This is a genomic window from Bifidobacterium callitrichos DSM 23973 (assembly GCF_000741175.1).
In the GTDB taxonomy this organism is placed as follows: Bacteria; Actinomycetota; Actinomycetes; order Actinomycetales; family Bifidobacteriaceae; genus Bifidobacterium; species Bifidobacterium callitrichos.
The window spans coordinates 56,945-229,100 of the sequence record NZ_JGYS01000007.1 but is presented as its reverse complement, the minus strand read 5'-3'; the positions used below and the strand labels follow the sequence as shown (position 1 = coordinate 229,100).

Genomic DNA, 172,156 nt, shown 5'->3' with positions numbered 1-172,156 from the left:
CCTTCGCGGCGGCCAGATCGGCTTCGGCCTTGGCCTGCGCCTTGCGACGTTCCTCCATCTGTGCCTCCAGTTCTGCGGATTTCGCGGCGATCGCCCTGTCATCCAGCAGCGGCTGATCGCGCTTGTCGACGCCGGCGGACCGGGCCGCCTCAAGGGCGCGTGTCGCCTGCTCCTCGCGGCGCTTGTTGGCCTCGCGCTCCTCGACGGCGGCCTTGAGCGAGCGCAGGCGGATCTTGGCGGCGCCGAGGTTGGAGACCTCGTCGATCTTGAGCAGCGTGTACACGTCGGCCTTGTCCGCGAGGATCTCGGCGACCTGATCGGTGGTGATCGCGTCGAGACCGCAGCCGAACGAGTTGAGCTGGACGAGCTCGAGCCCCGGATAGGAGGCGACGAAGTGGGCCGCCGCGTACAGGCGGGAGTGGTAGGCCCACTGGTTGGTCACGCGCAGCGGCATGCGCGTGACGGTGCGATCGCCGACATGGCGGAACCCGTTGGCGTTCTTCCTGCGCGGATCCTCCTCGCCTTGTGCGAGGAATTCGGTCAGGTTGAGCTTCTCCCCCGGCTGCAGTTCGCAGATCGAATCCTCGGAGAGGACGACCATGCCGAGCGCGCAGATGGTCTCGGGGATGCCGTGGTTGATCTCCGGGTCGATGTGGTAGGGGCGGCCGGCGAGCACGATGCCGCGGCAGTTGTGCTCCTTCATGTAGGCGAGGGCCTTGAGGCCCTCCTGCTGCACGTCGTGCTTGAAGACCTTGTCCTCGGCGTAGGCGGCCTTGACGGCGGTTTCCGCCTCCTCACGCGTGACGTTCGCCCACGCGAACTCCTCGACGATGCGGTCGACCATGAGCTCGTGGTTGGCGAGGTTGAAGTAGGGGTGCATGTAGCGCACGCCCTCCTCGCGCAGTTCGGGCATGTTCGCGCCGACGACGAGCGGATAGTTCGCCACGACCGGGCAGTTGTAGTGGTTATCCGTGTTGGGCACGAGGTTCTCCTCATAGCTCACGCACGGGTAGAAGATCGTCTTGACGCCCTTGCCCAGCAGCCACTTGATGTGGCCGTGCACGAGCTTGGCCGGGTAGCAGATGTTCTCGGAGGCGATCGATTCGATGCCGGTCTCGAACAGTTCGTGGCTGGATCGTCCGGAGATCATCACCTTGAAGCCCAGGGAGGTCAGCAGCGTAAACCAGAACGGGTAGTTCTCATACATGTTGAGGGCGCGGGGGATGCCGATCTCGCCGCGCGTGGCCTTCTTGTCGGTGAGCCTGCGGTAGGCGAAGCAGCGCTTGTACTTGTAGTCGTAGAGGTTCGGACGGTCGGAGCGCTGCTTCTTCGCGTCGCCGCCGCGCTCGCAGCGGTTGCCTGTCACGAAGCGCGAACCGTCGGAGAACGTGGTGATGGTGAGCTTGCAGTGGTTCTGGCACAGCTTGCACACGTCGCGTTCGGTGGTCATCGACATGTTGTCGAGCGCGTCGCCGGTGAGAATCGACGAGGCGGTGTGGTGCACGCCGTCGATGACGACCTCACCCTCGTGCGCGTCGGCGTTGGGCGTGTCGCCCGCGGCGGACTCCTCGGCCTCGGCCTCGGCCGAATCGGTCGCGCCGGCCGAATCGCCCGCGTCCTCGAGGGAGGTGCCGTCCGCCGCGACGTGATCGTGGTCGTCGTCCGCGACGTCCTCATAGTGCATGCGAGCGGTCAGGGCCGCGCCGTACGCGCCCATGAGTCCCGCGATGTTCGGGCGGGTCACCTCACGGCCCGTGAGCAGTTCGAACGCACGCAGCACGGCGTCGTTGAGGAACGTGCCGCCCTGCACGACGACCGTGTCGCCGAGCTCGCCAGCGTCGCGCAGCTTGATCACCTTGTACAGGGCGTTGCGCACGACGGAATAGCACAGGCCGGCGGCGATGTCCTCGATCGAGGCGCCCTCCTTCTGCGCCTGCTTGACCGACGAGTTCATGAACACGGTGCATCGCGATCCCAGATCGACCGGATGCGTGGAGGCGAGCGCCTTGGCCGTGAACTCCTGGATCGTCAGTCCCATCGACATGGCGAAGGTCTGCAGGAACGAGCCGCAGCCGGACGAGCACGCCTCGTTGACGGCGATCGAATCGATGACGCCGTCGGTGATGGCGAGGTACTTCATGTCCTGGCCGCCGATGTCGATGACGGCGGTGACGCCGGGGCTGACCATTTCGGCGCCGCGGTAGTGGGCCATCGTCTCGACGACGCCCTCGTCCAGATGCAGGCCTGTGGTGATGAGCCCCTCGCCGTAGCCTGTGGCGCACGAGCGGGCGATCCACGCGTCGGCCGGCAGTTCGGACTGGATCTGTTTGACGATGTTGATGGCGGCGGTCAGCGGGCTGCCCTCGTTGTTCGCGTACGAGGACCAGACGATCTCGCGATCGTCGTTGACGAGCGTGGCCTTGATGGTGGTCGATCCGGCGTCGATACCGAGGAAGTGCGGACCGTGCGCGCCCTCGAGCGTGCCGATGTGGATGTGCTCGCGGTGGTGGCGTGCGTTGAACGCCTCGCGATCGGCCTCGGTGGGGAACAGCGGCGGCATGGTCGGGGTATTGGAGGGCAGGTTCTTGAGCTCCTCCAAGCGCTTCAAGATATCGGCGCAGGAATGCGCTTCGAAGTGGTGGCCCTCGTCGTCGACGTCGGTCTCGGCCTGCAGGGCCGCGCCGTACGCGACGTACAGGTGGGCGTTGGTCGGCACGATGAACTCGTCGACCTTGCCGTCGAGCGCGCGCTGGAACGCGGCTCTCAGCTCGCTCATGAAGAACAGCGGTCCGCCGAGGAAGATCACGGTGCCGTGGATCGGGCGTCCGGAGGCGAGACCGGCGATGGTCTGCGTGGCGACGGCGGTGAAGATGGATGCGGCGAGATCCGGCTTGGCGGCACCGTCGTTGATCAGCGGCTGCAGGTCGGTCTTCGCGAACACGCCGCAGCGCGACGCGATCGGATACAGGTTCTGGTAGCTTTTGGCCATCTCGTTGAGGCCTGCGGCGTCGGTATCGAGCAGAGTCGACATCTGGTCGATGAACGCGCCGGTGCCGCCCGCGCACGAACCGTTCATGCGCTGCTCCGGGGTGGGCTTGAGGTAGGTGATCTTCGCGTCCTCGCCGCCGAGCTCGATGATGACGTCGGCCTGCGGGTACTCCTTGTCGATCGCCTCGGTCTCGGCGATGACCTCCTGAACGAACGGCACGTGCAGGTTGTCCGCGAGCGCAAGTCCGCCGGATCCGGTGATGGCGAGGCGAATCGGCTCGTCGCCGCGCCCGAGCTCTTCGAGCTTCTTGCGGATGTCGACAAGCAGCCCCGCGACGGTGGCGCGCACGTTGGCGTGATGTCGGCGATAGTCGGAGAACAGGGTCTCGGACAGGGAGTCGGACTGGTCGAGCACGACGGCCTTGACGGTAGTGGAGCCGATGTCCAATCCCACGCGCAAAGGCTTCGTATCGTGGTTCGACGCCACGGTATGTGCTTCGTTCACCATGTAAACCTCTTCAACCGATTTTCCGGGACGCCCCTTGCGCGTCGCGCACAGATAGCGTATGGCCCGGCCGCTCAAAACCCATACTGTAGTCCGAAGCCCCGCCCAAGAGCGGCGGGTGACGCGGTCATTCAGCGTGATTCATCTAACAGGAAAAGCCGCAAACGCAACGTTCCCTCGTGTCCTGTCGGGATTGGGATTGGGTCGGTGCGAGCCCATCCGCACGAACGCACGAACGCACGAACGCACGAACGCACGAACGCGTAGATGAGCTGGCGAACGCCCTGCGCCGGCATTCGTCAACGAATGCACGACGAGGCATGCTTTGCGTTATTGCACACGGAAGTGCGGTTCAGGGTATACGCGCGAGAGACAGGGGACGACACCTTCCGCGATCATACGCGGAGCTCAACGCGGTCGCGGGACCCAACGCGGTCGCGGCCCCCAACGCGGTCGCGGGCCCCAACGCCACTTCGCCCCATTCCGGCACTGAATCCCCGATATGGCGATGCAGAACAAACCTCCCGATGCCTCATAACGATTCCATCCCGCTACACGCGAGTCGTGGACTGCCAGCCGGCTGTGGTGTCCACACGCTCGCACGGCCAAGTCATCCATCTCTCCATCTGCGTCAAATAGATCTACATGACTCCGTTGCCCTGTTGCGATGATCCCTGTGCTGCCTACCTAATGCAATGAGGCGCTATTGCTGTTTTCGCGGGTGGTTGCTCGCCATTGAGCCTCAGGGAAAGGGCCTTTCCATTGTCGAAACGGCGGCATTCGAATACTCGATCCCGAATTTCGCCCATTTGCGCATTCTCCTGCGGTCTGTCTCGGCAGCCTCGCGTGGGACTCAACGCGGTCAAGGCCGATTCCGGCCCTGAGTCCCACGAATCCGGGGGACTCAACACGATTCCCTGCGTTTTCCGCTCTGAGTCCCGCGACCACACCCGCCCACACCGGCACCGGGCTGGAAACGCCCCGTCAATACCGCCGTAAAACGGCGGAATTCCAACGATTTCCATTCTGCGGACGACAGGCGGTCACGGAGTCGGGCGTTCAGGCCGTGGGACTCAGCGACGAAATCGCCTATAACCGCGTTGAGTCCCGCGAATCCGAGGGATTCAACGCGATTCCCCGCGTTTTTCACGTTGAATCCCCCGGAACAAGCAGAGACGGCTAGTACCCTGCGCCGTGAATCCATTGTTGAATTTGAATTGACAACTCCTCGGACCCGCTTTGCAGGCCGGCTCGTCCTGCAATTACGGACACACGCGTCATACCGACTCGCCTGCCAGCTTGCACGTTGTCTACAAGCAGCTCCGCCGTTTGCTCCGCGGCAACGTCCCGACAAGGGCAGCCAGGAATGAGACCAACGAATTCCCGGCGCAAGATGCTAGACGCTCGACCGAGCCATCACAGGCCAACTCAATTGCGCCACTCGGCCGCACCACCTCAGTCATGGCGCCCGGCCACGCCACTTCAGCTATGCCGCCCATCTGCGCCCCGACGGTGCCGTCCAGCTATGCATGCCACTTCAGCCATACCGTCCGGCCCAGCCACGCCGCCCAGTCGCACCCCAGCTATACCGCCCGGCTGCACCCCGGCGGTGTCGCCCAGCTATGCCACTTCAGCCATACCGCCAGCCATACCGCCCGGCCGCACCCCTCCTGTGCCGCTCAACGCATTTTTCGGCGGTTTTGGCGTTGAGCGGCACGACGATGCGTCATTGCCACCCCCATCACCTTTTTACATGTTGTCAAAATGGCTATTTTCCAACGATTCTGCAATGGCCAGTATCGCAAGGACCGCCCCCGCCGCCGATCTGTCTGCCGTTCAACGCGAAAAACCACCGAAATCGCGTTGAGCGGCACGGTTTTCTGCCACTCAACGAACATCAACCGATTGACATGCACCGAGTGGCAGACCCATCACGACTCATCACGCATCCATTCCCTGATCCACTCCGGTCGCCGTGTTGGACCCAAAGGGATCGAACGTTTTCGCAACCCCACAAGCCCCATAACGCCGGACCGTGGGGGAACGGACGCAATGGAACGAGAAAATGAGGACTCTCGCAGCGGATCCTATAGGATCGGACGTTTCCCAACCGTGCAACCTCCCATAATGTCGGATCCTACGGGATCGAACGCAATGGAATGAGAAATGGAAGCTCTCGCGGCGGATCCTATAGGTTCGGACGTTTTCGCGACTCCGCGACCTCCCATAGCGTCAGATCCTACGGGATCGAACGTAATGGAATGAGAAGTGTGGGTTGTTGTGGTGGATCCTATGGGATTGGACGCAATGGGCTCGGACCGGACTGGATGCTCGAGTCGGATTTGTTTGGCAGGCGGCTAGTTGACGTAGATCTGTGTGATGCCTAAGTGACGCAGATCTGACATCGCACTCCAGAAATTCGTTGGCCTCGTTTCCAGCTCCCCTTGTCGGGACTCCCCTTGTCAGGCGGGACGTTGCCGTGAGGTAAACGGCGAAACTGTTTGCAGGCAACGTGCGAGCCGACAGGCGAGCCAGTAAGATGCACGGGCATAGCGCGCGTCCTTTATACGGGATGAGCTGGCCCGCGAAGCGGGACTGAAGGGCTGTCAGCAGGACCAAGGGGTGGCCAGCAGTGTGTTTTGGCAAGTTGGTGTCCGCCGAACAAACATTGAAGCAATACAGCCAGCAGGACCAAGGTGTGACCAGCAGGACCGAGGTGTGTGCAGCGGGACCGAGGGATGGCCAGCAGGACCAAGAGGTAGCAAGTGGAACCGAGGGGCAGCCAGCGGGATGAAGGGCAGCAGTTCATCAATGAAGCTACAGCGCGGGATACTAGAGCACCGCGAACCAGCGCATCAAAAAACCCAGAACACCACAAACTACAGACAGAATCAAAACCCAGAACACCACAAACTCAGACAGAATCAAAACCCAGAACACCACAAACTCAGACAGAATCAAAACCCAGAACACCACAAACTCAGACAGAATCAAAACCCAGAACACCACAGCCCAGAACACCACGGCTCAGAACACCACAGCCCAGAACAACGCAAATTCATCGCACCGAAGTCCAGAATATCAAACACAAACTCACTTTATCGAACGAATTGTCACTACCCACGTCTATAGATGTTTACGCAAACATCTTATGGATACACACCGGGCAGCAATCCCACACAGGTGACGAATGCCACAAACTGCATGGGAAATAAGCCCTATGAGAAGAAGAGGCACCGATCATGTCTGACAGATCATTCAACTCGGCCGGCAACGGTCCTGATAACGCAACCACATCACTCGAAGCCACATCGGATCAACCGGTCTACGGCGTCACCAACGAGCAGCAGCCGAAGCTGCCCACCCGTCTCGGCCTCGGCCTCATGGTCGGTCCGGCCTGCTGGATGATCGCCTACGTGGGCGTCTCGGCCACGCTGCTGCCCGCCAAGCTGCAGTTCTTCGCCCCCGGCCAGAAGGTCGCGCTGATCCCGCTGTTCTCGCTCGTCGCGATGATCGCGGCGACCATCTCCAACATCATCGCCGGCGCGCTGTCGGACATCACGCGCTCGCGCTTCGGCTCGCGATCCCCGTGGATCTTCTGCTCGTCGATCGCCTGCGCACTGCTGTTCGTCTGGTTCGCGTTCGCCAACTCGTGGCCGATGCTGCTGGTCACCTGGACCCTGTACAACGTGGCCCTCAACTGCGTGACCGCCCCGATGATCGCCCAGATCTCCGACCGCATCGCCCCGCGCTGGCGTGGCACGATCTCGTCGTTCTGGGGCATCGGCATGGCCATCGGCAACTACGGCTCCGGCATCATCGCCTCCAGCTTCATCAGGGACAACACGGCCGCCACCACCGGCATCCTGATCTTCGCCGTCATCGCCGCGATCGGCGGCGTGGTCTCCCCGCTGCTCATGCGCGAGCCCAGCAACGCGCACGTCGCCAAGGTGAAGTTCGATGCCGCCACCATCAGGCAGAACTTCATGTTCCCGACGAAGAACTGCCGCGACTACTACCTCGCTCTCGTCGGCAAGATGCTCATGGTCACCGGACAGTACGTGATCGTCGGCTATCAGCTGTACATCTTCTCCGACTACATGAAGCTCGACGCCGACCAGCAGTCCGCCTCCCTGAAGATCATGTCGATGATCCTCATGATCACCGGCATCGTGTTCTGCATCATCGCCGGACCGCTCGCCGATCGCTTCCACAGGCTCAAGCTGCCGGTCGCCATCACGACGATCCTGCTCGGCGTCGGCGCCTTCTTCCCGTTCCTCGCGCCCGAACCGTGGACGATGTACGCCTACGCGGTGATCGCCGGCATCGGCATGGGCGGCTACAACGCCGTCGACGGCGCGCTCAACGTGGCCGTGCTGCCCGATCCGAAGACCGCGGCCAAGGATCTCGGCATCATCAACATGGCCAACACGCTCGGACAGATCTTCGGCCCCGCCGTCGCCGGCTTCATCCTGACGATCTCCGGCAACAACTACCAGTGGATCTTCCCGACCGAGACCATCATCTGCGTGGTCGGCGGCCTGCTCATCCTCGCCGTCAAGCGCGTGAAGTAGGTTCCGGCGCCGCGCCTGACAGTCCTGCGCCTGGCGTCGCGACGACGCGCCACAACACGTAGCATAATGGCGTTTCATCGTGTTATGGCACAGACCCCTGCCACAGCTTGCGGAATCGAAAGGTTTTCGCGAGTTGTGGCAGGCGCTCCAGACGCACGATTTCGACCTCTCGGCAAGAATGGCGGAATTCCAAGCCTCTCGAAAATCAGCTTTTGCCATAACTCACGAAACGATGCCGTATTGTCGCGTTGTGGCATGGGCCGTTGCCTCAAGTGGATGGAATTCTCGTTTTTCTTGAGTTGTGGCAATGATCCTCGCCACAACTCAAGCATCAATCGATCGATGGATGAGTTGTGGATCAACAGAGTCAACATCCGCTCGTGCAATTGCGCGCGTAGCGTGTCCGCAATTGTTTCTCCTGTGGCCGACGTGCCGATGGCATAAGGCTGAAAGACTGCTAAATACGCGAGACCCCAAGGCGTATCGAAGGAAGGTACGTCTACCGAGGAGCAGCGCAGATGACACGCCGCGTCAGGAGGCCTGGGCGCCTTCGCCGGCCTCGCGGTCCTTCAGATATATTTCAGGAATGTCGCGCTCCTGATCGTGCAGCTTGGCCCAGATGATCGGCCGGCCGGCGTCAAGGGATTTCGGCACGTCGATGATGCGCTGGTTCTTCGAGCCGCGGAACTGCAGCAGCGAGTCCTTCTGATCCTTGAGATATCGCCCGTCGACGAGGATGTCGATGAGGCGCAGGAGCTCGAGCTTGTCGGGGGTCTCCCCGGGGCGCATGAGCTCCTCCCACGTGTATCCGGTCCACGACCAGATGTCCTTGGAATCCCCGAACTCGCGCCGGATGCGCTGCGCCAACGGCAGCAGCACCGGCGTGTTGAGGAACGGCTCGCCGCCCAGGAACGTGATGCCCTGCACCCACGGGGCCTTCAAATCCTCGATGATGCGATCCTCGAGCGCCTGCGTGTACTCGTGTCCGGCACGGAAATCCCAGATCGACGAGTTGAAGCAGTCGACGCAGTGGAACGGGCATCCGGACACGTACAGCGAGTTGCGTACGCCCTCGCCGTCGGTGACGACGAACGTCTTGTAGTCGGCGATCATCCGCTTGGACATCCGCCGCCCGTCCCACTGCCCCGCGCGAGGATCGTTGGCGAGCCCATGCGAGGGCACGGATGGCCCCCGCCCGGTCTCCCCGGAAGCAAAATCCCGTCGAACCATCCCTCGCTCCGTCACGTCGCTCTCTCTTTCTGTGACCGTATTTCCGCCGCTCCACTCAACCGAAACGTTGAGCGAAACGAGCATCGGCCTTCGCAATGGATTGACTGACCGTAGGCTTGGCCGAACGGCCTTGAGTGTGTCAGGCGATCCATTGCGAAGGCCGATGCGGACCCTCGCGATACCAGTAGTTACTTGGTCTCTTCGAACCACTCGCGCGTGGAGCCGTCGTCCAGCGTCACATGGCCGGTCTCGCCGCTCATGTGCTTGACGCGGTGGGAGATCTCCTCGTGACGGCCGTGGACCATCGGACGGGACACCGGATTGCCGAGGTAGCCGCAGGTGCGCTTGGTGACGTTGCACTTGTCCGGGTCGGAGTTGCCGCACTCGGGGCACTTGAAGCCCTCGTCGGTGGGCTCGAAGTCACCCTGGAAGCCGCACACGAAGCAGTGGTCGATCGGCGTGTTCGTGCCGAGGTAGCCGATGCCGACGTTGTAGGCGTAGTCCCACACGGCCTCGAGCGCCTTCGGGTTGTCCTGCAGGCACGGGTACTCGCAGTAGTTGATGAAGCCGCCGGAGGCGTAGTACGGGAAGTCCTTCTCGTAGTTGAGCTTCTCCATCGGGGTGGGCTGCAGCCACACCGGGTAGTGGAACGAGTTGGTGTAGAAGTCGTGGTCGGTGACGCCCTCGATGCGGCCGAACTTCTCGCGGTCCATGCGGTTGAAGCGGTCGGTCAGGGATTCGGCCGGCGTGGAGTACACGGAGTAGTGGTAGCCCTCCGCCTTGCTCCACTGCTTGCACAGCTCGCTCATGCGCTTGACGATGGACAGCGCGAACTCCTTGCCCTCCGGATCCCAGCCATGATCGCGGATCCAGTTCTTGCCGTAGAACACGGCGGTGGCCTCCGCCAGACCGATGTAGCCGAGGGAGACGGTGGCGCGCTCGTTCTTGAACAGCTGGTCGACGTTGTCGTTCGCGCCGAGGCGGCCGAAGGCGCCGTAGCGGAACAGGGTCGGGGCGTTGACCGGGGTGGCCTGCTTGCAGCGCATGATGCGGAACTGCAGGGCCTGGTGCGCGACCTCCATGCGCTCCTCGAACAGCTTCCAGAAGCGGGCCTTGTCGCCGTGGGATTCGATGGCGATGCGCGGCACGTTCACGGAGACGACGCCCAAGTTCATGCGGCCGTCCTCCTCATCCTTGCCGGTGGCGGGGTTGATCCAGCCCTGCAGGAAGGAGCGGCAGCCCATCGGCGCCTTGAAGGAGCCGGTGATCTTGACGATGTTCTCGTAGAACACGACGTCCGGGTACATGCGCTTGGTGGCGGATTCGAGCGCCAGCTGCTTCAGATCGTAGTTCGGGTCGCCCGGGTCGGCGTTCACGCCGTGACGGACGGTGAACACGAGCTTCGGGAAGATGGCGGTGTGGTGTTCCCTGCCGAGGCCGCGGATGCGGTTGAGCAGGATCGCGCGCTGGATCTCACGGGAGAACCAGTCGGTGCCGAGGCCGAAGCCGACGGTGACGAACGGGGTCTGGCCGTTGGAGACGCGGTTGGAGTTGATCTGGTACTCCATGGTCTGCATGGCGTCGTAGATGGCCTTGCGGGTGCGGATCTTGGCGAGGATCTCGCGCTCCTGCTCGAGCTCGTCGACGTCGGTGTGGAACGGGGTGTCCATCGGCAGCGGCTCGCGGCCCTTCTCGAAGTGCAGCTTGGCCGGCTCGTTCGCCTTGGCGTTGGCGACCTGACGACGCGCGAACTCGATCGGCATGTCGTCGGGGATCATCTCGCGGGCCTCCTCGAGGAACTTCTCGTAGTCGAGGCGCGCGTAGGTGGCGAGGTGCTCGTCGGCGCGGTTGGCGGTCTGGCCGCCGTACTGGCTGGAGGCCACGTCCTTCATGATCTGGGTGATCTGCGTGGCGGCGATGGCGATCGACTTCGGCGAGGCCATCGGCGCATTGCCGAGGGTGAAGCCGTTGGCGAGCATGTCCCAGAAGTTCGGCAGGGAGCAGTTGGACTGCGCGGTGAACGGCGAGTAGTCGGCGTCGTGGAAGTGGATGTCGCCCTTCATGTGCGCGTTGGAGACGGCCGGCGGCAGCATGTTGAACGCGGCGGCCTTGGAGACGGCGCCGGCGAGGAGATCGCGCTGGGTGGCGTAGACGTTGGCGTCCTTGTTGGCGTTCTCGTGGATGAGGGTCGGGTCCTGGTTGATGAAGCGGGACACGGCCTCGTTGACGTCCGTGGCCTTGGCGCGCTGGATGTCCTTGTCGAGACGGTAGTTGGTGTAGGCGCGCGCCACGTCGTACAGGTGCGCGTCGATCAGGGCGTGCTCGACGAGGTTCTGGATGTCCTCGATCTTGGCGGGGCCGGCGTAGCGCTCCTTGATCTCGCCTTCGACCTGATTGGCGAAGCCGCGGATCATGGCCTCCTCCTCGGGGCCGACCTGCTTATCGAGATCGCCGAAGGCGGCCTTGACGGCCTCGATGATGTTGATCGGGTCGAAGTCGACGATACGGCCGTCACGCTTCTCCACCTGCACCTGACGGCTGGTGTTCCTGACGGTTGTGGTCGCGGTATCGATCGCTGCGGTATCCATCGCTTCTCCCTCTTTCTTCCTTACGTACCTGCATACCCCAAGCGGCCGTTTTCAAGGCGTCCGGCAGAGGTGATTCAGGTGAATTCCGAGTGAATCACACGGGTGTAATTACTTGAGCCTCAGATACTGTACGGCAACCCCGACCCTATATCTAGTCGCGACGCGCCGCAATGACACTAGGGGTAGTGGTTTTTGGCGGAATAAAGCCGAATCGGCAACGTGTGACTAATGTGACAATCGCGCGTTCCCGCGTGTCGCGCGACAGACGTCCCCACTCACTTGACTACCCCTCAGTCCCGCTTCGCGGGCCAGCTCCCCTGACAAGGGGAGCCGAGGTATGAAGCGAAGCGAGCCGCTATGCTGCGAGGGGAACTCAGTCCAAGTTGGACTGAGTTCCAGCGGTGTTCGCCGTGGCCGCCTGCGCGTTCTGCGCGGCGTCGAGGCGGGCGCGCACGTCGCCCAGCAGGCTCTGGGCGCGCTTGGCGAGCGCCTCGCCGATCTCCCACTGGCGCATCGACTGGTCGAGGTTGAGGCCGCCCGCCTCGAGCGCCTGCACGGCCTGGATGAGCTTGTCACGCGTCTCCTCGTACGGCATGTTGGCGATGATCTCGCGCTCCTTGTCGGTCAGCGTGGAGGCGGGGGCAGCGGTTGCGGTCTGCTCCGTGGCGTTCTCGGTGGTCTCAGCGTTCTGAGTGTTCTCGACGTTCTCGATGTTCTCGGTCATGACGTTCTCCTTTGCTTACTTTGCTTACGTATGTCCCGCTTCACGGGCCAGTCCTTCCGGTCTCCTCTGACAAGGGGAGCCAAAAAAACAGCGGGTCAGTCGGCCTTGGCAATGACGACGCCCTTCTTCAGGGTCAGGGTGAGTTCGTCGCCGGACCTGACGGCCGCGGCGTCGTCGAGCACACGCCCGTCGGCGGTCTGCACGACGGCGTATCCGCGATTGAGCGTGGACTGCGGGCTTAATGCGGTGAGCGAGGCGTGCGCCTTCTCGATGGTGAACGAGGCGTCGTCCACCATGCGGCGCAGTCCGATGTCGAGCCGGTTCACCGCATCGTCGATGAACCGCTGATGCGGCTCGAGCATCGTGAGCGGCTGCGTCAGGCTCGGCCGGTTCGCATAGCCCTCGATCAGGCGGATCTCGTTGTCCACGCGAGCGGAGATGCGCAGTCGCATCTGGCGCACGGCGTTGTCGATGAGCTGCCACTGCTCGCGCACATCCGGCACGACCTTCTTGGCGGCGTCGGTCGGCGTGGACGCCCTCAGATCCACGGCCAGATCGATCAGCGTCCAATCGTCCTCGTGTCCGATGGCGGAGACGATCGGCGTGCGGCAGGCCGCGGCGGCCCGCACCACGCCCTCGTCGGAGAAGCCGACGAGATCCTCGAACGCGCCGCCGCCTCGGGCCACGATGATCACGTCCACGTCCGGATCGGCGTCGAGGCGACGGATCGCCTCGATGATGTCCGGCGGACACTGCGCGCCCTGCACGTGCGCGTGCACGATCTTGAATCGCACGGCCGGCCACCTCAGATTCACGTTGGTGACGACGTCGCCCTCGGCGCGGGCCTGCGGGGCGCAGATCAGGCCGATGCACTTGGGGAACTCCGGCAGCGGGATCTTGTTCTCCGCGTCGAACAGACCCTCGCCCTTGAGCTTCTTACGCAGCTCGTCGATCTGCTCCTTCAGGCCGCCGGCGCCGATCTTGCGGATGTCGTCGCCGATGAAGCTCAGTCGCGTCTGCTTGACCCAGATCTCGGCGCGGCCGTGGATGACGACGCGATCGCCCTGACGGAACTGCGAGGCGGCCGCGGCGAACCCGCGCCAGCCGGAGACGGATATCGCGATGTCCTCGAAGTCGTCGCGCACCGTGAGGTAGGCGGATCCGGCGCGACGCGTGTTGATCTCGGTGATCTGGCCGCAGATCCACGCGGCGGGCCATTTCGCCACGGCGTTGTGGAACTTCTGGCTCAGCACGCTCACCGGCCACGGGTTCTCGGCCGTGGTCTCGGCGGCGAGCCGGGGCAGCTGGTCGAGCGGACGGGGGCCGGCGGGCGGCTGCGCCCCCGATCCCGCCGGACCATTCTGGGCCTGGCCATAGCCTTGGCCATAGCCCTGGCCATAGCCCTGGCCATAGCCGTTGGCGTTCATGTCATAACTCATGGGGTCCACTATAGTTCAGGCCCGCTGTCAGGCCGGAAACCGGATACGGCCAATGTGGATAACTCAGCTCTCAACTGCAAGAGTCGCCAACAGCGCCTCGTGATCGGACCCGGCGATGCGCTTGACCTGCATCCGCCCCGCGACGATTCCCCTGTCGACGACCACATGGTCGATCCCGGCGAACGCGGGAGGCACGACCCGATCGGCCGGCCAGGTGAACGTGAACCCGTGGCCCGACTGGCGGGCGGCGTCGCTGAAGCGATCGCCCAGGAACCCGCGGAACGGGGCGTGATCGTAGGTCGCGTTGAAATCGCCCATGAACACGTACGCCGCGTCCGTGTGCGAGCGCATCAGCGCCAGTTCGTCGAGCGCGCGCCTCCACTGGTTCCAGTACCCGGGCACAGGGGCGGTGGTGTGCACGGAGACGAATCGGATCAGCTTCGCGCCGCCGGCGAACGAGACGGTGCCGCCCGGCATGAACGAGGCGCTGGAGTTCACGTCGTCGTCGGCCGGATCGGCGAGGGGCGTCGCGGACCACAGTCCGTTGCCGTACATGCCGTCCGAGCTGGAGACATGCGCATACGGCAGATAGTCCCCGATGCCAGCGGCCTCGAGACGGGCGACGAACGCCTCGGTCGTCTCCTGCAATGCCAGCACCTCGACGCGCTGGTCGCGCACCGTGTCGACGATCGCCTGCGCGTCGGCGCGACCTTTATATACGTTGAACGTCATCACGCGCGCGTAGGAGTCGTCGAGGATCGGATTGGCCTGAGCGGTGGCGGACAGCGCCCGGCCCGGAAGTTGCGCCGACGGGAGGAGGAACGGGTACTGCCAGTACACGTTCACCGCGAGCAGGGCGAGCGCGACCACGGCGGTCACGACGCGTTTCGAAACGAACGCCAGCACCAGCGACAGCCCCGCGAGCAGGATGAACCACGGCGTGGCCGACACGATGATCGGCACGTAGGGCGTCGTCTGCAGATCGGAGGGCAGCGCGCGGGCGGCCACGCCGACGAGCGCGAGCATGGCGAACAGTGTCGAGCATGCGCCCGCCACCCGATGCCTGCGCGAGTTTCCGCCGTAATCCCCATGTCCGTTCATACTGCGCTTCCTTACCGTGATCCTGCGCGCCGTGCGGGTTGCGGATGTGCGCGACGCGCCGGTGCGCCTCGCCGGCTTACCACCGGAGTGCGATCCCGACGAGCGCGCACCGTTCGCGCGCTCTGCGCGAGCACGCTCTCTGGCGTCCGTCTCGGCGCGGGCGATCAGTTCGTCCCGGCCGGAGTCGAACCTCGGCGACGACCGGGACGCACCGGATGAACGACCTGAACGGGACGCGCGAGGTGAACCCGCCGAACGCGATGCGCCACGCTTGTTCCCTCCCGCCGATCGACCTGCCACCGCACCTCCTTACATCTCCGGCCACATTACTGTGATCGCGATGCGAGGAGACATGTTCGACGGACGATTTCACAAGTTCGCCCCCATGCCGGGCAATGTGACCCGAACCGACGCACGGGCGCAACCGACGACCGATGCGCACGAACGTAACCGACGCACGCACACACCCGTTCTGCCACGCGGGATGCGTGTTGACCACCCCCCGTGTACAATGGACCGCTGTCGCCTCGGTAGCTCAGGGGATAGAGCACCGCTCTCCTAAAGCGGGTGTCGTCAGTTCGAATCTGATCCGGGGCACCATGAACCCTTTGGAACCATTGCGTTCCAAGGGGTTTTGCTTGTTACCTGCCTTCGGTGCTTTGGACATCCCCACATACGTCATCGTTCCTTATATCGTAACTGGTTATCTTGGGCCAAAGTCACTCCAGTTCCATTGCGAGCTCCATGAAAGCGAGATGTTGTGGTGGGGCTTGTAGACTGGTGTTCTGATTGGTTTCGGGTGTGGATGGGAGCGTGGTCGGTATGGTTGCGCAGGATCGCCTGCTGGAGGAGAACGCCGCGCTGGTGGCGTTGCTCACCACGATCGACGAACACCGCGACACGTGGTCGTCGGTCGCGAACACCGTGGCACGTCAGGGCAGCGCGGTCGCGGTGCTCGACCACGAAATGGACCCCGTGCACCATCACCTCATCGACGACGACCTCCTGTACGACGACGACCCCGCATTATTCGATGAGGACGACGTGCCCCCGACGGCCGAACGACGCCACGCCTTGGACAAGGCGCTGCAGGACGCCCGCCGTGAGGTCCGGGAGTGGCGCGGGAGGGGCTTGGATTTCGTGTCGGTGCTGGACGGGCGCTACCCGAACCGGCTGCGCCAGGTCGCGGACATGCCCCCGTTCCTGTTCGCCGACGGCACGATGGTCCAGGACGAGCTCGCGGTGAGCGTGGTCGGCTCGCGCGAGGCCTCCCCCGAGGCCCTCGGGTTCGCGCGCGACACCGCGTCCATGCTGGTCGCCTGCCGGTTCGCCGTGATCGCCGGGCTCGCGGCCGGCATCGACACCGCCGCCCACGAGCAGGCACTCGCCGAGGGAGGCCGCACGGTCGCGTTCATCGGCACCGGCATCACCCGCCAATACCCACGCCAGAATCAGGCACTCCAATACGAGATCGCCCGCAGGGGACTCGTGCTCTCCCAGTTCTGGCCCGATCAGGGACCCACGAAGACCACGTTCCCCATGCGCAACGCGTCCATGAGCGGCTACGGGATAGCCACCGTCGTGGTCGAGGCCCACGAATACTCCGGCACACGCATCCAGGCGAGGCAGGCCCAGCAGCACGGACGCCCCGTCATCCTGCGCGACACCGTCGCCGCCAGCACCGAATGGGGCCGCAGGCTCGCCGGCAGGCCCGGCGTGTACGTGGCGTCCACCGTCGCTCAAGTGCACGACATTCTGCTGCGGCTCCTGCACCTGGGCGACGAACTCGACCACGCCATCGACCAGCTCGTCTCCTCCACGGCCACCGCATGATCAACCAGTACGGGCTCCGACTCGACCGGATACTCCACGACACGGCCGGCAGCTACCTGCAGACCGTCCGCTACGAGTCGCACCACGACCTGCTATGCCCGGTATGCGGCGGGTTCAGGAACCCCGCGTACCCGCGCTGCCGCAGCTGCGAGACGCTCGCCGCCCAGACACGCGCATTGCAGGCCGGACTCGGCATGGCAACGGGCGTGGCATTGGCCGCGGACCGGATCGCGTGCGGCGTGTACGCGGCGGAACCGGCAAGCCAGACGCTGAAGATGATGTACGGGTACAAGGCGCCGCACCCGCCGTCGCCGGACTACCGCAGGATCATACGCGCGCTCACCGCCCTCGCCCTCGTCGGCCACGGCCAGTGTCTGGACGAGTCCGCCGGCATGCCGGTGAGTGGATGGGTCATGGTGCCGTCCACGACCGGCTCGCCACGCTTCCGCCAGCCCCACCCGCTCCACGACATCATCCAAGGAGTGCTGCCCAACGTCCCGGAGATCCGCCTGACGGCGCGGAAGGCCAAGACCCGCAACCTCGACCCCGACGCGTTCGCGTTGGCCGACCCGTCGGACAGGCGCCATCTCGGCGGCGACGTCGTGCTGGTCGACGACTCGTGGGTCACCGGCGGCACCGTGCTGTCCGCCGCGGCACGTCTCAAACTCGAGGGAGCCGCACAGGTGTCGGTCTACTGCGTCGCCCGCATCGTCAGCACCCGCTACCTCGACACGATCAACCCGGCATACACCCGAGCCTTCCACCGCAAAATCAACTACATCAGCGCCTACTGCCCCTGGCACCGACACACCGAACCCGACGCATGACGCCCAGCGGCAAGCAACACATGGCCCAGACGTCATCCAACCAGCAATACACCCCTTATAACATCCTCTGTTATATGTGTGATGAGTGATATTTCGGGGTTGAAACCGTTGGAATCACAACGATCGTCAGACACGTCATCGGCTAACGAAAAATAACAGCTGTTATTGGGAAGACACGCGATCCACTACGTTCATGCCGTTCAAACCCCGGGAACGACATAGCAAGAAGTTCCGGCGCCCACAGTACAACGCGCTCCACAACAGCCCACGAAAATCACACCCGGGTGCAATCCGGGTGTAATGACCTCTCAAAACACCCACACACACCCAACATCGACAATATCCAGCTGATCCAGAAACCGCCATTTTTCAACGATTACAGCATCCAAGAAAAGTCCACCAAGCAGTAACCGACGCCCCGATCTAAGCGGGTGTCGTCAGTTCGAATCTGATCCGGGGCACCATGAACCCCTTGGAACCATTGCGTTCCAAGGGGTTTTCGGTTTACGCGTCCTCAGTGCTCCAGCCACTTACTGCCGCTCAACGCAATTTCCGCCGCTTTTCTCGTTGAGCGGCAGCAGCGGGCTTCCACCAAGTACCATCATGCGAATCACGATTTCCAGAATCGTTGGAAAATAGCCGTTTTGGCACCACGTCAATTATCAGGGGGGCGTGGAATGCGAATGTTCGCTGCCGTTCAACGCGAAAAATCAACGATTCGTCGTTGAGCGGCAGAAAACACTGCCACTCAACGCAATTTCGAAGGATCTTTTCGTTGAGCGGCAGTTACCCCGTCCACCCGGACACCCGGACACCGATTGACGCCGAGCCGTCATCCCGCGAGCACGGTTCCGACGCCACGCCGTCACTGCATGTCGAGGGGCTCCTTGTCGCTCGGCGCGGGGAAGGCGTCGTCCAGCGCCGCGAGCTCGTCTGCCGTCAGTTCGATGTCCCGCACGCGCAGGTTCGCGAGCACGTGACGTGCGTCACCCGAGCAGGGAATCGCGATGACGTCGTCACGGCGCAGCACGAACGCGAGCAGGATCTGCATCTCCTCGACGCCATGCGCGTCGGCGATGCGGCGTACGACCGGCGAGGAGAGCAGCCCGTCGCGCAGCACACCCGCCTGCGCCAACGGACAGTAGGCCATGAGCGGCACGCCATGCGCGTCCATCCAGTCAAGCAACGAGAATTCGACGCCGCGCGATCCGAGATGGTAGAGGTCCTGATTGACCGCGCAGGCATCGCCGCCCGGCACGGCGAACAGCTCGCGCATGTCGTCGACGTCGAAGTTCGAGACGCCCCAGTTGCGGATCAGGCCGTCCGCCCTGGCCTCCTGCATGCACGCCACGGTCTCGGACAGCGGTATCGAACCACGCCAGTGCAGCAGGTACATGTCGAGATAGTCGGTGCCGAGGCGCGCGAGCGACGCCTCCAGACTACGCCGCAGCCGGCCGCGCCCCGCGTTGTGCGGGTAGACCTTGGAGACGAGGAACAGCCTGAAACGGTCGTATCCGGCGATCGCACGGCCGGCGAGACGCTCCGCTCCCCCATCGGCGTACATCTCCGCCGTGTCGATCAGGGTGATACCCGCGTCGAGTCCGGCCCGAAGCGCGGCGGCGATCTCCTGCCGTTCGGGACGCCGCCCCTCGGCCAGATGCCATGTGCCCATGCCGAGACGCGGCATCAGTGTGCCGTCATGCAGGGTGACCGTCTGCTTGAATGCCATGCTCATACTCACGCATCCTAGAAGCCGAGGCGGGTGCGGCCGAACTGGTCGAGCCAGCGCAGGATCGCGCCCTCGCGCAGCGCCCACGGGCAGATCTCGATCTCCTGGATGTTCAGCGCCTTCATGATCTCGTCGGCCACGACGCCGCCGCCGACGATCTGCATCGTACGCTCCGGGGTGATGCCCGGCAGCGCCACGCGCTGCTCCGGGGCGATCGCGGCGAGACGCGGAATCCAGTCCTCGAGCTGCTCGCGCGTCATGATGAGCGTGTCCTCGCGTCCCGGCTGTCGCAGCACGGCTCCGGCGAGCCGGGCGAGCGAACGGAACGTCTTCGACGTGCCGACCGCATGGTTCGGATGCTTCGACTTGGGGAACGCCTCGACCATCGGCTCGAGGATCTTGCGCACATGCCGGCGCACGTCCTCGAGCTGTTCGGGCGTGGCGGTGCCCTCGGGCAGGTACTTGGTGGTCACACGGCCCGCGCCGGCCGGCACGGACAGCGCGACGGTCGGCTCCTCGTCGGAGCCCATCGCGACCTCGAGCGAGCCGCCGCCGATGTCGAGCATGAGCAGACGGCCGGCGTCCCAGCCGTACCAGCGGCGGGCGGCGAGGAACGTGAGCCTCGCCTCGTCGGTGCCGGACAGGACCGTGACGCCCTGACCGATGCGCTCCTCGATCTTGCGCAGCACCTTGTTGCCGTTCGGCGCCTCGCGCAGGGCGCTGGTGGCCATCGCGAGCAGCTGCGTGATGTCATACTCCTCGGCGAGCTTCATGCTCTCGTCGACGGCCTCGAGGATCGCGTCGATGCCGGCCTTCTTGATGGAGCCGTCCTCCTTGAGGTACTGCATCAGGCGCACGGTGCGCTTCGTGCTGGCCTCCGGCTCGGGGCGGGCGCCGGGAGCCGCGTCGACGATGAGCATGTGGATGGTGTTCGAACCGATGTCGAGCACGCCGAGTCGCGTGGTGTGCGCGCGCAGATTGACCATGTGGGTTGGATTCCTTCTTCTTTTTCTTCTGATCTTTTTCTCTGATCAGGTATCAAATCTTATCGCAGGGTGGGCAGCCAGCGGCCGAGGCGGTCGAGGCCCTCGGCGAGCGCCTCGCGCGATGCGGCGTAGCTCAGGCGCACGTGCGTGTCCGCGGTGGCGGCGCCGAAGTCTCGGCCCGGGGTCAGCGCGACGTGCGCCTCATCGAGCGCGCGCTCGCAGAACGTCCATGCGTCCAGTCCGGTCGAGGAGATGTTGAAGTAGGCGTAGAACGCGCCGTTCGGCTCCACTTCGACGGGCAGGCCGATGCGCTTCAGGCCGTCGACGACGATGCGTCGGCGTGCGAGCAGCTCCTGCCGGCGACGCTCGCATTCGGCGAGGCTGTCGGGCGTGAAGCAGGCGAGCGCGGCGTGCTGGGTGGGCGTGTGCGCACACAGGTAGTAGTTGGTGGCGAGGTCGTCGACCGCGGTGAGTACGGCGGGGTCGTCGGGGACGATGGCCCAGCCGAGTCTCCAGCCGGTCATGCCGAAGAACTTGGAGAAGCTGTTGCACACGATTGCGCCGTCGTCGCAGGCGAGGACGGATTTGACCTCGGTGCCGTCCGGTTCGCGGTCGGCCAGATCGAGGTAGGTCTCGTCGACGATGCGCCACGCGCCGTGTTCGCGCGCGAAGGCAGCGACTTCGCAGAGCACGCGGAAGTCGATGGTGGTGCCGGTCGGGTTGGATGGCGAGGTGATCATCACGGCCTTCGTGCGTTCGGTCCAGTGCGCGGCGACCAGTTCGCGGTTCAAGTGGAATCGGGTGGCGGCCGAGGTGGGCACGTCGACGACCCTGCCTTCGAAGCTGTTGACGAGTTCGCGGTTGCACGGGTAGGACGGGTCGGCGATGATGACCTCGTCGCCCGGGTCGACGGTCAGTGCGGTGGCGAGCAGGAGCGCGGCCGATCCTCCGGAGGTGATGACGATGCGTCTGGGGTCGATGTCGAGGTCGTGGCGCTCGTGGTAGAAGTCGGCGATCGCCTGACGCAGTTCGGGCAGGCCCATGGCGGCGGTGTAGGGCAGGGCGCGGCCGTCGTACTGTTCGCGCATCGCGTCGCGCACCGCCGGGGGCGCGCCGAAGTCGGGTTCGCCGAGGGAGAGTTTGATGACGTTCACGCCGTTGGCGATCATCTCGTCGGCCTTCGCGCCGAACACCATGGCGCGGAAGGGCTGCGCCTCGCGGGCGCGTCGTGACATCACGGGCTGCTTTGCTTCACCACTGGTCATACGCCCGTTGTATCGGCACGGCCCGACAGGATGGCCGCGGGGCGGCGGGGTGGTCCCGCCCGCGAGACGCGACGACGGGTAGGATTGGGCTTGTCCCGTCGGGCCCGTCCCGCACGGGTGGACGCACGATTCGACACGATTCAACGATTCGACACGATTCAAGGAGGAACGATGGGCAGGCTGAACGGCAGGCTGAACGGCAGACGAGCCGAGGTCGAGGCGAACGGCGAGAAGGTGAACGTCGCCATTCTGGGCGCCGGTTCGATCGCGAACACGATGGCGACGACGCTGGTGAAAATGGCCGCGGACGAGCGTTACGCCGGGTGGATCCACCCGTATGCGGTGGCGGCCCGCGACTACGAGCGCGCCGAGGAGTTCCGCGGCAGGTACGGCTTCGACAGGGCGTACGGATCGTACGAGGAGCTGGCGGCCGATCCGATGGTCGATCTGGTGTACATCGCGACGCCGCACGTCTTCCACGCCGAGCAGGCGATCCTGTGTCTCAAGGCCGGCAGGAACGTGCTGGTGGAGAAGTCGTTCACCGCGAACGCGGCGCAGGCCCGTGAGCTGCTCAAGGTGGCCGATGAGACCGGTCTGCTCGCCACGGAGGCGATCTGGACCCGCTATCAGCCGAGCCGCGCGATCATCAACGAGCTCGTCGCCTCGGGCGAGCTGGGTGACATCCGCATGGTGCGCGCCGATCTGAGCTACGAGAACCACGGGCGCGACCGCATCACGAATCCGGCGCTGGCCGGCGGCGCGCTGCTTGACGTGGGCGTGTACGCGCTGAACTTCATCGACATGGCCGTCGGCGCCGATCACGGGCGTGAGATCGCCTCGCTGAACACGGTGATGGTCCCGTACGAGTCGGGCGTGGACCAGTCGAACGCGACGACGATCGTCTACGACGACGGGATGATGGCCGTAGCGACCAGCTCGCGTGCGGTCGCCTCGGACCGCGCCGGCGTGATCGAGGGAGACAAGGGGTATGCGATCGTCGACAACATCAACAATCCGACCGGCATCGACGTGTACGGCCTCGACCACGAGGTGAAGCGCCACATCGACGTGCCGGCGCAGCTGACCGGCTACGAGTACGAGGTCGCCGCCGCGGCGAACGCGATCCTCGACGGCCTGGGCGAATGCGCCGAGATGCCCCACGCGGATACGATGCGCATCATGGAGCTGATGGATCGCATCCGCGGGGCATGGGGGCTGGCGTATCCGTTCGAGCGCCGATAGGCCCCTAGCGCCGTTTGGCCAGAACCCAGCCGAGGAGGGCGAGCGGCACGGCGCAGGCGGTGAACGTGGCGGGCAGGAGCATGCCGACGTGCGGGCCCGCCGCGTCGAGCGTGATGCCCGCCACGGACGAGCCGATCGACGTGCCGACCGTGCCGGCGGTCGTCACCCAGCTCAGGCCCTCGGTCAGGCTTTCGGCCGGCACGAGATCCTTGACGATGAGGTTGCCGGTGGTGAACAGCGGCGAGACGAACAGACCGGTGAGGATCTCGACGGCGCCGAGCAGCAGCAGGTTGTCCATCGCCAGACGGAAGCCCACATAGCCGACGGCGAGCAGGCACAGGAACATGACCATGTGCCCCCAGTGCGAGCCCTTCAGCTGGCGCGAGCCGAAGACGATCGCGCCGATGCACGAGCCGAGCGCGAACATGGCCAGCTGCAGGCCGAGGAAGCCCTCCAGTCCCATCGATTTGATCGACGCGGTGATCGACACGTCGAACGCGGTGAAGCTCATGTTGAACACCACGAACACGATCAACAGGGGCAGCACGCCGCCGTAGAGCAGCACGCTCCTCGGTCTGGCGCCCTGACGGCGCAGCGGGTCGAGGCTCAGGGAATCGGCCTTGCCGGCGGCGGGGCGATCCGCGGCAGCCCCCGCCCCGGCCCCGGGCACGTCGACGGTCTCGACCATGGCCGGCGGCTGCGTCGACTTGAGCGAGAAGAACACGGCGCCGCCGATGCCGCAGGCGAGCGTCGGCACGAACAGCTGGCTGACCGGATGCACCGAGGTCGCGAGCCATGCGGCGAGGATCGGGCCCAGAATGAACACGACCTCGTCGATCGCCGCCTCCATCGCGTACGCGGTGTTGAGCAGCGCCTCGCCGTCCTCGACGCCGCGCAGCGCGTACGCCCAACGGGTGCGCACGAGCGCGCCGAACGAGAACTGGGTCAGTCCCATCACGACGGCGAGCGCGAACAGCAGCGGGATCGGCACGCGCACGAGGGCCGCGAACGCGAAGGCGAGCATCGAGACGACCTGCACGGCGAGGGCGATGCGGCCGACGCGGCGCTGGCCGAACCGGTCGAAGGCGCGCGCGTAGAACGGGGTCACGCAGGACAGGGCAAACACGTAGACGGCGCTCATCGTGCCGGCGACCGTCCAGTTGTCGTACAGGTGGTTCAGGGCGAGCACGATGCCGAGACTCATCATGGAGATCGGCAGTCGCGCCACGGCCCCGGAGACGCAGAACGCCTTCGCGCCGGGGATGCGGAACAGGCGTGCGTAGGGGGATGCGTTCACCGTGGTTGCACTCGCGCTCACGCCTCGGCCCCGCCTTCTCGCTCGATCCCGCCTTCGTAGATGAAGACGTCCTCGCCGTTGCCGGCGGGTTCGTCGGCGTGGTCCTTCGCGTACCGTTCGGCGACGCGCCGCAATCCCTTGTGGTCGTAGAAGCCGACGTCGCACGTGGAGTCGGTGTGCAGGTAGTAGCGTTCGACGCCTTCGGCCGCGAAATGGTCGAGCATCCTGCGCCACAGTGTGCCGCCGACGCCGTGGCCTCGTGCGGCGGGGGCGACGAGGAACAGTTCGAGTTCGCCCTGGCATCGGCTGTTGATGGCGATGTCGTCCTCCATGCGGATCTCGAGCGCATGCCATGCGTTGGTGCGTGCGAGCGCCGCGGCGCCTTCGGGCGTGGCGTCGAGTTCGGCGTCGATGCGCTTCAGTTCGTCCGCCGTGTCGTCGAACAGCGTGGGACGGCCGGCCACGCGGGTCAGGGTGACGCCCATGAACGTGCCGTCGGGGCCTTCGGCGATGTCGCCGCGTGTGGCCGGTTCGAGGTAGTGGAGCGTGAAATGACGCGAGGTCATGCGCGCGATGGCCGGATCCCCGGGTTCGTCGACGCCCCAGGTGCGGTAGAACTGTTCGACGATGGCGTCGATGTCGCTTCGGCGGATCGGCCGGTAGATGACGGTTGCGGTTGCGGTTGTGTTGGCGGTTGCGCTGGTCGCAGCCATATGCCTTGCACTCCTTTGGTTGGTCGTTCGGCACGTGCGCCCGCCCACACGTGCACGCACGAGGGTCGCGGTCTCCCCCGGCGCGGCGTTCACGGCGCGTTCCAGCCGTGGGACCCGCTGTCCGCCCCCACGTCCCGCAGGGTGTCGTTGCCCGGGGAGGCGTAAGGCGGATGGGTCTAGTCGTCGTCGGATTGCTCGGGAACTCCGGAGCTCAACTCGGCAATGATATCCTGTTCTGTTTTCACCTCGGCGCGCACCAGTCGGCGCGATTCGTCAGGCTCACTGACATAGTAGAGAGCGGCGTCGATACTGTCCAGCGGCACGTCGGCGACCGCGGCGAGCAGCAGCCGGTACAGGTCCAGCTGGACGAGCTTCTCGGCGACCTGTCTGGCCGTGCGAGGCCGCCGCCCGGTCTTCCAGTCGACGATGGTGAACCGTTTGGCCGCATCGTCCGGGTCGAGCCCGCCCGCGAACACCGCGTCGAGCTTGCCGTTGGCGATGATGCCGTCGAACTGCGGCAGGGGACCCGCAATCGGACGCTCGGCCCACACCGGGGTGCGCGCAGCCCACGGCGAGGAGGCGAGGCGACGCTCCCATGCGATCAGCTCGCGTTCCACCGCATCCGCATTCACACGGTCGCGGTCACGTTCTTGAGCCTCCAGATCGGCGAGCATCGCGGCGCGCGTCTCGCCTCCGAGGCCGGCCGCAGCGTCGTCGAACACGCCGGGGATCGCGGCGTCGACGAAACGCTCCGCCCACGCGTGGAACCGGGTGCCGGCCGATGCCGCCGGCGAGGCGACGGTCGGGATCGGGCGGACGACTCCGCGCCAGTAGCGGCGCTCCTCGCGCTCGCTCATGCGTCCGGCGCGCGCCTGCAGACCGGTGACCGACTGCCGGGAACCCTCGAGGATGCGCTGCGCCCGGACCCTGATCTCCTCGTCAAGCCGATCATCCTCGGCCTGCGAGGACATGAGGTCCTCGTCGGCGACCAGCATGCGCGCACGGGCGAGCAGCGGTCCGGACGCTCCCGTCTGGCCCGATCGGACCGCGCGCACCGCATCCGCGGCGGCGACGAGCCGCGATTCGACCGTCTCGCTCAGCGAGGCCGGCCACGGCAGCGTCCCGCCGCCGTCGACCTCCTCGACCGGTTCGAGCAGCGCCTCGCCGACGACCGCGTCCTCGTACGCCGCGGCGCGCTCGCCGATGAAGAACCCCTGCGGCGCGCTGGTCGTCGGTTCGACGCCGTCGGGCAGGTTGGCGGGTTGCGAGACCGCATCGGGGCGCGCGTGGAACGCGTCATGCACCTCGGTCCAGAAGTTCGAGGCTCTGGCCCCCTTGGTCTCGCCCTCCACGCCGCGGCCGAGATCCTTGGACTTCGCGTAGGTGAGCAGCATCTCCCCCTTCGTGCGGGTCAGCGCGACGTACATGAGCCGGCGTTCGTCGGCGTGCAGCCGGCGGCCGTACTCCTCCGCCTGCGTCAGATGCCAGGAGTCGGGGTCGACGTCGTCGATGCCGTCGCCGATGCCGCGCAGCGTGCCGTACACCTCGTCGTCGATGGTCTCGACGTCGTCGAATCCCGAGTCGTCCATCGTCGCGATCGGATCCTCGTCGACCGGCGCGTCGTGCGGGAATCGGGGCAGGATGCCCGCGTCGGCGCGGATCGGCACGGGCACGGCGGTCGGGTCGTCGAGCCATGTGCGGGCGGTCTCACGGTATTCGGGCGCATGCCACCGCCCGTCCTCGATGCCGCCCGCGTGCTCCTCGTCCGTCTCGATCCTCAGGCCGTCGCCCTCGTCGCTGGGAAAGACGCCACTCTCCAGTCCGACGACGGCGACCGCATCCCATTCGAGTCCCTTGGACTGGTGGATGGTCATGAGCTCCACGTCGGCCCTCCGGTCGGCGTTCAGCATCGACGTGTCGTCGTCGACGCTGTTCAGCGCGTCGACCCAGGCCATGAACCCGCGCAGCGTGGGCGTCGACCCGGCCGCGATCTCGGTGGTGTAGGTGTCCACCAGATCGATGACCGCGTCCATCGGCACGTTGGCGAGCGTGGGATCGATGCGCGCGCCGTCGGTCGCCTTGCCGGTCGCTTCGCTGTCGGAACGGAACGCCTGCGCTACCACGGTGTCGATGTCCAGATCGAGCGCGCGCACCGCCTCGCGCACCACGTCCGCAAGCGGACGGCCGATCAGATCATGCACCTGCCGGAGCGCACCGGCCGCGTTGAGGATGACGCGTCGGGACTCGCCGTCGAACCGGTCGTCGTCGATGAGCGCGTCCAGATCGCCGCGCAGCATCACGTCCGGCAGGAACACGGCGTTGGCGACCTCGTTGCGATGGTCGCGCACGATCGCGGCCCACTGGCCGCGCGGCGCCTCGGCGGAGGCGAGCCCGGCGGCGACGAGCGCACGGTAGCGCGTCTCCATGTTGAGGTTCTCGGCGATCGACGCCAATGCGGTCAGCCTCGCCGCATCCAATCCGAATCGCGGGGTGGCGAGCAGACGCATCAGCGACGCCGCATCGGTGTGATCGGCGACCACGTGCAGCAGCGCGAGGATGTCGCGGATCTCGGGGCGTTCGAGCATGGCCGAATAGCCGACGACCAGCGTGGTCAGCCCGGCGGCCTCAAGCGCCTGCTGGTAGAGGGGCATGGTCTTCTTGGAGCGGAACAGTACGGCCACGCTCCGCCCGTGAGGGTCGCCGGGATTCCATGGATCCTTCGCGGCGGAGTCCCCCGCCGACACCGCCTGCGCGATCGGACGCACGCTCATGCGGCAGAATCGCACGACGCCGTCGATCTCCTGGCCGAGCGTGTCGTATCCGAGCACGCCGATCGTACCTTCGGCGGCTCCCGCGAGCGTGCCGAGCGGGGTGACGTCGACCTCGCGCATCAGCGAGCTGCCGGGCCGGCGCGGTGCCTGCCGCAACGGGAGGGTGAGCGCGTTGGCGGCGTCGAGCACGATGCGCGGATTGCGTCGGGTGACGCTCAGCGCATACGGTCTCGACCCGGACGGCATGGCGAAGTCCCGCTGGAACATGCGGAACGCGCCGGGGCTGGCGCCACGCCACGCGTAGATCGACTGGAACGGGTCGCCGACCGCATTGACGGCGGTGCCCCGGCCGTGGAACAGGGTGGCGATGAGGGACGCCTGCGTGGTGGAGGTGTCCTGGTATTCGTCGAGCAGCACGTGGCTGAACCGTCTGCGGTAGCGTTCGCCGATGGACGGGAAACGGGTGACCAGCTGGTATGCGGCGATGGTGAAGTCGCCGAACTCCGCCATGTTGCGTCGGCGCTTCTCCGCGACGTACGCCTCGACGAGGTCGAGCAGGATGTTGCGCGTTTCGGCGACGCCGACGAGATTCGCGCAGTGGTAGACGCACGCCTCGTGCTGGGCGCGCTGGTAGTCGTCGAGCTTGGCCGTCCAGGTGGCGTCGGTGTCGCGCTTGGTGCGCTTCGGCTTCCTGGGTTTCGGCTCCTGCTCGGGTACGGGGTCGCTGCCGATCGCCTCGCGCACCCGCCGCGCGAACGCGTCGTCCCACGCGCGCACCCGGGCGATGGCCTCGGTCATGTCGGTGACCTCGCCGCCGATCATCGCGCTGCCGATCGCTCCGGACAGGGCGAGCACCCGCTTGGCGAGCGTGTTGAACGCGCCGAGATCGTGTCCGCGCAGCAGGTCCATGTGGCGGTCGATGACGTCGACGGCGATCTGGATCGCTCCGGCGTCGCTCAGCGGCTGCGTGTTCTGGTCGAAGCCGACGAGCAGGCCGTACTGGCGCACGATGGACTGGAAGAACGCGTCGTAGGTGAACACCGACGGTTTGAGGAACGTCGCCTCGTCGCGCATGTCGGCCACGGCGGCGCAGACGCGGGTGAGCAGCTCGCCGGCGGCCTTGCGCGTGAACGTCAGGCCGAGGATGCGCTCCGGCGGCACGCCGCGTTCGATCAGGGCGATGATGCGGCGGGTCATCGTGTAGGTCTTGCCCGATCCGGCGCCGGCGACGACGAGCACGTCGTCGTTCGCGGGCGCGTCGATGACGGCCGCCTGCTCGGGCTGGCGCCCTGCGATGCGGCGGTCGCGGTGCCTGCGGGAATCATGGATGTCATGCTTGCCTCGTTTCGATCACGGTGTCGATCCGGCCGGCGCACGCCGGGCAGACGGCGCCCATACGGCAGTGCTTGAGGTGGTTGGCCGTGGGGTGGGCCATGAGATGCTCGCAACGGCTGGCCACGGCCGTGTAGAAAACGCGGGCGATCATGGTCAGCGACCACAGCGCCTGCGTGCCGTTGAGCGACGCGAAGGCGGCCCACTGCGCGTCGTCGACGTTTGCCAGCCCCTCGGGTCTGGCGGACGGGTCGAGGGCGATCGCGGGCATATCGAGGATCTTCGCGGGGTTCGGGAAGTACGATCGCGGCGTGTAGGCATGGGCGTTGAGCGAGCCGCTCGTGAACAGCGCTGGCTGGTGCAGGCCCTCGGGGGCCCGGCTGTGTGCGGGGGCGGACTTGTGTTCGACGTGGAACAGCGCGCTCTGGCCGATTTCGGGTGCGATCGCGAGCGCTTCGGCGCCGCGCGGGCCGAAGGAGCCGCCCTTCGACTGGCTCTGTCCGGATGCGGCGGGCCGTTCGGGGAAGGTCAGACCGAGCTGGTAGCACACGAGCTGCAGGTCGTTGACGATCTGGCTCACGGCCGGCAGCTGGCCGGTCTTGTAGTCGATGAGCCTGACGCGAGTGCCGCCATCCGGCAGCGTGCGGATCTCCTTGCGGTCGATGCGTCCGGCAAGCCGCACGATGAGGTCGTCGCGCATGCCCTCGGGCCATCCGCCCACCAGCAGGCCCATGAGCTCGGAAAGACCGTGGCGGTCCACCGGTTCGACGCCGGGCGTGGCGTTGTAGGCGGCGAGGATGTCGCCAAGATCGAATCGCGCGGCGAACTCCTCCTCGCAGGACGCACGTTCGAGCCGCCCGATGTCGAAGTACTTCGCATTGGCGCCGAGGTATCCGGCCTCGTTGCCGTCCACGAAGTAGGAGGCGATGTTCGCCAGCGTCTCGCCGGCCCCTTCGTCCTTGCGGATGGCCGCGTACCGGCTGGCGGGGTCCTCGATCAGGGAGGTGTCGGGCCTGAGCTCGTCGTAGATGGCTTTCAGCCGTTCCGTGACCGCCGCAAGCCGCTGTTCGTGCGGCGCGTCGGCCATGAAGCCGGGCAGGTCGATTCCCTCCTCGCTGCCGCGTTGGGCGACGGCGTGGATGAGCGTGCCGAAGCTGGTGGCGATGGCGGAGGGGCGGGGTCCGGCGAACGTGTTCTCCAGCATCCAGCACACCGGGCACTCCCACAGCCGGTCCACCGACGAGGGCGACAGGGAGACCATCGGGGCGTGCTCGGGCTGGGGGGACTCGCCGTCGAACGCGTGCGGCAGGTACGCCCAGTGATCGGGGTCGGCGGAGGCGACGCCATGATCAGCGAGCAGCGCCAGCGCGGCGGCCGCATCGCGGGCTTCGGGCGAATCGGCCGGATTGACGGCGAGCGCGACGCGGGCCGCCGCGACGACGCCGCGGGGGTCGGCATCCAATCCCGCGTACTCGCCGTAGACGTCGTTCCCACCGTCGGCTCCGTCACCGGTCTCGGGATCAACCCCGCCGTCGGCTCCGGGATCGACGATCATCGCCACGCCGTTTCCGTCGCGGGTGAACGTGCCTGACGGGATCGGCCGGCGATGGCGGCGCCGACCGTCTCCCGCCCGACGGGGGTGAAGAGGTTCCGGTCGCGGCAGTAGCGTTCCGGCAGGTAGGTGTACAGGAAGTCGGAGGGCAGCGTGTCGTCGTTCGCGACGGCGCTGACCGTCACGAGACGGTCGGCGCGGGTGAGCGCGACCAGCAGGCTCTTCTTCTCGGAGGAGAGCACGGCGGCCAGTCGGGGATCGCCCGTCACGTCGGCGGCCGCGCGGGCCGTATCGTCCCGGGTGATGCCGCCGTGCAGGATGACGTCGCCCAGATCCTCGCCGCCGAACATCGTGTTGCGTTCGGCGAGGTTCGGCCACACGTCCTGCTGGATCGCCGGACACCACACGTACGCCCAGTGGCGTCCGGCCGCGCCGGCGGGCGTGGTGAGGGTCACGGCCTGTTCGATCGGCCCCACGTGGGCGAGGGAGTCCGCTTCGATCTGCATGGAGCGCACCCGTTCGATGAACGAGACGATGTCGTGGCCGGACGCCCCTCCCTCGGCGTATTGGAACAGGCGCATCGCCGCGTCGAGCCTGTCGTTGGCGGCGCGGCCGTCGGGCGTGTTGGCGAATGCGGTCCGCTGCCAGACGCGGGCCACGCCGGTCGCCTCCCAGGCGAGGGCGAGCGCGAACTGCGGCTCCCTGCTGGTCAATGTGACGAGGCCTTCGGCGATCTTGCCGACGAGCGTCCACAGGCGTTGGAACGCCTTGAGCTGCGGGTCGGTGCCGAGCACCTGTCCGACGGCGGCGACAACCATGTCGGCCGGCGCGTGCGGGTCGTCGAGGGCGAGCATCGCGTAGAGCGCGTTCACGCCGAACGACGGCGCGTCCGCATCCGGCACGGCCGTCGCGTCGACGAGCGATTCGTCGACCGATACGGTGCCGGCGGGTGCTGTGCCGGCGGATGCCGCGGCGTTCCGGGACGAGCGCCGATGGCACAGCCCGTTCCACGCCTGCACCAGTTCGGACAGCGTTCCCGCGGTGTCGGCCTGATCGACGTCGTCGGCATCGTCGTCTTCCCCGGGCTCAGCCCCGATGACTCCGGCGAGCGATTCCAACGCGCTCATGGCCGATTCGACGATCTCGATGCGTGCGGGGCGTCCTTCTGCCGACCGTTTCGCGCCGATGGTGATCAGCGGTCCGTCCATCAGCGTCGCGACGCGGGATCGGGCGAACGCGGCGATCTGCCGCAGGGTCATCGACGTGCCGTCCATGCCCTCGCGGCGCAGACGCGCGAGTTCGATCAGCGCGAAGAGCCCCTGCACGAACGGCTCCTCGCTCAAAGGACGGGTGACGGACGAGTAGCGTACGGGCACGCCGTCGCGGCGCAGACGTTCGCCGAAGACACGTACGGTGGCGTTGTCGTGCGCGATGACGGCCATGTCGTTCCATTGGGCGTCGCCGTCGAGTCGGGCGCGTTTGATCCGCCAGACCACGTCGTCGAGCTCCTCGCGCGGCGAACGGTACAGTGCCGAGGCGAACGATCCGTCATTACGGCGGGGCGATTCGGCGTCGAGCATCGCGATCGGCCACGTGCCCTCGCGTTTCGGGGTCTTGCCCGGACGATCCGGCAGCGGCGTGGGATCGTCCTCAGGCGAGGGGATCGACAGGGAGACCCGCGAGACGACGATGTCGCGATACGTGACCCGATCGGTCTCCCGATCACCTGCCCGATCACCCGCCCGATCGGCCTGTGCGATGCCGATGCGCGCCGCGTTGAGCGGCCCCTCGCAGGCCTCGGCGAACAGGTATTCGGGGTAGGAGCCGCGGAAGGTCTGCACGGCCTCGTCCGGGTTGCCGACGAGCAGCAGCCTCACGCCGGCGTCGGCCAACGCCTCGAGGAATCGCAGCCCCGCGAGCGTGGTGTCCTGGAAATCGTCGACGATCAGCACCTCGGGCAGGCTGGACGGGCCGCCGGAACCCGCAGCCGCAGCCGACTGCCGCAGAACGCTCGCGCCCTCGACGAGCAGACGCGACGAGTCAAGCCGGTACTCGCCCGGATACGCCCGTTCGACGGCCGCCGCGTATTCGCTGCGCAGCGCGAAGGCCAATCGCCATTGCAGCTCCAGCCGTTCGCCGTGCGCGCCGGCCTCGCGGGCGGCGGACAGCAGCTCGCCCTCGCGCGCGATCGAGGCGCCGAGCTCGCTCATACGCGCCAGCATGTCGCGCAGCTGGTCGACGAACGCCGACGAGATGCCGCGTTCGAACATCTCGGGCGTGGAGGAGGCGTCGCCATGCGAGCCCGCAGACGAGTCCGCAGGCGTCTCCGCAGGCGTCTCCACGGGTGAGGCGACGGCGCGCGCCCAATCGTCGGACGCGAAGTACGCGCGCAGCAGCATGCACACGTCACACGGATCGCCGGCCATGGCGTGGGCCAGATGCACGGCCAGCACGCCGCGCAGCAGCGCATCCTGTTCGGCGCCGTTGAGCAGCCTCGGGGCGGCGAGCCCCTGAGTGAAACGCCGGTCGCGATCACACGGAAGGCGATCGCCGACAACGTGGTCACCGGACGGGTCTGCGCGGAGCCGCCGACGTGACGGATCGCCTCGTCGCGCAGCCGATCGGCGACCATGCGATTGGAGACGGCCATCAGCGCGCGCTCGTCGCCGAGCCGATCCAATGCCGCCAGCAGCGCGGCGAACGCGAACTCCGTCTTGCCGCCCCGCGGCGGCGCGGCGGCCAGCAGCGCACGCGGCCGATCGCCTCCGGCCGGGTCCCCGGCGATGGCACCGCCAAGCAGCATGTCCAACGCCTCGGACGCCGTCACGTTTCCCATCATCTCGTTCATAACCCTCAAGCCTATTCCTCTTTCGGGCGGGCGGTCGATATCTACCTGGAACCCATCGGACGACCGTGTTGCGGCGTGTCGCGTCCAGTATGCGTCTTCATGGAAACCGGGCATGACGTGCTCCTGACTACACTTGGATACCAAAGGTGAGGAATCCGGCAGCGCGCCGATGCGACTTCGCACCGCACACACCACACAAGGAGTTGAGTTCAAGGATGGTCGATTATGACGCCGCAGTCGCGGCCGTGCAGGATCCGGATGCGGATCCCGTCTTCCTCGCGAAAATCGCTTACGAGAATCCGGAGTTCGGCGCGAACGTGGCGGTGAACCCGCGTGCCTACCCGGGGCTGATCCGCTGGCTCGCCGAATTCGGCGACGACCGCGCGCGTCAGACCGTCGCGCAATTGGGATACAAGGTGTCGGACTCCCCCGCCGGCGCGAATCAGCCGAATCAGCAGACGACGCCGGCGGCGAACGAGCCGGACGTCGACGCGGGAATCGGCGTCGATCAGGCGAGCGCGCAACCCGCCGCACAGCCCGCATCATACGATCGAGCCGCATCGTACGGCGCTGACGCCTACGTGAAGCCGGCGCGCAACCCCTACGGATTCACCGCGGAGCAGGCCGCGACCACCACCGATCAGATGCAGATGGCGGAGATCGCCCGCAACGCCCCCGAACTGTACGCGGATCTGGCACGCAACCCCAACCTGTATCCCGCGCTCGTTGACTGGCTCGCCCAGCTGCACGACCCGGCGGTCGACGCGGCGCTCGCCGCACGCGGACGTCGCTTCTGAAAGGAGCATCCGATGGCCCGAACGATTCCGTTCCCTCCCCCGCCCGAACCCGGCTGGTATGAGGATGACGCGCATGGCGGTCACGCATTGGCCGACGATATCGAGTCCATCGCCGATCATCCGATCGACGCCGAGGCCCTCGACGGCGACGGCCTGCTCGGCATCGCCCCCATCGATCGCATCGGAGGCATGTCCGATATCAGTGATCTTGCGGCAATCGAGGACGCCTACCCCGCCACCAGCGCCGCGATCCCGCAGTCGACCGTGCCGATGACGGTACGGTCGGCGGTCGGTCGCAGCGCCCGGCAGTCCGTCCTTTCCGGGTTCCCCGGGTCCTCCGCGACTGCCGACGCTCCCACGGGTGACGCGCGCAGCACGCTGCCGCGCCATCAGGAGCCGTCCGTCTCCTCGGACGCGGGTGCGAATGCGACTTCGGGTCCTTCGGATGCCGGTCAGGTCATGCCCGATGACTTTGGCGATTCCCTTCCCTCCGGCGCTTCTGACGGGTCCTCCGCCCCTGCGGCCCGCACGTATCGCATGATCAACGGGACCACGCATCAGGAGATCCTCGTGGACGCCAGCATGCTTCTGGGGCGCAGACCGTCCAATCCGGTGCCGGACGGCGCCAGGGTCGTCCAGCTCGACGATCCGACGCGCACGATCTCGCGCAATCACGCGACGATCACGATGGACGCCGAAGGGCGGCTGTGGCTTGACGACTGCGACTCGCTCAACGGCACGTATCTGGTCGTCGACGGGCATGACGTCAAGGTCACGCCCGGCTCGCCGGTCTCCATCGAGGCGCCTGCGGTCATCCGATTCGGAGATCAGCTGTTCAATCTGCAGTAGACGACAATACGAACAACGGCAAGGGCCGCGGTTCCTCCCCTGATGGGGGAAGGAACCGCGGCCCTTGTGCTTAGACGCGAATCAGTCGCGGATCAGCTGCGCTCAGGCGTTCTGATCGTCGGCGCCGGCGTCATCGGATGCGGCCGAATCATCGGCGTCATCGGCAGGCGCGTCCGAGGCATCCGCATCCGCGGAGTCGGCATCGGAGGCGTCGCCGGTGTCCAGACCGGCGAGCAGATCGCTGTGATCGATGTGGTGCGCATCGTCACCCTCGTCGCCGCCGAAGTCGGCGGTGCCGCCCTGGTCGTCGAGGAAGTCGTCGGGGTTGAAGTCCTCGCCGAGCTTCAAGTCGCCGAAGTCGATGTTGGAGAAGTCCACATCGCCCATGTCGCCGTCGTTGAAGTCCATGCCCTCGTTGTCCGCGTCGCCGCCCAGACCGAAGTTCGGGTAGATGGTGTCGCGGATGGCCTTGTCCGGCTCGACGACCGCGTTGCGGTAGCGGGCCAGACCGGTGCCGGCGGGGATGAGCTTACCGATGATGACGTTCTCCTTGAGACCCTTGAGGTCGTCGACCTTCTGGTTCAGGGCGGCATCGGTGAGCACGCGGGTCGTCTCCTGGAAGGAGGCGGCGGACAGCCACGAATCGGTGGCCAACGAGGCCTTCGTGATGCCCATGAGCTCCGGACGGCCGGAGGCCGGCTTCTTGCCGGCCTTGACGGCGGCCTTGTTCACGTCGCGGAAGCGACGCTGGTCCACCAGCTCGCCCGGCAGCAGATCGGTGTCGCCGGAGTCGATCACGGTGACGCGACGGCTCATCTGGTGCACGATGACCTCGATGTGCTTGTCGTGGATGTCGACGCCCTGGGAGCGGTACACGTTGTGCACCTCCTCGACGATGTTCATCTGCGCGGCGCGCTTGTTGAGGATGCGCAGGATCTTCTTCGGATCCACGGAACCCTCGACCAGCTGGCGGCCGGTCTCGACGTGCTCGCCGTCCTTGACCAGCAGCGGCACGCGGCGGGAGACGTTGTACGTGATCGGCTTGATCACGCCGTCCTCGGTCGGGGCGCCGGAGTCGGAGTCCGGGTTGAGGATGACCTGACGGCCGCGGTCGTTCTCGGTGACCTTGATGGTACCGGCGAACTCGGCGATCGGGGACTCACCCTTAGGCGTACGGGCTTCGAAAAGCTCGGTGACACGAGGAAGACCCTGGGTGATATCGGACGCGGAGGCGACGCCACCGGAGTGGAAGGAACGCAGGGTCAGCTGCGTACCCGGCTCGCCGATGGACTGGGCGGCGACGATACCGACGGCCTCGCCGACGTCGACCAGCTTGTTGGTGGCCATCGACCAGCCGTAGCACTTGGCACACACGCCGCGGCTCGACTCGCAGGAGAGCACGGAACGGCACTTGACGAACTCGACGCCGTGGGCGACCAGATCGTTGAGGACGTCCATCGACAGGGCGTCGTCGCGCTTGTACAGCACGGTCGTGCCGTCGGCCGGGTCGACGACGTCGGCCGCGAGCAGACGGGAGTACGGGCCGCCGTCGGCGTTCTTGACGAGCACGAGGTTGCCGTCGGCGTCACGGTCGGCCACGCGGATCTGGATGCCCTGCTTGGTGCCGCAGTCCTCCTCGCGCACGATGACGTCCTGAGCCACGTCGACCAGACGACGGGTCAGGTAGCCCGACTCTGCGGTACGCAGTGCGGTATCGGCCAGACCCTTACGCGCGCCGTGCTGGGAGATGAAGTACTCCAGCACGGACAGGCCGTCGCGGTAGTTGGACTTGACAGGACGGGGGATGATCTCGCCCTTCGGGTTCGCCACGAGGCCACGCATGCCTGCGATCTGGTTGATCTGCATCATGTTTCCTCGTGCACCGGACTGGACGATGATGGCGAGGTTGTTCGACGGATCGAAGTCGTGCTCGACGGCCTTGGAGACCTCGGCGGTGCACTTGGTCCACAGGTCGATGAGCTCCTGACGGCGCTCCTCCTCGGTAAGAAGACCCATCTCGTAGTTCTCGTTGACCGTGGCGGCCTCGTCCTCGTAGCTGGCGACGAGCTTGGTGCGCTCGGCCGGCTCGATGACGTCGGAGAACGCGAAGGACACGCCGGACCACGGGGCTCGGGTGAAGCCGAGATCCTTCAGGGCGTCCAGCGAGGCGGCCACCTGGGCGGTGGAGTAGCGGGTCGCGATGTCGTCGACGATCTTGGCCAGACGCTTCTTGCCGACCTGCTCGTTGACGAACGGGTAGTCGATCGGCAGGGTCTCGTTGAACAGCACGCGGCCGTAGGAGGTGGCGAACAGCGCGGTGCCGTCGTGGAAGCGCTCCTCCTTGACGACCTCCTCGCCGTTCTGCGCGGCCGGGTCAGCGACCTTGAGCTCACCCGGCTCCCAGTCCGCGGGCAGCACGAAGTTGCTCGGCACGCGGATGAGCACCTTGGCCTGCATGTCGATCTCGTGCAGGTCGAGGGCCATCTCGGCCTCGGCGAGCGAGGAGAACACGCGGCCCTGGCCCTTGGCGCCCTCCATCACGGTGGACAGGTAGTACAGACCGAGGATCATATCCTGGCTCGGCATGGTCACGGTGTGGCCGTCGGCCGGCTTCAAGATGTTGTCGGAAGCCATCATCAGCGAGCGGGCCTCGGCCTGGGCCTCGGCGGACAGCGGCAGGTGGACTGCCATCTGGTCGCCGTCGAAGTCGGCGTTGAACGCGGCGCAGGCGAGCGGCGGCAGGTGGATGGCCTTGCCCTCGACGAGGATCGGCTCGAACGCCTGGATGCCCAGACGGTGCAGCGTAGGCGCACGGTTGAGCAGCACCGGGTGCTCGGAGATGACCTCCTCGAGCACGCCCCACACCTCGGAGTCGCCGCGGTCGACCAGACGCTTGGCGCTCTTCATGTTCTGCGCGTAGTTCATGTCCACGAGGCGCTTGATGACGAACGGCTTGAACAGCTCGAGCGCCATCGGCTTCGGCAGACCACACTGGTGCATCCTCAGGGACGGGCCGACGACGATCACGGAACGGCCGGAGTAGTCGACTCGCTTACCGAGCAGGTTCTGACGGAAACGGCCCTGCTTGCCCTTGAGCATGTCGGACAGGGACTTGAGCGGGCGGTTCGAGGCGCCGGTGACCGGGCGGCCGCGACGGCCGTTGTCGAACAGGGAGTCGACGGCCTCCTGGAGCATGCGCTTCTCGTTGTTGAGCATGATCTCCGGGGCGCCCAGCTCGATGAGTCGCTTCAGACGGTTGTTGCGGTTGATGACGCGACGGTACAGATCGTTCAGGTCGGAGGTCGCGAAACGGCCGCCGTCCAGCTGGACCATCGGGCGCAGATCCGGCGGGATGACCGGGATCACGTCGAGGACCATGGCCTCCGGCTTGTTGCCGGTGGACAGGAAGGCGTTGACGACCTTCAGGCGCTTCAGAGCCTTGGTCTTGCGCTGCTCGGACGCGTCCTTGATCTCCTCGCGCAGCTCGGCGGCGATGGCCTCGAGGTCGAGCGACTGGAGGCGCTTCTTGACCGCCTCGGCGCCCATGCAGCCCTCGAAGTAGTCGTCGTAGCGATCGCGCATCTCGCTCCACAGATCCACGTCGTCGATGATGTCGCCGGGCTTGAGCTTCTTGAACTTGTCGAAGACGGCGCCCATGCGCGCGATCTGATCGTCGTAGCGCTGGCGGATGGCCGCCATATCGCGCTCGGCGGAGTTGCGCAGCTTGGCCTTGGCGGCGCCCTTGGCCTCGCCGGCCTCCTCGAGCTCGTGCAGATCGGCCTCGACCTTCTTGGCGCGATCCTCGATCTCGTTGTTGCGGCGATGCTCCAGAGCGTTGATGTCGTGGTCGAACTCGGCCTGCAGGTCGGGCAGATCCTGGTGACGCTGCTCGTCGTTGACGGCGGTGACCATGTAGGAGGCGAAGTAGATGACCTTCTCCAGCTCCTTCGGGGTGACGTTCAGCATGTAGCCCAGACGGGACGGCACGCCCTTGAAGAACCAGATGTGGGTGACGGGGGCGGCCAGCTCGATGTGGCCCATGCGCTCGCGGCGCACGCGGGAGCGGGTGACCTCCACGCCGCATCGCTCGCACACGATGCCCTTGAAGCGCACGCGCTTGTACTTGCCGCAGGCGCACTCCCAGTCGCGGGTCGGACCGAAGATCTGCTCACCGAACAGACCGTCCTTCTCCGGCTTCAGGGTGCGGTAGTTGATGGTTTCGGGCTTCTTGACCTCGCCGTGGCTCCAGCCGCGAATGTCGTCCGCGGTGGCCAGGCCGATCCTCAGCTTGTCGAATGCGTTGACGTCCAGCACTTGTTTCTTTCGTCCTTACTTACGCTAGCTTGTCGTTGTCTCGATTGACTCTTTGGCTCATGGGCGGCGCCGGCCGGGGGTCGTCCCCGTCCGGCCGCGCGCCGCCGTCATAAGACCTTCAGGTCCGGTATCACTCACTGATACTCGGGCTGCGGGGCGGCCTGGTCTTCCTTCGCAGCGGCGTCCGGGCGGGCGCCGATGTTGAAGCCGAGGTCGTCGGAGGCGTTCGTCGGATCGTCGTCCTCGTCCTTCATGTCGATGGCCTGGCCTTCGGCGTTCAGGACCTCGACGTTCAGGGACAGGGACTGCATCTCCTTGAGGAGCACCTTGAAGGACTCGGGGATGCCCGCCGGCGGCAGGTTCTCGCCCTTGACGATCGCACCGTAGGCGCGCACGCGGCCGTCCACGTCATCGGACTTGGTGGTCATCATCTCGTGCAGCGTGTACGCGGCGCCGTAGGCCTCGAGGGCCCACACCTCCATCTCGCCGAAGCGCTGGCCGCCGAACTGCGCCTTGCCGCCCAGCGGCTGCTGGGTGATCATCGAGTACGGGCCGGTGGAACGGGCGTGGATCTTGTCGTCCACGAGGTGGTGGAGCTTGAGCATGTACATGTAGCCCACGGAGATCGGGCGCGCGAACGGCTCGCCGGTGCGGCCGTCGAACAGCGTGGCCTTGCCGTCCGGGCCGACCATGCGGTCGCCGTCGCGGTTCGGCAGCGTGGTGGACAGCAGACCCTTGAGGACGTCCGGCTTGACGCCGTCGAACACCGGAGTCGCGACCGGGGTGCCCGGCTCGGCCTTCTCGGCGCCGGCGGGGACGAGTTTCTTCCACTCGGCCTCGAGATCCGGATCCAGGGAGATGTCCCAGCCGGAGTGCGCGATCCAGCCCAGGTGCAGCTCGAGCACCTGGCCCAGGTTCATTCGGGACGGCACGCCGAGCGGGTTCAGCATGATGTCGACCGGGGTGCCGTCCGCGAGGAACGGCATGTCCTCCTCGGGCAGGATGCGCGAGATGCAGCCCTTGTTGCCGTGGCGGCCGGAGAGCTTGTCGCCGACCGTGATCTTGCGGTGCTGGGCGATGTAGACGCGGATCATCTGGTTGACGCCGTTGGGCAGCTCGTCGCCGTCCTCCTCGGCATCCTCGCGGGTGATCTCCTTGACGCCGATGACCGTACCGGTCTCGCCGTGGGGCACACGCAGCGAGGTGTCGCGCACCTCGCGGGACTTCTCGCCGAAGATGGCGCGCAGCAGGCGCTCCTCCGGGGTCAGCTCGGTCTCGCCCTTCGGCGTGACCTTGCCGACGAGGATGTCGCCGGCCTCGACCTCGGCGCCGATGCGGATGATGCCACGCTCATCGAGGTTCGCCACCGCGTCCTCGCCGACGTTCGGCAGGTCGCGGGTGATCTCCTCGGCGCCCAGCTTGGTCTCGCGGGCGTCGATCTCGTACTCCTCGATGTGGATCGAGGAGAGGGTGTCGTCCTGCACGAGACGCTGGGAGATGATCACGGCGTCCTCGTAGTTGTAGCCGTTCCACGGCATGAACGCGATGAGCAGGTTCTTGCCGAGGGCCAGCTCGCCGTTCTGGATGGCCGGGCCGTCGGCCATCACGGTGCCGGCCTCGACGCGCTCGCCGTCGTGGACGATCGGACGCTGGTTGTAGCAGGTGGTCTGGTTGGAACGCTGGAACTTGGCCAGCTTGTAGGAGCTGGTGGTGCCGTCGTCGTTCATCACGCGGATCATGTCGGCGGACACGTAGGTGACCACGCCGTCCTTCTCGGACTTGATGACGTCGCCGGAGTCGTTGGCGGCGCGCCACTCGGAGCCGGTGCCCACGAGCGGGCGCTCGGACTCGATCAGCGGGACGGCCTGACGCTGCATGTTGGTGCCCATCAGCGCTCGGTGGCCCTCGTCGTGCTCGAGGAACGGGATCAGCGAGGCGCCGAGGGAGACCATCTGGCGCGGGGAAACGTCCATGTAGTCGACCTGGCTGACCGGGACATCGACCGCCTCCTCCTCGCCGACTCGGGCAAGGGCCTCGTCCTGAACGAAGTTGCCGTCCTTGTCGAGCTCCTGGTTGGCCTGGGCGATCACGTGGTCGAGATCGCGGTCGGCGGTCATGTACTCGACCTCGTCGGTGACGTGGCCGTCGACGACCTTGCGGTACGGGGTCTCGATGAAGCCGAACGGGTTGACGCGGCCGAAGGTCGCCAGCGAGCCGATCAGACCGATGTTCGGGCCTTCAGGGGACTCGATCGGGCACATACGGCCGAAGTGGGACGGGTGCACGTCGCGCACCTCCATGGAGGCGCGGTCGCGGGAGAGGCCGCCGGGGCCCAGCGCGGAGAGACGACGCTTGTTCGTCACGCCGGAGAGCGGGTTGTTCTGATCCATGAACTGGCTCAGCTGGGAGGTGCCGAAGAACTCCTTGATGGTGGCGTTCACCGGGCGGATGTTGATCAGGGACTGCGGGGTGATGGCCTCGGCGTCCTGGGTGGTCATGCGCTCGCGCACGACGCGCTCCATACGGCTCAGGCCGGTTCGCAGCTGGTTCTGGATCAGCTCGCCGACCTGGCGGATGCGGCGGTTGCCGAAGTGGTCGATATCGTCGACGTCGACGCGCAGCTCCACGTCCTCGCCGTTGCGCTTGCCCGGGAAGGTGGTCTTGCCGTCGTGCAGGGTGACGAGGTACTTGATCGTCGCGATGATGTCCTCGTGCTTGAGGCTGCGATCGTTGATGTCGGTCTCGAGGCCGAGCTTGCGATCGATCTTGTAGCGGCCGACGCGCGCCAGATCGTAGCGCTTGGTGTTGAAGTAGAAGGAGTCGAGCAGGTTCTTGCCGGCGTCCGGGGTCGGGGTGTCGGCCGGGCGGATCTTGCGGTAGAGGTCGACGAGGGCCTCGTCCTGGGTCTGCAGCTGCTCCTTCTCCAGGGCGTCGAGCACCAGCGGGTAGTCCTTGAACGCCTCGCGGATCTCCGGCTTGGTCATGCCGATGGCCATGAGGAAGACGATCGCGGACTGCTTGCGCTTGCGGTCCACGCGCACCTGCGGCTGGTCCTTCTTGTCGATCTCGAACTCGAGCCACGCGCCGCGCGACGGGATGATCTTCGCGCCGAAGACCTCCTTATCGGAGGTGCGGTCCTGCTGGCGGTCGAAGTAGACGCCCGGGGAGCGCACGAGCTGGGAGACGATGACACGCTCGGTGCCGCCGATGATGAAGGTGCCGTGCGCGGTCTGCAGCGGGAAGTCGCCCATGAACACGGTCTGGGACTTGATCTCGCCGGTCTCGCCGTTCTCGAACTCGGCGTTGACGTACAGCGGCGCGGAGTAGGTGTAGTCCTTCTCCTTGCACTCCTGGACCGTGTGGCGCGGCTCCTCGAAGTACGGGTCGGAGAAGGTCAGGGACATGGTCTGCGCGAAGTTCTCGATCGGAGAGATCTCGTTGAAGACCTCATCGAGGCCGGAGGTGTGCGGCGTGGTGACGGTGCCGTTCTTCTCGTCCTCGGCGACGCGCGCCTTCCAGCGGTCGTTGCCGATCAGCCAGTCGAAGCTGTCGGTCTGCACGCCCAGCAGGTAGGGCACATCGATGGGTTCCTTGATGGAACCGAAGTTCACGCGGTCCGACGCCTTGTGCAGGTCGATGTCGTGCTGGTCGGCGCGTGCGGTGATGGTGGTGGTGTTCGTCTTGGACTCAGTAGCCAATGGACGTTCCTTATCGCTCGCTAGATCGTATGGTTTCCCCGGGAGCGCCGGCACGGCCACCATATGCCTGTGCGGGCGCTTCATCGTTGACGGCATGCCCGCAATATGACACGCCATATGCAAGTAAACAAATGTAGTGGTAAGGGTGGACTCTTTACCGCGGCGAGACGATCTCCCCACACGACGGAATCAAATCAGCACATTTCCTTCACAAATCACATGACTATTGGCGGCCGATTCGGTATTTTCGGCATTTGCCGGTGTCGACAGCGCCCCAGTGACGTCCCGCGCTTCCACTACAGACGCTACAGACGCTCTCAGCCGTCACTGCACCTCGACCGTGACCGGCTGACTCTTGACCTTCGGCGCGTTCTTGAGACTCAGCACGCCCACGTACGTGCCGCGATCCACCTTGGGCAGATCGTCCCGGTTCTTGACGCACTGGTCGGACGTGCGGCTCGCGTTCCACGTGATCGTCTGGACGTCCTTGTCGCCCTTGGCCATGAGGAGCGTGCGCGCCTCGGTCGGACAGGAGTCGGAGCGCCACACGGTTTCGCCGCCGGAGGTGATGGTGAGCACGCGCCCGGAGTCGGACGCGTCGATGATGCAGGAGTCGGAACCCTCGTGCGTGATCGTCGCCACCCAGTCAAGCGAGCCGCCGACCGCGACGGTGGCGGTCTTCGCCGTCAGTTCAAGCCGCGTGTTCTTCGCCGTGCAGTTCTTCACGGTGGCACTGTGATGCGGTTCGGGCGAGGTGGAGCGTTCGAGGACGGCATGGCTGGCGTTGCCCGTGGCCACGTTGATGACCGCACCGGCTCCTCGTCCGAGGCTGTACACGGTGAATCCCAGCACGAACAGGACGACGACGAGCGCCGAGAACACGACGATGCGACGACGACGGTAGATCGCGCGCTGGCGCTTGCTGAGCTTACGCTTCTTCCCGTTGGGCCTACCGGCAGACGAACCGCCAGACCGGTCACTGCCGGCCGACCGACCCGACGCCCCGTTCCCCGACGTCATCCCCGGACGACCCGCACCGCCGGGATTCACGGTTCCGCCCATGCTGCTCCTCCTGACTGCCATAACATCCCCAGTGTACGGACGAACGCGTTCGATACGCGCGGAACAGACGATTCTCCCAATACCTCACACGCGCCGGGCCTAGCCCCGCGGCAGCCTCAAAGCCCCGTCGGGCAGGATCTCGATCAACCCGTCCTCGTCAAGACCCGCGATGCAGGCGTCGAGCTGGACATGGTCACGCCACAGCGCCTCAACCCGCTCGCGCGGCAGGGAATCGGGATCCTGGGAACCCACGGACTCGGCAGGCAGCTCACGCAACGCCTTGAGCACGATGCCGCGCACCTGGCGGTCGGTGCCTTCGAACCTCTGTCGTGGCCTGGTGCGCCGCTCCCCCAACCCCGGACGCCCGGCGGCGAGGAACGCGCAGTCGTCCGACACCGGGCACTGCTCGCACAACGGGTTCTTCGCCGTGCACACCAGCGCGCCCAGCTCCATCACCGACTGGTTCCACACGACCGACGGCGGCGTCGCACGCGGAACATGTCGTGAAACACCGTGTGAAACACCGTGTGAAACACCCGACGGCACCTTCATCACGGCATCATCCGGACCATCATCCGGACCATCATCCGAATCGCCACCATCCGACGGCAGCACTTCGTTCGCGAGCGCGCGCTCCAAGGGACTGGCCGCTCCCCCGCGCGACTCCTCGCCACGGAACAACCGGGAGAGCACGCGACGGATGTTCGTGTCGATCACGGCCACGCGCTCGCCGTACGCGAAGCTCATCACGGCGGACGCGGTGTAGTCGCCGACCCCGGGCAGCGCGACAAGCGCGTCGTACGCGCGCGGCAATTCGTCGCCGCATTCGCTTGAGACGACGTGCGCGCACTCCTGCAATCGCAGCGCGCGGCGCGGGTAGCCGAGACGCCCCCACGCGGTGATCACGTCGGCCTTGGGCGCGGCGGCGAGTGCCCCGGCATCGGGCCAGCGTTCCATCCATTGGGTCCAGTACGGCACGACGCGGCTCATCTGCGTCTGCTGGCTCATCACCTCGGAGACCAATACGCCCCACGGGGTCGCGCGCCCGAACCGCCACGGCAGGTCGCGCGCATTCGCCTCCCACCACGCGGCTAGCCTGAGGCGGACGCGTTCGGCGCGGTTCGCCCGATCAGTCGGACCGGTATCGCCCGCATCACCGGACGCCACCACGCCGGTTCCATCGATCCGACCATCAGCCCGACCGCTGTCAGTCCGATCACCGTTCCGCACCATTTCCACCCCTTTCGTCAAGGACCCCATTGTGCCGGCCACGCCGTACAGCCGCCGACGACACGACGCCCCGACAACCCCTACGTCATCCCGTAGCCGTTATGAGGACAACCCGGACATGAATCAGGGTCCGTTCAGGGCGACTACAGGCAAGTTCGTCGTCGCCCAAACCGACAATGAAGTCATCGCGAAATCACGAAGAAGCAAAACGCGAGAGAAAGAGGCTCCCATGCATAACGCATCCACCCTGTCCATCGTGGTGCCCTCCTACAACGAGGAGGACTGCATCCCGCTGTTCCTCGCGGCGATGGCCGACACCATCGACGACATCGACGCGGCCGCGCCCGGCATGCGCGTCGAACTGGTGTTCGTGGACGACGGCTCCCGCGACCGCACCGCCCAGCTGCTGCGCGAGGCGGCGAGCGGCACATGGCCGTTCGACGTCCGATGGATGTCGCTGTCGCGCAACTTCGGCAAGGAGGGCGCGCTACTCGCCGGACTCGACGCGGCGAGCGGCGACCTCGTGGCCGTGATGGACGCCGATCTGCAGGATCCGCCGTCGCTCTTGCCTCGCATGGCCGCCATGCTGGCCGACGATCCGACGCTTGATTGCGTGGCGACGCGACGTACCACACGCGCCGGCGAGCCTCCGATCCGATCGGCGTTCTCCCGACTGTTCTACCGTCTCATGAACCTCGTGTCGCCGGTCGAGGTGCCCGACGGCGCGCGCGACTTCCGCATGATGCGCAGGGCCATGGTCGACGCGATCACCGCGCTGCCCGAACGCAACCGGTTCTCCAAGGGGCTGTATGCGTGGGTCGGATTCCGCACCGCGTGGATCGAGTACCCGAACGCGAAACGCGCGGCCGGACGCACGACATGGAACTTCCTCACGCTGACCGGATACGCGATCGACGGTCTCATGTCCTGTTCCACGATGCCGCTGACCATCGCCTCCTACATCGGTCTGCTATTGTGCGCGGTCGCGTTCGGCGCCACCTGCTTCATCGCCGTGCGCGCGGCCCTGTTCGGCGATCCCGTGGCGGGCTGGCCGTCACTCGCCTGCATCGTCACGTTCATCGGTGGGTTGCAGCTGCTGTGTCTCGGGGTGATCGGCCGGTATCTGGCGAAGACGTATCTCGAGACGAAGCGACGGCCGAGCTACATCGTGCGCGACGGCAACCTCGGGGACAACTTCAGGGAGCCGGCGTCGCGGTAGGCGCCGGCAATCGTCACAGGAAACCCAGCCATGTCACGCCCACGCCCCTCCGCATGCCGATTCCACGCAGACGCCACCTCCCCCGTCCCGAACCGGATGCGCCCGCACCCACGTCCCATCCTTCCCATCCCATTCCCCGTGTCGGCGTTGTGCTGCGCCGCCGCCGTCACGACGGCCAGCGCGCTGATGGGACGCGGACGATCCCTGTGGTTCGACGAACAGTATTCGCTGATCCTCGCCTCGAAGCCGGTGCCGGAACTCATCAGGCTGACCGCCGTGGACGCCCATCCGCCGCTCTACTACCTGATGCTCAAGTCGTGGATGCCGCTGGCGCAGGGGAACATCGACATGCTGCGTACGTTCAATTGTCTGCTGCTCGGGGCCGCCGTGCTGACACTGCTCGTCATGCTGCGCGACCTGTTCGGCGAGCGCGTCGCGTGCCTGTGCATGCCGTTGTTGCTGTGCGGCGGGTTCATGCTGCGCTACGGCTACGAGCTGCGCATGTACTCGATGGCGATGCTGCTCGCCACGCTCGGCACCTATGCGCTCGTGCACGCCGCGGGCATCACCGTGGTTCGCCATACCGGCCAGACGCGACCGGGACCGGCCGCACCACGGACCGAATCGCGAAGCCCGTCCGCGGTCCTCGGTTGGTGGGCGGCGTACGCGGTGATCGTCGCGTTGGGCATGCTGACCCTGTATCTGACCGCCTTCGTCTGGTTCACGCACGCGGTCTGGCTGGCCATCCGCTCGGTGAAGGCGGTGCGACGGGACGAATCGGGAGGGACCCGAGCCGATGGCACATGGCATGGATGGCGTTGGATGCTCGCCTACGTCGCGTCGATCCTGCTGTTCCTGCCTTGGATGCCGGCCGCGATCGGACAGGTCCGCGGTTCCTCCTCCGTACTGCCGCCGGTGACGCGCAGGATGAACATGTCCGGCGTGGCGAACGCGCTCGACGTGATGCTGCTCGGCATGACCGAGGACGAGATTCCCGCGCCGGCGTCATTGATGGTCGGGGCGATCGTGCTGGCGGCCGCCGGATCGCTGGTCGCGGCGTACACGGCATGTATGTGCACACCGCGATGGACGGATGCGGAAAACGGGATGAATCACAAGAATCGAGAGGATCAGACAAGCGACATGGATCGCATGTCGGCGATGACGTTGATCGTCATGCTGTTCGTCGTACCGACAACGTTGCTCATACTCTGGTCGGCGATCCAGGAGACGGCGAACGGCGGATACGGCATGTTCTCGGTGCGCTATCTGAGCGTAGTCGCGCCGTTCCTCTACACGACGCTGGGCGTATCGTTCGCCATGCCCCTCACCGAGGGCCGGGCATCGCCGGCACCATCGCCGGGCATAGCCGTACTCCGCCGAACCACAGTCTTCCGACACCTCACCGGAATCGCCTACGTAGTGACGCTGGTCACGATCCTCGCCGGCGCCATCGTGTTCGGGGTGCGGGGCAATCACAGTTTCGATCGCGATGACACGCCCGGATCGGCCGCCCTGAGCCGTCAGGTCGAATGTTCCGAGACACATCCGGTGGTCGCGCAGGACGAATACACGTACATCGACGCGTACTGGTACTACCGCGACTGCCCGGCCTACCGTTTCCTCGACGCCGACGACGTGCCGGCGCGCGGCGGATACGCGCCCCTACATGGGTCGGCCGCGCAACTGCGGTCTCTTGACGACCTCGACGCGACAGGGTTCACGCTGCTGTCATGGTCGACGACGCGCGACTACGACCGGTTGCTCGACTCGGATAAGTGGACGCGAACCGGCATCGTGAAGCACGATGCGAACGCGGCCATCACCTATCGGGAGTATCGGGAGTTCCCGACTCATCTGCCGCCGGCGAAGTTCAACTGGCGCCACGCCTCGTAGATCGCGATCGACGCGCAGTTGGTGAGGTTGAGGCTGCGCAGGCTCGGGCGCATCGGAAGCCTCACCTGTTCGGCCACATGCGGTCCGGCCATGATGTCCATCGGGTCGGGGATGTTGCCCGGCTCGGGGCCGAACAGGAGGATGTCGGTCGGACGGTAGTCGATCTCCGTGTACAGCTTCGTGGCGTGCGCGGTGAACGCGATGATGCGCGAGTTCGGCATCGACTCGACGAGGTTCTCGAAGTTCGGGTGCAGTACGACGTGCGCCATGTCGTGGTAATCGAGGCCGGCGCGGCGCAGTTTGGTATCGCGCAGGTTGAAGCCGAGCGGCTCGACCAGATGCAGGATCGTGCCGGTGACCGCGCACAGGCGGATCGCCGAACCGGTGTTGCCGGGGATGCGCGGGCTGTAGTAGCACAGGTGCGGGGTGACGGTCTCCGTCTCGGCGGCCTTCTCGGCGGAGAGCATCGCGTCGACCACCGAGATCGGGTTGCCGTGCGCGTCGGTCACCAGTTCGTCCGGCCCGTAGTTCGACTTACGATAACCGTATTCGAACATCTTCTCGACCTTGTCCTCCGGGTTGGAGGAAGTCTCGCCCTCCCCGGGCATGGTCTGGTTCTCGTTGTTCTCGCTCATGGTCCTGTTTCCCACCGTCTGATTCATCCTGTTATCCGTTCCACCGTCACGGACGACAATCGAGCATAGGACATGCTCTGCCCACACGGCCTTCCGAGGTCTCGCGTCCATTTGACTAAGGACGAATCGTCGTCTGGACGGTCATGCACTGCCAGTCAACGCGATTGTCGATGGTTTTTCCGTTGACTGGCAGCATTTCGTGCCATTCAACGCGATTTTGGTGGTTTTCTGCGTTGACTGGCAGAAGCATCGGGCTTTCCACGGTTATATGCGACATGAACAAGCGCATAAATGGCGGTTTTCCAACGATCCGTCTTGCGAGATGAGAGCCATTGAGATGCATGCGCTGCCAGTCAACGCGATATTTCGAGGAAATCGCGTTGAGTGGCACGATATGCTGCCAGTCAACGGAAAAAACAACCAATAATCACGTTGACTGGCAGACAGATCGAGGGTTAGCGGGCCAGCCGCGCCACCGAATCAGCCGAATCAATTCTTGAAACTGTGGATCGGGGCGGGGATGCGGCCGCCGCGGATGACGAACGCCTCACACGACGTCTGGTTGACGGGGATGATCGGCGCGTAGCCCATGAGTCCGCCGAAGTTCGCCATCTCGCCCACACCCTTGCCTTCGACCGGGATGACGCGCACGGCGGTGGTCTTCTGGTTGACCATGCCGATGGCCGCCTCATCGGCGATGAGGCCGGAGATCGTGGCAGCCGTGGTGTCGCCGGGGATCGCGATCATGTCGAGGCCGACCGAGCACACGCAGGTCATCGCCTCGAGCTTCTCGATCGTCAGGCATCCGGAGGCCGCCGCATCGATCATGTTCTTGTCCTCGGAGACCGGGATGAACGCGCCGGACAGGCCGCCGACGTAGGACGACGCCATGATGCCGCCCTTCTTGACCTGATCGTTGAGCATCGCGAGGGCCGCGGTGGTGCCGGGCGCGCCGACCTGCTCGAGGCCGATCTTCTCCAATACCTCGCCGACCGAATCGCCGACGGCCGGGGTGGGCGCGAGCGACAGGTCGATGATGCCGAACGGCACGCCGAGTCGACGCGACGCCTCCTGCGCGACCAATTGGCCGACGCGAGTGATCTTGAACGCGGTGCGCTTGATCGTCTCGCACAGGAACTCGAAGTCCCTGCCCTTGGCGGCGTCGAGCGCACGGGAGACGACGCCCGGGCCGGAGACGCCGACGTTGATGACCGCATCGCCCTCGGTGACGCCGTGGAAGCCGCCGGCCATGAACGGGTTGTCGTCGGGCACGTTGCAGAACGCCACGAACTTCACGCAGCCGTAGGAGTCGTTGTCGGCCGTACGGTGCGCGATGTCCTTGATGATGTGGCCGAGCAGCTCGACCGCGTTCATGTCGATGCCGGTCTTCGTCGAGCCGACGTTGACCGACGAGCAGACGACCTCGGTCTCGCTCAGGGCCTGCGGCAGCGAACGGATGAGCAGCTCCTCGGCCGGGGTCATGGCCTTGGAGACGAGCGCGGAGTAGCCGCCGATCAGGTTGACGCCGACCTCCTTCGCGGCACTGTCGAGCGCGTGCGCGATCTTGACGAAGTCCTCGGTGGTCTTGCAGCAGCTGGCGCCGACCAATGAGATCGGGGTGACGGTGATGCGCTTGTTGACGATCGGAATGCCGTAGTCGCGTTCGATGTCCTCGCCGGTGGAGACGAGGTCCTTCGCGTACGTGGTGATCTTGCGGTAGATGTTGTCGCAGGTCTCGTCGACGGACTCGCTCGCGCAGTCGAGCAGCGAGATGCCCATCGTGATGGTGCGCACGTCGAGCTTCTCCTGCTCGATCATCTGGTTGGTCTCGTGGACCTCCATGATATTCAGCATGGTGTTGTTCCTTTCGAGGCCGTCGATCAAATGCGATGCATCTTGGTGAAGATCTCCTCGCGCTGGCAGCGGATGCGCACGCCGATGTCGTCGCCGAGGTCCTCGAGGTTGCCGACCATGGCGCTGAACTCCTTGTCCGAGTTCGAGTAGTCGACGATCATCATCATGTTGAAGAATCCGTCGATGATGGTCTGCGAGATGTCGAGCACGTTGACGTGGTGATTCGACAGGTAGGTGCAGACTCGTGCGATGATGCCGACGGTGTCCTGGCCGACGACGGTGATGATTGCCTTGTTCATGGCGCTCCTGAAATCGAAAACAAAAACGGGTGTCTTCCAAGTATAGGAAGACACCCGTATCCCCCGCCCGCTCCGTCTCAGTCGGAGCGTCGGCGGGGCGGTGGTTCACGTCGATACCGTCAACGTGCCGTCACGGACGAGGAACGACGATCATGCCGCGACGACCTTGTCCTTGCGCGCGACGCCATCGACGTCCACCTCAGTGAGCTCCGGCTCATGCGCACGCTCACGCAGCATGAACGAGCACGCGAACACGCAGACGATCAGCGCCAGTCCGAACAGGTAGCCATAGCGCGATCCGGTCACGAACCCCCACTCGGTATCCGTGCCGCCGGTCGCCATATAGTGCGTCTGACCGAGGCCGAGCAGACAGGTCGCGATTGCGGTGGAGATCGCGCCGAACACCTGCTGCATCGTGTTGAGGATCGTGCTGCCGTCCGCCGCCATGCGGCCCGGAAGCGCCTTCAGCGCGGCGGACTGCGTGGACTGCTGGATGAACGGGATGCCCACCATCACGATGATGTGCGCGGCGAGGAACAGCACGATCGACGAACCGACGCCGATCGCGTAGAACAGCACACCGCCGACCACGGTCATCGCCGCGCCGATCCACACGAGTCGCTTCGCACCGTGACGGTCGAACAGACGGCCGGCCATCAGCGTGCATACGGCGTTGACGACTCCGCCGGGCAGCATGAGCAGACCGGCGACGGTGGAGCTCAGTCCGAGGCCGCGCTGCAGCTCCTGCGGCACCAGGTACATGAACGCGAGCGTGCAGGCGAACGAGCAGCTCACCATGATCGCCGGCGTGCGGAACGCGGCGACGCCGAGCGCGCGCAGGTCGAGCAGCGGCGCCGCGATGTGCAGCTGGCGGTACGCGTAGAACGCGAGCACGACGACGCCGACGACGAGCAGCGTGACGACGAGGGGCGAGAAGCCCATGTCGGCGACCAGGCTCACGCCCGCGACGAGGCCGCCGAAGCCGAGCGCGGACGCGATGATGGAGATCACGTCGACGGCCGGACGCGTGCGTTCGATCGGGGTGACGAAGAACAATGCGGTGCACACGAGCGCGATGACGGCGATGACGGCAAACAGCGCGAAGATCGCACGCCAGGAGACCGCGCCGATGAGCGCGCCGGCGATGGTCGGGCCGATGACCGGCGCGAACATGATGACGAGGCCGGCGACGCCGTTCGCGGCGCCGATGCGATGGGGCGGGAACACGCGCATGATGGCCGCGTACATGGTGGGCAGCACGACGCCGGTGCTCACGCCCTGAGCGATACGGCCGGCGAGCAGCACGGGGAACGTGGGGGCGATCGTGCACACGATAGCACCAGCGAGGAAGCAGACGAGCGCGGCCATGACGAGCGTCTTGGCCTTCACCCACTTGAGCAGGAACCCGACGCACGGCAGCACCACGCCGATGGCGAGCATGTAGCCGACTACCATCCACTGGGCGGTGCCGGAGGAGACGCCGAAGTCGTCCATCAGATCGGGAATGGCGATGTTCATCGACGTTTCGGAGAGCATGCCGAGGAACACGGCGAAGTACAGGCCGAGCATCACGCGGTGCGGATGCTCGAAGCGCGATGCGGGTTCGCCGCCGGGAACGGGCGTGGCGATCTCGTAGGAGGGATTGTCGAGATGCGGTTTGCGGGTTGCGTCACTACGGTCGGTTGTCATATCGGACAACGGGATACCTCTTCTTGTCTCTTGGATCTCTGTCGCCGCCGGACGGCTTCCACGGGCATGGCTGACGCACACCCGCATCACGTTTCATGCGAAACACACATGCGAAACGCACGGGCGGCGGCAACATCGCGGGGAACCGGGAACCCCTAACGTCCGGGTTCCGGCGGACAACGAAAAACCGCATGCCGTCTGGCGTGGAAAACGCCAAGCGGCATGCGGTTATCAAGTCGAGAAGCGACCGTAGTACATTTCCGGTTTTTTCGTAAGTCCGCCGCGCGTGTCGCGGCGACGGACCGGACGGCGGATCAGCGGGGCGTCACGCCTCGCGGGCCGCGTGCGTCACGCCTCGCGAGAGGCGGACGGCGCGGCGTACGCGGCGAGGGCGCGCGGGGCGTGGAAGCCCTGACGCTCGAACTCGTCGGCGATCTTCTGGGCAACCTCCTGGGAGCGACCCTTGTCAACGAGCGCGATGATGGAGCCGCCGAAGCCGCCGCCGGTCATGCGCGCACCGTAGGCGCCGTTCTTGCGGGCCACGTCCACGGCGATGTCGAGCTCGGGCACGGTGACCTCGTAGTCGGCGGCGAGGGAGTCGTGGGAGGCGTTGAACAGGCGTCCCGCGGCCTGGATGTCGCCCTTGGCGAAGGCGCGCACGAAGGAGCGGACGCGCTCGATCTCGGTGACGACGTGACGCACACGCTTCTTCATCGTCTCGTCGGGCAGGGCGTCAAGGGTCTCCTTCAAGGCCTGGAACTGGTCGTCGGCCTTGGAGATGCCGTCGGCGGCGACGCGCAGGTTGGCGACTCCGAGGACCTTGGCGGCCTCCTCGCAAGTGGCGCGGCGCTGGGCGTACTGGCCGTCGTTCAGCTGGTGCGGGGCCTGGGTGTCGACGACGAGCAGCTCGAGGTTGTACTTGTCGAGGTCGAACTCCTGCTGGGAGACGTTCTCCAGCGGGGTCAGCTCCGGACGGCAGTCGAGCAGCAGCGCGTGGCCGGCGGTGCAGCGCATCGAGGCGTTCTGGTCGAGGCCGCCGGTGGAGGCGCCGGCCATCTCGTTCTCGGACTTGATGGCGGCGTTGATGAGGGTCACGCGGCCGGCGTCGGAGTCGCCGTAGCCGAGGTTGTACACGTCGTCGAGGGCGAGCGCCGTGGAGCAGGTCATCGCGGCGGAGGAGCTCAGACCCGAGCCGAGCGGCACGCAGGAGGTGAACGCGGCATCGAAGCCCTTCACCTTGGTGAAGCCGGCCTCGCGCAGAGCCCAGGCGACGCCCACCGGGTAGGCGGCCCAGCCATCCACGCCGCGGGCCTTGAGGCCATCGAGATCGGCCTCGGTAACCTTGTCCGGGGCGACGTCGGAGACGACGCGCACCTTGGTGTCCTCACGCGGCTTCAGGGCGATGAACGTGCGGTGCGGCAGGGCGATCGGCAGGCACAGTCCGGCGTTGTAGTCGGTGTGCTCGCCGATCAGGTTGACGCGGCCCGGCGCGCCCCACACGCCCTCGGGCGCGGTGCCGAAGGTGTCGACGAACAGCTTGGTGGCCTTGGACACGCCTTCTTCGTGGGAAAGCGGCTCAATGAATTCAACATCGGTCATTGGTGTGTTTCCTTGTTTTCTTTTCTTTTTTTGATTGCGATTGCGATTGCGATCGGAGTCGTGACGGCCGGGCGGACGCTCAGTCGGCGATGTCGATGTCGCCCAGCTCGTGGAAGCGCTTGGCGATGAGCTCCGGGGTGGTGTCGGAGATCCAGGCGGCCATGCCGGATTCGGAGCCGGCGAGGTACTTGATCTTGTTGGCGGCGCGGCGGAAGCTGAAGAACTGGAGGTTCAGACGGTAGTTCGCGCGGCGCGGGTCGTGGATCGGGGCCTGGTGCCAGGCGGCGATGTACGGCAGGTCCATGCCCTTGCCGTCGCCCTTGTCGAAGAACGCGTTGCCGCGCTTGAGCAGGTGCGAGTACATCGAGGCGAGGTCCCAGCGCTCCTGGTCGTTGAGCTCGTCGAGGGTGAGGACGTCGCGCACCGGGGCCACATGGACCTCGAGGGGCCAGCGGGCGGCGGCCGGCACGTAGGCGACCCAGCTGTGGTTGCGCAGGACGACGCGCTCCTTGGCCTCGAGCTCGGCGTTCATCAGGTCCTTGAGCAGGTTGCCGCCGGTCTTCTCATGGTAGGCCTCGGTGTGCTGGAGCTCCTTCTCCATCTTCGGGGCGATGAACGGGTAGCAGTAGACCTGGCCGTGCGGGTGGGCGAGGGAGACGCCGATCTCCTGGCCGTGGTTCTCGAACGGGAAGATCTGCTCGATGCCCTCCATCCTGGAGATCTCGGCGGTGCGGAACGCCCAGGCCTCGACGACGGTGCGCAGGCGGGACACCGGCAGGTCGGCCGGCAGGCCGTGCTCGTCGGGGTCGAAGCAGATGACCTCGCAGCGGCCGGCGGCCATCTTCTTCTCCCACAGCGGGTTGCCGTCGACGAAGGTGACGTCCTCGGAGCGGCCGGGCACGCGGACCATCGACGGGAAGCGGTTCTCGAAGACGACGACGTTGTAGTCGGTGTCCGGAACCTCGCCGTCCTGGTACGGGTCGCCGGGCTTGCGGGCGGCCAGCGGGTTGCCCTTCGCGGTGGCGCCGGGGCCGGCGGTGATCGGGCGGTTCATGCGGGCGGTCGCCATCGGGATCCAGTCGCCGGTCAGCGGGTCGCGGCGCATTTCGGGGGCCGCGTACGGCACCTCCTCGCCGGCGGCGTTCAGCTGGTTGCTGAAACGGTACGGCAGGTCGCGCGGGTCCTTGAGCTCGCGGGTCTTCTTGCCGGAGACGTACTCCGGATCGTCGTCGAGATAGAAGAAGTCGCGTCCGTCGGCGAGTTTCGTCGGCGTGATGCGGATGTGTTCCTTGGCGTATTCGCCGGGCTCGTAGGCTGCGAATTCGGTCATGGTTACTGCTGCTCACTTTCCTGTGCGGGCTCGACCTGTTCGGCCAGGACGAGCTCATTGACCAGTTCCTTCGTTTTGGCGGCGGTATCCGGATCGAGACCGTCGTCTGTAATGACCGTTTCCACCTGGTCGAACCGCGCGAACAACGACAGCGATGTGCAGCTCCACTTGGTGTGATCGGTCAAAATGATGGTGCGATCGGCGATGCCCATCATCGCCATATCGGTTGCGGCCTCCAGCGAGTTGGGCATGAGGAAGCCGCGGGGAATCGACACGGAATGCGTGCCGAGGAAGACGGTGTTGACGCGCAGGGAGGCGATGACCTTGTCGGCGATCGGACCGACGAGCGAGTTGGATCGCGTGGTGACGCCTCCGGTGACGATGACCTCGACGTCCTTCGATTCGAGCGCCTGCACGAGTTCGGCGACCGGAATCGAATTGGTGAGGATGGTGATGCCGCTGGCCTGCTGGCTTTCCAGCAGGTGCTGCGCGAAGACGTAGGCCGTGGTGCCGCCGCCGATGGCGATGACGTCACCGGGAGACACATACTTGATGGCCTCCTGCGCGATGGCGTCCTTGAGACCGATGTCCATCTGCGACTTTACAGAGAACAGCGGTTCGCTCAGCAGCGTGCTGGTGGTGACGGCGCCGCCATGGACGCGTTTGAGCAGTCCCTTGTCGGCAAGTTCGGCGATATCGCGGCGGATGGTCATCGCGGAAACGCCGAGTTCCTTACTCAGGGCCGTGATTCGCACGGCACCTCTGGTGCGAAGCCTGCTCAGTATCAGGTGTTGACGTTGTGACGATATCATACGAACATTATCGCACACAAACGCCCATTTACCAAACCGACTTGTGCGTTTCGCGCAAGGAATTTTCGGTTTTGCAAACGTTAGCGAACAAAACGGCACATCGACGACGTAGTCATCCCCCGCCCGCCACGACGAGACGAACCCATGCGTCCGATCCTACAGAATCTGACGAATACACTGCACCAAACCACCTCAAATCCTCCGATCCTATAGGATCGGAGGATCGGACGCCGGGAAAGGCAGGGCGGCTGGAGGCTGGGGCTCGCGGGGAACAGGGATAGGGGATGGAAAGGGCAGGGCGACGCGTGGATCAGGCGTCGACGCCGACGGCCTCGGATACGGAGCTGAAACCGTCGCGACGCAGCAGTTCGGCGAGCCCGCGCTTCAAGACCGTGATCTGCTGGGGGCCGCGGTACATGAGCGAGGAGATGAACATGACCAGGCTCGCGCCGGCGCGGATCTTCGCATACGCCTGCTCGGGCGTGAACACGCCTCCGATGCCGGCGATCGCAAGCCTGTCGCCGAACTCGCGGTAGGTGCGGGCCACCAGCTCCTCGCTTGCCCGCGTGCACGGACCGCCGGAGAGGCCACCCTCCCACTCGCGCGGGATCTCGAGGCCCGTACGGTCCTTGTTGAGGTTCGCGAGGGACACGCCCTGCACGTTGTGCTCGGTCAGCACCTCAAGCAGCTCACGCATCTCATCCCACGGCTTGTTGAGCGGCATCTTGACGAGCGTCGGCTGCGGGCGATCGATCCCGTCGAGCGCAGTGAACAGGCGATCGAGGTTCTCCGGACTGTCGGTGAACGGCTCCCCCGCGTGCGTGTTCGGACAGGAGACGTTCACCTCGACCATCGCGGTGCGGCCTGCGGCGCGACGCATCGAGATGCAGTAGTCCTCGATGCCCTCATCGAGATCACCGCACCTGTCGTCGTTGGTGCGGGCGATCGAGACGGACACCTGCATGTCGTGCGCATGCGTCCATGCCTTCTCCGCGCGATCGATGACCTTGTCGGAGCCGATGTTGGCGAGTCCCACGTGCACCATCATCGAATCGTATTCAGGCAGGCGATGGAACCACGGCTTGGGGTTGCCGGCGCACGGACGCGACGTGGTCGAGCCGACGGTCTCGAAGCCGAAGCCGGCGTTGTCAAGCAGCACGGGCATGTCGCAGTTCTTGTCGAGCCCGGCGGACAGGCCGAACGGATTGGCGAAGTCGACGTCCATCACGTTGGTTTCGAGGATCGGGTCGGTGTAGTTGAGCATCGTACGCTCGGCCCACAGCAGCGGCGGGATGTGCTTGGTGACCCGGCAGAACGTGATCATGCGATCATGCGCCTCGTCCGGCGGCACGTTGAAGACGAAATTCGGCTTGATGACGTACTTATAGCCGAAAGTGAAGAGGTCGGTCGTCGCCTTGTTGACGGCGTCATGCCAGAAGCTATCCGAAACGTAACTCATGGAGTCCATTGTCTCACCATTTCGCACAAACGTCACGGCAGTCACACGCTCCATCGGCTGCATCGACTACTTCATCAACGGTTTCATCGACTCACCACTTCAAACCACCGCCACACGGCTCACCACCACGGCTCACCACACCAACCATCACCGCGGCTCAGCACCACACCAAACCATCGCCGCACCGACTCACCACCACACCGACTCACCACCACACCGACTCACCACCACACCGACTCACCACCACACCGACTCAGCACACCAACCACCACCGCACCGAACCACCACTCCGAATTCACCACCCAACGACCACTCAACGCCGGCTCACCACAGAACCAACCGCCCAACGACCAGCCACTCCAGAACCGACCACCCAACGCAACCGACCACGGTCCTCAGCGTCACAAATTCCCGAAAACCCCCCTAGGCTCGGGAAAAAGTGACGCCCAGAAGAAGGCAGCGTCACATATTCCCGCGATATGAGGAAATCTCGGGAAAAAGTGACGCTGAGATAGATGGACGTAGGAGACACTAGAAGGCACCACTCAGAAGACACCACCCAGAAATCGCCATTCAGAAGTCACCATCCCTCAGGCATCACTCGGAAGTCAGAAGGCGCCGCGGACGTACTGCGGCGCGTAGGGGGCCTTGGAGACAGGAACGCCGAGCTTGTCGGCGGCGCGCAGCGGCCAGTACGGGTCGCGCAGGGCCGCGCGTCCGATCTCGATCGCGTCCGCGTTGCCCTTGACGAGTACCTTTTCGGCCTGCTTCGGCTTGGTGATGAGGCCGACTGCCGTGACCGGAACCTCGGCGCGCTTGCGCACCTGCGAGGAGAACGGCACCTGATAGTCCGGCTTGACCGGCACGGTGACGCCGGAGACGATGCCTCCGGTGGACACGTCCACCAGATCGACGCCGTGATCCTTGAGGATCCTCGCGAGCGCGACGGTCTGATCGAGATCCCAGCCGCCGGCCGCCCAGTCGGTCGCGGAGACGCGCACGAGCAGCGGCATGTCGCCGGGGATTCCGGCGCGGATCGCGTCGGCAACCTCCAGCAGGAAGCGGATGCGGCCTTCGAAGCCCTTGCCGTATTCGTCCTCGCGCTCGTTGCTCAGGGGGTCGAGGAACTGCGAGATCAGATAGCCGTGCGCGGCATGAATCTCGATCGCCTGGAATCCAGCGGCGACGGCGCGGCGGGCTGCCACGGCGAATGCGTCGACCAGTCCGTGGATCTCGTCGACGGACAGGGCGCGCGGCGTGGTGTACTCGCCGAACGGGATCGGGCTCGGCGCGACGGTGGCCCACCCGCCGGCCTCGGGCGGCACGGTGCGACCCTCATATCCGACGGCGAAGCAGCCGGTCGAACCCTTGCGGCCAGCATGGTTGAGCTGGATCGCGGCGACGGCACCGGTGGCCTTGATATCCTCGACGATCCATCGCCATGCGTCGATCTGCCCGTCGTCCCACAGGCCGACGTCGCACGGGGAGATGCGTCCCTCCGGGGCGACGGCCGTGGCCTCGACGATGATCATGCCGAAGCCGCCGAGCGCACGGGAGACGTAGTGCTGGTAATGGAACGGAGTGGGACGGCCGTCGCGTCCGAGCGCGGAGTAGGTGTCCATCGGAGGCAGCCAGATGCGGTTGCGGATCGTGAGGCCGCGCAGGGTCATCGGCTCGAACAGGGCCGGGCCGTTGGAGCCGGGCTTGTCGGAGAACGTGCCGAGGAACGGGAAGATGGAGCGTTTGCCCGTCGTGACAGCTGCGGAATCGTCCGTCTTGTCGGACTTCTCGGACTTGCCGCCCTCGACCTTGTCCTTGTTGTCCTTGTTGTCCTTGTCGGACTTGTCAGCCTTATCAGCTTTCTCGGCCTTGCCGGACTTGGCCGTCTTCTTCGCGTCCTTGCTCTTCTTCTTGTCGCCCTTGTCGCCCTTGTCGCCCTTGTCGGACTTGCCGCCCTTGCCGGACTTGGCGTCGCCCTTGCCGGATGCGGGCACGGCCGCGGCCGGAGCCGCCAGCCCGGAGACCGTCAGACCGCGGAAGTCGAATCCGCTCGGGCTTTCGATGCCGCCCTGCGCGGCGTCTGCCGCGTCCGCGCCATCATTGTCGGTGATACCGGTATCCGTGGTATCCGTCATACATACCCCCTATTTGCAACGAAAAGAATCCGCGGATCGGCCGCATCGCCCCGGCCGTACGCCGTTCTTCACTGATGAACGATTTATGAACGTTCCCATTCTAGACCTGCGATCGCTCCATATACGAAGGAACGCCCACCGATGAGGTGGACGTTCCCAATGAGTACCGACCTATACCGCGGTACGTAGGTTCGCGAATCGCTTGGGATACCCCTCAGACCCGCGTTGCGGGCCACCTCCCCTTACAAGGGCCAAGGGCAAGGAGAGCCAAGGGGAAGAGAGCCCCACGCCGACTACTGCGCGCCGCCGCCCTGCTGGGTGGTGTCGCCGGCACCGCCGGTCGTACCGCCCGTAGTACCCGCGCCTCCGGTGGTTCCGGTTCCGCCGGTCGCACCACCGCCGGTCGTACCGGTTGTGCCGCCATTGCCGCCGGTCGTGCCACCGGTGGTGGTGCCTCCGGTGGTTCCGGTACCGCCGCCGGTCGTGCCGTCCGTGCCGTCGTCGTTGGTGGAGGTGGAGCTCTTCTTCCTTGTGGTCGTCGACGACGCTCCGTACGTGTACTTCGAACTCGGGTTGCCGTAGTCGTTGTTCATCGGGATATTCACCGCGTTGACGTAGTTCTGCATGAACTCGCGCCATGCCGGCTCGGCGATGTACATGCCGTACCACGTGCCGTGGTACTTGCCGTTGATCGTCTTGTAGTTGAACGACTGCGGGGTCTCGGCGTTGCCGACGGCCACGTAGGTGGCGACCTGCGGGATGAATCCGCCGGTCAGCATGTACGTGTCCTCGTTCGTACCGGTCTTGGCGAAGGTCTTGCGTCCGCCGTCGAGCTGGGCAAGGGTCGCGTTGCCGCCGGAGCGGACGACGCCCTGGTTGATCGCGTATGCGGCGGTCTCGGCCACCTCCGGGTCGATCGCCTGATGGCAGTTCGCGGACGGCACCTTGTAGTTCTTGCCGGTGGTGTCGGTCATCTTGGTGATGGCGATCGGGGTGCACTCGACGCCCTTGGCGGCGATGGTCGCGTACACGTTGGCCATCGTCAGCGGCGAGGCCTGCACGGTGCCGATGACCATCGGCGGCTGGAAGGAGTTCGAGTCATAGACGTCCTCCTTGCCCTGGATCGAGTTGTGGTAGCCGAGCGACTTCGCGGCGTCGGCGATCGCGCACAGTCCGATCTGCGAGGCCATGGCGGCCTGCGTGGTGTTGTGGGAGAGGACCAGCGCCTGCAGCGGGGACTCGGAGGAGACGGTGCCGCCGCCAGAGTTCTGCACCTTCCACGGGATGGCGCCGAAGCTGTGTCCGTTGCAGCTGAAGCCCCTCGTGTTGACCACGGTGGAGGTGGACAGCATCTGGTTGATGGACTTGCCCTTCTGCATCCATGCGACCAGGTTGATCGGCTTCCACGTGGATCCCACGTTGAAGCCCCAGCCACCGCCGTCGATCTGATCGACGGCGTAGTTGACGGCCGTTCTGGTCGAATCGGTCTTCGCGCGATCAGTGGCGTCGAACGTGCGGTTGAGGCCGAAGCCGAGCACCTCGCCGGTTCCCGGTCTGATCACGGCCATCGCGACCTCGAATCCGGTCGGATCGTCCGGCGGGATCGTGTTGCGTGCGGTCTGCATCGCAAGGGTGTTCGCGTTGACGTCCATCGTGGTGACGATCTTCAGACCACCCTCCTTGAGGAGCTTGTTGCGCTCCTCCTCGGTGGCGCCGAACTCGGGGCTCTTGAGGATCTGGCGGGTCACGTACTCGCAGAAGAACGCGGCGTCGCCGGCCACCTGGCAACCGGATTCGATGGTCTGCACGTCGAGCGTGTCCTTGAGCGGGGTGGCGACGGATTTGTCATACGTGGCCTGATCGATGAAGCCCTGGTCGAGCATGAGCTTGAGCACGGTGTCGCGCTCGTTCTGCGAGCGCTTGAGGTTCGCTTCGATGGTCGGGTCAAACTTCACCGGGTTCTTGGTGATGGCGGCGATCGTGGCGGCCTGCATCGCGTTGAGCTTCTCGGCCGTGGTGTTGAAGTAGCGCTTGGCGGCGGATTCGACGCCGTACAGGTTGTGGTTGCCGAACTGGGCGATGTTGAGGTATCCCTGCAGGATCTCGAGCTTGGAGTACTCCTTCTCCATCTGCACGGCGATGAGCATCTCGCGCAGCTTGCGGGCGATGGTCTGCTCGGAGGCATGGTATTCGGCGATCGGATCGTCATCCTCGCGCGCCTGCATCGCAAGCACGTTCTTGACGTACTGCTGGGTCAGGGTGGATCCGCCCTGCGTGTCCCCCTTCTTGACGAACGTCTGGAAGAACGCGCGCATCGTGCCCTGGATGTCGACGCCGTGGTGCTGGAAGAATCGACGGTCCTCACGTGCGACGACCGCGTGCTGCATGGCCTTGGAGATCTTCTTGAGCGGCACGACGGTGCGGTTGTCGGCGTAGAAATCGGTGATCTCCGTCTTGCCGTCGGAGGCGTACATCACGGACTTCTGCGGCAGGGAGGTGACGTCGAAGTCGACGCCCTCCACCTTCAGCGACGGCACCACGGCCTTGGCGACGGCGTTGGCCGCGAATACTGCGGGGGATACCATGGTCGCGACGACGATGCCACCGCCGACACACAGCATGATGTATGTCAAAAGCAAGGTGGACACGCGTCGAGCGATCAGTGAGGACTTCTTTTTCGGCATGCGGCCCATTCTAAGTGGGCGGGTGGTCCGTGATGCCGAACCTGATATGGCCGCAGTCAATTGTTCACAGTAACCGCACTCTCTGGGAATCGGCTTAATGCCGGCGAGGCCACGGCTATCGGCGCGGATGCGGCTATCGGCGCGATCGCCTGATGAGCATGCCCGGCTGGTAGATGATGATGGAGCGGCCCTCGCGTGCGATCCATCCGCGGTTGGCGAAGTCCATCAGCGCCTTGTTCACGGTCTCGCGAGAGGAGCCGACCAGCTGGGCCATCTCCTCCTGCGTCAGATCGTGCGGCACCTTGAGCCCCTCCTCGACCGGCTCGCCGAAGCGCGCGCCGAGATTGATCAGGGTCTTCGCAAGCCGCGCGGGCACGTCCATGAACACCAGATCGGAGATGTGCTCGTTGTTCGTGCGCATGCGGCTGGCCATCACCTGCAGCATGTCGATGGCCACGCGCGGATGCTGGTCGAGCCAGTGGAACAATGCGTCATGCTCCAGCCACACCACGCGCGTGCCGTGGCACATCGCGAGCGCGGACGCGGTGCGGGGGCCGCCGTTCGGATCGAACACCGGGATCTCGCCCAGCACCTCGCCGGGAGCGTGGATGGACAACAGCTGGATGCGATGATCGCTCGATTCGCGGATGAGCTTGACGCGTCCATGCTCCAGCAGATACATGCGATGGTCGGTGCCGCCCTGTTCGAAGATCGCGTCGCCCTTGTCGTAGACGGCCTGATTGAGATGCGGGATCAGCTCCTCGGCCTCACCGGGCGAAACCTGCTTGAACAATGCCGTATGCAGCAGGATGTTCTCCTGATCGGGCATCGCATTCGGTTTCTCCGTCACCACGCATCACTCCCTTGTCGGATCTGTCGGACGGGCCTTTACGCAATATGGCTCACACAACACCGGCCGTTCGTTTCGCATTATTGTACCGCACCACGTAGGGAATCAAGCAGATGGTCGACGATCTCGCCACGCGTCATGCCGGTCTGACTTTTGAGCGGATCGACACGTTTGACGGCGGATCGGACCGCCTTGTCGCTCATCTTCTCCGCGCTGGTGTTGAGCACACGGTCCATCTTCCGCGCGTCGATGTCGTACGCCATCGTCACGTGGTGGAGCACCGCGCCGGGACCGCGCGACTGACCCGGCACACCTGACTGACCTGGCACACCCGACTGACCTGACACACCCGACCGGCTCGATGAACGCGGCGCCCCGGGGAACCGGCGCTGCGCGGCACCGCCGATCTTGCCGTGGGACGAGGCGATGTCGTTGAGCCCGGCGAACCGGACGTCGAGGCCGAGGCCGGCGAGCGCGCGGACCAGCCAGCGGTCGCACAGCCGGTACGATGCGGCCACGTCGATCCCGTCGACGAACCACAGCGGCGCATACAGGGAGTAGGTGATCGTGTTGCCCGGTTCGATGAACATCGCCCCTCCCCCGGTCGATCGGCGGACCACGGCGATGCCCTCGGCGCGAGCCACGTCCTCGTGCACCTCGTCGGGGATCGACTGGAACCGTCCGACGACCACGCACGATCCGCTCCACTCCCAGATGCGCAGCGTGGGGCGGCGCGTGCCGTCGGCCACCTCGCGCGCCCATTGCTCGTCGATGCGCATCTGTTCGGCCGCAGAGCGGGGGATGTCGTGGACGAGCGTGAGTTCGGGCAGGAGCCGAGCCCAGCGACGTGCGAATTCGGCGTCCTCCGTGTCCTCCTCATGACTGGGGTCGACTGGCTTCTGCGGCACGTCCGACTGCGATCGGACGTGTTGTGACGCACCGACGTGCGAATGCACCGCCGTCAGTCGACCGTCAGACGTCCGACCATCCGACGTCTGACCGTCGTCCGACGGTAGACCGTCCGATTGGCCTGCCGCCCGTCCGTCACCCTGTCCGTCGGCCCGTTCATCACCCCGTCCGTCGGCCCGTTCATCGGCTTGTTCACCGACCCGCCCGTCGACCCGTCCGATCGCGCGCCGGAATGCGGTTGCGATCGCGGCGGCATCGCAGCCGACGAGACGTGTCTCCGGATGCCTCGCGATCGCGCGTGCGATCGACGCGACGAGCGTCTCCGATGTTTCCGATGCCACCAGCTCCTCCGCGACCGACTCCAGTGACTCCTCTATGTCGGCGATCAGCGCATCGGCCATCGCGTCGGTCGGAGCGTCGATGAAGAAGTCCCCGTCGATGCGCACATCGACGATCCTCGCCCCTTCGAACCGTATGGCGACGGCGACCAGTTTGCCGCTCGGTACCTTATATGCCCCTCGCATGATGCCCATCATAGAGGTCAAGGATGTCCATAGGCCGAACACCATCCGTGGACGCCCACGGCGCGCGGGTAACGTTCAGTCACATGACTGATAACACCGCAACGAAGAAGTACAAGATCGCCGTCATTCCCGGCGACGGCATCGGCAAGGAAGTAACCCCGTGGGCTCAGAAGGCCCTCGAGAAGGCCGCGCAGGGCGTGGCCGAGTTCGAGTACGAGCACTTCGATCTGGGCGCCGAACGCTACCTGAAGGACGGGGCGATCCTGCCCGAGGAGGAAGAGGAGCGCATCAAGGCCAACGACGCGATCCTGCTGGGCGCCGTCGGCGACCCGCGCATCAAGGCCGGCATCCTCGAGCGCGGTCTGCTCCTGAAGCTGCGCTTCGACCTCGACCAGTTCGTCAACCTGCGTCCGTCGAAGCTGTACAAGGGCGTCACCTCCCCGCTCGCCAACCCCGGCGACATCGACTTCGTCGTCGTGCGTGAGGGCACCGAGGGCCTGTACTGCGGTGCCGGCGGGGCCGTCCGCCGCGACACCCCGAACGAGGTGGCCACCGAGGTGTCCATCAATACCGCGTACGGCGTGGAGCGCGTGGTGCGCTACGCGTTCAAGCTGGCCATGAAGCGCCGCAAGCACGTCACGCTCGTGCACAAGAAGAACGTGCTCGTCAACGCGGGCGACATGTGGCAGCGCATCGTCGACAAGGTCGGCGAAGAGTATCCGGAGGTCACGCACGACTACCAGCACGTCGACGCGGCGACCATCTTTCTGGTCTCCAACCCCTCGCGCTTCGACGTGATCCTGACCGACAACCTCTTCGGCGACATCCTCACCGACGAGGCCGGTGCGGTCGTCGGCGGCGTGGGCTACTCCGCGTCCGGCTGCATCAACGCGACCGACAAGTACCCGTCCATGTTCGAGCCGATCCACGGCTCCGCCCCGGACATCGCCGGTCAGAACAAGGCCAACCCGACCGCCGCGATCCTCTCCGCCGCGATGCTGCTCGAGCATCTCGGCTTCGACGATGCGGCGAAGAAGATCCATACGGCCGTCGAGGCGGACATCGCCGAGCTCGGCTCCACCGTCCGCTCCACCGATCAGGTCGGTGAGGATATCCTCAAGCGCATCTGACGCGTTTCCGCGCGCATATCGACCATAAACAGCCGACTATAGCAACATAGAAGAGGCTCCCCCCGAGGCGAGGGGAGCCTCTTTTCGTCCGCGCTCAGCGCAGGCCCATGACGTCTAGGCACCAGGCGTTTTCGTAGGAGACCTGACGCCACTGCTTGTATCGGCCCGAAGTGCCGCCGTGGCCGGCCTCGACCTCGATCTTGGCGATCGCGTCGAATCCGCGTTCCTGCATCGCGGCGAGCCACTTCAGCGGTTCGACGTACAGCACGCGCGTGTCGTTCATCGACGTGGTGATGAACACGCGAGGGAACGGCGTGCCCTTCTCCGGCAGGTTCTCGTACGGCGTGTACGACTTCATGTACCGGTACACGTCCTCGTCGTGCAGCGGATCGCCCCACTCGTCCCATTCGGTGACGGTCAGCGGCAGCGACGGGTCGAGGATCGACGTCAGCGCGTCGACTAACGGCACATCCGCCTCGATGCCCGCATACACCTGCGGCGCGATGTTCGCGATCGCGCCCATCAACAGGCCTCCCGCGGAGCCGCCGTTGGCGACGGTCCTGCGCGGATCGGCCAGATGCGCCTTCTGCAGGGCGATCGTCGCGTCGACGAAGTCCTCGAACGTGTGCTTCTTGTTCAGCCTGCGACCCTGCTCATACCAGGCGCGGCCCAACTCACCGCCGCCGCGCACGTGCGGCACCGCGTACAGCACGCCGCGGTCGAGCAGACTCAGTCGCGCCACCGAGAAGCTCGGATCCGAGGAGATCTCGTACGCGCCGTAGCCGGTGATGAACATCGGCGCATCCTGCATGGGGATGTCGCGACGCCACACCAGCGACACGGGGATGCGCTCACCGTCGCGCGCGGTGATCCACACACGACGCTCCATGTACTCGCGCGGATCGAATCCGCCGAGCACCGTGGCACGCTTGAGCAGACGATCCTCGCCGGTGACCGGATCGACCTCATGCAGTTCGCCGGGGCGCGTGTAGCTGGTGAACGAGTAGCGCATGCGCGGCGCGTCGTACGACGGGTTGCCGCCGGTGCCGATCGAGTAGAGACGGCGCGTCTCACCGGGCAGATGATCGTCGCTCGCGCCATCCGACGACGACGTGTGGTCGGACGGCGTCTCGTCAGCGGCCCACAGCCGTTCGCCGTGATCGCCGATCAGCTCGCCGGCATCCTGCGCGACGGTGTCCCAGTCGTTCTCCAATGACGGCGGCAGCAGCTCGGTGAACCGCCACGGGCGTCCGGCCGCGAAATCCTCGGCCGCAAGACTCTTCGGCATGACCGCCACATGCGGCAGGCCATCGGCGCGGTAGGCCAGCGAGACGAAATGGCGATGAATCGCGATGCCCTCGATGCCGAGACCGTGCAATCCCTGCAGGATCGCCGGATTGGCCGGGTTGACGTACGCCTTGGTGATCGGCTGGCGCGAGTTCGGAATCAGGCTATCGCCCTCGTCCTCGCCGGCCGCGACCTCGTCGCCGCGCTCGCAGCCGTACGGCGAGCCCTGCGCGATGCACACGCCCTCGCCGAGCGCGTACGGCGGCTCGTGATCGCGCATGTCGATCACGTCGATCTCGAAGTTCGGGTTCTTCGCGTTGTGGTAGACGACCGCGAGCGGAACGTCCTCGCCATGCTCGCCGGCGCCTTCGAAGCACGCGAAGCTCACGTCGTATTCGATGTCGGTCTTGCGCGGGATGAACGGCTGGAATTCACCTTCGGGGCGATTCGTCGGCAGCATCAGCACCTCGGTGGTGGTCTTCGACCCGGTGCCGATGACGATGTTGCGCTCGTCGAAGCTCAGTCCGACGCCCACCCAGAAGCGTTCGTCCTGCTCGCGGTAGACGCACACGTCGGAGTCGACGGGCGTGCCGACGCGGTGACGCCACACCGCGCAGGGACGCCAAGCGTCATCCAGTTCGACCCAGAACACGTATTCGCCGTCGGGCGTGAAGCACGCGCCTCCGACGCCCTTGAACACCTCGGGCAGGTCGGCTTCGGACGCATGCTCCGGGTCGAGCGCGACCGGCTTGCCCAGATCGCGGATGCGGAAGTCGTAGCGTTCGTCGCCCTCGGTGTCGACGCCGTAGAGCATCCAGCGGCCGTCGCGGCTCAGATCCATGCCGCCGAGGCGGAAGAAGTCGTGACCGTCGGATTCGACGTTCGCGTCGAAGATGACGTGCTCGTTCTTCAGGCTGCCGGGGGCGCCCATCGGGTCGACCTCGGGCGGCGTCCAATCATCCTCGCCCTTGACGGGGATGCGACACTGGACGGCGTACTGCCTGCCCTCCTGCGTACGCGCGAAGTACCAGTAGCCGTTCATGCGCACCGGCACCGACATGTCGGTCTCCTGCACATGCGACTTGAGCTCGTCGAACAGGGTCTCGCGCAGGCCCGCCAGATGGGCGTTGCGCGTCTTGCACAGATCGTTCTGCGCGGCCACGTATTCGCGCGTGCGCGTGGATTCCTTGTCGCGCATCCACTCGTACGGGTCGAGGAACAGATCACCGTGATGCTCGCGGCGCGTATACTCCTTGACGGCCTGCGGCACGAGCGGCGGGATGGTCAGATCCGGGCTCTCCGCCTCGACGACCTCCTTGCGGGCGGCGGTGGCTTCGGCCGCCCACGCCATGTCGCGGATCGACTCCAGCTGCTCGGGCTGTGCCTCGGACTCGTTCGCGGACTGTGCCGTAGGTTCCACAAGGTGTTCCACGGATTGCTCGGTGTGCGGCTCCGTTGCCGTAGGGTTGTTCTTCTCGTCAGTCATAATCGCGATTATAAGCCGAATCCCCCGTCAACCACGCGATTACGCCGCCTATGACTGCGCTTATGACTACGTCATGACGCCGGACGCGCTACGACAGATGCTCCTTCAGATACGGCAGCATCGTCTTCATAAGGTTCGCGCCGGTGGTTCCGGTGAACACGGGTACGTCGGTGACGGGCGTCGGCTGGGAGGCGGTCATGCCTCCCGCATTGATGCCGAACGGCATCGCCTCGCGCGGCGTGAGCTGGCGGATCGCGATGGCGAGCACGCGCCCCGGATAGCGCTTGACGATCGTCGCGTACGTGCTGGGGTCCTTCTGCCCGTCGTCGCCGACAAGGATGAACTTCATATCCGGGAAATCGCCCATCAGCTGTTCGGCGAACTCGAGCTTGTGCTGCGGGCCGGTGGGGATGAACGTCTTGGGACGCGGGTCGAGATCGCGCAGCAGCAGCGGCCCCTCGGGGAAGCCGTGGTTCGTGATGAAGTGACGGATCGCGCCCTCGACGTTCCACGGCGAGGTGGACAGGTAGAAGAACGGCGCGTCCGGGAACAGGTCGGCAAGCTTGGTGAACAGCACGCTCATGCCCGGCACCGACGCCTTCTTCTCCGGGTTGAGGAACAACAGGTTCCACGCGGCCTTCCACAGGATCGGGGCCTGCGTGATCATGATCGTGTCGTCGACGTCGGAGATGATGCCGACCTTCGCGTCCTTGGGGATCGTGAACAGGCTCGCGGTGACCGGCCTGCGGCCCCTGACCCGGTAGGAGACTGTGTGCACGCCGGAGGCGAGCTTGTGCTCGGCGACCAGATCGAGGTATCCGGACGTGTCGGACAGCGCGTATTCGCTGTCGACCTCCGGCCGCTCGTCGAGTGCGTCGTAGCGCTCGGAGGCGCCCACCTGCACTGTTTCGAGGGGGACGTCGTCGATGCTGATCCTGACCTGCGTGTGCGGCGAGGGGATCGCGAGCATGCCCTTGAATCCGCGCATGGCGAGACCGGACTGGCTGTGCGCGCCCGCGTACACGGTGCGGCAGATCAGTCGCGAGTAGTCGTTGGTGCCGTATCCGACGTACGGATCGACGCGGGGGAACCAGTCGAGGTCGTGTGCGGCCTTCGTCGCCGCCTTCACCCACACGCTGAACACGCGGGTGATGACGCGGCGGACGATGCGTTCGTACAACGGCTGTATCTCGATGCGCTCGCGCCTGGAGGCGGCGTCGAACGTGGTGACGACATGCCGGGCCGGAATCGGCACCGTGGGCATGTCGTCGGCCGGGATCTGGCCATTGTGGCCATTGCGGCCGTTGAGGTCGTTGTGGTCATGCTGGCCGTGCTGGCCGTCGCGCGACCGGCTCCCCTCGCCGCTCATCGGATGACCTTCAGGTATTCCTCGGCGGTGAGCAGTTCGGGTTCGTCGTCCTCGAGCTCGATCTTGAGGATCCAGCCCTCGCCGTACGGGTCGGAGTTGATCACGCTCGGATCGTCGGACACGGCCTGATTGACGTAGCGGATCGTTCCCGCGACCGGGGCGATGAGCGGTTCGACGGCCTTGGAGGATTCCAGTTCGAGGATCTCGTCGCCGGCCTCGACGCGCGTGCCGGGTTCGGGCAGGTCGACGTAGACGAGCTCGCCGAGTTTCTCGGCGGCGTAGTCGGTGATGCCGAGCGGAGCGGGTTCGAGCGTCGTGTCGATCCACACGTGGTCGTCGGAGTATTCGAGGTGCTCGGGCACGTCGAGGTTCAGCGGCTGTTCGTCATCCAGTTCATCGTTCATGGCTACAAGGGTAGCAAGCTCATATGAAAAACCGCATGCACAAGGCCCGGCTGCTCGCGCATCGGGCGGGCGGCCGGGCCTATAAAGGGGTGCGAAGGGGGGGGTGCGGTCAGCGGGTCGGAGCGGACGGCTGGGAGCCGACCACCTGGACGATCGTGCCGTCGGGGATGTTGGTGTAGATCCAGTTGGCGTCGTCGTCGTACATGTTCACGCAGCCGTGGGATCCGTGGCTGACCGGGTCTCCCGAGGCGATCGCGTTGTAGTTCCACGGAGCGGAGTGGAAGCCCTCGCCGCCGTTGAAGTACGTGACCCAGCGCACGTTCGGCGTGACGTAGTCCTCGCCGCGCATCGTCTGCGTCTTGTACTTCAGATACACGTAGAAGGTGCCGTTGTCGGTCTGCGTGGAGCCCTTGCCGGTGACGACGTTGAAGGTCTTGATGACCGCGCCGTTCTGGTAGACGGTGGCGGTCTGGGAGCTCTTGTCGACGACGATGCGGTATTCGCTCTTCTTCTGCTTGGTGTCGTACTTGGTCACGTCCGCGGCGACCTGCACGGTGCCGCCCTGACCCTGTTCGAGGCTGGAGGCGACCTCGGCGGCCGCGGCGTCGGTGTCCTTGATGGCCACGCCGTTGACGCCCTTGGTCTGCGCCTTGATGACGACCGTGCCGTTGCCGTCGACGATGTCGACCTGGGAGACCATCTTCTGGTTGAGCTCCTCGGGCAGCTGGGCCGCGAGGTACTGCTTGATCGCCTCGGTGTCGTAGGAGAGCGTGATGCTGCCCTTCGACGGCTCGCCGGTAGGCTTGATCCACTTGGCGACCTCGGCCGCCGGCAGCGTGAACTCCTTCGCGTCGCCGTTGGTCATGACGATCGGGCTGGTCAGGCGCTGGTTGGCCTGATCGGCGGCCTGCTGGGCCGTGGCGAGCGTGATCGGCGTGTCGACGGTCTTGTCGGCGACACTCACCGTGGCGGCGGTGCCCGGTTCGGCGATCGCCTGCTTGACGGCGGCGACCACCTTCGTGTCGTCGGGCGTGGAGCCGGAACGGCCCTCGGCGGCAACGAAGGCCTTGGATTCGGCGTTGTACGCGATGGACGACGGCACGGCGCGGCCGGATTCGTCGATGAGCTTGCTCGACAGGTAGTCGTTGAGCGTGAAGTCGTTGGTGGTGGCCGTCAGCGGCACGTTCACACGGCTGAACGGGTTGACGCGCACGAGATCCTCGAGAAGGTTCGAGGAGGACTTGGCACCCAGCAGGCTGTCGACGGTCTTGTCGACGTCGACGCTCACGCCGAGATCCTTGAGCGCGGCGGTGACCGAGCTGCCGCTGGTCGTGTCCTTCACGGTGATCGCGGAGTCGTTGACGGCCGCGTTGACCGTGTCGGCCAGTTCGTCACGGGTCTGTCCGACGACGCTGGTCGCGCCGAATCGCACGCCCGGGGCGACACGATCGGAGAAGTACCAGCGCGCGGTGAAGAACGCGCCGACGAGCGCGGCGAGCAGCACGCCCACGATGACGAGCGTGATGATCAGGCCCTTGTGGGACGACTTGGCCTTGACGGCGATGGCGTCGGCGGGGATGTCCGTGATGCCGGAGACGCCGGCCGGAACCGAGGAGGCAGCGGGCACCGCACCGGCGGCGGATGCCTGCGCGTGACCCGCGACCTGATGACGGCTGGCGTACGATGCGCCGCCGTTCGTACCACCGGCGACTCCGGGCATCGGCACCGCGGCGGCCGCGATCGGGGCCATTCGCTGCGTGGACTCGAAGTCGCCACGCATGGCGCCGTACTCCGGCTGCCAGTTCGACATGCGTTGCGTCTGCTCGTCAGTCATTCCCGATTCCTTACACTACTTGGTTGACGTGGTTCGTCTTTCGTTCTGCGGTTCGCCGCCGGCACCAGGCCGGCGTATGCGGAACTGAACCCGACTCTACATCAACCGCATCCCAGAGGGGAATGCCAATCCTGTGAAATTCCGCGCAAACGGCGGATTTTCACCGAACGGAAACATCCCTGTGACATAGCTCACTATGAAATATCTGTTTCTGAGATGTCTATTCGTGGGATCGCGTGGGATCTCGTGGGATCTCGCAGAATCGCGTGGGATCACAGCTCGTGGCCGAGCCATTCCTCGATCATGTACCGTGCGATCGTGGCCTTGCCCGGCGCGCTCATGCGCCCCGAGATGATCGCCGCCATGTACTCGTCGGGGGTCACCCACCGCGCCTCCACGGTCTCGACGTTGTCCACGTGGACGTCGGTGGTCAGCGCATGCGCCTTGAACGCCATCATCAGGGATGCGGGGTACGGCCACGGCTGGGAGCCGAGGTACTTGACCTCGCCGAGCGTGATGCCGACCTCCTCCATCGCCTCGCGACGGACCGCATGCTCGAGGTTCTCGCCGGCCTCGACGAATCCGGCCGACACCGAGTACAGCGTCGGGTTCTTCCACGCGGCGTTGTGCTGCATGAGCGCGCGCCCGGCCGAATCGACGATGATCGTGATCACCGCGGGTTCGACGCGCGGGAACAGCAGACGGCGGCCGTCCGACTCGTTCGTGCAGCGCTGCGCCCAGCCGCCGTTGGCGGCTTCGACTGGCGCGCCGCAAGTCGGGCAGTGACGCTGGCGATTATGCCAGATGCTCAGGGAGATGGCCGTGGTGGCCTGACCGGCCTCGCGTGCGGAGGCGTGGGGCGCGAAACCGCGCAGATCCACCCAGTCGAAGCGGTCGAGGGCCTGCTCGAGCAGGCTCTTTCGGGCGGTCGCGCCCGATGCCCCCGAGGCCGGCGTCTCGTCGAACGCCGCGTCGGCGCCCTGCGAGCTGTGGCTCACGCCGGCCACGCCGCCGGCACTGCCGCGCGACGAGCCGTTGGTGCCGTCGTCGACCCCGAACTGGGCCGGACGCGCGGCCACGCGGGTGATGTCGACAGCCACGACGTGCTCGTCGCGACGACCGCCGTAGCTGCCAAGGAACATCGCCACGGCCTCGGGATTCGCCTTGAGCTCATCCGCCATGTAGGCCCCCGGCAGGGTGGCGAGGCGCAGCTTGACGTTCTCGTAGTCGACCAGCTCGCCCTGTCCGCGCGGCACGGCGATCAGGCCGTTGCGGGTCAGGATCACCTTCGTGGCCGGTTCGGCCAGGGTCGCGTCGATGAGGTCCGGTTCGCCTCGGCGTTCGGTCTGGTAGTCGATGTCGCCCTGCGCGAGCGGCAGGAACGGCAGCGCCTGTGTCAGCGCCAGCGGACTGAAGGAGATGCCCATGGTCTCACGCCCTCTTCCCGGCCGCACGCCTGACCAGGTCGACCAGTGCGCGGGCGACCGTGTCCGGATGCTCGACCGCGCTGAAATGGCCGCAGTCGGGAATCGGGGTGAAGACCGCGTTGGCGCCGATGCGTTCGGCAAGCGGGCCCATCACGCTCGGATTGCTGGTCGGGTCGAGTTCGCCCGAGACGACCGCGACCGGCACGTCCATCGTCTCCGGCACGCCGGCCAGATCGGTGCGGCCGTAGGTCATGCGCTGGCGCCAGGCCAGACCGGCCGGGTTCTGGTCGTTGATCCACGCGGTCATCTGGTCGATGAACGGCTGGCTCTTCTTGACGGTCGAATCGCCCTCGGCGGGCTTGGCGAAGTGCATCACCGGTTCGACGCTGTTCGTCGACTCGCAGGCGTCTGAGGTCTTCAGGCGCGGCTCGCCGCCGACGCCGTCGGACGAGGCCATCGTGTCGCACAGGGCGATCGCGGCGACCGCCTCCGGGTGCAGACGGTACAGGTCGGTGACCAGATAGCCGCCCATCGACAGGCCGGCCCACACCGCCCTGTCGTAGCCGGCGGCGCGGATCAGATCGACGTACGATTCGGCCATGCGGTCGAGCGCGTCCGGATACGAGCCGTTCTCGGCGCGGCGGCCGGACTCCTTGTCGCTCGGCGCGGGCGATTCGCCGGAGCCCGGCATGTCCGGAGCCCAGATCGGGAAGGGTTCAAGGCCCTGTTCGTCGGCGAGCGCGGCGATGCGCTTCGCGCATTCGATCCACATGCGTCCGTCGACCGGGTAGGCGTTGACCAGCACGAGCGGCGTTCCCTCGCCCTCGCGCAGAATGCGGTTGTGAATGGTGAAAGTCATATCGATATCCCTTCTGGCGTTTTCGGCGTTGTCATGCGCATGTCACGCGCATGTCACGCGTTGACCCATTCCAGCGCCTTGCGGACGATGCGGTCGTGGCCGTTGGTCATCTGGGCGAGGAACTTGTCGAGCATTTCGGAATGGGGGTTCACCCATTCGACGTCGAGCGTCTCGTCCTGCGGACGGCAGTCGCCCGCGATCGGCACGACGTAGCACAGCGCGATCGCATGCTGGCGCGGATCGAAGTATTCGGACAGGCCCGGGGTCGGGAAGAACTCGGCCACCGTGAACGGCTGCAGGTTGAGCGGCAGCATCGGCAGGGCGATATCGCCCAGATCCTTGGCGACGTTGCGGGCGATCGCCTCGCGCAGCGTCTCGTGGAAGAGCACACGCCCGGAGATCAGCGCGCGTTCCACCGAGCCGTCCTCGGTGACGCGCAGCAGGGAGCCGACCTGCGCGACGCGTCCGAACTCGTCGATGCGCACCGGCACGATCTCCACGTAGGCGATGGGCATCTGGCTGCGGGCACGGTTGATGTCCGCGGGGTCGAGCCATCCGGGCGGGTTGCCGTGGCCGGAGCCTCGGATGAAGTCCTCCGGGGTCACATGGTCAAATTCGCCGCGCTGACGGTCGGCGTCGAAGTCGCCCTCGTCGGGCACCTCATCATTCATCACTGGCATGCGTCCCATTATCGCGCGTGCGCATGAGAACCGCGGCAGCGAAATCATCTATGGGCGCAAGTCCTTGCCTTTGTTGCCACATGCTGGTTTGCTGGTGGGTAAGAGTACCCACCCTTACGCTTGTTAGCGCACCACCAGCTAGTTACTGTTATTAAAGGAGCTTCACATGGCGACCACCACCCTCACCTCCGCCGAGTTCGAGAAGACCATCAACGACAACGAGATCGTGTTCGTCGATTTCTGGGCCACCTGGTGCGGCCCGTGCAAGGCGTTCGGCCCGATCTTCGAGGCCGCGAGCGATCAGGCGGACAACAAGGACATCGTGTTCGCGAAGGTCGATATCGATCAGAACCAGGATCTCGCCGCCGCCGCGGGCATTCAGGCGGTGCCGACGCTGATGATCGCCAAGCAGGGCCAGATCATCTTCCAGCAGGCGGGCGCCCTGCGCGCCGAGGATCTCGACGATCTGATCGAGCAGGCCAAGAAGCTCGATCTCGCCGCCGCCCAGACCGCCCAGGAGAATCAGGCCGCCTGATTTGCGCGTTGGCGAGCGCCGCCCATCGAATTGTCGGTTGCCGGCGCCTTCCGCCGCAGAATCCTCCCGAACACCCATCGACCCGCGGACATCCGCCCGCACGTCGATGGGTGTCCTTGTCTTTCTTCATCTTCGGGGCGGGCGATGACAGTCCTTGGACATCGGACTATGATGAATCGCAATGCATCGTAGGGGGTATTGGAGAGTATGACGAATCCGAAGAACACCGGGCATCGGTCCGACAGGCCGACCAATGGCAAGGGCGGCGAGAACGCGAACGGGGCGGCGGTCCCCACGAATATCCCGTCCGGGTTCCCGAACCCCGACGACAAACCGCATCTCGACAGCGGGCTCGATTCAAACAACGTGCGATTCAACGACAATTCACTGCTCAACCCGCAGCGCGACGACGACTGGGACATCCCCGCGCTGTCGTTCCCGAACATCGACGAGCACGGAGACGTCCCCTCGCCCGAGGAGATGAAGCAGAACCTGACCTTCCCGTCCGTGCCGTCCGCCGGCATGCCTGCGGACGCGCCGACGCCGGCCCTGTCGGACGCCGCTACGCCGGTGTCGAACATCCCGCCGACGCCTCCCACTCGTTCGGCCTCATCGCACGTGACGCGCACAACGGGTGTCTCGGGCAAGTCGGAGGCATCCCGCACGACGGGGACGCCGGGAACGGCCGCGCCGACCGTGACGATCGCACCGGTAGCCCCGACCGCCGTGCCGCCCACCGTTCCTCCCGCCGGGGCAGGCGCCAAGGCAGGCGCCAAGGCAGGCGCCAAGGCAGGCGCCAAGGCAGCCACCGTACCGGCTGATGCCCCGGGCGACCTGTCGGCCGCACCGACGCCCGCTTCGGTGTTCCCCTCATCGACGAATCCGGCCCCCGTCTTCCCGCCCGACTCCGGGTCGGAGACCACCGTGCTGCCTCCGCTCAACATCAACGTGCCCGTTCCGGGACGCGCCGGCGCCACGGACAAGCCGAGCCCGGTGATCGCACCCGGCGCGGTCAACCTAGGCAAGGTCGCGGGCGGCGAGAATCAGACGCTCAGGAACCTCGAGGACGTGTCGGACGAGCCGACCGAGGCCGAGGAGGCCGACGAATTGTACGGTGCCGAGGCGGATCGGAACGATTCGTCTCGCTCTGCCGCCGGCGACTCCGGTCTGTCCGGCTCCGGCATCACCGGCGGATCCGACGGCAACGGTCGCGGTCGTGGCGGCAATGGTGATGGCGACACACGTCACGGCGATCACGGCAGCGACGGCGACACTCGCGCGGTCAATCGCAAGCCGATCATCATCGGCGTCGTGGTCGCGGCGCTTGTCGCGGCGGCGGTCGGCGGCGTGTTCGCCTTCCAGCGCCACCAGAGCCAGACCGCGCTCGACACGGCGCTCTCCAACTGCGAGGCCGCCGCAAGCGACGTGAGCAAGGCGAACGACTCGCTCGCCGAAGCGCTCAAGAAGGCCGACGAGGCCAGCAAGCTCACCGTCGACCAAGTGTCCGACGCCACCACGATCAGCAAGCTCAAGACCGCCGTGTCCGACGCGAGCGGCGCGGGCAAGGCCGTCGCGTGCGACGCGAGCCTGTCGACGGCCGAACTCACCAGTCGCACCGAGGAGAACTCGAAGCTGGCGAGCACGCTGAACAGCCACATCAAGACGGTCGATTCCGCACTCAAGGCGGTGACCGACAGTCAGGACGACAAGAACGACGCCGACGTCAAGACGGCGAAGGACAGCCTGCAGAAGGCCGTGACCGACGCGCAGACGCTGATGACGAACAGCGATGGCGCGGTGGCGGACGACTCCACCCGCCAGACCCTGCAGTCGGCCATCGACGCGGCGAACAAGCTCATCGGCGACTCCGACCCGAAGCTTGAGGATCTGCAGAACGCCCTGAAGGCGCTGCAGGACGCGACCAACGCGGTCAACGACTCGATGAGCTCCTACTCGAGCAGCCGCAGAAGCAGCTCCAACTCCGGCACGTCCAACTCCAACGGCACCAACGGGTCGTACACCAACAACCGGTACAACAACCGCTACAACGGCAGCACGGGCTCCACCACCAGGCCGAACACGTCCGGATCGGGCTCCGGCACGGGCTCCACCGGCGGTTCCGGCTCCGGCTCGACCGGAACCGGTTCGGGCAACAACTCGGGCAGCAACGGGTCCGGCACGGAGTCCGGCGGCAACGGCAACGGCAACGGCAACGGCGGAGAGTCCGGCGGTACCGGCAATGGCGGCGAGTCCGGCGGCAACGGCAACGGCGGAGAAACCGGCGGTTCCGGTTCCGGCTCTGGCGGCAACGGCACTGCCGAATAGTTCTTCTTCCCCGTGAGGTAGGATGGTCGGCAGCATTAAGGACCGGTAACGTCACGGCAATGCCGACCTCCGGTCGTGAGATGTGCCAGAGCTTACCCAAGGCTAAGGAGCGAAATGGCGAATCATCGCAGGAAAACACCGACTCTCAAATCATTGAGCAAACGCCAGTGGATCCGCATCATCGCCGTGGTCGCGGCGATCGCGATGCTGGCGGGAGCGGCGGTGGTCTCGCGCAACTTCTATCAGCAGTCGCAGCAGACCACGCCGATCACCGAGTTCTCGGCCACCGATTCCGGCACCGCCGCCGCGTCCCGTGGCGGCGCGCGTGGATCGCTCGGTGATGACACCTCGTACGTGACCGTCAAGATCAACGGCAAGTCACGTACCGTGCTCGGCACGGACTTCACCGACGTCAAGTCCGTCCTCGAACAGGGCGATATCGTGCTCGATCCGAGCGATCAGGTCTCTCCCTCGCTGACCACGAAGGTCACCGAGTCGACCGTCATCACCATCGAACGCGCCGGCGCGACCCTGGACACCAGCGACACGGACATCCCCTTCAATACCGTGAAGAAGGAGACCAGCGCGCTGCCCAAGGGCACCGAGAAGGTGCAGCAGGAGGGCAAGGTCGGCACGATGGAGACCACGAGCCTCGTGACCCGCGCGGGCGGCAAGGTCGTCGAATCCAACGTGTTCGCCTCGTGGGTGAAGACGGCTCCGACGGACAAGATCGTGCTCGTCGGCACCGGTTCCACCTCGTCCTCGTCGTCCTCAACCGCATCCTCGTCCAGCTCGCTCGGCACCACCGTGCCGGCCTCCGAAATGCAGAGCTGGGCGCATGACTATCTGATCGCCAACGGCTACACGGAGAACGACTTCACCGCCGCCGTCTACATCATCAACCACGAATCCGGTTGGAACCCGCGCGCCACGAACCCGTCATCCGGCGCGTACGGCCTGCCGCAGGCGCTGCCCGGCTCCAAGATGGCCTCCGCAGGCGCGGACTGGGCCACCAACTACCAGACGCAGTTCAAGTGGTTCGTCGGCTACTGCAACTCCCGCTACGGCGGCATCACCGGCGCCTACAACCACTGGCTCAGCGCCCACAGCTACTGACCTGTTTGTGTAGTGTGACTGCTGGGCGCCTCACCAAAAGCTGTTATGCCCTTCGGTTCCATCGCCTCACGTAACTCTGGACTTCAGGAATTCTCTTGGAATTCCTTATCCGCGATCCCTTGGGCTCCTGCAAACCAGGAGCCCAAGGGATTTTTCTTCCTCCTTCTCCTCCTTCTCCTCCTTCTCCTCCTTCTCCTCCTTCTCCTCCTTCTCCTCCCCCACCTCCCCCACCTCCCCCGATCCCTTCTCTGCTCACGCTTTCCTGTGCCTTCTCCGCCTGCCGCATCGTATCTCTTGCCACAACGGAAGAATCTGGTCACTTTCGAGCATTTGTGGCAATCGCTCCTGCCACGTTCCTGCCACAACATAAGTATCAGCGAATTATTGAGCTGTTATGACAATAATTTTTGCCACAACATGCGAGAATCAAATCTTTCGAACACTTGTGGCAATAGGTCACGCCACAACACGGCGAAAACGTCGTAATGCATGCGTTATGGCAAGATTCCCCACGAGTCAATCCCCGGAATTCCGCCATTCTTTCCACATCACGTTCTGAGCGGCAGGGAGCGCTTTCCCACAACTCGCTCAAAAACCCCTTTTCGAACACTTGTGGCAATAAATCCCGCCACACCTCTCGAATATGGCCAGAATAATCACGTTGTGGCGAGGCGACATGATTCCAGTAGGCGAGGCATATACGAGCGCTTGCCGTGCGTTGAGTTATCCCCAACACGCCGGAGGCCGAGACCTCCACCCACATCGGTCAATCGCCCTGTACTGCATCGAACGGCAACGGATACCGTGACGGCATGAATACCATGAACTCCGCAATCACCATGAACGCCAATGTGAGCACCAACACCAGCGCAACTCTCCCGATGGGAGAAAGCCTCAAGCAACGAAAACGGTCCATGATCGATCTGTGCACCAACACAGCGAAGCTGCTGGGCCAGCCGCTACTGTTCGGTCTGACGACATCGCTGGTACTGCAAGAGGTCCCGCTACCGGCATGTGATCTCGACATGACCGCACTTCACACGGTCAGCAGCTCGCCCGACAAGAGGATCCGCAAAAAGGCACCTTCGGCACAGACACAGACACAGGTGCGAACACAGCCACACGTATGGAAGCAGCTCAATAACGAACGAATTCTGCGCATCAACAAGCATGTATTTGCGATCGACCTGTTCTCCACGTGGGCTCAGATGGCCGATCACGTTGACCTCATGCAGTTGGTCATTCTCGGCGATTCGATCATCAACGCTGCCGAACAGCAGCAGCCTGTATCCATGCGAGGCAATGGCACCGCTCTGCGAGACAAGCTCATCAGCATGACTCTCGGCCTATCACCGTTCCGAGGCAAACGACTGTGCACACTCGCCGCTCCGCTGCTGATGCCCAATGCGGCTTCCCCCAAGGAATCCGAGATCCGTCTGCGCCTCCTGCAGCATGACGTCCCCCTGCCGCGAACGAATTACGTGGTGCCGAACGCCACGTTCAAATCAGGAAGTGCGATGACGCTTGATCTTGCGTGGCCGGAGTTTCGCGTGGCCGTCGAGTATGACGGCGATCAGCATCGCACCGACAAGACGCAGTGGTATCGCGATCAGCAGAAGCGCGATTGGCTGCAGAATCACGGATGGAGGATATTCGTCGCCAATGCGGCCACGCTGGCGGATGAGGCGTCGCATGAGGAATTCGCATGGCGATTGAGCCGTAACCTGATAGCCAATGGGGCCAGATTCACGTTTCTGCTCACGCCAAGGCCATTGAACAAAGTCGCGAAACGACTCGCACGCGGGCAGGTCAAACGCGATCCAACCAAGGCATGAAAACAAGGCAGGAGAGCCGCAGGATGCCGACTACAGGGAGCGATTGGCCGTTTCGGAGTGGTACTGGGCGATGACCTTGAGGATGTAGGCGGCGGCGAACAGGCCGAAGGTGACAGCAAGCAGCACAGGCAGGGCGATGCCGGTTTCGGCCAGCGTGCCCTGCACGGCGCGGGAGACGGCGTTGCCGGATCCGTTGTTGCCCGTCGCGGTGTTGGACGAGGCCGCGCCGTTGGATGAGCCATTGGATGTGCCATTGACCGAACCGGTGCCGTTGGCGGAGGCGTTGGTCACGGTGCCGTTGCCGTTGGAACCGGCGTTCGCGGTGGAACCAGAGCCGGTACCACCGTTGCCGGTACCACCGTTCGCGCCCCCGGAGGTGGATCCGTTGCCCAGACCGTTGTTCAGCGAGTCGTTGAGCGCGTCCTGGAAGGCCTTGTGCCACTGTTCGCGTGCGGATACCCACTGCAGGTGATTCTGCTTGATGAGATCGTGCTCGGTCTTCCAGTCGGCCTGCAGCTGGTCGAGATGCTGCTGGTGGTCGACCATGTCCTGATGGATGATCTCGTGACGCTCGTGCGCCCGATCGTAGGCGCCGTCGATGGCGTTCTTGATGTCGTCGTGCGCCTGCTGCGCGTCCTGCCATGCCTGCTCGTGATGCTGGCGCAGATCGTCCACGTCCTGATGGATCTGATCGTGGATCTGCTCCATATGCTCGTGATGGGTGACGATGTCCTGATGGATCTGCTGGTTCGTGTTGTGGATGTGGTCGATCGCCGCGCCGAGCCCGCTGAGACCGCGCGCATCGACGCTTGCAGCGTCTCCGGATCCGGTGCTTCCGCTCGCGGGAGCCGTTACGCTCGACTCCCCCGAGACCCCGGCGACTCCCAGCGACGACGATGACGAATCCGCCGCCATCGCACCCGCAGGCACCGCGAGCGCCAGTCCGCACGCGCCGAGCGCCGCCACAGCCGAAACGACCGCGCGACGCGCCATTTCTTCCACAGTCCTCATATTCCTGATCATGATCCCGTCACTCCCTGCCTTCTCATTCACGGCATATATTAGATTTTGAAAAAATAGCGGTCAATCAACACCGCTAGACAAGATGTCCAATAGCAAGATGCCCAATAGAGAATCCGGCTCCGTATCCATGCAAGGAGGAAACCGATGACGTTCAACCGATATATCGCCTCCAGAATGGTCATTGAACTGATCGGCGCGATCGCATGCGCCACCCAGCTGTTCAACGACAGCAGCATGTTCGGTCTGATCGCCACCGTGGCGGTGGCCCTGTTCTGGGTGGCAGGTGAGATCTGGGTTGTGCTGGTTTTCCGCCGCGAGAATCCCCGTTCCGACGAACTGTCAGACCAGCATCAGTTGCTGTCGACGCGATTCGCCTTTATCACGCTGGTCATCGTCCTCATGGTGCTCGGTTTCGCCAATCTGCTTTCCGGGCTGCTGCTTCGGACGTACGTCATGGCAACTCCGATGATCCTGCCCACTCTGGGGATGCTGGCATTGGCCATCGCCGACGCACGATATCTCTGGCTGGAACATCAAGGCGACACTGGCGAGGATGACGAATGAAGACCACCATCAAATTCCATCGGCTCGAACGCGGTCTGAAACAGTCCGATCTGGCCGATCTCGTCAATGTTCGCCGCGAGACCATCGGCAGACTGGAACAGGGGCAGTATTGCCCTTCGCTTCGCCTGGCCATGGATCTCGCCAAGGTATTCGGTACAAGCGTCGAAGAACTGTTCAGTTTCGAGGACGAGGACATGGACACCGATACGGCCTCCGCAACCGCAAGAACCGCAAGAACCGCAAGAACCGCGCGATAGCCCCAGTCTCTCCCCAGGCCAGCCTCTCCCCAGCCCCCTCTCCCAATTTCGCCCTTTGATTACGCTCCGGGCGTGTCGCGATATATGAATTTCAAGTAAATCGCGCTAAATCCTTGAAATTCCAACGTTTTCGCCCTTTCCAGAAGCTTGGAGGCATTCCCCCGGAGCTTGGCGCATGCGCGAACCATGTCACATGGTGTGACGCCGTTGTCACATGGCGGCATCCCCATTCATAGCAACCAAACGGGGGTGTCACAAGGGGGTGTACAGTAAGGGTTCAGACACGGAAAAGAGCGGACAGCACAGCAGACAGGTAGTACGCAAGCAATCAAGTGAGCAAGTCTACTGCCATCAATGCTCTCCATGTCGCATGATGTGGAATATTCGAATTAGAGGAGGAATTATCATGATGAAGAAGTTCATGGCCCTTCTGGCTACTATCGTCGCGGTTCTCGGCTTCGGCTTCGCCGCCAACACCGCCGTCGCCGCCCCGTACGGTGCCACCGTCACCGTCAGCGGCAACACCGCCACCGTCGCTTTCCCGGCCGGCACCTTCGAGCCGAACGAGAACGTCACCGTCAAGTGGGATGACGCCGTGGTTGCCGATGTTCAGCAGATCGGCGAGCGCACCTTCACCGCCAAGTCCGACGGCTCCCTGACCCTGCGTTACATCTTCAAGGCTGGCCAGGCCGGTAAGACCATCACGGTCACCGCTTCCGCCGCTTCCGGCACTCACACCGCGTCCATCACGGTGCCCGCCACCGGTGCCGGCGATCAGTCGGTCTCCAACACTGGTGCCGCCACCATCGCCAAGACCGGTGCCACCGTCGCCCCGTACGGCGTGGCCGTCGCTCTGCTGGCCGCTGCCGGCATCGCCCTGTTCGCCGTCCGCAAGACGACCAACCGTCGCTGAATGAGCGAGGCTGTAAAGCTGAAGCCGCACAGCCGTAAATAACTTAAAGAGAAAAAACCGGGAGTCATGTGATTCCCGGTTTTTTCATGCCCCGCACACTGCCCACACAAAGCCCGCACAATGTGCGAGGTATCTTCTTTTCCGGAAGGGAGATTTGTTATGCAGATTCTGTACGTGTGCACCGGCAACCAATGCCGTTCCGTCATGGCCGAGTACTACACCCGCTCCGTCCTCGCCGCGCGTGGATTGAACAACGAGGATCTGGACGTACGGTCCGCCGGCACGTTGCATTATCCGCCGCATCCGGCGGATCCGCTGGCCATCGACGTCCTCAAGGCGGATGGCATCGACGCGAATCCCCATGTGTCCACTCCGCTCACTTCGGATCTGAGCCGGACCGCCAATCTGATCCTGTGCTTCGAACGCGAGCAGATCTCCGACCTTCTCGATCAGAATCCGCTTGCCGCGCGTAAGGTGTTCCTGTTCAACGACTTTGTCAACGTGTGCTCACATCTGCACGCTGATGGTCCGATTCCGGGGGACACTGTCGGCGATCGCCTGAATGAGGTGATGGCATCCGTCTCCATGCTCCGTCCGTTCCTGCCTGAGGCACCGGAGACCGAGGACCCGCATCGCAAATCTCGTGAGGTGTTCGACCGCGTCTACGCCGAAATCAAGAAGGGTGTGAACACCATCTTCGATGCCGTGGCGTGACTCGCGACGCGCGATGCTCATGACTTCATGACATAGCGCCGCTTTGCGCCACTTTCTCCTCTGTACACCCACCACAACGCCGTGGCCGATTTTCGGGCGTCGATGCTGAACCGACGCCCGGGAAAGGACCACATGGACACCTCCTTCCCCGTCGACTTCGCGGAAACCGCCAATCGCAGATCCGAACCGGCATTCCTTCCCCGGCTGTTCACTCCACGTGACCGCAGTGACTACCTGTTCTGGCTCGCCCTCGTCACCTTGCCGATCGACGGTACGACGATCGGGTTCTTTCAGCCGTTCTGGACTCCGATAAGCCCCTGGCTGCTGCTTATCTATTGCCTGGCGAATCCAGCTCTGCTGCGTCAGACCCTTCATCGATATGCTCCGTTCGCACTGCTGCCCGTCGTTCTCGTGTACCTGTCCGCTGCGGGTTGGGCCGCGTTCGGCGTGCATAACGTCGCCATCGTGATGAGCCTGTCCGGGGTCATCGCCGTCCCGGCGACACTGGCTGCACTCGACATCGCCTTCGTGCATAAGCGTCTTGACTGGAGCGAATGCGTGCGCACGCTGATCGCCGCATACTGGTTCGCATTCGGCGTGGGCGTGGTGCAATGGTTGGCGGTGAGACTCGATATAGGCAGTATCAGCGGGTATTTCAACCACCTCATGTATCGCTCGTACAGCACCGCCGGCCAGTGGGGTGGCGTGACGGGTCGCCCTCAGTTCCTGTTCGCCGAGCCGAGCTACATCGGCATGCATCTGTTCGGTGTGCTGCTGCCGCTGTACTGGCTGATGCGGACGCGCGATTCCGTGTTTGCCCGTAGGCTGCGTGACCTCATCGTCGCGTTCGCCGTGGGCAGTGTGATCATGGGGGCGGGCACGCGCATCGTACTGGACTGTCTGGTGGCGCTGGTCGTCGTGATCGTCATCCGCACCACATGGCACGATCCCGATTCCCGCAAACAGGGCATCCTGCGATTGATCGGTACGGCGGTGCTGTCGGTGATCAGTTTCGCCGTGAACTCACGATTGGATTCGATCCTCAACAACGGTATGGAGGGCGACGGTTCGTTCTTCGCGCGCATATGGCAGTCGCTCGGTCCCCTATGCGGTCTGATCACCCATCCATGGACTCTGGTAAGCGGCTATGGTTCCGGCAACATCGCCGAAGCCGTTCATCAGGGGGCCGATCTGGCCGTCCGTGCACTGACCGCGATGCATACCGATCCGACCGGCGCGGCCGGCTGGTATTCGACGACCACCCCCGATACCGTATGGACGATGTGTCTGTATACGAATTTCGTCACCGAGTTCGGTCTGGTGGGGCTGATTCTGCTGATCACAGTGACCGCGCGATTCCTCAGTAGCCATCAGTGCGTGTGGAATAAGCTCACCGTATGCTGGCTGATCCTGCTCGCATACCTTTATATACAGTTCGAGGGGTATGCGTTCGCCGCGTTCCCGCTGTTCGTCTGGTCGATGACTCGAGTCGAGGAGTTCACGGACGTCAGCGCCGATTGATGTGCGCAAATGGCAAAGACACGTGCGCAGTCAGAAGATGTGGTCGGTACACAGGTCGTCTTCAACCGCTCTACGTTTCCACAACACGACCGAAACCGTACTTGTGCGGTCCTGTGGCAGGAATCTCTGTCACAGGACCAGCGATTTCGCTCTTTCGAACACTTGTGGCAACAGGTCCGGCCACAACACGACGAAATCGGCGTAATGCAAGCGTCGTGACATACCCTTCCATTGCCAAATCCTTGGAATTCCGCCATTCTACTCGGATCGAGCCTCAAGCGCTTCCGGAACATACTGTCACGACTCGCCCGGAATCCTGTTTTCGAACACTTGTGGCAGCGGATTTTGCCACATCGCGCCAATACGGCCGGAATCCGGAATGATGTGGTCGCGGCGATGTCCAGCGTGTTCCTCCACTTGCATTCGCCGAGCAGGATCCGATGATGCACCGAATCCGCGGCCATGACGTCGATGTCCGTCTGCGAGCGGGACTTCGGATCGTTGCCCCACCATCTGCCGAATCGCGACGCGGTGAACAGCAATGCGATGCACGGAAAGATGAGATGGCGGCGCAATCGGCATATCATAGGCGACAGGAAGGCCCGCAAACACACACCATGTGCAAATCAACGGATCGGAGGGTGGCTGATGATTCCCATCGAGGATGTGTACGCGCAGATCCGCGAGTTCGCAGCCGAATCCGGCGCACGCAGGATCGTACTCTTCGGCTCCAGGGCCAAAGGCACGAACAGGCCCAAAAGCGACATCGACCTCGCTGTGGCCGGATGCCCCGATTTCGACTCGTTGGAGAGTCGACTCCAGAACGAGCTCTGGTCGCTGCTCAAGGTGGACGTAATCAACCTCGACGGACCGATCTCCGAATCCCTGAGAACGGAGATAGCCCGCACCGGAAGGTACTCTATGAAAAAGTATGAGAACTACGCCTCGGCACTGCGCTCGCTGAGGCAGGCCCCCTCGCAGGATCTGGACAACGAGTTCATCCAAAGCGGCGTCATCGACAAGTTCGAGCTTCAGTTCGAGCTCGGCTGGAAGCTGTTCAAGGCGATGCTGGCATATGAAGGAGACCCGGTCTCCGCCTCCGGCTCCCCACGGGATGTCATCAAGACGGCATACCAGTACTACGACTTCATGGATGAATCGCTCTGGCTGCGCATGCTGCGCGACCGCAACGATTCGGCGCACATCTATGACGAGTCGCGCGCCAAGCAGCTCGTACGCACCGTCATCGATGAGTACATCCCCGAATTCGAGCGAGTGAATCAGGGACTCGTCACGCGCTACGGCACCCTACTCGAGCAGTAGGCACTCCTTTTGCACAGTCGGAGGTGACGCTTGGCAAAGGACGAAGACGCTTGCACAGTCGAAAGAGCCGTTTGGAACATAGGCCAAGTACACCTTGACCTCTCGAGTCTGAGGACTGTTGGAATTCCGCGGTTTTTCAACGCTCTGATCTTAGGAAAACAACATATTCCTCACTTCTCTCGCAGGGTATGAACGATGACGACTGCTTTGCCGGGCTCCCTCACTGATCACCCCGATAGTGAGTGATCCTTGACACAGCGCATCAGATATCTCTTACTAGGGAGCCTTCAGTGAGAGATATCTGATCGGTCCTGACGCCGAACTCTCGCCGAGACACCCCTCAGCGAGAGATTATTGTCTCTGCCCAACAGTGGTCTCTCACTGACGACCTCGCAACGAGAGATCATCGCCGTCAGCCTGCATCAAACTCTCACCAAGGCTAAATGCAACGAGACACTGTCGCGGATCTCGCGTATGAGGGGGATTCTCCGGGAGAGCGTCGCGCAGATGGCGTCAACGATAATCGGGGACATGCGTACGTTCGTGGCGAGCTGATTGCGAACGATATCGGGAACAGCATCCAGCGCGTTCAGATCATACCGATCCCAGTTGTGCGTCGAATCGACACTCATCTGCCCTTCTTGCCGATTTTGGCGCGCACCATAGTGTCACCATCAGCGGATAATCGCGTTTCAAGGTCGCTTCCGGGGGGTATTTTAGATGGAAAAGCAAGTTTGCCCCCCGGAAGCAATGCGAGGGACAGGAAGAGCAGGTGGATGCCAGATGGCTCTGTATCCGCGCGAACGGTACTTGGAACGCCTTCGCCCCTTTTATGACGACACCGACCTCATCAAGGTGGTCACGGGCATCCGCCGGTGCGGCAAATCCTCCCTCATGGCATGCGTCGCCGAGGAACTGCGCCGACGTGGCGTCGACGAGCGCAATATCATCATTCTCAATCTCGACAGCCGTGAACTGCGCAAGGTGACCACTGCGGACGAGCTCGACCGGATCATTGCGCAACACACCGGAGCCGACGGCCTTATCTACCTGTTCATCGACGAAGTCCAGAACGTCAGCGGATTCGAGACCGTGGTCAATGCCTACCGCGAGGACGGTCGGTTCTCCATCTTCATCACCGGCTCGAATTCGTATCTGCTGTCCGGAGAACTGGCGACAAAACTCACCGGACGGTACGTGGAATTGGAAATGTACACGCTCTCCTACGGCGAATACCTAGGCATGCGAGGTTTCCTCAGCGCTCCGACAGACGCGGGCATGGCATCGTTCAACGACTACCTGACCTACGGCGGTTTCCCCAAGGCATTGGAATACGATGATCCGGACGCGAAGTCCATGTACGTCCAAGACGTCATCCGACAGATCTTCGAAAAGGATATTACCGCACGAAGCCGAATCACGAACCGCGACACATTCACGCGCGTGCAGTCCTATCTGATCAACAACTACGCATCACCCACCAACCTGACGCACATCGCCCAGTATCTCCATCACAGTGAGGGCATATCCATCAAGAGGGAGACGCTTGCCAAATACGTGCGGATGCTCGAAAACGCCAAAATCCTGTACAAGTGCCCAAGGTTCGACCTGCGGTCACGCAAATCGTTGCGCGGAGGAGAGAAGTACTACATCGCAGATCCCGGAGTGTATTACGCGCGTAACACCGATGTGCGGATGAGTTACGGACCCGCATTGGAAAACGCCCTGTACCTGCACCTGCGAGCCAAAGGCTACGAGGTCAGCGTGGGAAGGATCGGCAAACTCGAATGCGACTTCATTGTACGCAAACGCAACCAGTATGCGTATGTCCAGGTTGCGATGAGCGTACTCGACCCGCAAGTCGAGGAACGGGAATACCGACCGTTCACACTGATCCGCGACGGCTTCCCTCGCTATCTGTTCACGCTCGACCCACTGCCGCTGCAACGCGACGGCGTACGGCATCGCAACCTGATGGAATTCCTCGCCAACGACGGGGACATCACATTCGAATAACCAATCCAAGGCAGCAACGAACGGATGGATTCCTCCACGGGATTCCTCCGCGCAGGCGTTGATAAGCTACGGGCTCCACAAGGTGAGAGATTTCCGTCATCACCCGATGGTGACCTCCCGCCTACTACGGCCCAGCAAAAGACCGTTGCGTCATCTGGCACCAATCTCCCACAACGGCGTCAGGGATCTCGGATAGACACCCGGTCATGCGCGAGTGCCCATACGTGAGTATTTGATTGTTTGAGGGCCGTGGTTATTGCGGTTCGGGGCCACTTGGGGGTTGGGTTGGTTATTGCGGTTCAGGGCCGGGGGTTATTGCGGTCGGAGGCCGTGTGCGGTTAGGCTCCTTTCACCATGCGAGGGACGTGTGGTGAAAGGAGTTACCTATCATGGTACGGAAAATCAAGGCGAAGCAGGTGTTGAGGCTGCATGCGCGCTCGTTGTCCGGGCGTGCGATCGCCGGGACTCTGGGCGTTTCGCGCGACAGCGTCGCGGCCACGCTCAGGGCCGCCGCGGATGCCGGGATCGGCTGGGCGGATGTCGAGTCCAAGAGCGATGACGAGGTGTACGCGATGCTGTTCCCGGGCAGGAACGAGCATGGTCCTGTGCATCGTCAGCCGGATTGGCCGCTCGTACACCGCGAGCTGGCGCGTACGGGCGTGACGTTGCGGCTGCTGCACGCCGAGTACCGGGAAAAGTGCGTGGCGGACGGTGTGCCGGCGATGGGGTATGACCGGTTCTGCAAGCTGTATCAGGCGTATGTGGTGGCCAACGGGATCACGTCGCGCGTGGAGCGCAAGGCCGGTTCCACGATCGAGGTGGATTGGGCCGGCCCCACGCTGACGCTGTCGGATCCCGTGACCGGCGGTACGGCGACGGTGTACCTGTTCGTCGCGTGTCTGCCGTTCAGCAGGTACGCGTTCGTGGAGCCCGCGCTGGATATGCGCGAGTCGACGTGGCTCGCCTGCCATGTCGCGATGTTCGAGTGGTTCGGCGGGTCCACGCCGCGCCTGGTGCCCGACAATCTCAAGACCGGCGTGACCAGTCATCCCCGTCAGGGCGAGGTCGTGCTCAACGAGCGGTACCGGGCGTTGGCGGACCATTACTCCACGGCCGTGCTGCCGGGCAGGGTGAGAAGACCGAAGGACAAGGCCAGCGTGGAGAACACGGTATGGCACGTGACCATGGCGCTCGTCGGGGCGATGCGCGACCGCGCGTTCCATTCGCTGCAGGAGCTGCGCGAGGCGATCCGCTCATGGCTGACCGCGTATAACGCGACCCCGTTCCAGAAACGCGAGGGCACCCGTCTTTCCATGTTCACCGAGATGGAGAGACCCCTGCTCACCCCGCTTCCCCCGGCCCGGTTCGAGGTGAGCGAATGGTCGTACGAGCGCAAGGTGCAGGCCAACTGCCACGTCGCGTACCGGAACAACTGGTATTCCGCGCCGTACGCGTACGTGGGCCGGAGCGTCGACGTGCGCGTGACCGCCAGCCGGCTCGAGATATGGGCCGACGGGACGCGCGTCTCCTCGCACGCGCTGCTGCCCGGATACGTGAGGAACCGGTATTCCACGAACCCGGGCGACCTGCCCGAGAAGGCGAAATGGAAGCAATGGGACCGCGACGGCGTGACCGCCTGGGCGAACCGCGTGGGACCCGCCTGCGCGACCGTGACGGCGAGGATCTTCGAATCCGTACGCTTCGACGAGCAGGGACTGGGCGCCGCCCTCGCGGTCCTGCGACTATCCAAGGACCACACCGCCGCGCGGTTGGAGACGGCATGCCGCACCGCCTTGGAGACCACGTACTCGCCCCGCTACCGGCACCTCAAACCCATCCTCGACGGCAAACCCGGCCAAACCGGCGGGAACCCCGCGGCCGGGAGCACCCAACCCGCGGGATTCGTGCGCGGCGGTGATTACTACGGCAAGGCGGCGGCACGATGATCATCGACGAGCAGACCAGACGCAAACTACGCCTCATGGGCGCCGACAGGCTCCTCGACGCGTTCGAACGCCAGGACGAACAGGCCTGCGCCGGCATGCCCGCCAACGAGCGCATCATGCTGGCGGTCGACGACGCCTACTCGCTATGGGCGGACGGGAAGACCACGGCCATGATCAGACGCGCCAAACCACGATACCCGCAAGCCGACCTGCGCACCCTGGACCTGATCGACGAACGCGGCCTGGACCGCAACGCCGTCAACCAGCTGCAATCATGCGCGTTCATCGCCCAACGCCTCAACATCCTCCTGACCGGAGCCACCGGCAGCGGCAAAAGCTGGCTCGCATGCGCGATCACCAAACAGGCATGCCGGCAATCCTACCGGTCCCTGTACACACGCATGCCCGACCTCGCCGAACAACTCGACACCGCCGCGGGCAAACCGGCCGGCACGCACAAGCTCATCCGCAAATACAGCGCGTACACGCTGCTCGTGCTGGACGAATGGCTCCTCGACAAACCCGACGACCGGATGCGCTCCTTCCTGCTCGAGGTGCTGGAACACCGCTACGACAACGTCAGCACCGTGTTCTGCACCCAATTCCCCGTCAAGGACTGGCATGAACGACTGGGAGGCGACGTGACGGCCGACGCGATCATGGACCGCATCGTACACAACGGCATCACCATCGACACCGGCGAATACAACATGCGCCAACACCACGCACACCAAACCAACAACCAATAACACACAACCAGCCGGTGGCCCCCAACCAAACGGCCACCGGCCCCCAACCTCAATACCCCCGGCCCCCACCGACAATAACCACTGGCCCCCACGCCACCAAATACTCACATACGTCGGAAAGTTCGTTTTTCCTAACATTTAATAGCATTATTATGTTAGACTTATCTAACATAATACGAAATGTTCGATAAGTCTAACATTGGAGCGGCGATGGGAAGAATGTCAAGTGAGATTCAATCCACCAGACAACTCACAGTGGCACTACGTGATGCCCGAGTGATGCAGAAACTCACCCAGGAGGAGCTGGCCCAGCGGACCGGCCTGACCCGTCCATGGATCAACCAGTTCGAACAAGGCAAGATCGCAAACGCCAGCATCTCCCGCATACTGCTGCTATGCCGAGAACTTGGAGTGACCTTCACCGTCTCCTACAACGTGCCGGAGCAGTCCCCTGCCACGCCAAACCACTCGCACGGCATAAGCGATACACGTCCGGGCGGCTCATCCGACAGCTCACCCAACGGCTCATCCAAAGAGTCGGAGCACCGATGAAGATAAAGCACTTGACGTGCTCCTCAACGGACGCCATATCGGCGTGCTGCGCGAGGAGCCAACCGGCAAGCACACATTCACCAACGATTCGGACGCCCCCAACGCGATGCCGCTTTCGCTGTCCATGCCCCGTAAAGCCGAACCATGGAGAGGGGACCCGATCGAGGCGTATATCGACGGCATCCTTCCCGATGACCCCGCCATCAGACAACGCATCGGCCGTCTATACGGGGTCAATCCACGTAACCCATTCGCCCTGTTGACCGCAGTGGGATTGGACTGCGGAGGAGGTGTGCAGTTCGTCGTCCCCGATACCCCTAACACAGAGAACGACACGAACAATGCGGACAAGACCTTGCCACCAGCCGGCCGTATCACACCAATCAGCGAAGGCTGTCGTTGCCCGTTGCACGAACCGATTATCGGCTGTTCGGAGGAGTGCCGGCAGTCGTCAGCGAGCGCTGGGATCGAATCATTGACGACACTGTTGTCCCCGCCACTGTGACGAGGATTCACCAGGAGGATTTCTGTCAGGCCATGAGCATCATGACAGATAACAAGTATCAATCCGATGGAGGCCCCGGAGCCGTCGACATCGTGCGGTACATGAACAGCAACGGGTTCCCGGAGGAGGATGTGAATACGTTCATAAAAGCGCTGATATTCAATTACCTGGTAGGCGGATCGGATGCGCATGCCAAGAACTACGCGATTCTCGAGCCCGCATCCGGCGGCGCCCCTCGTCTAGCTCCGCTCTACGACATCGCATCTCTATTTGCATATGACACCCGGCGTAAGGAGCGGAAACTGGCGATGAGCATCGGCGGCGAATACCAGTGGGAGCGGATCGGACTTCGACATTGGACGAGATTCTTCGAGCAATGCAGAGGCGATCCGACTGATCAGGAACGTTTCACCGACATGCTTGCGGAACTGGCCATTCGGATCGCCCCTTCCTTTGTGCAGGCATCCACCGAATCACTGGCATGGGTGAGTGTCCTTCCCGGCATTACCGAGGAGGAGATCACCAACAAGAAGACGCTGATCAACCGCATGCAGGCATAGCGCTCGGATCTCCCCGCCCCCAACCAGGAAACAATCGACGCTAGACTCCAATTCACTCAGCACATCGATCGACCTGCTGACTGCTGACGTAGTATCACGGGCAATCACTGCACCATATATAATAATCACTAGAATACTAGTGATTAAATTATGTAAGATACATAATACTACTCTTAAAAAGAGCAATGTAGGAGCGAAAGAGGCCATCATGAAGTACGTACCAACAGCAGTTCGCCGCGACCTACGGCTACTGGGAACACAACTCTCCCAGCAGAGGAGACTGCTGTCTCTGACCATCGCGGATGTGGCGCAAAGAGCCGGCGTAAGCCCCACCACAGTCGCAAACATCGAACAAGGGAAGGCCGTACGTACGGACTCATTGCTCAGCGTCGCCCGCATCCTGCAGATGGCCGACGGCATTGTCACAGCAACCGACCCATACAAGACGGACCTAGGACGTCTTCGCGCCAACGAACAACTTCCCAAGCGCGTGAGGAGATGATCTCATGTCACGACAGACCATCGAAGCGACAGTGCTGACCACCCTGCCAAACGGAGAAGAAACGGCAGCAGGCACGCTATACGCAACCGGCGACGACCTTTCTTTCCGCTACACCTCAGACTATCTGACCAAATCTCAATCATTTGACTTATTCCCCAGCCTGCCACGCTCGATGGCCCCCTTCTTCTTCAGTGGCCTCGGCCCGTTCTCCGATTCTGCACCAGACCGTTGGGGGCGCAAGGTACTTGCACGTTCCCTTAAGCGAACACGCGTACGTGAGTCCGAATACTTGTTCGGAGTGAACGACTTAACCAGACAAGGAGCAATCAGATTCATTGTCAACGGCGAGCCTGTGGCCGGAAACGAGGGAGTGCCGGTACTCGCCAATCTGCCCGATCTGCTCAACACCGCAGACGCAGTAGAGCAGAACCACGACGTAAACGACATCGCTCTGCGCCGCCTCTACAGAGCAACAGGATCCCTTGGCGGGGCACGCCCCAAAGCGTCAGTCATGGATCAAGGCGCACTTTGGATGGCGAAATTCCCAAAGCCCAACGGTGATGACTGGGACATCATTGGCTGGGAAGCAGTCACCTTGGAAATCGCTGGCATGGCCGGCATTACCGTGCCGAAACACCGCACTATCACGGTAAAAAGCGCCAATGAACATGTCCGTACCATACTGCTGACCAAACGATTCGACCGCACGGAGGGAACCTCTCCCGATCATATGCGGAGAATTCCCTACATGTCTGCAATGACCGCTTTGGAGGCAAGCGACGGCGATGGCGGAGATTGGCTGGATCTCGCCGAGTTCACCCGTTCCGTCGGCGCAAGCACAAGGGAATTATGGCAACGCGCCATGTTCGGTGCCGCAATCGGCAACCTCGACGATCATCTGCGCAATCACGGTTTTCTCTTTGCGAATGGTGCGTGGCATCTTGCACCGGCATTCGATATGAATCCCGAGCCAATCGATGGCACGCCGGACAATCACCAACTGTCTTTGTTCGGCGACACTGAAATCACCATATCCCGATTGCTCACCAAAGACAGTCTTGCTCTGTTCGGCATCAGTCTCGCAGACGCCAATCAATGGCTTTCAACGTTTCGTTCTGCATTGATGCAAGCTCTTCCCCGTGCCGCCATGCGACATATAGACCAGCGCTCGATCAACCTCATGGCTAGTCGATTCGACAAAGCGATATCTGAACTCTGAATACGATATGCCTATCACTCGCCAGAGCCGAGACATCAATATGAGGATTCTGCTACGGCGAGCGATCGCCCCGAGGCCGAGGATCCGGTAGGCGATGCGCTCGTTGTCAGACTCCTGCCTGGTACGCCCGGCCTTGATCAGGCTCCTGACGCCGTTCTCACCGATGATCCAGCGTTTCGGCAGATCGCCGGCACTGGTGACCATCCGGCGTCTTCACCTCGTCGATGCGCGACTCGTCGAAGATCCTCACTACGCGCAGCACGTATCCGCCGGTTGCGAAGTACTCGTATTCCAGAACCGGATGATCACGGCACATCAGCACACGAAACCTGTCGGCCATATCGGCACCTCCGCTCATTCGCCTGCCGGACCGTTCCACCTTACGACGGACCATACGCACACAGGCTTCCGGTGGGTCTGGGGCCGAAGATGCCTGAAGGGCTGTCAGTCCGTTACGGACACGTCTCGCGCAGGCTCGTCAGAGGGCCCAAACTACAAGCAGTGGGCCATATACAACGGCAAACGTATGCGTTCACCGTCAACTTCGAGCTGGCGAGGATGCAGCACATACTCCTTGCCCAAGCGCTGGCCATACACGAGCCGAAACTTATCCAGCGACGAAACACCGTACCGCTTGGTCGATTTCACTTCAACCGGACTGACACGAGGTTTCATGGCCGCATTATCATACTCCCGAATGATAAGGAAATCAATCTCCATGGTTTTACCGGAATCATTCCGATCGTTGCGTGAAAAGAAATACAATTTCCGTCCATTCGCACGGAACTGCTGCGCAACGGCATTCTCCACCAGCATGCCCTCATTCAGCGATAGCTTATTAAACAGAATATCACGATAGACATCATCCGGAGTTGTCTCACGATCAGCAAACGCCTGCGAAACCAGTAGACCTGTGTCAGCCATGTAGCACTTGAACGACGCATTATCCTCATACAGTCCCAGCCCGACCGTTGGATCGGTCGAGTTGCGGCATATGTTCACCAATCGTGCATCCTCCAGCCAGAAGAACGCCGCATCATAATCACGATACCTGGCGTTCTTGTTCACTGAAGCGAGGGTAAACCTCTTCTCATGTTTGGACAGCTGCCCCGGGATCCGCGCGAAAATATCTCTCACCCGGCCAGCATCACCACCAGCGAATTTACCGATGTCATTGCTGTAAAGCTGCAGAATACCACGTTTGATATCATCAACCGCGCCGAAGTCCCGACATTCGACATACGAGGCAACGGCTTGCGGCATGCCTCCAACCAACAGATACTCTCTCCACAGACGCATCGCCCGCCTGTGCAAGACATCCGGAAGTGGTTTCAGACCATCAAAGGCAGAGCGTACGGCTTCCGCCAGAAGTTCCTCCCCCATAGCCCAACAGAACTCCTCAAAATCAAATGGCCCCATATCGATTTTTCGTTCCTCGGACGGGATAACAATATCTGCCACATTCTTTTTGATGGAGATCAGAGAACCAGTCTCGATATAGTCATAGCGACCGTCCGCCACCAAATACTTGATGAGTTCACGAGCAGCCGGATACCGCTGCACCTCATCGAAGATGATCAACGACTTCCGTGGCACCAATCGCGTTCTGTAATATGCGGACAACAACACGAAGAACGTGTCAAGATCGCCAATCTGGTTCTCGAAGATGTCCCGGACATCTCTCGGAAGCCGAGCGAAATCCACAAGAATATACGACTGATACTGGTTGCGTCCGAATTCCTCGACGACGGTGCTTTTGCCTACGCGGCGAGCACCTTCGATCAACAGCGCTTCACTGCCATTCGCCTTGAGTTTCCAAGCAATCAACTTATCCATCATCCTGCGTCTGAGCATGCCACACCACTTTCCACACGAAAACAACGGTATAAATCTATGCTAACATACACGAAAACAACGGTATAGAATCACGCGTTTCTACACGAAAACAACGGCTAGCGCTCCGTGGCCAATGTTGTCATGCCGTCTGCGATGCAGACCATGCATCAATCGTGAAGCGGCTTGAAGTGGACGCACGGAACACCCCCAACCGTCTGGACCGCGGTACGGCGGAGCGGATCATCTTCGGTTGGACTGACACCGAACAGGCGTCGGAGCGTACGGGATCCAAGCTCATCGTGATCGGAGACGACCGCGAACGCGAGCTGAGGGACTCCTCCGTACAGGCGCTGACGAGCTACGGCATCCGCGTGATTCCTTCTCGGCAAGCTCGTCGGTCTTGACGAACAACGCGAAATCGCTCCGGTCATACCCCTCCACCAACCCGACCCGTAAGCGCAGCGCCTGCGTGGTTGCGGCGATGTCCAGCGTGTTCCTCCACTTGCATTCGCCGAGCAGGATCCGATGATGCACCGGATCCGCGGCTATGACGTCGATGTCCGTCTGCGATCGGGCCTTCGGATCATTGTCCCACCATCTGCCGAATCGCAACGCGGTGAACGGCACTGTCTCATGCGTGCGGTGAAGTACAACATGTACCTGTCTTTCGAGAACCGGTCCAGCAACGCCGTTTTGCCGATGCAACGGCCCAGCGAGAGGCCACCGACACGCATATTCAGTTGTGCTGAGTAGACTATGCATGTATATTAGCTGGTTTACGAAAGGAGGATCTCATGCAATCACTGGATGTTGCCAACCTGCTGATCACGCGCTACGGCAATGAAATAGAACTGACCAATCTGAAGCTGAACAAGTTGGTTTACTTCGCACAGGCCATTTCACTGCGAAAGTATGGGACCCCTTTGTTTGATGATGAGATTCAGGCATGGGACTACGGACCGGTGGAACCCAAGGTGTACTATGCCTTCAACCAGTTCGGCAGTGGAGTCATCCGCCGTCCGCAAGGAGACGTGACCATTCCTTCGGATCTCGCCACCAACGTCATCCGAGATGTCATGGAGTCCTTCGGAAAACTAACAGCCTTTGACCTTGTTCGGCTCTCGCATCGCGACGGTAGCGCCTGGAAAAGCGTATATGTACGTAAAGCCAATAAGCCCATCACGCCCGAAGTAATCATCAAATCTCGCGACGGCGAAGTGAAGGGCATCATGGAAGAAACCCTGGCCTTGGGCGTTGCCCAGGTCAACCGCAAATGGCCCAATGCCATGCGCATGCTCGAGAATTCATGATGACGAAGGACGTCATCTCTCCAATCGTACTGGACGACGAGATGGTCAGAGGATTGGCGGAATCAGTGTACGAGATCCACCATTCTACGGTAAGCAAGGCGGGTTTCGATCTGACTGATGCCGTCTCCGATCAACGCAGGGATGCCATATTGGGAATGATATCCTGCGTTCTAACGCCTACATTCACTCCCGTGTTTGGCCAATCACCCGAGAACCGATATACCGACATATTCGACCAGATCAGCGATTTTGCCGAGCATCTTGCGAAGCGACACATCTTTGCGGACGGCATCAAGCGTGCCATCATCCAAGTACATGCGATTGAGAAACTTTGTATGGCGCAGAAGACAAGGCGTCCGTTCCAACCAGCCATGTAGCATAAACAACAACGCATATTCCATATCCATATGGAGAGTCGATCAATGACCAAACGGAACACGAAGCAATCAAAATGGTCGCTTAGCCAGCAGGACGCGGAACGTCTCATCAAGGAGATCAAGAAGTCCGTGGATAGACTAGTCATCATGCCAGCGCCAGGAGAACAGAACCGTCAGTTCCACGTTCGGAGCGAATCCGATGACGAGGACTTTACCATTGCGCTATTCCGCGGTAAACGCAATCCCAACAAGCATTCAATTGCCGCTCGCATCACCCACTCAGAAGTGGTGCTCATGCGATTATGCGTTGAGGGGACTCCGCATACCAATCCGGGTGGTTCCAAAATAGGACGAACCCACTTACACGTCTATCATGAAGGTGTTGACGACAGAGTTGCATACCCGATTGATATCGACTCTCCCGATTTCGTGGAGGACACCGTGATGTTGTTGGATAGATTCCACGTGGTTCGTAAGCCGAACTTCCAGGAAGGAATCGAGGGGACGGCATGAAAGAGCAGACTGAAAACATCTCCGATCTCGTCGAAGAGTATGGCGAATGGCTCAGACGCGAGTCCTCCATTCGCAAGTATGGAGAATGGCACGAGATCACTTTCCCGTTCCTAGACGACTCCAATGATCAGATGTGCTTCTATGTGAAGACCAGCGATGGGGCCACGTCGTTCACCGATGACGGCTACACCGTTGCGGGCCTGAATGCCGCCGGTATAACGCTCACCGGCAAACGACTCGACCGCCTTAGCCGCATCGCACGTCGTTTCGGCGCCACACTCAACCCCGAGGGGGAGATCACGCTTGAGACGGAAGGCAGTCGTCCCGATGCTATGAACCGCTTCGTCCTGGCTCTTTCCAACATGCAATCGATGACGGAGACGGCACAGCACCGAGTTGCCGAATACTTCGCCGACGACGTGGCGGCGGCACTTGACGCAAATGGAGTGTTCTATACCCAAGGCATTAGTGTCCACGGGGCATCCGGCTACGAGCATGGTTTCGATTTCCTGTTCCAACGGAGCGCGAATCATCCCACACGGTTTTGTCAGGCGCCCAGCCGTTTGGACCGCGGCGCGGCGGAGCGGATCATCTTCGGTTGGACCGACACCGAACAGGCATCGGAGCGAACGGGATCCAAACTCATCGTGATCGGAGACGACCGCGAACACGAACTGAGGGATTCTTCCGTGCAGGCGTTGATGAGCTACGGCATCCGCGTGATCCCGTTCAGCGAACTACCGAACAGGGCGAACGCCGAGCTCGCGGCCTAAGGAACCCGCATGCTACGGGCCCGTACGGTGAGAGATTCCCGCCATCACCCCCCGGTACCTAGCTCTCGCCTACGGTTCCCCTAGCGAGAGATTCCTGTCATCATCCGACATCGGGCCTCTCGCCTACGACGCCTCAGGGAGAAGGCCTTCTTCATTGCCGAACGGCGGCATCCAATGCTTGATTCCCGGATTGTCCCGCCGATCTGCGCGCTCCCCTACGGTCCGTTTCGACAGTCTGCGGGGGACTCAGCGCAGCAAAAGCCGATTCCGGCGTTGAGTCCCGCAAATCCGAGGGACTCAGGGCGATTTCCCGCGATTGTCGCGCTGAGTCCCGCGACCACACCCTCCCACACCGGTACCGGACCGGAAACGACACGTCAGCATCGCCGCAAAACGGCGGAATTCCAATGATTCCTCTTCCACGGCCGACAGGCGGCCGTAAGGCGGGCGTTCAAGCCCTCGGGACTCAGCGACGAAATCGCCCATAACCGCGTTGAGTCCCGCGAATCCGAGGGACTCAACATGATTCCCCATGGTTTTCGCGTTGAATCCCCCGAGACGGGCGAGCAAGGCGAACGGGGGACGCACCAGACGCGACAGGGGACGGCGCTACTGAGCTCGGCAGCTCAGGCAACTCTTGCGCAACCCGCTCAAACACCCCCATCATGCAGGCCGGGGCCGAATTGAAGCACTGGATGTTCGGGGCGTCCGGCAACCGGATCAAGGTCATCATCCACATGGCCTACGGCATCCGCCACGTTGGCAACCTCATTGCCCCAGCCACGCTCAGATGCGGCGGCCTCGACATCCGACTACCCCAGCCAACCAACCCACGAAAACAGCAGAAGCCTCCATCATAACGAGTAGGGGGCAGCCGCACCCGACTGCCCCCTACCTACTCAGCATGCCCCCAGCACACGCCGATCACCTCACGACATACCACGAGAAGCGATCAGTACTCACCCGGTTGGGAATGATGACGACACGACCCTCGGCCACATCCCTCAGATGCCTGCCATACGGGGACTTGCCGTAACGGTCCGCGGACTCCAGAAGCTCGCCCTTGCTGATCCACCCGTTCTCGTACGCGATCTCCTCGACCACCGCGATCGGCAGCCCCTGCGCACGCTGCACCGTACGCACGAACTCACCCGCCTCATACAACGAATCCATCGTACCCGTATCCAACCACGCGTAGCCACGACCAAGCGTACGCACGTTAAGCGTGCCATCATCCAGATACATGCGGTTGAGGTCGGTGATCTCCAGTTCGCCACGCGCGGATGGCTTGACCTGCTTGGCGAACTCGGTGACGCGTTCATCGTAGAAGTACAGGCCCGTCACCGCGTAGTGAGACTTCGGCTCCTTCGGCTTCTCCTCGATCGACACGGCCTTCTTGTCCTTGTCGAACTCGACCACGCCGTAGCGCTCGGGATCGTCCACGTAGTAGCCGAACACGCTCGCGCCTTCACCGCTCTCAGCCTGAGCGACCGCCTTGCGCAGCGTGTTGCCCAGACCGTTGCCGTAGAAGATGTTGTCGCCGAGGACCAGTGCGCACGGCTCCCCCGCGATGAATTCCTCGCCGAGGATGAACGCCTGCGCGAGACCATCCGGGCTCGGCTGCACCTTGTAGCTGAAGTGGACGCCGTAATGCGATCCGTCGCCGAGCAGTCGCTCGAAGTTCGGCAGATCCTTCGGCGTGGAGATGATGAGGATGTCGCGGATGCCCGCGAGCATGAGCACGCTCAGCGGGTAGTAGATCATTGGCTTGTCGTACACGGGCAGCAGCTGCTTCGACGTGACCGTGGTCAGCGGGTACAGTCGGGTGCCGGATCCGCCGGCGAGGATGATGCCCTTCATGATGATGTCCTCTTTCCTCTCTGCTTACTTGTTCTGCTTGGCGAGTTCGTTGGCGACGTAGGTCTTAAGGCTGGTTTCCCAGTCGGCGGGCGTATAGCCGGCCTGTTCGATCTTGCTCAGGTCGAGCGCGGAATGGACCGGGCGCGGTGCCACGGGGTTCTTCGCGTTGGCGAAGTACTGCTCGGTCGAGATGGGCTGGACCTTGTCGCCGTTGCCGTTCGTCTGCTCGAACACGGCCGCGGCGATCTCTGCCCAGGACCTGACCGTGCCGCTTCCGGTGAGGTTGTACGTGCCGTACGGGGCGTGCGTGTCGAGCAGGTGGAAGATCGCCTCGGCCATGTCCTTCGTGAACGTCAGACGACCATACTGATCGTCCACCACCGTGACATGATCCAACGCATCCGCGGGGTCGGCCACACGGTTCGAGAGCGCCATCATGGTCTTGACGAAGTTGTGGCCCTCGCCGATCACCCAGCTCGAACGCAGGATGTAATGCTCCGGCGCGTTGGCCACCGCGATGTCGCCCGCGGCCTTCGACTGCCCGTACACGCCCAGCGGCGCGAACGCCTCCGACTCCGTATGCTCCTCGCGCGTCCCGTCGAACACATAGTCCGAGCTGATGTGCACCAGCGTGATGTGATGCTCCGCGGCCACACGCGCCAGCAGGGCCGGACCGGCCGCGTTCGCCTTCCACGCGACCGGGCGGCCCTCCGCGGTCTCGGCCCTGTCCACGGCCGTATACGCGCCCGCGTTGATGATCGTCCCGTACAGGCTCCAGTCGAACCGTTCGTAGGCCGTCGGGTCGGAGAAGTCGAACGTGTCGATATCCGTATACTCGAAGCCCTCCAGATGATGGGCTTCAGCGTACGCGCGGATCGCATGGCCCAACTGCCCGTTGCAGCCCGTCACCAGCGTGCGCTTCGGCGCCATCGGCTTCGCATCCTTAAGCATCGGATGATGCAGGTCCGCCTCGCTGCGCTCGCTCTCCTCGAGCGGGATCGGCCACTGGATGTTGAGCGTCGGGTCGGCGAGGTTCACGAACGTGTACGTCTTCTTCTGCTCCAGACTCCAGTGCGCGTTCACCAGATACGTGTACACCGTCCCATCCTGCAAAGCCTGGAAGCTGTTGCCCACGCCACGCGGCACATAGATCGCACGCGACGGATCCAACCGCGTCGTATACACCTGACCGAAGCTCTCACCCGGACGCAGATCCACCCACGCGCCGAAGATCTCACCGGACGCGATGCTGATGTACTTGTCCCACGGCTCCGCATGAATGCCGCGCGTCACGCCCTTGGTCGCGTTATAGCTGATGTTGTTCTGCACCGGACCGAAATCCGGCAGACCCAGCGCGGTCATCTTCGCACGCTGCCAGTTCTCCTTGAACCAGCCACGATTATCCCCGTGCACCGGCAGATCAAACACCAACAGGCCCGGAATATTCGTCTCCGTGACCTTCAGTTCCTTCTCAAACTCAAAACCCATGATCCATTGTTCCTTTCTTCCCCATTTCCCGTCAGGAGAAATAGGAATGCTGCAATTTCAACGTTTCTCTCTTCAAGCGGCCTAGCTGCTTTCTGCTGCTTTCTGCATTCCGCAGAAAGCAGCAGAAAGCAAGCCTATCCGCTTTGCCCGGCAATCCGCCATTTCGAATATCTGCGTGACCCGATGTTGGCAATGACACCGTCTCGCCTCATTGCGGTAAGCAGATTATCAATCTTGCGTTGTTTTTCACTATCCGCCAGGTCCTCGCCGAACTTCGGGATCAAAAGCTCGTTGATGTCAGAACGCGTCGCCGTACCGAAGGCCTTCAAATACTGTTCCACAAGCCGTCGATAGAACATATCATCCTGACTGTGCGCGCGTATGAAATCCGCCTTGGTATCCGTGGCGGCCGCAACTACGGGAGCCACACGAAGATGAGGCTTGCGACCCTCTATCAGGCCTTGACGACGTAAACGATTGGCCGCGGCATTGGGGATCTCCATATGCTTCTGCACGCGGTCCAGCGCCAGAACATCAGACAACGGCAGATCCGTATTGCTCAGCAGCAGACGAGTGTACTCCGGATCGACCACCCCGCCGTACATGGTGAGACGGACCTTCTCGGGATCGCTCAGATCATAGTCCGGCAACGGCAGATACCGTTTCGCCTGCACCTCGTTCATGCGTTTGATGCCGTACCCCATGCGGTCGATCATGTACAGCTCGCTCATGGCGCGGACGAGGAACGGATTGCGATAACGATCAGGAGACTTGTCTCCCAACACGTAATCGTCCGGAGTGCCCTCGAAGAACGAACCGCAGCTATCGAACGTGAGTCTGTCCGGATGCTCCGTGACCAGGATGCGGGCCGGACGACGGTAATCCTGATGGGCGATGCAGTTATGCAACGCCTCAAGCACCGATTGCTCGTCGTATTTCGAGACCTCTTGTTGCAGAAGAGTCCCGGGCGGCAGCAAACGAATCTGGATATTGCGGATACGACTGTACAGCCGGGTGGTGGTCAGCATGAACGGAAGACCGAAATGCTCGTAGGCGCTCTCCTGTCCGACGAGCTTCCAAGTCATTTCGTACATACCGGCGGGCAGTTTGTCCACCGACTCCTCTTTGCCGAGGAGCAGTAACGCGGCACGCGTGATTGCGCCATCACGCGTCACGTGAGCGCGATTCAGGAACTCCCGGTCGCTCCATCCCGAGACCTCCTCGGGATCAAACCGATTCGCATGCGCCTTGAGGAACGACTCTCTGGCATATTGAACCGCCTCAGGATCCAGATCGTCCAATGACGCGTCGGGAACCGTCTGGGCGCTCCAATCGTTCAGCGAGCTCTCACCGCGAATGGCATCCAGCTTGTTGATACTCAGCGCGACCAGACTCTCGCCGCTGCGACCATGGAAGTACCCCTGCCATGAGACGGGCATGCCTATCGGCGCCGGGGGAATCTCGAACATGAGCACACGACCCTCAGGCGTGTCCAGCTCATGAATCTCCCGAAAAGAGGAACGCGGCTCGGTATCCCTCGTAATCTGCATTTTCAGCTGCTGCAGCCGTTCGGGATTCCGCCCATAGAATGTGCCCACGATTGCGTGGGTCTTGTTCTTCACCCCGAATATCAGCCAAGCCGACTCGGCTTGACGCAAATTCGCCTCATTGGACAACGCCGAGAAGTACTTGCCGATATCCTGCGTGGAGTAATTCTCATTGGCCTCCTTGAACTCAACGACCTCGTTCTCCCACCCCGAAATCAATCTGCTCAGAATCGACATAAGCTCATCCTGAGAGTATGACGCCATGCTCACCTCCACGTCATGTCAGTGCCATCCGCTGCGGATCAGATCGAACCAGATCGAATCAGATCGAATCAGATCACTGTCCCTGCTGCTTGTACTTGGCTTCGGTGGCGGCCTTGGCGGGCTCCCACCAGGCACGGTTGTCCGTGTACCACTGGATCGTCTGCTCGAGACCCTTCTGGAAGTCCGTGTGCACGGGCCGCCAGCCCAGCTCGGTGCGCAGCTTCGTCGAATCGATCGCGTACCGGCGTTCATGACCCGGACGGTCCTTGACCCAGTCGAAGTCGTCCGGGTCCTTGCCCATGACGGTCAGGATGTCACGCAGCACGGTCAGGTTGTTCCGCTCGCCGTTCGCGCCGATCAGATACGTCTCGCCGATGCGCCCCTTCGTCAGGATCGTCCACACGCCCGTGGAGTGGTCGTCCGTGTGGATCCAGTCGCGCACGTTCGATCCGTTGCCGTACAGCTTCGGCCTAAGGCCGTCGAGGATGTTCGTGATCTGACGCGGGATGAACTTCTCCACATGCTGGTACGGGCCGTAGTTGTTCGAGCAGTTCGAGATCGTCGCGCGGATCCCGAACGTGCGATGCCACGCGCGCACCAGCAGGTCCGAACTCGCCTTCGTCGACGAATACGGCGACGACGGATGATACGGGGTCTCCTCGGTGAACTTCGCCGGATCGTCCAGCGCGAGATCGCCGTACACCTCGTCCGTGCTCACGTGATGATAGCGGATCCCGTACTTGCGCACGGCCTCCAACAGGCGGAACGTGCCCTCCACGTTGGTCTTGAGGAACGGCTCGGGGTTCGCGATGCTGTTGTCGTTGTGCGACTCGGCCGCGTAGTGCACGATCGCGTCATGACCCGGCACCAGCTTGTCGAGCAGCTCCGCGTCGCAGATGTTCCCGTGCACGAACTCCACCCGGTCACCGAGAATGAACTTGATGTTTTCAAGGTTGCCCGCGTACGTCAGCGCGTCCAGAACCGTGATATGCACGTCCGGATGGTTGTTGTACACGTAGTGCACGAAGTTCGAACCGATGAACCCACAGCCAACAGCTGACATAATCAAAATTTAAACACAATATAAAAGGGATAAAAATTAATGACGCGCATGTTTTGGAGATTTAGTATTCAAAAAATTCTCAATTATCGATTTGGTAAAAGGCTCATGTGTTATTATTAAAATAGAAACATAGGACAACAAAAAAAATACAACTAGTAATAACAAGAATGACAAAAGAATTATTTGAAAAGCTAGAAAGATACAATTTAGAACAGAATAAAATAGTACCAGAAATAATAGAGGAAAGAAGAACGCATAACAAGGTACGAATTTCGATAACTTTAATAATAGAATGACGTAAATAGAAAGACTCTATTAGGACAATAATAATTTCGCCAACAACAGTAGCCCAAGCCGAACCAATCGCACCAAAATTGGGTATAAGGACAATATTTAGAATAACAATAATAAATAAACTGACAAAAGTAGAAATGGTAGTAACAATTTCCTTTCCACGTGGAATAAGAACATTATTACCAAGCATAGTAGAAATCCCAATAAATATTATTGACATCATAACGGTTTGCATCACAGGAACAGCAGGAAGAAACGCACTACCCGAAAGAAGCAATATAATTGGCTCAGCATTTAAAACACAAAAAACTAACATCGAAAATGAAGAGATAACGATAAAAGAAAAATCCTTTTTTAGCAATCTATAAAATTCATTATTTTTACCAGTAGCAATATAATTACTCAAACGAGGAAGCAAAACCGTGCCAAGAGCAGAAATCACACTCATCAGCATAGTCTTTACCTTAATTGCTGCCGTATAATAACCAACCTCAGAATCCGAAGTCATAAAACCTAACATAGCGGTGTCTATATTTGTATATAATGTCCACGATGCACTCAAAAGGAAAAAATTAATTATAGGCTTAACATGCTGTCTAAAATTATAAGGACGAATCAGAGAAAGAGAAACATACTTTCTCGACTTGAAGAAATTCAAAAGCAGAGAACCACTTGATCCGATTACAGTAATTATTGCATATTTAATATAATCCGAATGCTCATGCACAAAAAGAAACATTAGAAAAATACCAATGAACTTAAATAAAATGGATCTCTTCGTTATATATGAATACTCTTCTAAGCCTTGATAAAGCCAATCAATACCAATAAGATTTAACCATATAGTTACAGAGAATATTAATAACAAAGATGCATATACATGAAACTTAGGAATAAATATAATCAATAAAATTAAAAGAATGGAGGAGACAAAACATGTAAATAGATTTATAAAGAATAACTCATGAACAATCTTCGACAACTTGATTTTGTCATCACGAACTACAGCAGTAGCACGAATACCATATAAAGGAATACCAAGAGAAGCAATAAGAACAAAATAACTCACAATAGAGCTAGCAAAATTAATCTTACCATTACCATCAGCAAGAAGAATACGTGAAACATATGGAAATGTAATCAAAGGAAAAATGAACTGTGATCCAGTAAGAATTATATTCATCAAAAAATTCTTCTTTAAGGACTTTTCTTTTTTCATAATATCTCCCTAAATTTATAAAATATAACAAATATAAAAACTAAGCATATGTTGGCTTTAAAATAAGTTTACTTATAATAAAAACATATTTTACAGGTAAAATAATTTATTAGTAAAAGAGACAAACATAACTTTTACTCGTTTCAGCGTTTATATTTAAAATAACGAGACGAACAATATATCAAAAAATCCTCATAACTATCGAAAGCAGGAGAAGAATTTTTTATAGCCTGAATACTACAATCATACGTACCATTCACCAAATGCATAACCTCATCAAAAACTGGAGAAGATAAATGGCCGTCACATCCAGGACGATCAAATAACCAAAAATATTCTCGAAAAATATCTTGATTAGGAATTGTATTTGGATAACGATTTATAAAAGCACAATACAGATTATAAGCCTCATCTAGCTGTACTTGTTTTCTTTTAGCTCGATAAGTATCAATACTTTCAATCACACGACAGGGGGAACCAGCAGCAACTGAATTTGACGGGATATCGCGATTAACAATAGATCCAGCACCAATAATGACATTGTCACCTATAGTTACATTTTTTAAAATAACAGCATTCATGCCAATAAAAACATTGTTGCCGATTGTAACCTGACCAGTATTGCCAATTACCTCCCCATATTTACATTTCAAAACGCTCCAATCATACCCATGATCAACAATCACAACACCATGAGTAATATTTACATTATTACCAATAACTAAATTGAAATAATTATTTAAACCAATACAATTGCTTCGAGGATCGTAGAAATAAGTTCCTTCGCCAATTATCGCACCCTTTTTCCTTAAAAAATTAATAAAGAATTCAGAATCAGCCCTAGGTCCTAAAATTAGTCTCCTAGCATACTTTTTTAAAAACATCATTTATCTCCTTTTTTTATTAACTTAATTTTTCTTAGTACTTTCTTATAATAAACATCAAACCAGTACAAACTAGGCAAATAAACGGTCCAAAGATGTAATTCTTTCTTCGAATAAGGTAGATGTTTAATGGGCACAAACCTGTCTGGTTTGATTTCTATAAATTCAGCATCCCCTAAATCGGCCTTAAACCGCATCTTTCTTGACTGCAGATGTATATATATATAATCATCCGTATGAATACAAGAATTATACTTATCCCAAGTGAAACGTTTAATTCCACGCTGAGAAAAGAAAATCCTCGAAATCCTACCCTTCTCATCAATGAATCGTTGCAATTGAGGATCATAATATTCTCTAATCAAACGTTCATACTTTGTACTGACATTAAAAGATAAATCTTGTTCAAAAATATTTGCATGATTATTTTGGAAAATATGATGCACATTTAATCTATAGGGATTCATGCTACAAGTGACATTCTCGTCAAAAACATAAATTTTATCAGTCGTAAAAGCTTCACGATAAACAACTCGACCATCTAATTCATTCATAAACCGGCGATTATTTTCTCGTGTATTTTTATAAAGAGTAAGATGACCGGCTGCAAAAATTTTATCATAATTAAGATCTAGAATTGGTGTAAGAATTTTATCAAGATTGCCAAAAATCAAATCGCAATCACAATGTCCCCAATATTTATATCCTTTTATAAGGTCTTCAAACAAAAAACCATAGGATGGCTTATAATCACACAACTTATACGGATTAGACAAACATATTTTAAAACCTAATTTTTGTTCTGCCCTCCGCTTAAAATCAGATAGAGTCATATGTACAACTTTGACATTAGATGGATAGCTATATGACGTATAGTTGTCTGTAATGATTAAAAAATTAAAAAGAGTATTATAACCACATGACCTTAGGAATAAGGGATAATAATTATTAAACTTACCAAAATATGGAAGAATTAAAATACAATTATTCATTTGACAATCTTTCCCACTTTAGATGATATGAATTTACGAACTAGAAACATATGTGACATCGTTTCAAGTAATAAGAGTCTTTCCTTCAATGAGAAATTCGTGCTAAATAAAGCCTTCCAAGCAATGGACCAAAACTCTCTCCGAACTCTAATAAATACGTTATTCTTAATAATACATTTTTGAATCAAAGAAGTCCTATACAAGTTTATACATTGAATGACACGCCAATGAAAGAGGATTGTTAAATCAAAACCTGGATAATATTTTGGCAATATCGACTTATACCGAGTAACTGTTTCAAAAATAGCATAACACTCTTCACTTAAAGGTTTTGTGGTGTAACTATAAGGTCGAGTATAATAACGATAACCAACCTCACCGGTATGAGAAATAGAATGCGATCTCGAAAATAAATAGGGAAGAACATAAGCTTCTTCCATCAAAGTACCTAAAGGAAAACGTACAGTAGGTTTATCATTAAATAATGAAATACGAAATATTTTAGCATAAACAGTAAAACCGATGAAACTTTGCGAAAGACAAGCATACATAGCATCATTAGGACTAACTTTTAACGGTTTATCTGAGTTATAAATAATGGTATTTTGAATTGCTTTATTTCCAACTCTATTTACACCACAACATACAATGTCACTATCATCTTGAAGTAACAACGAAAGCATGGTTTTATATGCATACGGACAAACTGAATCATCACTGTCAACAAATGTTATAAATTCACCTCGTGATTGTTCTATGCCATAATTCCTTGCAGAAGAAACACCACCATTTTGCTTTTTGAAATATCGAACACACTGATTGTCGGAGGCAAGAGAGCGACAAATATCTCCACTATTATCTGTCGATCCATCATCGATGATAAGAATTTCCATATTAACTTGTTGAGCAAGTATACTATTTATACAAGATACGATATATTTATCAGCATTGTAAACAGGGACGACAACTGAAAGAAGACCCTTAATCATGATTATCCTCTACTTTCTTGAAGAAAGAAATCCCAAGGCGATACCAAAATAAGGCAAAAAAGCCGAATCATACTTTATAGTATTATTACTCCACATCGATACAATACAACATAGTGCAATACAGATAGAAGTAACATTAAATGAAGCATTTTCCGAATTTTTATAAATAAAACGCTTTGCGATCAAACAAATAATAATACAAGAAAAGAATATAATTAATAACGAGAAACCAATATATCCAGTTTCAAGGAATGTCCATTGATGAACAAAATTTCTATACTCTAGATGTATATATTGCTTCGCAAAATCGGATTGAAAAACCTTTAATTGTGAGTATTCACAATTTCCAAAACCAAGTCCAAATAACTCTTTAAAAATATCATTCTTGAAAAATACAGACGAAATAAATGTAAAAGCACCAATGCGAGGAATCCCATAAGCGTTAGACCACGTCGAATTTAAATACTTCTCAGTACCCTCCATATCAAGAAAAACGCTTAGCATACTGGGCCTTACAGTCTCAATCCAATCAAACATAACAAAAGCAAGAATACAAACTATGAAAATCGACAATAAAGTCTTTAAAGACCATTTAGACACCAACAAAGAAATTATAAAAACAACAATTAAATAAACAAAAGCAGTTTTCTCTTCACCAATAACAGCCATAAAAATTGATAAAACCGTCACGACAATTACTCGTACAAGGTTCTCTCTCCGTGAAAGATATTCATTTAAATAATATGCAACAAGAAGAATACTAAACATATTAGCACCAGCACCAGTAGCGAAAATACCATGGACCTCATCACCTAGTCCTGTATCAAGGAATCGCCACTGATAAACCCCAATTAAAATATTTGGAATTTGAAGCCAGAATAAAAAACCAAAAATTTTAGCTATATCATCAATATATAATACAGCAGCAACAGATAGGAAATAAAGTATTCCTCTAAAAGTATTACGAAGAGCCCAAAAAACAAGCTGAGGCTGTACAAAGTTAATTAGAGATGTGAATAGATCGAAAACTAATAAGGCAAAAATTGAATAAATGACCAAATTTGCCTTTTGTTTCTTAAAAACATGAGCATATCCTGTCCACAAAGAAATAACTACAGCGGATAGAACAAAGTCGTTTATATAACGAATTGAAGTTGGAGCATGCAAGAAAGAAATTAACAGCTCCATGATCGAAGAGTAAAATAATATAAAAATTACACCTGATCGTGCGTTAAAATGAATGGCAAGAATAGATCGAAGGTATTTAGAACGTATTGCCTTAATTTCTCTATTTGTATGCATACTATATGTCACTTTCGCAAAAACGTATCCAACGCGTCAGCACATAACATGAAACAATCTAACCCGGCTATAGAGCCAAGCTCCTTACAAATTCGCTTGGAGATTAACCTGATATGTGCACGACCAATGTTCATTTCCAAATCCTCTTCTTCAATAGCTGTCGCACATGCAGCAGCAACAGTGCCGTGTTCAATCTGTTTTTCAATAATGCTTCATGGAACAGTCGTTGTTGTCGAGGCAACTTGTTCAACGGATAATCCTGACAATACTTATGGAACATTGCACTTGAGGTCAATCGTCTTGTTTCCACAAGCTGCTTGCGCCAAGATAATCGACCACCAGCAATCAGACCGATATACAAACGACAGTAATCGATCGCCATGCGCCTTGCACGAAGTAGACAACGCTCACGCCTCGGATCCTGTTCAGCTATATGGAACAGTTCATCTATGAAACCCTCATACTGATTCAACTTCTTTGTAGAAAACGTTCGCATGATCGAAGGCTGGTTGTCCATACGATAACAATATGCGGTGCCATCGGTAAATGCAATCACCTTAGCCTGTTGATATGCAGATAGATTGAAGATCGTGTCCTCGGAAAGAATCGCCTTGAACCGTAGGCGATGTTCTTTAAGAAAATCGTTCCTGTAGATGCCAGTCCACACACGCATCGGAAACGCCTCGACCTCCGCGTCTTCTGGCAAATGTCCGAATAGCTTTTCGCGAATGTCAAGAATTTGACTTTGATCCGTCAGCGTCATACCGGCCAGAGGATGAGGCTTGACGTTATTTACTTTGCCATTGACTATGTCCTTATGGCCGCCGAATACAATATCCGCGTGGCTACGCTTCGCTGCATCGTATAACCCTTTGAACATGCTGTGTTCGACCCAGTCATCTGAGTCCACGAAACCGACGTATTCGCCTGACGCATGTTCGATTCCGGTATTACGAGCGGGGCCAAGTCCTCCATTCTGCTGATGAATAGTCTTGACACAATCATGCTCGGCCGCAAGCTCATCTGCAATTCGTCCGCTACTATCCGGAGAGCCGTCATCCACTAGAATGATTTCCATGTTAGGCAATGTCTGTCGCAGTAGGCTATCAACGCATATGCGCAAATACCGTTCTACGTTATAGATAGGGACCACAACGGATACGGTTGGACGTGACGATCTCATAGGTGTTATCATTGTTGAATTACCTCTCTATGAGAGCTGGTATGCTTAAACAAGCGTGGTAGTTTCATTTTCGGATTATCCATATACGGGTCCTACCTTACAGACTACCATCGATCAATTTGCCATAGAAGGTCTTTCCTCCGTTTGCCTCGACAGGGAAGTTCTGCTTCCAGGTCAGCTTGAACAGGGATGTCTGCGCCGTCAACGCCTTCCACTGTTCGGCGTCGTACGGATCTCCCAGCATCTTGTAGAGATCGTCGCATCGCGGATTGTTCGGCCTGATGTTTCGGAACGTATCGGCGATCTCGACGCAATGGCGTTGCGCCATGACGATCATATAATCGACCATTAGATAGTCCACCATGAAATCGTTCGTCTTCCAATATTCGAGGAAGAAGTCACGGATAGCACGGAACATCCAACGATGATCCACATCGCATTGCAGCGAATACCCCGCGAAATACCCTTGCGCGATGGAACAATGCAGGTAATCCGGGCGTTTGATCGACCAAACGGGCTCATCGAACGTCATCTGTTCGAGCGGACCGGTGCAGAAGAACGTGGAATCCAGCCACAGACCACCGTGCTCCGCGAGCAAAGACAGCCGCAGCAGGTCGGAAAGGTTTGTCCTCGTGATGATGCCGGCTTTCTGCTTCTCCTTCACCCATTGGGGGATATGCACGTAGCGTTCGTAGTTCTCGTCGGTGATGATGATGACTTCGCGGTCGCCGGCGTTCCGCTTGATGGATTCCACGCACCGTTTGACGATCTCGGGAGCCTGATCAAGGCCCTGCCACCAGCACATCCAGATCTTGCCCTCAAGAGCGGGGTCGCTCTGCGGCATAGGTGCATGGAAGTCATACTTGTCGGCGAAGCGGCCATAGCGCTTCTCGAAGTACTTCATAAGGATCTCATGCTTACGCACTAGGCGCTTGCGCACCGCCGGAGGCTCCTTGAACCCGTTGCGGTTCATCACCTGAATATCCACTTTGGCCATGAAGGTCTCCATCGCCTCCGGCCATGACGTCAGTCGAGCTATCTCCGCTGTGGAACGACACTCCTCACCAATACGGTGGACGATGCGCTTGATACTTGAATGACCGGCAACCATATCTATCCTCGCTCCCTCTTCCTCTACTTCTATTCTTCTGCACGCCTAGACGGCAATTCGCGTTGATTCATTCCCCTCACAAGGAACCACAGTGATGGCATCGGCATGATGGATGTCCCGATAGATATCCTCCAACTGCTGCACGTATATGTTCTGTCGGCAACGCTCCTCCACATAGTGGTCGCACGCTTGCTGCATTGTTACGTAACGCGCTGCATCCACCTGTGACGCAATTGCCAACACACGCGACAAGTCAACTTGGTTTCCGCTCTCAAACCTGAAACCAGTCTCACCTTCCATCACAAGTTCGGGGATGCCTCCGATGTTCGCGCCGATCACCGGGGTCTGCGCGGCCAAGGACTCAAGACCGGAGTACGGCATATTCTCGCGCCATTCGGAGCACAGCACACTGAAACGGGCGCTGCCGACCTCACGCTGCAGGTCCTCGCCGGTTTTGTAACCAAGCAGACTGATGCGATGCTCCGCCTCGTCGCCCGCCTGCTTGATGAGATCCTTGATGGTTTCCCGTTCCGGTCCGTCGCCCACGATGTGCAACGTCCAATCCTCGGGAAGAGACTTGTCTGCAGCATCAAGGAATGCGCGCACGAGCGTGAGGATGCCCTTCTCCTTGGAGAGCCTGCCGAAGAAGAGGAAATACGGTTCAACCATGTTGAACTTATCCGTATTCGTGACCTTCCTAGCCATGGCCATCTGGCTTTCGGTCAGGAAGTTCTGCATCGCGATGGTACGGCCCTTATATCCGCCCTCATCGAGCTTCTTCTTCATGAACTCGCTCGGCGCGATGATCCTGTCGATCTTGTCGTAGCTGTGGTGGTACTTGAGGAACTCGGCCTCCAGGAACGCGAGACCGCTCTTGGCCTTCGACCCCTTCACACAGGTCTTCTTCACCGCATGAATGAAGTGACGGTCGAGGCAGTCGTCACACACGTTGCCGGCACCATCCACCATCGTGTATGCGGGGCACAGCAGGATGTAGTCGTGCGCCGTGTACACCACCGGCACATGATGATTCTTCAGGTACGGTGCATCTAAAATCGACAGCGTCAACTGACGGTGGACGTTGTTCAAGTGGATCACGTCCGGCTTGAACTCCTCAAGCAGCGCCTCGAACTTGCGCTTCGACTCGAACGAGTAGATGAGCGTGGCCGCTTCCTTCGCCTGCTGGAACGCGGAGATCTTGCCCACGTAGTCCTTTTCGGACACGAAGTACTTGCTCCAGTAGCTCGGCTCGTTGTTCGGATGCTGCATCGAGAAAAACGCGACCTCGTGGCCGAGCGCCTTCAAGCCTTCGGCCAGCGCGAAGAAGTAGGTCTCTGCGCCACCCTTGCGGTAGAAGTACTTGTTGACGAGCAGAATCCTCATCAGGCCGCCTCCCCGTGGTAGAGAGCGAGCGTCCGGTCGACGACCCTGTCCCAGCTGTACTTGGCGGTGATGTAGTCGGCGGCCGTGGCCTTGAGTGATTTCACTCGAGAGGAGTCGTTGAGCAACGCATTGAGCTTGTCGGTAAGATCGTCGACGTCCCCCTTGCGGAACGTCACACCATGGTCCTCAAGCACCTCGGCGCATTCGGGGATGTCGGAAGTCAGGCAGCAGTTGCCGTAGCTCATCGCCTCCAGCAGACTCATCGGCATGCCCTCAAGATCGCTTGGGAGCACATACACGTAGGCGTTCGAGTACAGTTCTGCTAGTTCCTGGCCTTCCGTGAACCCAGTCAGGACGATACGCGGATCTGCTTGCGCGGCGGCCTTGATCGTGTCGTAGTACTCGGAGGAATCGGAGGAACCACCTGCGATGACGAGCTTCTTGTCCGTATCGAGACGCTTGAACGCCTCGATCAGGTAATGCACGCCCTTCTCCGGTACGATACGGCCGAGGAACAGAATGTAGCCGTCCTTCTTAAGACCGTGCTTGCGCGTGATCTCATCCGCAGGCACGGACGTATTGCGCTCGATGCCGTTTGGAATGAATCGGACATCGCGACCATACATGTCCTTGAAATACTGCTGGACGTTACGGCTCAGGACGATCACCTCGTCCGCACACGTCGCGGCGGTGCGCTCGCCCAGCTTCAGATAGGTGGAGGCGAACCTGCCCCACTTGGCACGTTGCCAGTCAAGACCGTGGATCGTAGCGACGGTGCGGATGCCTGCCCAGTGTGCCAAGCGCAAGGGAACGCACGGGCCCTCCGCATGGTAATGGATCACATCGGGGTGGGCCTTGATGGCCTTGATCGTCGCGAAGAACGAGGAGGTGAGCGCGGCCAGACCCTTCGCATCGATCGTGGTGACGGGGATGACCTTCACGCCCTTGTACGTGAACGGCTTGTCGTTCTTGTTGGACTCATTGTCGAAGCGTTCACCGGCAACGTTGTGGCCCTTGCGGTTGTACGCCACCACCTGCTCTCCGCGCGCGGCCATACGGGTCGCCAACTCCTCGACCACGATCTCAATGCCGCCCTCGCGCGAAGGAATACGCTTATGCCCTATCATTGCAATACGCATTGCAGACTCCAGACAAACCGCAGCAATCAGCGAACTGCAGAACCGGCATAACAGCCATTATCGACCATACGGCTCTTCTTCACTGTCTCTCCTCCTGCCTGCGCTACGTCTCCCCGAGGGGATCCGTACCTCGCAACAAATCATGCACCAGTATAACCCGACGGGGGTAACAACGGGGGGTCACCAATAGCTCAGACCACATCTGAAGTCAACTTCACCTACGCCAGTATCCGGAGATGTGATGGTCTCCACGAACATAGGGCTGTACCCATACGTCGCTGTCCTCGCGTTTGTAGCCAGCAGAGACAGATGAGTCCGCTCCAATATCCTCAAGTGACTCATCAAGCGGCTCAATATTAGCGTTTGACTTGACGATCCCTCGCAGCATGGCATCACGCTGAGTCGCAGGAACGTCATGTATCGCCTGATCGGCATACGTCAAAACTAGATGTGCAACGACACGTGCGATGTGGACGACCCTTTCCTCATCCAAACCAGCGGCTCTGGCAAATGAAGCCCAATCGGACGGAGTCAGCCAATCCGCGTATTGGACCCCATTGATGGACATCGACAGCTCTTGATCGAGCTGAGGCCAAGTTCTCGTCGATGTCAGATCATACATAGGCGAGAACTGGAATCTACTAGGAGTAAAGACAATCGAATTCTTCGTCTAGCACTCGGATCAGCAGGAAGCATGTTCTCCAGAAACGCCTTGGGTGCACGCCGGGACGATACACCGCTCACAGGAAGGCTAAGACTGATCGGCACACCGACACCGCCGGAAGTAGACTCATCCGAATCATAACGGAAATCTACGTCGGAATCGGTCCTTCTCCGGGAGAATTCGCCCACATGACGACCTCCATTCCATACATGTAGGACTTCACGGTGACGCATCATGCCTCCAGATACTCAGCTGGCACGCGCACGGGTTTAACACCCACCACGTCGAACACGCGCATCGCTTCGGCCAACGGAACTGGATGACCGTCCGTCATGTTCTCGACCACCGAAGCAGAGACACATGCTCGATCGGCGACCTTCGCGGCAGACCACCCGCTCTCGTTCAAACAACCGCCGACGATGCGAGACACATCCTCCAAACGAGGCATGTCACGGATACCTCCATGATAGGGCTCATCCAGCACGATCACATGCTCGCCCCTCAGCGGCAAAGCATCAAACTCGCTGAAATCCATGAAAGCGCCTCCTCTCAGGTTGCGGTTGCACTCCTGCTCCCACAGGTTCCCTACGAATCCGTGTATCTCCATCGTATACGCATACACGCCACGGACGCGTGCAGCTAATCGAACTTCAGCATTGAGCAAGATCAACTGGTCAACGTATCAAGAAGGTGCGTATACGTATCGCCGGCGCCATACATACGATGATGTTGCTGCGCTGTCACATATGGGTGGCAGCGCAGCAACATCACAGTACTATCACGGAAGAGCCTTAAGCAGGCCTATGGCACGAACAGGGAATCAGGAGTTCTTGTCGTCGGCCTTCGTCTGGGCATCGCTCTTGGCGCTACCGTGCTGGCTCTTCTTGCCCTTGCCGTCCGCGTCGTCACCGTAGTAGTAATAGCCGCTCTTCTGCGGCTTTTCGGCCTCGACGTAGTTCATCGCCACTCCGGCGGCCTTGATGTTGAGGGTTTCGAGCTCCTGCTCGGTCTGCTTCAACTGCTTTTTCTCGGTCACGCCGACTCCAGCCACCAGCAGTAGTTCCGGACCATCCTTGGCAAAGACGGCAGCATCGTTGGCGACCTGCATGGGGGCGGTGTCGATGATCACGTAATCGTACGCTCCGGCCACCTGCACGATCAGCGCCTTCATCGCACGGGAGTTGAGCAGAATGCTCGGGTTCAGGTTCTGCTTGCCAGCGGGCAGCACGTGGAAGTTCGGCTTCCAGTAGCGCTGGATCGCATCCTGGGAGGACACGCGGTTCGTGATCAGGTGAGTCAGACCAACTGTGCCCTCAATGTCGAGCTTCTTACTCACCGAGGGATTGCGCACATCCGCATCGATCAGCAGTACCTTGCTACCGTTCTCGGCGAATGCGGTTGCCAGATTCACGCTCGTCGTGGTCTTGCCCTCGGCGGGGCCAGCAGACGTCACCACGATCACGTTCGAGAACTTCTCGTCAGGCAGCACGAACGCGACGTTCGTGCGCAGTCGACGAACCTCCTCGGCCTCGCGTGAGGCCGGGTGGGCAATGATCACCGGAGCCTTGTCATCGTAGGCATCATTACGGGTCAAACCACCAAGCACCGGCGCATCCACGATGGCGGTCACGTCGGAATCCTGACGAACACGGGTATCCATGAGATCCTTGATCAGCGCGGCGACGATACCGAGGATGAGGCCGCCGAATACGCCGACGGCCAGATACAGCTTGATGTTCGGAGAGCTCGGAGAAGCCGGCGCATACGCCTGCTGGACGACAGTCAGGTTCACCGGAGAAACGATCTTATCGCCCTCATCGCTGTACAGCGTGGAGGTCACCTGCTCCTTGAGGCTCTTGGCCACCGCGTTGGCGATGTTCGAGGCATCCTTCGGATTGTCGTTCTGCACGGAGATGTCCACGAGCATCGTGTCGGTCGGGTTCGAGGCGGTCACGGTCTTGGCCAGTTCCGTCACCGTGGTGTTGAGACCCAGATCGTCGATCACCGGCTGAAGCACGGACTCGGTCTTCACCAGCTGCGGATAGGTCTGGATCTGGCTCGTCAGATAGTTCGCACCTGAATTAAGCTCACTGCCTGCACCGCCGTTGTTGCTGCTCGCCGACGTACGATATGTGGCCAGCAGTTCCGAAGTCGCCGTGTACTGCGGAGTGCGGGTGAACGTATAACCCGCCACGGCGGCGACCACGATCACCAACGTCACGATGGCGGTAATCAGGTGCTTCCTGACCGCCATCAACAGATCCATTACGGTCAGGCCGTCCTGCTGGCCCTCTTCCGGCTCGTTCACTACCCTGCTCCGTTCTTTTCTGTACTCTTCCGATACTGTTTCACTATAAGGACTAGGGGGGTCACTCTCAGTCGACCAAGGGGGTCTGTCTCAAAACCAACGCATTCGAACCGGCCTTCGGGCTGGCCAGTACGTGCACCGTGGCTTCGAAGCTCTCCCCCGGTTGCAGCGTGATCGTCTTGGCTCCCAACGTCAGCGTGTCATGCGTGGCGATCTGGTCGAACTGCGGATCCCAATCCACCAGACGCCCCTCATCAGGAGTGTAGATGTACATCACCGTTTCGATCTCGCCGTGACGAGGCTGATGGTTCGCATCATATCCGCGCAGCAGATCGGGCGCTGCGTTGACCTGTGCCGCGTCTGCGGTGTTGGTGAGCCTGATGTGGATCGTATACTGCTTGGCGCCGTTGGGATACGTCTTGTCGTAGGTGCTGGTCACCTCACGTTTGAGGTACCAATCCATCTTGCCCATCGTGCCATCATTGAAGTAGACGCCGACCACCGGCTTGGCGGGGTTCGAAGCGAGCGCACCGGAGATCGCCGTATCCTGGATCTTCTCCTGCTCCTCCTCGTGCGCACTCCATATATATACGTGTCCGTCGGTGACAGCCTCACGCATCGTGGTGACAAGCTCCCTGTTATGCCCGTTGAGATTGTGCAGCACATGGTCGAAGACCTGACCGGCGGCCATCGTGAAAAAGGCATCCTGCTCCTCCGAAGAGGATTTGTCGATATAAGTCTGGTTGAGAATCACCTGTGCGGCGTTATCGCCATTCAACGCGGTGCCGTCCGTGAGCGTGACCGGACCGGCGATTGTGAGCAAACGCTGCAGCAGCACCGGGTCGACGCTAATCACACCGTCCACGTTGCCGCGTCCTGCCCGCTGCCAGATGGCGCTGGCGAGCGCTGCGGAACGCGGGAAGTCGGGTGTGAAGTTGATGTCCTGATAGTCGGTGGCCATCTTCGTGGAGAACAGATTGCGCTCGTCCGGGGTGAGGACGCTCTGCGCCTCGCTTTCGGAGTACAGACCGGCGCGCGGGGGCGTATCGAACGTGCCCATGCTGAGTTTGCCCCGGTCAATGGTGAGCGTGCTCCATGAGGTCGGGATGCCTCCGGTGGCGCGCAGTTCGGCGTTGTTCTGCGCGAGCACGAGGTAGGTGCGCGGCGTGGCGTTCGTCTGGCCGGTCTGGTCGAGATCGAACATGGCGGGCATGATGTCGGCCATGCGGGCGACCATATCGGTCAGGTCCGCGAGCTCCTTGAACTTGGTCTTGCCGGTGTTCAGGGCTTCGGTCAGTTGCGGGATGTGCGTGCCGGAGATGTTGTTGAGGCGGACGTTCGCGTCGGAGATAACCTGATTGGCGGCGTCGAGGTTCTGTACGACGGCATTCATGTCGCCCAGCTGGATCGTGCCGTCCTTGATGCCGATCTTGTCGAAGTCGAGCGCTGCTGCGGAGTCGGCCAGCTTCGGCAGTGCGTTGACCGAAACATCCTCGAGGATGGATACGACGTCTCGCGCGGCCTTGACATCCGATCCGTAATACGGCATGAACTCGGCCAGACGCCACACCGGTTGCCTGGTCTGCGCGTAGGCGGCGTCGATGTGTGCGGCGAAGGCATTGATGGAGGTCTTCGCGCTGGCCGTATCCCCACTGCTGACCTGTTTCTGGATGCCGCTTGCGGATTGGACGGCGGCCTCGATCTCGCTCTTCGCCTTAGTGGCCGACGTGGCGAACCATGCGGCCATGCCGGCGAGCGCGAGCAGTACCACCGCCACGGCGATGAGGATGTTGCGGATCCGCTTTCTGCGCTTGATGCGTTTGATGTGCTCGCGGCTCATGCGGCGGCGGTGCTTATGCCGTTCAGCCTCCTGCCGTTCCTGTTCGATGACCTTCTGGTCCACGTGCGGCATGTAGACCTTGGGCGAGGCCTCGAGTTCGGGCTCGGGTCCGAATTCGGGTTCGGAGGCATGACTCGTTGTGCTCTCCGGTGGCTTCGGAGATTCCGGCGGATGCGGGGGGTTCAACGGAGAGCGGGAGTCATCCTTCCCCACCTCTGCGCCCTCGTTGCCCCCATGGTTATGTTGCGCGTTCATCGAAGCGGAATTCTACCGCCATGGGGGTATTTTCAGTCGGTTTTTATCAGTAGGCGCCCTTGTGGCTCAGGACGGCGCTGACCGTGCGGAACATCAGGTTGATGTCGCCGGAGATCGACCAGTCCTGCACGTACGAGACGTCGAGCGCCTCGCTCTGCTCGGCGGACAGGTCGGACCTGCCGGACACCTGCCATGGGCCGGTGATGCCCGGCTTGACGAGCATGCGGGTGGCGTACACGCGGTTGTAGCGCGCGTACTCCTCCGGCAGCGGCGGACGCGGGCCCACGACGGACATGTCGCCCATCCACACGTTGAGGAACTGCGGCAGCTCGTCGATCGAGAACCTGCGGATGAAGTGGCCGACCTTCGTGATGCGCGGATCGTCCTTCATCTTGAAGATGAAGCGGTCCTTCTGGCCGGTCTCGGCGGCCAGCTTGGCCTTGAGTGCGTCCGCGTTGACCACCATCGAACGGAACTTGATCATGCGGAACGGCTTGCCGCGCAGACCGATGCGCTTCTGCGTGTAGAACACCGGGCCGCCGTCGGTGAGCTTGATCGCGATCGCCACCGGCAGCGTGATGATCAGGGACAGCACGATCGCCAGGGACGAGACCACCAGATCGAACAGTCGTTTGACGATGCGGGTCTTCATCGAATACTGGGGCAGACGATACGTGACGATCGTCGTGCCCTGAATCGAACGCACCTGCGTCTCGTGTCCGGCGATATCCGCGGCGGACGAGATCAGGGCAATCTCAAGTCCCAGGGACTCCATGCGCACGGAGAAGATGTTGAAGTTGTCGGAGAAGCGGCGGAACACGTCCGTGACCATCACGGTCTGGATCTGCTCGCGGACGAACGTCTCGGCAAGACCGTGTTCGCTGTACTCGATGACCTTGAGCTCCGGCCACTTGTCGAGAATCAGCTCCTGCAGGGTCTTCACGTCACGATCGGCCTCGATCAGGCCGGTCTCCTCGTTGAGCCGAACCGGGCAAAGGGCAACGGTACGGTAGTTGAGCTGCTGACGGCGATCAAGGAATCGCAGGGTCTTCGCCATGCCCTTCGGCGAGCCGACGAGAACGGTGGCGTACGCATAGGCGCCGTGGCGGCGGGTCCGCGTGATGTACAGGCGGGAGATCAGACGCTCGAGCAGAGTCAGGGCGAAGCCGGCGAGCACGATCAGAATGAGATTGACCAGCGTGATACGCAGGTCGAGGAGGAACACCAGCGCGCATAGCGCCAGACCGCACTGCACCGCACTGAAGAACAGCTTCATGTTGAGTCGATAGCCATCGCCCATCACGTGACGGTGGTACACGCCCAGACGATACAGGCACCACACCCATAGGCATGAGGTGATGACGAGGAATACGGAGTCGCTCACCCATAGGTGGAAACGCACCGACCAGAACGGGCCGGTCTCCCCGCGCAGATTCGACACCGTGGCGCCGCCGATCAGGAACATGGCCGCGTCGCAGCATGCCAGGGCGATGTTCACGAAGAATCGCCAGTACAGTACGTGAGAGAGCTGGCTCTGTCGCATGTCGTTCAGCTCGCGCCTCGTCTCCTCCGATGAGTCATTCGCCTGCGATTCGTCCGTCTTTGGCATCTTCGGCGTCTTCGGCGTCTTTGGCGTTCCGGGCACATCGGGCGCTCCGGAGTTGTCGATTATACCGGCTGCGTCTGCCATTTGGCCAATCGACGCATTGTTATCGTCCTTGTTGGTGTTGCTGGCGTTGTTATCGCCGGAGGCTTGAGGCATAACTGCCGGTCCGGTCAGCGGCGAGGTCGAGGCTGCATTCACGGGATTCACGGGCGAATTCCCCTCTCCTTGCGCTGCGGAGTACGAGTCTTTGCTGTACGTCAACTTCTCCCTGCACCTCTACTTCACGTTCTCTACTCACGTTCCGCCTCGACACGGCTCCCGCCACATCAGGCGTCTGCCGACCCGACCGGTTCTCCATCAACCATCTTCCATCAGCCCAACGGGCATGAGACAACTAGACGGGGGCATCTCCTTTTTGCAGTTTATTCACAAGGGGGGATGTCAAGGGGGCGAGTGTTTCACTGTGCAGTCATACGGGCTGACTACGGGCTGGCATACCGGCTGGCATACGGACTGACATGGCACAGTCACGGCAGTAACGCAGCCCACGTTCCACGTACGCTGGACGGCGATGGCAACGTCCGGACCGACGGTACTACCGTATGACCCCGTTTTACGTACGCCGAGCGGCGATCAGTGTACGCGGAACGGGACCATACGGCCGATATCACCCGATTTCGTACGCCCACTCACGGTCAGCATACGAAAACGGGTGATCCCACGCCGATAACCCCAAGGACCGTACGCTACGAGCCCGGCAGCATACGAAAACGCGGAGTCGGGCCAAGATAGCCACGGACAACGTACGCACATTCCGGAAATCACTACGCGGGCCAAGGCGACATCATCGCCAATGACACGTACACCGTGTCGGAAGTCGGCTCATCGCCCAACGGCACCGGAAAACGACGAATCGCCCCGGTCTTGGCACCATCACTGACGGCACCCCGTGCCGCTCATTTTATTTTTTCATAAGTTTTCATAATGTTTTATAATGTTTACGAAAGTTCGTGATCACAGGAAGGCGCATGGAATGACCGACACCAGAAGCAATCCCTTCAAGCCAAGTGCCGGGTTCACACCCCCACTGCTGATCGGCAGAAACGAGGTCATAGATGATTTCGTCGAGGGATTGGACGACGGCCCCGGCGCTCCTTCCCGCCTCATGCGCATCACGGGAGCCAGAGGCGTCGGCAAAACCGTGCTGCTCTCCGAATTCTCTCGCATCGCCCAGGAACGCGGCTGGGACGTCATCAGAGAATCCGCGTCAAAAGGCTTGGCAGCACGACTCGTGACGCATCTACGTACCGAGAAGGGATCATTCGGATTCAGAGTAAGCCCCAGCATCAGCATCGCAAACATCGCCGGCGGCAGTTTGGGGGAATTCCACTACGAATCACCGCAACAGATGCCGTTGACATTATCCGACGCATTGCACGGCAGACTGACCGAACTCGAGAAGAGAAAAACGGGACTTCTCATCACAATCGATGAAGCACAGGCCACCAGCAGGGATGATATGATCGCCATCGCCACGGCCGCTCAGGACATGAACACGGAGAATAGAAACTTCGCCTTCGTGTTCGCCGGTCTGCCATCCATGTCATCAAAATGGCTCAACGACGAGGCGACCACGTTCATGCGACGTGCGGAACCACATATGCTGGCCGACGTACCCTTGGATGACGTGGCCGAGGCTTTCGAGGACACCTTCACCGAATCAGGCATGACCATATCCGGCGAGGCATTGCGTACGGCGGCAGAAGCCACCTACGGATACCCATTCATGGTCCAACTGGTGGGATACCACATCTGGCGACTCGTCAGACGCCGACACCCGCTGAATCCCGTCGTCTCCATGGAGGACGCCCGTGAAGGCATCGCCAAAGCACTCGTTCGGCTTGGCGACACCGTACACGGCCCCGAGCTCGATAGTCTCTCGCCGGTCGACAAAACCTATCTGCTTGCCATGGCGCAGGACGACGGCCCATCATCCACATCCACGATCGCCAGCCGCATGGGCAAGGACGTCAGCTATGCCAGCACCTACCGGGCCCGATTGCTCGACGCACAGGTCATCGAAGAGAAAGGATACGGACTCGTCGACTTCGCGATCCCCTATCTACGAGAATATCTACGCGAACATGCGGCATATATTCGCATGAGCATCGAACAGTGCTAGCGGCTTGGCTAGAGGCTTGGCTAGTGGCTTGTCCGCCTGTGTGAAAACAGGGAAATGGAACCGTTGAACACTGCCAAGGCTCACGACCTGCTCATAACCGGCGCCACAACCGGTACCACAACCAGCAATCATTTGCACCGTTTTATGCCGGCCGTAATGCGACAAATGCCCCTTCGGATAAGAGCGGCCCTGCATTACCGCGATACTCGCGGTTATTCGTTATACTGATATGGAAATACCTTTGGAAATTCCACTGGAATACCACTGAATCAAGGAGTTCAATATGGCATTCGCCCTTCAGGGATTCAAGGAAGTCGAATTCGTCAAGCCGGTCGGCAGGATCGTGATGACGTTCACCGGCAACACCATCCGCTTCAACAAGGCCACCGCGCAGGCCCTCGGATACCCGGCGTACGTGCGCCTGCTGGTCAACGAGAACACCAAGCAGATCGCCGTCGCGGTCACCACCTCCAAGGCGCTCAACGCGGTGAAGTTCAGCAAGCCGGAAGGCAAGCAGATCCTTTCCGTGAGCATCCGCGAGAAGAACGCCATCGAGGCGATCGGCAAGTTCTTCACCCTCACCGACGCCCCGGAGGGCGAGGTCGCCTACGCGTCCGTGGACGGCGAATACTTCCCGCACGAGAAGGCCGTCATCTTCAACGCCGAGAACGCCACCGTCGGCACGATGAAGCGCCGCGGCCGCAAGAAGGCTTCGGAGTCCGCTGAGGGCGCCGAGTCCGAGAACACCGAAACCGCCGAGTGACCATCACCCGACGTCGCCTATATTCGCGCTGAATCGCACTGATTCCCCATTGCCCTGAAGGCTGGAGATGCTGGTGCATCGCACAAAACCTTCAGGGCAATGCGTATAGGTCGTTTCTTTCACCACATACCCTCAACCCGCTTACTCATGCTTGGATTGTATACTTTATAGTATACAATCCAAGCATGGTTAGAAGCTCAATCATTCAACGCCTCACCCCGCTGACGGCAACCCAGTGGGGGCTGGTTACCACTGCACAGGCGCAACGGCTGGGCGTCGCACGGTCCCTCATGTCTCGACTGGAATCAACAGGCAAGCTAGAGAGGGTATGCAAGGGCGTGTACCGCAACATCTCCGCCCCGTCCGAACAGTTTGAATCGCTGCACGCCGCATGGCTATCCCTGTATCCCGAAAGAACCGCGGAGGAACGACTGCAGATCACCCCTCCCGACGCCGTAGTATGCTCCCGTACCGCAGCATGGCTCCTGAGGGTAGGCGATTTCGTTCCGGAACCTTATTGCTTTAGCACTCCTTCAAGGAAGCAAACGCAGCGGACGGATATTACGATTCGGCTAAAAAGCTATCCGATCGAGTCACTGACCGTACGAGAGGGTCTGCCGATCACCACCTTAGAGCAGACCGTTGCTGATCTTGTCGCGGAGAATATGGATCTTTCACTGGTGTCAGGCATGTTCCTGAACTGCAGCATCGAAACATACGACAATCTCAACCGCCCATACCTTGAGAAACTGCTTGCCCCCTATGCAAAACGTAACGGTTTCACCACCGGAGATGGCGCTGGGATGCTCCGCGAGCTTACCGCTCCCGTCGACGAACGCATCCAACAAGGCATCCAATCGGCCCAGAAGCTGATTGCGCAAATTATGTCTCCGCAAATCAGAGAGCTGCAAGAGACCATGACCCAGATCGCGTCATCACAGCAATATTCCGATTCCCTGTCTCCGATAATCGATACTCTCGTCAGAACACAGAACACGGCATTCACGCAAGCAACGCAACAGATACTAGAGGCAGTTCGTCCCCGTATAGCTCAATCACTCCGGCCACCCGATTACAATCAGAAATCCAGGTAGCCGGCAGAACGTCCAAAGGAGCAACGCAGTGGCCAATGATCATTACACGAACGGTCTAGCCGTCGAACAAGCCATCAAAGCCGCGGCAAAAAGCGAACACCAACGGCATCCAGAGCGCAATATAGCCGACATCATTCGGCAGATGCATCACGACCGTTTCCTAAGCCGTGTGTTCAGCGAAGATGAACACAGCGAATGGGTGCTCAAGGGAGGCAGCGCCATGCTTGCCCGTATCCCTACGACCCGACGAACATTAGATGCAGACCTGTTCGAGCAGGGCTACGATCTGGACCAATCCCTCGAGGACCTGAAGCGTCTCGCATCCAAGGATCTGCATGACTTCTTCACCTTCACCTTCGATTCGGTCACGCCCATTGCGCAGGGAGACAACCAGCCATACCTTGACGGATACCGGGTGGTCTTCCGCATGAGTTTGGGAACGAAGGAGCTCAGCAATATCCACGTCGATCTTGTCACCCATCAGGGGGCTTTACAGAACGTCGAGGTCATCTCTCCCCGGAATCTTCCAGCATTAATCAAAAAATTGGAATCTCATCAATACCGTCTCTACCCCATCGCCAATCAGATAGCCGACAAAGCATGCGCCGTAGTAGAAAGAATAAGTGGACGCGAATCCACGAGAATCAAGGATCTTGTGGATTTGATTATCATCGCCAACACACAGGATTGCAATGCGACTGAACTATCGGAGGCCTTGCGCAGCGAATGCCACAGACGGCATCTCCCATTCCCGCTCGTCTTCCACGTTCCCGGAAGCTGGAAAACCTCGCAATTCAGAAAGACCGCAGCAAGCACCCCAGCCCGGTCATACGATCTTGAGGAGGCAGAAGATCTCGTTATTCGATTCCTGAACGTGCCCATTTCAGATGGCACACCATCCACACACTGGAACCACGCCGATCTCAGATGGGAAACACCTGACGAGTGATTCGATGCTCAAAGGCTCATGACAGTGAACAGCTGAGCATATAAGACACCTTTTACACCATAGTTTGCACAGCTGTTCTCGCCTACGCCCATCCGGAGGGATAGCGACCCTTCCACCCGTCACGCGAATTGTGGATAAGTGGATATCCACAGGGGTTTCGTCCACATTGGTCGTTTGGGCTTTCGCACGTACGCGATCGCCCTGTACGGTGCCGCCATGACTACTTACGGCGCAATCACCTCGACAAACGACGACGTTTCCGCCTCCGACGGCTTCGGCATCGATGCCGAATGGGACGGCATTCCTCCCGCGAACACGCTTTCGCCACCGCACACGGCTTACTCCCGCTCGCGCGGGGAATACGGATCGAACGCGTTCCGATCGCCGAATGGTACCGATCCCACGCAACCGACCCTGCACGAGTCGCTCGCCGACCGCAGACGAGACACCGTCCAACGGTGCACGGACGCGGCGAAATCCGCCGGCAAACGACTCCTCTTCGGCATGACCACATCACTCGCACTCCAATCCGTGCCGATACCCGACGACTGTGATCTCGACACCGCGCAACTGCACACGGTCTCCAGCAGCGGTGACCGACGCACGCGGCTGGCGGATCCGTCGATCACAGCGCACATCTGGCAGCCTCTCGTCCAGTACCCCGACGCCAATGTGCGCATCAACCAGCATGTCTACGCACTGGATCTGTTCCACACCTGGGCACAACTCGCCCATCATCTGACGATGGAATCGCTGATCGTGCTCGGCGACGCGATCATCACCGCGATCATTCGGCAGCCGAAGCTCGCGCAGGGGCGGGATGCGGAGACGATCCGTCGCGAGCTTATGGGCTTCGCGGATGCTCTGCCTCGTTTCAGGGGAAAGCGAAATTGCCAGACGGCATCGCTGCTCATCAGGGCGGGCGTGGATTCGCCCACCGAAACCCGCGAACGACTGTCGCTGCTGAAACACGGGTTGCCTGAAATGGTGCTGAATCATGTCGTTTCTGGATCGACCTTCCGCTCGGGAGCGGCCATGACGCTGGATATGGCGTGGCCGGAGTATCGGGTGGCGGTCGAATACGATGGCGATCATCATCGCACGAACAAGGCGCAATGGCGCAGGGATCAGGAGAAGCGCGATCGTCTGCGCAGCAGAGGATGGCTGATCTTCATCGCGACTGGTGCGACGCTTGCGGATGCCGGCGCACGAGCGGAACTGGCGTTTCATGTGGCGAGGGCGCTGATGACGCGTGGAGCGGAGTTCCCCTTCCGCGTGTTGGAGGCGCCGATTGAATCGGTGGCCAGGGAGGCTCGGAAAAGAGCGAAGCGGCAGTGAGTTGAGTGTGGTTCAGCTCAGGTGTTTTGAGGGTTGTTGAGAGTCCCGGGAATTCCGAGAGGCCTGAGAGGTACGGGAATCCCGGAAGTCCTAAGGATCCCGGAGATCCCGAGATCCCGAGAGTCCTAGTAGGCTCAGGATTCTCGGGAATCCCGGGAGTCCTAAAAAGCCCGGGAAATGATGTGGAATTCGTAGAGGGGAAGGAGTCTGAGGAAGGCTTCTAGGGAAGGAGCCTGCCACTCAACGCGAAAACGCAGTGAAATACCGTTGAGCGGCACAGATCGCTGCCGCTCAACGCAAATATGATGGTTTTTGACGTTGAGCGGCAAAGCGATCGCGGCAAGAGTGCGATTACAACTGACAAGCTCATCTCAAAATGGCTTAATTCCAAGGATTCTTCAATTCGAGTCCTCGTAGGAAATCATGAATTCGGCGATGCCGCTGCCGCTCAACGCGAAAACGCAGTGAAATACCGTTGAGCGGCACAAATCACTGCCACTCAACGAGAAAACGGTGCTTTTTGACGTTGAGTGGCAGACGAGTGACAGGCTCACCACGAACCGTTGCCGCTCAACGCAAAATCAGCGGATAATCGCGTTGAGCGGCAGCCGGGAAGGGAGAAGGGAGAAGGGAGAACCCGATGGAGGGCACCGTGCCACCCGCCACCAGACGGAGTACTCTCCGCCGCACGCACCTCACGCCAGTCCGAAGAGGGTGAGGGCGATGAGGAGGACGTTCAGGGCGACGATCAGGGCGGCTACGGCGATGAAGACCACGTGCTTGACCATACCGTCGGCGTACTCCCCCATCAGCTTGCGATCGTGGGTGTAGCGCAGCAGCGGGATGATCGCGAACGGGATGCCGACCGAGAGGATCACCTGACCGATGACCAGCGCCTCGGTGGGATTCGGCGCGAACCACAGCACGATCAGGCCCGGTACGAGCGTGACCACGCGGCACGCCCACATCGGCGCCTTGATGCGCAGCAGTCCGTGCATGATCTCGGAGCCCGCGTAGGTGCCGACCGACGTGGAGCTCAGCGAGGAGGCCAACAGCCCGATCGAGAAGATCGTGCCGATGACGGGCCCGAGCACGGTGACGATCGCGTGCTGCGCGCCCTCGATCGAATCGGTGCCCTTCATGCCGTACAGCGAGTTCGCGGCGAGGACCAGCAGGCACAGGTTGACCGAGCCGGCCAGCAGCAGCGCCCACACCACGTCGATCTTCGAGCCGTGGAGCAGTTCGCGCGTGGTCGGACGCTTCTCGCCGCCCACGTAATGGTCGTTGACGAGCGTGGAGTGCAGGTAGATCGCGTGCGGCATGACGGTCGCGCCGAGCATGGAGGTGGCCATGAGCACCGAGTCGCGTCCGGTGAAGTGCGGGATCAGGCCGCCGGCCACGGCCACGGGGTCAGGCGGGGCGATGAAGAGCCCGGCGATGAAGCCGAACGTGATGACCAGCAATAGGGCGATCACCATCTTCTCGAACAGTCGATGCGTCTTGCCGCCCTCGAACAGGAGCAGCACGGTGGAGACCGCGCCGATGATCACGCCGCCGACGAACAGCGGCAGACCGAATAGCAGGTTCAGGGCGATCGCGCCGCCGATCAGCTCGGCCAGATCGGTCGCGATGGCGATGACCTCGGCCTGCATGAAGAACATGAATCGCCCGGCGTCGCGCATGCGCTCGCCGAGCAGCTCCGGCAGCGATTTGCCGGTGACGATGCCGAGTTTCGCGGATTGGTATTGGATGAGCACGCTCATCGCGTTGGCGACGACGAGCACCCACACCAGCAGGTAGCCGTATCGCGCGCCGGAGGTGATGTTCGCGGCCACGTTGCCCGGGTCCACGTACGCGACGGCCGCCACGAACGCGGGGCCGAGAATGCCGGCGAGCGCGTGGCCGTGGTGGACCTTGCCCGACTGGTGGCGCGCCGCCTGACGCTCCTTCTCGATCTCTGGTTCGGGCCGCTGGTATCCGTCGGCGCCGACGAGGTTGCCGTGTGCGAAGTCGCCGTTGCGGCGCATGGCGGCGGTGATTTTGGCTCGTTTGGCGTCGCCGTGGATGCGCCCGTAGCCGCTGCCGTGGGCGTGTCCGCTTCTGGCGATGGTCGGGTAGCTGGTTTCGGTCGATCCCGCGACGACGCGATCGCTGTTCTTGGGTGTGTGTTCCCCGTTGCCGGCGTTCCCGGTGCCGTTCCCGTTGCTGCTGCCGTTATCGATGTTCACGCTCATTTTTTCGTTATCCATCCCCCTCGCGTGTCATGCATGTCCCGCGCACATCCCGCGCATGACCATGCCATGGTCATCGATTTCCACGCAAAGGTATAGCGCGACCGTGTTACTTGCTGCTGCTTTCGCCAGTCGCATGCGCGGTCTCATTGTCGCCTCGACTACCCCTCAGGCCCGTTTCACGGGCCAGCTCCCCTGACAAGGGGAGCCGAGGGAGGCAGGGCATAGCCTACGGGATCTGCTGGGCGGGGCAGGTATGGAGGACGGCGAGCATCGCGTCCTTTTCGGCGGTGGTGACGGTCAGGCCGTAGGTCGATTTGACGCCGATCTGGCGGGCGACGTACTCGCATCGGTAGGAGCCGTTCGTCGGCAGCCAGTATGCGGCGGACGCGGATCCCTTCTCCTGGTTGGCGGGGCCGTCGACGGCGAGCAGGTTGTACGGGTCGTTGCCGAATCGCCGGCGTTTGGCGGTGTCCCAGTTGCGCGCGCCCGAGGCCCACGCGTTCTCGAGGGCGACGACGTGGTCGATCTGCACGGCGGCGGAGGTGTCCACGCCACGCGTGAAGTGGATGGTCTTGCCTGTGTACGGGTCGTCGAGCACGCCCGATTTGACCTGGCACGCGCCGGGGCCGGTCGCGGCCTTGTATCGCACGTCTTTGAGGTCGCGGGCGAGGATGTCCTCGCGGATGTCGCAGCCGTTGCCGTCGTCGTCGGTCTCCCGGTAGCCGAACGCGTCGCGATCGTAGCCGGACGCGTTCTGCGCGTCGTCGACGGTGAGTTTCGCGAGCGCGTCGGCGGCGGGCCCGGATGCAGCGTTGAGTCCCGAGACCTTGCCGATCTCGGGGCTGAGATTCGGCAGGAGCGATCCCGCGCCGATGCCGCCCAGCGCGACGACGACCATGATGATGAGCAGTCGTTCGAGCGGGCTCGCCGCGGTGAGGATCCGTCGGCGGAATCGCGCGGGGACGGCGCCTGCGCCTCTCCCTCGTCGCCGGCCGACGCGGCGATCACGCATACGTGAAGGTGAGCGGATCGTGGCCGGCGCGGGTCGGGCCGTCGAGCTCGTCGATCGCGGCGTGTTCGGCCGGGTCGAGCACGAAGCCGAACAGGTCGAGGTTCTCCCGCTGACGGTCGGCGTGGACCGACTTGGGGATGATGATCGTGCCGTTCTCGATGTGCCAGCGCAGGATCACCTGCGCCGGGGTGACGCCGTGCGCCTCGGCGATGCGCTCGATCGTGCCGTCGCCGGCGTTGAGGTCGGCGCCGCGGGCCATCGGCGAGTACGCCTCGACGGCGATGCCGTGCTCCTTGCAGAAGGCGACGACCTCACGCTGCTGCCAGGTGGGATGCAGTTCGATCTGATCGACGGCCGGCCATTCGCCGGTCTCCTCGTGCAGGCGCTCCAGATGCTCGGGCAGGAAGTTGCACACGCCGAGGGTCTTCACGCGCCCCTCCTCGCGCAGCTTCGTGAACGCCTTCCAGGTCTCGCCGCTGCGCCAGTCGAACGGGGTGGGCCAGTGGATCATGTACATGTCGACGTAGTCGACCTGCAGCTTGGCAAGGGAGTCGTCGAACGCCTTGAGGGCGGAATCGTAGCCCTGCTGGGAGTCGCGCAGCTTGGTGGTGAGCCACAGGGACTTGCGCTTCTCGCCGGTGTTGAAACCGGTTTCAGCGAGCGCGCGGCCGACGCCGGCCTCGTTGTTGTAGCCGGCCGCGCCGTCGATGTGGCGGTATCCAGCCTCGAGCGCGCTTTCGACGACCGGGGTGACGCCTTCGTCGTCGATCCTCAGGACGCCAAGGCCGATCTGCGGGATGAGATGGCCGTCGTTCAGGGTGATCACGGGCGTGTGGAATACGGGCTTCGCCGCGGACTGTGATGCCGGATTCGGCGTGGATTCGTTCGTCATGGCTGCTCCTTCGTTGCTGCTACGCACTCACTGTACACGTTGGTGCATCACCGTGTGGAGGCGCGGGCGATGACGTGCGACTTGGTCATGAGGAGTTCGGGGGCGGAAAAGTCGCCGCGAATGCGCCCCAGGATCCGTTCGACGGCGGTGGGCGCGGTCCACTCGAGCCTCGAGGCCATCGTCGTCAGGGGGATCTGCAGGTAGGGGGCCTCCTCGATGTTGTCGAAGCCGATCACCTGCACCTGACCGGGCACGTCGTAGCCGGAGGTGCGCAGCGCGGTCATCGCGCCGATGGCGAGCTGGTCGTTCAACGCGACGACGCCGTCGAACGATACGCCGGCATCGATGAGCCGCTGGGTGACGCGGGCGCCGGCGCCGATCGTCCAGTCCTGATCGGTGGCGCCGACCAGTCGCGGATCGAGTTCGAGGCCACGGCGGCGGGTCTCCTCGATGACGCCGCGCGTACGCAGCTGGGCGTTGCCCTCGATCGCTCCCAGAAGCGAGGTCTCATCGTACGTGCCGCGCGCGCCGACGATGGCGAGGTGGCGCGAACCATGGTCGTAGAGGTATCCGGCGGCGGTGGCCGCGGCGGCGATATCGTCCGGGGTCACGTGATCCGCCCTGCCCCACGTGGTGCGCGCGCCGACCACGACGAGCGGGAAGTCGACCTCGAGATCCTCCGGACGGATGTCCTCCACCTCGCTCATCGACAGGATCATGCCGTCGGAGACGGTGGAGTTGAAGTGGCGCAGCAGGTCGCGCGCGCCCTTGGCCGAGCCCTCCGCGTAGGTGGTGACGTAGACGGAGTAATCCTGCAGGCGCGCGGCGTCGATCGTGCGGTTGGCGAGTTCGGCGAGGTACGGAGGCGTGAGCGTGGGCACGGCGAGCGTGATGAAGCCGGTGTGGTCGCGGCTCAGGTTGCGCGCCGCCACGTTGACGCGGTAGCCGAGGTCCTTGATGACCAGTTCGACCTTGGTGCGCGTGGCATCGCTCATACGCCCGGAATGGTTGATGACGTTGGACGCGGTCTTGAGCGAGACGCCGGCCGCCTCAGCCACGTCGCGCAGCGTGACGCGGCGGGGGCGGGCGGGTTTAGCCGGCGTGCCGCCGGCGGGCATGGACGAGCCAAGCGCAACCGGATCGTGCGATGCCTGCGATTCCACTTCGTTCACCGATCTCACCACCCTTTACGCTATGCGTGAGGCCCGCATATACCCAATATCCGGGCACAGTCAACGAACCGCTGACACGGGATGACTTGACCCGGGTTTCGACGTCATTATCTTACCCGCGGGAAACGGTCCTGGTGATGAGAATCGCGTTGCGGCCGAGCGTGTAGGATGCAGCGTCCGGCGTCTTCGGAGCCTTTGAGGCCTCACACCGGAAGACGATGATCGGCTCTCCCTCGATTCCCGGGACCTGCACCGCTTCCTTGGCTCGGTTCAGATAGAAATCGAACCGCACCGCGCCGTCCTCGGATTCACGGATCGTGTGGATGACCTGCGGGTTGGCCGTCGCCGCATCCACAGTCGCGCCCGATGCCGCGCCGAAGCCACGCTCCCCAAGGAGCCGCGCCAGATCGTGGCGGTCCAGATCGCAGCCGATGTAGATGCCCTCGCCGTCCCCGTAGGGGTGGCGGGTGACGGCGGGCGTGCCGTCGAGTTCCCATTCGGCCGCGGCCGCACCGGCGTAGGCGGCGAGCACGGTCGTGTCCTGGGCGGTGGAGGTCACGTCGTTCTGCCACAGGCGCGTAGTCATGCCGTTCGACAGAGTGATCGCGGCAGGCTCGCCCTCGGACGTCCCGTCACCGGAACCATCGTCCGACCCGAGGATGTTGAACTCCTCGGAGCGGATGCCAAGCAGCTCGCGCAGCAGGCCGTTCCCCGCCCCCGGATAGCCGCCGAGCCCCACGTGGAATCGCTCGTCGATCAGGCCGGTCGCGTAGCCGACGACGACTCGGCCACCGGAGCGCGCGAAGTCGGCGATGCGCCGCACGTCCGCGTCGGACAGGGCGATGAGCGTCGGCAGCACGATCGTGCGATATCCGTATCCGCTCCAGTCGTAGGCGAGCGGGATCACGTCCGCACGGGCGCCGGCGTCGAGGAATGCGCGGTACCAGTCGCGCACGTCGTGCCAGTGGCTGAGCCGCATGCTCGGCAGGGTCTCGCAGCGTGTGGCCCATTCGCAGGTGGCGTCGAACAGGATCGCCGTGTCCGCGCGGCGCAGGCACGTGCCCTGCACGCCAGCATCGGAGAGCGTCTCCAAGGCCTCGCCGAGTTCGGTGACGCCCCGGTACAGCTTCGAATCCTCCCCCGCATGCGGGAGCATCGCGGAGTGGAACGCCTCGGCGCCACTGGTGGACTGACGCCACTGGAAGAAGTTGATCGCGTCGGCGCCCAGCGCCACATGCGCGAGGGAATCGCGCATGAGTTCACCGTGACGTTTGCGTGCGTTCCACGGCTTCCACTGCACGGCGGACGTGGAGTGCTCCATCACGTACCACGGGTCGCCGTGGGCCAGCGAGGCCATGAGCGCATCCGAGCAAGCCAGCTCGTCCAAGTGCGATTCGCCCTCGTGGAAGTAGTGGTCGTTCGAGACGAAATCGACCTCGTCCGCCCACTGCGCGTAGTCCATGCAGCACTGGTCGGTGGAGACCATGAAGTTCGTCGTGCACGGCTTGTCCGGGCAGATGGCGGCGATCGCGTCGCGCTCGGCCTTGTAGAAGTCGAGGAGCATGTCGTTGCCGAATCGCTCGAAATCGAGCTGCTGGGCGGGATTGACCATCGAGTCGCCGCCCATGTGGCGCGGCAGCAGCACCTCGTCGAAGCCGTTGACATGCTGCGACCAGAACGCCGTGCCCCACGCCGCGTTGAGCACGTCGATGGTGCCGTAGCGCCGCTCGCACCAGAAGCGGAACTCGCGCAACGCGTCGTCGGAGTAGTCGTACCGGTTGTTCCAGCCGTACTCGTTGCCGACGTGCCATGCGGTCACGGTCGGGTTGTCCTTGTAGTGTTCGGCGAGTTCGCGGCACAGGCGCAGCGCGTACCGTTTGAACACCGGACTCGTGGGTCGCCACGACTGGCGGCTGCCCGGGTTGACGACATGGCCGTACCTGTCGACCGGAAGCACCTCGGGATGCGATTCGTACAGCCACATCGGCGCGGCGGCGGTCGCGGAGGAGAGATCCACCGCGATGCCCGCACGCCCGAGCTGGTCAATGACACCGTCGAGCCAGTCGAACGTGAACGCGCCTTCGGTCGGTTCGATGCGATCCCAGCTGAAGATGGCGAGGGCGACGGTGTTGACATGCGCCTGTTTCATGAGACGGATGTCGTCGGCCACCACGTCGTCCGGCCACTGGTCGGGGTTGTAGTCGCCGCCGAACGCGATGCCGCGACCCGATTCCGTAAGCAGCGCCGGCCATTTGAATGGTCTACGCGATGTCATTTCCATGATTGCTCCGAATTATTGTTATTCCTTGACGGCGCCGGCGGCGAGGCCGGACTGCCAGTACTTCTGCAGGGCGAGGAACGCGATCACCAGCGGGATGATCGTGATCAGCGAGCCCGTGATCACCAGGTTCTGGATCGCCTGACCACCGGCCGTGGACGCCTGGTCCTTCCACTGGTTCAGACCGATCGTCAACGGATACCAGTCCGCGTCCTTCAACATGATCAACGGCAGGAAGTAGTTGTTCCACGTCGCCACGATCGTGAACAACGACGTCGTCACGATACCCGGCGCCAACAGGGGCAGACTGATCTGCCAGAACGTACGGAACTCACTCGCGCCATCCACGCGAGCCGCCTCGAGCAGTTCGGTCGGCACGGCCTGGTCGCTGAAGATCCACATCAAGTAGAGTCCGAACGGGCTGATCAGACTCGGGATGATCATGGCCCACGGCGTGTTCGTCAACCCCAATTTCGCGAACAGGAGGAACTGCGGGACCGCCAACGCGATACCCGGCACGGAAATCGAACCGATGATGACCGCGAACACCGCCTTCCTGCCCGGGAACCGGAACTTGGCGAGGGCGTACCCGCCCATGATCGCCAGCAGGGTCGCGCCGCCCGCGCCGACCACCACGTACAGGAGCGTGTTGACCAGCCAGCGGCCGAAGATCCCGTCCTGATACGTGAACACCGTCACGATGTTGTCCCACAGGGCGAACGTCTTGCCGAAACCGAGACCGAACGTGCTCGTGAAGTCCGCCTGGGTCTTCGTCGCGTTGATCAGCAGGTACACGAACGGGAACAGGCAGTACACCGCAAAGATCGCGCACACCACCGTCATCCACACGCTGCGGCGCGGATTGTTCACATTCGCGAAACCGGCCTTCGCGCTGCGTTTCCTCTCGGCGGCCTCGTCGCGGGCGATGCGCTTCTGACGCTCGCGCTCGGCCCTTTTCGCCTCGCGCTCCTGTGCGCGCAGCTCCGCATCCGTCAAACGGGTGGACACACCCGCATTCGCCGTACTCATTTCCTGATCTCCTTACCCATCGACGATGACATCCCCGGCATCCAAAGCGACGCCCGACTGACGGCGGCGCCCACGGCGGCGCCCGCACCCGTCACGCGCGGCGCATCAGCACGCAGCACTTGCGTCACCAGCATCACTTCATCTGCTCCTTCATACTGTTCAACTGCACCGCATACGCGATCGCCATCGTGATCACCGCCATCGTGATCGCCAACGCCGCCGCATAATTCGACTGGTTGCCACTGAAGCTCAGGTTGTACGCATACATGTTCGGCGTGTAATACGTCGTGATCGCATTACCCGGCACCATATTCTGCAAAATCGAAGGCTCATTGAACAACTGGAACGAACCGATGATCGAGAAGATCACCGTGATCGCCAGACTGCCCTTCAACTCCGGCAGCTTGATGCTCTTGACGATCTGCCACTCGCTCGCGCCATCGATCGACGCCGCCTCATACAGGCTGTGCGGGATCGTCGACAGCGAGCTGTAGAAGATCAGCATGTTGTAACCCGTGAACTCCCACGTGTTGATGTTCCCGATCGACGCCAAGAGGACGTTCGGAGCGAACAGATCGATGTTCGTGCCGAAGAAGTCATTGAACGAACCGATCAGACCGTACTTCGCGCCATACACGAAACCCCAGATCAGGGTCGAGACCACCGCGGGGACCGCGTACGGCAGGAACGTCGAGATACGGAAGAACTTCGTGCCATGCAGCTTCATCGAATCGATCGCCAACGCGATCGCGGCCGCCAGGAACAACATGATCGGCACCTGCACCACCGTGAACAACGCCACACGACCCACACTGCTCCAGAACTGACCGTCCTGGAACAAACGCGCGTAGTTCTCCACCCCGACGAACCTCGTACCGCCGATCATCTGCTTCTTGAAGAAACTGATATAGATCGCGTACACGATCGGAATGATGAACACGAACACGAACACCACCGCAAACGGCGCCATGAACTTCCAACCACGCCAATCCGGCTTATGTTTGTTGACCCGGGCGGCCACCGAATGGCCGCCGGTCATGACGGGAACCGATTGTTCGGACATAATGAATCACTTTCTTGACAGTACATACAATTTCAGGCAATTAGAGGAGGCAGAAAAGCCAGACAGCCGGAAGCCCGATCGGGGACCGGAGCGAAACCCGAGTCGGATGCCCGAGGAAGCCAGGAATACCACTGACCTCGACCCTGATTGCTGCGTTATGACACGGTTTCTGCGTTATAAGGGGTACTTTCGGGCCTTTGCGGATATCTATCTCGCTTATGAGGGGTATCCTCACGATGGCATACACAGGTATTCTCGTGATTCAATTACGCCATGAAGCCATTTCCGCGTTCGGATACTACGCGAGGGCACCCCTCATAAGCGAGATAGATGTCCGCAGAACGGCAAAAGTACCCCTTGTAAGCGAGTTATCCGCGGTTTACGAGCAGAACACCCCTCTGACATGAGAAACGCCACCGCGCAAACCCCTTCGCTCGCTCCACGACGGCCTTCAAACGAGGCGGGTGACCGGACATGTTCCAGCCACCCGCTTGCCTCATTTGCGACGAGCCCGCGCAACCGCCTCGCCCGATGTTTCGCCCCAGCTATTCGCTGACGAGCTCCCGAGGCGAGGCACTGGCCAAGCAGGCGACTCGCCTAGGCTCACTTGACGGTGACGGTGTAGCCCTGCTGCTCGCCCTGCTCGGCCAGCTTCTTGCCGTAGTTCTCCAGAGCCTGCTCGAGAGTGATCTCCTTGGTGTAGGCCTTGGAGACCTCGTCGCCGTAGGTGGACTGCGCGTACGGGTTGTACGGCAGGTACTGGAACTTCTCGGTCGGGCGCTGGGCGGCCTCGGCGAGGACCTCGTTGACGTTCTGGCCACCGAAGTAGTCGTTGGTCTTCTTGTTGGCCTCGGTGGTCGGATCGGTGAAGGAATCGGACTGCAGGATCTTCTTCAGGGACGGGAAGGTGCCGGTGTCGGCCATGGTCTGGGCGCCGTCGCCGTGGGTCAGGTACTCGACGAGCTTGTAGGCCGCGGCCTGGTTCTTGGAGAGCTTGACGACCGCGAGCGCGGAGCCGCCGTCCTCGGCGGAGACCTCCTTGCCCTCCTCCCATTGGGGCAGCTGGGCGACGCGCCAGTTGCCGGCCTGATCGGGGGCGCCGGTCATGAGGTTGATCGGCATCCACGCGCCGATGGTGAGCGAGGCGATGGTGCCGTCGTTGAGCTCACGGTTCCAGTCGTCGGACCAGTTCGGGGTCTTGGTGTCGACGAGGTCCTCGTCGATGAGCTTCTGGACGAACTTGATGTAGCGCTGCATGCCCTCGTCCTTGGTCATGTTGATGGTGATGTTCTCGCCATCGACCGTCCACGGCTTGGCGCCGGCCTGCCAGACCTGCGCGGTGAACGGCTGGTAGTCGTTGGAGGTGCCGGCGATGTTGGTGATGTAGGAGCCGGTGGCGCGGATCTTCTTGGCGGCCTCGTAGTAGTCGTCCCACGTCTTGATGGATTCGCCGTCGACGCCGGCCTTGTCGAACACGGCCTTGTTGTAGAAGAACATCTCCGGGCCGGAGTCGATCGGCAGCGCGTACGGCTTGTTGTTGTACTGCAGCTTGTTCCACGGGCCGGCGGCGAAGTCGTCGGAGAGCTTGTCGGCGCCGAACTCCGAGAGGTCGACGAGGCCGTCGGTCACGGCGAACTGGGTGACGGTCGGGTCCTCGAGCATGACGACGTCCGGGGCGCCGTTGCCGGCGGCGATCGCGTTGGAGAGGGCGGTGGAGGTCTTCTCGGCGGTGCCCGTGTTGTTGAACTTGACGGTGATGCCGGGGTTGGCCTTCTCGAAGTCGGCGAGGATCTGCTTCATCGAGTTGCCGGAGTCCCAGCCCCAGAACACGAGCTCGGCCTTGTCGGCGTCGCCCTTGTTCGCGGAGTTGTCGCTGGAGGCGTCCGAACCGCCTCCGCAGGCGGCGAGTCCGACGAGCGTGGCGACCGCGGCACCCGCCGCGACGATCTTCTTCAGGTTGTGCATGATGTTATCTCCTCCTGGACATGCGAGTCGGAGTGCATTCTCCGATTCGTTGCCGTCCTGTTTCCTGTCTGCCGTACTTGATGGTACATCCGTGTACCAAGTACGATTCTTATGATACAGCCGTGTACCAATTTGTCAACGGGCAACCGCGGGACAGCGTGTCGAGCCTGACGGATCAAGCGGACACACAGTGGACGCACAGCGGACGCACAGTGGAATCATCCAGCCAAAAATGCCAGGCATCGGTAATATAGGCCACAATCCCCCATAGCTGCATTTGAGAGGAAGAGCAAATGGCGGGCCTGTTTCAGGCTGTTTCGAAACAGCGGAACCCCTTGGGAACGACGATCCGGACGCAGGGTTCGGGCAAGTACACGTTCGGGCTGGCCCTAAGCGCCGGCCTCGCGGGACTGCTGTACGGATACGACACCGTATCCATCTCCGGCGCGATCAAATTCCTTCGCGCGAAATACAGTCTCGACACCGTGATGGAGGGACTGGTCATCTCCTCCATCATGATCGGCGCGATCATCGGCGCCGCGGCGGCCGGCTTCCTGTCCGACAGGTTCGGCCGCAAGAAGATCCTCATCATCGGAGGTGTGCTCTTCCTCGTCTCCGCCATCTGGAGCGCGCTGACCTTCGGCCCGATCACCCTGATCGCCGCGCGCATCGTCGGCGGATTCGGCATCGGACTGACCGCCGCGCTCGCCGTCACCTACATCACCGAATCGGCGCCAACCAACATCCGCGGACTGCTCTCCTTCTCCTACCAGATGCTCGCCGTGTGCGGCATCTTCCTGACGAACGTCATCAACTACGTCATCGCCTCGTACGGCACGAACCACTGGGACGTCGAGACCGGCTGGCGATGGATGCTCGGACTCGGCGCGATTCCCGCCGTCGCCTTCCTCGCGGCGATGCTGCGAGCGCCCGAAAGCCCGCGATTCCTCATCCAGATCGGCAGGGTCGACGAGGGATTCGAAGTGCTCGAGCACATCCTCGGCACCGAGCGCGCCCGACTGCGCACCGACGACATCAGCGCGTCGGTCAAACTCGAGAACGAGATGTCCAAGGAGTTCCACGACCTGTTCCGCCCGGGTCTGCGCAAGGCGCTCATCATCGGCATCTTCCCGGCCGTATTCAACCAGTTCGTCGGCATGAGCGCGATCTCCTACTACGGACCGGTCATGTTCGCCGACATGGGATTCGGCGGCGACACCGAGTTCCTCGCCTCCGCGAGCGTCGGCGGCATCGAACTCGTGTTCACGGTCGTGGGCATGTACCTGATCGACACGTTCGGGCGCAAACGTCTCATGGCGATCGGCACCGGACTCATGTGCCTGTTCGCCCTGTGCATCTCCGCATCCTACGCGATGGGCAGTTCGCTGCTCACGCTCGTGTTCGTGATGATGTTCGCCGCGTCGTTCGCGTTCTCGATGGGACCGATCCCGTGGATCGTCATCCCCGAGCTCTTCCCGACCTACCTGCGCGGACGCGCCACCGGACTGTGCGTGACCTGTCTGCTGTTCGCCAACTTCGTGATCGCGCAGTTCACGCCGATGATGATCGACGGGCTCGGCGGCGGCATCTCGTTCGCGATCTTCGGCATCCTCGACCTCATCGGACTGGCCGGCATCGTCACCATCGTTCCGGAGACGATGGGACGCACGCTCGAGGAGATCGAGCACCTGTGGCAGCCGAACACCGAACTGGCCGCGGCGAAGTACGCGCTGAGCTCGGCCGACGCGAACATCCGCCACGCCGAGGCGACGATGATGCGCGTCGAGAATGAGCGCCTGCAGGCGATGGGCATCATGGCTGCGGCCGAACGGGCTCGAGTCGCCGCGCAGAAGAAGATCTTCGAGATCGAGGTTGCGGAGCGGTCCAAGGCCGAGCGCCAATCGGCCGAGCGGGTCGCCGAGGAGGCGCGTCAGGCGGCGCATACGCGCGGAGCCGAATCGCTGGATGTATCGCTGGCTGCGCGTGGCGAATCGACCAGAAACGCCGATATCGCCTCGGGGATCAGACGGATGAAGCCCGATGCGGGTCGCTCCGGCAACGCCTACCTGCATGAGTCGCAGCTGCATGGCGAGAGCGAGGAGACGGTCACGTCCCATTCGATCGCGATGGCCGATGGCGGGAATGCCGCCGGGGGTATTGGCGATTCGGGCGAAATCGGCGTTTCGGTCAATTTGGGCGAGCCAAGCGAAGTCGGGATGACCAAATCGCGAACCCCGGACTCCTTGAAGACCACGGGTGCGATCCCCGCGTCAACCGGCGCCACGGACCACGGAACCGATGGGAGCGCCGGCGAACGCGCGGTTTCTCTCGTGGAGAACGGACGCGGCGGTGCCGATCGCGAAGCCGAGGTACGGGAGCAGAGCTTCCGCGAGGATTGGGATCAGGACGATCGCAGTCAGCGCGAGGAACATGAGGACGGCGTCGATGCCGCAATGCATCGGGAGACTCGGATCGAAATCCCCGATGTCGCGCCGGAAGGCATGGGATCGGGCAGATCCGGACGCAGGATCGACAGGGTCGATCCCAGTGACGGCCGCGACACCGGACGTGCCACCGGGCATAATGAGAGCCACGACGGAGGGAATGGAGACGAGCGCCGGGCCGAACGCCGGGAGCCGCGAGTGCTGGAATACGGCGAGGAGATCCCGAACCGTCCCATCACCCCTGACCCTGAACTGTCGCGGGGCGTGCTGCTGCCGCGCGAGGCCGATATCCATCCCGTTGAGGCATCGAATCCGACGGGGGTCTCGGCGAGCGAGGAGGAACGCGAGTCCGCCGCCATCGACCGCGCGCTTGACTCCCTCGACGCCCTGATCAAGGCGTAGGCGTCGGCCCCTTATCCTCTCATCCTCTCATCCTCTCATCGAACGAGACGTGGGTCCCCCCCTACCTCCCCTACCTAACCCCTACCTAACCGACACCTACCTAACCGACACCCACCCAACCGACACAGCCCTCCCCCGGTTCCACCCAGTTCTTCCTAATTCTCCCCGAGTCCCCCTATGCGAGCGTCACTTATTACCGAAATAACCCTTGATCTCGGGAATAAGTGACACTGCCTCGAGCTCAGCGTCACTTATTCCCGAGGAGTGGATTGTTCTCGGGAATTTGTGACGCTGCTTAACGCAGCGAGAGCGTCTGGTCGGCGATGCGCATCGCGGATTCGCGGTGGGAGACGAGAACCACGGCTTTGGCACGGGGGGTCTTGACCGACGACTCCGCGGCAAGGGGTGCCCTAGTGTCCGAGACAGCAGCGGCGCCCGAAACCGCCGTAGCGCTCGGAGTCGTTTGGGGACTGCTCGTGACTTTGCCGCGGGCGAGATCGCGGATCGAACGCAGGATGACGGCCTCGTTGAGGGCGTCAAGGCGACTCGTCGGCTCGTCGAAGAGGACGAGGTCGGCGTCGCGCAGGAACACGCGGGCCAGGCCGATACGCTGGCGCTCGCCTTCGGACAGGCGGTCGCCGAGCTCACCGACGGGGGTGTCGAGGCCCTTGGGCAGCGAATCGATCAGGTCGAGGACGGAGGCCTTGCGGCACGCGTCGCGCAGCAGCTCATCACCCGGACGTACGGAAACGCCACCGGTGTTATTGGTGCCGGTGACCGTCGTCGCGAATGGCGACTCATCACCCGCGCGCACGGGGACATCACCGGAGCGGGAACCGGCGGATCCATCCACAGCGGCGCGAGCTCCCTCCGAGCCGGCGTCACCGGCCCCATTGGCGGAGCGGGGCGAGCTGCCACTCAGCTCCTCCCGAGGGAGAGCCTCCTGCGGGAGGGCGAGGAGGAGATTGTCGCGGATCGTGCCGTCGAACAGGTGCGTCTCCTGACCCATCAGGGCCTGCACGCGGCGGCGGTGATGCGCGTTGACCTGCGGCAACGGGGTGCCGGACATCGTGACCTTGCCGGACTGCGGGTCCCAGTAGCGCATGAGCAGCTTCAGCGTCGTAGACTTGCCGCGGCCGGAGGGCCCCTGGATGCCAAGGATGCCGGTGATCGGAATGTCGAGCGTGAAGTCGTCGAGGACCGGAGCGCCGGCGCGATCATCGGTGCGATCATCGGTCGTGCCCGCGACGGACGCGGAACCGTCCCTACCGCCTCTGGCGCTCGACGGGTAGGCGAAGGTGACGTGGTCGAGTCGCATGCCCTCGTAGTCGGGCGTGTGCTTGCCGGACTCGCGCACCGCGGGCGATTCGTCCATCAGGGCGAACAGACGGCGGGCGGAGGCGAACGTCTGCGTCAGGTTCGCGGGCAGCGCGCTCAGCGCCATCGTCGGACCGAAGGAGCTGGCGAACAGGACGAACGCGACGATGATCGACGGCACCTGCGCAAGGTCGGCGGCGGAGGCGGCGCCGAACGCGGCACGCAGCACGGCCGCGGTCGTCAGGATCAGCACGAGCAGACCGCCGATCGCGGCGAATCGCCCGTTGACGCGGCTCAGATCGGCGTGCTTGCGCCACAGCCGCTTCGTGCGCGCGACGATCGCGGCGACGCGATCCTCGCCGCGGCCGAATCGGATGATCTCGTCCAGACCGCGCATGTCGTCGAGCATCACGTCGTCGAGCGCGGAGGCCTGACGGCGGATCGCCGGGCCGAGGTTGCGCACGCCGGTCGCGAAGAACTTCGGCACGAGCACGCCGATGATCAGGTGCGCGACGATGAGCAGGAGCGCCATCGCCGGGTCGAGCGTGAGCAGCGCGATCGTGTAGGACACGGATGTGACCACGGCGATCGCGACCGGGCTGATCGTGTGCGCGAAGAAGATCTCCAGCAGCTCCACGTCGGTGGTGATCAGGGCGATGAGGTCGCCCTTGCCGTGTCCGGCGAGCTTGGCCGGCGCGAGGCGACGCAGCGCGGCGAACGCCTTCGAGCGGAACAGGGCGAGCAGGTGGAACGCGACGTTGTGGTTGAGGTACTGCTCGACGTAGCGCATGATGCCGCGCAGGAGCGCGCAGACGATCATCGCGATGACGGCGGGCTTGACATCCATCCCCCACACCGGGTGTCCGGCGAGCGCGAACGCGGCGATCATGCCGAAGACCGGCAGGAAGGTGGCGGACAGGTGGCCGATCGCGCCGGTGACGGAGGCGGCGGTCATGAGGCCTGCGAGGGGTTTCGCCTCGTTCAGGAGTCGGGCGATGACCTGTTGCGTGGTCATCGATTCGGCCGGAGCGGTCGGTCGCGGCTTGAGGATTCGGAAGTCGGACTGACGGGTTGCGACGGTGGAGGTGGCATCGGCGGTGGCGGCGGCGGTGGCATCGGCATCAACACCAGCGCCATCGGCGGAATGGGCCGTCCCGGAGGCGGCCTTGTGCTCCTCGATGCGATGGGCGCGCTCCTTGCGACGCTTGGCGACGCCTTCGCCGTCGTAGGAGGGCGGGATGTTTGCGGCGGGCTCGGTCCTGACGGCTTCGGCAAGCTCGGCTTCGCCGACGATCTCTCCCCCGGTCAGCTCCGCTGACGGCTCTTTCGTCACAGGGGGTCGGAAGGCGCCCTCGTCGGTGTCCGTACCGAGGGATTCGATGTCGGCCTGCGTGTGGAAGAGTTCGGCGTAACGACCGCCGGCGACGAGCAGGTCGATGTGGTCGCCGGTCTCGACGGTCTCGCCGTGGTCGAAGACGACGATGCTGTCGGCGCGCACGGCGTTGGCCATGCGATGCGTGATCATGATGACCGTCTTGCCGTGGGTGGCGGCGAGTTCGCGGATCGTGGCGAGGATGAGCTCCTCGCTTTCGACGTCGACGCTGCTGGTCGCCTCGTCGAAGACGACGATCGGCGCGTCGTGCAGGAGCGCGCGGGCGATGGCGATGCGCTGGCGCTGGCCGCCGGAGAGGTTCGCGGCGTCCTGTTCGATGGTCATGTCGAGGCCGTCGGCCTGTGAGCGCACGAAGTCGGCGATGCGTGCCTGTTCGAGCGCCTGCCAGAGGCGGGATTCGACGGCGTTCGCTTCGGTGCCGGTCGATTCGCCCGCGGGCAGGGCCATCGTGAGGTTGTCGCGCAGGGTGCCGGCGAAGAGGTGACTGTGCGCGCCGATCAGCGTGACCGCGCGGGAGAGCGATTCGGCGTCGAGGTGCGAGATCTCGGCGCCGGTTCCGGCGGCGGCCGCGCCGATCGTCAGGGAGCCGGAGTAGCCGGTGATCGTGCCGGCGAGGAGCGCGGCGGCGGTCGACTTGCCGGAGCCGGACAGGCCGACGATCGCGGTGACCTGGCCGGGACGCGCGGTGAAGGTCACGTCGCGCAGGGCGGGCGCCGGGGACGGGGACGGGGAGTCGGATGCACCGGAGGAATCACCCGCATCATAGGAGAAGCCGACGCGGTCGAATCGGACGGTCAAGTCCGTGGCGTCGGCGGGCAGAGATTCGTCGCCGCGCGGCGGTTCGGGCGCGTCAAGGAGCGCGAAGATGCGTTTGGTGGAGGTCATGCCGTTCATCGCGACGTGGAAGTACGAGCCGAGCTGTCGTAGCGGGATGAAGAAGTCGGCGGACAGCAGGGCGATGAACAGCAGTCCGGACAGCGTGATCGGGCCGCCGATCGTGAACGGGAACACGTAGGACAGCGCGTAGCCGACGTACGCGAGCGGGCCGGGCAGGCTGCCGGCCCAGGAAACGAGCGAGACGCCGGCGGCGGCACCGGCGGCGCCCGCCCCCGAGCCGAGCCCGGAGGCGTACTGCCACAGGGCCATGCCGATGCCGGCCGCGGTGCCGCCGTACGCGACGATGTCCATCGCGGACAGGGATCGCAGCTGGATCTGCAGCACGCGCATCGTCATGACGCGGAAGTTCTCGGCCTTCTCGTCCATCTCGCGGGCGGCGCGCTCGTCGGCGTCGAACGCCTTGAGGGTCTCGAGACCCTGCAGGTCGTCGAGGAAGGCGGCGCCCATGTCGGTGTATCGACCCCAGTACTTCTTGAACACGCGGGCGGCGCTCATCGCGACCATGCCGACGATCACGACGATGAGCGGCGCGCATATCAGCAGCGTGAGCGAGGTCGGCAGATTGATCGGGGCGATCACGAGGAACAGGGTGATCGGCGCGATCACCGCGTAGAACAGCTGCGGCAGGAACAGTTCGAAGAACGTCTGGATCTGTTCGATGCCCTCGCCGGCCGACTGGACGATGTCGGCGGTCTTCACGCGCGTGCGGTAGGACGGGCCAAGCGCGAGCATCTTGCGGTAGAGCTTCTCGCGCAGGGCGAGTTTGACGCGTTCGGAGGCTTCGGTGCCGAGTCGCGCGGCGAGCGTGGTCATCCAGAATCGGATGATCGCGCACACGGCGATCATCGCGAGGTAGAAGATGAGGTCGCCGACCATCGGGGCGGATCCGGCCAGTCCCGGCGCGATGGCGTTGCCGAGCAGGGCGACGAGGGCGATCATGAAGCCGATGTTGGCCAGAAGCGCCACCCACAGGCACGCGATCTTGCCCGCCACGAGCCGGCCGATGCCGGGGGCCAGCTGGAACAGTCGCTTATCGAACATTTTTCTTCCCTTCGCGTGTCAAATCCTTCCCACCGTACCGAAAAGCGGGCTTACACGCCAGAGCCGCTTGCAGCGAATCGTTCTCAATAAGGAAAGTGTGAGCCCATCGCACATTCCCGCACAATCGCACATCGCCCGAAATCATTGCGATTCCGCTGTTTTGGCATCCCAAATGTGCGATTGACGACGTGTCAAGGCTCACACTTTCCTTATTGAGAACGATTCGCTGCAAGCCCTATAGCGCAACCTCACGGGCGGCGGCGAGGAGGTCGCCGGAATAGCCGGCCAAAGGCGCGTGGAAGAAGAGGTCGGCGGGGCCGTCGGCGACGATCTGGCCATGGCGCATGACCGCGACCTCGTCGCACACCGCGTTGACGACGCCGAGATCGTGGGTGATGAGCAGCAGCGCAAGGCCCTGCTCGCGGCGAAGTCGGACGAGCAGGTCGAGGATGCCGCGCTGGACGGTCACGTCGAGCGCGCTGGTCGGCTCGTCGGCGACGAGCACGTCCGGCTCGACCGCGAGCGCCCGGGCGATGGCGATGCGCTGGCGCTGTCCGCCGGAGAACGCGCGGGGGCGGCGGGCGAGGATGTCGTCCTCCTCCCCCAGCCCGACCATGGCGAGAAGCCGGCGACATCGCGCGTCGACGACGTCGCGCGGGGGATGCGGGCCCAGCATCCCGTGCAGGATCATGCCTTCGGCGAGGATGCGTCGGATGGTGTGACTCGGGTTGAGCGAGGAGTCGGGGTTCTGGAAGACCATCTGGATGCGCCGGCGCTGCTCGCGCGTGCGACGGATCGGCGCGAGTTCGCGTCCGTCGAGCAGGGAGCGGCCGGCGGCGGGTGCGATGAGCCCGGCGGCGACGCGCGCGAGGGTCGACTTGCCGGCGCCCGATTCGCCGACGACGCCGAGCGCGCCGCCTTGCTTCAGGGCGATCGAGACGTCGTCGACGGCGGCGAACCCGCCGTATGCGACGGTGAACCCGCCGTATGCGACGGTGATGTGGCGCAGTTCCAGAAGCGCTCCGGAGGTCTGACCGCCGGACGCGGCGGGGACGGCGGGGATTGTGTGGTGACTCATCGCGGCTCCTTGCCTTTCCCGGCGGTCGATCCCGTCTCCTCCTCGGCCGCCCCGGTCGGCTTCGCCGACGGATCGGCGGGGATCGGCAGGATCGCGTCGATGAGGCGTTTCGTGTAGTCGTCCTGCGGGTCGGCGAGGATGCGCGCGGTCGGTCCGGTTTCGACGACATGGCCGTCGTGCATGACGATGAGCCGGTCGCACAGGTGCGCGGCGACGCCGAGATTGTGGGTGACGAACAGCATGGTCAATCCCAGTTCGCTGCGAAGGCGTGCGAGCAGGTCGAGGATCTGGCGTTGAACGGTCACGTCGAGCGCGGTGGTCGGCTCGTCGCACAGGAGGACGTCCGGCTGCACGGCGAGCGCGATCGCGATGCCGACGCGCTGGCATTGCCCGCCGGAGAGCTGGCCGGGATACCGGTCGTGCTCGCGCAGCGATTCGGGCAGTCCCAGCGAGATCAGCAGGTCGGCGGCGCGACGACGTGATTCCCGGCGAGCGTTCGGGGAGAATCGGCGGGCGAGTCGGCCGGCATGGCCGGAATCCCCCTGCTCATGGCAGCGCATGACCTCGGCGACCTGTGCGACGACGCCGCACAGCGGATCGAGGGAGGCGACCGGATCCTGGAAGATCATCGCGAGCCGCGGGCGGGCGGACGGCGCAGCTACGGCCGCAGGGTCGGCGATGCGGACGCCTTCGGGCATGAGGCCCATGATCGCGCGCAGGGTCAGGCTCTTGCCCGAGCCGGATTCGCCGACGATGCCGACGGCTTCGCCGCGTGCGACGTCGAACGAAACGCCGTCGACGAGCGGCCTGCCGTCGGCCGTCGCCACGACGCGCAGGTCGCGTACGGCGATCAGGTTGTCGTCACCGCTCATGCGTTCGCTCATGCGTTCCTCCTCATGTCGTTGAGCCCGTCGCCGATCAGGGCGAGGGCGATGCCGACGAGCACGACCGCGCACCCGGGCAGGGTCGACACCCACCAGCGGGTCGACAGGAACGACTGGCCGTCGGCGATCATCGTGCCCCAGTCGGGCGTGGGCGGGGCGATGCCGAGCCCGAGATAGCCGAGCGTGACGATCGCGACGAGCAGGGCGACCATGTCGCTCACCAGCACGGTCACGGCCTGGGACAAGACGTTCGGCAGCATCTGCCGCACGAGGATCGACAGGTCGGAAAAGCCCATCACGCGCGCGGACTCGACCCATTCGGCGCTCGCGAGCGAGGCGGTCGCGCCGGTGACGGTGCGCGCGAAGATGATCCATCCCATGATCAGGAACGTCAAAAAGATGCCTTTGACGCCGGTGCCGGTCACGAACGCGACGACCGCGACGAGCAGATAGAACGGGAACGCGATCAGCGCGTCGGACAGGAGGGTGATCACGCGGCGCGGCCATCCGCCGTAGAATCCGGCGACGAGCCCGGCGGCGGTGCCGATGACGAACGGCGCGGCCTCGACGCCGATCATGAGCGCCAGGTCGATGCGTCCGGCGGCGGCCACGCGCGTGAGGATGTCGCGCCCCAGCTGGTCGGTGCCGAACGGGTGGGCGAGGCTCGGCGGCTGAAGCATCGCGGCGATGTCCTCGGCGATCGGGTCGTAGGGCGAGAGGAACGGGATGACGATGACGGCGAGCGCGATCAGGGCGATCAGGACGAGGCCCGCGACGAGGGTGGGGGCAAGGGTGCGTTTCATCGTCATCTGCCCTCCCGCACGCGGTAGTCGACGAGGCCGGTGGCGATGCGGACCAGAGTGGAGACGATGACGACGCCGAGCGCGCAGTACATGGCGATCGCCTGGATGAGGGGGAAGTCGCGTGCGGTGATCGCGGAGAACAGGAGCGTGCCGACGCCGCGCAGGCCGAAGACCTGTTCGACGACGAGCGTGCCGCCGATGAGGAACGAGATCTTCATGCCGTACAGTTCGAGCGCCGGCATGAGGGAGTTGCGCAGCACGTGGCGGCGGATCGCGCGTTCGGGCAGTCCGGCGGCGCGCAGGGTGGTGACGAAGTCGGCGCCGAGCACGTCGAGGATGCGCGTGCGCAGGGATCTGACGATGAACGGGGTCTGGGCGAGCGCGATCGTGAGCGAGGGCAGCGCCATCGAATAGAGCATGCCGTCGATGCCCGGCTGCGTGCCGCCGACGGGGAAGATCTTGAGCGTGACCGCGAAGAGCAGCACGAACACGAGTCCGACCCAGAATTCGGGCATGCCGAGGGTGATGGTGGGGACCACGCGCACGAGCTGGTCGATCCACGTGCCCTTGTGCAGTGCGGCGGTCATCGCCAGCGGCAGGGAGATCGCGACGACGAGCACGGCCGAGCAGCCGACGAGCCACAGGGAGACGGGCAGCCGGTCGAGCACGAGCGCGCGCGAGGAGGCGTGGTAGGCGATCGACTCGCCGGTGTCGCCCGTGGTGACAATCGTCAGGATGAATGACGTGAACTGACGCCACAGCGGCTGGTCGAGGCCGAGTCGGCGGTGCATGTCGGCGATCTGCTCGGGACGGGCCTTGAGTCCCAGCACCATCTGCGCCGGATCGCCGGGCACGATGCGCACGATGAGGAACACGCCGACGGCGACGAGCGCGATCACGAGCAGCGCGTGCAGGACGACGCCGCCCAGCCAGCGGCCCCAACGTGCCCATCGCGCCCATTGGGTCCATCGCACCCACTGGGCGACGGGTGGTGTTTCACGGCGGGATTGGGTCATGTGGGCCATTGTAGGACTCCCGGCGCGGGGATAATCGCGCATCATCCACGCATCGGCGTGCGCGGGTAGGCTGGCGTGCGCGGGTAGGCTGGCGTGCGCAAGAGGGATGGCACGTAAGGAAACCGTAAGGAACTCGCGGATGCAATGCCTACACGCCGTATGTGTTCCGTTAGTACCGAATGCCCCCCGCACACGCAGTCAATAGCATTCAAAGAGGTGGTCTGTCTCACAATTGCGAAAGATTGTGAACAGTTCCTGGCCCCTTCCGACGAGGGGGCTGTCAGCGAAGCTGACTGGGAGAGAAACAAGACATACCCGCCCAATTCAATTCGATGAGCCACTAGGTCCATGCCCGTATGGGGCCCACTCGGGGATGGCGACGGCACGGTCACGTGCGGGACGGCCCCGAGAAGGAGCACATGGCACGATGGCGAACGCGATACTCGTCACGGAGATCCTCTTCGCAATACTGATCTCCTCGTTCCTCAGCCGGTTCCTGCCCAAGATATCGACCCCTCTCATCCAGATCGCCTTCGGCATCGTCTGGTACTTCACGCCGTCGCTGCAGAACATCCAGTTCGAGCCGGACATGTTCATGCTGCTGTTCATCGTGCCGCTGTTCTACCTTGAGGCGCGCAACATCGACCGCAACGCCCTGGGCAAGGACCTCAACCTGTCGATGTCGCTGGCCGTGGGCCTCGTGCTGGTGACGATGGCGTTGAGCGGCGTCGCCCTGCACGCCATCTGGCCTGCGATCCCGATGATGGCGGCCGTCGCGATGGGCGCGGTCATCAGCCCGACCGACGCGGTGTCGGTCGCACAGCTCGGCGGCGTCGTCAAGCTCACCCCACGCCAGCAGTCGGTGCTCCAGAGCGAAAGCCTGCTCAACGATCCGGTCAGCCTCGTCGGCTTCCAGACGATGCTCGTCGCGCTCGCCACCGGCAAGTTCTCGCCGGTCGGCTTCGGCTGGCAGGTGCTCATGAGCTTCGTGCTCGGCACGCTGATCGGCGCCGTGGTCGGCTGGCTGTTCGACCGCATGGTCCTGACCCTGCGCCGGCACAATCTCGAGGACGTCACCACGCGCATGCTCATGGAGTGCTTCCTGCCGTTCGGCGTGTACCTGATCTCCGAGCACGTCGGCATCTCCGGACTGCTGGCCGTGGTGGCGTGCGGCGTGGTGATCACGTTCCCGCGCACCGGCGTCGGCGGCGACGTGGCGCGCGTCAACCTCGTGTCGAACTCGGTGTGGCATTTCGTCGACTTCACGCTCAACGGCGTCGTGTTCGTGCTGCTCGGCATCGAACTGCCGATCGCGATGCGCACGATCTGGGATGATCCACGCGTGAACCTGTGGGTGGTGATCGGACTGGTCCTGCTGCTGACCGTCCTCACCCTGCTGCTGCGTTTCGCATGGTGCGTGGCGACCCTGCGCTGGGCGAAGGACCTCGTCACCGGCCTGCGCCGCAAGATGACGCCGGAACGCTGGCATTCGGCCGTGGTGATGACCTTCGGCGGCCCGAAGGGCGCGATCTCGCTGGCCATGGCGTTCTCGCTGCCGTATTCGATCGACGACGGCGCGTCGGTGCCGGTGCGCAACATCATCCTGTTCATCGTCTCCGGCTACATCGTCCTGTCGATCCTCATCTCGAACATCATGCTGCCGCTGCTCTCCCCCAAGCCCGAGGACACGTCGAAGGAGGAGTGGGCCAAGCGCGACATCGAGATGCTGCGACGCACGATCGCGAAGATCGTCGACGCGGAGACGCCCGAAACGCACTCGGCGGTCACGCGCGTGCTCAAGAGCTACAACGACCGCATCGAACGAGTCGAGATGAACATCCCGTCGTCCTCACCGCGGGAGGCCAACGAACTGCGCGTACGGACGCTGGAATGGGAGCGCGACTGGCTGCGCAACGCGATCAAGGCGCGGCAGGGCGTGGTCGACCCGGACGAGGAGACACGCACGCAGCTGGAGGGCGCGAAATACCTGCTCGAACACATCGAGGGGGTGCTGGAGCGGCTCGAGCCCGGCGACGCGGGGCACGGGCACGGCCTGTCGTTCCGCCTCGCGAAGCTGCGCCGCCGGTTCATGCCGGTCATCCGCCGCTACTGGGAGGGCGTGGCGCAGCGCACGCCGGGACTTGAGGCCGAACGCACGCGCGCGATCCGCGCCGTGCAGGTGCCGCTGTACAACGACATCATGGAGAAGCTGCAGGACCTGCTCCTCGACCACGTCTACGACGCCGAACTGGTCGCCGAACTGCTCATCGAATACCGCAAGGGTCTCAACCAGATCCTGGACACGTCCATGACGGCGATCCCGATCACGGACGAATCGAAGGTCGAGGCGGTGCGCGCCGACGCGATGCGCATGGAGCTCGACACGATCCGCGAGATGCTCGAGAACCAGGAGATCACCCGCGAGGACGCGCGCCTCATGCGCGCCAACGTCCACCTGATGCAGGCCGAGACCGTGATGGCGCAGTAGCGTCTGCGGCCGCACGACATCGACGAAGGCCCGCCTCCCGGGAATGAGCCGGAAGGCGGGCCTTCGAAGCGGGTCTGAGGATCCGATCAGCCGATCAGCCGATCTTCACGTCCTGGAATCGCACGGAATCGTTCGGCAGAACCTCGAGACCGCTCACGTTCTTGCGCACGGCCTTGACGATGTCCGGCGAGTACAGCGGGATGTACGGCACCTCGTCGGCCAGCGTCTGCTGGATCTTCTTGTACAGGCCGGCGCGCTCGCTGCCATCGGGCGTGACCTGCGCCTGCTTGAGCTCCTTGGTGACCTCGTCGTTGCTGTAGCTGGTCCAGTAGGACTTGCTGAAGCCGTCCGGGTCGGCCTGGAAGTCGATGATCGAATCGGCGTCCGGGTAGTCGGCCTGCGCGGAGTTGATCATGATCTGGTAGTCGTACGCCTTGAAGCGGGAGCGGAAGGTCGCGATGTCGACCGAGTCGATGTCGAGCTTGACGCCGATCTTCGCGGCCGCCGACTGCAGCAGCTGCACGGCCTGCGAGTATGCGTTGTTGCCGGAGGCGAGCAGGATCTTCGCGCTGAAGCCCTGCGGGAACTTCGATTCGGCGAGTTCGGCCTTGGCCTTGTCGAGGTCGTTGTCGACCGGCTTGATCGAGTCCTGCGTGCTGTATTCGATGGCCTTCGGCAGGACGGTCTTCGCGGCCGTGGCGTGGCCGAAGCTCACGGCCTTGGTGACGTCCTCGCGGCTCAGGGCGTAGGCGAGCGCGCGGCGCACGTGCACGTCGGCGAAATGCTCGTCCTTGGTGTTGAAGAAGAACGTGTGGGTGACCCAGCTGCCCGCGGTCTCCACCTTGGTGTCGGCGCCGTTCTCGAGCTCGTCGAGGTTCTCGAGCGCAGGGCTTTCGATGCCGTCGACCTCGCCGGTCTTGAGCTGGTTGACGGCCTGCGTGCCGTCCTCGACGACCTTGTAGACGAGCTTGTCGATGCCCGGCTTGCCTTCCTGCCAGTAGTGCTTGTTCTTCGTGAACGTGAGGTCGCCGGACTTGTCCCAATCGGAGACGACGAACGGACCGGTGCCGACCGGGTTCTTGAAGAAGTCGTCCTCGGACTTGCCGCCGAAGTCCTTCGGCACGATGCCGTTGGAGAAGTTGGCGAGTTCGGCGAGCAACGGGGTGTACGGGCTGTTGAGCTTGATCTCGACGGTGTGATCGTCCGGCGCGTCGACGGAGGCGATGTCGGCGGTCAGCGGCAGGGCGGCGTCCTTCTCGGCCTGATGCTGCTTGATCGAGAAGACGGCGTCGGCGGCGGTCACGTCGGAGCCGTCGGAGAACTTGAGGCCGTCGCGCAGCGTGAACGTGTAGGTCAGGCCGTCGTCGGAGATCTTGTGCGACTCGGCGAGCCAGTCGATGATCTTGCCGTCCTTGTCGAAGCTGACGAGCGGCTCGAACACCTTGTCGATGGCGAACGCGTTGTTCGCGGTGATCTCGGTCCACAGGTTGAGCGAGGTCACGGAGGCGGCGCGCGCGTAGGTGAACGTGGTCTGGGCGCTTGCGTTGGAGCCGGACGCGTTCGCGTCCGCGTCGCTGGATGCGGTGGTGCCGCCGGTCTGCGAGCAGGCTGCGAGCGAGAGCGCGAGCACCGCGGCGAGTCCGGCCGCGAGCGCGCTTCTCAGTCCCTTGTTCTTCTTCGTTCTCATGATTCTTGGATTCTTCCTCTGCTTGATGCTGTTTGGTTGCGCGCAGGTCGGGCATGCGGCGCATGGCACATGACCCATGGCACATGACCCGGAGCGCGCAGCAGTCATGCGCAATAGTAAACGCCTATCATGCCGCGGTGCAATCGCGACGCGATAGGCGTTCCTTCTAGCGGGCTATAGCCCGGTTTCGCATCCGTTCCCACCTATGTATCGAACATCCGGTTTCCGGACGCGAAGGCTAGCGGGCCTTCTGGGCGGCGACGAGCGCCTCGGCGGCGGCCTTGGTCGCGATCGCGCGCTCCTTGGCGCGGCGGGCGCGGGCGAGTTCGGCTTCTGCGGCTTTGATATCGGCCTCGGCCTGCTTCAGATCGGCGGTGGCGCGCACGACCTCCACCTGCGCGTTGGACTGCTCGCCCTTCGGCTTCCACAGCTCGGCGATCTCCTCGAGCGTCTTGTCCTTCGTCTCGGGCACGAACGTGACGACGCCAAGGAAGCACAGAAGGTTGGTGCAGGCGAACACGAGGAACGTGCCCATGCCGCCGATCGAGTTGATGAGCATCGGGGTGAACTGACCGATCGCCCAGTTGGTGGCCCACAGGAACACGGTGCAGATGCCGGTGGCGCGGCCGCGCAGGTAGGTCGGGAACAGCTCCGGGATCATGATCCACGGGATCGGGCCCATCGAGAACGCGAACGCGGAGGTGAAGCACATCACGAAGATGAGCATGAGCAGCTGGTAGTTGTTCGCGTACGAGAACGAGATGCCGAGCGCGAACAGAACCATGAGGCCCGAGCCGACGGCCATGAGCTTCTTACGGCCGGCGGTGTCGATCAGGTACATGCCGACGACGGTGAACACGAGCTCGATGCCGCCGACGAGCGAGGAGGCGAGGAACTCGGTGTTGCCGCCGAAGCCCATGTGGCTGAACATGACCGGGCCGTAGTAGGAGATCGCGTTCATGCCGATCGCCTGGTTGAAGATGGCCAGGAAGATGCCGATGAGCAGGGCCTTGCGCAGACCGGGCTTGAACAGGTCGGAGAAGCTCGCGTTGGCCTTCTTCTCCTCGGCGATCTGCAGCTGGATCTCCTCGACGTCGCGACGTGCCTTGTCGGAGCCGCTGATGCGCTCGAGGACCTTGTAGCCCTCCTCGACACGTCCGGCCTGCACGAGGAATCGCGGCGACTCCGGGGACAGCCACAGGGCGGCGACGAAGATCGCGGCCGGGATCGCGCCGATGCCGAGCATCCAGCGCCAGCCGGAGGCGACTCCCCACTCGTGGGAGCCGGAGGAGGCGATGAAGTAGTTGATGACGTTGGTCAGGAAGATGCCAGAGATGGTCAGCAGCTGGTAGGCGGAGGTCAGCGCGCCGCGGATGTTGGTCGGCGCGGATTCGGTGATGTACGTGACGGCGAGCGCCGCGGCCAGACCGATGCCGACACCGCCGATGATGCGGGCGAGGATCAGCGTGAACGGACTGAACGTGAACGCGCTCCACAGGGCGGCGACGAAGAAGAACGCACCGCCGAACATGAGGATCTTGCGACGGCCGTACTTGTCGGACAGGAATCCGGAGAAGCCTGCCCCGATCACGCCGCCGATCATGATGGAGCTGATGACGAGGCCCTGCAGCGCGGGGCTGAGCGCGTACTTCTCCTGCAGGAAGTCGATCGCGCCCGAAATGGATACGGTGTCGTATCCGTAGAGCAGACCGGCGAGGCCTGCGCTCAGTGCGAGGCCAACGATGTATCGGCCGGAACCGCGGCGCTGATGGTCGTCGGCTTCCTCCACCGGGGTGACCGATGCGACTTCGGTCACCGCATCTTCCTGTGCAGCTTTCGATACTGCCTTGTTCATGGCAACGTCCTTACGTACTACTTGGTTCTTCCTCTGCTTGCTGTGCGACTGTAAGCGCTTTCCCTGCGTGGCCGTTTCTTCAAGTCTTCAAGCAAACTCGAGGTCGTTAACGCTAACATACAATCGCCGAAATGACATGATAGTATGCGGTCCGCCATTCACAGGCCCAAAAGAGACCTCTTGAACAAACTGTTGCCAAACTGTTATACGAGGGGAACATGCGGACTGACGCCCGGGACCCACGGACCCCGCAGGCCACGAGCCCATGCTCGCACGAGCATCGCATTCCCGATCCGATCCGCCGGCCCCGGCTTGAATCGGCCCGCCGATCGGACGGCGGCACAATCGCACGCCGCCGGCCCCGGCTGGACCCGCACAGTTGTGGCTTCGCACAAAAGCGGCATCGCATGTTGTGGCATTGCGCACAATACGGCGCAACCTACGGGCGCGTAACCTCGTTGACAACATGGCGGGGAGCGTCAACGCGCATGATGACGTACGGCGACGCGCGGCAGGCCCTCCCCGCCGCCGAAACGTACGTACGTAAGGAACGTGGAATGCTCACCGAATACACCACCCCCGGCTCGTCGATCGAGCTCAAGGACGACCAGACCATCTACTCCCTACTCACCGCGCGACTCGAGCGCACCGGCGAGGACACGGTCATCGCCGAGAAGAAGCTCGGCCCCGGCCGCTGGCAGAACGTCACCACCGGCGAGTTCCACCGCATGGTCGTCTCCGCGGCGCGCGGCCTGATCGCCCTGGGCATCGGCAAGGGCGATGCCGTGACGATCTTCTCCTCGACCCGCCTCGAATGGGGCGTGCTCGACTTCGCGATCGCCGCGATCGGGGCGGTCAGCGTGCCGATCTACGACACCGACTCCGCCGCACAGGCCGAACGCATCATGAACGACTCCGATGTGAAGCTCGCCTTCGCCGACGACCGCGAGCGCTTCGATCGTCTCGACTCGGTCAAGGACCACTGCCCGGCCCTGAAGCAGATCCTCATGATCGAGGGCAACGCGCTGGGCGCGCTGGAGGGTCTCGGCGTCACCGTGTCGGACGAGGAGCTGGACGAGCGCGTCAAGTCGGTCGGGATCGACGACCTCGCGACGATCGTCTACACGTCCGGTTCGACGGGCGCGCCGAAGGGCGTGGAACTCACGCACCGCAACTTCGTGTCGATCACGCTCGCCGCAAGCGAGGCGCTGCACGAGATGATCCTCGACGATCATCCGCGACTGCTGCTGTTCCTACCGCTGGCCCACTGCTTCGCCCGATTCATCCAGTACGCGTCGATCGCCTCCGACGACGGCGTGGTCGGCTACCTGCCGGACACGAAGTCGCTGCTGCCGGATCTGCGCTCGTTCGAGCCGACGTATCTACTGGGCGTGCCACGCGTGTTCGAGAAGGTGTACAACGCGGCCTCGCACAAGGCGGGCGCCGGCTGGAAGGGTCGCCTGTTCCTCAAGGCGGCGGACGCGGCGATCGCGTGGAGCCGCGAGGAGCAGGCGGGCGAGAAGCACACGCTGCGCGAGATCGCCGACCACGCCCGCTACGAGGCGCTCGTCTACCGCACAGTGCGCGGCGCGCTGGGCCCGAAGATCAAGTACGTGGCGTGCGGCGGCGCGCCGCTTTCGCTCGACCTCGCGCATTTCTACAACGGCATCGGCCTGCCGATGATCCAGGGCTACGGCATGACCGAGACGGCCGCGCCGTTCGCCGCCACGCGTGTAAGCGACAACGTGATCGGCACGGTCGGCCAGCCCGCGCCCGGCTCCTCGGTGCGCATCGCCGAGGACGGCGAGCTGCAGGTCAAGGGACCGAACGTGTTCCGCGGCTACCACAACCTGCCCGACAAGACCGCCGAGGCGTTCACCGCCGACGGATGGCTCAAGACCGGCGACCTCGCGTCGATCGACGACGAGGGTCGCATCGCGATCACCGGCCGCAAGAAGGACATCATCATCACGGCCGGCGGCAAGAACGTCTCCCCAATCCCACTGGAGGAGGAGATCGCCAAGTGCCCGATCGTCGAGCATGCGGTGGTGGTCGGCGACCAGCGCCCGTTCATCGGCGCGCTGGTGACGCTCGACCCGGAGGCGCTGGCCCTGTGGCTGCCCGCCCACGGCCTGTCGATCGACACGCCGATCGACCGCCTCGCGACCAACGCCGCCGTCCACGACGAGATCCAGCGTTACGTCGACAAGGCCAACGCGACGGTCTCGCGCGCCGAGTCCGTGCGCAAGTTCGTGGTCCTCGACACGCAGCTGACGCAGGAGAACAAGTGCCTGACCCCCTCGCTCAAGGTGGTGCGCCCGGCCGTCAACCGCGTCTTCGCCGACGTCATCGAACACGACCTCTACGCCGGCAAGCGCTGAGCGCGCCGGAGCACAGCAATAGCCGCACGGATAGGGGTGAGACAACGCAACGATGCCCCGCCCCTATCACATAACCTCGGATCAGCCTGCGGAGTAGAACACCTCGTCGTACGGCATGATCACCTTCGATCGCCCGCCGGAGGCATTGCCGACCTCCTTGCCGCCGCGGGCGGCACCGGCCGCGTCCTCCTCAGGCACGGGCGGGCGATGCTTCAACACATATGTCCCGTCGAACGAATCCTCGCGGGCGATGCTGCGCGCGAACCGCTTGTCGGCGGTGACGACGTCACCGGAACGCCACCACCATTCGCGGATCTGCCCCTTGCCGTCATGGTGGATGACGACATGCCGGGAGCTATTGGGACTCTCGGCCCACGTCGCGTCGATGTTGGGATCGAACCACAGGACCCGCACCGATACGCCCGTGGAATCGACGTTCCCCGCATCAGCGCCATCCTGCGCTGAACGATACGGTCCGACGCCCTCGACATACAGGCGCAGAATGGATTCGCGGCCGGCTCGCACATCCGCGACAAACTTGGAGATCCGCTCATCCTCGGGCCCGCCGAGAACATACCATGGATACGACGAGTCCTCCCCCGGATCGGCGGAGTATGCACGCCAGCCGTATTCGGCCCGACCGCCATACACGTACCCTCTGTCCTTCAGCTGGCTGACGGTGACGGATTGGTCGAGCGCGGACAGTTCATCGTAGATCCGCTGCGAGGTCATACGCGTTGCGCGCTGCCAGACGAACGCGCCGGTGACAATCACCGCGAACGTGAGGAACGCGGCGAGCAGCCACCACCATGTGGGCCGCGCAGACAGCCGATCCGTCATCCTTCCCGTCATAACGTCCTTGTTCATCACGACCTCCTTTCGTGTGATCTTTCGTAAGGACCAGATCCCTACACCGATGATTCAAGCCTATGCGTTCCCGGCCGCCGCCGGACAGCAGACGACATGCACCGAATGACATGGGCTATCGGGCGGCGTGTCACCGGCCGTAGACTTGGGTCATGGATCGAAGCAGCGCATCTCACGGCAAGGGACGACAACGAATCGTCATCGCCATCGTCGACAACGATCGTATGGCGCTGATGGCACTGTCCGCGTTGCTCACACGCGAAGGATTCACGATCCGTTGGACCGCGCAGCTGGGCGCGGCCGCGATCCAACGCTGCATCCGCGCCGATGATCGTCCCGACGTGCTGCTCGTCGACATGGCGCTCGCCGACATGACCGGCGTGGACGTGTGCCGCACCGTACGCCGCTGGACGCCGTCCATGACGATGATCGGCGTGACCGCCTACGATCCGGATGTGTATTGTGACGCCGCGATGGCCGCCGGTGCACGGCAGGTCATCAGCAAGGACGACATAGCCGGCATCGCGCGAGCCATTCGCGATGCGGCACCCGCAGGAGACCCTCGCCCATTCACCGATGCGGATGCCGTCGTCGGCATCACTATTCCATCAGAACCGTCTGATCCCGAGCCGGAACCTGAACGGTCGTTCGCGTTGTCGCGCCAGCAGACCGACATCATGCGACTGTATGCGGACGGGCATTCCACCGAGCAGGTCGCGGACGCGCTCGGCATCTCCAAGGGCACGGTCTTCGCGCAGGTCGCACGCGTCCGCGAGAAGCTGCATGCGCGCGATCGCAACGAGGCGGTGGCACTGTGCCGTCGATACTTGAGAATGTGAGGGCGGTGATCATGCGGAGGCAATCATCACGGATATCCTCATCGGAATCGTCGTCCCGACCTGATCGCGATCATCACGCACGACAATCCGTCAACGAGCAATCCGTATCGGTCGATTCCTCTCTGGCCGTCATGCCGCTCGGGGCATTGCTCGCGGACTGGCGTACGCGGGTGCTGCTCGCCTGTTCGTCGCTGCCGGTAGCGGTCGAAACGACGTATCTGATGATGCGGGGCGAAGCCGGGAACGGGGACGCGGCCGTCGCGTTCGCTCTGCTAACGGTCACGGCATGTCTGCTGATGGCGTTGACGCCGCGACTCGGCGGGTGGGCGATCGTCGTGTTGTGGACCGCCCGATGCGTCATGCCTCAGGCTGTGGCGTTCTCGATCCTGTTCCCGTTGCTCATGGCGGTGACGGTGATGGCGTACCTGCGCACCGGCCCGTCGCTGCTCGCGTCGGTGATCGCCGAAATCGCGGCGGCGGCGCGCATATGGCTGTATCCGTGGGATACGACGGTGCTCGCCACGGTGTGCGCGACGGCGGCATTGCTGATGGTAGCGCTGTGGATCGGGTCGTCGATGCACGGTCAGGAGCAGCGCGAACAGGAACGTCGCGAGCGGGCGATGCTGCTACGGCGACTGGGCGATCAGCGTCTGGCCGAGCAGCTGCATCATTCGGTGGCGAACGATCTGACGACGATTCTGCTGCTCGCGCGGCAAGCACGATCGGCGTCGGAAGAGGTCACCGCCACGAAGATGGAAGGTTCGGCAGATCCCGAGTACGAGCCGCGAGCCCTATCGCTTGACGACGATCAGCTTGTCACGCTTATCGAACGGACCACTGAAGAGTCGCTGGTCAAGGTACGCAGGCTGATCGCGGGACTGGATCGGTTGACGGAGCCCGCCGTCGATACGGCATCCGGCAGGAGCTCGACGTCCATCTCGTCATTCCATGGAGGAGATGACGAGAGGAGGCATGCGCCGGCCGGATTCAGCATCCGAAGCATCAGCCGTTTCCGCGATTCCCTCACAACGCAAGTCGGGAGTCCGTCCTCTCCGACTTCCCCGATCTCCCTGGCCTCCCTGACCCATGAGGAACTGGAGTCTCTGACGGAGGGATATCGCGCCCAGCTACGCGGCATCGGGTTGGAAGGCGAGTTTCTGATTGCCGGCGCTTCATCGGTCGAGTGCTCGGAGGATTGCCGGGAGGCATTGCTGTCCGTATTGCGGGAGATCGTCGGCAACATGATGAAGTATGCGAATCCATCCGGCGCGTACTGCATCGCACTGACGATCGACAATGGACGAGCGACGCTGTCCGCTTCCAACGCCGTCGATGATACCGACCTGTCCGATGGCACCGGGCTATCCGCCGGAACCGGACTACTTCGCTGCCGGCAGAGCGCGCTGCGACTCGGCGGCGAGTTCGAGGCCTCCCTCGCCGACGGCCTCTGGACCGGTCTACTCGTCCTGCCGTTAGTCTGACGCGGGATGATCCCGCGAGAGAGAGATCGTTGGTATCTTATGACTGGAATCTCTCGCACGTTTGGTGCTTTGCGGGAGGTAGATGCCGTCACGGGAATAAAACCTCTCACTCATAGCTTCTTAACGAGAGGTTTCCTATCCACAATGTCGGAAACGGCTCGCGGAAAGGGGTATCAGCGAGAGACGATTGTCATCAGGTGACGAATATCTCTCGCTGAGCATCCATGAGCGAGATATTTTCGTCATTTCTATTCCGTCATGGCTCGCCGAACCATGTGCCACCGAGAGACGACGGACAGGAAGGACAGGAACCGCTCGCAAAACCGTGAAGGGCCCGACTCCCCTAATGGGGAATCGGGCCCTTCACGTGGTTACTAACAGGTCAGCCGATCAGTGACGGTTGTCGAGACGGTGGACCATCTCGGACAGCTCCAGCTCCTTCTCGAACTGGCGGGCGGTGGTGTTCTCGTCGATGACGGCGAGCTCGACGCCGGCGATGCGGGCGAAGTCCTCCCAGGCCTCACGACCGACGGAGGTGGTCATGCAGGTGTGGTGGGAGCCGCCGGCGGTGATCCAGCACTGGACGGCGGTCTTCAGGGACGGCTTCGGCTCCCAGACGGCGCGGGCGCACGGAAGCTCCTTGAGGGAGCCCTGCGGCTCGACGACGTCGACGACGTCCATGAGCAGGCGGAAGCGCTCGCGCACGTCGGACATGGAGACGACGACCGCGTCCTTCTTCGGCTTGCCAGAGAAGACGAGGCGGACCGGGTCGGCCTTGCCGCCGATGCCGAGCGGGTGGATCTCGAGCTTCGGCTTGGCGATGGTGCCGATGGACGGGGAGACCTCGAGCATGTGGGAGCCCATGTCGAGCTCATCGCCCTCGGTGAAGTTGTAGGAGTAGTCCTCCATGAGGGAGGCGCCACCCTCAAGGCCGTAGCCCATGACGGCGCCGATGCGCACGAGGACGGCGGTCTTCCAGTCGCCTTCGGCGGAGAAGCCCCAGCCGTACTCGGACGGGAAGCGCTGCGGGCCGACGCCCGGCAGCTGCGGGAGGGCGCCGAGGTCCTCGAAGTTGTCGACGCCGGCGGTGCAGCCGTTGGCGCGCATCATGTTGACCATCGCGGCCTCTTCCTTGGCGGCGATGTACAGGGAGTCGTACTTGGCGTCGAGCAGGGCCGGGTCGACGTCGTACTTGGCCTTGTAGTCCTCGATGATCTCCTTGACCTGATCGTCCTTGACGGCCTCGTACGCGGCGACGAGCTCGTTGACGGCCCAGGTGTTGATGGAGGCGCCGAAGACGCGCTCGGCCTCGGTCTTGTCGCCCTCGGTGACGGCGACGTTGCGCATGTTGTCGCCCCAGCGCATGACCTTCATGTTGTTGGAGGCGTCCCAGCCAGCGCAGGCGCGGGCCCAGGTGCCGACCTTCTCGGCGACCTCCGGGTCGGTGTAGTGGCCGACGACGATCTTGCGCTTGATGCCGAGGCGGGAGACGATGTAGCCGAACTCACGGTCGCCGTGGGCGGCCTGGTTCAGGTTCATGAAGTCCATGTCGATGGTCTCCCACGGGATCTCCTTGTGGTGCTGGGTGGCCAGCTGCAGCAGCGGCTTGGTCAGCACTTCGAGGCCGCGGATCCACATCTTGGCCGGGGAGAAGGTGTGGCACCAGGTGATCACGCCGATGACGTTCGGGTTGGCGGACGCCTCGACCATGAACTCCTTGACGCCGTCGGAGGACTTCAGGGTGGGCTTCAAGACGATCTTCGCCGGGATCTTGCCGGTGTTGTTCAGGTAGTCGACCATTTCGGCGGAGTGGATGGCGACCTGACGCAGGGCCTCCTCGCCGTACAGGTCCTGCGAGCCGACGCCGAACCAGATTTCCTTGCCCTCGAACGGGTTCTCCATAACCATGAGTTACTTCCTTTACTTCGTTGTGATGGATTGGATCACGTTCTGGCCCGGCGTGGCGGCCGAGCCAAAAGTCTTTTGTTGTTTGTTGAGTTTGTTGGTCGGTGAGCCTCTCCCCCACCCGCTTCCGCGAGAGCCCCTCTCAGAGAGGGTCGGAGGAAAGGTCAGTGCTGACGTAGTCAGCGGTGGCCTGGCGCGTGTGTCCGCAAGGCGCACCGAGGGAAGGCGTGCGAAGGCACGTCGACCGAGGAGCAACGCCGCGGACACTCCGCCAGGTCAGTGCTGACCGTAGACGTTCTGGTAACGGTCGTTCAGCTTATCGATGTCCTCCTGCGGGATCTCGATGATCTCACCGAGCTGACGCGCCGCCCACATCGTGTGCGCCACCTCCTCGGTCATCGCCGCCGCCTTCACCGCAGCCTCAGCATCCTTGCCGATCGTGAACGGACCATGGTTCTGCATCAACACAGCCGGAGACTTCGGATACTTCGCCAGCGTCTCCACCACGCCCTTGCCGATCGCCTCCGAACCGATCAGACGGAACGGACCCACCGGCACCGGACCACCGAACTCATCACCCATCATCGTCAGACCACACGGAATGTTCTGACCCGTCGCAGCCCACGCCGTCGCATAAGTGGAATGCGTGTGCACCACACCATACACGCCCGGCATGTTGCGATAGATGTACGCATGCGACGCCGTATCCGAGCTCGGCGCCTCGGAGCCGTCGACCACGTTGCCCTCGAGATCGGTGACGACCATCGAGTTCGGCGTCAGGTTCTCATAACGCACGCCCGACGGCTTGATCACCATCAGATCCGCCGTGTGCAGACGCTGCGACACATTGCCCGCCGTCCACACGACCAGATTCCACTTGATCAGCTGCTGGTGCAGATTCGAGACCACCTCACGCACCTGCTTGACCTCGGCACGCACCTCCGGACCATAATCAGCCAAAGTAGCCATTGTTGGTTTTCCTTTCCACTGTGATGGATTGACGATTGATCTAAATCTAAATACGTTGCTTACTTGTCTTCGAGATCGATGGACTCGATCGCGGTGTGCTCGATGGGCAGGCCCTTCGAGAAGCGGGCGAAGAAGTCCTCGAAGCCGACGACGTCACGGGCGTCGGGCTCCTCGGTGGTGGACCGCGCGTCCTTGAACACACGGCCGTCGAGGTAGTCGGCGAGGTTGGTGTGATCCTCGTTGGTGTTCCACAGGTAGTCGGCGAGCACTGCCATGCCCCATGCGCCGCCTTCAGCCGCGGTGGACATGACCTTGATCGGGGTGTTGAACGCGGCGGCGAGGATCTTCTGCGCGACCTTCGGGGTGGTGAAGATGCCGCCGTGGCCGACGAGGGAGTCGATCTGGACGTGCTCCTGCTTGGTCATGACGTCCATGCCGATCTTCACCGGGGAGAACGCGGAGAACAGCTGGGCGCGCATGAAGTTGCCGAGGGTCATATTGGCCTCGGGGCTGCGGGCGAACAGCGGACGGCCTTCGGGCAGGCCGGCCAGGAACTCGCCGGAGCGGAACGGGTAGTTGATCAGGCCGCCGCAGTTGGCGTCGACGTCGTCGGCGATGGCGGCACGGAACAGCGTGCCGTAGAGCGTGCCGGCGTCGACCGGCTGGCCGAGGGCCGCGGCGAACTGGCCGAACAGGCCGACCCAGGCGTTGAGGTCGGAGGTGAAGTTGTTGGCGTGGCTCATGCCCGCGAGATCGCCGGCCGGGGTGGTGACGAGGTCGACTTCGGGGTGCAGGGCCTTGAGCTTGTGCTCGAGGACGACCATCGCGAAGATCGAGGTGCCGGCGGAGACGTTGCCGGTGCGCACGCGCACGGAGTTGGTGGCGACCATGCCGGTGCCGGCGTCGCCCTCCGGCGGGGCGAGCACGATGCCGGGCTGCAGCACGCCGGACGGGTCGAGGAGCTTGGCGCCTTCGGCGGTCAGCTCGCCGGCCGGGGTGCCGGCGACGAGCGGCTCGGGCAGCAGGTCCTCGAGCTTCCACGGCTGGGCGGCAACCTCGGGCAGGGCGTCGAACTGCTTGACGAACTCGGTTTCGTAGGTGTGGGTGGTCGGGTCGATCGGGAACATGCCGGAGGCGTCGCCGACGCCGAGCACTTTGCGGCCGGTGAGCTTCCAGTGGACGTAGCCGGCGAGCGTGGTGAAGTACGCGACCTTGGAGACGTGCTCCTCCTTGTTGAGGACCGCCTGGTAGAGGTGGGCGATGGACCAGCGTTCCGGGATGTTGTACTGGAAGAGCTGGGAGAGCTTCTGATGCGCTTCGGAGGTGTTGGTGTTCTGCCAGGTGCGGAACGGCACGAGCAGTTCGCCGTTCTCGTCGAAGGCGAGGTAGCCGTGCATCATCGCAGAGAAGCCGATGTGGCCGACATGGGTGAGCTTCTCGCCGTACGCGGTCTCGACGTCGTTGGCCATGGACGCGTATGCGGACTGCAGGCCCTTCCAGATCTCCTCCTTGGAGTAGCTCCACAGGCCGTCCTCCAGATGGGAGGCCCAGCCGTAGTCGCCGGAGGCGATGGTCTTGTAGGTGTCGTCGATGAGGACGGCCTTGATGCGGGTGGAACCGAATTCGATGCCCAGCGAGGTCTTGCCGGCGCGGATCTTCTCGGCGATCGCGGCGACCTGCTCCGAATCGTTCGTTGCTGCCATTGTGTTGTGACTCCTCACTGACCGGCCGGCCATCACCGCCCGATCGTCGTCCTGCGGGCGTTGGTCCAGCCCCTCATCGGGCAGGCTGTTAACGCTCACAATTTCCGTGCTCCATTGTACAGACTGGACCGATGGAACTCAACCTCGTCGTGTCTTGTCCGATAACGGTTTGATAACAGACCCCAATTCGACCTTATAGCGCCGTTTACGAACGCCGCTCACATCACGCGGGGCGGGACGGGGCCGAGCGAGATGCGGTCGCACACCTTGGCCGGCACCAGCCCGACTCCATGCTGCGAGTTGGGCAGCTGGGGCGACGGCTCCTCCCCCAGCAGACGCAGGACCTCCTTCATCGCGGCCGTGCCGAGCCCCTCGAAATCGGGGCGCACGGTGGTCAACGGCGGATACATGTTGTCCATTGCGGTCATGTCGTCGAATCCAACGAGGCTCACATCCTGCGGGATGCGCAGACTGTGCTCGTGCAGCGCGCGCGCCACGCCCACCGCCTGACTGTCATTCGCCGCGACGACCGCCGTCGGCAGCTTCGCGCCGGTCACGCCGGCCGTATCGATCAGACGATTCATCTTCGCGTACGCCTCGCTCGACTCCCACGTGCTGCAGCGCATCACCTGCGTCTGGATCGACTCCTCGGCCGACAGCGTCTCCCACGCGGTCAGTCGCGTCGCGGCGTCACGCCATTCGGACGGGCCCGCCAGATACAGGACGCGGCGATGCCCGGCCGACTTGACCAGACGCATCACGTCCTTCATCGCACCCCACTGGTCGATGCCGACGAACGACGTGCGCTTCAGCCCGTCATCGGGGATCAGTGAACGCGCCTCGCGCATGCTCATCCCGCCGTGTGTCGACGTGACGATGACGCGCGGCTGGCTGACGCGCGCGCGGCAGGCGACGTCGAGCATCACGTCGGTCGGCGTCAGGAAGATAAACGCGTCGACGTTCTGCTCGTTGAACGTGTCGACGAGATTGTCGAACTCCTGCTGCGTACACAGCGCCTCGTGCACCATCATCACGCTCATGAACAGGCCGTGGCTGCGGGCGATCGACTCGATCGACGAGATCGCGGAGATCGGGCCGTAGAACTTGAGGCCGCCGGCGATCAGGCCGATCGTGCGCGACCGTCTGGAGGCGAGGGCGCGCGCGGAGTTCGACGGACGATAGCCGAGCTCGCGGATCGCGGCCTTGACTCGGGCGCGGGTCGTATCGGAGACGTCCGGGGAGTTGTTGATGACGCGTGACACCGTCTGGTGACTTACGCCTGCGAGCTTGGCGACCTCGAACATCGAGGGACGTTTGTTCGAACTGCGGCTGGAACCCATACCTCTTCTCCTTCCGCGCGGCATTGCACTGACGGCACATTACGGCACCGACGGCCTTAGGGCTCCAGCTTATCGCGAACGCGTAGACGACACAGTGAGCGCTCACAGGATACTCGGAATATGTTCGGTTTCGTTCGTTTCGCCAAGTTCCGTCGTGGGCCGCGGTGAGGCGGAATCCGCTGGTCGTGACACGCTCAAGGCCGCTCGGCCGTACCCCTGCTGTGCCGCTCAACGCAATTTTCAGTGTTTTTGGCGTTGAGCGGCACGACGATGCGTCATTGCCGCCTCGCCACCTTTTTGACATGACGTCAAAACGGCTATTTTCCAACGATTCCGCAATAACCGGTATCGCAGGAGTCGCTTCTGCCGTCGTCTTGTCTGCCGCTCAACGCGAAAAACCACCAAAATCGCGTTGAGCGGCACGGTTTTCTGCCACTCAACGAACATCAACCGATTGACATGCGCTGAGTGGCAGATACATCACGACCCATCACGCGTCCATCCCCCGATCCGCCCCCGGTCGCCGCATCAGGCCTACGGGATCGGACGTTTTCCCGACCTTGCAGGCCCCATAGCGGCGGACCCTATGGGATAGGACGTAACGGAACGAGAAATGTGGGTTATTGCGGCAGATCCTGCGGGATCGGACGCAATGGGGCGGGAAATGAGGGTTGTTGCGCCGGATACTACAGGGTCGGGTGCAATGGGCTCGGATCGGACTGGACGCTAGGGCCGAATTTGTCTGGTGAGCGGATAGTTGACGCAGGTCTGTGCGACACCTGCGTGGACACCTGCGTGACGCAGACCTGGCATCGCACTTCAGAAATTCGTTGGCCTCGTTTCCGACTCCCTTTGTCAGGACGTTGCCGTTGGCCAGAACGTTGCCGCGAGGCAAACGGCGAAGCTATTTGCAGGCAATGTGCAGGCAGCGTACGAGCCGACAGGCAAACCAGCATGACGCGCGCAGCGCGTGCCGTAATCGCAGGACGCGCCGGCCTGCGAAGCAGGTCTGAAACGAGTCTGAGAGACAGTCAATCCAACAACGAATCTACAACACAGGACACTAACTCACGTATTGCACTGGAGGGGAATCGGCGTTCGCCGTTCGAGACCGTAGGCTTGGCCGAGCGGCCTTGAGCGTGTCCCGAACGGTGAA

The 172,156-nt window shown here is 62.3% G+C and carries 123 protein-coding genes, 1 tRNA gene and 3 pseudogenes; 45 read left to right on the top strand and 82 right to left on the bottom strand.

Annotated features, from left to right (window positions below):
• Nucleotides 1-148: 148 nt before the first annotated feature.
• Nucleotides 149-3,496 (bottom strand): annotated as a pseudogene (locus BCAL_RS05915) (acyl-CoA dehydratase activase-related protein); the annotation flags it as partial.
• A 3,239-nt stretch (nucleotides 3,497-6,735) separates the two neighbouring features.
• On the opposite strand from BCAL_RS05915, the gene BCAL_RS05905 reads away from it, so the two are divergent.
• On the top strand, nucleotides 6,736-8,067 hold the full coding sequence (locus BCAL_RS05905; protein ID WP_081887288.1) for an MFS transporter: 1,332 nt from the start codon (nucleotides 6,736-6,738) through the stop codon (nucleotides 8,065-8,067).
• A gap of 531 nt (nucleotides 8,068-8,598) precedes the next feature.
• Here BCAL_RS05905 and nrdG read toward each other — a convergent pair.
• From nrdG to BCAL_RS05880, 5 genes are all read right to left on the bottom strand, one after another.
• Entirely contained in the window at nucleotides 8,599-9,297 is a 699-nt protein-coding gene (gene nrdG, locus BCAL_RS05900) for an anaerobic ribonucleoside-triphosphate reductase activating protein (protein WP_081887287.1), read from the bottom strand.
• 188 nt (nucleotides 9,298-9,485) lie between these two features.
• Nucleotides 9,486-11,885, bottom strand: coding sequence for an anaerobic ribonucleoside-triphosphate reductase (nrdD, locus tag BCAL_RS05895; protein ID WP_043165132.1), 2,400 nt, complete (start codon nucleotides 11,883-11,885; stop codon nucleotides 9,486-9,488).
• 373 nt (nucleotides 11,886-12,258) lie between these two features.
• A complete protein-coding gene (gene xseB, locus BCAL_RS05890) occupies nucleotides 12,259-12,609 on the bottom strand; it encodes an exodeoxyribonuclease VII small subunit (protein WP_052119066.1) in 351 nt (116 codons plus the stop codon).
• Nucleotides 12,610-12,704: 95 nt separating this feature from the next.
• Nucleotides 12,705-14,048 carry an exodeoxyribonuclease VII large subunit gene (xseA, locus tag BCAL_RS05885; RefSeq protein ID WP_238549632.1) on the bottom strand — a complete coding sequence of 448 codons (1,344 nt, stop codon included), beginning with the start codon at nucleotides 14,046-14,048 and terminating at the stop codon, nucleotides 12,705-12,707.
• Nucleotides 14,049-14,111: 63 nt separating this feature from the next.
• Nucleotides 14,112-15,074, bottom strand: a complete 963-nt coding sequence (locus BCAL_RS05880) for an endonuclease/exonuclease/phosphatase family protein (RefSeq protein ID WP_043165254.1) — start codon at nucleotides 15,072-15,074, stop codon at nucleotides 14,112-14,114.
• Between the two features lie 599 nt (nucleotides 15,075-15,673).
• Here BCAL_RS05880 and BCAL_RS05875 point away from each other — a divergent pair.
• The 3 genes from BCAL_RS05875 to BCAL_RS05865 all read left to right on the top strand — a co-directional run bounded on the left by BCAL_RS05875 (nucleotide 15,674) and on the right by BCAL_RS05865 (nucleotide 17,809).
• Nucleotides 15,674-15,749 (top strand) — tRNA-Arg (locus tag BCAL_RS05875).
• Between the two features lie 222 nt (nucleotides 15,750-15,971).
• Nucleotides 15,972-16,982, top strand: coding sequence for a DNA-processing protein DprA (locus BCAL_RS05870; protein WP_043165130.1), 1,011 nt, complete (start codon nucleotides 15,972-15,974; stop codon nucleotides 16,980-16,982).
• On the top strand, nucleotides 16,979-17,809 hold the full coding sequence (locus BCAL_RS05865) for a phosphoribosyltransferase (RefSeq protein WP_043165127.1): 831 nt from the start codon (nucleotides 16,979-16,981) through the stop codon (nucleotides 17,807-17,809). The genes BCAL_RS05870 and BCAL_RS05865 overlap by 4 nt, the downstream gene beginning before the upstream one ends.
• An 865-nt stretch (nucleotides 17,810-18,674) precedes the next feature.
• On the opposite strand, the gene BCAL_RS05860 is transcribed toward BCAL_RS05865, so the two are convergent.
• Genes BCAL_RS05860 through BCAL_RS05850 form a run of 3 tightly spaced genes read right to left on the bottom strand, consistent with a single transcriptional unit; the run spans nucleotide 18,675 to nucleotide 21,759 of the window.
• Nucleotides 18,675-19,544 carry an aldo/keto reductase gene (locus tag BCAL_RS05860; RefSeq protein ID WP_043260030.1) on the bottom strand — a complete coding sequence of 290 codons (870 nt, stop codon included), beginning with the start codon at nucleotides 19,542-19,544 and terminating at the stop codon, nucleotides 18,675-18,677.
• A gap of 11 nt (nucleotides 19,545-19,555) precedes the next feature.
• A complete protein-coding gene (locus BCAL_RS05855; protein ID WP_043165123.1) occupies nucleotides 19,556-20,524 on the bottom strand; it encodes a Ppx/GppA phosphatase family protein in 969 nt (322 codons plus the stop codon).
• A gap of 59 nt (nucleotides 20,525-20,583) precedes the next feature.
• Nucleotides 20,584-21,759 (bottom strand): pyridoxal phosphate-dependent aminotransferase, encoded by a 1,176-nt coding sequence (locus BCAL_RS05850; RefSeq protein ID WP_162178541.1) that lies wholly within the window; start codon nucleotides 21,757-21,759, stop codon nucleotides 20,584-20,586.
• 201 nt (nucleotides 21,760-21,960) lie between these two features.
• Here BCAL_RS05850 and BCAL_RS05845 point away from each other — a divergent pair, with 201 nt between their 5' ends.
• Nucleotides 21,961-23,031, top strand: a complete 1,071-nt coding sequence (locus BCAL_RS05845; protein ID WP_043165119.1) for a Gfo/Idh/MocA family protein — start codon at nucleotides 21,961-21,963, stop codon at nucleotides 23,029-23,031.
• A 4-nt stretch (nucleotides 23,032-23,035) separates the two neighbouring features.
• Here the strand turns inward: BCAL_RS05845 and BCAL_RS05840 are convergent, their stop codons facing one another.
• From BCAL_RS05840 to BCAL_RS14080, 4 genes and pseudogenes are all read right to left on the bottom strand, one after another.
• On the bottom strand, nucleotides 23,036-24,238 hold the full coding sequence (locus BCAL_RS05840; protein WP_238549638.1) for an MFS transporter: 1,203 nt from the start codon (nucleotides 24,236-24,238) through the stop codon (nucleotides 23,036-23,038).
• A gap of 107 nt (nucleotides 24,239-24,345) precedes the next feature.
• Nucleotides 24,346-25,041 (bottom strand): GNAT family N-acetyltransferase, encoded by a 696-nt coding sequence (locus tag BCAL_RS05835; RefSeq protein ID WP_043165116.1) that lies wholly within the window; start codon nucleotides 25,039-25,041, stop codon nucleotides 24,346-24,348.
• Between the two features lie 176 nt (nucleotides 25,042-25,217).
• A complete protein-coding gene (locus tag BCAL_RS05830; protein WP_043260029.1) occupies nucleotides 25,218-29,108 on the bottom strand; it encodes an ATP-dependent DNA helicase in 3,891 nt (1,296 codons plus the stop codon).
• 34 nt (nucleotides 29,109-29,142) lie between these two features.
• A pseudogene (locus tag BCAL_RS14080) lies at nucleotides 29,143-33,385 on the bottom strand (PD-(D/E)XK nuclease family protein).
• Between BCAL_RS14080 and BCAL_RS13170 the strand changes: the two are divergent.
• The 3 genes from BCAL_RS13170 to BCAL_RS05810 all read left to right on the top strand — a co-directional run bounded on the left by BCAL_RS13170 (nucleotide 33,290) and on the right by BCAL_RS05810 (nucleotide 35,190).
• Nucleotides 33,290-33,694 (top strand): hypothetical protein, encoded by a 405-nt coding sequence (locus tag BCAL_RS13170; protein ID WP_156101964.1) that lies wholly within the window; start codon nucleotides 33,290-33,292, stop codon nucleotides 33,692-33,694. The pseudogene BCAL_RS14080 and the gene BCAL_RS13170 sit on opposite strands and share 96 nt — an antisense overlap.
• Before the next feature lie 65 nt (nucleotides 33,695-33,759).
• Complete coding sequence (locus tag BCAL_RS05815) at nucleotides 33,760-34,341, top strand: variant leucine-rich repeat-containing protein (RefSeq protein ID WP_043165115.1); 582 nt, start codon at nucleotides 33,760-33,762, stop codon at nucleotides 34,339-34,341.
• A 12-nt stretch (nucleotides 34,342-34,353) separates the two neighbouring features.
• A complete protein-coding gene (locus tag BCAL_RS05810; protein WP_052119064.1) occupies nucleotides 34,354-35,190 on the top strand; it encodes an FHA domain-containing protein in 837 nt (278 codons plus the stop codon).
• Nucleotides 35,191-35,292: 102 nt separating this feature from the next.
• Here the strand turns inward: BCAL_RS05810 and BCAL_RS05805 are convergent, their stop codons facing one another.
• The 4 genes from BCAL_RS05805 to BCAL_RS05790 form a co-directional block, all read right to left on the bottom strand.
• Nucleotides 35,293-39,504, bottom strand: a complete 4,212-nt coding sequence (locus BCAL_RS05805) for a DNA-directed RNA polymerase subunit beta' (protein WP_052119063.1) — start codon at nucleotides 39,502-39,504, stop codon at nucleotides 35,293-35,295.
• 134 nt (nucleotides 39,505-39,638) lie between these two features.
• Nucleotides 39,639-43,202: a DNA-directed RNA polymerase subunit beta gene (rpoB, locus tag BCAL_RS05800; RefSeq protein ID WP_043165114.1), complete on the bottom strand. Its 3,564-nt coding sequence runs from the start codon at nucleotides 43,200-43,202 to the stop codon at nucleotides 39,639-39,641.
• Nucleotides 43,203-43,526: 324 nt separating this feature from the next.
• Nucleotides 43,527-44,264, bottom strand: a complete 738-nt coding sequence (locus BCAL_RS05795) for a hypothetical protein (RefSeq protein WP_238549631.1) — start codon at nucleotides 44,262-44,264, stop codon at nucleotides 43,527-43,529.
• Nucleotides 44,265-44,363: 99 nt separating this feature from the next.
• Nucleotides 44,364-45,434: an HhH-GPD family protein gene (locus BCAL_RS05790; protein WP_238549630.1), complete on the bottom strand. Its 1,071-nt coding sequence runs from the start codon at nucleotides 45,432-45,434 to the stop codon at nucleotides 44,364-44,366.
• Nucleotides 45,435-45,723: 289 nt separating this feature from the next.
• Here BCAL_RS05790 and BCAL_RS05785 point away from each other — a divergent pair, with 289 nt between their 5' ends.
• Together BCAL_RS05785 and BCAL_RS05780 are read left to right on the top strand one after the other, a co-directional pair.
• On the top strand, nucleotides 45,724-46,713 hold the full coding sequence (locus tag BCAL_RS05785; protein ID WP_043165112.1) for a glycosyltransferase family 2 protein: 990 nt from the start codon (nucleotides 45,724-45,726) through the stop codon (nucleotides 46,711-46,713).
• A 138-nt stretch (nucleotides 46,714-46,851) separates the two neighbouring features.
• Entirely contained in the window at nucleotides 46,852-48,609 is a 1,758-nt protein-coding gene (locus BCAL_RS05780; protein ID WP_152600322.1) for a glycosyltransferase family 39 protein, read from the top strand.
• Here the strand turns inward: BCAL_RS05780 and BCAL_RS05775 are convergent.
• The 13 genes from BCAL_RS05775 to BCAL_RS05720 all read right to left on the bottom strand — a co-directional run bounded on the left by BCAL_RS05775 (nucleotide 48,567) and on the right by BCAL_RS05720 (nucleotide 65,388).
• Nucleotides 48,567-49,244: a tRNA (cytidine(34)-2'-O)-methyltransferase gene (locus BCAL_RS05775; protein ID WP_420796812.1), complete on the bottom strand. Its 678-nt coding sequence runs from the start codon at nucleotides 49,242-49,244 to the stop codon at nucleotides 48,567-48,569. The genes BCAL_RS05780 and BCAL_RS05775 overlap by 43 nt on opposite strands.
• Nucleotides 49,245-49,359: 115 nt before the next feature.
• A complete protein-coding gene (locus BCAL_RS13165) occupies nucleotides 49,360-49,635 on the bottom strand; it encodes a hypothetical protein (protein ID WP_152600321.1) in 276 nt (91 codons plus the stop codon).
• A 98-nt stretch (nucleotides 49,636-49,733) separates the two neighbouring features.
• On the bottom strand, nucleotides 49,734-51,098 hold the full coding sequence (locus BCAL_RS05770; RefSeq protein WP_043165241.1) for a PFL family protein: 1,365 nt from the start codon (nucleotides 51,096-51,098) through the stop codon (nucleotides 49,734-49,736).
• A 26-nt stretch (nucleotides 51,099-51,124) separates the two neighbouring features.
• Nucleotides 51,125-51,397 carry an ACT domain-containing protein gene (locus tag BCAL_RS05765; RefSeq protein WP_043165110.1) on the bottom strand — a complete coding sequence of 91 codons (273 nt, stop codon included), beginning with the start codon at nucleotides 51,395-51,397 and terminating at the stop codon, nucleotides 51,125-51,127.
• A gap of 150 nt (nucleotides 51,398-51,547) precedes the next feature.
• Nucleotides 51,548-53,086 carry an MFS transporter gene (locus BCAL_RS05760; protein ID WP_081887284.1) on the bottom strand — a complete coding sequence of 513 codons (1,539 nt, stop codon included), beginning with the start codon at nucleotides 53,084-53,086 and terminating at the stop codon, nucleotides 51,548-51,550.
• A 348-nt stretch (nucleotides 53,087-53,434) separates the two neighbouring features.
• Nucleotides 53,435-54,685 (bottom strand): galactokinase, encoded by a 1,251-nt coding sequence (galK, locus tag BCAL_RS05755; RefSeq protein ID WP_043165107.1) that lies wholly within the window; start codon nucleotides 54,683-54,685, stop codon nucleotides 53,435-53,437.
• A gap of 79 nt (nucleotides 54,686-54,764) precedes the next feature.
• The gene (gene galT / locus BCAL_RS05750; protein WP_043165105.1) at nucleotides 54,765-56,015 is read right to left on the bottom strand and encodes a galactose-1-phosphate uridylyltransferase; all 1,251 of its coding nucleotides are present in this window, start codon (nucleotides 56,013-56,015) and stop codon (nucleotides 54,765-54,767) included.
• Between the two features lie 2 nt (nucleotides 56,016-56,017).
• Complete coding sequence (locus BCAL_RS05745; RefSeq protein WP_043165103.1) at nucleotides 56,018-56,827, bottom strand: DeoR/GlpR family DNA-binding transcription regulator; 810 nt, start codon at nucleotides 56,825-56,827, stop codon at nucleotides 56,018-56,020.
• A gap of 310 nt (nucleotides 56,828-57,137) precedes the next feature.
• Nucleotides 57,138-58,286: a quinone-dependent dihydroorotate dehydrogenase gene (locus BCAL_RS05740; RefSeq protein ID WP_043165239.1), complete on the bottom strand. Its 1,149-nt coding sequence runs from the start codon at nucleotides 58,284-58,286 to the stop codon at nucleotides 57,138-57,140.
• 608 nt (nucleotides 58,287-58,894) lie between these two features.
• Nucleotides 58,895-60,421 (bottom strand): NADH:flavin oxidoreductase/NADH oxidase, encoded by a 1,527-nt coding sequence (locus tag BCAL_RS05735; RefSeq protein WP_081887283.1) that lies wholly within the window; start codon nucleotides 60,419-60,421, stop codon nucleotides 58,895-58,897.
• 293 nt (nucleotides 60,422-60,714) lie between these two features.
• On the bottom strand, nucleotides 60,715-63,114 hold the full coding sequence (locus BCAL_RS05730) for a transglycosylase domain-containing protein (RefSeq protein ID WP_081887282.1): 2,400 nt from the start codon (nucleotides 63,112-63,114) through the stop codon (nucleotides 60,715-60,717).
• Between the two features lie 124 nt (nucleotides 63,115-63,238).
• A complete protein-coding gene (locus tag BCAL_RS05725; protein WP_107044223.1) occupies nucleotides 63,239-63,958 on the bottom strand; it encodes a Crp/Fnr family transcriptional regulator in 720 nt (239 codons plus the stop codon).
• A gap of 77 nt (nucleotides 63,959-64,035) precedes the next feature.
• Entirely contained in the window at nucleotides 64,036-65,388 is a 1,353-nt protein-coding gene (locus BCAL_RS05720; protein ID WP_140444944.1) for a lipoate--protein ligase family protein, read from the bottom strand.
• An 83-nt stretch (nucleotides 65,389-65,471) separates the two neighbouring features.
• Between BCAL_RS05720 and BCAL_RS05715 the strand changes: the two genes are divergently transcribed.
• Nucleotides 65,472-66,518: a 3-isopropylmalate dehydrogenase gene (locus BCAL_RS05715; RefSeq protein ID WP_043165099.1), complete on the top strand. Its 1,047-nt coding sequence runs from the start codon at nucleotides 65,472-65,474 to the stop codon at nucleotides 66,516-66,518.
• 94 nt (nucleotides 66,519-66,612) lie between these two features.
• On the opposite strand, the gene BCAL_RS05710 is transcribed toward BCAL_RS05715, so the two are convergent.
• From BCAL_RS05710 to BCAL_RS05680, 7 genes are all read right to left on the bottom strand, one after another.
• Nucleotides 66,613-69,075, bottom strand: a complete 2,463-nt coding sequence (locus tag BCAL_RS05710) for a S9 family peptidase (RefSeq protein ID WP_420796815.1) — start codon at nucleotides 69,073-69,075, stop codon at nucleotides 66,613-66,615.
• Nucleotides 69,076-69,379: 304 nt separating this feature from the next.
• Nucleotides 69,380-70,555 (bottom strand): App1 family protein, encoded by a 1,176-nt coding sequence (locus tag BCAL_RS05705; protein ID WP_043165231.1) that lies wholly within the window; start codon nucleotides 70,553-70,555, stop codon nucleotides 69,380-69,382.
• 101 nt (nucleotides 70,556-70,656) lie between these two features.
• Nucleotides 70,657-71,064 (bottom strand): glycine cleavage system protein GcvH, encoded by a 408-nt coding sequence (gene gcvH / locus BCAL_RS05700; RefSeq protein ID WP_043165097.1) that lies wholly within the window; start codon nucleotides 71,062-71,064, stop codon nucleotides 70,657-70,659.
• A gap of 109 nt (nucleotides 71,065-71,173) precedes the next feature.
• A complete protein-coding gene (locus BCAL_RS05695; protein ID WP_052119061.1) occupies nucleotides 71,174-72,898 on the bottom strand; it encodes a L,D-transpeptidase in 1,725 nt (574 codons plus the stop codon).
• 272 nt (nucleotides 72,899-73,170) lie between these two features.
• The gene (nudC, locus tag BCAL_RS05690; RefSeq protein ID WP_043165095.1) at nucleotides 73,171-74,325 is read right to left on the bottom strand and encodes an NAD(+) diphosphatase; all 1,155 of its coding nucleotides are present in this window, start codon (nucleotides 74,323-74,325) and stop codon (nucleotides 73,171-73,173) included.
• A 4-nt stretch (nucleotides 74,326-74,329) separates the two neighbouring features.
• Complete coding sequence (locus tag BCAL_RS05685) at nucleotides 74,330-75,184, bottom strand: alpha/beta fold hydrolase (RefSeq protein ID WP_043165093.1); 855 nt, start codon at nucleotides 75,182-75,184, stop codon at nucleotides 74,330-74,332.
• A 53-nt stretch (nucleotides 75,185-75,237) separates the two neighbouring features.
• Nucleotides 75,238-75,864 (bottom strand): NUDIX hydrolase family protein, encoded by a 627-nt coding sequence (locus tag BCAL_RS05680; RefSeq protein ID WP_043165092.1) that lies wholly within the window; start codon nucleotides 75,862-75,864, stop codon nucleotides 75,238-75,240.
• A 166-nt stretch (nucleotides 75,865-76,030) separates the two neighbouring features.
• Between BCAL_RS05680 and trxA the strand changes: the two genes are divergently transcribed.
• The 4 genes from trxA (at nucleotide 76,031) to BCAL_RS05655 (ending at nucleotide 81,675) form a co-directional block, all read left to right on the top strand.
• On the top strand, nucleotides 76,031-76,399 hold the full coding sequence (gene trxA, locus BCAL_RS05675; protein ID WP_043165089.1) for a thioredoxin: 369 nt from the start codon (nucleotides 76,031-76,033) through the stop codon (nucleotides 76,397-76,399).
• 207 nt (nucleotides 76,400-76,606) lie between these two features.
• On the top strand, nucleotides 76,607-78,724 hold the full coding sequence (locus BCAL_RS05670; RefSeq protein ID WP_043165087.1) for an FIVAR domain-containing protein: 2,118 nt from the start codon (nucleotides 76,607-76,609) through the stop codon (nucleotides 78,722-78,724).
• A gap of 114 nt (nucleotides 78,725-78,838) precedes the next feature.
• On the top strand, nucleotides 78,839-79,840 hold the full coding sequence (locus tag BCAL_RS05665) for an aggregation-promoting factor C-terminal-like domain-containing protein (RefSeq protein WP_043165085.1): 1,002 nt from the start codon (nucleotides 78,839-78,841) through the stop codon (nucleotides 79,838-79,840).
• Nucleotides 79,841-80,652: 812 nt separating this feature from the next.
• On the top strand, nucleotides 80,653-81,675 hold the full coding sequence (locus tag BCAL_RS05655; protein WP_152600320.1) for an endonuclease domain-containing protein: 1,023 nt from the start codon (nucleotides 80,653-80,655) through the stop codon (nucleotides 81,673-81,675).
• A 30-nt stretch (nucleotides 81,676-81,705) separates the two neighbouring features.
• Here BCAL_RS05655 and BCAL_RS05650 read toward each other — a convergent pair whose 3' ends face one another.
• Nucleotides 81,706-82,686: a BAR domain-containing protein gene (locus BCAL_RS05650; RefSeq protein ID WP_152600319.1), complete on the bottom strand. Its 981-nt coding sequence runs from the start codon at nucleotides 82,684-82,686 to the stop codon at nucleotides 81,706-81,708.
• 156 nt (nucleotides 82,687-82,842) lie between these two features.
• On the opposite strand from BCAL_RS05650, the gene BCAL_RS05645 reads away from it, so the two are divergent.
• The 5 genes from BCAL_RS05645 to BCAL_RS05625 all read left to right on the top strand — a co-directional run bounded on the left by BCAL_RS05645 (nucleotide 82,843) and on the right by BCAL_RS05625 (nucleotide 86,667).
• Entirely contained in the window at nucleotides 82,843-83,262 is a 420-nt protein-coding gene (locus BCAL_RS05645; protein ID WP_043165083.1) for a hypothetical protein, read from the top strand.
• Complete coding sequence (locus tag BCAL_RS05640; RefSeq protein WP_150394867.1) at nucleotides 83,259-83,519, top strand: helix-turn-helix transcriptional regulator; 261 nt, start codon at nucleotides 83,259-83,261, stop codon at nucleotides 83,517-83,519. The genes BCAL_RS05645 and BCAL_RS05640 overlap by 4 nt, the downstream gene beginning before the upstream one ends.
• A gap of 406 nt (nucleotides 83,520-83,925) precedes the next feature.
• Complete coding sequence (locus tag BCAL_RS05635; RefSeq protein ID WP_043165081.1) at nucleotides 83,926-84,432, top strand: hypothetical protein; 507 nt, start codon at nucleotides 83,926-83,928, stop codon at nucleotides 84,430-84,432.
• Nucleotides 84,433-84,591: 159 nt separating this feature from the next.
• Entirely contained in the window at nucleotides 84,592-85,146 is a 555-nt protein-coding gene (locus tag BCAL_RS05630; RefSeq protein ID WP_043165080.1) for an arsenate reductase/protein-tyrosine-phosphatase family protein, read from the top strand.
• A 132-nt stretch (nucleotides 85,147-85,278) separates the two neighbouring features.
• The gene (locus BCAL_RS05625; RefSeq protein WP_052119058.1) at nucleotides 85,279-86,667 is read left to right on the top strand and encodes a hypothetical protein; all 1,389 of its coding nucleotides are present in this window, start codon (nucleotides 85,279-85,281) and stop codon (nucleotides 86,665-86,667) included.
• Here BCAL_RS05625 and BCAL_RS12700 read toward each other — a convergent pair.
• On the bottom strand, nucleotides 86,571-87,254 hold the full coding sequence (locus tag BCAL_RS12700; protein ID WP_081887279.1) for a DUF234 domain-containing protein: 684 nt from the start codon (nucleotides 87,252-87,254) through the stop codon (nucleotides 86,571-86,573). The two genes, BCAL_RS05625 and BCAL_RS12700, sit on opposite strands and share 97 nt — an antisense overlap.
• Nucleotides 87,255-87,315: 61 nt before the next feature.
• On the opposite strand from BCAL_RS12700, the pseudogene BCAL_RS13160 reads away from it, so the two are divergent.
• The 10 genes and pseudogenes from BCAL_RS13160 (at nucleotide 87,316) to BCAL_RS05575 (ending at nucleotide 96,039) form a co-directional block, all read left to right on the top strand.
• A pseudogene (locus BCAL_RS13160) lies at nucleotides 87,316-87,602 on the top strand (nucleotidyltransferase family protein).
• A complete protein-coding gene (locus BCAL_RS13155) occupies nucleotides 87,589-87,990 on the top strand; it encodes an HI0074 family nucleotidyltransferase substrate-binding subunit (protein ID WP_043165076.1) in 402 nt (133 codons plus the stop codon). The pseudogene BCAL_RS13160 and the gene BCAL_RS13155 overlap by 14 nt, the downstream one beginning before the upstream one ends.
• A gap of 783 nt (nucleotides 87,991-88,773) precedes the next feature.
• Nucleotides 88,774-90,006, top strand: a complete 1,233-nt coding sequence (locus BCAL_RS05605) for an ATP-binding protein (RefSeq protein WP_043165072.1) — start codon at nucleotides 88,774-88,776, stop codon at nucleotides 90,004-90,006.
• A gap of 389 nt (nucleotides 90,007-90,395) precedes the next feature.
• Entirely contained in the window at nucleotides 90,396-91,952 is a 1,557-nt protein-coding gene (gene istA, locus BCAL_RS05600) for an IS21 family transposase (RefSeq protein WP_043165071.1), read from the top strand.
• Nucleotides 91,949-92,701: an ATP-binding protein gene (locus tag BCAL_RS05595; RefSeq protein ID WP_043165069.1), complete on the top strand. Its 753-nt coding sequence runs from the start codon at nucleotides 91,949-91,951 to the stop codon at nucleotides 92,699-92,701. The genes istA and BCAL_RS05595 overlap by 4 nt, the downstream gene beginning before the upstream one ends.
• Nucleotides 92,702-92,881: 180 nt before the next feature.
• On the top strand, nucleotides 92,882-93,253 hold the full coding sequence (locus BCAL_RS12690; protein ID WP_238549629.1) for a helix-turn-helix domain-containing protein: 372 nt from the start codon (nucleotides 92,882-92,884) through the stop codon (nucleotides 93,251-93,253).
• A 16-nt stretch (nucleotides 93,254-93,269) separates the two neighbouring features.
• Entirely contained in the window at nucleotides 93,270-93,758 is a 489-nt protein-coding gene (locus BCAL_RS13720) for a HipA N-terminal domain-containing protein (protein WP_052401193.1), read from the top strand.
• Nucleotides 93,692-94,318, top strand: coding sequence for a HipA domain-containing protein (locus BCAL_RS13715; RefSeq protein WP_052119057.1), 627 nt, complete (start codon nucleotides 93,692-93,694; stop codon nucleotides 94,316-94,318). Before BCAL_RS13720 ends, BCAL_RS13715 begins: the two co-directional genes overlap by 67 nt.
• Before the next feature lie 208 nt (nucleotides 94,319-94,526).
• Complete coding sequence (locus BCAL_RS05580; protein ID WP_043165066.1) at nucleotides 94,527-94,820, top strand: helix-turn-helix domain-containing protein; 294 nt, start codon at nucleotides 94,527-94,529, stop codon at nucleotides 94,818-94,820.
• A gap of 4 nt (nucleotides 94,821-94,824) precedes the next feature.
• Nucleotides 94,825-96,039, top strand: a complete 1,215-nt coding sequence (locus BCAL_RS05575; protein WP_043165063.1) for a type II toxin-antitoxin system HipA family toxin — start codon at nucleotides 94,825-94,827, stop codon at nucleotides 96,037-96,039.
• A gap of 157 nt (nucleotides 96,040-96,196) precedes the next feature.
• Here the strand turns inward: BCAL_RS05575 and BCAL_RS05570 are convergent, their stop codons facing one another.
• Nucleotides 96,197-96,379: a hypothetical protein gene (locus tag BCAL_RS05570; RefSeq protein WP_043165061.1), complete on the bottom strand. Its 183-nt coding sequence runs from the start codon at nucleotides 96,377-96,379 to the stop codon at nucleotides 96,197-96,199.
• A gap of 152 nt (nucleotides 96,380-96,531) precedes the next feature.
• Nucleotides 96,532-97,893 carry an ATP-binding protein gene (locus tag BCAL_RS05565; RefSeq protein WP_043165060.1) on the bottom strand — a complete coding sequence of 454 codons (1,362 nt, stop codon included), beginning with the start codon at nucleotides 97,891-97,893 and terminating at the stop codon, nucleotides 96,532-96,534.
• Between the two features lie 155 nt (nucleotides 97,894-98,048).
• Here BCAL_RS05565 and BCAL_RS12680 point away from each other — a divergent pair, with 155 nt between their 5' ends.
• The gene (locus BCAL_RS12680; protein ID WP_043165058.1) at nucleotides 98,049-98,279 is read left to right on the top strand and encodes a DUF1829 domain-containing protein; all 231 of its coding nucleotides are present in this window, start codon (nucleotides 98,049-98,051) and stop codon (nucleotides 98,277-98,279) included.
• Here BCAL_RS12680 and BCAL_RS12675 read toward each other — a convergent pair.
• On the bottom strand, nucleotides 98,170-98,637 hold the full coding sequence (locus BCAL_RS12675; RefSeq protein WP_081887276.1) for a DUF234 domain-containing protein: 468 nt from the start codon (nucleotides 98,635-98,637) through the stop codon (nucleotides 98,170-98,172). The genes BCAL_RS12680 and BCAL_RS12675 overlap by 110 nt on opposite strands.
• Nucleotides 98,638-98,669: 32 nt before the next feature.
• On the opposite strand from BCAL_RS12675, the gene BCAL_RS05555 reads away from it, so the two are divergent.
• Complete coding sequence (locus BCAL_RS05555; RefSeq protein ID WP_043165056.1) at nucleotides 98,670-99,185, top strand: Panacea domain-containing protein; 516 nt, start codon at nucleotides 98,670-98,672, stop codon at nucleotides 99,183-99,185.
• A 203-nt stretch (nucleotides 99,186-99,388) separates the two neighbouring features.
• Here BCAL_RS05555 and BCAL_RS13150 read toward each other — a convergent pair whose 3' ends face one another.
• A complete protein-coding gene (locus tag BCAL_RS13150) occupies nucleotides 99,389-99,592 on the bottom strand; it encodes a hypothetical protein (RefSeq protein ID WP_152600318.1) in 204 nt (67 codons plus the stop codon).
• A gap of 15 nt (nucleotides 99,593-99,607) precedes the next feature.
• Between BCAL_RS13150 and BCAL_RS05545 the strand changes: the two genes are divergently transcribed.
• Nucleotides 99,608-100,075: a DUF6978 family protein gene (locus BCAL_RS05545; protein WP_043165054.1), complete on the top strand. Its 468-nt coding sequence runs from the start codon at nucleotides 99,608-99,610 to the stop codon at nucleotides 100,073-100,075.
• Nucleotides 100,072-100,848: a DUF1829 domain-containing protein gene (locus BCAL_RS05540; protein WP_043165053.1), complete on the top strand. Its 777-nt coding sequence runs from the start codon at nucleotides 100,072-100,074 to the stop codon at nucleotides 100,846-100,848. The genes BCAL_RS05545 and BCAL_RS05540 overlap by 4 nt, the downstream gene beginning before the upstream one ends.
• Nucleotides 100,849-101,772: 924 nt before the next feature.
• On the opposite strand, the gene rfbA is transcribed toward BCAL_RS05540, so the two are convergent.
• From rfbA to BCAL_RS05470, 18 genes are all read right to left on the bottom strand, one after another.
• Nucleotides 101,773-102,708 (bottom strand): glucose-1-phosphate thymidylyltransferase RfbA, encoded by a 936-nt coding sequence (gene rfbA / locus BCAL_RS05530; protein ID WP_043165049.1) that lies wholly within the window; start codon nucleotides 102,706-102,708, stop codon nucleotides 101,773-101,775.
• A 24-nt stretch (nucleotides 102,709-102,732) separates the two neighbouring features.
• Nucleotides 102,733-104,196 carry a sugar nucleotide-binding protein gene (locus BCAL_RS05525; RefSeq protein WP_043260026.1) on the bottom strand — a complete coding sequence of 488 codons (1,464 nt, stop codon included), beginning with the start codon at nucleotides 104,194-104,196 and terminating at the stop codon, nucleotides 102,733-102,735.
• 134 nt (nucleotides 104,197-104,330) lie between these two features.
• On the bottom strand, nucleotides 104,331-105,980 hold the full coding sequence (locus BCAL_RS05520) for an RNA-binding domain-containing protein (protein ID WP_238549628.1): 1,650 nt from the start codon (nucleotides 105,978-105,980) through the stop codon (nucleotides 104,331-104,333).
• Nucleotides 105,981-106,080: 100 nt separating this feature from the next.
• Nucleotides 106,081-107,070, bottom strand: coding sequence for a dTDP-glucose 4,6-dehydratase (gene rfbB / locus BCAL_RS05515; RefSeq protein ID WP_052401191.1), 990 nt, complete (start codon nucleotides 107,068-107,070; stop codon nucleotides 106,081-106,083).
• Nucleotides 107,071-107,173: 103 nt separating this feature from the next.
• Entirely contained in the window at nucleotides 107,174-108,583 is a 1,410-nt protein-coding gene (locus tag BCAL_RS12670; protein ID WP_081887275.1) for a flippase, read from the bottom strand.
• 143 nt (nucleotides 108,584-108,726) lie between these two features.
• Complete coding sequence (locus BCAL_RS12180; protein WP_202961947.1) at nucleotides 108,727-109,470, bottom strand: acyltransferase; 744 nt, start codon at nucleotides 109,468-109,470, stop codon at nucleotides 108,727-108,729.
• Nucleotides 109,467-110,459: a DUF6625 family protein gene (locus BCAL_RS13145; protein WP_338010555.1), complete on the bottom strand. Its 993-nt coding sequence runs from the start codon at nucleotides 110,457-110,459 to the stop codon at nucleotides 109,467-109,469. Before BCAL_RS13145 ends, BCAL_RS12180 begins: the two co-directional genes overlap by 4 nt.
• Nucleotides 110,456-111,448 carry a glycosyltransferase family 2 protein gene (locus BCAL_RS12665; protein WP_081887274.1) on the bottom strand — a complete coding sequence of 331 codons (993 nt, stop codon included), beginning with the start codon at nucleotides 111,446-111,448 and terminating at the stop codon, nucleotides 110,456-110,458. The genes BCAL_RS13145 and BCAL_RS12665 overlap by 4 nt, the downstream gene beginning before the upstream one ends.
• A gap of 9 nt (nucleotides 111,449-111,457) precedes the next feature.
• Entirely contained in the window at nucleotides 111,458-112,636 is a 1,179-nt protein-coding gene (locus BCAL_RS13140; RefSeq protein WP_152600426.1) for a hypothetical protein, read from the bottom strand.
• 244 nt (nucleotides 112,637-112,880) lie between these two features.
• Nucleotides 112,881-113,933, bottom strand: coding sequence for a glycosyltransferase (locus BCAL_RS05505; protein WP_043167490.1), 1,053 nt, complete (start codon nucleotides 113,931-113,933; stop codon nucleotides 112,881-112,883).
• 97 nt (nucleotides 113,934-114,030) lie between these two features.
• Entirely contained in the window at nucleotides 114,031-115,044 is a 1,014-nt protein-coding gene (locus BCAL_RS05500) for a capsular polysaccharide synthesis protein (RefSeq protein WP_043167492.1), read from the bottom strand.
• A gap of 45 nt (nucleotides 115,045-115,089) precedes the next feature.
• On the bottom strand, nucleotides 115,090-116,427 hold the full coding sequence (locus BCAL_RS05495) for a glycosyltransferase (RefSeq protein WP_052119314.1): 1,338 nt from the start codon (nucleotides 116,425-116,427) through the stop codon (nucleotides 115,090-115,092).
• The gene (locus BCAL_RS05490) at nucleotides 116,427-117,566 is read right to left on the bottom strand and encodes a glycosyltransferase family 4 protein (RefSeq protein WP_043167494.1); all 1,140 of its coding nucleotides are present in this window, start codon (nucleotides 117,564-117,566) and stop codon (nucleotides 116,427-116,429) included. The genes BCAL_RS05495 and BCAL_RS05490 overlap by 1 nt, the downstream gene beginning before the upstream one ends.
• A gap of 609 nt (nucleotides 117,567-118,175) precedes the next feature.
• On the bottom strand, nucleotides 118,176-118,463 hold the full coding sequence (locus BCAL_RS14075; protein ID WP_420796814.1) for a HipA N-terminal domain-containing protein: 288 nt from the start codon (nucleotides 118,461-118,463) through the stop codon (nucleotides 118,176-118,178).
• Nucleotides 118,463-118,765 (bottom strand): hypothetical protein, encoded by a 303-nt coding sequence (locus BCAL_RS05485; protein ID WP_043167496.1) that lies wholly within the window; start codon nucleotides 118,763-118,765, stop codon nucleotides 118,463-118,465. The genes BCAL_RS14075 and BCAL_RS05485 overlap by 1 nt, the downstream gene beginning before the upstream one ends.
• A gap of 285 nt (nucleotides 118,766-119,050) precedes the next feature.
• Complete coding sequence (locus tag BCAL_RS05480) at nucleotides 119,051-120,538, bottom strand: tyrosine-protein kinase domain-containing protein (protein WP_081887271.1); 1,488 nt, start codon at nucleotides 120,536-120,538, stop codon at nucleotides 119,051-119,053.
• A 67-nt stretch (nucleotides 120,539-120,605) separates the two neighbouring features.
• Nucleotides 120,606-122,450 carry a DUF4012 domain-containing protein gene (locus BCAL_RS05475; RefSeq protein WP_238549627.1) on the bottom strand — a complete coding sequence of 615 codons (1,845 nt, stop codon included), beginning with the start codon at nucleotides 122,448-122,450 and terminating at the stop codon, nucleotides 120,606-120,608.
• A 229-nt stretch (nucleotides 122,451-122,679) separates the two neighbouring features.
• A complete protein-coding gene (locus BCAL_RS05470; RefSeq protein WP_043167511.1) occupies nucleotides 122,680-124,242 on the bottom strand; it encodes a sugar transferase in 1,563 nt (520 codons plus the stop codon).
• A 1,030-nt stretch (nucleotides 124,243-125,272) separates the two neighbouring features.
• Here BCAL_RS05470 and BCAL_RS05465 point away from each other — a divergent pair.
• The 6 genes from BCAL_RS05465 to BCAL_RS13135 all read left to right on the top strand — a co-directional run bounded on the left by BCAL_RS05465 (nucleotide 125,273) and on the right by BCAL_RS13135 (nucleotide 131,044).
• Nucleotides 125,273-126,421: an ATP-binding protein gene (locus BCAL_RS05465; protein ID WP_043167499.1), complete on the top strand. Its 1,149-nt coding sequence runs from the start codon at nucleotides 125,273-125,275 to the stop codon at nucleotides 126,419-126,421.
• A gap of 283 nt (nucleotides 126,422-126,704) precedes the next feature.
• Nucleotides 126,705-127,184, top strand: coding sequence for a hypothetical protein (locus BCAL_RS05460; RefSeq protein ID WP_052119315.1), 480 nt, complete (start codon nucleotides 126,705-126,707; stop codon nucleotides 127,182-127,184).
• Nucleotides 127,185-127,369: 185 nt separating this feature from the next.
• Nucleotides 127,370-128,278: a type IV toxin-antitoxin system AbiEi family antitoxin domain-containing protein gene (locus tag BCAL_RS12175; protein WP_052119316.1), complete on the top strand. Its 909-nt coding sequence runs from the start codon at nucleotides 127,370-127,372 to the stop codon at nucleotides 128,276-128,278.
• 28 nt (nucleotides 128,279-128,306) lie between these two features.
• Nucleotides 128,307-129,227: a nucleotidyl transferase AbiEii/AbiGii toxin family protein gene (locus tag BCAL_RS05450; RefSeq protein WP_052119317.1), complete on the top strand. Its 921-nt coding sequence runs from the start codon at nucleotides 128,307-128,309 to the stop codon at nucleotides 129,225-129,227.
• A gap of 174 nt (nucleotides 129,228-129,401) precedes the next feature.
• Nucleotides 129,402-130,565 carry a hypothetical protein gene (locus tag BCAL_RS05445; protein WP_238549626.1) on the top strand — a complete coding sequence of 388 codons (1,164 nt, stop codon included), beginning with the start codon at nucleotides 129,402-129,404 and terminating at the stop codon, nucleotides 130,563-130,565.
• A gap of 302 nt (nucleotides 130,566-130,867) precedes the next feature.
• Nucleotides 130,868-131,044, top strand: coding sequence for a beta-ketoacyl-[acyl-carrier-protein] synthase family protein (locus BCAL_RS13135; protein WP_156101962.1), 177 nt, complete (start codon nucleotides 130,868-130,870; stop codon nucleotides 131,042-131,044).
• Nucleotides 131,045-131,260: 216 nt separating this feature from the next.
• On the opposite strand, the gene BCAL_RS05440 is transcribed toward BCAL_RS13135, so the two are convergent.
• The 9 genes from BCAL_RS05440 to BCAL_RS05400 form a co-directional block, all read right to left on the bottom strand.
• Nucleotides 131,261-132,592, bottom strand: coding sequence for an Nramp family divalent metal transporter (locus BCAL_RS05440; RefSeq protein ID WP_081887294.1), 1,332 nt, complete (start codon nucleotides 132,590-132,592; stop codon nucleotides 131,261-131,263).
• A gap of 433 nt (nucleotides 132,593-133,025) precedes the next feature.
• Entirely contained in the window at nucleotides 133,026-133,811 is a 786-nt protein-coding gene (locus tag BCAL_RS05435; protein ID WP_052119318.1) for an HNH endonuclease family protein, read from the bottom strand.
• A complete protein-coding gene (locus BCAL_RS05430) occupies nucleotides 133,804-134,703 on the bottom strand; it encodes an aldo/keto reductase (RefSeq protein ID WP_043167501.1) in 900 nt (299 codons plus the stop codon). The genes BCAL_RS05435 and BCAL_RS05430 overlap by 8 nt, the downstream gene beginning before the upstream one ends.
• Before the next feature lie 47 nt (nucleotides 134,704-134,750).
• Entirely contained in the window at nucleotides 134,751-135,821 is a 1,071-nt protein-coding gene (locus BCAL_RS05425) for a LacI family DNA-binding transcriptional regulator (protein ID WP_043167521.1), read from the bottom strand.
• Between the two features lie 166 nt (nucleotides 135,822-135,987).
• Nucleotides 135,988-138,150: a beta-galactosidase gene (locus BCAL_RS05420; protein WP_043167503.1), complete on the bottom strand. Its 2,163-nt coding sequence runs from the start codon at nucleotides 138,148-138,150 to the stop codon at nucleotides 135,988-135,990.
• A 24-nt stretch (nucleotides 138,151-138,174) separates the two neighbouring features.
• Entirely contained in the window at nucleotides 138,175-139,182 is a 1,008-nt protein-coding gene (locus BCAL_RS05415; protein WP_043260024.1) for a carbohydrate ABC transporter permease, read from the bottom strand.
• Nucleotides 139,179-139,316, bottom strand: a complete 138-nt coding sequence (locus tag BCAL_RS13130; RefSeq protein ID WP_156101961.1) for a hypothetical protein — start codon at nucleotides 139,314-139,316, stop codon at nucleotides 139,179-139,181. Before BCAL_RS13130 ends, BCAL_RS05415 begins: the two co-directional genes overlap by 4 nt.
• Complete coding sequence (locus tag BCAL_RS05410; protein ID WP_043167600.1) at nucleotides 139,316-140,245, bottom strand: carbohydrate ABC transporter permease; 930 nt, start codon at nucleotides 140,243-140,245, stop codon at nucleotides 139,316-139,318. Before BCAL_RS05410 ends, BCAL_RS13130 begins: the two co-directional genes overlap by 1 nt.
• 603 nt (nucleotides 140,246-140,848) lie before the next feature.
• Complete coding sequence (locus BCAL_RS05400) at nucleotides 140,849-142,210, bottom strand: ABC transporter substrate-binding protein (RefSeq protein ID WP_043167598.1); 1,362 nt, start codon at nucleotides 142,208-142,210, stop codon at nucleotides 140,849-140,851.
• Nucleotides 142,211-142,545: 335 nt separating this feature from the next.
• Here BCAL_RS05400 and BCAL_RS05395 point away from each other — a divergent pair, with 335 nt between their 5' ends.
• The gene (locus BCAL_RS05395; protein WP_238549625.1) at nucleotides 142,546-145,056 is read left to right on the top strand and encodes a sugar porter family MFS transporter; all 2,511 of its coding nucleotides are present in this window, start codon (nucleotides 142,546-142,548) and stop codon (nucleotides 145,054-145,056) included.
• A 295-nt stretch (nucleotides 145,057-145,351) separates the two neighbouring features.
• On the opposite strand, the gene BCAL_RS05390 is transcribed toward BCAL_RS05395, so the two are convergent.
• From BCAL_RS05390 to BCAL_RS05370, 5 genes are all read right to left on the bottom strand, one after another.
• Nucleotides 145,352-149,704 (bottom strand): thiol reductant ABC exporter subunit CydD/CydC, encoded by a 4,353-nt coding sequence (locus BCAL_RS05390; protein ID WP_043167596.1) that lies wholly within the window; start codon nucleotides 149,702-149,704, stop codon nucleotides 145,352-145,354.
• 235 nt (nucleotides 149,705-149,939) lie between these two features.
• Entirely contained in the window at nucleotides 149,940-150,782 is an 843-nt protein-coding gene (locus BCAL_RS05385; protein WP_081887269.1) for an ABC transporter ATP-binding protein, read from the bottom strand.
• Nucleotides 150,779-151,666, bottom strand: a complete 888-nt coding sequence (locus BCAL_RS05380; protein ID WP_081887268.1) for an ABC transporter ATP-binding protein — start codon at nucleotides 151,664-151,666, stop codon at nucleotides 150,779-150,781. Before BCAL_RS05380 ends, BCAL_RS05385 begins: the two co-directional genes overlap by 4 nt.
• Nucleotides 151,663-152,475 (bottom strand): ABC transporter permease, encoded by an 813-nt coding sequence (locus BCAL_RS05375; RefSeq protein WP_152600432.1) that lies wholly within the window; start codon nucleotides 152,473-152,475, stop codon nucleotides 151,663-151,665. Before BCAL_RS05375 ends, BCAL_RS05380 begins: the two co-directional genes overlap by 4 nt.
• A complete protein-coding gene (locus BCAL_RS05370; RefSeq protein ID WP_202961946.1) occupies nucleotides 152,472-153,485 on the bottom strand; it encodes an ABC transporter permease in 1,014 nt (337 codons plus the stop codon). Before BCAL_RS05370 ends, BCAL_RS05375 begins: the two co-directional genes overlap by 4 nt.
• A gap of 427 nt (nucleotides 153,486-153,912) precedes the next feature.
• Here BCAL_RS05370 and BCAL_RS05365 point away from each other — a divergent pair, with 427 nt between their 5' ends.
• On the top strand, nucleotides 153,913-155,973 hold the full coding sequence (locus tag BCAL_RS05365) for a cation:proton antiporter (RefSeq protein WP_043167593.1): 2,061 nt from the start codon (nucleotides 153,913-153,915) through the stop codon (nucleotides 155,971-155,973).
• A gap of 94 nt (nucleotides 155,974-156,067) precedes the next feature.
• Here the strand turns inward: BCAL_RS05365 and BCAL_RS05360 are convergent, their stop codons facing one another.
• Both BCAL_RS05360 and BCAL_RS05355 read right to left on the bottom strand, forming a co-directional pair.
• Nucleotides 156,068-157,660, bottom strand: coding sequence for an ABC transporter substrate-binding protein (locus tag BCAL_RS05360; protein WP_043167591.1), 1,593 nt, complete (start codon nucleotides 157,658-157,660; stop codon nucleotides 156,068-156,070).
• Nucleotides 157,661-157,898: 238 nt separating this feature from the next.
• Nucleotides 157,899-159,515, bottom strand: coding sequence for a sugar porter family MFS transporter (locus BCAL_RS05355; RefSeq protein WP_081887266.1), 1,617 nt, complete (start codon nucleotides 159,513-159,515; stop codon nucleotides 157,899-157,901).
• 557 nt (nucleotides 159,516-160,072) lie between these two features.
• On the opposite strand from BCAL_RS05355, the gene BCAL_RS05350 reads away from it, so the two are divergent.
• Nucleotides 160,073-161,896: an AMP-dependent synthetase/ligase gene (locus BCAL_RS05350; RefSeq protein WP_043167589.1), complete on the top strand. Its 1,824-nt coding sequence runs from the start codon at nucleotides 160,073-160,075 to the stop codon at nucleotides 161,894-161,896.
• Between the two features lie 81 nt (nucleotides 161,897-161,977).
• On the opposite strand, the gene BCAL_RS05345 is transcribed toward BCAL_RS05350, so the two are convergent.
• Entirely contained in the window at nucleotides 161,978-162,763 is a 786-nt protein-coding gene (locus BCAL_RS05345) for a hypothetical protein (RefSeq protein WP_043167588.1), read from the bottom strand.
• Nucleotides 162,764-162,915: 152 nt separating this feature from the next.
• Here BCAL_RS05345 and BCAL_RS05340 point away from each other — a divergent pair, with 152 nt between their 5' ends.
• On the top strand, nucleotides 162,916-163,602 hold the full coding sequence (locus BCAL_RS05340) for a response regulator transcription factor (RefSeq protein ID WP_043167586.1): 687 nt from the start codon (nucleotides 162,916-162,918) through the stop codon (nucleotides 163,600-163,602).
• Nucleotides 163,603-163,973: 371 nt separating this feature from the next.
• Nucleotides 163,974-165,083, top strand: coding sequence for a hypothetical protein (locus tag BCAL_RS05335; protein WP_160268304.1), 1,110 nt, complete (start codon nucleotides 163,974-163,976; stop codon nucleotides 165,081-165,083).
• Nucleotides 165,084-165,473: 390 nt separating this feature from the next.
• Here BCAL_RS05335 and araA read toward each other — a convergent pair whose 3' ends face one another.
• The 4 genes from araA to BCAL_RS05315 form a co-directional block, all read right to left on the bottom strand.
• Nucleotides 165,474-166,991: an L-arabinose isomerase gene (araA, locus tag BCAL_RS05330; protein WP_043167582.1), complete on the bottom strand. Its 1,518-nt coding sequence runs from the start codon at nucleotides 166,989-166,991 to the stop codon at nucleotides 165,474-165,476.
• A 273-nt stretch (nucleotides 166,992-167,264) separates the two neighbouring features.
• Nucleotides 167,265-167,957 (bottom strand): L-ribulose-5-phosphate 4-epimerase, encoded by a 693-nt coding sequence (locus BCAL_RS05325; RefSeq protein ID WP_043260022.1) that lies wholly within the window; start codon nucleotides 167,955-167,957, stop codon nucleotides 167,265-167,267.
• Between the two features lie 59 nt (nucleotides 167,958-168,016).
• On the bottom strand, nucleotides 168,017-169,660 hold the full coding sequence (locus BCAL_RS05320; RefSeq protein ID WP_043166958.1) for a xylulokinase: 1,644 nt from the start codon (nucleotides 169,658-169,660) through the stop codon (nucleotides 168,017-168,019).
• A gap of 218 nt (nucleotides 169,661-169,878) precedes the next feature.
• Nucleotides 169,879-171,000, bottom strand: a complete 1,122-nt coding sequence (locus tag BCAL_RS05315) for a LacI family DNA-binding transcriptional regulator (RefSeq protein ID WP_043166956.1) — start codon at nucleotides 170,998-171,000, stop codon at nucleotides 169,879-169,881.
• Nucleotides 171,001-172,156: the final 1,156 nt, after the last annotated feature.

Excerpts from the sequence above, each read along its gene's own strand:
- BCAL_RS05645 (WP_043165083.1), top strand. The coding sequence starts at position 82,843 with ATGACGTTCAACCGATATATCGCCTCCAGAATGGTCATTGAACTGATC.
- BCAL_RS05575 (WP_043165063.1), top strand. The coding sequence starts at position 94,825 with ATGTCACGACAGACCATCGAAGCGACAGTGCTGACCACCCTGCCAAAC.
- BCAL_RS05350 (WP_043167589.1), top strand. The coding sequence starts at position 160,073 with ATGCTCACCGAATACACCACCCCCGGCTCGTCGATCGAGCTCAAGGAC.
- BCAL_RS05555 (WP_043165056.1), top strand. The coding sequence starts at position 98,670 with ATGCAATCACTGGATGTTGCCAACCTGCTGATCACGCGCTACGGCAAT.
- xseB (WP_052119066.1), bottom strand. The coding sequence starts at position 12,609 with ATGACCGAGAACATCGAGAACGTCGAGAACACTCAGAACGCTGAGACC.
- BCAL_RS05715 (WP_043165099.1), top strand. The coding sequence starts at position 65,472 with ATGACTGATAACACCGCAACGAAGAAGTACAAGATCGCCGTCATTCCC.
- BCAL_RS12175 (WP_052119316.1), top strand. The coding sequence starts at position 127,370 with ATGGTTAGAAGCTCAATCATTCAACGCCTCACCCCGCTGACGGCAACC.
- BCAL_RS05315 (WP_043166956.1), bottom strand. The coding sequence starts at position 171,000 with ATGGGTTCCAGCCGCAGTTCGAACAAACGTCCCTCGATGTTCGAGGTC.
- BCAL_RS12690 (WP_238549629.1), top strand. The coding sequence starts at position 92,882 with ATGTTCGATAAGTCTAACATTGGAGCGGCGATGGGAAGAATGTCAAGT.
- BCAL_RS05565 (WP_043165060.1), bottom strand. The coding sequence starts at position 97,893 with ATGCTCAGACGCAGGATGATGGATAAGTTGATTGCTTGGAAACTCAAG.
- BCAL_RS05635 (WP_043165081.1), top strand. The coding sequence starts at position 83,926 with ATGATGAAGAAGTTCATGGCCCTTCTGGCTACTATCGTCGCGGTTCTC.
- BCAL_RS05685 (WP_043165093.1), bottom strand. The coding sequence starts at position 75,184 with ATGACTTTCACCATTCACAACCGCATTCTGCGCGAGGGCGAGGGAACG.
- BCAL_RS13155 (WP_043165076.1), top strand. The coding sequence starts at position 87,589 with ATGAAAAAGTATGAGAACTACGCCTCGGCACTGCGCTCGCTGAGGCAG.
- istA (WP_043165071.1), top strand. The coding sequence starts at position 90,396 with ATGGTACGGAAAATCAAGGCGAAGCAGGTGTTGAGGCTGCATGCGCGC.
- BCAL_RS12675 (WP_081887276.1), bottom strand. The coding sequence starts at position 98,637 with ATGCATAGTCTACTCAGCACAACTGAATATGCGTGTCGGTGGCCTCTC.
- BCAL_RS05430 (WP_043167501.1), bottom strand. The coding sequence starts at position 134,703 with ATGACGAACGAATCCACGCCGAATCCGGCATCACAGTCCGCGGCGAAG.
- BCAL_RS05870 (WP_043165130.1), top strand. The coding sequence starts at position 15,972 with ATGGTTGCGCAGGATCGCCTGCTGGAGGAGAACGCCGCGCTGGTGGCG.
- BCAL_RS13145 (WP_338010555.1), bottom strand. The coding sequence starts at position 110,459 with ATGAATAATTGTATTTTAATTCTTCCATATTTTGGTAAGTTTAATAAT.
- BCAL_RS05470 (WP_043167511.1), bottom strand. The coding sequence starts at position 124,242 with ATGCCAAAGACGGACGAATCGCAGGCGAATGACTCATCGGAGGAGACG.
- nudC (WP_043165095.1), bottom strand. The coding sequence starts at position 74,325 with ATGGGCATCTCCTTCAGTCCGCTGGCGCTGACACAGGCGCTGCCGTTC.
- BCAL_RS05770 (WP_043165241.1), bottom strand. The coding sequence starts at position 51,098 with ATGCTGAATATCATGGAGGTCCACGAGACCAACCAGATGATCGAGCAG.
- BCAL_RS12700 (WP_081887279.1), bottom strand. The coding sequence starts at position 87,254 with ATGATATGCCGATTGCGCCGCCATCTCATCTTTCCGTGCATCGCATTG.
- BCAL_RS05760 (WP_081887284.1), bottom strand. The coding sequence starts at position 53,086 with ATGACAACCGACCGTAGTGACGCAACCCGCAAACCGCATCTCGACAAT.
- BCAL_RS05630 (WP_043165080.1), top strand. The coding sequence starts at position 84,592 with ATGCAGATTCTGTACGTGTGCACCGGCAACCAATGCCGTTCCGTCATG.
- BCAL_RS05835 (WP_043165116.1), bottom strand. The coding sequence starts at position 25,041 with ATGGCTGCGACCAGCGCAACCGCCAACACAACCGCAACCGCAACCGTC.
- BCAL_RS13150 (WP_152600318.1), bottom strand. The coding sequence starts at position 99,592 with ATGGATATGGAATATGCGTTGTTGTTTATGCTACATGGCTGGTTGGAA.
- BCAL_RS05650 (WP_152600319.1), bottom strand. The coding sequence starts at position 82,686 with ATGAGGACTGTGGAAGAAATGGCGCGTCGCGCGGTCGTTTCGGCTGTG.
- BCAL_RS05360 (WP_043167591.1), bottom strand. The coding sequence starts at position 157,660 with ATGAGAACGAAGAAGAACAAGGGACTGAGAAGCGCGCTCGCGGCCGGA.
- BCAL_RS05625 (WP_052119058.1), top strand. The coding sequence starts at position 85,279 with ATGGACACCTCCTTCCCCGTCGACTTCGCGGAAACCGCCAATCGCAGA.
- BCAL_RS05880 (WP_043165254.1), bottom strand. The coding sequence starts at position 15,074 with ATGCTCGCGCTCGTCGGCGTGGCCGCCCGCGCGCTGCCCTCCGATCTG.
- BCAL_RS05340 (WP_043167586.1), top strand. The coding sequence starts at position 162,916 with ATGGATCGAAGCAGCGCATCTCACGGCAAGGGACGACAACGAATCGTC.
- nrdG (WP_081887287.1), bottom strand. The coding sequence starts at position 9,297 with ATGGTTCGACGGGATTTTGCTTCCGGGGAGACCGGGCGGGGGCCATCC.
- BCAL_RS05320 (WP_043166958.1), bottom strand. The coding sequence starts at position 169,660 with ATGGCAGCAACGAACGATTCGGAGCAGGTCGCCGCGATCGCCGAGAAG.
- BCAL_RS05520 (WP_238549628.1), bottom strand. The coding sequence starts at position 105,980 with ATGTCGATTCTGAGCAGATTGATTTCGGGGTGGGAGAACGAGGTCGTT.
- BCAL_RS05370 (WP_202961946.1), bottom strand. The coding sequence starts at position 153,485 with ATGACCCAATCCCGCCGTGAAACACCACCCGTCGCCCAGTGGGTGCGA.
- BCAL_RS05695 (WP_052119061.1), bottom strand. The coding sequence starts at position 72,898 with ATGACTGACGAGCAGACGCAACGCATGTCGAACTGGCAGCCGGAGTAC.
- BCAL_RS05365 (WP_043167593.1), top strand. The coding sequence starts at position 153,913 with ATGGCGAACGCGATACTCGTCACGGAGATCCTCTTCGCAATACTGATC.
- rfbB (WP_052401191.1), bottom strand. The coding sequence starts at position 107,070 with ATGTCAGCTGTTGGCTGTGGGTTCATCGGTTCGAACTTCGTGCACTAC.
- trxA (WP_043165089.1), top strand. The coding sequence starts at position 76,031 with ATGGCGACCACCACCCTCACCTCCGCCGAGTTCGAGAAGACCATCAAC.
- BCAL_RS05785 (WP_043165112.1), top strand. The coding sequence starts at position 45,724 with ATGCATAACGCATCCACCCTGTCCATCGTGGTGCCCTCCTACAACGAG.
- galT (WP_043165105.1), bottom strand. The coding sequence starts at position 56,015 with ATGACCGAATTCGCAGCCTACGAGCCCGGCGAATACGCCAAGGAACAC.
- BCAL_RS05640 (WP_150394867.1), top strand. The coding sequence starts at position 83,259 with ATGAAGACCACCATCAAATTCCATCGGCTCGAACGCGGTCTGAAACAG.
- BCAL_RS05810 (WP_052119064.1), top strand. The coding sequence starts at position 34,354 with ATGGCCCGAACGATTCCGTTCCCTCCCCCGCCCGAACCCGGCTGGTAT.
- BCAL_RS05490 (WP_043167494.1), bottom strand. The coding sequence starts at position 117,566 with ATGCGTATTGCAATGATAGGGCATAAGCGTATTCCTTCGCGCGAGGGC.
- BCAL_RS13140 (WP_152600426.1), bottom strand. The coding sequence starts at position 112,636 with ATGGAGCTGTTAATTTCTTTCTTGCATGCTCCAACTTCAATTCGTTAT.
- BCAL_RS05420 (WP_043167503.1), bottom strand. The coding sequence starts at position 138,150 with ATGACATCGCGTAGACCATTCAAATGGCCGGCGCTGCTTACGGAATCG.
- BCAL_RS05465 (WP_043167499.1), top strand. The coding sequence starts at position 125,273 with ATGACCGACACCAGAAGCAATCCCTTCAAGCCAAGTGCCGGGTTCACA.
- galK (WP_043165107.1), bottom strand. The coding sequence starts at position 54,685 with ATGACCGATGTTGAATTCATTGAGCCGCTTTCCCACGAAGAAGGCGTG.
- BCAL_RS05325 (WP_043260022.1), bottom strand. The coding sequence starts at position 167,957 with ATGGCTACTTTGGCTGATTATGGTCCGGAGGTGCGTGCCGAGGTCAAG.
- BCAL_RS05670 (WP_043165087.1), top strand. The coding sequence starts at position 76,607 with ATGACGAATCCGAAGAACACCGGGCATCGGTCCGACAGGCCGACCAAT.
- BCAL_RS05475 (WP_238549627.1), bottom strand. The coding sequence starts at position 122,450 with ATGCCGCACGTGGACCAGAAGGTCATCGAACAGGAACGGCAGGAGGCT.
- BCAL_RS05840 (WP_238549638.1), bottom strand. The coding sequence starts at position 24,238 with ATGATGAGTCTCGGCATCGTGCTCGCCCTGAACCACCTGTACGACAAC.
- BCAL_RS05460 (WP_052119315.1), top strand. The coding sequence starts at position 126,705 with ATGGCATTCGCCCTTCAGGGATTCAAGGAAGTCGAATTCGTCAAGCCG.
- BCAL_RS12665 (WP_081887274.1), bottom strand. The coding sequence starts at position 111,448 with ATGATTAAGGGTCTTCTTTCAGTTGTCGTCCCTGTTTACAATGCTGAT.
- BCAL_RS05400 (WP_043167598.1), bottom strand. The coding sequence starts at position 142,210 with ATGCACAACCTGAAGAAGATCGTCGCGGCGGGTGCCGCGGTCGCCACG.
- BCAL_RS05570 (WP_043165061.1), bottom strand. The coding sequence starts at position 96,379 with ATGGCCGACAGGTTTCGTGTGCTGATGTGCCGTGATCATCCGGTTCTG.
- BCAL_RS05375 (WP_152600432.1), bottom strand. The coding sequence starts at position 152,475 with ATGACGATGAAACGCACCCTTGCCCCCACCCTCGTCGCGGGCCTCGTC.
- BCAL_RS05605 (WP_043165072.1), top strand. The coding sequence starts at position 88,774 with ATGGCTCTGTATCCGCGCGAACGGTACTTGGAACGCCTTCGCCCCTTT.
- BCAL_RS05545 (WP_043165054.1), top strand. The coding sequence starts at position 99,608 with ATGACCAAACGGAACACGAAGCAATCAAAATGGTCGCTTAGCCAGCAG.
- BCAL_RS05865 (WP_043165127.1), top strand. The coding sequence starts at position 16,979 with ATGATCAACCAGTACGGGCTCCGACTCGACCGGATACTCCACGACACG.
- BCAL_RS05735 (WP_081887283.1), bottom strand. The coding sequence starts at position 60,421 with ATGACGGATACCACGGATACCGGTATCACCGACAATGATGGCGCGGAC.
- BCAL_RS05815 (WP_043165115.1), top strand. The coding sequence starts at position 33,760 with ATGGTCGATTATGACGCCGCAGTCGCGGCCGTGCAGGATCCGGATGCG.
- BCAL_RS05775 (WP_420796812.1), bottom strand. The coding sequence starts at position 49,244 with ATGAGCGAGAACAACGAGAACCAGACCATGCCCGGGGAGGGCGAGACT.
- BCAL_RS05440 (WP_081887294.1), bottom strand. The coding sequence starts at position 132,592 with ATGCGCCGCAACGGCGACTTCGCACACGGCAACCTCGTCGGCGCCGAC.
- BCAL_RS05425 (WP_043167521.1), bottom strand. The coding sequence starts at position 135,821 with ATGCCCGCCGGCGGCACGCCGGCTAAACCCGCCCGCCCCCGCCGCGTC.
- BCAL_RS05655 (WP_152600320.1), top strand. The coding sequence starts at position 80,653 with ATGAATACCATGAACTCCGCAATCACCATGAACGCCAATGTGAGCACC.
- BCAL_RS05740 (WP_043165239.1), bottom strand. The coding sequence starts at position 58,286 with ATGAGTTACGTTTCGGATAGCTTCTGGCATGACGCCGTCAACAAGGCG.
- BCAL_RS05385 (WP_081887269.1), bottom strand. The coding sequence starts at position 150,782 with ATGAGTCACCACACAATCCCCGCCGTCCCCGCCGCGTCCGGCGGTCAG.
- BCAL_RS05595 (WP_043165069.1), top strand. The coding sequence starts at position 91,949 with ATGATCATCGACGAGCAGACCAGACGCAAACTACGCCTCATGGGCGCC.
- BCAL_RS05390 (WP_043167596.1), bottom strand. The coding sequence starts at position 149,704 with ATGTTCGATAAGCGACTGTTCCAGCTGGCCCCCGGCATCGGCCGGCTC.
- BCAL_RS05355 (WP_081887266.1), bottom strand. The coding sequence starts at position 159,515 with ATGAACAAGGCAGTATCGAAAGCTGCACAGGAAGATGCGGTGACCGAA.
- BCAL_RS05795 (WP_238549631.1), bottom strand. The coding sequence starts at position 44,264 with ATGGGCGGAACCGTGAATCCCGGCGGTGCGGGTCGTCCGGGGATGACG.
- BCAL_RS05845 (WP_043165119.1), top strand. The coding sequence starts at position 21,961 with ATGGGCAGGCTGAACGGCAGGCTGAACGGCAGACGAGCCGAGGTCGAG.
- BCAL_RS12670 (WP_081887275.1), bottom strand. The coding sequence starts at position 108,583 with ATGAAAAAAGAAAAGTCCTTAAAGAAGAATTTTTTGATGAATATAATT.
- rfbA (WP_043165049.1), bottom strand. The coding sequence starts at position 102,708 with ATGAAGGGCATCATCCTCGCCGGCGGATCCGGCACCCGACTGTACCCG.
- BCAL_RS05540 (WP_043165053.1), top strand. The coding sequence starts at position 100,072 with ATGAAAGAGCAGACTGAAAACATCTCCGATCTCGTCGAAGAGTATGGC.
- BCAL_RS05505 (WP_043167490.1), bottom strand. The coding sequence starts at position 113,933 with ATGAGATCGTCACGTCCAACCGTATCCGTTGTGGTCCCTATCTATAAC.
- gcvH (WP_043165097.1), bottom strand. The coding sequence starts at position 71,064 with ATGAACGATGAACTGGATGACGAACAGCCGCTGAACCTCGACGTGCCC.
- BCAL_RS05730 (WP_081887282.1), bottom strand. The coding sequence starts at position 63,114 with ATGGGCCGCATGCCGAAAAAGAAGTCCTCACTGATCGCTCGACGCGTG.
- BCAL_RS14075 (WP_420796814.1), bottom strand. The coding sequence starts at position 118,463 with ATGCGTCACCGTGAAGTCCTACATGTATGGAATGGAGGTCGTCATGTG.
- BCAL_RS05850 (WP_162178541.1), bottom strand. The coding sequence starts at position 21,759 with ATGTCACGACGCGCCCGCGAGGCGCAGCCCTTCCGCGCCATGGTGTTC.
- BCAL_RS12180 (WP_202961947.1), bottom strand. The coding sequence starts at position 109,470 with ATGATGTTTTTAAAAAAGTATGCTAGGAGACTAATTTTAGGACCTAGG.
- BCAL_RS05745 (WP_043165103.1), bottom strand. The coding sequence starts at position 56,827 with ATGATATCGTCACAACGTCAACACCTGATACTGAGCAGGCTTCGCACC.
- BCAL_RS05495 (WP_052119314.1), bottom strand. The coding sequence starts at position 116,427 with ATGAGGATTCTGCTCGTCAACAAGTACTTCTACCGCAAGGGTGGCGCA.
- BCAL_RS05435 (WP_052119318.1), bottom strand. The coding sequence starts at position 133,811 with ATGCGTGATCGCCGCGTCGGCCGGCGACGAGGGAGAGGCGCAGGCGCC.
- BCAL_RS05665 (WP_043165085.1), top strand. The coding sequence starts at position 78,839 with ATGGCGAATCATCGCAGGAAAACACCGACTCTCAAATCATTGAGCAAA.
- BCAL_RS05905 (WP_081887288.1), top strand. The coding sequence starts at position 6,736 with ATGTCTGACAGATCATTCAACTCGGCCGGCAACGGTCCTGATAACGCA.
- BCAL_RS05380 (WP_081887268.1), bottom strand. The coding sequence starts at position 151,666 with ATGAGCGAACGCATGAGCGGTGACGACAACCTGATCGCCGTACGCGAC.
- BCAL_RS05345 (WP_043167588.1), bottom strand. The coding sequence starts at position 162,763 with ATGAACAAGGACGTTATGACGGGAAGGATGACGGATCGGCTGTCTGCG.
- araA (WP_043167582.1), bottom strand. The coding sequence starts at position 166,991 with ATGGTTATGGAGAACCCGTTCGAGGGCAAGGAAATCTGGTTCGGCGTC.
- BCAL_RS05765 (WP_043165110.1), bottom strand. The coding sequence starts at position 51,397 with ATGAACAAGGCAATCATCACCGTCGTCGGCCAGGACACCGTCGGCATC.
- nrdD (WP_043165132.1), bottom strand. The coding sequence starts at position 11,885 with ATGGATACCGCAGCGATCGATACCGCGACCACAACCGTCAGGAACACC.
- BCAL_RS13135 (WP_156101962.1), top strand. The coding sequence starts at position 130,868 with ATGATGGTTTTTGACGTTGAGCGGCAAAGCGATCGCGGCAAGAGTGCG.
- BCAL_RS05485 (WP_043167496.1), bottom strand. The coding sequence starts at position 118,765 with ATGGATTTCAGCGAGTTTGATGCTTTGCCGCTGAGGGGCGAGCATGTG.
- BCAL_RS05680 (WP_043165092.1), bottom strand. The coding sequence starts at position 75,864 with ATGCCAGTGATGAATGATGAGGTGCCCGACGAGGGCGACTTCGACGCC.
- BCAL_RS05525 (WP_043260026.1), bottom strand. The coding sequence starts at position 104,196 with ATGGGTTTTGAGTTTGAGAAGGAACTGAAGGTCACGGAGACGAATATT.
- xseA (WP_238549632.1), bottom strand. The coding sequence starts at position 14,048 with ATGAGTTATGACATGAACGCCAACGGCTATGGCCAGGGCTATGGCCAG.
- BCAL_RS05720 (WP_140444944.1), bottom strand. The coding sequence starts at position 65,388 with ATGCGAGGGGCATATAAGGTACCGAGCGGCAAACTGGTCGCCGTCGCC.
- BCAL_RS05415 (WP_043260024.1), bottom strand. The coding sequence starts at position 139,182 with ATGAGTACGGCGAATGCGGGTGTGTCCACCCGTTTGACGGATGCGGAG.
- BCAL_RS05860 (WP_043260030.1), bottom strand. The coding sequence starts at position 19,544 with ATGAGCATGGCATTCAAGCAGACGGTCACCCTGCATGACGGCACACTG.
- BCAL_RS05500 (WP_043167492.1), bottom strand. The coding sequence starts at position 115,044 with ATGGTTGCCGGTCATTCAAGTATCAAGCGCATCGTCCACCGTATTGGT.
- BCAL_RS05580 (WP_043165066.1), top strand. The coding sequence starts at position 94,527 with ATGAAGTACGTACCAACAGCAGTTCGCCGCGACCTACGGCTACTGGGA.
- BCAL_RS05705 (WP_043165231.1), bottom strand. The coding sequence starts at position 70,555 with ATGCCCACGGTGCCGATTCCGGCCCGGCATGTCGTCACCACGTTCGAC.
- BCAL_RS13130 (WP_156101961.1), bottom strand. The coding sequence starts at position 139,316 with ATGCTGGTGACGCAAGTGCTGCGTGCTGATGCGCCGCGCGTGACGGGT.
- BCAL_RS05410 (WP_043167600.1), bottom strand. The coding sequence starts at position 140,245 with ATGTCCGAACAATCGGTTCCCGTCATGACCGGCGGCCATTCGGTGGCC.
- BCAL_RS05855 (WP_043165123.1), bottom strand. The coding sequence starts at position 20,524 with ATGGTCAATCTGCGCGCGCACACCACGCGACTCGGCGTGCTCGACATC.